Source organism: Rhodococcus sp. UNC363MFTsu5.1 (genome assembly GCF_000686785.1).
In the GTDB taxonomy this organism is placed as follows: domain Bacteria; phylum Actinomycetota; class Actinomycetes; order Mycobacteriales; family Mycobacteriaceae; genus Rhodococcus_G; species Rhodococcus_G maanshanensis.
In genome coordinates, this window is record NZ_JMLO01000003.1 from 113,975 (window position 1) to 288,029 (window position 174,055).

Annotated in this window: 141 protein-coding genes; 50 read left to right on the top strand and 91 right to left on the bottom strand. The window is 69.5% G+C overall.

The window, feature by feature from the left end; translation table 11 throughout:
• Positions 1 to 203: 203 nt before the first annotated feature.
• From BR31_RS0105990 to BR31_RS0106015, 6 genes are all read right to left on the bottom strand, one after another.
• On the bottom strand, positions 204 to 1,445 hold the full coding sequence (locus BR31_RS0105990; RefSeq protein ID WP_027500174.1) for a fatty acid desaturase family protein: 1,242 nt from the start codon (positions 1,443 to 1,445) through the stop codon (positions 204 to 206).
• A 122-nt stretch (positions 1,446 to 1,567) separates the two neighbouring features.
• Entirely contained in the window at positions 1,568 to 2,794 is a 1,227-nt protein-coding gene (locus BR31_RS0105995) for a fatty acid desaturase family protein (protein WP_027500175.1), read from the bottom strand.
• Positions 2,795 to 2,899: 105 nt separating this feature from the next.
• Positions 2,900 to 4,015 carry a ferredoxin reductase gene (locus BR31_RS0106000; protein ID WP_027500176.1) on the bottom strand — a complete coding sequence of 372 codons (1,116 nt, stop codon included), beginning with the start codon at positions 4,013 to 4,015 and terminating at the stop codon, positions 2,900 to 2,902.
• 74 nt (positions 4,016 to 4,089) lie between these two features.
• The gene (locus tag BR31_RS0106005; protein ID WP_027500177.1) at positions 4,090 to 4,596 is read right to left on the bottom strand and encodes a DUF6912 family protein; all 507 of its coding nucleotides are present in this window, start codon (positions 4,594 to 4,596) and stop codon (positions 4,090 to 4,092) included.
• Positions 4,597 to 4,605: 9 nt separating this feature from the next.
• Entirely contained in the window at positions 4,606 to 5,973 is a 1,368-nt protein-coding gene (locus BR31_RS0106010; protein WP_027500178.1) for a WS/DGAT/MGAT family O-acyltransferase, read from the bottom strand.
• The gene (locus BR31_RS0106015) at positions 5,973 to 6,389 is read right to left on the bottom strand and encodes an HAD-IA family hydrolase (RefSeq protein ID WP_027500179.1); all 417 of its coding nucleotides are present in this window, start codon (positions 6,387 to 6,389) and stop codon (positions 5,973 to 5,975) included. Before BR31_RS0106015 ends, BR31_RS0106010 begins: the two co-directional genes overlap by 1 nt.
• Positions 6,390 to 6,560: 171 nt before the next feature.
• Between BR31_RS0106015 and BR31_RS0106020 the strand changes: the two genes are divergently transcribed.
• Positions 6,561 to 7,073: an Rv3235 family protein gene (locus BR31_RS0106020; protein WP_027500180.1), complete on the top strand. Its 513-nt coding sequence runs from the start codon at positions 6,561 to 6,563 to the stop codon at positions 7,071 to 7,073.
• A gap of 6 nt (positions 7,074 to 7,079) precedes the next feature.
• On the opposite strand, the gene secA is transcribed toward BR31_RS0106020, so the two are convergent.
• From secA to BR31_RS0106080, 13 genes are all read right to left on the bottom strand, one after another.
• Positions 7,080 to 9,872, bottom strand: a complete 2,793-nt coding sequence (gene secA, locus BR31_RS0106025) for a preprotein translocase subunit SecA (RefSeq protein WP_027500181.1) — start codon at positions 9,870 to 9,872, stop codon at positions 7,080 to 7,082.
• A gap of 112 nt (positions 9,873 to 9,984) precedes the next feature.
• Positions 9,985 to 10,659 (bottom strand): ribosome hibernation-promoting factor, HPF/YfiA family, encoded by a 675-nt coding sequence (gene hpf, locus BR31_RS0106030; RefSeq protein ID WP_027500182.1) that lies wholly within the window; start codon positions 10,657 to 10,659, stop codon positions 9,985 to 9,987.
• 171 nt (positions 10,660 to 10,830) lie between these two features.
• Positions 10,831 to 11,490, bottom strand: a complete 660-nt coding sequence (locus tag BR31_RS0106035; protein WP_027500183.1) for a ComF family protein — start codon at positions 11,488 to 11,490, stop codon at positions 10,831 to 10,833.
• 30 nt (positions 11,491 to 11,520) lie between these two features.
• The gene (lpqB, locus tag BR31_RS0106040) at positions 11,521 to 13,272 is read right to left on the bottom strand and encodes an MtrAB system accessory lipoprotein LpqB (protein WP_027500184.1); all 1,752 of its coding nucleotides are present in this window, start codon (positions 13,270 to 13,272) and stop codon (positions 11,521 to 11,523) included.
• Positions 13,269 to 15,002, bottom strand: a complete 1,734-nt coding sequence (gene mtrB / locus BR31_RS0106045; RefSeq protein WP_027500185.1) for an MtrAB system histidine kinase MtrB — start codon at positions 15,000 to 15,002, stop codon at positions 13,269 to 13,271. Before mtrB ends, lpqB begins: the two co-directional genes overlap by 4 nt.
• Positions 14,999 to 15,679, bottom strand: a complete 681-nt coding sequence (mtrA, locus tag BR31_RS0106050) for an MtrAB system response regulator MtrA (RefSeq protein ID WP_027500186.1) — start codon at positions 15,677 to 15,679, stop codon at positions 14,999 to 15,001. The genes mtrB and mtrA overlap by 4 nt, the downstream gene beginning before the upstream one ends.
• Before the next feature lie 65 nt (positions 15,680 to 15,744).
• Positions 15,745 to 16,386, bottom strand: coding sequence for a dTMP kinase (locus BR31_RS0106055; RefSeq protein WP_027500187.1), 642 nt, complete (start codon positions 16,384 to 16,386; stop codon positions 15,745 to 15,747).
• Between the two features lie 11 nt (positions 16,387 to 16,397).
• Positions 16,398 to 17,879, bottom strand: a complete 1,482-nt coding sequence (gene ahcY / locus BR31_RS0106060; protein ID WP_027500188.1) for an adenosylhomocysteinase — start codon at positions 17,877 to 17,879, stop codon at positions 16,398 to 16,400.
• Positions 17,880 to 17,946: 67 nt separating this feature from the next.
• Positions 17,947 to 18,585 carry a TetR/AcrR family transcriptional regulator gene (locus BR31_RS0106065; protein WP_081830341.1) on the bottom strand — a complete coding sequence of 213 codons (639 nt, stop codon included), beginning with the start codon at positions 18,583 to 18,585 and terminating at the stop codon, positions 17,947 to 17,949.
• A gap of 8 nt (positions 18,586 to 18,593) precedes the next feature.
• Entirely contained in the window at positions 18,594 to 19,832 is a 1,239-nt protein-coding gene (locus BR31_RS0106070) for an NAD(P)/FAD-dependent oxidoreductase (RefSeq protein ID WP_027500190.1), read from the bottom strand.
• Complete coding sequence (locus BR31_RS0106075) at positions 19,829 to 20,002, bottom strand: rubredoxin (RefSeq protein WP_027500191.1); 174 nt, start codon at positions 20,000 to 20,002, stop codon at positions 19,829 to 19,831. Before BR31_RS0106075 ends, BR31_RS0106070 begins: the two co-directional genes overlap by 4 nt.
• Complete coding sequence (locus BR31_RS30950; RefSeq protein ID WP_072752452.1) at positions 20,002 to 20,166, bottom strand: rubredoxin; 165 nt, start codon at positions 20,164 to 20,166, stop codon at positions 20,002 to 20,004. The genes BR31_RS0106075 and BR31_RS30950 overlap by 1 nt, the downstream gene beginning before the upstream one ends.
• Positions 20,167 to 20,168: 2 nt before the next feature.
• Positions 20,169 to 21,383, bottom strand: coding sequence for an alkane 1-monooxygenase (locus tag BR31_RS0106080; RefSeq protein ID WP_037175721.1), 1,215 nt, complete (start codon positions 21,381 to 21,383; stop codon positions 20,169 to 20,171).
• 172 nt (positions 21,384 to 21,555) lie between these two features.
• On the opposite strand from BR31_RS0106080, the gene BR31_RS0106085 reads away from it, so the two are divergent.
• Positions 21,556 to 22,560, top strand: a complete 1,005-nt coding sequence (locus BR31_RS0106085; protein WP_037175723.1) for an iron-siderophore ABC transporter substrate-binding protein — start codon at positions 21,556 to 21,558, stop codon at positions 22,558 to 22,560.
• On the opposite strand, the gene BR31_RS27560 is transcribed toward BR31_RS0106085, so the two are convergent.
• The 6 genes from BR31_RS27560 to BR31_RS0106115 form a co-directional block, all read right to left on the bottom strand.
• Complete coding sequence (locus BR31_RS27560) at positions 22,538 to 23,803, bottom strand: MFS transporter (protein WP_231496393.1); 1,266 nt, start codon at positions 23,801 to 23,803, stop codon at positions 22,538 to 22,540. The two genes, BR31_RS0106085 and BR31_RS27560, sit on opposite strands and share 23 nt — an antisense overlap.
• Positions 23,804 to 23,828: 25 nt before the next feature.
• Positions 23,829 to 25,358, bottom strand: coding sequence for an amino acid permease (locus BR31_RS27565; RefSeq protein ID WP_051637002.1), 1,530 nt, complete (start codon positions 25,356 to 25,358; stop codon positions 23,829 to 23,831).
• Between the two features lie 103 nt (positions 25,359 to 25,461).
• Positions 25,462 to 26,694 (bottom strand): mannose-6-phosphate isomerase, class I, encoded by a 1,233-nt coding sequence (gene manA, locus BR31_RS0106100; protein WP_027500194.1) that lies wholly within the window; start codon positions 26,692 to 26,694, stop codon positions 25,462 to 25,464.
• Positions 26,694 to 27,806 carry a hypothetical protein gene (locus tag BR31_RS0106105; protein WP_027500195.1) on the bottom strand — a complete coding sequence of 371 codons (1,113 nt, stop codon included), beginning with the start codon at positions 27,804 to 27,806 and terminating at the stop codon, positions 26,694 to 26,696. The genes manA and BR31_RS0106105 overlap by 1 nt, the downstream gene beginning before the upstream one ends.
• 59 nt (positions 27,807 to 27,865) lie before the next feature.
• Positions 27,866 to 29,230 carry a phosphomannomutase/phosphoglucomutase gene (locus tag BR31_RS0106110; protein ID WP_027500196.1) on the bottom strand — a complete coding sequence of 455 codons (1,365 nt, stop codon included), beginning with the start codon at positions 29,228 to 29,230 and terminating at the stop codon, positions 27,866 to 27,868.
• 71 nt (positions 29,231 to 29,301) lie between these two features.
• Positions 29,302 to 29,694 carry a DUF3499 domain-containing protein gene (locus BR31_RS0106115; RefSeq protein ID WP_027500197.1) on the bottom strand — a complete coding sequence of 131 codons (393 nt, stop codon included), beginning with the start codon at positions 29,692 to 29,694 and terminating at the stop codon, positions 29,302 to 29,304.
• Positions 29,695 to 29,775: 81 nt separating this feature from the next.
• Between BR31_RS0106115 and BR31_RS0106120 the strand changes: the two genes are divergently transcribed.
• On the top strand, positions 29,776 to 30,270 hold the full coding sequence (locus BR31_RS0106120) for a metallopeptidase family protein (protein WP_072752316.1): 495 nt from the start codon (positions 29,776 to 29,778) through the stop codon (positions 30,268 to 30,270).
• A gap of 28 nt (positions 30,271 to 30,298) precedes the next feature.
• Here the strand turns inward: BR31_RS0106120 and BR31_RS27570 are convergent, their stop codons facing one another.
• Positions 30,299 to 30,532, bottom strand: a complete 234-nt coding sequence (locus BR31_RS27570) for a WhiB family transcriptional regulator (RefSeq protein ID WP_027500199.1) — start codon at positions 30,530 to 30,532, stop codon at positions 30,299 to 30,301.
• A gap of 475 nt (positions 30,533 to 31,007) precedes the next feature.
• Here BR31_RS27570 and cofD point away from each other — a divergent pair, with 475 nt between their 5' ends.
• The 3 genes from cofD to BR31_RS0106140 are packed head-to-tail and all read left to right on the top strand — an operon-like array spanning position 31,008 to position 33,867.
• Positions 31,008 to 31,982, top strand: a complete 975-nt coding sequence (gene cofD, locus BR31_RS32100; protein ID WP_027500200.1) for a 2-phospho-L-lactate transferase — start codon at positions 31,008 to 31,010, stop codon at positions 31,980 to 31,982.
• Positions 31,979 to 33,322: a coenzyme F420-0:L-glutamate ligase gene (locus BR31_RS0106135; RefSeq protein ID WP_027500201.1), complete on the top strand. Its 1,344-nt coding sequence runs from the start codon at positions 31,979 to 31,981 to the stop codon at positions 33,320 to 33,322. The genes cofD and BR31_RS0106135 overlap by 4 nt, the downstream gene beginning before the upstream one ends.
• Entirely contained in the window at positions 33,319 to 33,867 is a 549-nt protein-coding gene (locus tag BR31_RS0106140; protein WP_027500202.1) for an NUDIX hydrolase, read from the top strand. Before BR31_RS0106135 ends, BR31_RS0106140 begins: the two co-directional genes overlap by 4 nt.
• A 37-nt stretch (positions 33,868 to 33,904) precedes the next feature.
• On the opposite strand, the gene BR31_RS0106145 is transcribed toward BR31_RS0106140, so the two are convergent.
• Genes BR31_RS0106145 through rfbD form a run of 4 tightly spaced genes read right to left on the bottom strand, consistent with a single transcriptional unit; the run spans position 33,905 to position 37,583 of the window.
• Positions 33,905 to 34,690, bottom strand: a complete 786-nt coding sequence (locus tag BR31_RS0106145) for an SGNH/GDSL hydrolase family protein (protein ID WP_027500203.1) — start codon at positions 34,688 to 34,690, stop codon at positions 33,905 to 33,907.
• Positions 34,691 to 34,734: 44 nt separating this feature from the next.
• On the bottom strand, positions 34,735 to 35,829 hold the full coding sequence (locus BR31_RS0106150; RefSeq protein ID WP_051637005.1) for a mannose-1-phosphate guanylyltransferase: 1,095 nt from the start codon (positions 35,827 to 35,829) through the stop codon (positions 34,735 to 34,737).
• The gene (locus BR31_RS0106155; protein ID WP_027500205.1) at positions 35,819 to 36,712 is read right to left on the bottom strand and encodes a glycosyltransferase family 2 protein; all 894 of its coding nucleotides are present in this window, start codon (positions 36,710 to 36,712) and stop codon (positions 35,819 to 35,821) included. The genes BR31_RS0106150 and BR31_RS0106155 overlap by 11 nt, the downstream gene beginning before the upstream one ends.
• A gap of 10 nt (positions 36,713 to 36,722) precedes the next feature.
• On the bottom strand, positions 36,723 to 37,583 hold the full coding sequence (gene rfbD, locus BR31_RS0106160) for a dTDP-4-dehydrorhamnose reductase (protein ID WP_027500206.1): 861 nt from the start codon (positions 37,581 to 37,583) through the stop codon (positions 36,723 to 36,725).
• A 106-nt stretch (positions 37,584 to 37,689) separates the two neighbouring features.
• On the opposite strand from rfbD, the gene BR31_RS0106165 reads away from it, so the two are divergent.
• Positions 37,690 to 39,186: an LCP family protein gene (locus BR31_RS0106165; protein ID WP_081830342.1), complete on the top strand. Its 1,497-nt coding sequence runs from the start codon at positions 37,690 to 37,692 to the stop codon at positions 39,184 to 39,186.
• 38 nt (positions 39,187 to 39,224) lie between these two features.
• A complete protein-coding gene (locus BR31_RS0106170; protein WP_027500208.1) occupies positions 39,225 to 39,929 on the top strand; it encodes a TIGR03089 family protein in 705 nt (234 codons plus the stop codon).
• Here BR31_RS0106170 and BR31_RS27575 read toward each other — a convergent pair.
• The 10 genes from BR31_RS27575 to BR31_RS0106220 all read right to left on the bottom strand — a co-directional run bounded on the left by BR31_RS27575 (position 39,913) and on the right by BR31_RS0106220 (position 50,803).
• A complete protein-coding gene (locus BR31_RS27575; protein ID WP_197023562.1) occupies positions 39,913 to 40,275 on the bottom strand; it encodes a pyridoxamine 5'-phosphate oxidase family protein in 363 nt (120 codons plus the stop codon). The two genes, BR31_RS0106170 and BR31_RS27575, sit on opposite strands and share 17 nt — an antisense overlap.
• 234 nt (positions 40,276 to 40,509) lie before the next feature.
• Positions 40,510 to 42,960: an ABC transporter permease gene (locus BR31_RS0106180; RefSeq protein WP_027500209.1), complete on the bottom strand. Its 2,451-nt coding sequence runs from the start codon at positions 42,958 to 42,960 to the stop codon at positions 40,510 to 40,512.
• Positions 42,954 to 43,709: an ABC transporter ATP-binding protein gene (locus BR31_RS0106185; RefSeq protein WP_027500210.1), complete on the bottom strand. Its 756-nt coding sequence runs from the start codon at positions 43,707 to 43,709 to the stop codon at positions 42,954 to 42,956. Before BR31_RS0106185 ends, BR31_RS0106180 begins: the two co-directional genes overlap by 7 nt.
• 104 nt (positions 43,710 to 43,813) lie before the next feature.
• Positions 43,814 to 44,509 carry a response regulator gene (locus BR31_RS0106190; RefSeq protein WP_027500211.1) on the bottom strand — a complete coding sequence of 232 codons (696 nt, stop codon included), beginning with the start codon at positions 44,507 to 44,509 and terminating at the stop codon, positions 43,814 to 43,816.
• Between the two features lies 1 nt (position 44,510).
• Positions 44,511 to 45,701 carry a sensor histidine kinase gene (locus BR31_RS0106195; protein WP_027500212.1) on the bottom strand — a complete coding sequence of 397 codons (1,191 nt, stop codon included), beginning with the start codon at positions 45,699 to 45,701 and terminating at the stop codon, positions 44,511 to 44,513.
• Between the two features lie 68 nt (positions 45,702 to 45,769).
• A complete protein-coding gene (locus BR31_RS0106200; protein ID WP_027500213.1) occupies positions 45,770 to 46,930 on the bottom strand; it encodes an acyl-CoA dehydrogenase in 1,161 nt (386 codons plus the stop codon).
• 121 nt (positions 46,931 to 47,051) lie between these two features.
• On the bottom strand, positions 47,052 to 47,726 hold the full coding sequence (locus BR31_RS0106205) for a TetR family transcriptional regulator (RefSeq protein ID WP_037175779.1): 675 nt from the start codon (positions 47,724 to 47,726) through the stop codon (positions 47,052 to 47,054).
• 83 nt (positions 47,727 to 47,809) lie between these two features.
• Positions 47,810 to 48,916: an Rv3169 family protein gene (locus BR31_RS0106210; RefSeq protein ID WP_027500215.1), complete on the bottom strand. Its 1,107-nt coding sequence runs from the start codon at positions 48,914 to 48,916 to the stop codon at positions 47,810 to 47,812.
• Between the two features lie 104 nt (positions 48,917 to 49,020).
• Positions 49,021 to 49,539 (bottom strand): 5-(carboxyamino)imidazole ribonucleotide mutase, encoded by a 519-nt coding sequence (purE, locus tag BR31_RS0106215; RefSeq protein ID WP_072753073.1) that lies wholly within the window; start codon positions 49,537 to 49,539, stop codon positions 49,021 to 49,023.
• Positions 49,523 to 50,803, bottom strand: coding sequence for a 5-(carboxyamino)imidazole ribonucleotide synthase (locus BR31_RS0106220; protein ID WP_051637006.1), 1,281 nt, complete (start codon positions 50,801 to 50,803; stop codon positions 49,523 to 49,525). Before BR31_RS0106220 ends, purE begins: the two co-directional genes overlap by 17 nt.
• A gap of 71 nt (positions 50,804 to 50,874) precedes the next feature.
• Between BR31_RS0106220 and BR31_RS0106225 the strand changes: the two genes are divergently transcribed.
• A complete protein-coding gene (locus BR31_RS0106225; protein WP_027500218.1) occupies positions 50,875 to 51,435 on the top strand; it encodes a GtrA family protein in 561 nt (186 codons plus the stop codon).
• Here BR31_RS0106225 and BR31_RS0106230 read toward each other — a convergent pair whose 3' ends face one another.
• From BR31_RS0106230 to BR31_RS27590, 5 genes are read right to left on the bottom strand one after another with little or no spacing between them, the layout of a single operon-like run.
• Positions 51,436 to 52,719 carry a sensor histidine kinase gene (locus BR31_RS0106230; protein ID WP_027500219.1) on the bottom strand — a complete coding sequence of 428 codons (1,284 nt, stop codon included), beginning with the start codon at positions 52,717 to 52,719 and terminating at the stop codon, positions 51,436 to 51,438. It lies immediately after the preceding gene.
• Positions 52,720 to 52,731: 12 nt separating this feature from the next.
• Positions 52,732 to 53,409: a response regulator transcription factor gene (locus BR31_RS0106235; protein WP_027500220.1), complete on the bottom strand. Its 678-nt coding sequence runs from the start codon at positions 53,407 to 53,409 to the stop codon at positions 52,732 to 52,734.
• Between the two features lie 9 nt (positions 53,410 to 53,418).
• The gene (locus tag BR31_RS27580; RefSeq protein WP_051637008.1) at positions 53,419 to 53,958 is read right to left on the bottom strand and encodes a PH domain-containing protein; all 540 of its coding nucleotides are present in this window, start codon (positions 53,956 to 53,958) and stop codon (positions 53,419 to 53,421) included.
• Positions 53,959 to 53,974: 16 nt separating this feature from the next.
• Positions 53,975 to 55,186 (bottom strand): AI-2E family transporter, encoded by a 1,212-nt coding sequence (locus tag BR31_RS27585; RefSeq protein WP_051637009.1) that lies wholly within the window; start codon positions 55,184 to 55,186, stop codon positions 53,975 to 53,977.
• A complete protein-coding gene (locus BR31_RS27590) occupies positions 55,183 to 55,644 on the bottom strand; it encodes a DUF6069 family protein (RefSeq protein ID WP_051637010.1) in 462 nt (153 codons plus the stop codon). The genes BR31_RS27585 and BR31_RS27590 overlap by 4 nt, the downstream gene beginning before the upstream one ends.
• Before the next feature lie 152 nt (positions 55,645 to 55,796).
• Here BR31_RS27590 and BR31_RS0106255 point away from each other — a divergent pair, with 152 nt between their 5' ends.
• Entirely contained in the window at positions 55,797 to 56,198 is a 402-nt protein-coding gene (locus BR31_RS0106255; protein ID WP_027500221.1) for a DUF7144 family membrane protein, read from the top strand.
• 52 nt (positions 56,199 to 56,250) lie between these two features.
• On the opposite strand, the gene BR31_RS0106260 is transcribed toward BR31_RS0106255, so the two are convergent.
• Positions 56,251 to 57,093, bottom strand: coding sequence for a biotin--[acetyl-CoA-carboxylase] ligase (locus tag BR31_RS0106260; RefSeq protein WP_027500222.1), 843 nt, complete (start codon positions 57,091 to 57,093; stop codon positions 56,251 to 56,253).
• 136 nt (positions 57,094 to 57,229) lie between these two features.
• On the opposite strand from BR31_RS0106260, the gene BR31_RS0106265 reads away from it, so the two are divergent.
• The 3 genes from BR31_RS0106265 to BR31_RS0106275 are packed head-to-tail and all read left to right on the top strand — an operon-like array spanning position 57,230 to position 59,813.
• Positions 57,230 to 58,870 carry an acyl-CoA carboxylase subunit beta gene (locus BR31_RS0106265; protein WP_027500223.1) on the top strand — a complete coding sequence of 547 codons (1,641 nt, stop codon included), beginning with the start codon at positions 57,230 to 57,232 and terminating at the stop codon, positions 58,868 to 58,870.
• Positions 58,867 to 59,175 carry an acyl-CoA carboxylase subunit epsilon gene (locus BR31_RS0106270; RefSeq protein WP_027500224.1) on the top strand — a complete coding sequence of 103 codons (309 nt, stop codon included), beginning with the start codon at positions 58,867 to 58,869 and terminating at the stop codon, positions 59,173 to 59,175. The genes BR31_RS0106265 and BR31_RS0106270 overlap by 4 nt, the downstream gene beginning before the upstream one ends.
• Positions 59,172 to 59,813 (top strand): Maf family protein, encoded by a 642-nt coding sequence (locus BR31_RS0106275; RefSeq protein WP_027500225.1) that lies wholly within the window; start codon positions 59,172 to 59,174, stop codon positions 59,811 to 59,813. The genes BR31_RS0106270 and BR31_RS0106275 overlap by 4 nt, the downstream gene beginning before the upstream one ends.
• An 88-nt stretch (positions 59,814 to 59,901) precedes the next feature.
• On the opposite strand, the gene BR31_RS27595 is transcribed toward BR31_RS0106275, so the two are convergent.
• Positions 59,902 to 87,360 (bottom strand): non-ribosomal peptide synthase/polyketide synthase, encoded by a 27,459-nt coding sequence (locus tag BR31_RS27595; protein ID WP_269321308.1) that lies wholly within the window; start codon positions 87,358 to 87,360, stop codon positions 59,902 to 59,904.
• Between the two features lie 467 nt (positions 87,361 to 87,827).
• Between BR31_RS27595 and BR31_RS0106285 the strand changes: the two genes are divergently transcribed.
• The 5 genes from BR31_RS0106285 to BR31_RS0106310 all read left to right on the top strand — a co-directional run bounded on the left by BR31_RS0106285 (position 87,828) and on the right by BR31_RS0106310 (position 93,103).
• Positions 87,828 to 88,724 carry a sulfurtransferase gene (locus BR31_RS0106285; RefSeq protein ID WP_027500226.1) on the top strand — a complete coding sequence of 299 codons (897 nt, stop codon included), beginning with the start codon at positions 87,828 to 87,830 and terminating at the stop codon, positions 88,722 to 88,724.
• The gene (locus tag BR31_RS0106290) at positions 88,721 to 89,134 is read left to right on the top strand and encodes a SufE family protein (RefSeq protein WP_027500227.1); all 414 of its coding nucleotides are present in this window, start codon (positions 88,721 to 88,723) and stop codon (positions 89,132 to 89,134) included. The genes BR31_RS0106285 and BR31_RS0106290 overlap by 4 nt, the downstream gene beginning before the upstream one ends.
• A 106-nt stretch (positions 89,135 to 89,240) precedes the next feature.
• Positions 89,241 to 90,653, top strand: a complete 1,413-nt coding sequence (locus BR31_RS0106295) for a condensation domain-containing protein (RefSeq protein WP_027500228.1) — start codon at positions 89,241 to 89,243, stop codon at positions 90,651 to 90,653.
• Between the two features lie 188 nt (positions 90,654 to 90,841).
• Positions 90,842 to 92,629, top strand: coding sequence for an acetyl/propionyl/methylcrotonyl-CoA carboxylase subunit alpha (locus BR31_RS0106300; RefSeq protein ID WP_027500229.1), 1,788 nt, complete (start codon positions 90,842 to 90,844; stop codon positions 92,627 to 92,629).
• Between the two features lie 138 nt (positions 92,630 to 92,767).
• Positions 92,768 to 93,103: a hypothetical protein gene (locus BR31_RS0106310; RefSeq protein WP_027500230.1), complete on the top strand. Its 336-nt coding sequence runs from the start codon at positions 92,768 to 92,770 to the stop codon at positions 93,101 to 93,103.
• On the opposite strand, the gene BR31_RS0106315 is transcribed toward BR31_RS0106310, so the two are convergent.
• Together BR31_RS0106315 and BR31_RS30470 are read right to left on the bottom strand one after the other, a co-directional pair.
• Complete coding sequence (locus BR31_RS0106315) at positions 93,096 to 93,902, bottom strand: tyrosine-protein phosphatase (protein ID WP_027500231.1); 807 nt, start codon at positions 93,900 to 93,902, stop codon at positions 93,096 to 93,098. The two genes, BR31_RS0106310 and BR31_RS0106315, sit on opposite strands and share 8 nt — an antisense overlap.
• 33 nt (positions 93,903 to 93,935) lie before the next feature.
• Entirely contained in the window at positions 93,936 to 94,307 is a 372-nt protein-coding gene (locus tag BR31_RS30470) for a MerR family transcriptional regulator (protein ID WP_051637012.1), read from the bottom strand.
• Between the two features lie 50 nt (positions 94,308 to 94,357).
• On the opposite strand from BR31_RS30470, the gene BR31_RS0106325 reads away from it, so the two are divergent.
• Together BR31_RS0106325 and BR31_RS0106330 are read left to right on the top strand one after the other, a co-directional pair.
• Positions 94,358 to 94,999 (top strand): NAD(P)H-dependent oxidoreductase, encoded by a 642-nt coding sequence (locus tag BR31_RS0106325; protein WP_027500232.1) that lies wholly within the window; start codon positions 94,358 to 94,360, stop codon positions 94,997 to 94,999.
• Positions 95,000 to 95,103: 104 nt separating this feature from the next.
• Positions 95,104 to 95,982, top strand: coding sequence for a sigma-70 family RNA polymerase sigma factor (locus BR31_RS0106330; RefSeq protein WP_027500233.1), 879 nt, complete (start codon positions 95,104 to 95,106; stop codon positions 95,980 to 95,982).
• 4 nt (positions 95,983 to 95,986) lie between these two features.
• Here BR31_RS0106330 and lat read toward each other — a convergent pair whose 3' ends face one another.
• The gene (gene lat / locus BR31_RS0106335; protein WP_027500234.1) at positions 95,987 to 97,318 is read right to left on the bottom strand and encodes an L-lysine 6-transaminase; all 1,332 of its coding nucleotides are present in this window, start codon (positions 97,316 to 97,318) and stop codon (positions 95,987 to 95,989) included.
• Positions 97,319 to 97,383: 65 nt separating this feature from the next.
• Entirely contained in the window at positions 97,384 to 97,824 is a 441-nt protein-coding gene (locus BR31_RS0106340; RefSeq protein ID WP_027500235.1) for an Lrp/AsnC family transcriptional regulator, read from the bottom strand.
• Positions 97,825 to 97,874: 50 nt separating this feature from the next.
• On the opposite strand from BR31_RS0106340, the gene amaB reads away from it, so the two are divergent.
• Positions 97,875 to 99,395: an L-piperidine-6-carboxylate dehydrogenase gene (gene amaB / locus BR31_RS0106345; protein ID WP_027500236.1), complete on the top strand. Its 1,521-nt coding sequence runs from the start codon at positions 97,875 to 97,877 to the stop codon at positions 99,393 to 99,395.
• On the opposite strand, the gene BR31_RS0106350 is transcribed toward amaB, so the two are convergent.
• Genes BR31_RS0106350 through BR31_RS0106360 form a run of 3 tightly spaced genes read right to left on the bottom strand, consistent with a single transcriptional unit; the run spans position 99,382 to position 102,688 of the window.
• The gene (locus tag BR31_RS0106350; RefSeq protein WP_027500237.1) at positions 99,382 to 100,245 is read right to left on the bottom strand and encodes an SDR family oxidoreductase; all 864 of its coding nucleotides are present in this window, start codon (positions 100,243 to 100,245) and stop codon (positions 99,382 to 99,384) included. The two genes, amaB and BR31_RS0106350, sit on opposite strands and share 14 nt — an antisense overlap.
• Positions 100,242 to 101,729, bottom strand: coding sequence for a flavin-containing monooxygenase (locus BR31_RS0106355; RefSeq protein WP_027500238.1), 1,488 nt, complete (start codon positions 101,727 to 101,729; stop codon positions 100,242 to 100,244). The genes BR31_RS0106350 and BR31_RS0106355 overlap by 4 nt, the downstream gene beginning before the upstream one ends.
• Positions 101,726 to 102,688, bottom strand: coding sequence for a patatin-like phospholipase family protein (locus BR31_RS0106360; protein ID WP_027500239.1), 963 nt, complete (start codon positions 102,686 to 102,688; stop codon positions 101,726 to 101,728). The genes BR31_RS0106355 and BR31_RS0106360 overlap by 4 nt, the downstream gene beginning before the upstream one ends.
• A 70-nt stretch (positions 102,689 to 102,758) precedes the next feature.
• On the opposite strand from BR31_RS0106360, the gene BR31_RS0106365 reads away from it, so the two are divergent.
• Together BR31_RS0106365 and BR31_RS0106370 are read left to right on the top strand one after the other, a co-directional pair.
• Positions 102,759 to 103,376, top strand: a complete 618-nt coding sequence (locus BR31_RS0106365; protein WP_027500240.1) for a TetR/AcrR family transcriptional regulator — start codon at positions 102,759 to 102,761, stop codon at positions 103,374 to 103,376.
• Positions 103,373 to 104,395: an acyl-CoA dehydrogenase family protein gene (locus tag BR31_RS0106370; RefSeq protein ID WP_027500241.1), complete on the top strand. Its 1,023-nt coding sequence runs from the start codon at positions 103,373 to 103,375 to the stop codon at positions 104,393 to 104,395. The genes BR31_RS0106365 and BR31_RS0106370 overlap by 4 nt, the downstream gene beginning before the upstream one ends.
• Before the next feature lie 6 nt (positions 104,396 to 104,401).
• On the opposite strand, the gene BR31_RS0106375 is transcribed toward BR31_RS0106370, so the two are convergent.
• A complete protein-coding gene (locus tag BR31_RS0106375; RefSeq protein WP_081830344.1) occupies positions 104,402 to 106,111 on the bottom strand; it encodes an alpha/beta hydrolase in 1,710 nt (569 codons plus the stop codon).
• A gap of 24 nt (positions 106,112 to 106,135) precedes the next feature.
• Positions 106,136 to 106,540 carry a DUF7144 family membrane protein gene (locus BR31_RS0106380; protein ID WP_027500243.1) on the bottom strand — a complete coding sequence of 135 codons (405 nt, stop codon included), beginning with the start codon at positions 106,538 to 106,540 and terminating at the stop codon, positions 106,136 to 106,138.
• 127 nt (positions 106,541 to 106,667) lie between these two features.
• On the opposite strand from BR31_RS0106380, the gene BR31_RS0106385 reads away from it, so the two are divergent.
• The 3 genes from BR31_RS0106385 to BR31_RS0106395 are packed head-to-tail and all read left to right on the top strand — an operon-like array spanning position 106,668 to position 112,641.
• On the top strand, positions 106,668 to 111,197 hold the full coding sequence (locus BR31_RS0106385) for an ATP-dependent helicase (RefSeq protein WP_197023564.1): 4,530 nt from the start codon (positions 106,668 to 106,670) through the stop codon (positions 111,195 to 111,197).
• Positions 111,184 to 112,008: a DNA-formamidopyrimidine glycosylase family protein gene (locus BR31_RS0106390; protein WP_027500245.1), complete on the top strand. Its 825-nt coding sequence runs from the start codon at positions 111,184 to 111,186 to the stop codon at positions 112,006 to 112,008. Before BR31_RS0106385 ends, BR31_RS0106390 begins: the two co-directional genes overlap by 14 nt.
• 33 nt (positions 112,009 to 112,041) lie before the next feature.
• On the top strand, positions 112,042 to 112,641 hold the full coding sequence (locus BR31_RS0106395) for a transglutaminase-like domain-containing protein (protein ID WP_051637013.1): 600 nt from the start codon (positions 112,042 to 112,044) through the stop codon (positions 112,639 to 112,641).
• 61 nt (positions 112,642 to 112,702) lie between these two features.
• Here BR31_RS0106395 and BR31_RS0106400 read toward each other — a convergent pair whose 3' ends face one another.
• Together BR31_RS0106400 and BR31_RS0106405 are read right to left on the bottom strand one after the other, a co-directional pair.
• Entirely contained in the window at positions 112,703 to 113,290 is a 588-nt protein-coding gene (locus tag BR31_RS0106400; protein WP_027500247.1) for a TetR/AcrR family transcriptional regulator, read from the bottom strand.
• Positions 113,291 to 113,318: 28 nt separating this feature from the next.
• Positions 113,319 to 114,086, bottom strand: a complete 768-nt coding sequence (locus tag BR31_RS0106405) for an SDR family NAD(P)-dependent oxidoreductase (protein WP_027500248.1) — start codon at positions 114,084 to 114,086, stop codon at positions 113,319 to 113,321.
• Between the two features lie 87 nt (positions 114,087 to 114,173).
• On the opposite strand from BR31_RS0106405, the gene BR31_RS0106410 reads away from it, so the two are divergent.
• Positions 114,174 to 114,812, top strand: coding sequence for a TetR family transcriptional regulator (locus BR31_RS0106410; protein ID WP_197023565.1), 639 nt, complete (start codon positions 114,174 to 114,176; stop codon positions 114,810 to 114,812).
• A gap of 195 nt (positions 114,813 to 115,007) precedes the next feature.
• Entirely contained in the window at positions 115,008 to 115,502 is a 495-nt protein-coding gene (locus BR31_RS0106420) for a hypothetical protein (RefSeq protein WP_051637014.1), read from the top strand.
• A 32-nt stretch (positions 115,503 to 115,534) separates the two neighbouring features.
• On the opposite strand, the gene glpD is transcribed toward BR31_RS0106420, so the two are convergent.
• Positions 115,535 to 117,268 (bottom strand): glycerol-3-phosphate dehydrogenase, encoded by a 1,734-nt coding sequence (glpD, locus tag BR31_RS0106425; RefSeq protein ID WP_027500251.1) that lies wholly within the window; start codon positions 117,266 to 117,268, stop codon positions 115,535 to 115,537.
• A gap of 205 nt (positions 117,269 to 117,473) precedes the next feature.
• Between glpD and glpK the strand changes: the two genes are divergently transcribed.
• Positions 117,474 to 118,925 (top strand): glycerol kinase GlpK, encoded by a 1,452-nt coding sequence (glpK, locus tag BR31_RS0106430; protein ID WP_051637029.1) that lies wholly within the window; start codon positions 117,474 to 117,476, stop codon positions 118,923 to 118,925.
• A gap of 13 nt (positions 118,926 to 118,938) precedes the next feature.
• Here the strand turns inward: glpK and BR31_RS0106435 are convergent, their stop codons facing one another.
• Both BR31_RS0106435 and BR31_RS0106440 read right to left on the bottom strand, forming a co-directional pair.
• On the bottom strand, positions 118,939 to 120,087 hold the full coding sequence (locus tag BR31_RS0106435) for an aminotransferase-like domain-containing protein (RefSeq protein ID WP_027500253.1): 1,149 nt from the start codon (positions 120,085 to 120,087) through the stop codon (positions 118,939 to 118,941).
• Between the two features lie 210 nt (positions 120,088 to 120,297).
• Positions 120,298 to 121,701 (bottom strand): NAD(P)H-quinone dehydrogenase, encoded by a 1,404-nt coding sequence (locus BR31_RS0106440; protein WP_027500254.1) that lies wholly within the window; start codon positions 121,699 to 121,701, stop codon positions 120,298 to 120,300.
• A 163-nt stretch (positions 121,702 to 121,864) separates the two neighbouring features.
• Between BR31_RS0106440 and BR31_RS0106445 the strand changes: the two genes are divergently transcribed.
• Positions 121,865 to 122,338 carry a gamma-glutamylcyclotransferase family protein gene (locus BR31_RS0106445; protein ID WP_027500255.1) on the top strand — a complete coding sequence of 158 codons (474 nt, stop codon included), beginning with the start codon at positions 121,865 to 121,867 and terminating at the stop codon, positions 122,336 to 122,338.
• Here the strand turns inward: BR31_RS0106445 and BR31_RS0106450 are convergent.
• The 3 genes from BR31_RS0106450 to BR31_RS0106460 are packed head-to-tail and all read right to left on the bottom strand — an operon-like array spanning position 122,335 to position 125,421.
• Complete coding sequence (locus tag BR31_RS0106450; protein ID WP_027500256.1) at positions 122,335 to 123,498, bottom strand: M20 family metallopeptidase; 1,164 nt, start codon at positions 123,496 to 123,498, stop codon at positions 122,335 to 122,337. The two genes, BR31_RS0106445 and BR31_RS0106450, sit on opposite strands and share 4 nt — an antisense overlap.
• Positions 123,495 to 124,670 carry a M20 family metallopeptidase gene (locus BR31_RS0106455; RefSeq protein WP_027500257.1) on the bottom strand — a complete coding sequence of 392 codons (1,176 nt, stop codon included), beginning with the start codon at positions 124,668 to 124,670 and terminating at the stop codon, positions 123,495 to 123,497. Before BR31_RS0106455 ends, BR31_RS0106450 begins: the two co-directional genes overlap by 4 nt.
• 52 nt (positions 124,671 to 124,722) lie before the next feature.
• Complete coding sequence (locus BR31_RS0106460) at positions 124,723 to 125,421, bottom strand: enoyl-CoA hydratase/isomerase family protein (RefSeq protein WP_027500258.1); 699 nt, start codon at positions 125,419 to 125,421, stop codon at positions 124,723 to 124,725.
• A gap of 18 nt (positions 125,422 to 125,439) precedes the next feature.
• On the opposite strand from BR31_RS0106460, the gene BR31_RS0106465 reads away from it, so the two are divergent.
• Both BR31_RS0106465 and BR31_RS27605 read left to right on the top strand, forming a co-directional pair.
• A complete protein-coding gene (locus tag BR31_RS0106465; protein WP_027500259.1) occupies positions 125,440 to 126,252 on the top strand; it encodes a purine-nucleoside phosphorylase in 813 nt (270 codons plus the stop codon).
• Positions 126,249 to 127,787, top strand: a complete 1,539-nt coding sequence (locus BR31_RS27605) for a phospho-sugar mutase (protein ID WP_051637015.1) — start codon at positions 126,249 to 126,251, stop codon at positions 127,785 to 127,787. Before BR31_RS0106465 ends, BR31_RS27605 begins: the two co-directional genes overlap by 4 nt.
• Positions 127,788 to 127,790: 3 nt before the next feature.
• Here BR31_RS27605 and upp read toward each other — a convergent pair whose 3' ends face one another.
• Positions 127,791 to 128,420, bottom strand: coding sequence for a uracil phosphoribosyltransferase (upp, locus tag BR31_RS0106475; protein ID WP_027500260.1), 630 nt, complete (start codon positions 128,418 to 128,420; stop codon positions 127,791 to 127,793).
• A gap of 98 nt (positions 128,421 to 128,518) precedes the next feature.
• Here upp and BR31_RS27610 point away from each other — a divergent pair, with 98 nt between their 5' ends.
• From BR31_RS27610 to BR31_RS0106500, 5 genes are read left to right on the top strand one after another with little or no spacing between them, the layout of a single operon-like run.
• Positions 128,519 to 128,842 (top strand): type VII secretion target, encoded by a 324-nt coding sequence (locus BR31_RS27610; RefSeq protein ID WP_037175731.1) that lies wholly within the window; start codon positions 128,519 to 128,521, stop codon positions 128,840 to 128,842.
• A gap of 2 nt (positions 128,843 to 128,844) precedes the next feature.
• Entirely contained in the window at positions 128,845 to 130,062 is a 1,218-nt protein-coding gene (locus tag BR31_RS0106485) for a C40 family peptidase (RefSeq protein ID WP_027500261.1), read from the top strand.
• Positions 130,059 to 130,391 carry a hypothetical protein gene (locus BR31_RS0106490; RefSeq protein WP_027500262.1) on the top strand — a complete coding sequence of 111 codons (333 nt, stop codon included), beginning with the start codon at positions 130,059 to 130,061 and terminating at the stop codon, positions 130,389 to 130,391. Before BR31_RS0106485 ends, BR31_RS0106490 begins: the two co-directional genes overlap by 4 nt.
• On the top strand, positions 130,388 to 130,699 hold the full coding sequence (locus BR31_RS0106495; RefSeq protein ID WP_156042374.1) for a YbaB/EbfC family nucleoid-associated protein: 312 nt from the start codon (positions 130,388 to 130,390) through the stop codon (positions 130,697 to 130,699). The genes BR31_RS0106490 and BR31_RS0106495 overlap by 4 nt, the downstream gene beginning before the upstream one ends.
• Before the next feature lie 10 nt (positions 130,700 to 130,709).
• Positions 130,710 to 131,978, top strand: a complete 1,269-nt coding sequence (locus tag BR31_RS0106500) for a hypothetical protein (protein WP_027500264.1) — start codon at positions 130,710 to 130,712, stop codon at positions 131,976 to 131,978.
• Between the two features lie 6 nt (positions 131,979 to 131,984).
• Here BR31_RS0106500 and BR31_RS0106505 read toward each other — a convergent pair whose 3' ends face one another.
• The 3 genes from BR31_RS0106505 to BR31_RS0106515 are packed head-to-tail and all read right to left on the bottom strand — an operon-like array spanning position 131,985 to position 134,790.
• On the bottom strand, positions 131,985 to 133,076 hold the full coding sequence (locus tag BR31_RS0106505; protein WP_027500265.1) for an adenosine deaminase: 1,092 nt from the start codon (positions 133,074 to 133,076) through the stop codon (positions 131,985 to 131,987).
• Positions 133,073 to 134,374 carry a thymidine phosphorylase gene (locus BR31_RS0106510; protein WP_027500266.1) on the bottom strand — a complete coding sequence of 434 codons (1,302 nt, stop codon included), beginning with the start codon at positions 134,372 to 134,374 and terminating at the stop codon, positions 133,073 to 133,075. The genes BR31_RS0106505 and BR31_RS0106510 overlap by 4 nt, the downstream gene beginning before the upstream one ends.
• The gene (locus BR31_RS0106515; protein ID WP_027500267.1) at positions 134,371 to 134,790 is read right to left on the bottom strand and encodes a cytidine deaminase; all 420 of its coding nucleotides are present in this window, start codon (positions 134,788 to 134,790) and stop codon (positions 134,371 to 134,373) included. The genes BR31_RS0106510 and BR31_RS0106515 overlap by 4 nt, the downstream gene beginning before the upstream one ends.
• 268 nt (positions 134,791 to 135,058) lie before the next feature.
• Between BR31_RS0106515 and sdhC the strand changes: the two genes are divergently transcribed.
• From sdhC to BR31_RS0106535, 4 genes are read left to right on the top strand one after another with little or no spacing between them, the layout of a single operon-like run.
• Entirely contained in the window at positions 135,059 to 135,463 is a 405-nt protein-coding gene (gene sdhC, locus BR31_RS0106520; protein WP_072753666.1) for a succinate dehydrogenase, cytochrome b556 subunit, read from the top strand.
• A gap of 1 nt (position 135,464) precedes the next feature.
• Positions 135,465 to 135,905 carry a succinate dehydrogenase hydrophobic membrane anchor subunit gene (locus tag BR31_RS0106525; protein WP_027500269.1) on the top strand — a complete coding sequence of 147 codons (441 nt, stop codon included), beginning with the start codon at positions 135,465 to 135,467 and terminating at the stop codon, positions 135,903 to 135,905.
• Positions 135,906 to 135,920: 15 nt separating this feature from the next.
• Entirely contained in the window at positions 135,921 to 137,672 is a 1,752-nt protein-coding gene (sdhA, locus tag BR31_RS0106530; RefSeq protein ID WP_027500270.1) for a succinate dehydrogenase flavoprotein subunit, read from the top strand.
• Positions 137,672 to 138,448, top strand: coding sequence for a succinate dehydrogenase iron-sulfur subunit (locus BR31_RS0106535; RefSeq protein WP_027500271.1), 777 nt, complete (start codon positions 137,672 to 137,674; stop codon positions 138,446 to 138,448). The genes sdhA and BR31_RS0106535 overlap by 1 nt, the downstream gene beginning before the upstream one ends.
• A 91-nt stretch (positions 138,449 to 138,539) precedes the next feature.
• On the opposite strand, the gene BR31_RS0106540 is transcribed toward BR31_RS0106535, so the two are convergent.
• Entirely contained in the window at positions 138,540 to 139,652 is a 1,113-nt protein-coding gene (locus tag BR31_RS0106540; protein WP_027500272.1) for a CapA family protein, read from the bottom strand.
• Positions 139,653 to 139,703: 51 nt separating this feature from the next.
• A complete protein-coding gene (locus BR31_RS0106545; RefSeq protein WP_027500273.1) occupies positions 139,704 to 140,441 on the bottom strand; it encodes a GntR family transcriptional regulator in 738 nt (245 codons plus the stop codon).
• Positions 140,442 to 140,621: 180 nt separating this feature from the next.
• Between BR31_RS0106545 and iolC the strand changes: the two genes are divergently transcribed.
• Genes iolC through BR31_RS27620 form a run of 5 tightly spaced genes read left to right on the top strand, consistent with a single transcriptional unit; the run spans position 140,622 to position 146,438 of the window.
• Positions 140,622 to 141,599 carry a 5-dehydro-2-deoxygluconokinase gene (gene iolC, locus BR31_RS0106550; RefSeq protein WP_027500274.1) on the top strand — a complete coding sequence of 326 codons (978 nt, stop codon included), beginning with the start codon at positions 140,622 to 140,624 and terminating at the stop codon, positions 141,597 to 141,599.
• Positions 141,592 to 142,485, top strand: a complete 894-nt coding sequence (gene iolB / locus BR31_RS0106555; protein ID WP_027500275.1) for a 5-deoxy-glucuronate isomerase — start codon at positions 141,592 to 141,594, stop codon at positions 142,483 to 142,485. Before iolC ends, iolB begins: the two co-directional genes overlap by 8 nt.
• A gap of 2 nt (positions 142,486 to 142,487) precedes the next feature.
• Positions 142,488 to 144,440: a 3D-(3,5/4)-trihydroxycyclohexane-1,2-dione acylhydrolase (decyclizing) gene (gene iolD / locus BR31_RS27615; protein ID WP_037175800.1), complete on the top strand. Its 1,953-nt coding sequence runs from the start codon at positions 142,488 to 142,490 to the stop codon at positions 144,438 to 144,440.
• A complete protein-coding gene (locus BR31_RS0106565; protein WP_027500276.1) occupies positions 144,437 to 145,342 on the top strand; it encodes a sugar phosphate isomerase/epimerase family protein in 906 nt (301 codons plus the stop codon). The genes iolD and BR31_RS0106565 overlap by 4 nt, the downstream gene beginning before the upstream one ends.
• Before the next feature lie 16 nt (positions 145,343 to 145,358).
• On the top strand, positions 145,359 to 146,438 hold the full coding sequence (locus tag BR31_RS27620) for a Gfo/Idh/MocA family protein (protein ID WP_051637030.1): 1,080 nt from the start codon (positions 145,359 to 145,361) through the stop codon (positions 146,436 to 146,438).
• A 2-nt stretch (positions 146,439 to 146,440) separates the two neighbouring features.
• Here the strand turns inward: BR31_RS27620 and BR31_RS0106575 are convergent, their stop codons facing one another.
• From BR31_RS0106575 to BR31_RS0106590, 4 genes are all read right to left on the bottom strand, one after another.
• Positions 146,441 to 146,683 carry a helix-turn-helix transcriptional regulator gene (locus BR31_RS0106575; protein WP_027500277.1) on the bottom strand — a complete coding sequence of 81 codons (243 nt, stop codon included), beginning with the start codon at positions 146,681 to 146,683 and terminating at the stop codon, positions 146,441 to 146,443.
• Complete coding sequence (locus tag BR31_RS0106580) at positions 146,673 to 147,515, bottom strand: ABC transporter permease (RefSeq protein ID WP_027500278.1); 843 nt, start codon at positions 147,513 to 147,515, stop codon at positions 146,673 to 146,675. The genes BR31_RS0106575 and BR31_RS0106580 overlap by 11 nt, the downstream gene beginning before the upstream one ends.
• Entirely contained in the window at positions 147,512 to 148,441 is a 930-nt protein-coding gene (locus tag BR31_RS0106585) for an ABC transporter ATP-binding protein (protein WP_027500279.1), read from the bottom strand. Before BR31_RS0106585 ends, BR31_RS0106580 begins: the two co-directional genes overlap by 4 nt.
• Before the next feature lie 92 nt (positions 148,442 to 148,533).
• On the bottom strand, positions 148,534 to 148,839 hold the full coding sequence (locus tag BR31_RS0106590; protein WP_156042375.1) for a hypothetical protein: 306 nt from the start codon (positions 148,837 to 148,839) through the stop codon (positions 148,534 to 148,536).
• A 113-nt stretch (positions 148,840 to 148,952) separates the two neighbouring features.
• Between BR31_RS0106590 and BR31_RS0106595 the strand changes: the two genes are divergently transcribed.
• Positions 148,953 to 150,245, top strand: a complete 1,293-nt coding sequence (locus BR31_RS0106595; RefSeq protein ID WP_037175734.1) for a D-alanyl-D-alanine carboxypeptidase family protein — start codon at positions 148,953 to 148,955, stop codon at positions 150,243 to 150,245.
• A 17-nt stretch (positions 150,246 to 150,262) separates the two neighbouring features.
• On the opposite strand, the gene yhjD is transcribed toward BR31_RS0106595, so the two are convergent.
• From yhjD to BR31_RS0106665, 14 genes are all read right to left on the bottom strand, one after another.
• Positions 150,263 to 151,291, bottom strand: a complete 1,029-nt coding sequence (gene yhjD / locus BR31_RS0106600) for an inner membrane protein YhjD (RefSeq protein WP_027500282.1) — start codon at positions 151,289 to 151,291, stop codon at positions 150,263 to 150,265.
• Positions 151,292 to 151,297: 6 nt separating this feature from the next.
• Entirely contained in the window at positions 151,298 to 152,386 is a 1,089-nt protein-coding gene (gene trpS / locus BR31_RS0106605; protein ID WP_051637018.1) for a tryptophan--tRNA ligase, read from the bottom strand.
• A 42-nt stretch (positions 152,387 to 152,428) separates the two neighbouring features.
• Entirely contained in the window at positions 152,429 to 152,908 is a 480-nt protein-coding gene (locus BR31_RS27625; RefSeq protein ID WP_051637019.1) for a barstar family protein, read from the bottom strand.
• Entirely contained in the window at positions 152,908 to 153,315 is a 408-nt protein-coding gene (locus BR31_RS0106615) for a guanyl-specific ribonuclease (protein WP_027500284.1), read from the bottom strand. The genes BR31_RS27625 and BR31_RS0106615 overlap by 1 nt, the downstream gene beginning before the upstream one ends.
• Positions 153,305 to 155,422, bottom strand: coding sequence for an MMPL family transporter (locus BR31_RS0106620; protein WP_027500285.1), 2,118 nt, complete (start codon positions 155,420 to 155,422; stop codon positions 153,305 to 153,307). The genes BR31_RS0106615 and BR31_RS0106620 overlap by 11 nt, the downstream gene beginning before the upstream one ends.
• A gap of 23 nt (positions 155,423 to 155,445) precedes the next feature.
• A complete protein-coding gene (locus BR31_RS0106625) occupies positions 155,446 to 156,249 on the bottom strand; it encodes an exodeoxyribonuclease III (RefSeq protein WP_027500286.1) in 804 nt (267 codons plus the stop codon).
• A gap of 36 nt (positions 156,250 to 156,285) precedes the next feature.
• The gene (locus BR31_RS0106630; RefSeq protein ID WP_027500287.1) at positions 156,286 to 157,326 is read right to left on the bottom strand and encodes an NAD-dependent epimerase/dehydratase family protein; all 1,041 of its coding nucleotides are present in this window, start codon (positions 157,324 to 157,326) and stop codon (positions 156,286 to 156,288) included.
• Complete coding sequence (locus BR31_RS31825; RefSeq protein ID WP_027500288.1) at positions 157,323 to 157,574, bottom strand: hypothetical protein; 252 nt, start codon at positions 157,572 to 157,574, stop codon at positions 157,323 to 157,325. The genes BR31_RS0106630 and BR31_RS31825 overlap by 4 nt, the downstream gene beginning before the upstream one ends.
• Positions 157,571 to 159,265, bottom strand: a complete 1,695-nt coding sequence (locus BR31_RS0106640; protein ID WP_231496394.1) for a fatty acid CoA ligase family protein — start codon at positions 159,263 to 159,265, stop codon at positions 157,571 to 157,573. The genes BR31_RS31825 and BR31_RS0106640 overlap by 4 nt, the downstream gene beginning before the upstream one ends.
• A complete protein-coding gene (locus BR31_RS0106645; RefSeq protein WP_027500290.1) occupies positions 159,262 to 160,164 on the bottom strand; it encodes a beta-ketoacyl-[acyl-carrier-protein] synthase family protein in 903 nt (300 codons plus the stop codon). Before BR31_RS0106645 ends, BR31_RS0106640 begins: the two co-directional genes overlap by 4 nt.
• Positions 160,165 to 160,169: 5 nt before the next feature.
• A complete protein-coding gene (locus BR31_RS0106650) occupies positions 160,170 to 161,219 on the bottom strand; it encodes a 3-oxoacyl-ACP synthase III family protein (protein ID WP_027500291.1) in 1,050 nt (349 codons plus the stop codon).
• Positions 161,220 to 161,280: 61 nt separating this feature from the next.
• Positions 161,281 to 161,997 (bottom strand): formyltransferase family protein, encoded by a 717-nt coding sequence (locus tag BR31_RS27630; RefSeq protein ID WP_051637020.1) that lies wholly within the window; start codon positions 161,995 to 161,997, stop codon positions 161,281 to 161,283.
• The gene (locus tag BR31_RS30955; protein WP_156042376.1) at positions 161,994 to 165,047 is read right to left on the bottom strand and encodes a non-ribosomal peptide synthetase; all 3,054 of its coding nucleotides are present in this window, start codon (positions 165,045 to 165,047) and stop codon (positions 161,994 to 161,996) included. The genes BR31_RS27630 and BR31_RS30955 overlap by 4 nt, the downstream gene beginning before the upstream one ends.
• Positions 165,048 to 165,192: 145 nt before the next feature.
• Complete coding sequence (locus tag BR31_RS0106665) at positions 165,193 to 166,410, bottom strand: NADP-dependent isocitrate dehydrogenase (protein ID WP_027500292.1); 1,218 nt, start codon at positions 166,408 to 166,410, stop codon at positions 165,193 to 165,195.
• Positions 166,411 to 166,730: 320 nt separating this feature from the next.
• Here BR31_RS0106665 and hutU point away from each other — a divergent pair, with 320 nt between their 5' ends.
• From hutU to hutG, 3 genes are read left to right on the top strand one after another with little or no spacing between them, the layout of a single operon-like run.
• Entirely contained in the window at positions 166,731 to 168,401 is a 1,671-nt protein-coding gene (hutU, locus tag BR31_RS0106670; protein ID WP_027500293.1) for a urocanate hydratase, read from the top strand.
• A gap of 4 nt (positions 168,402 to 168,405) precedes the next feature.
• Positions 168,406 to 169,587 carry an imidazolonepropionase gene (hutI, locus tag BR31_RS0106675; RefSeq protein ID WP_442970203.1) on the top strand — a complete coding sequence of 394 codons (1,182 nt, stop codon included), beginning with the start codon at positions 168,406 to 168,408 and terminating at the stop codon, positions 169,585 to 169,587.
• Positions 169,584 to 170,540: a formimidoylglutamase gene (gene hutG / locus BR31_RS0106680; protein WP_027500295.1), complete on the top strand. Its 957-nt coding sequence runs from the start codon at positions 169,584 to 169,586 to the stop codon at positions 170,538 to 170,540. The genes hutI and hutG overlap by 4 nt, the downstream gene beginning before the upstream one ends.
• A gap of 3 nt (positions 170,541 to 170,543) precedes the next feature.
• Here hutG and BR31_RS0106685 read toward each other — a convergent pair whose 3' ends face one another.
• The 3 genes from BR31_RS0106685 to BR31_RS27645 form a co-directional block, all read right to left on the bottom strand.
• Positions 170,544 to 171,533: a DUF4231 domain-containing protein gene (locus tag BR31_RS0106685; RefSeq protein WP_197023566.1), complete on the bottom strand. Its 990-nt coding sequence runs from the start codon at positions 171,531 to 171,533 to the stop codon at positions 170,544 to 170,546.
• Between the two features lie 104 nt (positions 171,534 to 171,637).
• On the bottom strand, positions 171,638 to 173,185 hold the full coding sequence (gene hutH, locus BR31_RS0106690; protein ID WP_027500297.1) for a histidine ammonia-lyase: 1,548 nt from the start codon (positions 173,183 to 173,185) through the stop codon (positions 171,638 to 171,640).
• Positions 173,186 to 173,262: 77 nt separating this feature from the next.
• A partial coding sequence (locus BR31_RS27645; RefSeq protein ID WP_037175739.1) for an amino acid permease occupies positions 173,263 to 174,055 on the bottom strand: 793 nt, incomplete at its 5' end.

Consider the following 174,055-nt stretch of genomic DNA (forward strand, 5'->3'; position numbering starts at 1 on the left):
CCGATCTCACCGTCACGACACAAGGAGTTTCAAATGGGTAGTGCACAATTGATCATCGACGCCGGATCGGCCATCTTCGGCGACATCCAGAGCATCTTCGGAACGTTGCTCGACACCGGCTCGGCATTGGTCGGGTCCTAGCAATGACAGTGACGTGAGTGCCCCGTCACGGCGGGGCACTCACGTCACCTTCCAGACTCGCTTCAGCGGGAGAACAGCCCCCGCACGCTCCGGCGCTTCTTTGCCTCGCGAATCGCCGTCCGCAACCCGCGATTGCGACCGGTGACCGGATCCACGGTCAGGACCGCCGCGGTCCCCTCCCACCTGCGCTCCGAGGCGGTCTCCGGCGCGTCGTCGGTGGTGTCGCGCAGGTACTTGTTCGGCAGCGACAGCTTGGCGATCGTGCGCCAGGCCTTCGCATACTGCACCAACAGCGGGCCGGTGGTGTACGGCAGGTCGTACTTGTCGCAGAGCGCCCGCACCCGCACCGAGATCTCGGCGTACCGGTTCGACGGTAGGTCCGGGAAGATGTGGTGCTCGATCTGGTAGCTGAGGTTGCCGGTCATGAAGTCCATCACCGGACCGCCGCTGATGTTGGCGCTGCCGAGCATCTGCCGCAGGTACCACTGGGCCTGGGTCTCGTTGTCGACGTCGTCCTTGGTGAACTTCTCGGCGCCGTCCGGGAAGTGCCCGCAGAAGATCACCGCGTTGGTCCACACGTTGCGGATCATGTTCGCGGTCAGGTTCGCGGTCATCGTCGACTTCCACGCCTTGCCGGTCATGGCCGGGAACAGGACGTAGTCCTTGACGAGCTGCTTGCCGACCTTCTCGCCGACCTCGCGCAGCTTGCGCCTGGTCTCCTCGCGGTCGTCGCGCCCCTTGGCGACCTTGCCGAGCTCGACGTGTTGCGCGGCGATGCCGAACTCGAAGAAAAGGGCGAGCAGGCTGTTGTACACGACGTTGCCTGCGTTGAACGGCTTCCAACGCTGGTCACGCGTGACTCGGAGCAGGCCGTATCCCACGTCGTCGTCCATGCCGAGGATGTTGGTGTACTTGTGATGCAGGTAGTTGTGCGTCTGCTTCCAGTGCGCGGAGGGCCCGACGACGTCCCACTCCCAGGTGCTCGAGTGCACCTCGGGATCGTTCATCCAGTCCCACTGGCCGTGCATGACGTTGTGGCCGAGCTCCATGTTCTCGATGATCTTCGCCGTGCCCAGCAGTCCGGCGCCCAGCAGCCACAACGGGCGCTTGCGGCTGCCGAAGAGGACGGCCCGACCCGCGACCTCGAGGCCACGCTGCAGGCGGATGGTGTTGCGCAGGTAGCGCGCGTCGCGCTCGCCGCGCGACGCCTCGATGTCACGACGGATGGCGTCCAGCTCGAAACCGAGCGCTTCCACATCCGCCTCGGTAAGGTGCGCGTATTCCTTGACGTCCGCAATCGCCATTCCGGCTCTCCCCGCAGTCGATCAGTTGCCTTGGTTCCGACCTACCGTACCGTAAGTTACGGCTCCGTAGGTTGCCAGAATCGAGGTGTGATCCAACTCACTGCGGGGGGCCGGAGCTGCCGCTAGCGACGACGCTCGCGGAGCTCACGCAGCGCCGACCGAAGGCCGCTGCGCCTGCCGCTGACCGGGTCGACCCGAAGCGGATTCAGCGAACCCACCGCGCGGAACTTGCGCTCCGAACTGGTCTCCGGCGCGTCGTCCGAGGTGGCGGTCAGGAACCGGTCAGGCAGGGCCAGCTTGTGAATCGTCCTGAGCGCCAACAGGTACTGGCGGGCCAGCGAGCCCGTCGTGTACGGCAGGTCGTACTTGTCGCACAGCGCCTGCACCCGGACCGACACCTCCCGGAGTCGGTTGCTCGGCAGATCCGGGAACAGGTGGTGCTCGATCTGGAAGCTGAGGTTGCCGCTCATGAACGCCATCACCCGGCCGGCCTTGAAGTTGGCGCTGCCGAGCATCTGCCGCAGGTACCACTCCGCCTTCGTCTCGTGGCGGTACTGCTCGACGGTGAACTTCTCTGCCCCGTCCGGGAAATGGCCACAGAAGATCACCGCGTACGCCCACAGATTCCTGGCGAGGTTGGCGGTCGCGTTCGCTGCCAGGGTGTGCTTCCACGCCGGACCGGTCAGCGCCGGAAACAACACGAAGTCCTTCGCGACCTGCTTGGCCGCCTTCGCGTAGAACTCACGATTCAACTGAGCGATGTTGGCGCCGCCGCGCTTCTCGTCCTCAGCCTTGGCATTGCCCAGGTCGTGCATCGCGATGCCCCACTCGAACGTGGTCGCGAGGAGTACGTTCGCCGCGGGCTGCAGCAGATTGATCGGTCGCCACTGCTCATCGCGGGTCATCCGGAGGATCCCGAATCCCACGTCGTCGTCCATCCCGACGATGTTGGTGTACGTGTGGTGCGAGTAGTTGTGCGCGCGCTTCCACTGCGAGGTCGGTCCGGTCATGTCCCACTCCCACGTGGTGGAGTGGATCTCCGGATCGTTCATCCAGTCCCACTGTCCGTGCACCACGTTGTGGCCGAGCTCCATGTTCTCGATGCACTTGGCGAGGGCGAGCATGGTGGTGCCCGCGAGCCAGGCCGGCCGGTACTTGCTGCCGAACAGGGTCAGCCGGCCACCGACCTCGAGGACCCGCTGGAGCCGGATGACGTTGCGGATGTACCGCGCATCGCGCTCACCGCGCGAATCCTCTATGTCGCGGCGGATCTCGTCGAGTTCGCGCCCGAGCGCCTCGATGTCGGCTTCGGTGAGGTGTGAGAATTCTTTGATGTCCGTGATGGCCATCAGGGCCCTCCGATGGGGATAGATAGATTGCCTGCGGAGGCCCCCGCGGCGTATCCGATACCGACAACGATAGCCGACATCCGTGAACTCGAGATGACGAAAGATCTAGAGGTCAAAGGTGCAGTCGCCTGCAGCCGAAGCGATACAGGTCTGCACCCGCTCCCCCTCGCCGTGCTCCCGTCCGGACCGCAGATCCCGGGTGTGGCCAGCGACGAGCGGGACCACACAGGTCTGGCAGATGCCCATCCGGCACCCGAACGGCATCTGGACCCCGACCTTCTCTCCGGCCTCGAGCAGCGTGGTCGCGCCGTCGATCTCGATGCTGCGGCCCGTCTTGGTGAAGGTCACCGTGCCGCCCTGCCCGGCGTCGTCCGCGCGCGAGATCGCGAACCGCTCTGTGTGCAGTCGGTCGGCGAGGCCCTCCTCCTGCCAGACGCGCTCGATCTCGTCGAGCATCGGCGTCGGCCCACACGCCCAGGTCTGCCGCTCACGCCAATCCGGGTACAGCGCGTCGAGATCCGCCAGCCGGAACCGGCCGCCGGTCCTGGTGTGCTGGACCTGGGAGACGAAATTGGGATGCGACTCGTGCAGCGCCGACAACTCCTCGCCGAACATCACGTCCTCGGCGGTCGGCGCGGAATGCACGTGCACCACGTCCGGCAGCTCGTCGCGGCGCACCATCGCGCGCAGCATCGCCATCACGGGGGTGATGCCGCTGCCCGCGGTGAGGAAGAGGATCTTCTCCGGCGGCGGCTCCGGCAGCGCGAAGTTGCCCTGCGGCGCGGCCAGCCGGATCACGGTCCCCGAGGGGACGCCGTTGATCAGGTGGCTGGACAGCTTGCCCTCCGGCATCGCCTTGACCGCGATCGAGATCCGCTTCTTCTCCCAGTTCGGCGGGGAGGTCAGCGAGTACGACCGCCAGTGGAATCGACCGTCCACGAGCAGCCCGATGCCGATGTACTGGCCCGGCTGGTAGTCGAAGTCGAAACCCCACCCGGGCTTGATCACGAGGGTTGCCGAGTCCGCGGTCTCCTTGCGGACCTCGATGACCCTGCCGCGCAGCTCGCGCGCCGACCACAGCGGGTTCGCCAGGTGCAGGAAGTCGTCCGGCAGCAGGGGTGTGGTCACCCGCGTCACCGCTCCGCGCAGCATGTTCAGCTTCGGCCGGCGGGGCGCCGAGATTTCGGCAGCAGGCGCCTCGAGCCAGTTCCTCAAACCCATCAACAATCCATCCACTCGCGTAGGTTACGGAACCGTAGGTTACCTACCCGTGTGCCCTGCTGTCACGCGGACCGTCACAACAGATCGAGTAAGAATGCGAGCTCCTGGGTGGCATACCAGGCCAACTCGTGATCCTCGGCGTCACCGAGCACGAACTCGGCGTCCGCATCACCGAGATCGGCCGCGTCGATCGCCAGGGCGGCCTTGGCGATCGCCGACTCCGCCTCCGCCAGATCGACGTGGACGGAGGCGACCTCGGCCAGGCTCACCGGCGCCGCCAACCGCACGACGGCGTCGTCGAGATCGGGCCGCAGCTTCGCCTCGTCCACGTCAGCGGCGATCACCGCACGGCGCTGGACGCTCGCCGTGCCCTCGTCATCCGCCTCGGCCGCCAGCAGTCGCAGCGAGGCACGTGCCGCCTCCGTCATCGCGACCTCGGCCAACTCCTCGTCGTCACCGGAGGCGTAGGCCTCGCGCAGCGCCGGGGTGACCGCGAACGCGGTGCGGCTCACCGGATCGAACTCCTGATCCGCGACCAACCTCTGCAACATCGCGATGGTCGCCGGGATGTAGACCCTCATGCGCAATCCTTATGTAGTGGCATCCAACAGCTCCTCGAGCGACTCGTACAGAAGCGCCGTCACCACATCCACATCGGACATCGCATCGCGGTCGGCATTCAAACCGTAGTAGACGTGGCCGTTGTATGACGTCAGGCCCACACTGAGCGTCTGATTCTTCAGCAACGGCGACACCGGGTACATCTCGAGGACCTTGGCCCCACCCAGATACAGCGGAGACTGCGGGCCGGGCGCATTGGTGATCATCAGGTTGAACACGCGTTGGGAGAGCCCGCTGGCCACCCGAAGGCCCATCGCGTGCAGGGTCGCCGGCGCGAGCCCCGACATCCGGGCCAGCGGCAGCGCGGCAGGCCGGTTCTGCTTCGCGTGCGCCTCGGTGGCGTGCGCGATGTGCGAGAGCCGCACCACCGGGTTCAACTCCCCCACCGGCAGGTCGACCAGGAACGAGGACACCCCGCGCTCGGCGACCCCGGAATCGACCGCCATCGGTACCAGCGCACGCACCGTGGTGAACGCGGTGACCGGCTCGCCGCGGGAGAGCAACCAGTTCCGCAGCGCCCCGGTCAGCACCGCCAGGATCGCGTCGTTGACCGTGCACGAGTACTTGTCACGGACGGCCCGGTAGTCCGCGAGGGGCGTCTTCGCGACCGCGAATCGCCGGTTCCTGGAGATCGGCGCGTTCAACGGGCTGGTCGGCGCCGTGTGCGCGGCCGTCCGGACCACCGCGGCGATGTTGCCGACCACCTCGGCCGCCGTCCCGATCAGGTCGCCGACCGCCATCCGGAGGGTAGCCGCGCCCTCGCTCGGGCGCGCGACCATCTCCGCGACGGCATCGAGCACCAGTTCCGCCTCGCGCGGTTCGCGGCGCGGCATCCACAGTTCCTCGGTCGGCGGCGGGGGTGTCTTCGTCGGGTCGAGCAGCACCTGACCGATCTCGAGCGCATGCTCGCCGTCCACCAGGGAGGAGTGCGACTTGGTGAAGATCGCCACCCGGTTCTTCGACAGCCCCTCCACGAGGTACATCTCCCACAGCGGCCGCGACCGGTCCAAGGGCCGCGAGGTCAGCCGCGCCACCAGGTCGTGCAGCTGCTCGTCGGACCCCGGCTTCGGCAGCGCCGAACGACGGACGTGATAGGTGATGTCGAAGTCCCGGTCGTCCACCCACACCGGCCGGGCGATGCCGAACGCCACCTCCCGCACCCGCTGCCGATAACGCGGCACCAGCGCGAGCCGGTTCTCGACGCGGGTCAGCAGATCCTCGTAGTCGAGACCCGAGCGCGGCGGCTGCAGGATCGACAGCGAGCCGAGATGCATCGGGGTGTTGCTCGCCTCGAGGAAATAGAACGACGCGTCGACGGTGGTCAACCTGTTCACCATTACGCCTGCACCCCCTGCCCGAGATCGAAGAGTATCCGCAGTTCCGTTGCTGTGGTCTCCGGATCCACATGATGTACCCCGACCATCCCGGACGCGGCGGCGCCGCGGACGTTGACAGCGAGATCGTCGACGAACACACAGTCCGCGGAGGCCAGTCCGAGACGATCCGCGGTCAGCCGATAGATCCGGGGGTCGGGCTTGGCCATCCCGACGTCACCGGAGAGCACCACCTCGTCGACCAGGACCCCGTCGCCGAGCGCGCGCAGGTCCGCGCCAGCCGGACCGCCGGGATCGTTGCTGAGAATGGCCGAGCGGACGCCGACCTCACGCAGTGCCCCGATGATCGCTGTCAGTCCCGCACGGTCCGAGCCCGGCCCGGCCAGCACGCCGCCGAAGTCCACCACCAACCCTCGCATCCGCCCACCCTATGGCTCCGGGGACATCCGCGCGCGATGAGGTTCGCGAGAACCCGCGCGCCGCTTCCTGATCCGTGCAATCCTTCAGACCGTCCGGCCTCTCCTCGGACTCGGCACCGCCGCGCGGCGACTCCTCACGAGCCGCCCCCGTCGAGACAGGAGACGTCCCTCATGCGTGACACCCACAGGTTCTTGACCCAGGCCCCGCGATGCGAACCACCCATCGCGGGCCGGACGGAGTCGCGCGCCACCGCGCACCGCGCTCCGGCCCGCTCGCCGCACAGCGGTCGATCACCCGTCAGCGGCCGCGGTCAGGCGGCGCGGCCACCGGCCGAGACCGTCGCGATCGACCCCGAGGCGCAACGGTTCGCCGAGCACGCGCTCCGGCTGACACTGGAGGTCGTTGACCGTCGGCGCCCGCCCGCACAGCTGCGGCCGTTGCTGGCGCCTGCGCTCGTCGGCCTCGTCGGGGCGTTGGCCCAGCGAGCCGTGCCCGCCCGAGGGCTGGGCGTCGCCTGCCTCGGCCGCGTGCACCTGCGACCGAGCGGCGCCGACTCCGTCGAGGTGTTCGGCAGCTACTCGCGCGGGCCGCGGATGTTCGCCGTCGCGGCCCGCCTCGAACGCACGCCAGCCGCCGGGAAAGCTCTCGGCGGCTGGCGTGTCACATCACTACAGGTCGGCTGAGGCCGGTCACTTCTTGCGCTTGGACCGTCCAGCCTGACGGCGCTCGCGCCGGGATCCCTCACCGGCACCGGCGGCGGTCCGGCGGACCTGAGCGTTGCCGTCCTCGGCGGGACCCGAGTAGGTCAGCCTGGTCTCCTCCGACGCGTCGAGTCCCTTGGCGCGCAGCGCGGCCGGGGCCGCGGGCGCCGCGGGGGCGGGCTCCTCGGTGGGCAGCACGGCGGGCGCCTGACGCGCCGCGGTTGCGGCGGCCGTCCAACCCGAATGCTCCGGTTCCGCCGCGGGCGCGGCCTCGACCTGCAGGTTGAACAGGAATCCGACCGACTCCTCCTTCAGCCCCTCGAGCATCGCGGTGAACATGTCGAAGCCCTCACGCTGGTACTCGACCAGCGGGTCACGCTGGGCCATCGCGCGCAGGCCGATGCCCTCCTTGAGGTAGTCCATCTCGTAGAGGTGCTCGCGCCACTTGCGGTCGAGCACCGACAGCAGCACGCGGCGCTCGAGTTCACGCATCCCGTTCTCGCCTGCGATCTCGTCGATCTGCTGCTCGCGCGCGTCGTAGGCCGCCCGGACGTCCGCCAGCAGCGCCTCGCGCAGTTCCTCACGGGTGAGATCGCCGCGCTCACCGATCTCGGTCTCGCCGGTCAGGTCCTTGTGGTCGATGCCGACCGGGTACAGCGTCTTGAGTGCGGTCCAGAGCTGCTCTAGGTCCCAGTCCTCCACGTAGCCCTCGGCCGTGGCGCCGTCGACGTAGGCGGTCACCACGTCGGTGATCATGCCCTCGACCTGGCCCTCCATGTCCTCGCCCTCGAGGATCTGGCGACGCTCGGCGTAGATGACCGTGCGCTGCTGGTTCATCACCTCGTCGTACTTGAGGACGTTCTTGCGGATCTCGAAGTTCTGCTGCTCGACCTGCGTCTGTGCGCTCTTGATGGCCTTGGAGACCATCTTCGCCTCGATCGGCACGTCGTCGGGCAGGTTGAGGCGCGTCATGATCGACTCCAGCGCCGCACCGTTGAACCGCCGCATCAACTCGTCGCCGAGCGAGAGGTAGAAGCGGGACTCGCCCGGGTCGCCCTGACGACCGGAACGGCCTCGGAGCTGGTTGTCGATACGGCGGGACTCGTGCCGCTCGGTGCCGAGCACGTACAGTCCGCCGGCCTCCCGCACGTCCTCAGCGTCAGCCTTGACCTGGGCCTTGACCTCCTCGAGCGCGGGCTCCCACGCGGCCTCGTACTCGTCGGGGGTCTCGACCGGGTCCAGCCCCTGCTTGCGCAGGTGCAGGTCGGCGAGGATGTCGGGGTTTCCGCCCAGCACGACGTCGGTGCCACGGCCTGCCATGTTGGTGGCCACGGTGACCGCACCGGTGCGGCCTGCCTCGGCGACGATGGTCGCCTCCTGCTCGTGGAACTTCGCGTTGAGGACGTTGTGCGCGACGCCCCGCTTGGTGAACTGCTTCGACAGGTACTCGGAGCGCTCGACGCTGGTGGTGCCGATGAGGACCGGCTGGCCCTTCTGGTGACGTTCGACGACGTCGTCGACGACGGCGGCGAACTTCGCCTCCTCGGTCTTGTAGATCAGGTCGCCCTGGTCGACGCGGACCATCGGACGGTTCGTCGGGATCGGGATCACGCCGAGTCCGTAGGTCTGGTGCAGCTCGGCGGCCTCCGTCTCGGCCGTACCGGTCATGCCCGAGAGCTTGTCGTACAGACGGAAGTAGTTCTGCAGGGTGATCGTGGCGAGGGTCTGGTTCTCGGCCTTGATCTCGACCTTTTCCTTGGCCTCGATGGCCTGGTGCATGCCCTCGTTGTAGCGGCGGCCGACCAGGATGCGTCCGGTGAACTCGTCGACGATGATGACCTCGCCGTCACGGACGATGTAGTCCTTGTCCTTCTGGTAGAGCTCCTTGGCCTTGACCGCGTTGTTCAGGTAGCTGACCAGCGGCGAGTTCGCGGCCTCGTAGAGGTTGTCGATGCCGAGCTGATCCTCGACGAGTTCGACGCCCGCCTCGTGCACGCCGACGGTGCGCTTCTTGATGTCGACCTCGTAGTGCACATCGCGCTTGAGCAGCGGTGCGATCCGCGCGAACTCGCCGTACCACTTCGAGGACGCGTCCGCGGGTCCCGAGATGATCAGCGGGGTACGCGCCTCGTCGATGAGGATCGAGTCGACCTCGTCGACGATGGCGAAGTTGTGCCCACGCTGCACGAGATCGTCGAGTGAGTGCGTCATGTTGTCGCGCAGGTAGTCGAAGCCGAACTCGTTGTTGGTGCCGTAGGTGATGTCGGCCGCATAGGCCGAGCGCCGCTCGGCCGGGGTCATCCCGGACAGGATCACGCTGGTGTCCAGGCCGAGGAAGCGGTGCACGCGGCCCATCCACTCGGAGTCACGCTTGGCCAGGTAGTCGTTGACCGTGACCACGTGCACGCCGTCGCCGGCGATCGCGTTGAGGTAGGCCGGGAGCACACAGGTCAGGGTCTTGCCCTCACCGGTCTTCATCTCGGCCACGTTCCCGAAGTGCAGCGCAGCGCCGCCCATGACCTGGACGGTGTAGTGCTTCTGGCCGAGCACCCGCCAGGAAGCCTCCCTTGCCACCGCGAACGCCTCTGGCAGCAGCTCGTCGAGGGACTCCCCTCGGGCGTACCGCTCCTTGAACTCCGCCGTCTTCGCGTGGAGTTCGGCGTCGGACAGGGCTTCCACGTCGGGCGAGAGGGTGGATACGTGCTCCGCGATGTGCTTGAGCCGCTTGACCATGCGACCTTCACCAACACGGAGCAGCTTCGTAAGCGACAACGACGGCACGGGCTTAAACGTCCTCAATCCTCGGCGGGCAGGTGGGTGTACACGGTGGAGCCGGTCGGGAGAGTTCTCCCCCGACCGGCTCCATGGTAGGCGTTAACTCAATTGACCGGGCTCAGGCCAGTCGGATCAGGCCATAGTCGAACGCATGCCGTCGGTAGACGACAGAGGGCCGATCCGATTCCTTGTCATGGAACAGGAAGAAGTCGTGGCCGACCAGTTCCATCTCGTACAGAGCGTCGTCGACGCTCATCGGCGCTGCGGTGTGCACCTTGGTTCGCACGACCTGACCTGGGCCGTCGGGCGGCTCGGTCTCGGATTCGAGCGACAGGTCGGGCGAGATCGCCAGGGAATCGTCCTCGGCGAGGACCGCGGTGGCCTCTGCTACCGAGACCGGTGTCTTGTCGCCGTAGTGGACGCGGCGCCGATCCTTGGTACGGCGCAGTCTGCTCTCCAGCTTGGCGGTGACGCCCTCGAATGCCGCGTAGAAACTGTCGGCGGTGGCCTCAGCCCTGGCGACGGGGCCCTTGCCCCTTGCGGTGATCTCGACGCGCTGGCAGCTCTTGGCCTGGCGTCGATTGCGCTCGTGATAAAGCTCCACGTCGAAGAGGTAGATCGTGGGATCGAAGCGCTCGAGCCGAGCCAGCTTCTCTGAGACATACACACGGAAGTGGTCGGGGACCTCGACATTGCGGCCCTTCACCACAATGTCGGCGCGCGGGCCGTCAGGCTGCCCGGCCGAGTCCGTCTCTTCTTCGAAAAAAACCGAGGCTTTTGAAGGGTTCGTCACGGTACCTCCAGGTTACGGCCGAGTCACCGCGGTGACGGTCGGCGGGTGATCTGCGCCGGGAGGGGACCGCCCGGCGCCAGGTTTGGGGTATCACCTCCCACCCGTGTCGTCGGTTGTGTTGGCGACGCTAGTCCGAGTTGGACGCGAGTGCCAGCGTTCTCCCCGATTGATTCATGCGGCGCCGATCACAAGCACGGCATCGACGCTGACGCCGCTCCCGGCGAGGGCCCGGACGGACTCCGAGACCGTCGCCCCTGTCGTCAGAACGTCGTCGACGAGAACCACGCAAGAAGACCGGGCGGTTCGCGAACCCGGTGTCGCGATGATCCGGCCCGACAGGTTCTCGATGCGCGACCGCGCCGAAAGACCGACCGAATCCTGAACTCCCCGAGCAAATTTCAGCATGGGCGCCACCGTGACCGATTCGGGCGACAGCGCCGCCGCCGCCGCGAGCGCCGCCCGGGTCACCGGATCTCCCCCACGTGCCCGCGCGGACCTCGCCCGGGTCGGCGCCGGCACCAAGGCCAATGCGGCGAGTTCCGACGGGTCGATCTCGCCGAGTTCCCGGAGCCTCCGCAGGGCGCCGGCCAATGCGTGCCCGAGCGGCCTCGCCAGGTCCCTGCGTCCGCGCTCCTTTGCGGCGATCACCGCTCCGCGGCGCGGACCCGTGTACCGCCCCAGCGCCCAGGCGGGAACCCCCGGATCGAACCGGGGCGCGAGCCGGACCGGGTCGGCCGACAGCTCCGCCCGGCACCGGTCACACCAGTCGGTACCCGCCACCCCACAGCCGCCGCACTCACGGGGCAGGATCAGGTCGACGAGCGCGCGCATGCACCGCAGTGTGCACCCGCGCTACGACAGTCAGCCCGGCAGCACGGGCGTGGCCTTGACCCCGGTCAGTCCCGGCACCTCACGCCAGTACCTGTCGCCTGCCGGGTCGTTGTTGTTCAGCTGGAACACCCCGCGCGCGTCGCCGACGTACACCGTCGTCGGGGAGGCGTCGACGGAGTCGACCGGCGAGGTCAGGTTCCGGCTCGGCAGCGCGTCCATCCGGGAGCCGTCCTGCGACACCATGACCACCGGGATCTCGGACGCCGCCCGCACCACCACCACGGAGTCGCCGCCGCTCCAGTCCAGCGCCACCGCCGGGCTGCCGAGACCGACCGCGGCGGGCCGCGGGTTCACCAGCTGGTAGTGACCGTCCGGATTCCGCTCGACGGTGGTCACGTACACCTTGCCGTCGACGATGATCGCCGCCCGCACCCCGTCCCTCGACAGCCGCAGTTCGGTGATCGACGCGCCCAGCCCCCCGATCGCGCTCGAATCGACGGGCTGAACGGACAGCTGGCCTGCCGGGTCCCGCTCCGCGCGGATCACCCTGGAACCGTCCACCACCGCCCAGACGGATCCGCTGTCGGGCGACCAGGTCGGCCTGGTGATCGAACCGCCCTGGAGGAGCGGCACCGCGTCACCTTCGATCGGGCCCGCCATCAGCGTCCGAACCGTCCCGGAGGCCTGTCCGGAGGCCGACACGCCCGCGGCCCACTTACCGTCGCGGGACAGCGCGATCGACCGGAGGCTCGTCGCCGAGCCGAAATAGCCGGGCCTGGGCAACACGCCGGTATCGGTGACACTGACCAACGCCCCGTCGCGCAACGCGTTCAGGCCCACGGCCGCGCTCACCGAGGCGGTCGGGTTGGTCGAGGCGACATCGGTGGTGCTCCACCCCTGCGGGAACCGCTCATCGAGCGGCTTGCCGTCCGCGAGCAGCACGTACGGCCCCGAGATCTCGGCGTTGGCGAGGGTCCACACGACCTGCGCCGCGAGCAGCTCGCGCTGACGCTGGTCGAGTCCCTGCGCGCCCTGGAAGTCGATGCGGACGCCGCCGAACCCGATGCCGACGCCCTCGGTCCTGCCATCGGCCTTGGTGACCGGTGCGCGCAGCGACAGGTTGGCGAGCTCGTTCCCGACCGCGTTCGCCAGCACCGACTTGGGACCGGCGATCAGCAGGTCCACGAGCCGCTCCGGGAGGTTCTCCTGGCGGGCCGGAATCCAGCGCAGGTCGGGCACGACCATGTTCCCGCCGGGAGCCGGGAAGTACAGGGCGTTGCGCTGATAGGTCTTGAGGAACTGCGGCCGGTCCATGATGACGCCGGGCGGGAGTTCGTCGATCCGCCACTGGCCGTCGGTCCTACGCAGGTGGATCTTGGCCTCGAAGTTCCCCTCGGTCGCCTGAAAGGACCCGCCGGGCTCGAGCTGACCGACCTTGTTCGCACGAATGGTGAAGGTGGCCGTGTCGCCGGTGCGTTGTTCCGGGAGCACGTCCACCTTGTCGACGATGGTCGCGCTCGCGGCATCGTCCCATCGCTCCGCCGCGGCCGGGGTCAGGAACTGGCGCGCCGCAGCATGCCGGTTCACGGGGTCCGTGCTGGCCGCGAAGAAGTCCCGCAGCAGCAGGTCCGGCTCGCGGCCCGGCGTCGGCACCGGCACCTCCCCTGTGACCGGGCTGGGCGCGATGGTGCCGATCGCCTGTGGGGTGGACGAGTCGGGGAGGCTGGCACAGCCGGCCAGCACGAAAACCGACGCCAGCGCCGCGGCAATCCGGACCTTCATGGCCGCTCCCTGAGCATCGGCACGCTGCTCGCCTCATCGGGGTCGAGCGACTCGCTGCGTACCTCGAGTCCGTCGTCGGATCGGGCGGTCCCCGGAATCGGCTGTCCCTGAGCGTGTTTGCGGGTCGAGGGCTTGAGCGGAAGCGGGCTGCTGGTGATCTTGTGGCCGCGCACCAGGGGCAGCGTCAACCGGAAACACGCCCCCTGTCCCGGCTCGCCCCACGCCTCGAGCCTGCCGTCGTGCAGCCGCGCGTCCTCGAGGCTGATCGCCAGGCCCAGCCCGGTACCACCGGAGCGGCGCACCCGGGACGGATCCGACCGCCAGAACCTGTTGAACACCAGCTTCTCCTCGCCCGGGCGAAGTCCGATCCCGTGATCCCGCACGATGAACGCCGCGGCGTCGGCGTCCGCGCGCAGCCGGAGCAACACCGGCTGTCCTTCGCTGTGGTCGATCGCGTTGGCGAGCAGGTTCCGCAGGATGCGCTCGACCCGTCGGGGATCGACGGACGCGATCACCGGCTCGTCCGGAAGATCGAGGATCAGCTCGGTCGAGGATTCGCGGGCGAGGTGACGGATCGTCGACACCGCGGCCCGCGCGCTCATCCGCAGATCCAGTTGCTCGTTGGACAATTCGGCGACGCCCGCGTCGTGGCGGCTGATCTCCAGCAGGTCGTTCAGCAGCGACTCGAACCGGTCCAGCTCGGCGACGAGCAGCTGGGAGGAACGGCGCATCGCCGGATCCAGGTCCGCGCTGCCGTCGTGGATCAACTCCGCGGCCATCCGCACGGTGGTCAGCGGGGTCCGCAGCTCGTGGCTGACGTCCGAGGTGAACCGCTTCTGGAGGTTGCCGAACTCCTCGAGCTGGGTGATCTGTTTGGACAGGCTCTCCGCCATGTCGTTGAACGAGACGGCCAGCCTGGCCATGTCGTCCTCGCCACGGACCGGCATCCGCTCCTTGAGCCTGCCGTCCGCGAAACGCTCCGCGATCCGCGATGCCGACCGGATCGGGAGCACCACCTGCCGGGCGACGAGCATCGAGATCGCGGCCAGTAACACCAACAGCACCGCGCCGCCGATGAGCATGGTCCCGCGCATGAGCGACAGGCTCTTCTCCTCGGCCGCCAGCGGGAACACCAGGTACAGCTGCAGGCCGGCGACGTCGGTCGACGCCGGGCTGCCGACGATCAGCGCCGGACCGGAATACCCGTCCGGATCCGCAACCGTCGCGAACTGGTAGCTGACCTGATCCTTCCTGACGAACTCCCTGAGGTTGCCGGGGATCTGCTCGATCGGACCGCTGGACTCGGTTTGACGCGGCGGTTCCGCCGGTGCCACCAGCACGGAGTCGAAGGTGCCCGCCGCGCCCGACGCCGTGCCCGCATCGCTTTCCCGGTTCGTCAGCGCCGCACGGGCCTGATCGAGCTGGGTCTCGAGCGAGGTGCTGTCGTCGGCTCCCGCCAGCTCGCCCTGCACCGTGGCCCTGGCCCGGTCCATCTCCTCGGTGGCGGCGGTGATCTTCGCCTCGAGCAACCGATCGGTGATCTGGCTGGTCAGCACCACGCCGAGAATGGTGATGACCACCAGTGACAGCGTCAGGGTCGAGACCACGACCCTGAGCTGCAGTGAGCGCCGCCACAGGTGCCCGAGCGAATGACTCAGTTCCCTACAGCGGCGCAGCAGCGGCGTGAACGTTCCGTTGATACGCCGCCGCGTACGAGAGAAACGGATCACGGCGGTCCGGCCTTGTAGCCGACCCCCCTGACCGTGAGCACCACTTCGGGATTCTCAGGATCGGTTTCTACCTTCGCGCGCAGGCGCTGGACGTGCACGTTGACAAGGCGGGTGTCGGCGGCGTGGCGATATCCCCACACCTGCTCGAGCAGGACCTCGCGGGTGAAGACCTGGCGGGGCTTGCGGGCCAGGGCGACGAGGAGGTCGAACTCCAGCGGGGTGAGGGCGATGAGCTGGCCCTCACGGGTGACCTTGTGCGCGGGCACGTCGATGACGATGTCGGCGATGCTGAGCAGCTCGGCCGGCTCGTCCTCGGTACGCCGCAGCCGGGCCCGTACCCGGGCCACGAGCTCCTTCGGCTTGAAGGGCTTCATGATGTAGTCGTCGGCACCCGACTCGAGTCCGAGCACCACGTCGACGGTGTCCGTCTTCGCGGTCAGCATCACGATCGGGACCCCGGAATCGGCACGCAGCACCCGGCACACGTCGATGCCGTTCATCCCCGGCAGCATCAGATCCAGGAGCACCACCAGGTCGGGCCGGATCTCTCGGACCGCGGTCAGCGCCTGCGTGCCGTCCCCGACGACGAAGGGCTCGAAGCCCTCCCCACGGAGCACGATGGTGAGCATCTCGGCCAGAGCCGTGTCGTCATCGACAACCAGAATGCGTGGCTTCATATCCCTATCGTGTCATCTCAGGACGCCGGAACCCGTCGTTGCGTGAGGTCCGGCGCAGTGTGTCGTCATATCCACTGTGCCAGATCCGCGGCGAGTGCCGCCGGATCGACGTCCGGGTCGAGCCGCTTCCAGCTCGAGACCCACTCCTGTTGAGCCAGTCCCCGGTACACCGCACCGGTCCTGGTCTGCAGGTCCGAGTCCCGCTCGTAGGCGTCGAGTTCGCGGGTCGAGTCGGACGCCTCCCTGGCCAGCGCCCGCGCACGCGCCAGCTCGACGGGCACGTCGAGCAGCATCTGCAGCGCCGGTCGCGGCAGTCCGAGACGCTCGAACTCCAGCTCGCGCACCCACTCGACGAACTCGCCGTCCGGCCCCTGCCGCAGCCGCGCCGCCCCATAGGCCGCGTTGGAGGCCACGTACCGGTCGAGCAACACGATGTCGTGGCGCTCGAGCAGTTCCGTCAGTTCCGCCACCGCGCCGCCGCGGTCGAGCGCGAAGAGCACGGCCATCGCGTTGACCGACCCGGCCATGTCGCCGTGCGCCCCCTTGAGCGCCTCGGCCGCGAGATCCGCATGGATCGAGGCGCCGTAGCGGGGGAAGGTACGCACCGCGACGCGGACGCCGGCCGACGTGAGCTCGGAGACGAGCTTGTCGACCAGCGTCCGCTTGCCCGCGCCGTCGAGACCCTCCAGCGCGATCAGTGTTCCCACTGCGGTGTTGCTCAGTACCGGTAGTGCTCGGGCTTGTACGGGCCCTCGACGTCCACGCCGATGTACTCGGCCTGGTCCTTGGTGAGCTTGGTCAGGGAGCCACCGAGTGCCTCGACGTGGATCTTCGCGACCTTCTCGTCCAGGTGCTTGGGCAGCCGGTAGACCTCGTTGTCGTACTCGTCCGGCTTCGTCCACAGCTCGATCTGCGCGATGACCTGGTTGGAGAAGCTGTTGCTCATCACGAACGAGGGGTGGCCGGTGGCGTTGCCCAGGTTCAGCAGGCGTCCCTCGGACAGCACGATGATCGAGTGGCCGTCGGCGAACGTGAACTCGTCGACCTGCGGCTTGATGTTGACGCGGGTGACGTCGGCGGCCCGCTCCAGGCCCGCCATGTCGATCTCGTTGTCGAAGTGACCGATGTTGCCCAGGATCGCCTGGTGCTTCATCTGCTTCATGTGCTCGAAGGTGATGATGTCCTTGTTACCCGTCGAGGTGATGACGATGTCGGCCCAGCCGATCGCCTCCTCCACGGTCTTGACCTCGAAGCCGTCCATGAGCGCCTGCAGGGCGTTGATGGGGTCGATCTCCGTGACCGCGACCCGGGCACCCTGGCCGCGCAGGGCCTCGGCGCAGCCCTTGCCGACGTCGCCGTATCCGCAGACCAGCGCCGCCTTGCCGCCGATCAGCACGTCGGTGCCGCGGTTGATGCCGTCGAGCAGCGAGTGCCGGGTGCCGTACTTGTTGTCGAACTTGCTCTTGGTGACCGAGTCGTTGACGTTGATGGCCGGGAACGTCAGCTCACCGGCGGCCGCCACCTGGTACAGGCGGAGCACGCCGGTGGTGGTCTCCTCGGTGACGCCCTTGACGGACTCCGCGATCGTGGTCCACTTGGACTTGTCGGCCTCGAGCGACTTGCGCAGCAGCGCGAGGAACACCTTGTACTCGTCGGAGTCGTGCTCGTCGTCGGTGGGCGGCACGACGCCCGCCTTCTCGAACTGCGCACCCTTGAGCACCAGCATGGTGGCGTCGCCACCGTCGTCGAGGATCATGTTCGCGGGCTCGCCCGGCCAGGTGAGCATCTGCTCGGCCGCCCACCAGTACTCCTCGAGCGTCTCGCCCTTCCAGGCGAACACGGGGATGCCCTTGGGCTCCTCGGGGGTGCCGTGCGGGCCGACGACGATCGCGGCCGCGGCGTGGTCCTGGGTGGAGAAGATGTTGCACGACGCCCAGCGGACCTCGGCACCGAGCGCGGCCAGCGTCTCGATCAGCACGGCGGTCTGGATCGTCATGTGCAGCGACCCGGAGATGCGGGCACCCTTGAGCGGCAGGACCTCGGCGTACTCACGACGAAGGGCCATCAGGCCCGGCATCTCGTGCTCGGCGAGACGGATCTCCTTGCGGCCGAACTCGGCGAGCGAAAGGTCCGCCACCTTGTAGTCGATTCCGTTGCGGGTATCCGCCTCGAGCTTGTTCTCAGACACTGAGGTCGTCATCTGCCTCTCCTGGTTGCCGATATCTCGGGTAAGGCTATCGGGTTTCCTTCCGGGGCGGGCGCGCGAGTTATGCCTCGGTCGCGCCGACGATCGCCTCGATGAAGGGCACGAAGATCCGGGCCAGGTCCTCGGCCACGTTGCGATCGGAATCCGGTGGCATCGAGATGTAGCTGATCGCCAACCTGACGATTCCCCGGCTGAGGATCCCGGCCTCGTCAGGCGAGGCCTGAATCCAGCTGCGCTCCAATGTTTCCGCGAGCCTGGCCGAGGCGTGGTCGAGCAGCGGGGCACTGTCGGTGGTGATCAGGCGCAGCAGATCCGGCTTGGCCTCACCGGTGAGCAGCGACTGGACCAGCGGATCGGAGGCACTCTGCTGGAAGAACGTGGTGAACGCCTCGACCAGGGCCACGTGCGGCCGGCCCGCGTTGCCGTAGATGGAGTCCTCGATGGCTCCGACGAAGCGGTCCGCCAGCTGCAACGCGTACGCCTGCGCGAGGCCCTGCCTGGACTTGAACTCGTTGTAGACGGTCTGCCTGCTGACCCCGGCTCCGGCCGCGACGTCGGTCATGGTCACCTCGGACCAGTCCTTGACCGACAGCAGGTCCCGCATCGCGCCGAGAACCGAATCCCGCAGCAGCGTACGGGTCGCCTGTTGGAACGGGATTCGGTTCGTCGGTGCCATGGTGGCGAGAGTGGCAGCAAGCATCCTGGCCGTCAAACAGGGACCCGCTGACTCAACGCCGTCAGGTCCTGGCTCTCGTCCGCCAGGAGCGCCGGGTCGATCGTCGGGTGCCCGCCGATCAGGACCCGCGCCGCGCGGAGGTCCTTGGGCCGACCGAGGGTCACCGCGCCGACCAGGCGGCCTGCCCGCCGCGCGAGCAGAGTGAAGTCACGCCCGGCGATGCTGCCCCGAACGACGGTGTCGTCGTCCGCCTGTGGCCACCCCGCGATCTGGAGATTGAGCCCGTACTGCGAGGACCAGCACCAGGGCACCTCAGGTGCCGGTGCCGGCGATGCGCCCTCCATACCCGCGAGCATCGCGCGCGCGGCGGCGGCGCCCTGCGTCTGCGCGGAGTTCCAGTGCTCGGTTCGATGCCGACCGCCCAGCACGAGGTTCGGACAGTTGGCCACGTCCCCGGCCGCGTACACACCCGGCTCGGAGGTGGCGTAGCCCTCGTCCACCACGATCCCGTCCGCGGTGGCGAGCCCGGCCCGCTCCGCGAGGAGCGTGTTCGGCACCATTCCGACGGCGAGCAGCGCCGCGCCCGCGGACCACACTCTCCCGTCGGCGGCGGTGGCGCGGACCCCTCCGGCGCCGTCCGAGGCGAGCCCGGTGAGCCGCACCGAGGTGTGCAGTGCCACGCCCTGTTCGCGGTGGATCTGCTCGTACAGCTCGCCGACCTGCGGCGGGAGTACCCGATGCAGCGGCGCGGGTGCCGCTTCGAGCATCGTCACCTCGGCGCCGAGACCGCGGGCGGTGGCGGCGACCTCGGAACCGATCAGGCCCGCCCCGATCACCAGGATCGAGTTCGTCCGTTCGATGGCGGCGCGCAGCGGTGCCACGTCGTGCATCGACCGCAGCGCCATCACGGCGTCACCGGCCGAGTGCTCGAGGCCGCGGGCCCGGCCGCCGGTCGCGAGGAGCAGCGCGTCGTACGGCAGCTCCTCGCCCGTGTCGAGCCGGACCGTGCGTGCGGCCACGTCGATCGAGATGACGGCGACCGACACGCGGAACTCGATCCCGCGCTCGTTCCAGTAGTCGGCGCCGCGGAGCCGGGCCTTCTCCGCGGGCATCGTCCCCAGCAACAGGTCCTTCGACAGGGCGGGCCGACGGTACGGATGCGCGGGCTCGTCGCCGATCACGGTCACCGCGCCCGAGAAGCCCTCGGACCGTAGCGTTTCGGCAGCGGTGATCCCGGCGATCCCGGTGCCCACGATCACGATCGAGCTCACGAGCGGGCAACCTCGACCATCTCGAAATCGGCCTTGGCGGCGCCGCAGTCGGGGCAGCTCCAGTCATCGGGGATGTCGTCCCAGCGGGTGCCGGGCGCGATACCGTCCTCGGGCCACCCCAGCTCCTCGTCGTACTCGAACCCACACTGGACACAGCGGTAGAGCTTCATCACGCAGTCCTCTCGAAGTCGATCTTCTCCCGCACTCCACAGTCCGGGCAGCACCAGTCGTCGGGAACCGAGTCCCATGCGGTGCCGGCCGGGAATCCTTCTCTCGGAGCACCTTTCAATTCGTCGTAGACGTAGTCACACACCGGGCACTGGTAGGCAGCCATGATCACGCCGCCCCGTAGCGGGCGAGGATCCGCTCACGCTTGGCGGGCTGGACGTTCACCCGGGTGATGTCGCCGTCGTAGTGGTCGAGGACGCGCTTGTCCATCACCTTGCGCCAGACCGGCGGGAAGTACGCGAGGGAGATCATGCTGGCGTATCCGCTCGGCAGGTTCGGCGCGCCGTCCATGCTGCGCAGCGTCTGGTAGCGCCGCGTCGGGTTCGCGTGATGGTCGCTGTGCCGCTGCAGGTGGTACAGGAAAATGTTGGTGCAGATGTGATCCGAGTTCCAGCTGTGCACAGGGGCGCAGCGCTCGTAGCGGCCGCTCGCGGTCTTCTGACGAAGCAGTCCATAGTGCTCGAGGTAGTTCACGGTCTCCAGCAGCGAGAAGCCATAGACAGCCTGCAGCAGCAGGAAGGGCAGCACCTCCCAGCCGAACCCGGCGACGAGCGCGACGTACAGGACGACCGACATCAGCCAGGCGTTGAGCACATCGTTCTGGATGCTCCACGTGCTCTTGCCGAGGCGCTCCATGCGGGTCTTCTCGAGCTCCCACGATGACTTCAGGCTGCCCCACACGCTGCGCGGCAGGAAGGACCAGAAGGTCTCGCCGAATCGGGCACTGGCCGGATCCTCCGGGGTGGACACGCGGACGTGGTGGCCGCGGTTGTGCTCGATGTAGAAGTGCCCGTAAAAGGTCTGGGCCAGGGTGATCTTGGACAGCCACCGCTCGAGTTCGTCCTTCTTGTGGCCGAGCTCGTGGGCGGTGTTGATACCGATTCCGCCCATCACGCCGATGCTGAGTGCGAGTCCGATCTTGGAGGCGAGCCCCAGCCCGCCCTCGATGCCGAGCCAGGCGAGGTTGTCCGCGGTCCAGAGGTAGCAGGCGAACACCAGGCTCGCGAGCTGGAACGGGATGTAGACGTACGTGCAGTACCGATAGTACTTGTCGTTCTCGAGCTGCTCCATCACCTCCTCGGGCGGGTTCTGCCCGTCCGGCCCGAAGAAGATATCGAGCACCGGCAGCAGCCCGTACACGAGGATCGGCCCGATCCACCACCACACCGGCGAGACCGCGGACCAGCCCAGGTTGTTGAACCCCCAGACCAGTGCGGCCGCGAGGAAGACGGCGGTCGGCGGGATCAGCCCCAGCAGCCACAGATGCCGCTTCTTGTCTCGCCACTGCTCGGCGGGTGCCTGCGCCCCCGGATCGACCTGCATTGCCACGACTGCCTCCTCTGCGGCGGGGCCCACGACTGTGAGGTGAACCACGTAGATATGGACGATATGCCACATTGCGTCTCGTGTCTATACAAATCGTCTGATTTGTACACGAACTAAGGTGAGGTTTACCAACATTCTTGAGAGAAAGAGGTGCGGCGTGGCGTCAGCCATGAACCGTCGAGCCATCCTGTCCATCGGCCTCGTGGCCGTCGCCGGAATCGCAATCGGTTGCAGCGGGCAGTCCGATGAACCGTCCGGCGCCGGGGGCGCAGCGAGCGCCGAACCCGGCGAACTGCCGGTCACCCTCGAGCACGCATACGGGTCGACCACGATCAGCGAGACCCCCCAGCGGATCGCCGCAGTCGGCATCGGCGACACCGATGTCCTGCTCTCCCTCGGCATCACCCCGGTCCTCGTCCCAGCATGGAAGGGGTCGGTCGACACCGGCATCGGGGCATGGGCCCAGCCGAGTCTCGACGGGGCCGCCGGGCCCCCGGTCCTGGCCAACGCCGTCGCCGACTTCGACGTCGAGGCGGTCGCCGCGGCGGCACCCGACCTGATCCTCGCGGTGAACAACGCCATCGACGAGGACGAGTACCGCAAGCTCGGCGCCATCGCGCCGACCGTGCTGCACGCCCCCGACCAGACCGACTGGATGCTGCCCTGGCAGGACGTGACCACCCGGATCGGCGCGGCCGTCGGACGCCCGCAGGCCGCAGCCGAACGGATCGCGTCCGTCGAGAACGCCTTCGCCGCCGCCCGCGCCGACAACCCGCAGTTCGCAGGCAGGTCCGCGATCCTCGTGCGTGCCATGCCCAACGACACGTTCCGGGTCTACAGCCCGACCTCCGCGCGCGGCCAGATGCTCACCGAGCTCGGCTTCACGATGCCCGCGCAGTTGCGCGACCGATTCGGTGACGCGCTCTACACCGACGTGTCGGCGGAGAACCTCGCCCTTCTCGAGGCGGACCTGCTGGTGATCGACAACTACGACGCCTCGAGTGAGCGGCTGAACGCGCTGCCGACCTTCACCGCACTGGACGTGGTGCGGAGCGGACGCATGGTCGGGCTCGATGCTGTGACCAGCGATGCCGTGTCCATGCCGAACCCGCTGACGATTCCGTTCGTGGTCGACGACCTGCTCGAACGGATCAGCCGGACATCGATCGGCTGACCCGCGCCCGGGACATCCACCACCAGATCCCGACCGCCGCGGCGGCGACCACCGCGGCCAGCGTCCACCAGGGCGCGGCCGCGGACAGGTTGCCATCGTCGACCCCGTCGTAGAGCACGCCGACCCCGAGTGAACCGAGAAGGGTCAGCATTCCACCGACGGTGTTGAGCATCCCGAAATGCGAGCCCAGGTTGCGCTCGCCCGCGAGGACGCCGATGGTGTCGCGCATCGGGGGCACCATCAGCATCTGCCCCAGGTGCAGCGCCACCACCCACGACGCCAGCCCGGCCGGCCCCGGCGCGACCACAGGGAAGACGAACGACGCGGCGATGGTGGCCATGCCGAGCGTGATCGCGGCCCGGTGACCGAGCCGGTTCGCAAGGGCCACCATCGGCGCCTGCCCGACGATCACCAGCACCGCGGAACCCGTGAAGAACCACCCGAGCGCGGCCTGCGATCCGGTCGCCCGCTCCAGCTGTTCGGGCAGCATCAGGTAGAGCTGGTTGTAGGCGAGCAGTTGCACACCGCACAGCGCCACGAAGACGAGAAACCCGCGGTTCGCGAGGACCGATCGCCAGACCTCATGCAGACTCGAGGACCCCGCCCGGTCGTGGGAGGTCGACGCGTCCGCGGGCAGCCAGCGCGCGAACATCACGCCCAGACCCGCGAACAGGACCGCGGCGGACACCGCGGTCCACTCGAAGGGCACCCCGAGCAGCAGCGCCCCGAGGGCAGGCCCGACCACCGTGCCCAGTCGGCTGCACATCTGCTCGATACCGAACAGTTCGGTACGCCGGATCACCCCGGCCTCCTCCAGCCCCCTCCCGTAGGCGGCGTTCGCGGCCTCGACCGCAGGGGCGAACAGCGCCGCGGCCAACCCCACCAGGACCACGCCGACGATCATCGCGGCCAGCGTCGACGCGACGCCGAGCACCACGAACCCGACCACGCGGATCGCGATGCCCAGCAACACCATCGGCCGCACGCCGAACCTGTCGGCCAGGCTGCCACCGACGAAGAACATGCCCTGCTGACTGAACGTCCGCAGCCCGAGGACGAGGCCGATCGCCCAGCCCGCCAGGTGCAGGTCCTGGGCCAGGTGCACCGCGAGGAAGGGGACGACCAGGTAGAAGCCGATGTTGAACAGGATCATCGAGACGAGGATCAGGCGCACCGGCGCGGGCAAGGTGCGTGCCGTCCGGAACGCCCGGCCAACGGGGTCGAGCGGTCGGGCGCGCAGCACGAGAGGTCAGCCTAGTCGGCCAGGGTCAGAGCCCGACCCCGCCAGGCCCCTCGGGGCCGCCGAGGTGACCGAGCGCCTCGGCCTCCACTCCCGGCTTCGGGGTGGCCCGTAGGCCCACCATCGAATGCCGGTATCCGTACAGGAAGTAGACGACGATGCCGATGGCCATCCAGACGACGAAGCGGATCCAGGTCTCCACCGACAGGTTGAGCATCAGCCACAGGCAGGCGAGCACCGCGAGGATCGGGACCACCGGCACCAGCGGCACCTTGAAGCCGCGAGGCAGGTCGGGCCGCGTGCGACGCAGGATGATCACCCCGACACACACGAGCACGAACGCGAAGAGGGTGCCGATGTTGACCATCTCCTCGAGCGTGCCCATCGGGAAGAAACCGGCCAGCACGGCCGAGACCACGCCGACGATGACGGTGATCCGCACCGGGGTCCCGTGCGGGCCGGTGTGCGCCAGCTTCCTCGGCATCAGTCCGTCCCGGGACATCGCGAACAGCACCCGGGTCTGACCGAGCAACATCACCAGGACGACCGTGGTGAGACCGGCGAGGGCGCCCAGGTTGATCACCCACTGAGCCCAGGTGATTCCGTGGATCTCGAATGCCGTTGCCAGGGTCGAGTTCTCCCCCGCGAGATCGGTGTACTTGACCATTCCGGTGAGCACCAGGGTCACCGCGACGTACAGGACGGTGACGATGGCCAGCGATCCGAGGATGCCCCTCGGCAACGACTTCTGCGGATTCTTCGTCTCCTCTGCCGTGGTGGCCACGACGTCGAATCCGATGAACGCAAAGAAGACCAGGCTGGAGGCGGCGAGCAGGCCGTACCAGCCATAGGTGCTGCCGCCCGCGCCCGTGAGGTAGGAGAAGAGCGACTGGTGGATGCCCTCGCCGGTGTCACCGGGCTCCGACGGCGGGATGTACGGCGAGTAGTTGTCCTTGCTGATGTAGAACGCACCGACCACGATCACCAGCAGGACGACACCCACCTTGATCCCGGTGATGACGGCGGAGACCCGGGACGACAGCTTCGTCCCGGTCGCCAGGATCACCGTCAGCGCCGCGATCAGCAGCACCGAGCCCCAGTCGAAGTCGACCGGCCCCAATTCGACGACGGTCGATCCCTCGGCGCCGATCACGTTGCCGAGGTACAGCGACCACCCCTTGGCCACCACCGAGGCGGCCAGGGCGAATTCCAGGATCAGATCCCAGCCGATGATCCACGCGATGAACTCGCCGAAGGTGGCGTAGGAGAAGGTGTACGCGCTGCCCGCGACCGGGACTGTCGAGGCGAATTCCGCGTAACACAGCGCGGCCAGGCCGCACGCGATGGCGGCGAGCACGAACGCGAGTGAGACCGAGGGCCCTGCGACGTTGCCCGCGGTGCGCGCGGTCAGCGTGAAGATGCCCGCACCGACCACCACCGCGACGCCGAAGACCGTCAGGTCCCAGGCCGTCAGATCCTTCCGGAGCTTGCTGTCCGGCTCGTCGGTGTCCGCGATCGACTGCTCGACCGACTTCGTTCTGAAAATCCCGGATCCCATCGCTGCCTCCTCGTGAGGGAATGCGGCAAGCCTATTGCGCCGGGCACGCCTCACACGAGTTTCGCCGCCCTGGCGCGCCGGTCGCGAGGCCGGCGCCGGGTGTTCACCCGACTGCGGCGCTGAACACCTGCGCGGTCGCGGTCCTGGCGACGGCCACGAGCTCCGGATCCGAGGCCGCGACCCACGCCGCGCTGCCCTGCTCGAGCTCAAGGGTCGTTCCGCCGCTCCGAAGGGTGACCGATCCGGAGGTGCACAACAGTATCCGCGGACCGGCGAGTGCGAACTCCACCGAGGCGGGGTGCCGATCGCCGGACCGGTCCAGGTCCACCCGGGTCAGCGCGAACTCGGGGGCGGGCGTCTCGTAGACGACAGTAGCGGTACCGGGGAGCGCGGACGGCGTCAGCACCGGACCGGTGAGCGGCTCGAAGTCGAGCACCCGCAACAGCTCCGGCACGTCGACGTGTTTGGGGGTGAGCCCGCCACGCAACACGTTGTCCGAGTTCGCCATCACCTCGACGGCGAGCCCGTGCAGGTACGCATGCAGGTTTCCGGCCGCGACGTAGAGACCCTCACCCGGCTGCAGGGTGATCCGGTTCAACAACAGCGAGGCCAGCACGCCCGCGTCGCCCGGGTAGGACTCACCGAGGCCGAGCACGGTCCGCAGTTCCGCGGTGTACGGCCGCGTGCCGGGCCCACCCGACAGGTAACGCACACAACCCTCGAGAATCTGCGGGAGCAGCGCTTCGAGCGCGGGCGGCGGCAGCGTGATCCAGGTGGTGAACAGCGCCCGCAGTCCCGACGAATCGGGCTGTCCCGCAAGGAGAGCGATGTAGTGGTCGAGCGCAGGCACCTCGAGGGCCCTGAGCAACTCGACGGTCCGATGCGGATCCCGGAACCCGGCGAGCACCTCGAACCGGGTCAGGGCCACCACCAGTTCCGGCTTGTGACTGTCGTCGCGATAGTTGCGCACCGGCGAGTCGAGCGGGATCCCCGCGGACTCCTCGCGCTGGAAGCCCTCCTTGGCCTGAACGGCACTCGGGTGGGCCTGCAGCGACAGCGGTTCCTCGGCCGCGAGCAGCTTGAGCAGGAACGGCAACCGGTCGCCGAACTCGGCCCGCGCCCGGTCACCGAGCTGGCCGGCCGGGTCGGCGTCGACCGCCTCGAGCAGCGAGACCGGGTCCGCACCGCCGAGCAGACGTGCCGGGTCGGCCGGATGGGCGCCCAGCCAGACCTCGGCCTCCGGATGGTTCGACGGCACGGGCCTGCCGCACAGTTCGGCGATCGCGGTGCGCGAGCCCCAGGCGTAGGTGCGCAGCGCGCCTTCAAGCAACTGCACTAGCTACCGCCGATCAACTGCAGATAGGCCGCGGCCATCTCGAGGCGTACGGCCACCACCGCCAGCTGCTCGATCTCGGTGCGCTCCCCAGCCATCTCCCGGCCCCCCTTGTCGATGTCTTCGTCGTCCTCCACGGCGAGTACCAGCTCGGCATCCGGCAGGACCGCGATCCGGCGTGATGCCGTGACCTTGGCGGCCGCGCTCGACAGCACGAAGACCCGCACCGGATTGCTCGGTGGCGGACCGTCGAGTTCCTCGTCATGGAAGATCGGATCGTATCCAGCGGCCTGCGCGGCGGATCCGCCGGACGCGAATCGTGTGGCCGAGGCCACCACATCACCGAGGTCGGCCGCCGCGACCACCGCGCCCGCGGTACGCATGAGCACCTCGGCTCCGTGCCGCGCGAGCGCACTGGTGGACGGGCCGTCGCCCGCGAGCACCACCCGGCGTCCACGCATGCGCACCGCCAGCGACTTCGCGGGATTGTGGAACACCTCGTTGGCCGGGTGACCGCGCAGCGCCTCCGCGTCCACCGCGTCGGCGAGCTCGTGCAGGTCGGGAAGCAGGTTGTCGGTGCGCGACGGTCCGAGAACGGTCAGCACCGCGAGACCGGCGGACAGGTATCGCAGGAACCCGTGCTGGTCGGCGACGCGAAGGCGCGGCGGCAGCTGCATCGCCCGACCGGCCCCCGCGGCTCGGAGCGGCCCCTCGTCCGGCGCGGCGATCACCACCTCGGCGCCACGGCGCAGCGCCGAGTCGACCGCGGCCAGCAACCGTGGATCCCCCGCGTCCTCGCCCGCCACGACGACGACATCGAGCGAGCCGACCCACGGCGGGACCGCGGGCAGATGCAGGATCGGCACGCCGATCCGCGCGCCGAGCGCACTGGTGAGCACCGACGCGGCCCGGCCTGCGCGGCCACCGCCGGTCACCAGGACGATGCTGCGCGGGCGAAGGTCCCTGATCCGATCGAGGGCACCCTCGCCGACCGTCTCCGCGGTGGCCCGCACCTGCGCCCCACCGAGCGCGGCGGACCGCAGCGATCCCTCGGAATCGGCTGCGGTGATGCTTGCGGAATCATCGAGGTCGAGAAGGTGTGACGGAGCCGTCATGGCGTCCTTCCTCTCTCGCTCTGCCCGGGGCAAGAATTCTACGGCTGTTCCCGTGTCCGCTAGGCGCGCACGACACCAAGTATCTCAGCCACCAGCGCATCGACCTCTTCCACCGTCCGCGCCTCCACGTTCAGCCGCAACAGGGGCTCGGTGTTCGAGGCGCGCAGGTTGAACCACGCGCCATGACCGAGGTTGACCGTGACGCCGTCGAGACGGTCGACGGACTTCGTGCGGCCCGAGAAGGCGGCGAGGACGGCGGCGGTCCGTTCGGCGGCGTCCGCGACCGTCGAGTTGATCTCGCCGGAGGCCTCGTAGCGCTCGTAGCTCTTCATCAGGTCGGACAGCGGGCGATCCTGCTCACCCAGCGCCGCGAGCACGTGCAGCGCGGCGAGCATGCCGGAGTCGGCGCCCCAGAAGTCGCGGAAGTAGTAGTGCGCCGAGTGCTCGCCGCCGAAGATCGCCCCGGTCTCCGCCATCTGCTGCTTGATGAACGAGTGCCCGACCCTGGTTCGGACGGGGGTGCCGCCGAGCTCGGTCACCAGCTCGGGCACCGCCCTGGAGGTGATCAGGTTGTGGATGATCGTGGCGCCGGGCTCCTTGGTGAGTTCCCGCTCCGCGACCAGCGCGGTCACGGCGGACGGCGACACCGGGTTGCCGAGCTCGTCGACGACGAAGCAGCGGTCCGCGTCACCGTCGAACGCGAGGCCGATGTCCGCGCCGGTCTGCCGGACCCGATCCTGCAGGTCCACCAGGTTCTTCGGGTCGAGCGGGTTGGCCTCGTGGTTCGGGAAGTTCCCGTCGAGCTCGAAGTACATCGGATCCACCGACAGCGGCAGCGGTTCGAACACCGCGGGGACGGTGTGCCCGCCCATGCCGTTGCCCGCGTCCACCGCGACCGACATCGGCTTCATGGACGACAGGTCAACGAGTCCGCGGACGAAGTCGGCGTACTCCGTCAGCACGTCCTGCTCGCTGACCGACCCGGCCTCGCCGTCGAAGCCGGGCACGCCCGCGATGACCTCTGCCGAGATCGTCGCCAGCCCGGTGTCCTGACCGACCGGCTTGGCACCGGCGCGGCACAGCTTGATCCCGTTGTACTTCGCCGGGTTGTGGCTCGCCGTGAACATGGCACCCGGGCAATCGAGCAGTCCGGACGCGAAATACAGCTGATCGGTGGAGGCGAGGCCGATCAGGACGACGTCGAGCCCCTGGGCCGTCACACCTTCCGCGAAGGCGTTCGCGAGCTCCGGCGACGACTCCCGCATGTCGTAACCGATGACCACGCGGCCGGCGTCATCGCGGACCAGGCGCGCAAACGCCCCGCCGACATCACGCACGAAGTCGACATCGATCTGTTCGCCCACCACCCCGCGGACGTCGTATGCCTTGATGACGGCATGGACGGATTCGGCGGGACGTGACACTGCGATAACTCCTGCGTTCGGGGACGGTCTTGATCGGTGCACCGCCAGCCTAGTGCCGGGTGCCGCGCGGGTCAGTTCGTGGGATCTGGCAGAACCCGCAGATGCCCGCGACGACCGGTGCGCGGGGCCTGGACGGGCGCGTGCACCGTGTCCACCGAACCCGACGACGCGGAATCGACGGATCCGCGCTCGGGCATGCCGGCCTCGCGGACGGCCTCGGCGAGTGCCGTGAGGTCGTCCTCGTCCGGGGTGCTGGTGGAGAAACCGCCCTCGTAGCGGACCAGCTCCCAGCCCTTCGGCGCGGTGATCCGGGAGGCGTGCGTCTCGCACAGGTCCCAGGAATGCGGTTCGTCGACGGTGGCGAGCGGACCGACCACTGCCGTCGAGTCCGAATAGACATACGTCAGCGTCGCAACGGCGGGGTTCTTACACCCAGGCCGGCAGCATCGACGCAGTGCTCTCACGCAGATGAGGGTAGCTGGCGGACCCGCAGGCTCCTACTCGGACACACCGGAAGCCGATGGGTGTCGGTAGGATTGACCTTCATGCGCAGAGCCCGACACGGACGACCGTTGACCTCCCGATCGGCCGCTCGACGGGGACGCGGGATCCGCGGACCAGTGCTCCCGGTGAGCGTGCCCGCATGGCGCAGCAGGGCGGAGAAGTTCGACATGCTGGTCCTGGAGGCGTTCGCCCCGATCGACGCCCGCTGGCACGAGCGGATCACCAAGCTCGACATCGCCGTCGACGAGGTGCCGAAGATCCGCGCGCTCGACCCCGATTCGGTCACCTGGCCGCCGGAGGTGGTGGCGGAGGGACCGGTGCCGCTCTCGCGACTGGTACCGGCCGGCGTGGACCGGCACGGCGCCGCGACAAGAGCGCGACTGGTCCTGTTCCGCCGACCCCTCGAATTGCGCGCCAAGCGTCAGGAAGACCTCGTCGATCTGCTGAACGAGGTGTTGGTCCGGCAGGTCGCCACCTACCTCGGGGTCGACCCCGAAGTCATCGACCCGGAGCTAGGTGGCGAGCCGGAGGACTGAAAGTACTTGAGCCCTAAACGATTCGGCTCTAGATGATTCCCCGCTTGAGCCGACGACGCTCGCGCTCCGAGAGCCCGCCCCAGATGCCGAATCGCTCGTCATTGGAGAGCGCGTACTCGAGGCACTCGTCGCGAACCTCGCAACCGAGGCAGATTCGCTTGGCCTCGCGGGTCGAGCCGCCCTTCTCGGGGAAGAACGCCTCGGGATCGGTCTGCGCACACAGGGCGCGCTCCTGCCACTGATCTTCGATGTTCTCGAACATCTCATCAAATCCGGTGACCAGGCTCAGCTGAGGCCGTACCGGCTCCCTCTCCCCCAAAAGTTCGCCAACACCCTCCACTGCGTTCGCTGTGAAATCGGTCTGCGGTTCGTAATCAAGCGCGCTCAGAAGTCGTGATCCCTCGTACTGGTTGGGCATCGTTCCGCCTCCTCACCTTGGATTGCGCAGAAAATTCCGGTCACTTTCGTTCCCCGACAATGTCATCCACTCCGAACGAACGTTCGAATCAAGGTTCGCCACAACTGATCTCGGGTGGCGAAGGTGGAATGACATACCTGTGATTAGACACGGCACCGAGCGCTGGGGTCAAGCTGTTGGGCAATTCCCCTTACCACCACACGCGGCGGAATCGCCTCGACGGCGCATTCGTGCGCGTCACGAGCGTGTCGCACCGGCTGTCCCCGATCTGCCGGTGCAAGTCCGCCGCACCGGCGCGAGGCGCCTAGGCTCTTGAGCTGTGAGAGTCACAGTATTGGTCGGCGGCGTCGGTGGAGCCCGTTTCCTGCAAGGTGTGCGGAGCCTGCTCGAGAAATCGGATGCCGCGGGCGCACACGAGATCACCGCGGTCGTGAATGTCGGCGACGACGTCTGGATGCACGGTCTGCGCATCTGTCCCGACCTGGACACCTGCATGTACACGCTGGGCGGCGGCATCGACCCCGAGCGGGGTTGGGGTCATGTCGGCGAAACCTGGAACGCGAAAGAGGAACTCGCGGCCTACGGCGCGAAGCCGGACTGGTTCGGCCTCGGCGACCGCGACATCGCCACGCACCTCATCCGGACCCAGATGCTGCGTACCGGGTACCCGCTGTCGGCGGTCACCGAGGCACTGTGCAATCGCTGGCAACCAGGGGTGCGACTGCTCCCGGTGACCGATGACCGCAGCGAAACACATGTGGTCATCACCGATCCGGCCGACGGCGAACAGCGGGCGATCCACTTCCAGGAATGGTGGGTCCGCCACCGCGCCCAGGTCCCGACGCACAGCTTCGTGCACGTCGGCGCCGACAAGGCCACCCCGGCTCCAGGGGTCATCGACGCGATCGAGAATGCGGACGCGGTGCTCCTGGCACCGTCCAACCCGGTGGTGAGCGTCGGCGCCGTCCTCGCGGTGCCCGGGATCAGGGGCGCGCTGCGAACCGGCAAGGCGAAGGTCGTCGGCTTGTCCCCCGTCATCGACGGAAAGCCGTTGCGCGGCATGGCCGACGAATGCCTGGAGGTGATCGGGGTGGAGACCACCGCCGAGGCGATCGGCCGCTACTACGGCGCCCGCTCGGACACCGGGATCCTCGACGGCTGGCTGGTCCACGAGACCGACACCGCGCAGGTCCCCGGGGTGCAGGTCGAGGCGGTCCCGCTGCTGATGACCGATCCGGAGACGACAGCCGAGATGGCGCGCGCCGCGCTGCGCCTGGCCGGGGTCACGGTGTGATCGGCGATCACGGAGCCGGCGGTTCCATCGAGATCCTTCCCGTGCCAGGACTTCCCGAGTTCCGACCGGGCGATGACCTGGCCGCCGCGATCGCGGCGCAGGCGCCGTGGCTGGTCGACGGCGACGTACTGGTCGTGACGAGCAAGGTCGTATCCAAGGTCGAGGGCCGGATCGTGGCCTCTCCAACCGATCCCGACGAACGCGATGCCGTTCGCCGGCGCCTGGTGGACCAGGAAGCGGTCCGGGTCGTCGCCCGCAAGGGCCGCACCCTGATCACCGAGAACAGACTGGGCATCATCCAGGCGGCGTCGGGCATCGACGGTTCGAACGTGGACCCGGCCGAACTGGCTCTGCTGCCGGAGGATCCAGACGCGAGCGCCCGGCAATTGCGTGAACGGTTGGCCGAACTGCTCGGCGTCAGTGTCGCAGTGGTCATCACCGACACCATGGGACGAGCGTGGCGGGTCGGGCAGACGGACGCCGCGATCGGCGCGTCCGGTCTGCCCGTGCTGCACGGCTACGCCGGATCCGTCGACGCCCAGGGCAACGAGCTCTACGTGACGGAGGTCGCGGTCGCGGACGAGCTCGCCGCGGCAGGCGATCTGGTGAAGGGCAAGGTCGGGAGCGTGCCGATCGCCGTGGTCCGCGGGTTCGAGTTCGAGGACGACGGTTCGGTGGCACGGAATCTGGTGCGGCCGGGCGAGGAAGACCTGTTCTGGCTCGGCTCCGGCGAGGCACTGGAGCGGGGCCGGAACGAGGCCCTGCTGCTGCGTCGCTCGGTGCGCGAGTTCTCCTCCGAATCGATTGATCCGCAGGCCCTTCGGGAGGCGATCGCGGAGGCCCTGACGGCGCCGGCGCCGCACCACACCCGACCCGTGCGTTTCGTGTGGATCCGCACGGCCGCGACCCGCAGGCGACTGCTGAACGCGATGCGGGAGCAGTGGCGCTCGGATCTCACCGCGGACGGGCTGAGCCTGGAGAAGATCAATGCACGGCTCGACCGGGGCAACATCCTGTTCGATGCGCCGGAGCTGGTGATCCCGTTCTGCGTGCCCGAGGGCGCGCACAGCTATCCCGACGAGGCCAGGACGGGGGCCGAACAGACAATGTTCACCGTCGCCGCAGGCGCGGCCGTGCAGGGGCTGCTGGTGTCGTTGGCCACCAAGGGAATCGGCAGCTGCTGGATCGGGTCGACCATCTTCGCGGCGGACCTCGTGCGTGCCGAACTCGGCCTGCGGGCGGACTGGCAGGCCCTCGGCGCCATCGCCGTCGGTCATCCGCTCGAGCCCCTCGTGCCGCGCGTGCCGAACGATCCCGGCGACCTGCTGGTGGAAATGTGAGCGCACAGTCCCTGCATCGTTCGGCGCGCGAGGCGTTGCTGGGCTGGCGGACCCCGAACGCGGCCGACGAGTCGCTGCGGCACACCATGCTGGCGTTCCTCGACTCAGCGCCGCTCGGCTGCCTGCGCGAGCACGCCCCCGGCCATATCACCGCGTCGTCCCTGGTCCTGAGCGAGGACGGACGGCAGGTGCTGCTGACCCTGCATCCAAGGGTCGGGCGCTGGATCCAGCTCGGCGGCCACTGCGAGGCGGCCGACGAGACGGTCGTCGACGCGGCGCTGCGCGAGGCAACAGAGGAGTCCGGCATCGAGGGCCTGCGGATCGACCCGGTCCTGCTGTCCGCGCACACGCACCCCATCACGTGCTCGCTGGGCGTGCCGACACGGCATCTCGATCTGCGGTTCCTCGTCTGGGCGGAGAACGATGCACCGATCGTCGTCAGCGACGAGTCGACCGATCTGCGCTGGTGGCCAGTTGACGCGCTGCCGGAGTCGGCGGAGCGCGACACGATCGATCATCTGGTGGAGCTGGCCGCGCTGCGCTGAGCGGGCCCCCGACCGCAGCCACATCGCCGAAGGTGGGCTAGGCCTCCGCGGATATCGGCTCCAGCACAGGCCTTCTCGCCGGCACGGTGTCGCCGGACGACTTTCCGGTCAGCCGCCGCCCGATCCACGGACCGACGAAATCCTTGGTCCAGATGTAGTTCACCCGACGCCGCTCGGCCTTGCTCAGTTCCGGCGCCGGACCCAGGTCGGGGGCCTCAAGCGCATGACCGACACCCAGCGCGTCGAGGGTCTCGACCGCCATCCGCTGGTGCCCGGCAGTCGACATGTGCAGGCGGTCCCAGTCCCACATCCGTTCGTCGTCGTAGCCGTCGAACCGCCAGAAGTCGACCACCACCGCGCCGTGCCGGTCCGCGACCTCGCGCACCAGTTCGTTGTAGATCGCGGTGCGGCCGCGGACCTTGCCGAACACCGCCGACCACCCGGCGTCGTATGCGGTCCACATCGCGACCGTGGCCCCGCTCGCGGTGAGCTTGCCGATCGCCTCGTCGTAGCGGTCCACCATCGCGTCGATGTCCACCGACGGGCGCAACAGGTCGTTCCCGCCGCCATAGATCGTGACCAGATCCGGGCCGAGAGCCAGCGCCTGATCGACCTGTTCGTCGATGATCTGCCCGAGCAGCTTGCCGCGGACCGCGAGGTTGGCGTAGCGGAAATCCTTGCTCTTCGCCGCTAGCTGCTCGGCGACACGATCCGCCCAGCCGCGCAGGCCGTTCGGCCGATCCGGGTCGTGATCGCCGAGTCCCTCCGTGAACGAATCCCCGAGGGCGACGTAGCGATTGAAGACAGGTTCCGGCGAATTCATCGCATAGATTTTGCCACCATGGGCCAGCTCACACCGGGCTGGGGTCACACGTCGGTGGAGAACCGCACCCCGCCGTCGGGCAGGGCCACACCCGGCCACACCCGTGCGCCACGCAACAGTTCGCAGCGGGCACCGACGTCCGCGCCGTCCCCGATCACCGCATCGCGCACCAGCGCACGCGGACCGATCCGGGCGCCGAATCCGACGATCGAACGCTCCACCGTCGCGCCCGCCTCGATGACCGCGCCGTCGAAGACGACCGCACCGTCGAGCCGCGCACCCGCGCCGATCTCCGCGCCGCGTCCGACGACCGTGCCGCCGATCAGCAGCGCTCCGGGCGCGATGCCCGCGCCCGGGTGCACCAGCGACTCTCCCCGCGGGCCGTCCAGCGCGGGCGAGGGCGCGATGCCGCGCACCAGATCCGCGGACCCACGGACGAAGTCCTCCGGCGTGCCCATGTCGCGCCAGTACGCCGCATCGACATGCCCGAAGACGCGTCGACCCTCGGCCAACAGCCCGGGGAACACCTCGCGCTCCACCGAGACCGGACGCCCGGCGGGGATCTTCTCGATGATCTCGCGTTTGAAGACGTAGCAACCGGCGTTGATCTGGTCGGTCGGCGGATCCTGGGTCTTCTCGAGGAAGTCCGTGACGCGGCCGTCCTCGTCGGTCGGCACGCAACCGAAGGCGCGCGGATCCCCCACCCGGACCAGGTGCATGGTCACGTCCGCCTCGGTGGTGCGGTGCGTGTCCAGCACGGCCCGCAGGTCGGTGCCGCCGAGCACGTCGCCGTTGAAGACGATCACGTTGTCCGCGCGAAGCTTGGGCAGCACGTTCCTGATACCGCCGCCGGTGCCGAGCGGCTCGGTCTCGGTGACGTACTCGATCTCAAGACCCATCGACGACCCGTCGCCGAAGTACTCCTCGAAGACCTCGGCCTTGAACGAGGTACCGAGCACGACGTGCTTGATCCCGGCCGCGCCGATGCGCGCCAGCAGGTGCTGCAGGAAGGGCAGACCCGCCGTCGGCAGCATGGGCTTCGGCGCCGAGAGCGTCAGCGGCCGCAGCCTGGTGCCCTTGCCTCCGACGAGAACCACCGCGTCCACGTTCGGTTCGCTCGCCACTTGGTCATTCACCATCGTCTGCAGTCCCCTCGTTCTTCGCCCTGTTCCGTACCGCCGCCGCGACGGCCACCTTCGACCGCACCGCGAGACCGCCGCGCAGCGCCCACCGGAGCGGCGCCTGCCACCAATGCGGATGCCGATCGGCCTGGAAGCGGTAGGCGCTCTGGTGATGTGCAGGCAGCATCAGCTCGGGATGCCGCCCTGCCGCATGTCCCTTGGCGTGGGTCACCTCCGCCGAGGGCACGAACACGTTGTGCCAGCCCGCGCGGCCGAGCCGATCGCCGAAGTCGACGTCCTCCATGTACATGAAGTACCGGGAGTCGAACCCGTTGATCGAGTCGAATGCGGCGCGACGCACCAGCAGGCAGGACCCCGAGAGCCACCCAACGGGGCGCTCGGACACCTGCTCGTTCTCCTGGCGGTACCGCTGGGTCCACGGATTGGACGGCCAGACGCTGCCGAGGAGAGCGTGGCCTGCGCCCGAGACGAGCCCGGGGACCTGACGCGCCGACGGGTACACGCTGCCGTCCGGTTCCAGCACCATCGGACCGAGGGCGCCCGCGCGCGGCCAACGCTGTGCCGCTTCGAGCAGCAGGTCGAGGGATCCGGCGTCCCAGCGGAGATCGGGATTGGCGATCACCACGAACTCGGCATCGGGGTCCAGCTCGGCGACCGCGCGGTTGATGGCGCCGCCGTAGCCGATGTTCCCACCCGTGCGCAGCAGGCGCACATTCGAATTCTGTTCCAGGGCGGCCTCGGGAGCACCGTCCGTCGACCCGTTGTCGGCCATGATGACCTGGGTCTGCAAGGTCGTGGCGCCCTCGAGGGTGTCCAGGAAACTCTGAAGGTGCTTGCCCGGCGAATAGGTCACCGTCACCACGGCCAGCTGCGAACTCACGCCGGCAACCCTAGTCGTTGGCCGGCGGCAACTGCGCCAGGGCCGCCGTCAGCGCCTCCTGCCACGGCCGCAGCGGGGTCAGGCCTGCGCCGACCCATGACGCCCCCGACAGCACCGAGTACGCAGGCCGCGGCGCGGGCCGCACGAACTGGGCGCTGGTGCACGGGTGCACCCGCTCCCGGTCGGCCCCGACCCCGGCGAACACCGCCCTTGCGAGATCGAACCAGCTCGCCTGGCCGGAGTTCGTCGCGTGCAGCACCCCTCCCGGCACCGCGGGCGAACCGGCCAGCTGCAACAAACCGTCGGCGAGGTCACCCGCATAGGTCGGCGACCCGATCTGGTCGTCGACCACGTCGACCGTGTCGCGTTCGCGCTCCAGGCGCCGCATCGTGGCCACGAAATCCGCGCCGATGCCGGTGTAGACCCACGCGGTCCGTACCACCAGGGCCGTCGGGTCCGCGGCGAGCACCGCACGCTCACCGTCGAGCTTGGTCCGACCGTATGCGGTCCTCGGACCGGTGGCCGCGTCGGTCTCGTACGGTCGGTCCGCGTCGCCAGCGAACACGTAATCCGTCGACACGTGGATCAGGCGGGCGCCGACACGCGCGGTCGCCGACGCCAGATTCCGCGGCCCGAGCACGTTCACCCGCTCGGCAGCCTGCTCGTCGGATTCGGCCGCATCGACCGCGGTGTATGCGGCGCAGTTGATGACGACGGTGCCGGGCTCGACGACCCTGTCGACCGCCTCACCATCGGTGATGTCGAGGTCTCTCGACCCGAATCCGACAACGTCCAGACCTGCCGCGGTACCGCGACGCAGCAACTGCGTGCCGAGCTGGCCACCGGCCCCGGTCACAAAGATCTTTCTCACAGAGGAAAGTCTGGCACGCCGGTCCGCGGACACAGGAACCACGCGTCCCCACCAGTAGCCTGGACCACGGTCGGGGTGAACCACATGCAGAGTTAGGGGGCATCAGGTGCCGGACAACGAGGAAGCTCCGACGACGGGGCGTACCGCCTTCGGTCGGGGCCAGATCGCCGTCGCCGCCGCTTCGGTCCTCGTCCTCCTCATCACCGGATTCGCGTGGCGCAGCGTCGATGCGCTCGCGTCGAACCTCGCAACCGCGCGACTGGAGCTGGGCGACGGCGGCAAGGACGGCGCGGTGGACATCCTCATGGTCGGCACCGACAGTCGCACCGACGCGCACGGCAATCCGCTTTCCGCCGACGAACTGGCCTCGCTCAGAGCGGGCGAGGCGGAGGCCGACAACACCGACACCATCGTGCTCATCCGGGTGCCGACCGACGGCAGCTCGGCGACGGCCGTCTCGATCCCACGTGACTCGTATGTCGAGGTCCCCGGCATCGGCCGTTCGAAGATCAACGCAGCCTTCGGGGCCACCCGGGCCACCGAGCGGCAACGGTTGCTCGACGAGGGCGAGTCCGAGGACGCGGCCGACAAGGCGGCAACCCAGGCGGGCCGCGAGGCCCTGATCAAGTCGGTCGCCAACCTCACCGGCATCACGGTCGACCACTACGGCGAGGTGGGATTGCTGGGATTCGTTTTGCTCACCGATGCCGTCGGCGGCGTCGACGTGTGCCTGAACAACCCGGTCGACGAGTGGATGTCCGGTGCGAAGTTCCCGGCGGGCGAACAGACCCTCAGCGGGTCGAACGCGTTGTCCTTCGTCCGGCAGCGGCACGACCTCCCGCGCGGCGACCTCGACCGCATCGTCCGCCAGCAGGTGTTCATGGCGTCGCTGGTGCACGAGGTCCTCAATGCCAAGACGCTGAGCAATCCCGGCAAGCTCGCGCAGCTCACCTCCGCCGTGCAGCGTTCGGTGGTCCTCGACGACAACTGGGACATCATCGATTTCGCTCGGCAACTGCAGGGCCTCGCGGGCGGGGAGGTCAAGTTCCAGACCATCCCGGTCGTCGACCTCAACGCGATGACCGACTACGGCGAGTCGATCGTGCAGGTGGACCCGAAGGCCGTCCGCACCTTCGTCGCCGGACTGGTGGGCGACAGTGACAGCGACAGCGACGCCACCACCGCCAGCGCGCCGCCGTCGATCGACACCTCGAAGGTCACGGTCGACGTGTCCAATGACAGCGGGATCGGAGGTCTCGCCTCCCGGGTGTCGGAGGCACTGACCGAGCGGGGCTACGTGCAGGGCGAGGTCGGGAACAACACCGGCACCACGGTGAGCACGAGCCGCGTCCTCGCGGCCGACCCCGAGTCCGACGCGGCGAAAGCGGTTGCGGCGGATCTCGGAGGCCTGACGATCGTCGGCGACAGCTCGCTGCCCACGGGCGCCGTGAAGGTCCTGATCGCCGCCGACTACACCGGTCCCGGCTCGGACTCCGCCGCGGGACCCACCTCGGATATCGTCGACATGGGCACCAGCCCCACCCCCGCGCCCCCCGGACCGGCGATCGACGCCGGGAGCAAGGGCCCGCGGTGCGTCAACTAGCGAGAACGGCGGTGGAAGTGCCCGATCCGAACACATCCGTGACCAACCTGACTGCGGCCCTGCTCGATCCGATCCTGCAGCAGGATCCGGCAGGCCCCCGCATCACCTACTACGACGACGTCAGCGGTGAGCGGATCGAACTGTCCGCCCTCACCCTCGCCAACTGGGCCGCCAAGACCGCCAACCTCATTCGTGACGAGTTCGGCCTGCTGCCGGGCGCCAGGATCTGTGTGCTGCTCCCCGCACACTGGCAGAGCGCCGCCGTGCTGCTCGGCTGCTGGTGGGCCGGCGCCGAGGTGCTGCTGGCACCCGCGGACGACGCGGAGCTCGCCCTGGTCTCGGCGGACCGGCTCGCCGAGGTCGAGGACGCGTCCGAGGTGGCGGTGCTCTCGCTCGACGCGTTCGGTCGCCCCGCCGAGGGGCTCCCGGTCGGCGTCACCGACTACGCCACCTCGGTGCGCGTGCACGGTGACCAGTTCCGTCCGGACTCCGGCGCATCGTCGGCGCTCGACGGCTTGTCGATCGCCGAGGTGCTCACCGCCGCAACGGACTCCGCCTCGGCCCAGTCCATCGGCCGCGCCGATCGCGTGCTCTCGAGCTCCGAGTGGGGCACCGCGACCGAACTGATCGAGGGTCTGCTCGCCGTGCTGTCCGTCGGCGCGTCGCTGGTTCAGGTCGCGCGCCCCTCCGACGACGCGATGACCAGGCGGATGACCTCCGAGAAGATCACGATCCGACGCTGAGCCGCTCCCCGGCGTGCTCCGCCGTCCAGATCCGGCTGCGCAGATCCCGCCCCCGGATCACCTGGATTCGCCAGGGATCCAGGCGCAGCACGTGCAGTTCCGGATCATCGGGCGACCGCCAGAAGTTGCCCAGGTCGTATCCCGCCCCGCGCGGGCTGGTCCGGCGATAGAGGTCCCACACCTTGCGTGTGGTGTCGCCGTCGTCGACCCAGTCCGCGACCGTGTCGATCGCCACGGAATTGTTGCCTGGCGCCCAGTAGGAGAAGTTGGTGTGCGGGTTCTCGCGCAGGTGCGCGGCTTTGACAGGGGTCCGGTAGGGCGTCGAGTTCTTTCTCGATCGCCGCAAACGACGTCACCTTCATGACCATCTCCCGTCTCGGTACCGTTTCGTCACCGCAATCAGCATGCGCTGGTGGAAAGCGAAGGGGAAGAAGGCACTTCGGCGACACCCGGTTACCGCGCGAGAACCGGTCGGGGACTATCGAACCTACACTGCCGCGCGAGGCCCGGACCGGTCGAAGTCGACCGGTCCGGGCCTTGCGTCGCAGCGAAATCGGGTCCCGCCTGGTACTCGTCCGGGTCAGGCTGCCATCGCCTCGACGGGCGTCACCCTGGCGGCGCTCCTCGCAGGCAGCAGCGCCGCGATCACCCCGGCGATCCCGCCGACCAACACCGTCGCAGCCAGCTCCGGCCACGGCAGCGAGGGCAGCACCAGGTCGTCGACACCGAACACCGAGGCCGTACCCGCCAGCCCGAAGGCCAGTCCGAGCACCACTCCGAGCACCGACGCGACCACCGACACCAGGACCGCCTCGTAGATCAGCATCGTTCGCAGTCCCGCGCGGGTGACACCGATCGACCGCAACAGACCGCTCTCGCGCCTGCGTTCGATCACCGACAGCGCCATCGTGTTGCCCACCCCGATGACCGCGATCAGGATCGCCACCGACAGCAGCCCCACCACGATCATCAGCATGGTGTCCAGGACCGAGTTCAGTGCCGCCCGCATGGCGACCGCCCCGCCGATCTCCGCGGTCGGCACGCTGTCGGTGGCCAGCGCGGTGACCTCCCGCTGCACGGTCGCGATCTCGTCGTCGGTGAGGTCATCCGCGAATCGGACCCACAGCGCATCCGATGCCGCGTTCGCCGTCACCGCCGCCAGGTCCGCACGGACCATCAGGGGCGGCTGCCCGTCCACTCCGGCCACCGCCGTCAGGCTCCGGGCCGTGCCGTCACCGCGGACGTCGACCGACTCCCCCGCGCGCGCCCCCAGCTCCTCGAGCTGGTCGGGCGACACCGCGATCTGGCCGGGCCGCGGCAGCGTGATCGACACACGGAGCGCCGCGGCCGCATCCGCCGGATCCACCCCGATCACGGTCAGCTCCTGCCCGGAACCGGTGGTCACGTCGCCGCTCGAGAGGGCCGCCACCGCAGTCACCCGATCCACCTCGCCGATCCGCTCGCCCAGCGTCGCAGGCAGCGCGGAGCCCGCCTCGCCCGACACCGAGATGTCGATGGGGAACTGCTCGTCGAGCGCGCTGGGGGCGCTGGCCTTGACGGTCGCGATCCCGACGATCATGGTCGCGGTCACGCAGACGCCGATCAGCAGCGCCGTCGCCGTGGCCGTGGTCCGTCGGGGGTTGCGGCCCGCGTTTCCCGCCGCCAGCTCCCCCAACGGACCCGACACCCGTCCCAGCACCTTTCCGAACGCCGCCACCGCCGGTGGCACGATGTACCGGCACAGCAGGACCACCGCGACGAAGAAGACCAGCGCACCCCCGGCCGCCGCCAGCACCTGCTTTCCCATCACACCCGCTGTCAGAATCGCGCCACCACCGACCAGGCCCGCGACACCGACGAACCGCCGCAACCGCGACGCCCCCATCGGTTCGGACTTGGCCTCGGCGGGGGTGAGGGCGGCGAGCGGCGACACGGCGGTTGCCGACCGCGCCGGAGCGACCGCCGCCAGGTAGGTGACCACCACCCCGACCAGCAGGCCGACCGCGAGCGCGCCCGGCGAGACGGCGAGGTCGTCCAGCGGGATGGGAACGTCGAGCGCACCGGCGACCTGGGTCACGGCAGCGGCCAGGGCCACGCCCGTCGCGAGACCGGCCAGCGAGGCGACCAGCCCCACCACCAGCGACTCGATTCGGACGCTGCGGCGAATCTGATCGCTCGTCGCGCCGACGCAGCGGAGCAACGCCAGCTCCTGGGTGCGCGCCGCCAGCAGCACCGCGAACGTGTTGGCGATCACCAGCCCGGACACCACCACCGCGAGCGCACCGAACGCGAGCAGCACGTTGCGCAGCATGTCGCTGCTGCCGAGGAACCTCGCCGAGACCTCGTCGGCCTTCTCGGCACCCGTGATCACCGTGGCTCCGGGCTGGACCGCAGCGGCGACGGCGTCACGGTCGCCGCCTGCGACACGCAGCTCCCTGGCGGCCTGGCCGTCGGTCCATGCCTCGATGTCGGCCGCGGTGGCATAGACCGAGACCCCGTCCATACGCTGCGCGGTGCCGTCGAGGTCCACCGTGCCGACGACGGTTGCCTCGCCGGCATCCGGGCCCGTGCTCTCGCCCATGGCCGTCACCGCGACGCGGGTTCCGATGGGCAGGTCCGAGTTCGAGCCGACCACGATCTCACCCGGCGCACTCGGGAAGCGGCCGTCCGCCAGCTTCTGCCAGCGCAGGTCCGCATCCGCGGCCAACGAGGTGGCCGCGCCGAACGACTTGTCCGAACCCGGGGCCGTCACCTTCACCGGGGTTGACACGTCGGTGGTCACCGCCCGCACCCCTGGCACCGAGCGGACCGCGTCCGCCGCCCGCTGGGCCTGCAGACCGTCCCCGAGATCGGAGACCACGAAGTCGGTGCTCCGATACTGTCCGGCAAGGGAATTGGTGACGCCTGCGGTGGCCGTCGAACTGAGCACCAGGGTCGCGACGACAAAGGCCACCGCGATCAGCACCGCGAGCATGGCGGCCAGGTACCGCCCGAAGTGCGCGCGCGCCTGCGCGAGGGTGAGCCTCAGCATGTCCTTGCCCCGAGTTCGCGCATGGTCTCGATCACCGAATCGGTGGTGGGGCGGTCGATCTCACCGGCGATCCGCCCGTCGGCGATCAGCACCACCCGGTCCGAATAGGATGCCGCCACCGGGTCGTGGGTGACCATCACGACCGTCTGCCCGAACTCTCGGACGCTGGAGCGGAGCAACTCGAGAACCTCCGTGCCCGAGCGTGAATCGAGATTTCCCGTCGGCTCGTCCGCGAAGATGACGTCGGGCCGGGGCAGCAGGGCCCTGGCGACCGCGACGCGCTGCTGCTGGCCGCCGGACAGCTCGTGCGGCAGGTGTCCGAGTCGTTCGGTGAGCCCCAGTCGTCCGACGATCTCCGCCATCCACTCCGGATCCGGGTCCACCCCGCCCAGACGCATGGGCAGCAGCATGTTCTCCTCCGCGGTGAGCACCGGCAGGAGGTTGAAGGCCTGGAACACGAATCCGATTCGGTGACGGCGTAATTCGGTCAGCTCGCGGTCACTCAGTCCGGTCAGCTCGGTGTCCCCGAGGTACACCAGACCGGACGTCGCCGTGTCGAGGCCTGCCAGGCAGTGCATCAGCGTGGACTTGCCCGACCCCGAGGGTCCCATGATCGCGGTGAAGGCGGCGCCCATGAACTCGGTGTGCACGCCGTCGAGGGCGCGCACGGCCGCCTCGCCCTCGCCGTAGCTCTTGCTCAGGCCGACGGCGCGGACCGCGGCGGTTCGTGTGATGGTGGGTGCATTCATGTCCTCGACGCTACGAACGACCACCGCCCCGGCGCGTCGGCGTGCGGACGGATCCTCGAGGCGAGGGCGTCATACCTGGGTAGGACGAGCGCCCATCCCCTGTCCTACCCGCCGAGCAGATCCTCCGGCTGCACCAGTCCGGTCTGGTACGCGAACACCACCGCCTGTACCCGGTCCCGCGAGCCCGTCTTCGCCAGCACGCGTCCCACGTGCGTCTTCACGGTCGCCTCTGAGACGAAGAACTTCGCCGCGATCTCGGTGTTCGACAATCCGTGCGCCATCGCCTCGAGCACCTCCACCTCCCTTGGTGTCAGGTCCTCGGGCAGCTGGGGGCGCTCGACCGTCGACGTGCCTGCCAGCATCGGGCCCACGTGCTGGAGCAGCCGACGGGTCGACCGCGCGGCGATCACCGCGTCGCCTCGGTACACGGTTCGCAGCGCGGCGAGCAGGTCCTCCGGTTGCGCATCCTTGAGCAGGAAGCCGCTGGCACCCGCGGAGATCGCGGCCACCACGTACTCGTCGTTGTCGAAGGTGGTGAGCACCACCACCTTCGGCGAGTGCTCGAGCGCGGTCAGGCGACGGGTGGCCTCGATGCCGTCCAGATTCGGCATCTGCACGTCCATCAGGACCACGTCGACCGGAACCCGCGCCAGCTCGCGCAGCGCCTGCTCGCCGTCCGAGGCCTCGACCTCGACGCTCATGTCGGGCTGGGAATCGATCACCATCCGGAACCCGGCGCGGACCAGCTGCTGGTCGTCGACGATCGCGATCCGGATCGGACCCGTTGCGGCATCGGCCATGTCATTCACCTCTCGAATAGGGCAGCACGGTGTGCACCCGGTACCCGCCCCCAGGGGCGGGTCCGGCCTCGAAGCTGCCGCCGTACAACTCTGCCCGTTCGCGCATCCCGAGCACACCCTGACCGCCCGCGGACGGTGCGACAAGGGCGCCGGACGCTCCCCTGCCGTCGTCGACGACAGTCAGTTCCAGCGCCTCGTCGGTCCACCGCTCGGTGACCTCGACGCTGGCCGCGGGTCCCGCGTGCTTGAGCACGTTGGTCAGCGATTCCTGCACGATCCGGTACGCCGTCAGCTCGGCGCCAGTGGACAGCACGCGCCGCTCGCCGTCCGTGGTGCGCTGCACGCCGAGGCCACCCTTGCGGACCTCCTCGATCAGCGTGTCGATATCGGAAACCCCTGGGGTCGAGGAGTACTCACGCGGCCGGTCCTCCCGCAGCACGGACAGCAGCGCGCGCATGTCCGTCAGCGCCTGCCGCCCGGTCTGGGAGATGGTCTCCAGCGCCGTGACCGCAGCGGCGGGATCGGCGGCCGCGCCGTACCGACCGCCGTCGGCCTGCGCGATCACGACGGTCAGCGAGTGCGCGACGATGTCGTGCATCTCCCGTGCAATCCGGGTGCGCTCGTTGATGGCGGCGATCTCCGCCTCCTGCGCCCGCTCCAGTTCGAGTAGCCGGGCCCGCTCGGTGAGTCCCTCGAGCTCCTGGTTGCGCACCCGGCGCAGATCGCCGAACGCCCACACCGCGACGACGTACACGATCAGGAACGCGATCAGGAACGCGTGGGCCTGCCAGGTGGACTGCTCGCCGCCGAAATACCGGAAGCCCGCCACGGTCACACCGACGATGGCCGCGGCCAGGCCCCATCCGCTCGCCCACCTCGGTCCGTATGCCGCGAGCGCGTACAGCGCGATCGGCACGCAGATGCCGGGCATGACGAGATTGGTCTGATCACCCGAGACGATCAGATACACCACCGAGAAGAACGCCACCGCCGCGGCGGCCGCGACCGGCCGGATGCGGCGCCAGGCCAGCGGCACCGTGAGCCCCAACGCGATCACCACGTCGACGGGCCCGAGGCCGACCGACGCCGCCACCCCGATGAGCGCGAAGAACGCCGCGACGGTGCGGTCGATCCCGACGGCGTGATCGGCGCTCCAGCGGTACCAGCGCTCGCTCAGCGGGAATCGGGGCATGGACCCCAGCGTAAACACCTGTGGCCGGTGAGCTCGCTCACCGGCCACAGGAGGACTCACACGTCAGCTCACTTGAGCAGCGCGCGCGACATCACGACACGCTGAATCTGGTTGGTGCCCTCGTAGATCTGGGTGATCTTCGCGTCGCGCATCATCCGCTCGACCGGGAAGTCGGTGGTGTAACCGGCGCCACCGAACAGCTGCACGGCGTCGGTGGTCACCTCCATCGCGACGTCCGAGGCGAAGCACTTGGCCGCCGCGGAGATGAAGCCGAGGTTCTTCTCGCCGCGCTCGGCGCGGGCTGCGGAGGTGTAGACCATGAGGCGAGCTGCCTCGACCTTCATCGCCATGTCGGCGAGCATGAACTGCACGGCCTGGAAGTCGGAGATCGACTTGCCGAACTGCTTGCGGTCCTTGGTGTAGGCCAGGGCCGCGTCGAGCGCGCCCTGCGCCAGGCCGACGGCCTGGGCGCCGATGGTCGGCCGCGTGTGGTCGAGGGTCTGCAGCGCGGTCTTGAAGCCGGTGCCGGGCTCGCCGATGATGCGGTCGCCGGGGATGCGGCAGTTCTCGAAGTACAGCTCGGCAGTGGGCGAACCCTTGATACCGAGCTTCTTCTCCTTCGGACCGACGACGAAGCCCTCGTCGTCCTTGTGGACCATGAAGGAGGAGATGCCGTTGGCGCCCTTGTCGGGGTCGGTCACGGCCATGACGGTGTACCAGGTCGACTTGCCACCGTTGGTGATCCAGCACTTGGAGCCGTTGAGGATCCAGTCGTCACCGTCGGCCTTGGCGCGGGTGCGCATGCTGGCGGCGTCGGAGCCCGCCTCGCGCTCGGAGAGCGCGTAGGAGGCCATCGCCTCGCCGGAGGCGAGCGACGGGAGCACCTGCTGCTTGAGCTCCTCCGAGCCGTTGAGGATCAGGCCCATGGTGCCGAGCTTGTTCACGGCGGGGATCAGCGAGGACGAACCGCAGACGCGGGCCACCTCCTCGATCACGATGCAGGTGGCCACGGAATCGGCGCCCTGGCCGTCGTAGGCCTCGGGGACGTGGATCGCGTTGAAGCCCGAGTTGACGAGCGCCTTGAGCGCCTCCTCGGGGAACCGGGAGTTCTCGTCGACATCCTTTGCGTAGGGCGCGATCTCCTTCTCCGACAGCGCGCGGATCGCTGCCCGCAGCTCATCGTGCTCGTCGGCGAGCTTGAACAGGTCGAAGTCGGGGTTGCCAGCCATCTGGTTGCTCCTCGTGGACGTCTCGGGGCGCGGCACTCAGTGCCATTCACGGGCCATCATACCGCACACTCTCGACGAGTCGCCGGTAAGACGCGCCACACTGCGGCACCGAGTGCCACTCCTACTCGTCCGCCTCGAGCCTGCGACGCAGCAGCTCCGCCACCCGGCGAGGCGCGGTGCCGCGCGGGAACACCGCCACCACCATCTCGCCGTCCCCGTCTGCGGCCGGGACGTCGCGCCGGCCGACACCCCGCCGGATGTCGGCCAACGCCGCGCGCAGGTCCTCGGAGGTGGCCTCGACTCCGTCGCGGACCATCCGGCGCAGCAGGTAGTTGTGGGTGGCGGTCACCGACGCGGAGAACTGCACCATCGACAGATCCGGCTCGCCGGGCAACGCGCGACGCAGGTAGTCGACGAACAGTCGCTCGTACCGGAATCCGGTCACGATCTCCCGGTCCCGCAGCGCGGGCACCTCGTGCACCACCGCGTAGCGCCGGGTGGCCATGTCGTTCCACTGCGAGAACCGCTCGAAGACGATCATCGCGGCGTCGCAGACCGCGTCCCACGGGTCGTCATGGTCGGCGGCGAGGTACTCCTGCGCCTGGGCCAGCAGGATCTCGTGGTCGGCGAACACCACGTCTTCCTTGGAGCGGAACTGACGGAAGAAGGTGCGACGCGAGATGCCTGCCGCCTCGGCTATCTCGTCCACGCTGGTCGCCTCGTAGCCCTTCTCGGAGAAGAGCCGCAACGCCTCCGACACCACGTGGAGACGGAACCGGTCTGTGTCGTCGGGCATGAGCACAGCGTAGGCGGCTGCGCCGCCCGTGCGCGGTTGACGAGTGCATGCACCCGTCAACCGCGCACGGGCCGCGGAGCGGCCTAGGGTGCCACCGAACCCCAGTCCGCGAAGCCCGTCGGATCGTGCCTGCCCATGCTCGCGTGCTCGAACATGCCTGCACCCGGGAGACCGTTGCAGGTGACGCTGGCCGGATACTCGTTGACGCCGTACGGAATTCGCGCCGCGATCGCGGGATCGGTCAAGTCGTACACCGATCGCGAGCTCCAGTTGCGGCCGCGCCACTGCCCGTGCGTCCACTCCGGGTCACCGCCGTATCCCGCGCCGACATGCAGCGCAAGACCGTCGCGCGGGGTCACCTCAACGGTCAGCGGGCTGCCGTCGGAGGCAATCAGGTGCAGCGTCGCCGCGAACGGCCGACGGGTGCCGGACTGGTACTTGATGTCGTAGCGCGGCCAGCCGAGCTGCTCGATCCTGCCGTCGTTCCACACCCGGGTCGCATCGTTCAGCGTCCGGTAGCCATCGGGATTCTCCTGCAGGATCACGATGATCGAGAACTCGTCGAAGCGCAGCGGCACGTACATCCACCAGAAGCCCTCGGACGGCTCGTCGGCGAGCCGGCCTGCCGGGTCACCGTCGCCGACCGGGCGGATGCCCCAGGACCGATCCCGGGTACCCATCCACCGATCCGGGTTCACCACGACATCGTCGCCGTCGACCGAGAGCACGCCGGTCCACGTGCCGGTCTGCGCGAAACGACTCGCATCGAGGGTCGGCCGGAACTTGCTCATCAGCAGGTGCGGCTGCTCCGCGACCGCGGGGCCGGAACCCTCCCAGGTGAGGTCGAACCCGAGTCCGCCCTCGCCGTCGCCCTCGCAGACCATCCGCAGCCTGCGCAGCGGCTCGAGCACCTCGATCCGATAGCCACCGACGGCGAGATCCATCGACCGCTCCTCGAGCGCGTCGGAGAACTTGACCGCCCACTGCCGCTCGCCCTTGCGGACGGTGGCGAACGCGTCGGTGACCCCGAGGTTCGGGTACACGCCGAAGCCGCTCACCAGGAACAGCTCACCCTCGGTGTCGATCGCGTTGAAATACGACCGGTCGTAGAAGTTCTTGTCACTGGAGGCGACCCGCGCCATCGAGAGCGGCGTCTGGTGGATCGGGTATTCGTCAAGCGGCGCAGGCATGAGGACACTCCCTGGGGGATTCGTTACAGCATCAAACGTAATCCGGACGACGCCATTTAACCCCGGGAGATCCGCTCAGGTCAGCCGATTGGCAGAACCGACCCTCAATCCAGCAGCTTCGAGCGCAGCGCCGCGTCCTTCTCCAGCACCATCGCCTCGAGTCCGGCCTGGAACGTCGCCATCGCGGCACGCAACGCGGGATCCGAGGCACCGAGGATCCGCGCCGCCAGCAACCCGGCGTTGCGCGCGCCACCGATCGACACCGTCGCGACCGGCACGCCCGCGGGCATCTGCACGATCGACAGCAGCGAGTCCATGCCGTCGAGGTACTTGAGCGGAACGGGCACGCCGATCACGGGGAGCGGCGTCGCCGAGGCGACCATGCCCGGCAGGTGCGCCGCGCCGCCTGCTCCCGCGATGATCACCTTGATGCCACGATCGGCGGCGTCGCGGGCGTAGTCGAGCATCCGCTGCGGGGTCCGGTGCGCCGAGACGACGCCGACCTCGAACCGGATCCCGAACTCGGCGAGGGCCTCGGCGGCCGCCTCCATCGTCGGCCAGTCCGAGTCGCTGCCCATGATCAGGCCGACAACGGGCCCATTCGAATCACTCACCGTGCACATCCCATCCGTCGGTCCATTCCCCGTGCGAGAGCCAGTACGCAGCCCGCTCGGCGCGCTCGCGCACCGCCGCGACATACGCCTCGTCGTCGATCGAGCCCTGCGCGCCGCCGACCACGTTGACGTGCCCGATCTTGCGGGCCGGTCGCTCGCCCTTGTCGTAGAGGTGCACCTTCGCGTCCGGCATCCGGGCGAACAGGTGGTGCAGGCGCTCGTCCATGCTCATCTCAGGAGCCGACTCCGCGCCGAGCACGTTCGCCATCACGGTGACCGGCGCGGTCGGCGAGGGGTCGCCGAGCGGGTAGTCGAGCACCGCCCGCAGGTGCTGCTCGAACTGGGACGTCCGCGCCCCGTCCTGGGTCCAGTGCCCGGAGTTGTGCGGCCGCATCGCCAGCTCGTTCACCACCAGCCGGCCGTCGGTCGTCTCGAACAGCTCCACGGCCATCGACCCGACGACGCCGAGCTCGGCGGAGATGCGCAGCGCCATCTGCTCGGCCTCCATGGCGAGCGAGTCGGACAGCTCGGGGGCGGGCGCGATCACCACCGCGCACTGCCCGTCACGCTGCACCGTCTCCACGACCGGCCAGGTCGCGCCCTGTCCGAACGGCGAGCGCGCGACCATCGCGGACAGCTCACGCCGCATCGACACCTTCTGCTCGACCATGAGGGCGACGCCCTTGTCGAGCTGCTCGGTGACGATGGCCTCGGCCTCGTCGGCATCCGCAGGCATCCACACACCGCGCCCGTCGTAGCCGCCCCTGACCGCCTTGATCACGATCTGCCAGTTGTGCTCGTCCCCGAAGCGCACCACGTCGCCGGCCCAGGTGATCTCCGCGAACGCGGGCACGGGCGCACCCAGCTCCGCCAGCTTCCGCCGCATGGCGAGCTTGTCCTGCGCGTAGATCAACGCCTGCGGCGGCGGCTGGACGTTCACGCCCTCCGCGACGAGGACCTCGAGGTGCTCGGTCGGAACGTGCTCGTGGTCGAAGGTCAGGGCGCTGGCCCCTGCGGCGGCGGCCCGCAGCGCGTCGAGGTCGGTGTGACTGCCGATCACGACGTCCGCGCAGACCTTGGCAGCCGGCTCGTCGGGGCCGCCGGAGAGCACCCGGAGGCACTGCCCTAGTTCGATGGCGGCCTGATGGGTCATCCGGGCCAACTGCCCGCCGCCGATCATCGCGACCACCGGCAATCCGGCCTTCGGGCCGCGGGGGGTGCTTGGGCGGTGCTGGGATCCGGAATCGACGCTCACGGCAGTCCATGGTGTCATGACGACCTCCGAACCTGCGATCGGAGTGTCAGTTCGCCGGTTCGGAGACCTCTTTCGTACACTCAGTCGTTGTGTCTTTAGTCGATCAGGCGGTCAGCCGCGTACCCCAGCCCATGCGGGACGTGGTCCTCCGCCATCACGAGCTGATCAAGTTCGCGATCGTCGGCGGCACGACCATGGTCTTCGACCTCGCGATCTTCTACTCGTTGAGCCTGACGATCCTCGAGCAGAAGCCCGTCGTCGCCAAGATCATCTCCGGCGTGATGGCCACGATCTTGAGCTACATCCTCAACCGCGAGTGGTCGTTCAAGAACCGCGGCGGCCGCGAGCGCCACCACGAGGCGTTGCTGTTCTTCACCATCAGCGGCATCGGCGTCGTCATCTCCGCGGCTCCGCTGTTCATCGCGAACAACATCTTCGACATCCGGGCGTCCGCGAGCCTGACCACGCTCGTGATCGTCGACTTCGTCCTCAACTACATCATCGGCAACGTGCTGCAGATGGTCTTCCGGTTCTGGGCGCTGCGCCGGTTCGCGTTCCCCGAGGAGAACGCCAGGGGCGCGGCGGCCGGATCAACCGACTTCGACCCGACGCCCGAGGAACTCGCCGAGGAAGAACTCGGGCACAGCTAGCTAACGCGGCTCCGCGTCGGGCGCCATCGGCAGGAACGCCGCGAACAGCGCGGGTCGCCTGCGCTGGAGGTCGAGCCTGCCGCCGTCCGCCTCGACCAGGGCCCGGGCCAACGCCAGCCCGACCCCCGTCGAGCCGCCGCCGGAGAACCCGCGGTCGAAGATGTGCGGGGCCAGTTCGTCGCTGACGCCCTCGCCCTCGTCGCCGACCTCCACACAGACCATCGCCTCGTGCTCCGCCGTCCCCGGCACCGACCGGACTGACACGGTGCAGGTACCACCGCCGTGCATGAGCGCGTTGTCGACCAGCACGGACACGGACTCGCGCAGTCGCGAGGACCTGGCCGTCGACATCACCGCGGCCTCGCCCCGCAGCACCAGGTCCCGGCCCGCGTCGCGATACGGCCGCTGCCAATCGGCGACGACCCCGGCGAGCTCGCGGACCACCGCGACGGGTTCCGGGCCGCCGCCCGCCATCCGGGACGACCGCACCAGTTCGTCGATCGCCACCGTCAACCGGTCCACCTGGGCCAGCGCCTCGGTCGCCTCGTCGACCACCGCGGGATCCGGGTGCACCGACAACTCGTCGAGCCGCAGTCGCACCGCGGTGAGTCGGCTGCGGAGCTGGTGAGAGACGTCGCCGACCAGTGCCCGCTCGCGCTGCAATCGCCCGGAGATCTCGACGGTGACCGCGTCGAGCACGTCGGACACCCGGTCCAGTTCGGCGATCCCGTGCCTGCGCGGTTCCTTGCGGAAGTCTCCCTCCGCCAGCCGGGCGGCCCGGTCCGCGACGTCCCGGAGTGGGTCCGCGAGCCGCCGGGCGGTCACCGTCGCCACCGCCGCACCCGCGCCGAGCGAGGCCAGCACCACCAACGCCACCGCCCCGACCGCCTGCTGCTGGAGCGACTTCATCGAATCCGACGGCGCCTCGAGGCGCAGCGAACCGGACCGGCCCATGGAGAGCGACTCGATCAGGGGCTGCTCGACCGCGGGCTCGCCGATGTCGACCTGCACCTCCAGGTCGCCGGGGGTCGGATAGATGACCGTGAGTTTGGCGCCGGCCGGGACCACCAGCCGCAGCGGCGCGGTGTCGAGGCCGTTCACGATCACGCCCTGCTCGCCCTCCTGCGAGACGATCTCCGCGGCCATCCGGTCCAGCCTCGCCTGCAGGTCGCTCCTGGTGAGGTCCTCGACCCACAGCCAGGCGGTGTACATCAGCGGCAGCCCGAGCAGGAGCGCAATGAGGATGACGACGGCCAGGATGGAGAGCAGGATTCGGCGGCGCACGTCTGCGTCCGGCTAGGTGTTCAGCCGGAAACCGACGCCCCGCACGGTCGCGATGCGCCGCTCGGCGACCGGACCCTCGTCGCCGATCTTCCTGCGCAGCCACGACATGTGCATGTCGAGGGTCTTGGATCCGCGCAGATCCGCATCCCCCCACACCTCCTGCAGGATGACGTCGCGCGAGACCACCTCGCCCGCCCGGTCGAGCAGAACCTTGAGCAGCTCGTACTCCTTGTTCGCGAGGATGACCTCGGAGCCGCCGACCAGCACGCGCCGTGCGGCCGGTTCGAGCCGGATGTCCCCCACCGCGATGGTGGTGTCCTCGGAGCCGCCGCGGCGGCGCATCAGCGCGCGGACCCGCGCCATCAGCTCTGCCAGCCGGAACGGCTTGCCCACGTAGTCGTCGGCCCCCGCGTCGAGGCCGACCACGAAGTCCACCTCGTCGGTGCGCGCCGTCAGCATCAGCACCGCGAGTTCGGAGCCGCCTGCGCGCAGTTGCCTGCACACCTCCAGCCCGTCCATGCCGGGCAGGCCGAGGTCGAGGACCAGCAGGTCGAAGGACCCGCTCAGCGCGAGTTCGAGGGTCCCGGGACCGGTCGGTTCGACGGTGACCGTGTAGCCCTCACGGCCAAGGGCACGCGAGAGCGGGGCGGCGATGGCCTCGTCGTCTTCGGCAAGCAGTACGGCTGTCACGACCCCAGCCTACGGAGCGGCCTCGCCGCGCTCCGTCGGCGGACCGGAATCGAGATTCATCGCGTCGAACACCTGGTGGTAGAGGAGCGAATGCACCCGCTGTACATCCGGGATGTCGTCGAACTCCAGCGGATCGTCGGCCGCCGACGCGATCACCAGGGTGCCGGTCCGCAGCATCCGGTCGATCAGTCCGTGCCGGAACTGCACGTTGCTGATCCGGCCCATCGGGATGTCGATCCCGGTGTGGGTGATCACGCCGTGCCGGATCAACACCCGCCGGTCCGTGACGATGAAATGGGTGAACTTCCACCTCAACAGCGGCCCGACGCAGCGCCACCCGACGATTCCGACCCAGGCCACCGCAACCACGAGCAGTGCGACGGAGCGGGCGGTCCCCTCGAGCCGGTCCTGGGCGAGCCCGAGCGCGTACCCGGCAAACGCCGTCGCCACGATGAACGTCAACGCGGGCAGCACCAGCATCTTCCAATGCGGGTGTCGGTGCAGCAGCAGCTCCTCGTCCGTGGCGAGGGCGTCCTCCGGGTATCCCATCAGGAGAGCGTATCGACTACTTCGCGTGCTCCACCGCGGGCTCGACCACGGGTTCGACCGCATCCTCGACTTCGGATTCGGCCTCCGCCTGCAGTTCCGCGGCCTTCTTCGCGGCCTCGACCTCGGCCGTCGCCAGCTCCTCCGCGGTCGGAGGGGAGCCCGCGATCAGGGCGTTGGCCCACCGGGTCGACGGATCGATGTCGAGCAGGAGCGCCTTGGCCAGCAGCGTCATCGGAATCGCGAGCAGCGCGCCGAGCGGCCCGATCACCCATCCCCAGAACACCAACGCCAGGAATGTCAGCGTCACCGACAACCCGACGGCCTCGCCGACGAACTTCGGCTGGATCACCGACTGGATGATGACGTTGATGACGCTGTAGACCACGATCACCCACAGCATCAGCGTCGGACCGCCCTCCAGCAGGGCGATCAGCGCAGGCGGGATCAGACCGATGACGAACCCGATGTTCGGGATGTAGTTGGTGATGAAGGAGAGCAGTCCCCACAGGATCGGCAGCGGAATGCCCATGGCCCAGAGCGCGCCGGCGTCGATCACCGCGACGATGAGGCCGAACACGGTCGAGACGATGAGGTAGCTGCGGGTACCGCTGGCGAAGGAGGAGAAGGCGTAGGCGATGTCCGCCCGGGAGTAGGCCACCGCGCGCATCCGCTCACCGAACGAACTCGCGTCCATCGCCATGAAGATCAGCAGGGCCAGGATGAAGAAGAGATTCGAGAACACACCGAGCAGCCCGACCAGCACGTCGTCGACCAGGCCGATGACCTTGCCGAGGTCGATGCTCGAGAGCGCCTTCTCCACCTGGTCGGAACCGATGTTCAGCTGGGCGAACTGATCCTGGATGTTGGCGATCAGCTCGTCGGCCTTGTCGGTGTACTCCGGCAGCAACGTGGCCAGCTGGGCGATCGAGACGACGAGTGCCGCGATCAGACCGAGCAGGATCAGGTAGACGGCCGTCAGCGTCGAGATCACCGCGACCCATTTGGGTGCGCCCTTGCGCTGCAGCCAGTCACCGAGCGGCTGCACACCCACCACCAGCATCAGCGCCAGGAACACCGGCCCGATGATCCCGGCGAAGGCCTTGGTGCCCGCGATCGCGACAACGGCGGCGGCCATGCCGAGCAGCACGATCAGCCCGCGCGGCAGCGTCGAGGGTGGCACAGGGGACGGCGGGGCGGACGCGGGCGCGGCGGCGACGGATCGGCTCACTTCCACACCGCGGCTCGATCGGCGACGCCGGGCAGCAGGCCGAGGATCGGCAGGCCGATGGCGAGATGGACCAGACTCGTGGCGATCCGGTCGCCCATCACGGCGTCGTAGGCGAAGGGCAGGACGGCCATGGCGAGAGTGATCAGGCCGATGATCCACCCGAAGAACGAGTCGCCGCCGGGGGTGGTCAGCAGCAACAGCTGGAGCAGCCCGGCGGCGACGAGGGCCCCGATGAACCCGAGGATGGCGAAGCGGACCGCGACGGTGGTCTCGGGCAACCAGTTCGGCGAGAGCGGCATCAGGTCGAAGACCCGGAGGATCACCGTGGCCACCAGCGCGCTCAATGCAGTGACCAGCGCGGACGCGGCGGCGCCCGCCCAGAACTTGCCCCCGGCGATGCCGCGCGTCGGCGCCCCTGGGGTGCCGGACACGCCCGGTCCTCCCGGATAGCTCGTCATTGCTGTCCTTCCTCGATCTCACAGTCGTTCGCAGTGAGGGTCGCACCGAGAGCGCCGTGCACGCTTCACCCACCACGGATGAGGCACAAGTATCGATCGGGACTCACACTGCTTGTCGAAGCACCACTCCCATATCTGAGAGAGGAACAGCTATGACGGCAAACCGCGCGGACAACAGCGTCAAGCAGGGATTCGCGGCTGGGGGCTCGATCGCGGCGGCGGTCCTGCTGCTGACCGTGGGCATCCTCCAGGTCTTCCAGGGAATCTCCGCGCTGGCCAAGGACAGCGTCCTGATCGTCGGGCCGGAGTACACCTACGCGCTCAACACCACGGGCTGGGGCTGGATCCACCTGATCGTGGGAATCCTCATCGCGCTGACCGGCTTCGGCCTGCTCACCGGTGCGACCTGGGCGCGGATCGCGGGTATCTTCCTGGCCGCCCTCTCGATCATCGCCAACTTCATGTGGCTGCCCTACTACCCGTGGTGGTCGATCCTGATCATCGCCCTCGACGTGGTCATCATCTGGGCCATCGCGACGTGGGACAACGACTAGCCACGGTGCGACCGGTGAAGAGGGTGCGGGCCATCGGCCCGCACCCTCTTCGTCATTCCTGGGGACGCAGGTGCGTGATGTCGCCCGCGGAGACCGCGACCGGTTCCCTGCCATCGTCCGGGCTGATCACGATCCGGCCCTGGGCATCGATCCCGCTCGCGGTGCCGAGCAGTTCGCCGCCGCCCGGCAGTTCCGCGCGGACGCGCTGCCCGATCGTGGCGCACCGTTCCCGGTACGACTCGGCGAGCGCCGTTGTGTCCCAACCGTTCCGGTTCCATTTCGACCACTCCGCCGCCAACGCGCGGAGCAGTGCACGCACCACGGTGTCCCGATCGGTGGTGGCCGCACCCGCGAGCGCGAGCGAGGTCGCGGTCGGCACCGGCAGCTCGGACTCGGTGAGGCTGACGTTCAACCCGATCCCGAGCACGACCGACGGGATCGGTGCGGTCGCGGCGACCTCGGCGAGGATGCCCGCCACCTTGTTGCCACCGATCAGCACGTCGTTCGGCCACTTGAGCACGGCGTCCACCTCGGCGACCGACCGCAGTGCATCGACCACCGCAACACCCGCGAGCAGCGGGAGCCACCCCAGATCGGCTGGATCGATCCCCGGCATCCGCAGCAACACCGAGACGGAGACCGCCGACCTCGGCGGGGCCACCCAGGAGCGGGCGTGCCTGCCACGGCCGTGGTCCTGGAACTCCGAGATCAGCACCGCGCGGTCGAGGGCGGAGTCCACCGCCCTCGCCAACATGTCTGCGTTCGTCGAACCGGTTTCGGCGACGACGTCGAGACTCGAGTAGAAGGCGTCGGGGTCGCCGCCGGCCGTTCCGCGCACCAGCGCCCTGCGCAGTGCGTCGACAACCAACGGGGGCCGATTCAGATCGGTGTACATGCCGATCAGCCTATGGGCTCCTGCCGCTGCGGCGGGGATCACAATTTCGTACTGGCCAGTAGCTTGGGTTCAATGATTGAACACAACCTGACCTCGGTCAACGGGCTTCTGGACGGGCTGGATAAGCTCTGTCCCCATGACCAGTGTCCAGGAGCCCACTGCGCCAGAGGCGACAAACACCCCTGATATCCACACGACGGCCGGAAAGCTCGCCGACCTGCGCAGACGTCAGGAAGAGGCGAAGTTCCCCAGCGGCGAAGCCGCCGTCGAGCGCGTGCACGCGAAGGGCAAGCTGACCGCCCGTGAGCGCATCACCGCGCTGCTCGACGAGGGCTCCTTCGTAGAGCTCGACGCTCTCGCCCGGCACCGGAGCGTGAACTTCGGTCTCGCCGACAACCGCCCGTTCGGCGACGGCGTGGTGACCGGCTACGGCACCATCGACGGCCGCGACGTGTGCGTCTTCTCCCAGGACGCCACCGTGTTCGGCGGCAGCCTCGGCGAGATCTACGGCGAGAAGATCGTCAAGGTCATGGACCTGGCACTCAAGACCGGCCGCCCGCTCGTCGGCATCAACGAGGGCGCGGGCGCCCGCATCCAGGAGGGCGTGGTCTCGCTCGGCCTCTACGGCGAGATCTTCCACCGCAACGTGCAGGCCTCCGGCGTCATCCCCCAGATCTCGCTGATCATGGGCCCGGCCGCGGGTGGCCACGTCTACTCCCCCGCGCTGACCGACTTCGTCGTGATGGTCGACCAGACCAGCCAGATGTTCGTCACCGGCCCCGACGTGATCAAGACCGTCACCGGCGAGGACGTCACCATGGAGGACCTGGGCGGCGCCCACACCCACATGGTCAAGTCCGGTGTGGCCCACTACGTCGCCTCCGGCGAGCAGGACGCCCTCGACTACGTCAAGGACCTGCTCAGCTACCTGCCGAGCAACAACCAGGCCGCCGCGCCGCGACTGGCCCCGTCCGACCCGATCGTCGGCTCCATCGAGGACTCGCTGACCGCCGAGGACATCGAGCTCGACACCCTGATCCCGGACTCGCCGAACCAGCCGTACGACATGCACGAGGTCATCCGGCGCATCCTCGACGACGACGAGTTCCTCGAGGTGCAGGCCGAGCGCGCCGCGAACATCATCTGTGGTTTCGGTCGCGTCGACGGCCGCAGCGTCGGCATCGTCGCGAACCAGCCCACCCAGTTCGCCGGCTGCCTCGACATCAACGCCTCCGAGAAGGCCGCCCGCTTCGTGCGCACCTGCGACGCCTTCAACGTCCCGATCATCACCCTGGTCGACGTGCCCGGCTTCCTGCCCGGCACCGAGCAGGAGTACAACGGCATCATCCGCCGCGGCGCCAAGCTGCTCTACGCGTACGGCGAGGCCACGGTCGGAAAGATCACCGTCATCACCCGCAAGGCGTACGGCGGCGCGTACGACGTCATGGGCTCCAAGCACATGGGCGCCGACCTGAACCTGGCGTGGCCGAGCGCGCAGATCGCGGTCATGGGCGCCTCCGGCGCCGTCGGCTTCGTCTACCGCAAGCAGCTCAAGGAGGCCGAGGCGTCCGGCGCCGACGTCGACGCGCTGCGCCTCAAGCTGCAGAACGAGTACGAGGACACCCTGGTGAACCCGTACGTCGCGGCCGAGCGCGGTTACATCGACGCGGTCATCCCGCCGTCGCACACCCGCGGCCAGATCGTGGCGGCCCTTCGCCTGCTCGAGCGCAAACAGGTTTCCCTTCCGCCCAAGAAGCATGGGAACATCCCGCTATGACAGCGACGAGGGAAACGACACTCGAAGACGTCGAGGTGCTCTCCGCAGCCGCGGAGGCCATCGACTCCGCTACGGTCGACATCGTGGCTGCCGACAGCAAGGGCTCTCAATTGCCGGTCATCAAGGTGGTCAAGGGCGCACCGACCGACATCGAGGTGGCGGCACTCGTGACCGTCTTCGCCGCAGCTGCAGGCGCCGAGGAGGCACCGGCCGACACCCGTCCGGCCGAGCGGTGGGGCGACCCCGCAGGCATGCACCGGGGCGCCGCCCCCCTGTCCCCGTACGCGTACTCGAACCGTCGGTGACCACGCTCGTCCTGGCCTCGGCCTCGCCGGCACGGTTGACCGTGCTGCGCAAGGCCGGGGTCGAGCCATTTGTCCTGGTCTCCGGAGTCGACGAGGACGCGGTGCAGGAGGCCCTCGGCCCGTCGGCCGCGCCGTCGCGGGTGGTCACCGAGCTCGCGCGGGCGAAGGCCACCGCCGTGCTCACCGAGCTGCCGGCCGACATCGCCGCCGACGCGGTGGTGATCGGCTGCGATTCGATGCTGCTGATCGACGGCACCCTGCAGGGCAAGCCGCACACAGCCGACGTGGCCAGGTCCCGCTGGCGTTCGATGATGGGTCGCAGCGGCACCCTGCTCACCGGGCACTGCGTGCTGCGGGTGCGCGACGGGGCGACCGTCGGCGAGGCCAGTGCGGACAGCGCGACGATCGTGCACTTCGGGACGCCGTCCGGAGACGATCTCGAGGCCTACCTCGAGTCGGGCGAGCCCATGCAGGTCGCGGGCGCCTTCACCCTCGACGGGCTCGGCGGCTGGTTCATCGATCGCATCGAGGGCGACCCGTCCAGCGTGATCGGCATCGGCCTGCCGTTGGTCCGCCGACTGCTCGGCGAGGTCGGCGTCGGCATCTCCGAGCTCTGGGCCGCGACCCCAGCCAACTGAACCCGAACCCCGCCCACTGAAGTCACCGCCCACCGACACCGCGATCGCGGTGTCGGTGGGCGGCTTCATGTCCCGACCGGGGCCCGTCTCACCGGCCCCGGTTCCCGCCGGTGTGCTCCCTCAGGACGGGTCCGACGACGCCCAGTGCGGCAGGCGACGTCATGCCCCAGTGCGTGCTGGCGACGCCGTGGTTGTGAACCGTGCCGCTGACATACCGCTGCCAACCCGTCGCCGCGCGCTCGCCGCTCGGGTCGTCCCCCGCCGCGGTGAAGAACAGCACGTCGCCGTCGAACACCTCGGGCCGATACGCCGCGGTCAGCTCGGAGTTGTGCACGGCCGCCGCGAGCAGACGACCGACGACTTCTGCAGCCTGCTCCGCACTCTGCCCGGTGAGCTGGCTGAACACGGCGACCGCTTGGGCCTCGGTGACGTCCGAGACCAGCTGATCGCCCAGTCCGTCCATGCCCGTGCCGCTGAGAACCTCAGCCAAGGTCACCTCGCCGTCGGTCGCGGTCGGCAGGGTCTCCGCGGTGAAGCTGTCGAGCATGGCCAGCAGTTCCACCACCTCGCCCTGCTCCTGCAGCAACACCGCGATCGCGTGGCTGATCGTGCCGCCGAGCGACCACCCGAGGAGGTGGTACGGGCCGGACGGCTGCACACGACGGATCTCGCGGAGGTAGAGCTCCGCGACAGCCTCGATCGAACCGGGCAGCTCGCCGTCGCCCTGCGCCGCGGGCGTCTGCAGTCCGTAGATCGGCCGTGCCGGGTCGACATAGGGAGTCAATCCGGTGTAGCACCACGCCAACCCGATGATCGGGTGCACGCAGAACACCGGCGGCAGCGTCCCCCGCTCGCGGATCGGCAGCAGCATGTCGAAGGCGTGCTCGGTGACGTCGTCGGCGCCGTGTTCGACCTGCCGGGCCAGGGCCTCCGGGGTGGGGTCGGAGAACAGCCACGGCAGCTGCACGACCGCGTCGAGTTCGACCCGCAGTCGCCCGACCACCCGCATCCCGATCAGCGAGTTGCCGCCGAGCTCGAAGAAGTTGTCGTCCAAGCCCACTCGCTCCACGCCGAGCAGGTCCGCGAACACCGCCGCGATCGTGCGTTCGACGTCCGTGACCGGTGCCCGGTACTCGCGCACCGCCACCTCCGGCACCGGGAGCGCCCGACGCTCGAGCTTGCCGTTGGCGCTGAGCGGGAACTCGTCGAGCACCATGACCGTCTCTGGAACCATGTACGACGGCAGGGTCGTCGACATCCCGCGGCGGAGCTCCGCGGTGTCGATCTCGACATCGCCCTCGGGTACGACGTAGCCGATCAGCTGCTGCCCCGCAGATCCCGCATGCACGAGCACCACTGCCGCCCGCACCGACGGGTCCGCCGCCAACGCGGTCTCGATCTCGCCGAGCTCGATGCGCAGGCCGCGAAGCTTCACCTGGAAGTCGGTGCGGCCCAAGAACTCCAGTTCGCCGTTCGGGTTCCAGCGGACCAGGTCGCCGGTGCGGTACAACCGTTCGCCCGGCCCGCCGAACGGGTCGGCGACGAACCGCTCCGCGGTCAGGTCCGCCCGGTCGTGGTACCCGCGGGCCAGCTGCAGGCCTGCCAGGTAGAGCTCGCCCGGCACACCCACCGACACCTCGTTCAGACGCGCGTCGAGAACGTGAGCACGGGTGTTCCAGACCCCGCGGCCGATGGGCACCACCGCACCGACATCGGCCCCGATCCGGTGAGCCGTCGAGGTCACCGTGACCTCGGTGGGTCCATAGGTGTTGTCGAGCACCGCGATGGAGCGGGCCGCGAAACGCCGGGCCAGGTCGGCGGGGAGTTCCTCGCCACCGGCGAGGACGTACCGCAGCGACGACGGCAGCTGCAGCTGCGGATCGGCCAGGAAGACGTCCAGCATCGACGGCACGAACTCCATGATCGTCACCGACAATTCCTCGGCGACGGCCACCAGGTACTCGGGATCGCGATGCCCACCCGGCTTCGCGATCACGGTGCGGGCACCCACCTGCAGGGGCATGAACAGCTCCCACACCGACACGTCGAAGGTGACGGGCGCCTTCTGCAGCACGGTGTCGGACGGGCCAAGCGGGTACTGACCCTGCATCCACGCAATCTGGTTCACCACCGAGTGGTGCGTCACGGCCACGCCCTTCGGTCGGCCGGTGGACCCCGAGGTGAACATCGTGTACGCGACGTTCGCGGGTCGCAACGGCCGCAGGCGATCCGCATCGGTCACCGCGGTGTCCGAGAAGCCGGACAGGTCGAGCGCGTCGATCTCCACCACGTCGACGGAGTCCGGTAGGTCGCCGGCATCCGTCGATCGCGACAGCACCACGACGGGCTTCGCAGCCGCCACGACGTACTCGGTGCGCTCGTCCGGATGCTCCGGGTCGAGGGGCAGGTAGCCGCCACCCGCCGCGAGGACGGCGTACACGGCGACCAGCAGTTCAACCGAGCGGTACATCCCGATTCCGACCAGTGTCTCCGGTCCGACCCCGACCGAGACCAGGTAGCGCGCCAGCCGGTTCACCCGGAGGTCGAACTCCCTGTAGGTCAGCACCTCGTCGCCGAAGATCAGCGCGGTGGCCTCGGGGGTGCGCTCGACCTGCGCAGCGTAGGCGTCGACGAGCGTGATCTCCGGCACCGCGACGTCGGTCGCGTTCCAGCTTGCCAACGCGGCGCGTTCGGCGTTGCTGCGCAGTTCGATCGCACCGACGGCCAGCCCGGCCTCGCTCGTGACGGCCTCGAGGATCGCCGTGAACTTGTCCACGAAGCCGACCACCGTCGACTCGTCGAACAGGTCGCGCGCGTAGTTGAACGTGCCCGCAATCCCGGTGCGTTGCATCTGTTCGTCGAACTCGGTCGACAGCGTCACCTGGAGGTCCAGCTTCGCCGCGTCGGCCACCGCGTCGAACGGCGCGACGGTCAGCCCCGGCATCTCGAACTCTGTGCGAGCGAAGTTCTGCACCACCAGCAGGACCTGGAACAACGCGGAATACGCGGTCGACCGGGTCGGGTTGAGCACGTCAATCAACTGCTCGACCTGGATGTCGGCATGCGCGAAACCGTCGAGGTCGTTCGTGCGGACCTGCCCCAGGAAGTCGGTGAACGTGGTGGCCGGCTCGACCTGGTTCCGCATCACCAGGGTGTTGCCGAACATACCGATCAGGTCGTCGAGAGCCTCCTCGCCGCGGCCGGCGACCTGCACGCCGATCACGATGTCGTCGGAGCCGGAGAGCCTCGACAGCAGCACAGCGAGCGCCGCATGGGCCACCATGAAGAAGGTGGAGTTGTGTTCGCGCGCCAGCTGATCGATCCGATCCGCAAGATCCGCCGACAGCGTGAAGTTCACGTTGCCGCCGCGATTCGACGCGACCGCGGGCCGCGGTCGGTCGGTGGGCAGTTCCAACAACTCCGGGGCCCCGGCCAGGGACCGCGTCCAGTAGCCGATCTGCCGGGCGGCCAGGCTTGCTTCGTCGTGTTCGTCGCCGAGCATCTGCCGCTGCCACAGCGCGTAGTCCGCGTACTGCACCGTCAGCGGTGCCCAAGCCGGCTCGAGGCCCATCCGTCGGGCCTCGTAGGCGACCAGGATGTCCCTCGACATCGGAGCCAACGACCCACCGTCCGCAGAGATGTGGTGCATGCCGACGGCGAGGACGAACTCGCGCTCGTCCAGCTGGAACAGGGCCGCGCGCAACGGGACCGCTCTGGTCACGTCGAACCCGCCGCCGACCACTTCGAGCACCCGCGCCTCCAGCCGGGCCGGGTCGACCCGCTCCGGCAGCAGCTCCGGCACCACGTCCGCGGCAGGCAGGATCACCTGGTACGGACCGTCTTCCGAGTCCGGGAAGACCGTGCGCAGCGACTCGTGCCGCTCGACCATGTCGGCCATCGCAGCCCGCAGTGCCGCGACGTCGAGGTCGCCGGTCAGCCGCAGCACGAACGGAATATTGAATGCCGGTGAGCTGGTGTCGAACTGGTTGAAGAACCACATCCGTTGCTGCGCATGCGAGAGCGGGATCCGCTCCGGCCGCGGACCGGCCACCAGCGGTGGGCGTCCGCCGGCACCGGCGTGCCGCTCCACGGCGACGGCGAGCGCGCTCACCGTCGACGCCTCGAACAGCACCCGGACCGGCACCTGCGCATCCAACGCCGCACCGAGACGCGAGACCACCTGCGTGGCGATCAGCGAGTTGCCGCCGAGCGCGAAGAAGTCGTCGTCGGCGCCGACCCGCGGGGTCCCGAGCACGTCGGCGAACACCCCCGCGACGATCTCCTCGATCGGTGTCGACGGCGCGCGGAACTCTCGCGCCTGCAACTGCGGCACCGGGAGCGCGCGCTTGTCGAGCTTCCCGTTCACCATCACGGGCAGCGCGTCGAGCACGACTATCTGCGCAGGCAGCATGTAAGAGGGCAACGAGCCGCTCAGCTCCTCGCGCAACGCCTGCGGGTCGAGCGCACAGCCCACGTCGCCCACCACGTAGCCGAGCAACCGCTGCCCGGTGTGCGGATCGTCGTGCACCGTCACCACGGCCTGTGCGACGCCCGCGCAGCCCACCAGGGCCGCCTCGATCTCGCCGAGTTCGATCCGCAGGCCGCGAACCTTCACCTGCGAATCGGCGCGGCCGACGAAGTCCAGTTGACCGTCGGACGTCCAGCGCACGACGTCGCCGGTGGCGTACATCCGGCTACCGGGGCCACCGAACGGATTCGCCACGAACCGGGCAGCCGTCAATCCGGTGCGATCGTGATAGCCGCGCGCCAGGCCGGCACCCGACAGGTAGAGCTCACCCGCCACACCGATCGGAACCGGACGCAACCGTGCGTCGAGCACCACCGCACCCACTCCCTGGATGGGCGCACCGATGGTGATGCGGTCGCCGACGTCCAGCGACTCGGTCAAGGTAACGACGATGGTGGTCTCCGTCGGGCCGTAACCGTTGTAGAACAACCGGCCAGGAGCGAGTCGGGCCACCAGTTCCGGCGGGCACACGTCGCCCCCGACCGCGGCCATCTCCAGTGCGGGCAGGTCCTCCGAGCGCATCGTCGCCAATGCGGCGGGCGCACTCATCACATGGCTCACCCGCGCATCACGCAACAGCCCGGCGAGTTCGTCGCCACCGACGATCTCCGGCGGCGCGACGACCATCGTCGCGCCCGCGCTGAAGGACACGATCATCTCGAACACCGACGCGTCGAAGCTGGCAGAGGACATCCGCAGCACCCGTGACGTGTCGGTGATCGCGAACTCCGGACGCGAGTCCGCACAGAACGGGGTCAACCCCGTGTGGGTGACCACCACGCCCTTCGGCGTACCGGTCGATCCCGACGTGTAGATCATGTACGCGACGTTCGACGCGGACAGCGGTACCGTCCGGTCCCCGTTCGTGACCGGGATGTCCGACGCCGAGTCCAGCTCACCGAGCAGGCCCTCGTCGTCGAGCACCAACCACTCGACCCCGCCCGGCAGCGCCGCATGCGACCGCGCCACCGTCAGGCCGAGCACCGCGCCGGAGTCGGCGAGGATGTGCTCGATCCGAGCGGTCGGCAACGCCGGATCCACCGGCACGAACGCCGCACCCGTCTTGGCGACCGCCCACATCGCGAGCACCGACTCGACCGACCGCGGGAACGTCAGTGCCACGAAGGTCTCCGGTCCGGCACCCCGCGAGATGAGCAGCCGCGCCAGACGGTTCGACGACGCGTCGAGTTCCGCGTAGGACATCTGCTCGTCGCCCGCGACCAGAGCCGACGCGTCCGGGTTCGAGGCCGCGCCGGCGGTGAGGATCTCCGGGAGCAACCGCACAGGCAGGTCTGCTGCGACCGCGCGGGCGGCGACCGTCGTCCGCTCCGCCTCGTCCAGCAGGTCGAGCTCGCCGACCACCGCGTCCGGATCGGCCGCGACCGCGACGAGCAGTCGCACCAGGCGCTCGGTGAACCCACGCGCCGTCGACTCGTCGAACAGGTCCGCCGCATACATCAGCGCACCCACCAGGCCGTGGTCGCCCTCGCGGAAGGTCAGCTCCAGGTCCCCCTTCGCGACGGTGAGTTCGGTGTCGAGGGCCGAGACCTCGATCCCCGGCAGCTCGAACGACGTCGCCCCCAGGTTCTGCAGCGACAACGCCACCTGGAACAGCGGCGAATGTGCCTGCGAACGAGGCGGATTCACCACCTCGACGACCCGCTCGAACGGCACGTCGGCGTGACCGAACGCGGCCAGGTCGGTGGCGCGGGTCTGCGCCAGCAACTCCGCAAAAGTCGACGCGGGGTCGACCTCGGTGCGCAGCACCAGCGTGTTGACGAACATGCCGACCAGGTCGTCCAGCTCGGCCTCGCCGCGACCGGCGATCGGGGTTCCGACGGTGATGTCCGTCGTCCCGCTCAGCCGCGACAGCGTCGCGGCCAGCGCCGCGTGCAACACCATGAACAGGGTGGACTGCTTCGCCAGCGCGAGCTCCCGTAGGCGGCCGACCAATTCGGCGTCGACGCTGAATTCGGTCCTGGCACCGCGCATCGACGCCACGGGCGGACGCGGACGGTCCGTCGGCAACTCCAGCACCGCGGGCGCCCCGGCCAACTGCTCGGCCCAGTAGCCGAGCTGGACCGACGCCAGCGACTCCGGATCATCCTCCGACCCGAGCACACCACGCTGCCACAGCGCGAAGTCCGCGTACTGCACCGCCAACGGCGCCCACGTCGGCGCCTGCCCCCCGACGCGGGCGCCGTACGCCACCATCACGTCGCGCGCCAACGGTCCGACGGAGAAGCCGTCTGCCGAGATGTGGTGCACCACGACCGCGAGGACATGCTCGGCCTCGCCGGTCTGGAACAACCTGGCGCGCAGCGGGATCTCGGTCGAGACGTCGAATCCGCGGGAGACGAAGCCGACAAGCGAGGCGGCGAGTTCGTCCGCGGACACTCCGACCTCGTCGAGATCCGAATCGATCTCGCCGACACCGACGACGACCTGGTACGGGCCATCAGCCGAGCTGGGGAACACGGTGCGCAGAGACTCGTGCCGTTCCAGCACGTCACCGATCGCCGCCCGCAACGCCGCGACGTCGAGCTCTCCCGTCAGCCGGATCGCCAGCGGAATGTTGTATGCCGGTGACGCGGTGTCGAACTGGTTGATGAACCACATCCGGGACTGCGCCAGCGAGAGCGGGATCCGATCGGGTCGCGGACCGGCGACCAGCGCCACCCGCCCGCCGGAACCCACGTGCCGCTCGGCCGCGACGGCGAGCGCACTGACCGTCGACGCCTCGAACAGCACCCGCACCGGCACCTGTGCGTCCAGCGCGGCACCGACGCGCGAGACCACCTGGGTAGCGATCAGCGAGTTGCCACCGAGGGCGAAGAAGTCGTCGTCGGCACCGACCCGTTCGACCCCGAGCACCTCGGCGAACACGTCGGCCACGATCTCCTCGATCGGCGTCGACGGCGCCCGGAACGCGACGGCCTCGAAGTCCGGCACCGGCAGTGCCTTGCGATCGAGCTTCCCGTTGACCATCACCGGCAGCTCGTCGAGCACGACCACCTGCGCAGGCACCATGTACGCAGGCAACGACACCGACAGTTCGCTGCGCAGTTCCTGCGGGTCGACCGCGATCCCCTGCTCCCCGACGACGTACCCGAGCAGACGCTGCCCGGTGTGCGGGCTTTCGTGCACCGTCACCACCGCCTGCGCCACCCCGGCGCAGCCGAGGAGGGCGGACTCGATCTCGCCGAGTTCGATCCGCAGCCCGCGCAGCTTGACCTGCGAGTCGGCGCGACCGACGAAGTCGAGCTCGCCTCCTGGCATCCAGCGCACGAGGTCGCCGGTGGCGTACATCCGGGTGCCTGCCTCGCCGAACGGATTCGCGACGAACTTGCTCGCTGTCAGCTCGGCGCGGTCGTGGTAGCCGCGTGCCAGCCCGGCACCAGACAGGTAGAGCTCGCCGACCACGCCGAGCGCGACGGGCTGCAGGCGCGTGTCGAGCACCACCGCGCTCACACCCGCGATCGGTGCACCGATGGTGATGCGGTCGCCTGCGGCCAGGGAGCCGGTCCTGGTGACGACGATGGTGGTCTCGGTCGGGCCGTAACCGTTGAAGAACAGCCGGCCCGGCGCCAACCGCGTGACCAGCTCCGGCGGGCAGACGTCGCCGCCGACGCCCACCATCTCCAGGTCGGGCAGGTCCTCGGCGCGCATGGTCCCCATCGCCGCCGGCGCGCTGATCAGGTGAGTCACCCGCTCCTCGCGCACCAGCCCCGCCAGCTCGTCTCCGCCGACGACCTCCGGCGGCGCGACCACCATGGTGGCACCCGCGCTGAACGAGGTCAGCATCTCGAACAGAGACGCGTCGAAGCTCGCCGACGCCAGCCGCAGCACCCGTGATCGCGCGGTGACAGCAAGCTCCTGATGTGAGTCCACGGTGAACGCGGCCAGCCCGGTGTGCGTGACCACCACGCCCTTCGGCATGCCTGTGGAGCCGGAGGTGTAGATCATGTACGCGACGTTGTCCGCGGACAGCGGCATCGTCCGGTCCCGGTCGGTGATCGCGGCGTCCGGCAGACCCTCGGCCACGTCGCCGTCGAGCTCGAGCCACTCGGTCGTGGCGGGCAGCTGTTCTCGTACCCTGGCCATCGTCAGCCCCAGCGCCGCACCGGAATCGGTGAGGATGTGTTCGATCCGAGCCGTCGGCAATGCCGGGTCCACAGGGACGAACGCCGCGCCGGTCTTGGCGACCGCCCACATCGCGACCACCGACTCGACCGACCGCGGGAACGCCAGCGCCACGAAGGTCTCCGGCCCGATGCCCCGCGAGATCAGCATCCGCGCCAGGCGATTCGAGCGTCCGTCGAGCTCCGCATAGGACAGCTCTGTGCCGGACCCGGTCAGTGCGACCGTCGCCGGATTCAACGCCGCCCCTGCGGTGAGGATCTCCGGCAGCAGCTGCGTCGGCAGCGGCTCCACGCGCGCGCGGGCGGCGATCGCGGCCCGCTCGGCCTCGTCGAGCAGGTCCACCTCGCCGACGACCACGGTCGGATCGGCCACGAGGGCACCCAGCAGTCGGACGAACCGCTCGGTGAACCCACGCGCGGTCGACTCGTCGAACAGGTCCGCCGCGTACGTCAGCGACCCCAGCAGCCCGTCCGCGGAATCCCGGAACGTGAGCTCCAGGTCCAACTTCGCGATCGACACGTCGGCGTCGAGCGCGGACACTTCGACGTCCGGCAGCTCGAACGACGCCAACCCCTGGTTCTGCAGCGACAACGCCACCTGGAACAACGGCGCATGTGCCTGCGAACGAGGCGGGTTGACCACCTCGACGACCCGCTCGAACGGCACGTCGGCATGGCTGAACGCGGCCAGGTCCACCGCCCGGACCCGGGCCAGCAGATCCGCGAACGTCAGTGCCGGATCGACATCGACCCGCAGCGCCAACGTGTTGACGAACATGCCGACGACGTCGTCGAGAGCGGCCTCACCGCGACCGGCGATCGGGCTACCAACGGCGATGTCGCTCGACCCGCTCAGCGCAGCCAACTGCACCGACAACGCCGCGTGCAACACCATGAACAACGTCGACTGACGCTCCCGCGCCAGATCCGTCAACCGGTCCACCAACGACCCGTCCAGCGTGAAGTCGGTGCGCGCGCCCCGTGCCGACGCCACCACCGGGCGCGGACGGTCGGTCGGCAACTCCAGCAGCGCCGGAGCCCCGCCCAACTGCTCCGACCAGTACCCGAGCTGCAGGGCCGCCAGCGACCCCGGATCGCGCTCGTCACCGAGCACCTCTCGCTGCCACAGCGCGTAGTCCGCGTACTGCACCGCCAAGGGTTCCCAGGCAGGCGCGTCGCCGAGACTGCGGGCGGCGTACGCCACCATGAGGTCCCGCGCCAACGGGCCTGCCGAGAACCCGTCCGACGAAATGTGATGCACCACGAAGGCGAAGACGTGTTCGGAGTCCGAAATCCGGAACAGCTTCGCCCGCAGCGGAATCTGCGACGAGACATCGAAGCCCGTCGTGGCGAAGCCGACCAGCGCCGCCGTCAACTCGTCCGACGACACCTCCATCCGCTCGAGGTCGAGGCGAATATCGTCGAGGCCGAGGATCAACTGGTAGGGACCCTCGTCCGAGTTGGGGAACATCGTCCGCAACGACTCGTGCCTACCGAGCACGTCGCCCACTGCAGCCCGCAGCGCGTCGACATCCAACCGCCCGGACAGCCGCACCGCAACGGGAATGTTGTACGCAGGCGAGGCCAGGTCGAACTGGTTGAGGAACCACATCCGAGCCTGCGCGAACGACAGCGGGAGCCGCTCCGGACGCGAACGCGCCACCAGCGGCGGGCGCCCACCCGAACCCGCATGCTGTTCGAGGGCGACCGCCAACGCGGCAACCGACGACGTTTCGAACAGCACCCGCACCGGAACCTTCGCGTCCAGCGCCGCGCCCAATCGCGAGACCACCTGCGTCGCGAGCAGCGAGTTCCCGCCCAGCTCGAAGAAGTCGTCGTCCGCACCGACCCTCGCGACGCCGAGGACGTCACCGAACACACCGGCGACGATCTCCTCTATCGGCGTCGACGGCGCCCGGTACACCGCGACCTCGAACTCCGGCGCAGGCAAGGCCTTCCGAGCCACCTTGCCGTTGGCGCTGAGCGGCAACGCACCGAGCACCATCACCGCCGACGGCACCATGTAGGCGGGCAGTCGCTGCGCCAGTGCCGACCGCAGATCCGCGACCGACACAGCCGCACCCGGCGCCGCCACCACGTAGCCGACCAGCCGGTCGCCCAGATGCGCGTCGTGGTGGAGCGTGACAACGGCCTGCCCGACCGAATCGTGTTCGAGCAGTGCGGCTTCGATCTCACCGAGCTCGATCCGCTGGCCACGCAGCTTGACCTGGAAGTCGGATCGCCCGATGTACTCGAGCTCCCCGCGGCCCGTCCACCGCACCAGGTCCCCGGTGCGGTACATCCGCTCACCGGAATCACCGAACGGGTTGGCCACGAACCGGTCCGCGGTCAGGTCGAACCGGCCACCGTAGCCGCGGCCGACGCCGACGCCGCCGACGTAGAGTTCGCCCTCCACCCCCGCCGGGACCGGCCGCAGCCGGCGGTCGAGAACGAACAGGTCGAGGTTCGCGATCGGATGCCCGATCGGCACCCCCGCCACGTCCGAGACCGACGCGTCGAAGAACGAGACCACGTCCGACGCCTCCGTCGGACCGTAGCTGTTGACCACCCGCAGACCGGAACTCATCAGGCCGGCGAGCTTGCCCACCCGGATCGGCTCGCCCCCGAGGAAGACCACCTCGAGCGCGGTCAGGGCGCCGTCGATGTCGCTGTCCACGACCGCCTCGAAGGCGCTCGGCGACATGTTCGCCAGCGCCACACCACCGTTGCCGACGATCCGCAAGATGTCCCGCGGGTCGAAGCCGTCCGCCGCGAGATGGATCGTGCGCCCGTCGGTCAGCGCCGCCCAGACGTTCTTCTGGGTCAGGTCGAAGCTCGGCGACGACGCGATCAGCAGTCCGCCCTCGGCCGGCAGCTCCCGCCGGTACCACGCGAGGGTGTTCTCGATGCCCGCCATCGGCACCAGTGTCGGCTTCGGCTTGCCCGTCGACCCCGAAGTGGAGATGACGTAGCCCAACCGCTGCCCGGCCCCCGGCTCACGCCACCGGTCGGCCGGACGCGGCGCCGCCGATTCGGCTCCGTCGAACCCGTCCATCGCGACAACCGTCGCGGCCAGTTCGCGTGCCGTCTCGCTCATCACAATCCGGGCGCCCGTGTCCGCGAGGATCGACTCGATCCGGTCGGCGGGGTACGTCGGGTCGATCGGCGCGTACGCAGCCCCGGCCTTCCAGACCGCCAGCATCGCCACAACCCACTCCACCGACCGCGGCAGCAGCAACGCCACCACGTCGTCGGCACCGACACCCAGCCGGGTCAGCTCGACGGACAACGCCCTCGAACGGGCGTCGAGCTCCGCATAGGTCACCGACTCATCACCGGCGGTGACGGCCGTCGCGTCGGGCTGCCGCTCCGCCCAGTCGCCGAACAGCGAGACCGGCGAGAGATCCGCAGCCTCGGTCCGGTGGCCCCGCGACCACCCGAGCACCTTGGCGTTCTCCGCCCGGTCGACGATCGCGACGTCGCCCAGCGCGACGGACAGGTCCCCGCCGAGCGCGGCCAGCATCCGCCGGAACCGCTCGGCGAACGACACGATCGTCGCCTCGTCGAAAAGGTCTCTCGCGTACTCGAACTCGGCGAACAGTCCGCCGTCGTCCGACTCGCCCTCCGATATCGTCAGCTGCAGGTCGACCTTCGCCGCCGCCGCGTCGTGGTCGACGGCCGAAACCGTCAGACCCGGCAGCTCGAAGGTGGTCCGCGCGAAGTTCTGGAACACCAGCATCACCTGGAACAGCGGGTGCCGGGACTGCGAGCGGGCCGGGTTCAGCACCTCGACCAGGCGCTCGAAGGGGACGTCGGCGTGCCCGAAGGCCTGTAGGTCGGTCTCCCTGGCCCGCGCCAGCAGGTCCGCGAGGGACTCCGCCTGATCCAGTTCGGTCCGCAGCACCAGGGTGTTGACGAACATGCCCACCAGATCGTCGAGCAACGCGTCGCCACGACCGGCCACCGGGGTGCCGATAGCGATGTCGTCGCTGCCCGACAGTCGCGAGAGCACGGCCGCCAGGGCCGCGTGCACGACCATGAACAGCGTGACGTTGTTTTCCCGTGCCACGCGGTTCAGCGCATGCTGCAGGTCGGCGTCGACGGTGAAACGGTGGCGCGCACCGCGGTACGACGCGACGGCGGGCCGGGGTCGGTCCGTCGGCAGGTTCAGCTGATCCGGCACCCCGTCCAGTGCAGCCCGCCAGTGGGCGAGCTGACCGGCGATCAATGAGGTCGCATCGTCCTCGGACCCGAGCACCTCACGCTGCCAGAGCGCGAAGTCCGCGTACTGCACCGACAAGGGCGCCCAGGTCGGTGCCGCACCGAGACTGCGGGCCGAGTAGGCGACCATCACGTCCCGTGCGAGCGGACCCGCCGAGAAACCGTCCGCGGCGATGTGGTGCACGACGACCACGAGGACGTGGTCGGTCTCGGAGAGCTCGAACAGTCTCGCCCGCACCGGAACACCGGTCGTGACGTCGAATCCGGCCGAGGCGATCTCGGCCAGCGCCGGGATCAGCGCATCCGGGGTGAGCGGGCGACCGTCGAGATCGAGTCCGGCCTCGGCCGCACTGAGGATCCGCTGCTGCGGGCCGTCGTCCGATCCGGGGAAGACGGTGCGCAGCGACTCGTGCCGGTCGAACACGTCGCCGAGCGCGGCCCGCAGGGCCGCGGTGTCCAACGTGCCGGTCAGGCGCAGCGCGATCGGGACGTTGTACGCCGCCGACTCCGGATCGAACTGGTTGAGGAACCACATCCGCTGCTGCGCCAGCGACAACGGGATCCGCTCGGGACGAGGACCGGCCACCAGCGCGCGACGGCCACCGGAACCCGCGTGCTGTTCGAGGGCAACCGCCAGCGCCGCCACCGACGACGCCTCGAACAGCGCCCGCACCGGAACCTGCGCATCCAGCGCCGCACCGAGCCGCGAGACCACCTGTGTCGCGACGAGCGAGTTGCCACCAAGGGCGAAGAAGTCGTCGTCCACGCCCATCCGGTCCACACCGAGCACCTCGGCGAACACCCCGGCCACGATCTCCTCGATCGGGGTCGACGGCGCGCGGAACTCGCGTGCCTGAAACTCCGGCACCGGCAGGGCCTTCCGGTCCAGCTTGCCGTTGACGGTGACCGGCAGCGCGTCGAGGACGAGCACCTGCGCCGGCACCATGTACGAGGGCAACGAGCCGGCCAGCTCGTCGCGCAGCGACTGCGGATCGAGCGCGGAAACGCCCTCGCCGACGGCGTAGCCGAGCAGCCGGTCCCCCGTGTGCGGGTCGTGGTGCAGCACCACGACGGCCTGGGACACGCCCTCGCAGCCCGCCAGGGCCGCCTCGATCTCACCGAGCTCGATCCGCAGACCGCGCAGCTTGACCTGGGAGTCCGCGCGACCGACGAAGTCGAGCTGGCCGTCGGATGTCCAGCGCACCAGGTCACCGGTGGCGTACATCCGACTTCCGGCCGCCCCGTGCGGGTTTGCCACGAAGCGACCCGCGGTCAGTCCGGCGCGGTCGTGGTAGCCGCGGGCCAGACCGGCGCCCGACAGATAGAGCTCACCCACCACGCCAACCGGCACCGGACGCAACCGGGCGTCGAGCACCGCCGCACCCGCGCCCCCGATCGGGGCTCCGATGGTGATCCGGTCACCGATCGCCAGGGACTCGGTGACGGTGATGACGATCGTGGTCTCGGTCGGGCCGTAGCTGTTGAAGAAGCGACGCCCCGGCGCGAGCCGGGCCACCAGCTCGGGTGGGCACACGTCGCCGCCGACCATCACGGCGCGGAGGGCGGACAGGTCCCGCGTGTCCAGCGTTCCCAGCACCGCGGGCGCGGTGAGGACATGGCTGACCCGCGTATCGCGCAGCAGGGCCGCCAGTTCGTCGCCGCCGACGACCGCGGGCGGGGTGATCACCATCGCCGCGCCTGCGCTGAACGCGGCAAGCATCTCGAACACCGACGCGTCGAAGCTGGCGGACGAGAGTCGCAGCACCCTGGACTCGCGAGTGAGCCCGAGTTCGGTGCGGGTGTCCGCGCAGAACGCGGTGAGCCCGGTGTGGGTCACCTCGACGCCCTTCGGCATACCCGTCGAACCGGAGGTGTAGATCATGTACGCCACGTTGGACGCGGAGACCGGCGCCATCCGGTCCCGATCGGTGACCGCGGCGTCCGGCAGCCCCGCGGCCGCCCCACCGTCGAGCTCGATCCACGCGGTCGTGCCGGGCAGCCCCTCCCGAACCACACCCACCGTCAATCCCAGCGCCGCACCGGAATCGGTGAGAATGTGCTCGATTCGAGCCGTCGGCAGCGCCGGGTCCACCGGCACGAACGCCGCACCGGTCTTGGCGACCGCCCACATCGCGACGACCGATTCGGCAGACCGAGGGAACGCCAGCGCAACGAAGGTCTCCGGTCCGACGCCCCGCGAGATGAGCAGCCGCGCCAGCCGGTTCGACGTCGCATCGAGTTCGGCATAGGACATCTCGGTGCCGGACGCGGACAGCGCGGTCGCCGCCGGATCCAGGGCAGCTCCCGCGGTGAGGATCTCGGGCAGCAGCCGGGTCGGCAGCGGCGCCGCGACGGCGCGCTCGGCGAGCAGCGCCCGCTCGGTTCCGTCGAACAGGTCGACCTCGCCGACCACTGTCGACGGGTCGGCGACGACCGCGCCCAGTACTCGCACCAGCCGGTCGACGAACCCACGCGCGGTGCCTGCACCGAACAGATCCGCCGCGTAGGTCAGCGAGCCCGACATGCCCTCGTCGCTCTCGCGGAAGGTCAGTTCCAGATCGACCTTCGCGACGTCGATCCCCGGGTCGAGCATCGCGACCCGCACGCCCGGCAGTTCGAGCGAGCCGACGCCCTGACTCTGCAGCGACAGCGCGACCTGGAACAGCGGCGAGTAGGCCTGCGACCGAGGCGGGTTCGCGACCTCCACGACACGCTCGAACGGCACGTCGGCGTGCGAGTACGCGGCGAGATCGATGGCGCGGGTACGGGCCAGCAGATCCGCGAAGGTGAGCGCCGGATCCACCTCGGTCCGCAGCACCAGCGTGTTGACGAACATGCCGACCACGTCGTCGAGCGCGGCCTCGCCGCGGCCGGCGATCGGGCTGCCAACGGTGATGTCGGTTGACCCGCTCAGCCGAGCCAACTGCACCGACAACGCCGTGTGCAAGACCATGAACAGCGTGGCGCCCTGCTCGAGGGCGAGCTCGCGCAGGCCCACGGTCAGGTCCGGGTCGAGCTCGAAGTCCACCCGAGCGCCCCGGTACGAGGCCACCGCCGGACGGGGGCGGTCGGCGGGCAACTCGAGCACGGCAGGCACGCCGGCCAGCCGGTCCGCCCAGTACCCGAGCTGCACCGACGCCAGCGAACCCGGATCGTCCTCCGAGCCGAGCACCTCCCGCTGCCACAGCGCATAATCCGCGTACTGGACCGGCAGCGGCGCCCAGTCCGGGCCCTCGGCGCGGGTACGGGCCGTGTAGGCGGTGAGCAGGTCCCTGGCCAGCGGCAGCGTCGAGAACCCGTCGGCGCTGATGTGATGGACCACCAGCACCAGGACGTGGTCCTCGGGATCGATCCGGAAGATGCCGCCGCGCAACGGAACCGCGGCGGTCACGTCGAATCCGACGGACACCAGCTCGGCGATCGCGGCCCGCAGCGCGTCCTCTCCGTCGACCTCGACCGGGGTGAGCGGGATCGTCACCTCGGCCGTCGACAGGATCGACTGCCGCGGACCGTCCTCGGAGTCCGGGAACATCGTGCGCAGGGACTCGTGCCGGGCGATGACGTCGTGCACCGCGGCCGCGAGGGCCACCGTGTCGAGCGCACCGGTCAGTCGCACGGCAAGCGGAATGTTGTAGACCGCGGCGGCGGGGTCGTAGCGGTTGAGGAACCACATCCGCTGCTGCGCCAGCGACAGCGGGATCGTCTCCGGCCGCTCCCACGCCGACAACGCGATCCGGTCCGATGCCTCGTGGGCATCGACCAGGACCGCGAGGTCGGCCACGGTCGAGCTGCCGAAGATCTCGCGGACGCGGAGACCGGTGCCCGCGGTCGCGTTGAGCCGGGCGACCACCTGAGTGGCGCTGAGCGAGTTGCCGCCCAATGCGAAGAAGTCGTCGTCGGCACCGACCCGCTCGAGACCGAGCACGTCGGCGAAGACATCGGCCACGAGTTGTTCGCTCGCCGTGCGCGGTGGCTGGTACTCGCGGACGGCGAAAACGGGCTGCGGAAGCGCCTTCCGGTCCACCTTTCCGCCCGGCGTCAGCGGCACCTTGCTCAGCACGGTCACCGATGCGGGCACCATGTACTCCGGCAGCCGCTCCCTGGTGTGCGCCACCATCCCGGCGACGTCGGCCGGGGCGCCCGCCCGCGGCAACACATATGCCACCAACGACCGCACGCCACCCGGACCGTCGAACCCGACAGTCACAGCGAAATCGACGTCCGGGTGGGCGGACAGCACGGCGTCGATCTCACCCAGCTCGATCCGGTGGCCACGGATCTTCACCTGGGCATCGGTGCGGCCCAGGTACTCGAGGGTCCCCTGCCGCGTCCATCGCACCAGGTCACCGGTCCGGTACAGGCGCGATCCCGCGCCGCCGAACGGGTCGGCGACGAACCGCTCCGCGGTCAGCGGCAGCCGTGCGTGGTAGCCGCGCGCCAGCCCGGCGCCCGACAGATAGAGCTCTCCCGCGACGCCGACCGGCACCGGGTGGAGGCGAGCGTCCAGCACCACCGCGTCGGTGCCCACAACGGGACGACCGAGCGCCACCGGTTCACCCGGCGTCATCGGATCCGAGTGCACAGCCACCACGGTCGATTCGGTCGGCCCGTACGCATTGAACATCCGCCGGCCCGGTGCCCAGCGCTCGACCAGCGAGGCCTCGCAGGCGTCGCCGCCGACGACGACGACCTCGAGGTGCTCGAGCCCGGTCGGGTCAACGGTGGCCAGGGCCGCGGGGGTCACGAACGCATGCGTCACCCGCTCGTCACGCAGCAGCTCAGCGAACGCGTTGCCGCCGTAGATATGAGTCGGCGCCACCACCATCGTCGCCGCGCCGCCCACCGCGAGCATCAGCTCCAGGATTGACGCGTCGAAACTCGGCGAGGCGAAATGCAGTGTCCGGGAATCGGTCCGCACTCCGTACCGGCCGCGCTGATCGTCGGCGAAGGCGCGCAGGCCTGCGTGGCTGACCACGACGCCCTTCGGGACACCCGTGGACCCGGAGGTGTAGATGACGTACGCCGGGTTCTCCGGCCGCAGCACGCCCAGCCGGTCACCGGCGGCGATCGAGTCCGACGCCCTGGCCTCGATGCGGTCGATCGCTGCCGTGTCGTCGAGCGCCAACCAGTCCACCGAATCGCTCAGCGCGGGACGGTTCCGCCCGACGGTCACGCCGACCAGTGCACCCGAATCGGAGAGCATGTGCTCGATCCGCTCGGTCGGATACGTCGGATCCACCGGGAGGAACGCGGCGCCCGTCTTCGCCACCGCCCACACCGCCGTGACGGACTCCGTGGACCGTTCCAGGGCCACGGCGACGCAGGACTCGGGTCCGACCCCCATGCCGATCAGTTCGCGCGCAACGCGATTCGAGCGCGCGTCCAGCTCGGCGTAGGACAGAGCTGTCCCCTCGAACACCAGCGCGGGCCCGTCGGGATTGGCCGTCACGGCTTCGGCCAGCAGCGACGCCAGGGTCGACGCGGGGAGCTCGGGGCGCGACGGCGCGCCGCCCAGCGCCAGCAACGACACCCGCTCGGCCGCGTCGAGGATCTCGATGTCCCCGACCGGCGCCGCGGGAGTGCGCACCGCGGCGGTGAGGATCCGCAGGAAGCGGTTGGCGAACCCGACCACCGTCTGCTCGTCGAACAGGTCAGTGGCATAGACGAATTCGGCGGCCGCTCCCTCGGCGTCCACCAGCTCGCTCACCGTCAGCTGCAGGTCGAACTTGGCCACACCGAAGTCGAGGGGTTCGCGGCCGATCTGCAGTCCGGGCAGGGCGAACCCGTCGACCGGCAGGTCCTCGAACGCAAACACCACCTGGAACAGCGGATGGTGCGCGGTGGACCGAGCCGGTGCTGCGACCTCCACGAGCCGCTCGAACGCCACGTCCGCATGCCCGAACGCGGCGAGGTCGACCGCGCGGACCTCACCGACCAGCTGGTCGAACGAGCGCGCCCCGCTCACTTCGGTTCGCAGCACCAGGGTGTTGACGAACATGCCGACCACGTCGTCGAGTGCGGACTCGCCGCGGCCTGCGACCGGGGTGCCGATGGCGATGTCGGTGGACTCGCTCAACCTGGCGAGCAACACCGCCAGCGCCGCGTGCAGCACCATGAACGGTGTGGCGTTGGCGTGCCGCGCGATCTCCCTGACCCCGTGGTAGACGTCGGCGTCGATGGTGAAGGGCACCGCGGCGCCCCGGTAGCTCGGAGTCGGGGGACGGCGGTGGTCGTGTGGCAGCGCCAGCAGGTCCGGCATGCCCGCCAGTCGCTGCGACCAGTACCCGAGCTGGCGCGCGACCAGCGACTGCGGGTCCGATTCCGATCCGAGGATCTCCTGCTTCCACAGCGAGTAGTCCGCGTACTGGACCTCCAGCTGCTCCCACCCCGGCTCGATGCCGTGCGCGCGGGCACCGAAGGCGACCATCACGTCACGTGCAAGGGCCTGCATCGACCAGGCGTCGATGCTGATGTGGTGCACCACCATCGAGAGCACGTGTTCGTCGGCCGCAACCCGGAACAGGCGCAGCCGCACCGGCGGCGCGGTGGTGACGTCGAACCCGACCGCCATCTCCGCGAGGAGTCGATCCGCGAGTTCGGCCGACGCCACCGCAGCGACCGGCAGCTCGACGTCGGTGTCGCCGGCGGCCAGGATCACCTGGCTGGGGCCGTCGACCGAATCCGGGTAGCGGGTGCGCAGCGACTCGTGCCTGCCCATCACGTCCGCGACCGCCGCCCGCAGCGCCTCGATGTCGAGGGTGCCGCTCAACCGCAGCGCGACCGCGACGTTGTACGCGCCGGAGGCGGTGTCGAACTGGTTGAGGAACCACATCCGAGACTGAGCCGGTGACAACGGGATCCGTCCGGGACGCTCGACCCGGACCAGCGGTCGCCTTGTCCCCGTTCCCACGGCGCCGTCGAGCGTCGCGGCGAGCCCCGCCACCGTCGGCGACTCGAACAACTCGCGCACACCGACCCGCACGCCGAGTTCCGCGTCGAGGCGGGCGAGCAGTCGGGTCGCGAGCAACGAGTTGCCGCCGAGGTCGAAGAAGTTGTCGGACGCGCCGACCCGAGGCTTCCCGAGCAGCTCAGCACAGATCCGCGCGACCACGATTTCGGTGGCCGTCGCGGGGGCGACGAACTCCGCGCCCGCGAACTCGGGTTCCGGCAGCGCCTTCCGGTCCAACTTGCCGTTGGCGTTCAGCGGGAGTTCGTCGAGTACGACCAGCACCGACGGCACCATGTAGCCCGGCAGGTCACGCCCGACGGCCTCGAGGACTGCCGTCCGGTCGATCTCGGCGCCCGGTGCGGGCACCACGTAACCGGCGAGGAACTCGCCGCCCTCACCCCCACGCAGGGTGACCACTGCCTGACCGACCTCGTTGGCCGCGGTGAGCGCGGACTCGATCTCGCCGAGCTCGATGCGCTGACCCCGAAGCTTCACCTGGAAGTCCGAGCGGCCGATGTATTCCAGGTTGCCGTCGCCGTTCCAGCGCACCAGGTCCCCGGTGCGGTACATCCGAGCGCCCGCATCCCCGAACGGGTTCGCGACGAATCGGTCCGCCGTCAGGCCGAATCGCCCGCCGTAGCCACGGCCGACACCGACACCGCCGACGTAGAGCTCACCCACGACGCCCGCAGGGACGAGCCGCATCCGGCTGTCGAGCACGAACAGGTCCAGGTTCGCGATCGGCGAGCCGATCGGCACGCCGGCGAGGTCCGAGGCGGACGCCGCGTGGCTCGAGACCACGTCCGAGGCTTCCGTCGGACCGTAGCTGTTGACCACGTGCAGCCCGGAACTCATCAGCGCCGCAATCTTGCCGACCCGGATCGACTCGCCACCGAGAACGACCATGTCGAGCCCGGACAGGACGCCGTCGACGTCGCTGTCCACGACCGCCTCGAACGCGCTCGGCGACATGTTCGCCAGCGCCACACCACCGTTGCCGACGATCCGCAAGATGTCCCACGGGTCGAAGCCGTCCGCCGCCAGGTGGATCGTGCGCCCGTCGGTCAGGGCCGCCCACACGTTCTTCTGCGTCTGGTCGAACACCGGCGAATTCGCCACCAGCGCACCGTCACCCGGCTCCAACCGGATCTCACCGCGGTACCACTCGGCGGTGTTGAGGACGCCCGCCATCGGCACCAGCGTCGGCTTCGGCTTGCCCGTCGACCCCGAGGTGGAGATGACGTAGCCCAACCGCTGCCCGGCCCCCGGCTCACGCCACCGGTCGGCCGGACGGTCTGCAACCGGCTCGGTCTCCGCGAAGGAGTCCATCGCCACGACCGAGACCGGCAGTTCCCTGGCCGACTCGGTCAGCGCGCACCGCGCGCCGGTGTCGGTGAGGATCGACTCGATCCGCTCCGCCGGGTAGGTCGGATCGATCGGCGCGTACGCCGCGCCGGCCTTCCAGACCGCCAGCATCGCCACGACCCACTCCACCGACCGCGGCAGCAGCAGCGCCACCACGTCGTCAGCACCGATGCCGAGCCCCGTCAGTTCGAGAGACACCGCCGTCGAACGGTCGTCGAGTTCTGCGTAGGTCACCGACCGGTCGCCTGCGACCACCGCGGCGTGGTCGGGGCGATGGTGCGCCTGCGCCGCGAACAAGGCCACCGGAGAAGACTGTTCGGCGGCCACCCGGTCGCCGCGCGACCACCCGAGCATCCGCTCCCGCTCACCCTCGGCGAACAGGTCGATCTCCCCGACCGCGAGGCCGGGCCGGGTCGTCATGGTCTCGAGGATCCGAACCAACCGGTCGACGAGCACCGTCGCCTCGGCCCGGTCGAAGGACTGCGGTGCGAACCGCAGGCTCAGGCGCAGCTGCGGGTCGAGGATCGAGGTCAACGTGAGTGCGAAGTGGGTCGCGTCCTGCGCATCGAGATCGAGCACCCGCATTCCGCCGATGTCGGTGTTCTCGTCGAACCCGGACTTGTCCATCGGGTACGACTCGAAAACCGTCAGGGTGTCGAACAGCTCGCCCACTCCGACTGCCGCCTGGATGTCACCGAGCCCGATGTGGTGGTGATCGAGCAGGTCCGCCTGATCGCCCTGCAGGCGCGACAGGAGGTCCGCCACCGCCTCGTCGGGGTCGATCTGCACCCGCACGGGCACGGTGTTGATGAACAGGCCCAGCATCGACTCGACGCCGGTCAGCTGCGGCGGGCGCCCGGACACGGTGGCACCGAAGGTGACGTCACCGCGCGAGAGCAACCGGGCCAGCAGCAGACCCCACGCCGCCTGGACCACGGTGTTCACCGTCACCCCGCGCTCACGGGCCATGCGTCCCATACCGTCGACCAGCTCGTCGGGTAGCTCGACGAGCAGTTCCTCGGGCAGCGGTCCCTGCTCCCCCGGCAACCGTGCGGGTGCGATCAGGGTCGGTTCGGTCACCCCGTCGAGCGCACGCGCCCAGGCGGCGCGCGCGGCGTCGTCGTCGGACTCGGCCAGCCAGGCGAGGTAGTCCCGGTACGAACGCGGCCGGGCGAGGTCGGCGACGTCCGCTCCTGCGGCGTAGGAAACGAGCAGTTCACGCACCAGCAGCGGCATCGACCAGCCGTCGAGGACGATGTGGTGGTTGGTGATGGCCAGGACGTACCGATCGGCTGCCATGCGGATCAGCAGGATTCGCAGGAGCGGCGGGTGGTCCATCTGGAACCGGGCGGTCCGCTCGTCGTCGAGCAGCTTCTGCAGGCGGACCTCCTGCTCGTGCTCGGACAGTGCCCGCACGTCCACCTCGCGCCACGGCACATCGACGTTCTCGTGGACGATCTGCACCGGGGTGCCGTCCTCGGCGTACCCGAACGCGGTGCGGAGATTCTCGTGGCGGCGAACCAGATCCGATGCGGCCGAACGCAGCCGGCTCGAATCAACGATGCCAGCCAGGCTCAGTCGCAGCTGCGCGGTGTACACGTCCACCGTCTGCTCGGCGAGTTCGGCGTGGAAGAGCAGGCCACGCTGCAGCGGCGAGAGCGGCCACACGTCGGTCAGCAGCGGGTACCGACTCTCCCACCGCTCGATCTCGGACTGGCCGACCCGGACCAGCGGGAAATCGGACGGGGTGAACCCGCCTGCGGCGGGCTGTTCGGCATGCGACGCGAGCCCCTCGAGGGCACGCCGCCACAGGCCGGCGAGGTCGGCGACCTCGTCGGCGGTCAGCAGCCCGGTGGGGAAGGCGAACGTGGCCGACAGCCGCGGCCCGTCTACTCCGTCGTCGACGACAGCGTTCACATCCACCACCGCCGCGACGGTCAGCTCGGGACCGCTGGCGGCATTCAGATCCGGTGCGTCCGGGTCCGGGATCCAGCCGAGGCCACGCATCGACTCGGGTACCTGGGCCGCGCCGGTGCGGCCCAGGTAGTTGAAGCTGATCTGTGGCACCGGCAGTGCCGCGAGAACCGGGGCGGTGTCGCCGTCGAGGTACCGCAGTACACCGAACCCGACGCCGCGGTTCGGGACCGCGTGCAGTTGCTCCTTGACCGCCTTCATCACGGCGCCCGCCGCGTCTCCGCCGACGACGGCACTGCCGAGATCCACACCGGCGAGGTCCAGTCGCACCGGGAACAGGCTGGTGAACCAGCCCACCGTTCGGGACAGGTCCGCGCCCGCGACGGCGTCGTCCTCGCGACCGTGCCCCTCGAGGTTGAGCAGGACCGACGGCGTCTCGAGTCCACGGCCGCTGCGCCACAAGGACACCGCCACCGCGAGTGCCGAGATCAGTCCCTCGCTGACACCACACCGGAATGCTCCGGGCAGGGTGGTCAACAGGGACTCGGTCGTGTCGGCGGTCAGCTCCACCCGCACCCGGTCGGCAGTCTTCACCGTGTCGAGGTCGGGGTCGAGGTCCCTGGCGCCGAGCGCCGGATCCGGGCCCGACAGAACCCCGGTCCAGTGGTCCATCTCGCCGACGAACGTCTTCGCGGCCGCCGAGTCGGCGACGCCGTGGGCCCATCGGCGCAGCGAGGTCCCGACCGGGGCCAGGTCCGGCACTGCTCCCGCGGCCGCCTGCATCCACGCCTGCGCGAGATCCGGGACGATGGTGCGCCACGACACCCCGTCGACGACCAGGTGGTGGGCGACGATCAGCAGCCGGTCCGCCGCAGCCGATTCCGTTGCCAGCCAGACGAACTGGACCATGATCCCGTCGGCCGGGTCGAGCAGGCCGACGGCAGCCGCGCACTCGTCGAGCAGCGCTGCTGCGATATCGGCCGAGTCGACAGCGACCCGGCGCAGCAGTCGGGCAGGGTCGAGCGAGCCGGCCCGGGTCTCGAACACCCAGCCGTCACCGTCGGGCACGAACCGGGCACGCAGCGCGTCGTGACGCTCGGTCAGCGCGGCCACGGCCGCGGTCAGCGAGTCGTGAGCGACACCGTCGGGGAGGGTGAGTGCGATCGCCTGGTAGAACGCGTCGGGGCCTCCGCGATCGAGCATCGAGTGCACGATCGGTGTCAGTGCCACCGTCCCGATGCCTGCGCCGTCGAGTTCCGCCAGCGCCACGGCATCCGAACCCTCTACCAGGACAGCGATTTTCGCGATCTCCGCGATGGTCTTGCGTTCGAAGACATCACGGGCCGAGAAGCGCAGTCCGCGCTCCTTGGCCCGTGCTACGAGCTGGATGGCGATGATGCTGTCACCACCGACCGCGAAGAAGGACTCGTCGACACCGATGCGAGGGATGCCGAGCAGCTCCGACACCACCTCCGCGATCAGCTTCTCGGCCTCGGTGGCCGGTTCGCGGTACTCGGCGGTGGCGGCCCCGAACACGGGGATCGGCAGCGCGCGCCGGTCCAGCTTGCCCGCGGTGGTCAGCGGGACCGTGTCGATCACCATCACCACCGACGGCAGCATGTGGCCGGGCAGGAACTCCCCTGCCCGGGCGATCACCTCCGTCGGATCGACGGCGTGTCCGGTCCGGGGCCGGACGTAGGACACCAGCGCGATCGCACCGTTGCTGCGCTCGTGCGCGATGGTGACGGCGAAGTCGACCCCGTCCTGCGACGTCAATGCCGCATCGATCTCGCCGAGCTCGATCCGGAATCCGCGGATCTTGACCTGATGGTCGGCGCGCCCGACGAACATCAGCTCGTGGTCGGGTGTCCACCTGACCTCGTCGCCGGTCCGGTACATCCGAGAGCCCGACTCCGCGAAGGGATTCGCGACGAATCGGCCGGAGGTCAGCCCCCGGCGGTCGTGGTAGCCGCGAGCGAGCGCGGGACCGGCCAGGTACAGCTCACCGATCGCGCCCACCGGCACCGGGCGGAGACGTCGATCGAGCACGAGGGCACTCGCACCCTGGATCGGCGCACCGATGGTGATCCGATCGTCCACCGAGAGCGGGCGTCCGGTCGTGATGACGATGGTCGTCTCGGTCGGCCCGTAGCTGTTGGTGAATCGGCACGCGTCGGCGAACTTCCCGACCAGGTCCGGGGTGCAGACGTCACCGCCGACCACAACCGCGCTCAGGTCGGCGAGTCCGCTCGGGTCGACCGACCCGAGCACCGTCGGCGCCGAGATGATGTGCGTGACCTGTTGCGACCGAAGCAGATCCACGAGCTCGTCGCCACCGAACACCTCGGGCGGGGCGACCACCATGGTGGCCCCGGCGCTGAAGGCCTGGATCATCTCGAAGACCGAGGCATCGAAGCTGGCCGAGGAGAAGCGCAGCACCCGGGACGAGGAGGTGATGCCCAGCTCGGGGCGCGCCGCGGCGGCGAAGTTGGCGAGTCCGGCGTGCGTGACCACCACGCCCTTCGGCATACCGGTGGACCCCGAGGTGTAGATGACGTACGCCGGGTTTCCGGTGCGCAGCGGACGACGCCGGTCCACATCGGCGACCGCATCCCCCGGCAGCACCGCGATCCGGGCGACCGTCTCCTCGTCGTCCGTCACCAGCCAGTCGACCGAGGGCGGCAACACACCGCGCAGCGCCGCCGTGGTGAGCCCGACCAGCACGCCCGAGTCGGTGACCATGTGCACCTTGCGGTCGACGGGGAGCTCCGGGTCGATGGGTAGGAAGGCCGCACCGGACTTCGCCACCGCCCACACGGCCACCAGCGCCTCGACCGACCGTGCGAAGGCGAGGGCCACGAACGACTCCGGGCCGACGCCGCGGTCGATCAGCAGCCGAGCGAGCTGATTGGACCTGGCATCGAGTTCGCGGTAGCTGACCCGCTCCCCACCCGCGAGGATCGCGATGCCGTCCGGGTTCGCCGTCGCACCGTCCGCCAACAGGTCCGGCAGCAGGCGCGCGGCGGGGGCGGCGGGCCCGCGCAGAGGCACCAACTCCGCGCGTTCGTCGTCGTGCAGCACGTCGAGACCGGATACCGGCGCGGCGCCATCGGCCGCGGCGAACTGCGTGAGGTACTCCAGGAACCGCGCGTGGTGCCCCTGCAGGTCCTCGGCGGTGTACAGGTTCGGGTTCGCCTCGAAGTCGATGCGGGGCCTGCTCCCGGCGACGCTCGGATAGATGTTGACGGACAGGTCCTCGACCGGGCCGGTGGTGAGCACCCGCATCCGCCCGGTCAGTGCGCCGAGCCGGATCTCGCTGTGGAACATCATGATGTTGATCGCGGGCCCGAAGAAGCCGCGCTGCCCGGCACCGGAGCCGAGTCCGCGCCGCATGTCCTCGTGGCGGAAGCGCTGGTGGCGCAGCGCCCCGGTCAGCTCCAGCTGCACCTGGGACACGAGATCCGAGATCGTCGTCTCGTTGCCGACCTCGACCCGCAGCGGGATCACGTTGGAGACCATGCCGCCGGATCGCCGCATCCGTGCGGTCGTCCTTGCCGACACCGGCAGGCTCAGCGCGACGTCACTCTCGCCGGTCAGCCGGGAGAGGAAGGCCGCAACCGAGGCGATGGCGACCGGCGTGAACTGAGAGTCCTGCCCCTCCATGGCGGCCTCGGTCGCCGCGGCCATCGGTCCGCCCGCCACCAGCGAGAAGGCGCCGACCGCCGCGGTGCTCGCGGCGAGGCTGATCGGCTCGGGCAGGTCCCGGGTCCGCTCCATCCAGTACTCGCGGTCCTTGGCGAACCGGGTGGACTCCCGGTAGCGCGTCTCGTCCTCGCAGATCTCACGGACGGGACTGGCCAGGTGCTCGGCCGCGGGCCTGCCCTCGGCCGCAGCCGTGTACAGCTCCGCCACCCGGTTCATGTACGTCATCGCGCCGAACCCGTCGAGCGCGATGTGGTGGATGCGGGCGTACCAGTAGTAGCGATCCTCCCCGATCCGCAGGACCGCGGACTCGATCAACCGGTCCGTCAACAGGTCGATCGGAGCGCTGTACTCGGCGCGCATCCAGTCCTCGGCCGCAAGGGCCGGGTCGGCCGCGGACCGCAGGTCGACGACCTTCATCTGGTCATTGAGCGTCCCGTCGATGACCTGGGCCGGCTCGCCGTCGCGTTCGACGATCCGCAGCATCCCCGTGCCCATCTCCCGCGAGCCGAGGGCCCCGGCGGCCTGCAGGGCCTCGACGTCGAGGTCGCCGACCACCTCGACGCACTGGGCGATCGTGATCGGCACGTCCGGCAGGAGGTGCTGCGCGAACCAGATCCCACGCTGTGCCGCCGACAACGGAAACGCCTCGCTGCCGCTGTCCGCATCCGCCTGCGGACGTGAAGGGAGGAGATCGGACTCACGGACAGAGTCGCGTGCAGGCACCACGGGTAGAACCTCTCGAGATGATTGCTAAGCCCCCAAGAGACTCGGCGATTGGGCAAGTGTCCAGTTGACGGGGCATGTGTGTGGTTACGGCGGGGGTATTTGAGTGCCACCTGCGAGTTCTGGGCACGCGGATTTTTGCACGCGGATCGGCGCGTGTCTTTGCGGGAGACTACGAGACACCGAGGGCATCGCGCATGCGAATCGTGCAATTGTCCGATAAATTCCCCGGACGCTCCGAGCATCATTTCGGTGGCGGATAGACGCAGGTCAACGTGCTGCAAGGCGGTCGGCGACAATTCCTCGCGGCCGCCGGTCCGGCGTTCTGCCCGTAGTCCGAAACCGCGAACTATACACTCCATCAACTGCGAGGGCCCCGCCGCTCGGCATCGGCGCGGAGGGCGCACCCGGCGCCGTCAGCATAGAATCGACGGCGACCCGTTCGCCGCCTCGTCAGGAGATCCCCAGTGCCCGTAGCGCCCGACCCGAACCCCTCCTTCGCGGCGTACGCCCATCCCGAACGACTGGTCACATCCGAGTGGTTGGGCGCTCACATCGGCGCACCGGGCGTCAAGATCGTGGAGTCCGACGAGGACGTGCTGCTCTACGACGTCGGCCACATCCCGGGCGCGGTGAAGATCGACTGGCACCTCGACCTCAACGATCCGGTGACCCGCGACTACATCGACGGCGAGGCCTTCGCGGACCTGATGAGCCGCAAGGGCATCAACCGCGACGACACCGTCGTGATCTACGGCGACAAGAGCAACTGGTGGGCCGCCTACGCCCTGTGGGTGTTCACCCTGTTCGGCCACGAGGACGTGCGACTGCTCGACGGCGGTCGGGACGCGTGGATCGCGGAGGACCGGGGCACCACGCTGGACGTGCCGGAGAACCCGCGCACCGACTACCCGGTGGTCGAGCGGGACGACGCCGCGATCCGCGCCTTCAAGGACGATGTCCTCGGGCACCTGGGCACCGGACCGCTGATCGACGTCCGCTCGCCCCAGGAGTACACCGGCGAGCGCACCCACATGCCCGATTACCCGGAGGAGGGCGCCCTCCGCGGCGGCCACATCCCCACCGCGGCGTCGATCCCGTGGGCGAAGGCCGCCGCGCCGGACAGCCGGTTCCGCTCCCGCGCGGAGCTGGAGGAGATCTACGGCGCCTACGCACCGACCGACGACGTTGTCGCCTACTGCCGGATCGGCGAGCGGTCGAGCCACACCTGGTTCGTGCTCACCCACCTGCTCGGCTTCGAGAAGGTGCGCAACTACGACGGCTCCTGGACCGAGTGGGGCAACGCCGTGCGGGTCCCGATCACCAAGGGTGAGGAGCCCGGAGAGGTCCCGGCGCCCGTATGAGCCTGCCCGAACCGCTCGCCGAGATCGTCGACGACTTCGCCGCCGTCGACGGTCAGCAGAAGCTGCAGCTGCTGCTCGAGTTCAGCCGCGAACTCCCCGATCTGCCCGCCGAGCTCGAGCAAGCGGCGATGGAGCCGGTGCCCGAGTGCCAGTCGCCGCTGTTCCTCTCGGTCGACGCCACCGATCGGGAGCGGGTGCGGTTGCACTTCAGCGCCCCGCCCGAGGCGCCGACCACGAGGGGTTTCGCGTCGATCCTGCACCAGGGCCTCGACGGCCAGAGTGCCAAGGCGATTCTCGATGTCCCCGCCGATTTCTACTCGGCACTCGGCCTGGCGGAGGCGGTGAGCCCGCTCCGGCTCCGCGGGATGTCCGCGATGCTGACGCGCATCAAACGGCACCTCACGGACTGATCGAGACCTGCACACCGACCCGCCCGCCGGTAGACTCCCGGACGGGCGGGTCAGTGTGGTCCTACCCATCCATCAGCACACCACTCGTAAGAATTGGATGCTGCCAATGGAATTCACCGAGCTCTCCGATTACCCCATCTCCGCGGGCACACTCACCGAGTGGCTCCCGTCCGCGCCGTTCGACGGTGGGTCGTCGCCCTGGTTCGACGATCCAAGGCCCGCCTCCTACGTCCACGAGGCCCGCCTCCGTCAGGCCGCCCGCACCACCGGGCCAGAACACGGCTCGTGGCTCGGGACCGCATTCGAGATAGCAGGACAGCTCGACAGCGCGGCGCTCGCGCGTGCGCTGAACGAGTGGATCGACCGGCACGAGGCGCTGCGAAGTCACGCGAGCATCAGCCCGACCACGGGCGAGGTCAGCCGTCACACGATCGAGACCGGGCGCGTTCGGGTGGCCGCCCGGAGCCACGGCTACCGGTCAAGCGGCGCGCAGAACCACGCCGACCTCGCCCAGCTTTTCGACGGCTGCACGTCCCCGCTTTCCTGGCCCTCCTACGCCTTCGCCACCCTGGTGCCGCCCGGCCCCGACGATCGTTTCACCGTGTTCCTCGCGGCCGACCACGCGATCATCGACGGCTTGTCGGTCGTGATCGTCGCCCAGGAGATCGAGGCGCTGTATCGGCAGGCCCGCGACGGCGTCGACGCCGACCTGTTCCCGGTCGGCAGCTACGTGGATTTCGGGGCGCGCGAACGGGACGGCGCCGCCGAACTGGACCCAGGACACCCGGTGGTCGAGCTGTGGCGGTCGACCCTCGATCAGGGCGGCGGCGCGCTGCCCGAGTTCCCGCTCGACCTCGGCGACGCCGACCCCGGCCCTGTGCCGCAGAGCGGCGTGTCCGCCTGGGCGCTCGACGCGGACGGCGCGGACGCGTTCACCCTGGCCTGCCGCAAGCTCGGGCACAGCTTCTTCGCGGGCACCCTCGCGTGCCTCGGCATCGTCGGCGCCGAGCTCGCGGGCGAGCCGCGCTTCGAGGCCGTCACCCCGATGCACACCAGGAACGACCCGCAGCTGGCCGCATCCGTCGGGTGGTACGTGGGACTCGGCCCGATCTGCTTCGACGTGCGCGGCGCCCGGTCGTTCGGCGAACTGGCCGCGCGCGCCCAGGAACAGATCGCCGCGGCCAAGCCCGCGGCACAGTATCCCTACGAACGGGTCAGCGAGGTCCTCACCACGGCGGCCCGGCCGCGATTCGTCGTCTCCTACATGGACCTGCGCTTCGTTCCCGCGGCGACGCAGTGGCAGGAGTGGAACGCGCGGGCGTTGCGGAGCAAGCAGTACGAGCACGACGTGCACATCTGGGTGAACCGCACACCGCGGGGGGTGAACATCGCCGCCAGGTATCCCGACACCCGCGAGGCGGCGACCAACGTGCGCCGCTATCTCGGCCGGCTCAGGAACCTGATGGAGGAGGTCGTCGGCACCGGTACCTGCGTGCTCCCGGACCGCATCACCCGGTGACCGGAAGAATTACTGGTCAGTAGTGTTTGTCCCGCCCGCGGGGCCATCCGGACGAATTCGCTATCCGATTACATCGGGCCGGGGGGCGGTGCCTACACTCCGATGTGATGCCCGTAACCACCCCGCCGGGTACGACCCCCGGAAGGGGATCGAACAGCGGGTACCCCTTGCGACAAACAGGAGGCTCAGTGCCCAGTCATGCCAGCGCGCACATCACCAAGGTGCTCGTCGCCAACCGCGGCGAAATCGCCGTGCGTGTGATCAGGGCGGCAGCGGACGCAGGCCTGGCCAGCGTCGCCGTGTACGCCGAGCCGGACGCCGACGCGCCGTTCGTGCGCCTTGCCGACGAGGCCTTCGCCCTCGGCGGCCAGACGTCCGCCGAGTCGTACCTCGTGTTCGACAAGATCCTCGATGCAGCGAAGCGGTCCGGCGCCGACGCGATCCACCCCGGCTACGGCTTCCTGTCCGAGAACGCCGACTTCGCCCAGGCCGTCATCGACGCCGGGCTGATCTGGATCGGTCCCTCGCCGCAGTCCATCCGCGACCTCGGCGACAAGGTCACCGCCCGGCACATCGCCGAGCGCGCCAACGCCCCGATGGCCGCGGGCACCAAGGACCCGGTCAAGAACGCCGACGAGGTCGTCGAGTTCGCCAAGCAGTACGGCGTCCCGGTCGCGATCAAGGCCGCCTTCGGTGGCGGTGGCCGCGGCATGAAGGTCGCCCACACCATCGAGGAGATCCCCGAGCTCTTCGACTCCGCCACCCGCGAGGCGATCGCCGCCTTCGGCCGCGGCGAGTGCTTCGTCGAGCAGTACCTCGACAAGGCCCGCCACGTCGAGGCCCAGGTCATCGCCGACCAGCACGGCAACGTCATCGTCGCGGGCACCCGCGACTGCTCGCTGCAGCGCCGCTTCCAGAAGCTGGTCGAGGAGGCGCCCGCGCCGTTCCTCACCGACGACCAGCGCGCCCGCATCCACAGCTCCTCGAAGGCCATCTGCAAGGAGGCCGGCTACTACGGCGCGGGCACGGTCGAGTTCCTCGTGCAGGGCGACACCGTCTCCTTCCTCGAGGTCAACACCCGCCTGCAGGTCGAGCACCCGGTCACCGAGGAGACCGCGGGCATCGACCTCGTGCTCCAGCAGTTCAAGATCGCCAACGGCGAGGAGCTGGAGTTCACCGAGGATCCGACACCGCGCGGCCACTCCTTCGAGTTCCGCATCAACGGCGAGGACGCGGGCCGCGGCTTCCTGCCCGCCCCCGGACCGGTCACGAAGTTCGTCGCCCCGACCGGCCCCGGCGTCCGCATGGACTCCGGTGTCGAGTCCGGCTCCGTCATCGGCGGCCAGTTCGACTCGATGCTGGCCAAGCTGATCGTCACCGGCGCCACCCGTGACCAGGCCCTCGCCCGCGCCCGCCGCGCGCTGGCCGAGTTCCAGGTCGAGGGCCTCGCGACGGTCATCCCGTTCCACCGCGCCATCGTCGAGGACCCCGCGTTCATCGGCAACGGCGAGAGCTTCGAGGTCTACACCAAGTGGATCGAGACGGAGTGGAAGAACACCATCGAGCCGTTCACCGCCGGTGAGGCGCTCGACGAGGACGAGGCGCTGCCGCGTCAGTCCGTCGTGGTCGAGGTCGGCGGACGCCGCGTCGAGGTGTCGCTGCCCGGGCAGTTCTCGCTCGGCGGTGGCGGGTCCACCAACGGCGCCACCCGCAAGAAGCCCAAGCCGCGTAAGCGTGGCGGCGGCGCGGGCGGAGCGGCGTCCGGTGACGCCGTGACGGCCCCCATGCAGGGCACCGTCGTCAAGGTCGCCGTCGAGGAGGGCCAGGAGGTCGCCGAGGGCGATCTGATCGCCGTGCTCGAGGCCATGAAGATGGAGAACCCCGTCAACGCGCACAAGGCCGGCATCGTGACCGGACTTGCCGTCGAGCCGGGCGCCGCCATCACCCAGGGCACCGTCCTCGCTGAGCTCAAGTAGCACAAGCACTCTCGCTGCGCCCCCGGTTGCCAAGGCAACCGGGGGCGCAGTGCTGTGCGGCCACTATCCTGTTGCCATGGCAGAGCTTCCCGAGATCCGCATCGACACCGCCGGCCGCGAGCAGGGCGGTGACGAGTAGTGGAACCCATCGAGGTCAACGCGGGCGCCTGGTACCTGCGTGCGCTGCGCGCCGACGAGCGGGTCGACGACCGTCCTGCGCTCGCCGACGGCGGGATCGACGACCCGGACTATGTCGCCACCCGCACCGCGCAGTGGGCGGCCGACGAGCACTACTCGTGGGCCGTGTGCCAGCCGAACACCGGCGAACTGCTCGCCGAGGTGGGCCTGACCCTGGACGGGCCAAGGGCCGCGCTGGTCGGCTGGGCCCGCGCCGGGCACGAGGACGCGCTGAGCACCGCCACGACCGTCGTCCGGCGGTTCGCCGAGGGGGCGCTGGAGCTGACGGTTACGTGAGCAGGTTCGCGCGCAGCGCGTCCCGGTCCGCCGCCGAGATGCCGAGACCGTTCGCGAAGTAGCCCTCGACATCTCCGAATCCGGAGCGGACCTGCTCGATCGCCGCCTCGAGATAGGCCCTGCGCACACCGAGGATGGGCAGCAGGATGTCGGGGTTGCCACCCGCGGCACGGAACTTGTCGAAGACCGGCTCGAAAGCGGGCAACAGCTGCTCGTTGGTCAGCAGGTAGTCGGCGAAGGCGTCCTCCTCGCTGACCCCGAGGAACATCAGCAGCGACGCGCTCGCCCAGCCCGTCCGGTCCTTGCCGGTGGTGCAGTGGATCAGCGCGGGAGTGCTCTGCGCCCGCGCCAGGTCCGTGAACAGGCCGCGGTAGGACTCGACCGCGCTGGGCAGGGTGACGAAGTCCCCGTAGCTCTTGAGCAGGTAGTCGTTGGTGTCGCCGGTGCCGAGCAGCCGCTCCGCCAGTTCCGGGTCCGTGAGGATCTGCTGCATCATCGCGGGGGCCGCGCTGGGATCGGTGTCCGCGAGCACGTCCAGCACCACCTCCTGCGCGCCTGCCGGGATCCGGTCGGGCAGCAGGGCCCGCTCGGCCTCGGTCCGCAGGTCGAACACGGTGGTGATCGCCAGCGCCTCCAACGCGGCCACGTCACCGTCGGCGACGCGCCCGAGGTCGGTCGAGCGGTAGACGACGCCCGTCCTGACGGTGGCCCCGTCTGCCGTCGGATAACCACCGATGTCGCGCAGGTTGGGCACCGAGGCGATGGGGATGCTGGCGCCGACCTTGGAAGGAGTGCTCATACCAGCACGGTAGACCACGATCCCGCGCAACTCTCAGGCACGCCCGTAATTTCGTTCAACGTTTGAACGGATTTCTTGGATGCCTGCCTTCTCGGCAATCAGACGCGCGATCGCCTCGTCCAACTGACGACTCCGTTCGTCGAGCTTGACCAGTGCGGCCTCGCGTTCGCCCGCCGATGCGTTCTGCTCGTCGCCGCACACGATGTGCAGCATCGAGGCCGCCTCGGTCAGCGACAGGCCCGATGCCAGCAGGCAGCGGACATCGTGAACCGTCTTCGCGTCCTCGGGCGCGTAGTGGCGATAGCCGTTGGGATCGCGGCCGGGCGAGAGCAGGCCCGCGCTCTCGTAGTGACGAAGCATCCGTGCACTCGCGCCCGTGATCGCGCTCAACTCGCTGATCCGCATTGGGCCTCCACCTTGACATTGACGTTAAAGTCATACTTTACGTTGGCCGCATGACGAACGAAACGACTCGACCGAACGTGCTTCTCGTGGTGGCGCATCCGGACCGCGACTCGGCAACCTGGGCCATCGGCCGCGCCATCGAGCAGGGCATCGAGACCGACGGGAACGCCACCGTCACGACGCATGACCTGTCGCGAACGGGATTCGATCCCGTCTTCGGCGAGCAGGATCTCGCGCACTACCGGCAGACCGGCGCCGTGCCTGCCGACGTCCAACGGGAGCAGCGACTGGTGGATTCCGCCGACGTGGTCGCCGTCCTCTTCCCCGTGTACTGGTGGGCCATGCCCGCCCTCGCCAAGGGCTGGATCGACCGCGTGTTCACCCGAGGCTGGGCCTACGACGACGGGCCGGACGGCGGTCCGAGCGCCATCGACCAGCTGCACTTCGTCGGGGTCGCCGCCGTCGACGAGGGCACCTACGATCGGCGCGGCTACCGCAAGGCGATGACCACCCAGCTGCAGCACGGCATCGCCGGATACTCCCGAATCGACGAGTCGTCCGTTCGGCTGCTCTTCGGAGCGGAGACCGCGGACCCGCACGTACACGAGCACCTCGCCGCCGAGGGCCACAAGATCGGCGCCGACCTGGCGCAGCGCGCGCAACTCGTCTTCGACCGGGACAACGAGGCCTGAGCAGTGGTGGCCGGCTCATTCGTGCCTGCATAATGACTTCTCCAGTGTTGTCCGGGTTTTCGTCCGTCACGGTGATGGCGGAGTGTGACGGGAGAATGTGACAGGTGGACGAAAACGACTGGCTGGCGCTGCGTTTCGAGGAGCACCGCACCCACCTGCGGGCGGTCGGCTACCGGATGCTCGGCTCGCTGAGCGATGCCGACGACGCGATCCAGGAGACCTGGCTGCGGCTGAGCCGGTCCGAGGCCGACAGCCTCACGAATCTCGGTGGGTGGCTGACGACCGTCATGGGACGGGTGTGCCTGGACATGCTGCGTTCGCGCAAGGTGCGCCGCGAGGATTCGATCGACGACCAGCAGTTGCCCGATCCGATCGTCGGCGTGGTGGAGGGCACCAACCCCGAACACGAGGCGCTGCTGGGCGATTCGGTCGGCCTCGCGCTCCTCGTTGTCCTGGACACCCTTACGCCCGCCGAGCGCCTGGCCTTCGTCCTGCACGACATGTTCGCCGTGCCCTTCGATGAGGTGGCGGCCGTCGTCGGGAAGTCCACCGCCACCACCCGGCAGCTCGCCAGCCGCGCGCGCCGCCGCGTCCAGGACTCGACCCCGGTTCCCGATCCCGACCTCGTCCGACAGCGGGAGGTCGTGGACGCGTTCCTCGCCGCGTCCAGGGGCGGCGACTTCGATGCCCTCGTCGCAGTCCTCGACCCCGACGTGGTGCTCAGGGCCGACACCGGCGCCGGATTCCTGAAGGTGGTTCGCGGGGCGGAGGCGGTGTCCGCGCAGGCGCTCAGCTTCGCCAGGTTCGCGCACTCGTCCATGCCTGCGCTCGTCAACGGTGCGGTCGGGATGGTCAACGCGCCGGATGGCCGGCTGCAGTCGGTCATGGCCGTGACCATCACGAACGGCCTAATCGTCGAGATCCACATCCTCGCCGATCGCCCGCGCCTGGAGCGCCTCGACCGGGAGGCGGCCAGGGGCTGACGCGCTACCGGCCCAGCACCCGATCGAGCGCGTCGACCGCGGCGTCGAGTTCGGCCACCGTCACCGTGAGCGGTGGCCGGAACCGGATGCCGCGCTCCCCCGTCCCCAGGATGAGCACGCGCTCGCGCTCACGCATCTGGGCGACGACGGCGTCGCGCCTTGCGGCCGAGTCGAGCGTGCACGCGCACATCAGCCCCCGCCCGCGGGGGTCGGTCACGATCGGGTGCCGCTCGGCCAGTTCGACGAGCCGCGAGAGCAGGTGCGCGCCGAGCAGCCGGGCCCGGTCGATCAGCCGGTCCCGTTCGATCACCTCGAGGGTGCGCCGGGCCCGGACCATGTCGGCGAGGTTGCCGCCCCAGGTGGAGTTGATCCGCGAGGCCACCCGGAACACGTTGTCGGGCACCTCGTCCACGCGCCTGCCTGCCATGATCCCGCACACCTGCGTCTTCTTCCCGAACGCGACCACGTCGGGTTCGATCCCGAGCTGCTGGTATGCCCACGCGGTCCCGGTGAGGCCGACACCGGTCTGCACCTCGTCGAGCACGAACAGGGCGTCGCGCTCGCGGCACAGCGCCGCCATCTGCTGGAGGAACTCGGGCCGGAAGTGGTGGTCGCCGCCCTCGCCCTGGATCGGCTCGGCGACGAAACACGCGATGTCGTCGGGATGTTCGTCGAAGGCCCGCCGCGCCTGCGCCAGCGCCAGCGCCTCCGCCGCAGCCACGTCACGACCGGGCTCGAGATAGGGGGCGTCGATGCGGGGCCAGTCGAACTTCGGGAACCGCGCGACCTTGTTCGGGTCGGTGTTGGTCAGCGACATCGTGTACCCGCTCCTGCCGTGGAAGGCGTGGGTCAGGTGCAGCACCCTGGTGCCGAGCGCCGGATCGAGCCCGCGGGCCTCGTTCGTCCGGCTCTTCCAGTCGAACGCCACCTTGAGGGCGTTCTCGACGGCGAGCGCGCCGCCGTCGACGAAGAACAGGTGCGGTAGCGCCGGATCACCGAGGACCCGGACGAAGGTGCGCACGAACTCCGCCATCGGCACCGTGTAGATGTCGGAGTTGCTCGGCTTGTTCACCGCCGCGGCGGTCAGCTCGGCCAGGAAGGTCTCGTCCGCCGCCAGGTCGGGGTGGTTCATCCCGAGCGCCGAGGACGCGAAGAAGCCGAACATGTCCAGGTAGGTGGTGCCGTCGCGGTGATCGACGAGCCGCCGCCCGTGTGAGCGTTCCAGATCGAGGACGAGGTCGAAGCCGTCGACCAGCAGGCTCGCCCGCAGCACCTCGTGAACCTCGCCAGGAGCGAGGCCGGGGACGGGCCGAGAACGCCGGATCGCGGTGCTCATACCTCAAGATTATGTTGATAATCCGGCCAAAGTCACTAGAAACTGGAAAATTGGTTGACTGTTGGCTAGTCGCCGTAAAATGTTTGCAGAATGATGGTGCTGCGGGTCCGCACATTGGCGGTCGACCGGATCTCCTGCAGCAGCGCCTCGAGCGCCCGGGGCGACGCCACGCGCACCAGCAGGACGTAGCTCTCCTCCCCCGCGACCGAGTGACAGGCCTCGACACCGGGGATGTGCTCGAGACGGGCGGGCGCGTCGTCAGGACTGGACGGGTCGAGAGGGGTGATCGCGACGAACGCCGAGAGCTGGTTGCCCAGCGCTTCCGGATCGACCTTGGCGGCGTAACCCCGGATCACCCGACGGGCCTCCAGTCTGCGCACCCGGGTCTGGACGGCCGACACCGACAACCCGGCCTTCTCGGCCAGTGTCGCCAGGGTGGCCCTGCCGTCGGCGATCAGTTCACGCACCAACAGGGTGTCGATCTCGTCCAGTGTGTCCGGCACCAAGGCAGGCTAACTCAGCGGACACTGGAGCAGGCACCGACAGGAGGAACACCATGAACCTTCCCGACACCGAGACCCTGCGGTCGATGGCCGAGGCGGCGCTGCGCGCGTGTGGTGCCCGCGACGAGCACCCGTCCTCCGACGGCACGCTGCTCGCCCGCACGCCGATCACCGGCGGAGTCCTCTGCGCCCTGACGCCGAGCAGCCCGGATCAGGTCGCGGACGCGACGGCCGCGGCACACGATGCGTTCACGGTGTGGCGCACCGTGCCCGCGCCTGGGCGCGGCGCACTGGTCCGGCGGCTCGGCGAGCTGCTGACCGAGCACAAGTCGGACCTCGCGACCCTCGTCACGCTCGAGGCGGGAAAGATCACCTCCGAGGCGCTCGGCGAGGTCCAGGAGATGATCGACATCTGCGAGTTCGCGGTCGGGCTGTCCCGCCAGCTGTACGGCAGGACGATGGCATCCGAGCGCCCCGGGCACCGACTGATGGAGACCTGGCACCCGCTCGGTGTGGTCGCGGTGATCTCCGCGTTCAACTTCCCGGTTGCCGTGTGGTCGTGGAACACCGCTGTCGCCCTTGTGTGCGGGGACACCGTGGTGTGGAAGCCGTCCGAGCTGACGCCGCTGACCGCGATCGCCTGTGATGCGTTGCTGCGCAGGGCCGCCGAGGACGTCGGCGCGCCGACCGACGTCCATCGTCTGGTCCTCGGCGCGGGACCGGTCGGCGAGCAGCTCGTCGACGACCCGCGGGTAGCGCTGGTCAGCGCGACCGGGTCGGTGCGGATGGGCCGGGCGGTCGGGCCGCGGGTGGCGCAGCGCTTCGGCCGGTGCCTGCTCGAGCTGGGCGGCAACAACGCGGCCGTGGTCGCGCCGTCGGCGGACCTCGATCTGGCCGTGCGTGGGATCGTGTTCTCCGCTGCGGGCACGGCGGGCCAGCGGTGCACCAGCCTGCGCCGGCTGATCGTGCACTCCTCGATCGCCGACGAGACCGTCGAGCTGGTCGCCTCCGCCTACCAGCAACTCCTGGTCGGCAACCCGCTCGAGGAGGGCACCCTCGTCGGTCCGCTGATCGGCGAACGGTCCTGGGACGCCATGACGGCCGCGCTGGACAAGGCCCGAGCGGACGGCGGCACCCTGGTGTGCGGCGGCGAGCGGGTGGAGTCGAATGGCGGCCACTACGTCACCCCCGCGCTGGTCCGGATGCCCGCGCAGACCTCGGTGGTGCGCGAGGAGACCTTCGCCCCCGTCCTCTACGTGCTCACCTACGAGACCCTCGACGAGGCGATCGCACTGCACAACGATGTGCCGCAGGGCCTTTCGTCGTCGATCTTCACCATGGACCAGCGCGAGGCCGAGCGATTCCTCGCCGCCGACGGCTCCGATTGCGGGATCGCCAACGTGAACATCGGCACCTCCGGCGCGGAGATCGGCGGCGCGTTCGGCGGCGAGAAGGAGACCGGCGGTGGCCGCGAGTCGGGCTCCGACGCATGGAAGGCGTACATGCGCCGGGCCACCAACACCGTCAACTACTCCGACCAACTGCCGCTCGCGCAGGGCGTCAGGTTCGGGTGATCGACCGCACCCGGTCCTCGTAGTCCGCCCGACCGGCGCCGTCCACCGACGTCAGCGCCCGGTTCCCGCCGACCACCCGGCGCACCAGCGCGATGAGCGGTTCGGGGGCCAGCGCCAGGCCGAGGTCGAGCGCGGCCAGGTAGCCGGGCACCGGCGTCTGCGCCCGCCGGGTGCGGCAGGTCCGCACCACCGCGGCGGCGATGTCCTCGGGATCCACCGTCGGCAGCCCCTTGCCCAGCGGCAGCCCCGAGGTCAGGGTGGTGCGCACCGCGCTCGGCAGCACCGTCGAGACGCTCACCCCGCCGTCGGCGAACTCCAGCCGCGCCGCCGAGGACAGGCCGACCGCGGCGAACTTGCTGGCGTTGTACACGGCCAGCCCGGGGATCGCGATCTTCCCCGCGAGCGAGGCGACGTTGACGATGTGGCCGCGACCGCGCTCGATCATCGCGGGCGCCACCGCGCGCATGCCGTGGATCAGCCCCCACACGTTCACGTCGATCGTCGTCTCGCCGACCTCGTCCGGCTCCTCGAGGAACGGGGCCACCGGCATCACCCCGGCGTTGCCGACCAGCACGTCGATGGGACCCAGATCGGCGGTCACCGCGGCGACGCACGCGTCCCACGACGGCCGCGTCCGCACGTCCAACGTGTAGGCCCGTGCCGCCGAACCGATCTCGGCCGCGACGCCATCGGCCGCGGCGCGATCGAGGTCGGCGACCGCGATCCTGGCGCCGCGCGCGGCCATGGCCAGTGCGGTGGCCCGGCCGATCCCACGCCCGGCCCCGGTGATGAGGACGACGGCCCCGGCGAGGTCGATCGCGGGGTAGCGCTGCTGTGCTGTGAGGTTCATCGGGTCACCATTTCTGTCGGGAGATCGGTGGAGGTCTCGTACGCGCGCTCGTCGAACTCGCCGAGCCGGGTGCGCATCCGGTCCGTTGACCACGGCCAGTTGAAGCTGTTGCGCCCGTTCACGTCCAGGAAGTAGCTCTGGCATCCGCCCGCGTTGTAGACGGTGGTGGCCAGCGCCTGCTGCACCTCGGCGTTGAACGCCGCCTGCACCTCGGGCCGGGTCTCCATCCGGGTCCAGCCGCCCGCGCGGGTCGCCGCGATCGCCTTCGCCATGTACTCGAGCTGCGCCTCGAGGATCATGAACGCGGAGGTGTGCCCGGTGCCGAGGGCGGGACCGAGCAGCACGTACGCGTTGGGGAACCCGGCGACGGTGGTGCCGAGGTACGCCTGGGGGCTGCCCTTCCAGTGGTCGTCGAGGCTGCGGCCGGCGCCGTCGAAGACCTTGCTGCCGATCGGCATGTCGAGGATGTGGAAGCCGGTGCCGAAGATGATGGCGTCGACCTCCCGCTCGGAGCCGTCGGCGCCGATGACGATGTTCCCGCGCACGGCCGAGACCGCGTTCGCGTGCACCTCGACGTTCGGCTTGGTCAGCGCCGGGTAGTAGGTGTTCGACAGCAGCAGCCGCTTGCAGCCGAGCGTGTAATCGGGGGTCAGCGCCTTGCGCAGTTCGGGATCACGGACCTGGGTTCGCAGCTGGGCCCGGCCGATCTGCTGCACGATCCGCAGGATCCACGGGTTCCGGAAGCCGACGCCCAGAGCCTCCATGATCGTGTACTCGACCGAGCGCAGTGCCCGATGCGCGCCGGGGATGCGCCCCATCGCCCATCGCTCGATCCTCGGCACGTAGTGGTCGGGCTTCGGCAGCACCCACTGCGCGGTGCGCTGGTACAGGTGCAGCCGCTCCACCTCGGGCTGGATCGCGGGCACGAATTGCACTGCGGAGGCGCCGGTCCCGACCACGGCGACCCGCTTGCCGGCCAGGTCGTATGCGTGGTTCCACCGGGACGAGTGGAAGACCTCCCCGGTGAACGTGTCCAGGCCGGGGATGTCGGGCGTCAGCGGCTCGTTCCACGGACCCGCGGCGGCGACGACGGAGTTCGCGGTGAACGTGCCAGCCGAGGTCTCCACGATCCACCGCCTGCTCGGCTCGTCCCACTGCGCGCGGGTCATCTCGGTGCCGAGGCGCACGTGCGCGTCGACCCCGTGTTCGGCGGCGGTCCTGTCGATGTACCGGCGGATCTCCTCCTGCCCGGCGAAGAGCCGGGTCCACTCGGGATTCGGGGCGAACGAGTAGGAGTAGAGGCCGGACGGGACATCGCACGCGCACCCGGGATAACTGTTGTCGCGCCAGGTCCCGCCGAGCGAGTCGCTCTTCTCGAGGATCGCGAAATCGGTGATCCCCATCCTGCGCAGGGTGATGGCCGCGCCGATGCCGGAGATCCCGCCACCGACGATGAGGAACTCGAAATGCTGTGCCTGTGTCATCGCACGTCTCCCGTTGCGAGTCGGTGGGCCAGGGCGGCCCTTGTGGTCCGCAGCGAGGACTCGAGGGTGGCCAGTCGTCTGCGGTCGTCCATGAAGTTCGGGCCCATCACGGCCAGGTCCTCGGCGGTGGCGTCGAGCCGGATGACCCGGGTGCCCGCGGCCTCGACGGCGGCGACCTCCGCGTCCAGGCCTGCACTCATCCAGCCGCGCAGGACCAGGCGCTCGGCACGCGCTGCGCCGCGACCGGGGACCCGCCCGGTGGAGGCCATCGGCGCCAGCACCACCAGTTCGTCGAGATGGAGGGATGCCACCAGGTCCGCCGATGCGGTCGAGGCCGCGCCGCCGTCCACGAACCGGCGGTCGCCGACCCGCACCGGCGGGAACCAGCCCGGGATCGCCCAGGATGCCCGAAGAGCCTGCGAGAGTGTCGCTTCCGGGGCACCAGGCGAACCGAACGCGACGCGCTCTCCGCTGTCGTAGTCCATCGCGACGAGCCAGGTCGCGGGGTGCGACACCCACATGCGCCCCGGGGCCATGCCGAGCGCGAGCTGGTGCAGCCAACCCGCATCCCCGCCGCCGGGGGGCAGTAGACCGCTCAGCGCCGTGACCGGCGCGACCTCGCGCCGCAGGCCGGCACGCGCGAGCCGTGGCGATCCGAGCCCGAACCGCGGCAACGGCGGGAACCGGCCAGGTGCGTCGGCGAGGTGTGTGCGAAGCGCCGGGTCGGTGACCTGCTCCCCCAGCTGCATCGCGAGCAGTTCGTCCACCCCGACCCCGCCGCCGAGCATGGTGACCAGTTCCGCGCCCGCCGAGGTGCCGACCAGGACCTCGGCCTCGCGCGGATCCCAGTCCAGCGCGTCGCGGACCGAGGCCAGCGCCGCGACGGTCCACGCCGCGCCGAGCGTGCCGCCGCAGCCGATCACCAGGCCCCGACGAAGTTGTCTGTCACTCGAAGTCATATTCAGAAACTAGCAGTATTCGAATACGATGGGTATACCAAACCTAGAGTTTTCTCGGAACGGAGTTGTGATGGCGCGAATGACCAGGTCGGAGAGTCAGGCCAAGACCAGGGCCGACCTGATTGCGACCGCGCGTGACCTGTTCCTCGCGGACGGGTACGCCGTGACCTCGCTGGAGAAGGTCGCCGAGGAGGCGGGTTACTCGAAGGGCGCGGTGTACTCCAACTTCCGCAACAAGAACGAGCTGTGCCTGGAGGTGCTGCAGCTCATCCACGTCACCAAGGGCGCCGAGGTGGCCGAGGTCATGTCCCGGCAGGCACCGCTGGAGGAACGACTGACGGCGTTCGAGAACTGGGCCGAGCGCACGCTCGGCGACGTCGGCTGGACCACGCTCGAGTTCGAGTTCATCGTCCTGGCCCGCCACGATCCGGAGCTGCGGGCCGCGCTCGTGTCCAGCCTCGGCATGGCGCGCGGCATCGTGGCCGCCATGCTCAGTGCGCTCGTGGCCTCCGGTGAGGTCACCCTGCCGATGTCGGTGGACGACGCCGCGACCAGCGTGCTGAGCATGGGCGTCGGCCTCGGCATCCAGCGCGCCATCGACCCGTCCATCTCGACCGGCATCGTCACCCGGAACCTCCGCGCGCTTCTCACCGCAGCAGGCCCAGCGGATCTACCCTCACAGGCGTGACGAACTGGCCCGAGCTCGCGCGCGAGATCGCCGACGACGTGCTGTACCCCGCCGCCGACAGCGTCGATGCCGACGGGGAGATCCCGCTCAGCCACTTCGAGGCGCTGGCCGCGGAGGGCTTCTACGGCCTCGCCGCGCCGCCCGACTTCGGCGGACCCGGCCTCGGGATCGATGACCTGGTGGCGGTGGTGGAGACGCTGTGCGGCGGTTGCCTCGCCACGAGCTTCACGTGGATGCAGCACCACGGGGTGGTCGCGGGACTGGCGTCGAGCCCGAATCACGATCTGCGCGACGAGTATTGGGACGGGTTGATGGACGGATCGGTCCGGGCAGGGGTCGCCTTTGCCGGCGCCATCCCGCGACCACCCTTGCTGTATGCGCGCCGCGTCGACAACGGGTACGTGCTCGACGGTGTCGCACCCTTCGTCACCGGCTGGGGCATCGTCGACATCCTGCAGCTGAGCGCCCGCGACGAGTTCGACGATTCGATCGTGCACGCCGTCGTCGACGCGGTCCCCGGCCAGGGCGTGTCGGTCGAGGAGCTACCCCTGATCGCCGCGCGCGGGAGCAACACCGTCCGGATGCGATTCGACGGATTCGAGGTGCCGGACGAGCGGGTGAGCAAGGTGGTCACCCAGGAGGAGTTCACCGCCGGTCAGGGATTCGGGTCCTGGCTCAACGCCTGCATGGCGATGGGCGTCGCCCGGCGCTGCCTCACCGAGCTCGGCGAGCGGGGTGCGGACACCACCGGGTTCACCGCGGAGGCATCGACGGTGCGGGCGGACCTCGATGCCGCGCTCGGCGGCCGGTCCGACCTCTTCGCGGCGCGGGCCAGCGCATCCGAGCTCGCGATCCGGGCCGCCGCAGCGCTGGTGACCGCGACCGGCAGCTCCGCTGCCGTGGCCGGGGCCACCGCGGAACGGCTGATGCGAGAGGCGACGCTGACCCTCGTCGCGGCGACGCGGCCGCAGATCCGCACGTCGCTGCTGGACCGGCTCGGCGGCGGGGCCGGTAGCTGAGCCGGACTACTCACCGGCGTCGATGACGGTCCTGAGGGTGGCGAGCTTGTCTGCGGTGAGATCCGCTGGTCGCAGGACCGCATTCCATCCGTCGACGTACTCGCCCGTGTACTTGTGGCCGTGGCCGGCCGGAACACCGGTGGAGAACGGCAGGTCGGCGGTGATCTGCCAGAACGTCACGAACGGTATCCAGACCATCTCCTCGAGCACGTCCCGCCCCGGCGGCTGACCGATCCAGTCCGGCTCGCTCAGGATCAGGTTCGGACTCCACCAGACGATCGGGTCGGAGGGATGCATCAGGTACAGGACACGGCTGCCGTCCCACGGCTGCCCCGCGGGAGGAATTCCGCCCTCGGGATCGTTGCTGAAGCGCACGGTCCGCCCGTCCTTGTAGACCGGCTCGACTTCCGGGCTCCCCGCATCACGCTGATCGCTGAACTCACGGAACAGGGTGTTGAAGTTGGGAGGGCCTGCGAACAGCGTTCCCGCGGTGCGGTTGCGCAGGTCGTACTCACCGCTGAATGCGGTCTCACCGCCGAACGAGCCCAGGCTCTCCCCCGCGACGAACAGCCGGGGACGGTCGTCCTGCGGCAGTTTGGACCACACGTCGTAGACCGCGTCGAACAGGTCGCGCCCGGCTTCCCGTGCCTTCGACTGGTCGACCAGGTACGAGATCCACGACGGCAGGTACGAGTACTGGATCGCCACGGTCGCCGCGTCGCCACCGGTGAGGTACTCGAAGGTGTCCACCAGGGCCGGGTCAACCCAGCCGCTCCCCGTCGTCGTCACCACGAGCAGGTTGGCGCGCTGGAATCCGCCCGCACGGGTGAGGTCCTCGACCGCCAACGCCGCCCTGGACTCGGAGTCCTCCGACGACGCCAGACCGGCATAGGTGCGAATCGGCTCCAGCGCCTGATGGTCGACGAACTGGCTGATCTGATCGGTGGACGGGCCCTCGCCGATGAAGCTGCGCCCCTGCCACCCGAGCGAATCCCACGGCACGACCGATCCGGGCCCACCCGACCGCAGTCCGGTCACAGGCTGCTGCACACCTTCCGGTGTCTTCGTGTCGCGCAACGAGAAGGCCCCGTTGGCGACACTGACCAGGCCGCCGAGCAGTACTCCCGAGACCACCGCGTAGACGAGTCCGGCGATCAGAAACCACCCGACGACGCTCGCCGCCCGCCGCCCTATCCACCGGTCGAGCAGCCTCGCGCTCCAGCGGTACAGCCAACGGATTCCGCGCCCGATCGCCAGGATGAGGCAGAACACCACCGCCGCGATGACGGGTGCGAGAACCACGAGCGGGATGCTGTACTCGGTCACACCCATCAGCGCGCGGATCTGGTGCTGCCAGTACTGCCCGAGGCCGAACGCGGCGGCGAACAGCACCACCGCAGCAACGAGGAAGACGCGCCAGGAGCCGCGGCGCGGGGGCCGAGGAGCTCGGTCGGCGAACGCGCGCCACACGAAGGCCGCGAACACTCCCAGTCCGTACCCGATCGCGGCAGTGATCCCACAGACGACTCCCTGCAGGAACCCTCCGCGCGGGAGCAGCGACGGAGTGAACGACAGACAAGCGAAAACGAGTGCACCCCAACACCCGGGAAGGGTGACGGACAGCAGTTTCCGGTGCCCGCCGGACTCGGGCGGCCCGGCGTCGTCGACTCCGGCGGCGGGCGGACCGCCGGACGAATCCAGGACCTTCGACGCCATGGCCACCTCCGCATGCCGCTACGACTACTCCCAGCCGGAGCTCGGAATCCAGTTCCACACCGCCCAGATGACGACCACGTCGAGCGCGATGACCATGCCTGCCCACCCCGGGGCATACGGCAGCCACAGGAAGTTGGCGATGATCGACAGTCCGGCGATGACGATCGCCAACGTCCGCGCCCATATCCCGGCGCTGAACAGCGCGACGCCCACCAGCGCGATCGCCACACCGAGCACGATGTGTATCCAGCCCCACGCGGTCAGATCCAGTTCGTATGTGTAGTCGACACCGACGGTGTAGACCTCGTCGTTGCCGACCGCGGCGATCCCCTGGAGGACCTGGAGCACGCCGGCGGTGACCAGAAGCACGGCGGCGGCGACCGATGCGCCTGCCGCGACCTCCTGCTTGACGCTCGACTTCTCGGACACGACGGTTCACCTCTCCGGACCAAGCGACGCGGAGCGTAGCGGAGCCGGCGTTTACCGACTCCTCGGATGCGCTACGCCACTCATCAGTGTGCGCCCGGTGTCGGGGTCCCGGGGCACTATGGACACCATGGATTCGGTGCTCGGCAGGTTCTCCGCCCCCACACGGGAGTGGTTCGCCGGTGCCTTTCCCGCGGCCACGGCCGCCCAGCTGGGGGCATGGGACGCGATCGCGGACGGCTCGCATGCGCTGGTCGTGGCCCCGACCGGCTCGGGAAAGACCCTCTCCGCCTTTCTGTGGGCACTCGACCAGCTGGCCGCCCGGCCGCACGACGAGGAGCGTCCGCCTGGCACGACGGTGCTGTACATCTCGCCACTCAAGGCCCTCGCGGTCGACGTCGAGCGCAACCTGCGTGCGCCCCTTGTCGGGATCACCCAGACCGCCAAACGGCTCGGCGTGACGCCGCCGGAGATCACCGTCGGCGTCCGTTCCGGCGACACCAGCCCCGCTGACCGCCGTGCCCTGGTGCGCACGCCCCCCGACATCCTCATCACCACGCCCGAGTCGCTGTTCCTCATGCTCACCTCGGCGGCCCGCGAATCGCTCGCCACCGTGCAGACCGTGATCGTCGACGAGGTGCATGCCGTCGCGGCCACCAAACGCGGTGCGCATCTGGCACTCTCGCTCGAGCGCCTCGACATGCTGCTCCCCCGGCCTGCGCAACGGATCGGGCTCTCCGCGACCGTGCGACCGCACGAGGAGGTTGGCCGCTTCCTCACGGGGTCCGCGCCCATCCACATCGTCTCCCCGCCCTCCCCGAAGACCTTCGACCTGACGGTGCGGGTACCGGTCGAGGACATGACCGAGCTGGGGGTCACGACACCGGACGAGGATTCCTCTTCCCCCGCCCCGCAACAGGGTTCGATCTGGCCGCATGTGGAGGAGCAGATCGTCGACCTGGTCCTCGAGCACCGGTCCTCGATCGTGTTCGCCAACTCGAGGCGCCTCGCGGAGCGGCTCACCGCCCGGCTCAACGAGGTCTACGCCGATCGCCTCGGTGCCCCGGTCGCGACCGTGCACGAGCCGGCCTCGCTGATCGGCTCCACCAGCGAGGTCGGGCACGGCGCCGAGCCGCTGCTCGCCCGCGCCCACCACGGTTCGGTGAGCAAGGACCAGCGCGCGCTCATCGAGGACGACCTCAAGTCCGGGCGGCTGCGCTGTGTGGTGGCCACCAGCAGCCTCGAACTCGGAATCGACATGGGTGCGGTCGATCTCGTGGTGCAGGTGGAGGCGCCGCCCTCGGTGGCGAGCGGGCTGCAGCGGGTGGGCCGCGCGGGTCACCAGGTCGGGGAGATCTCCCGCGGCGTGCTCTTCCCCAAGCACCGCACCGATCTCATCCACTGCGCGGTCACCGTGGAACGGATGACCGCGGGCCGGATCGAGGCGCTCGCCGTCCCGGCGAACCCGCTCGACATCCTGGCCCAGCACACGGTGGCCGCCTGCGCCCTCGACCAGCTCGACGTCCAGTCCTGGTTCGACGCGGTCCGCCGCACCGGCAACTTCGCGACATTGCCCCGGTCGGCGTTCGACGCCACCCTCGACCTGCTGGCGGGCCGCTACCCGTCCGATGAGTTCGCCGAGCTGCGCCCGAGACTGGTCTGGGATCGCGACGCCGACGTCCTCACCGGTCGGCCCGGCTCGCAACGGCTGGCCGTCACCTCCGGTGGCGCGATCCCGGATCGCGGGCTCTTCGCCGTGTACATGGTGGGCGAGAAGGCGTCCCGGGTCGGCGAGCTCGACGAGGAGATGGTCTACGAGTCGCGGGTCGGCGACGTCTTCGCGCTCGGCGCCACCAGCTGGCGGATCGAGGAGATCACCCACGACCGGGTCCTCGTCAGCCCCGCCTACGGCCTGCCCGGCCGGCTCCCGTTCTGGCACGGCGACGGACTGGGTCGGCCCGCCGAGCTCGGCGCGGCGCTCGGCGAGTTCCTGCGCGAGATGGCCCTCGGCGCGGACACGGATCTGCGGGCGCGCCTGGCCGACCAGGGCCTCGACGCCAACGCCACCCAGAACCTGCTCGCCCTGGTCGAGGAACAGCGCACCGCAACCGGGCAGGTTCCCACCGACCGCACCCTGGTGGTCGAGCGGTTCCGGGACGAGCTCGGCGACTGGCGCCTCGTGCTGCACTCGCCCTACGGCCTGCCGGTGCACGCGCCGTGGGCCCTCGCGGTGGGCGCCCGGCTGCAGGAGCGGTACGGGATCGACTCCGCGCCGACCGCATCCGACGACGGCATCATCGTCCGGCTGCCGGACACCGAGGACGCCCCGCCCGGCTCGGAGCTGTTCGTCTTCGACCGGGACGAGATCGCGGACATCGTGACCGAGCAGGTCAGCAACTCCGCGCTGTTCGCGTCCCGGTTCCGCGAGTGCGCCGCCCGCGCCCTGCTGCTGCCGCGGCGCAATCCGGGCAAGCGCGCTCCGCTCTGGCAGCAGCGGCAACGCTCCGCTCAACTGCTCGACGTGGCGCGCAAGTTCCCGACCTTCCCGATCCTGCTCGAGACCGTCCGCGAATGCCTGCAGGACGTCTACGACCTGCCCTCGCTCACCGGCCTGTTCGACGGCATCGGACGCAAGCAGATCAGACTCGTCGAGGTCGAGACGCCGTCGCCGTCGCCCTTCGCGGGGGCACTGCTCTTCGACTACGTCGGCGCCTTCATGTACGAGGGCGACAGCCCGCTGGCCGAGCGGCGGGCCGCCGCCCTTTCCCTGGATTCCACGCTGCTCGCCGAGCTGCTCGGCAGGGTGGAACTGCGCGAACTACTCGACGCCGATGTCATCGAGCTGACCGAACGGGAACTCCAACGCCTGGTCCCGGACCGCAGGGCGAAGGATGCCGAGGGGGTCGCGGACCTGCTGCGCCTGCTCGGGCCCTTGACCGACGCGGAGATCGCGAGCCGAACGCACGGCGACGCCGCGCCCTTGGTCCTCGAACTCGAAGCGCAGCGGCGGGCCATGCGCGTCGGCTTCGCGGGCGAGCAGTGGTGGGTGGCGATCGAGGACGCGAGCCGGATGCGCGACGCGCTCGGTGTACCCCTGCCGATCGGCACCCCCGCCGCCTTCATCGAGCCGGTCGAGGACCCGCTTGGCGACCTCGTCGCCCGCTACGCGCGCACCCACGGGCCGTTCGCGCTGGCGGACGCCGCGGCCAGGTTCGGACTCGGGACCTCCGTTGTCCGCGACGTGCTGCGCCGCCTCGCCGCCGACAAGCGAGTGCTGGAGGGCGAGTTCCGGCCCGCCGCCACCGGCAGCGAGTGGTGCGACGCCGAGGTCCTGCGGCGGCTGCGCCGACGTTCCCTCGCCGCCGCCCGTAAGGAGGTGGAGCCCGTCGAACCGGCCGCGCTCGGTCGCTTCCTGCCGGATTGGCAGCACGTCGGCGGCGGGCTGCGCGGCATCGACGGGGTGGCCGCGGTGATCGAACAGCTTGCGGGCGTGCCGATTCCCGCCTCCGCCTGGGAACCGATGATCCTGCGCGCGCGGGTGCGCGACTATCAGCCTGCGATGCTCGACGAGTTGACCGCCACGGGCGAGGTGCTGTGGTCAGGGGCCGGTTCGATCTCCGGCAGCGACGGCTGGGTGTGCCTGCACCCGGCCGATGCCGCGCCGCTGACGCTCGCCCCGCCCGTCGACACCGAACTGTCCGAGCAGCAGCGCCAGATCCTCGACGCGCTGGCGCCCGGCGGCGCCTACTTCTTCCGGAACCTCTCCGACCTGATCGGATCGACCGACGACGCCACCCTCGCCGCGTCGCTGTGGGACCTGGTGTGGGCGGGCCACCTGAGCAACGACACCTTCGCGCCCCTGCGCGCCCTGCTGTCGGGACCCGCGCGCTCCGCGCCGAGCCACCGGACCCCGCGACGGGCACCGCGGGCCAGGCCCTACCGGGCGCTCGCGCGTCCCGCGATGCCGAGCCGGACCGGACCGCCGACCGTCGGCGGACGGTGGTCGCTCCTACCCGAACTCGAACCCGACCCGACCATCCGGGCCCACGCGCGGGCGGACGTGCTGCTGGAGCGGTACGGGGTGCTCACACGGGGCTCGGTGGTCAGCGAATCGGTTCCCGGCGGCTTCGCCGTGATGTACAAGGTGCTGCGCGGCTTCGAGGAGAGCGGGCGGTGCAGGCGCGGGTATTTCGTCAACACCCTTGGCGCCGCACAATTCTCGACCTCCGAGGTGGTCGACCGGCTACGGGCGTACGGCGACCGACTCGGCCCGGCCAACGCACCAGCCGCGTTGACGCTCGCCGCGACGGACCCGGCCAACCCGTTCGGTGCCGCACTGACCTGGCCCGCAACCGCGGGCGGGCACCGCCCCGGCCGCAAGGCGGGCGCGCTGGTGGTGCTCGTCGACGGCGAGCTCGCCCTGTATGTCGAGCGCGGCGGCAAGACCATGCTCACCTTCACCGACGACCCGGGCGCGCTGCACGGTGCGGCCGGGTCGCTGGCCGCCGTGGTGGACCGCGGCGGCGCCGACAAGATCGTCATCGAGAAGGTCGACGGGGAATCCGTGCACACCAGCCCCCTCTCGCAGGTCCTGGTCGAGGCCGGCTTCTCCGCGACTCCGCGCGGCCTCCGCAAGCGGGCCCTCCATGCCCGAGGGTGACACCGTCTGGCGGGTCGCGGGGCAGCTCCGCACGGCACTGGTCGGTCCGCCGCTCACCGTCTGCGACATCCGGGTACCGCGCTTCGCGACCGTCGACCTCACCCCAGGACCGGTCGAGGAGGTCGCCAGCCGGGGCAAGCACCTGCTGATCCGGGTGGGCGACAAGACCGTGCACACCCACCTGAAGATGGAGGGCGACTGGCACGTCTACCCCGCGGGCGGGCGCTGGCGGCGGCCCGCGTGGCAGGCGAGGATCCTGTTGGGCACCGACGACTTCCTCGCGGTCGGGTTCCAGCTCGGCATCGTCGAGGTCCTCGCCAGGGACGAGGAGGAGCGCGCGGTCGGCCATCTCGGGCCGGACCTGCTCGGCCCCGACTGGGACCCCGACCGCGCCGCGACGAACCTCGCCGCCGAGGCCGATCGCCCGATCGGCCTGGCCCTGCTGGACCAGCGCGTGCTGGCCGGCATCGGCAACGTCTACCGCAACGAGCTGTGTTTCCTGCGCGGAGTGCACCCGGCGACCCTGGTGGCCGCCGCGGGCGAGCCGCACGCGTGGGCCGACCTCGCGCACCGACTACTGGTGGCGAACCGGGACCGCCCCGTTCGCATCACCACTGGAGACCGCCGCCGCGGCCGCAGCACGTGGGTGTACGGCCGATCCGGCCGCCCCTGCCTGCGCTGCGGCACCCTCGTCGAGGCTGGCACCCTCGCCGACGGAACCCCGGAGAGCGAGCGGCAGATCTTCTGGTGTCCTCGCTGCCAAGTGGGTCCGCCGGGTGCAGCACCACGTCACCGTCTGGGTGGGCCTTGACTGCTCCACTCGGGCTCACCGATCATCCTTCGAATGGCAACCACCGATTCGGTGCTCGACATCGCACCTCCGGAAAACTATCTGGCCGGCGACGAGTTCATCGATGTCGACGACCGATCCGTCCGCGCACTCGCTAGGGCGCTGCGGCAGCAGGCCGACGGCGACGTGCCCTTCGCCAAGGCTGCCTTCGAGTGGGTGCGGGACGAAGTAGGGCACTCCTACGACGTCCGGGATCCACGAGTCACCTTGACCGCGAGCGAGGTTCTCGCGCAGCGCGTCGGGCTCTGCTATGCCAAGTCGCACCTGCTGGCTGCGCTGTTGCGATCCGAGGGCGTTCCGACCGGCTTGTGCTACCAGCGTCTCGCGCACGGAGATGGGCATGTCCTGCACGGGTTGGTCGCGATCTACCTCAATGGCGCCTGGCGCAGGCAGGATCCGCGCGGAAACAAGGAGGGTGTCGACGCACAGTTCTCACTCGATTCGGAGCAACTTGCCTGGCACGTCGTCCCCGCTCTCGGGGAGGTCGACTATCCGCAGATCTTCGCCACGCCTGCACCGTGTGTCGTCGACACTCTCCGCGGTGCGACAGACGTGCTGTCGCTCTATGACGCAGGCTTGCCGACGGGTCTCTGACGCACCGCGGTCGGTGGCCGGCATTGCCCCGGATCAGAATCCACCGTGTCGGGTCGAGGCGCTACGGCCTGCTCGCCCGGTCCAGCAGGCCGAGGCAGTGCCGGATCAGCGTCTCGCGGGGCACGGTGACGGTGCCGTCGAGGTAGCCGATGAACAGGCTCGTCAGCGCGCCGACGAGACCGAGCGCTCGCAGGACACGTTCGTCGGGATCGGCGACGTCGTTCAATTGATCCTGTACCAGCACAACGAAACTCGGGGCGAGTTCCAGGCCGCGTCCGCCAAGCGCGGGTTCTCGCAGCGGCGCCAGCAGCAGGACCCGGCCTGCTTCGGGGTGGTCGAGGACGAGGGCCACGAACGCGCGGACCGCCAGTTCCGCGATCTCCGTCGGTGCCTCGGCGCCCGCGACCGCGGAGACGAGCGCGGCGCGGGCCCGCTCGCCGACCTCCGCGTAGACCGCGCGAATGTAGGCGTCGCGGTCATCGAAGCTCTCGTAGAAATACCGCTCGGTGACCCCGGCGGCGCGGCAGGCCGCGCGCACGCTCACCGCGGGCCCGCCCGCCGCACCGAGCAGATCCACCCCGACCTCGAGCAGGCGCGTCCGTCGCTGCAGACGGCGCTGATCGAGGCCGGGGCGGTCGGTTGTACTCATCGGCCCCAGTGTATTCGGGCCGGTTCGGTCACATGTGGGTGCCGCCGTCGATGCGAATCTCGGTGCCGGTGACGAACTTTCCGTCGTCGGAGGCGAGCATCGCGATCACGCCCGCGACGTCCTCCGGCGGGGCGAAGCCCTCGCCGATCCACGGGTAGAGCTTGCCGATCAGGGTCGGGTCCAGGTCGTGCTCCGGGAAGCCCGGGTTACTGGTCATGCCGGAGGCGATGCTGCCGGGCTCGACCGCGACCGCGCGCAGGCCCTTCTTGGCGTACTCGAGGGCGATGGCGTGGGTGAAGGACCGGATGCCGCCCTTGGTGGCCGCGTACGCCGCCATGTACGGGTGCGCGAACGACGCCGAGGTGGAGCTGAAGTTCACCACGACACCCTGACCGTTCTCGACCAGCGCGGGCAGGGCCTCGCGGGTGACCAGGAAGGTGCCGGTGAGGTTGATGCCGACCACCGTGTTCCAGAAGTCGAGGGTCGTCTCGTGCGTGTGCGAGGCGCGCAGGATGCCCGCGGCGTTGACCAGCACCTGCAGCCCGCCGAGGTCCTTGATCGCGCCACCGATGGCCTCGTGCACCGACGCCTCGTTCGAGATGTCGACGACGACGGTCGTGAGACGATCCGCGACTCCGGCCTCCTCGGCGCGGGCGCGCGTGACCGCGAGGCCCTCCTCGGACACGTCGGCGGCGGCGACAACGCCACCTTCCGCAAGGATCCGGGCGACCGTCGCCTGACCGATGCCGGATCCGGCCCCGGTGATGAGCGTCTTGCGGCCCTCGAAGCGGTTCATGAACTGATCTCCTTCTACTGGGTGGTTGTGTTCCCGGTCTCAGTTGCACGTTACGCCGAGTTGGCACAACGTGCCATGATGGTGACCATGGCGGACCCTGGCGCACAAGCCCCCCTCCCTCTCACCGAGCGACGGCGACTGCAGACCCAGCTCGAGATCGCGCACTGCGCCGCCGAGCTGTTCGCCGAACGGGGCGCATCGGCGGTCACGGCAGAGGACATCGCGAACGCCGCCGGGATCAGCCTGCGAACCTTCTACCGGTACTTCCGGACCAAGGAGGAGGCGGTCGCCCCGATGCTCGCGGGCGGAGTCCGGGACTGGATCCACGACCTGGCCCGCGGCCCAAGGGACCTCCCGGCAGCCGAGGCACTCGAGCGGTCCGCGCGCCGCGCCCTCTCCCGCACCGACCGGGCTGGCGTCGATTCGCTGCGACTGACGCACCAGCTCTTCCGGGCGATTCCGGGTGACCCCGGACTCGAATCCGTCTGGTTCCGGATCGTGAACGACACGGAAGAGTCCCTCGTCGAGGTGCTGCGCGACCTGATGGGCCCCGAGGCCGACCCGCTGAACGTGCGGCTGATGGCCGTGGCAGGCAACACCGCCATGCGCATCGCCATCCAGACCTGGGCGGATTCGGATGCCGCGACCGGGAACGACGGTCCCGCCGAGATCGTCGTGCGGTGCATCCGGACGCTCACCGCCGGTCTGCGTCCACCTCAGGGATGACCTGACTCTCAGCGAGTTCACACCTGGCGCTGATGTGCGTCAAGGATTCGCCCGCGATCCTTGAGGCATGATCACATTCCCGCTCGTCTTCATCGTCCTGGCCGCCATGGCCATGTCCGGCTTCGCCGCTCGTTCTGTTCCCTCGACCGTGGTCCGCACACGTTGACCCGCCCGGACGTGGAAAGCTCTACGTCCATGGAGCGAACCCCCCTGGATGTCGAGGACTCCGCGAGCCGAATCAGCGCGTACGTCTACGGGAACATCCTGGTGCTCACCGCACTCATCCCGCTGAACAACGCGAGCACCACCCACGCCGCACTTGTCGTCGTCGGCACCTCGCTGTCGACCTTCGTCGCGCACGCATTCGCCGAATCGGTCGGGAGAAGCGCCCGAATCGGGCGCCCGCTGACCACTGCCGAACACCTCGAGGAGCTCCGCGACTCAGTGCCCATCCTGACGTCAGGACTCGTCCCGGCCGCGGTCGTCGGGCTCAGCGCACTCGGCGCGTTCGAACAGCAGACCGCGCTGCTGCTCGCCGAACTCTGGGTGGTCAGCCGCATCGCCGGCCTCGGCATCGTCATCACGCGGCTTCGCGGCGAAAAGCTCAGCAGGCGCAGCCTGAGGGCCTGCTTCGTGCTGGCCTTCGTCGCGATCGCGGTGGTCGCGGTGAAGCTCTTTCTCACGCACTGACGCCGCCGAGCCCTCGCCGCCCAGCCCGCCGATCAGCGCGAGATCGGGACCGGCTCCAGGATCTCCGCCCGCGCCTCGGGCGCGGCGGCCCGCAAGGCGTCGGCAGAGGAGTCGTCGGGCTCCGCCTGGGAATGGACCTCCGCCTCGACGCGCGCACGGTAGGTCTCCACCTCACGGTCGACGGTGGCCGCATCCCAGCCGAGCACCGGCGCCACCAGCTGCGCGACCTGCTCCGCGCAGTTCACCCCGCGGTGCGCGTACTCGATCGAGATCCGGGTGCGACGCGCGAGGATGTCCTCGAGATGCAGCGCACCCTCGGCCGCAGCCGCGTACACCGCCTCGACCTGGAGGTAGTCGGGCGCATCGGTGATCGGCTGCAGCAGTTCCGGGGTCTCCGCCGCGAGGTCGAGCACCTCGTGGATCAGCGAGCCGTAGCGGTCGAGCAGGTGCTTGACCCGGTACGGATGCAGCCCGTACTGCTGACCGACCGCGGTCGTCTGGTTGACCAACGCGAAGTAGCCGTCCGCACCGACCAGCGGCACCTTCTCGGTGATGGAGGGCGCGACGCGAGCCGGAATGTCCTCGGAGGCCATGTCGACGGCGTCCTCCGCCATCACCCGGTACGTCGTGTACTTGCCACCGGCGATCGCCACCAGTCCCGGCGCGACCCGCGCGACGGCGTGCTCGCGCGAGAGCTTGGACGTCTCGTCGCTCTCCCCGGCGAGCAACGGGCGCAGCCCGGCGTACACGCCGTCGATGTCGTCGTGGGTCAGCGGGGTGACCAGCACCTTGTTCACGTGGCCGAGGATGTAGTCGATGTCCGCCTTGGTGGCGGCCGGATGGGCAAGGTCGAGATTCCAGTCGGTGTCGGTGGTTCCGATGATCCAGTGGTTCCCCCACGGGATCACGAACAGCACCGACTTCTCCGTGCGCAGGATGATCGCCGCCTCGCTGACGATCCGGTCGCGGGGCACCACGATGTGCACGCCCTTGCTCGCCCGCACGCGGAACCGGCCACGCTGGTTGGACAGCGCCTGAATCTCGTCGGTCCACACCCCGGTGGCGTTGATGACGACATGACCGCGGACCTCCGTGGTGCTGCCGTCCTCCGAATCCCGTACCCGCACACCGGAAACCCGGTCGGCCTCTCGCAGGAACCCGACCACCTGCGTCGAGGTGCGGACCACAGCGCCGTAGTGCGCGGCGGTGCGGGCCACCGTCATGGTGTGGCGGGCGTCGTCGACGACCGTGTCGTAGTAGCGGATTCCGCCGACCATCGAGCTCCGCTTGAGCCCCGGGGACAGGCGGAGCGCGCCGGACCGGGTGAGGTGCTTCTGCGCGGGCACCGACTTGGCGCCGCCCATCGTGTCGTAGAGGAAGATCCCGGCCGCCATGTACGGGCGCTCCCACACCCGGTGGGTGATCGGGAACAGGAACTGCAACGGCTTGACGAGGTGGGGGGCGAGCGTCGACAGCGAGAGCTCGCGCTCGCGCAAAGCCTCACGCACCAGTCCGAATTCGAGCTGCTCCAGGTAGCGCAGGCCGCCGTGGAACATCTTCGACGACCGCGACGAGGTGCCGGAGGCGTAGTCGCGAGCCTCGACCAGGGCGACCCGCAGCCCGCGAGTGGCGGCGTCGAGCGCGATGCCGGAGCCCACGACTCCGCCGCCGACGACAACGATGTCGAATTGCTCGGAACCCAGCTGGTCCCAGGCATCCTTACGCTGTTGCGGGCCCAGAAACTGTGCTCCCGATTGCTTGCTCAACGCCTGCTCCTGTGGATTGTCGACGAATCAGCACCAAGGCTAGGCCATGTCGACCGATCTTCGCTGCTTCGAACGGTGGTATCCAGGACCGTGACGCCCGAGATGGGCGGCGTCTCACGATCGACGTGAATTGTGAGGCGCGCTTTAGTAGCTTTTAGCCGTGTATGTCGCCGCGATCGACCAGGGCACCACCTCGAGCCGATGCATGATCTTCGATCATGACGGGCTGGTGGTCGCCTCCGCTCAGAAGGAACACGAGCAGATCTTCCCGCGTGCGGGGTGGGTCGAGCACGATCCGGAGGAGATCTGGCGGGCCACCCGCGAGGTGGTCGCGGCCGCGCTGGCCAAGAAGGACCTGACCCGACACGACATCGCCGCGGTCGGCATCACGAACCAGCGCGAGACCACCGTCGTCTGGGACCGCCGCACCGGCAAGCCCGTGTACAACGCGATCGTCTGGCAGGACACCCGCACCGACGAACTCTGCACCGAACTCGCGGGCGACGAGGGTCCCGGACGCTACCGCGAGCGCACCGGACTGCCCCTGTCCACCTACTTCTCCGGACCCAAGATCCGCTGGATCCTCGACAACGTCGAGGGGGCCCGGGACCGGGCCGAGGCGGGCGACCTCTGCTTCGGCACGATGGACACCTGGATCCTGTGGCACCTCACCGGCGGCGCGGACGGTGGACTGCACGTCACGGATCCGACCAACGCGTCCAGGACCATGCTGATGGACCTGCGGACGCTCGAGTGGGACGAGCAGATCTGCGCCGAGTTCCGGATCCCTACCTCGATGCTGCCGCAGATCCGTAGCTCCTCCGAGGTGTACGGGCAGGTCCGCGAGCGCGGCACCCTGGCAGGGGTGCCGATCGCGGGCATCCTCGGCGACCAGCAGGCCGCCACCTTCGGGCAGGCCTGCCTGAGCGTCGGCGAGGCCAAGAACACCTACGGCACCGGCAACTTCCTCCTGCTCAACACCGGCACCACCCCGATGCCGAGCAACAACGGGCTCCTCACCACCGTCTGCTACCGGATCGGCGACGCGCCCGCCGTGTACGCGCTCGAGGGCTCGGTGGCCGTCACCGGATCGCTCATTCAGTGGCTGCGGGACAACCTCGGGATCATCAACTCCGCCAAGGAGATCGAGGGACTCGCCGCGAGCGTGGAGGACAACGGCGGGGCGTACTTCGTGCCCGCGTTCTCCGGTTTGTTCGCGCCGCGGTGGCGCCCCGACGCGCGCGGGGCGATCGTCGGCCTGACCCGGTTCGTCAACAAGGGGCACCTCGCGCGGGCAGCGCTGGAGGCCACCGCGTTCCAGACCCGCGAGGTCCTCGAGGCCTGCCTCGCCGACTCCGGGGTCGAGCTCACCGCGCTGAAGGTGGACGGCGGCATGGTGCTCAACGAGATCCTGATGCAGTTCCAGTCCGACATCCTCGACGTCCCGGTGATCCGGCCGGTGGTGAACGAGACCACCGCGCTCGGCGCCGCCTACGCCGCAGGCCTCGCGGTCGGGTTCTGGGCGGGCGAGGACGACATCCGCAACAACTGGGCCGTCGGGCGGACCTGGAAGCCGACCATGGCCGCGGCCGAGCGCGATCGGCTGTACCGGGAGTGGAACAAGGCCGTCGAGCGGACCTACGACTGGGTCGACTAGGCGGGCAGGGCGGTCAGCGGCCTCGGTGCGCGGCCGCCAGCCTGCCGACCGCCTCGCCGAGGGTGGCCTCGTCGTTGGTGGTGAAGCACAACCGCGCGGTTCCCCGATGGTCACCGCCGACGGCGAAGGCCGATCCGGGCACGAACGCGACGCCGTGGTCGAGTGCGGCCGCCAGGAGCAGCCCGGTGTCGGTGCCGTCGCGGAACTCGAGCCAGCAGAACATGCCGCCGCCGATCTCGGTCGCGGACACGGCGTCACCGAACGCGCCGTCGACCGCCGCGGCGAGGGCCCCGGCACGGGCGCCGTAGACGCCGCGGATCCGCTCCAGATGCCCGGCCAGCCACGGCCCGTCCGCCAGCATGGTCGCCGCGATCTGCTGGGTCAGCGTTGATCCGCACAGGTCCGCGCCCTGCTTGACCAACTCGACGGCCTCGCAGACGGCGCGGGGGCCTCGCAGCCACCCGACCCGCAGCGCGGGCGCCAGGATCTTCGACGCGCTCGAGAGCCGGATGACCAGGTCCGAGTGGTCCGCGACCGGGGCGGGCGGCGCGGCATCGAACCAGATCTCGCCGTACGGGTCGTCCTCGATCACCCAGAATCCGTACGCCTCGGCGAGCGCCGCGAGATGGCGCCTGCGGGCGACGGACATCGTCGCACTGCCGGGGTTGTGGAAGTTGCTCACCGTGTGCACCAGCGTGGGCCGTTCGCCCGCGGTGAGGAGCTCCTCCAGGTGGTCGGTGCGCATCCCGTCCGCGTCGAGCGGCACCGTCAGGATCCTCGCCTCGGCCAGGCGGAACACCTGGAGGGCACCGGTGTAGGCGGGTTCCTCGACGACGACCGTGGCGCCGGGGTCGAGCAGCACCTGGGCGAGCAGGCTCAGTGCCTGCTGGGACCCGTGGGTCACCACCACCTCACGCGGGTCCACCGCGCGCGATCCGGCCGCGGATTCCCGCGCGGCGATCACCTCGCGCAGGCCGAACCAGCCAGCGGTCTCGGTGTACTGGACCGCGTCCGGACGCGCGAGCACCGCCTCGCTTGCCTCCCGGATCCGCGTCCGCGGGATGAGTTCGGGGTCGGGCAACCCACCGGCGAGGCTGACGATCTCGGGGCGGGCGGTGATGGTGAGCAGGTCGCGGATCGCGGAGCTGCGCAGGCCGCCCATGCGGCGCGCGAATGACGGGTGTGGGGACGGGGACACGAGACCTCCCGGGGCAGACGGGGAACGGACGAGGCAAAAACACCTGGTCGTCCCGGGTCTGCGGGGCGGGAGGCGCCGAAGCGGGGGGCCGCTGGTCGCGGCCGGCACCATCGACTATCACACAGGCGGGCCCACGATATGAACCCTGCGTTTCATATCGTGGGACCGAAAGTGTCAGTCGAGGTCGTCGTGGCGCATCAGCTGGCGGGCGGCCTCGGTGATGGACCCGGTCAGCGACGGGTACACCGAGAAGGTCTGTGCCAGATCGTTCACCGACAGGTTGTTCTGCACCGCGATGGCGATCGGCAGGATCAGCTCCGACGCGGTCGGGGCGACCACCACACCGCCGATCACCACGCCGGTGGCCGGGCGGCAGAAGATCTTCACGAAGCCGCGGCGCAGGCCAGACATCTTGGCCCGCGGGTTGGTGTTCAGCGGCAGCATCACGGTGCGCGCGGGCACCTCGCCGTCGTCGATCGCGGCCTGGCTGACGCCGACGGTGGCGATCTCGGGGCGGGTGAACACCGCGGAGGCGACGGTCTTGAGCTTGATGGGGCTCACGCCCTCGCCGAGGGCGTGGTACATCGCGATCCGGCCCTGCATCGCCGCGACGGAGGCCAGCGGCAGCAGGCCGGTGCAGTCGCCCGCCGCGTAGATCCCCGACACCGACGTCCGCGAGACCCGGTCCACCCGCAGGTAGCCGCCCTGGTCGAGCTCGATGCCCACCCGCTCGAGACCGAGACCGTTGGTGTTGGGGATCGAACCGACCGTCATCAGGGCGTGGCTGCCGGTCACCACCCGGCCGTCGGCCAGCGTCACCGCGATGCCGTCCTCGGTGCGCTCGACGGAGTCGGCGCGGGCGTGCTTGACCAGGGTCACACCGCGTTCGGACAGCGCTTCCTCGAGGACGAGGGCCGCGTCCGCGTCCTCGTGCGGCAGCACCCGGTCGCGACTGGAGACCATCGTCACCTTGACGCCCATCTCGGTGTAGGCGGAGACGAACTCGGCGCCGGTGACGCCCGAACCGACCACAACCAGGTGCTCGGGCAGCGAATCGAGATCGTAGAGCTGACGCCAGTTCAGGATGCGCTCGCCGTCCGGCTTGGCGGTCGGCAGGATGCGGGGGCTCGCGCCGGTGGCGATCAGCACCACGTCGGCATCGAGCACCCGCTCGCCTCCGCCGTGCAGGGTGGCCTTGACCTGGTGCGCCGCCATCCCCAGCTCCTGGTCGATCAGCTCCCCGTGACCGACGAGCAGCTCGACGCCGACGGTCTGGAGCCGGTCCCTGATGTCCGAGGACTGGGCCTGCGCGAGGCTCTTGACCCGGGAGTGGATCTGCGGCAGCGAGATGGTGGCCTGGGACGGCTCGAGGCTGATGCCCAGGTCGGAGGCCCTGCGCATGTCCGTGCGCACACCGGTCGAGGCGATGAAGGTCTTCGACGGCACACAGTCCCACAGCACGCACGCACCGCCGACCCCGTCGCAATCGATCAGCGAAACCGTCGCACCGTGCTGGGCGGCGACGAGTGCCGCCTCATACCCGGCCGGTCCGCCGCCGATGATCACGATCCGGGTCATTCATCCTCCAGTTGTTCGGGAGCTGTTACGCAGTTGTCGGTGCATTCCACGCTATTGCACCGGCCCACTCCGACGCACGTCGACACCGGTTCCCTGCGGCGAACGGGTTCCGTTTTGCTGTGTGCGGTTCTGCAGTCGCCCCGCCACGGTTTAGGCTTTCGCCGTGCCGATCTACGCCGCTTACGGGTCCAACATGCATCCGGAGCAGATGCTCAAGCGCTGCCCGCACTCGCCGATGGCGGGAACGGGCTGGCTGCACGGTTGGCGATTGACCTTCAGCGGCGGCGACATCGGCTGGGAAGGCGCGCTGGCCACCGTCGTCGAGGACCCCGACTCCAGCGTCTTCGTGGTGCTCTACGACGTCCCCGACGAGGACGAGGTCAGCCTCGACCGGTGGGAGGGCTCCGAGCTCGGCATCCACCGCAAGATCCGGCTCCGCGTCGACACCGACGGCGAACCGGTGCTGGCGTGGCTCTATGTCCTCGACGCCTACGAGGGCGGGCTGCCCTCCGCGCGCTACCTCGGCGTGATGGCCGAGGCCGCCGAGATCGCGGGAGCGCCCGCCGAGTACGTCCGCGACCTGCGGACCCGCAACAGCCGCAACGTTGGCCCTGGGACCCCCGGCTACCCCAGCTAGAGGACGCCCGCCGCGGCCAGCGGCAGGTTGGCCAGCACCCGGACCCCGACCCCGAGCGCCCGCTCGTCCAGGTCGAAGGTCGGCTGATGGATGTCGAGCTGCGGCCCGACTCCCGACCACACCCCGAGGCGGGCCATGGCGCCGGGAACCTCCTCGAGGTACCACGAGAAGTCCTCGCCGCCGCCCGACTGCGGGGTGTCCGATTTCGCGTCCGGTCCGATCATGGCGATCGCGCTCTCGAACATCCGGGTGGAGTCCTCGTCGTTCACCACCGGCGGCACGCCGCGCCGGTAGTTGAGCTGGTAGCGCACGCCCGTCGGCGCGAGCAGACCGTCCACGATCTCGTGGACCATCGGTTCGAGCAGCGCCCAGGTGTCGTGGTCGCCGGTCCGGACGGTCCCGACCAGCCTGCCGGACTGAGGGATCGCGTTCGGCGCCTGACCCGCGGTGACCGCGCCCCACACCATCACGGTGCTGGTGCGTGGATCGATCCGCCTGCTCAGCATGCCCGGCAGTCCGGTGATGACCGTGCCGAGCGCGTACACCAGGTCGGTGGTCAGGTGCGGCCGGGACGTGTGCCCACCGGGGGAATCGAGGATCAGTTCGACGGTGTCCGCCGCGGAGGTGATCGCACCGAGCCGGACGCCGACGCGGCCCGCCTCCAGCCGTGGGTCACAGTGCAGCGCAAAGATTCTCGACACATCCTTGAGCGCCCCGGCGGCCACCGCATCCAGCGCACCGCCTGGCATCACCTCCTCGGCGGGCTGGAAGATGAGCCGCACGCCGACCGGCAGGTCCGGCGCCTGGGCGAGCGCCAGGCCCGCGCCGAGCAGGATGGTGGTGTGTGCGTCGTGGCCGCACGCGTGGGAGACGCCGGTGACCGTGGACGCGTATGGCGCTCCTGTTGCCTCCTGGAGCGGTAGCGCGTCCATGTCGGCCCGAAGCGCGACCCGCGGGCCGTCCGGGCCGATGTCACAGGTCAAACCGGTTCCGCCGGGCAGGATCTCGGGTGCCAGCCCGGCCGCGATCAGGCGGGTCGCGACGAACTCGGTTGTGGCGTACTCGTGCCGGGCCAGCTCCGGGTGCGCGTGTATGTGCCGCCGCCACGACGAGAGGTCCGCGGCGTGGTCGGCGACCCAGCGGTCGATCCACTCGGTCATCGACTGCCCGCCCCTCGTCGGTGGGCGCCCTCGAGCAGACGCGCGCGCTGTTCGGGGTCGGTCGCCGCACGGATCGCGGTGCCCGCCAGCGCCACCGCGCCGTCGGTGACCGCACGGTCCGCGGACTCGGTCACGCACGCTGCGGCGAACGCCGGTTGATGGGTGGCCGCACCGCCCGACTCGATCCCGATCACGGGGTGGATCCCCGGCAACACGTGCGTGACGTTGCCCATATCTGTGCTGCCCAAGGGACGCGATCCTTCCAATGCCGGGGCCAATGGACTGCGCCCCATCTCCACGATCAGTTCACGATAGGACCGGACCAGCCACGGATCGGGCCGCAACTCTGTGTAGTTCGGTGAGACGGTACGAATCTCGTGCGTGCACCCGGCCGCCAGCGCACCGGCCTCGAAGCAGGCGAGCGCCCGGTCCGTCAGGTCGGTGAGCGATTCCGAGGTCTGCGCCCTGAGGTAGTAGTGCATCTCGGTCCTGGCAGGCACGATGTTCGGCGCGATCCCGCCTTCGCTGACGATCCCGTGCATCTGCTGACCGGCGGACAGGTGCTGACGGAGCAGTCCGAGGCTCACCTGCGCGATGGTGGCCGCGTCGGCCGCATTGCGCCCGAGCTGCGGCGCGGCCGAGGCGTGCGCCTCGCGGCCGCTGAAGACGACGGCCAGATCGGCCATCGCGAGCGAGGCGGCGCCCGCGATGTCCTCCGGGCCGGGGTGCACCATCATCGCTGCGCCGAGGCCGTCGAAGACACCGCGCTCGAGCATCAGCACCTTGCCGCCGCCGCTCTCCTCGGCAGGGGTACCGAGCACCCGGACGGTGATACCGAGGCGGTCCGCGAGCGGCGCGAGCGCGAGGCCCGCGCCGACCGCGGATGCCGCGATGATGTTGTGCCCGCAGGCATGTCCGATCTCCGGCAGCGCGTCGTACTCCGCGAGGATCCCGATGACCAGGTCGCCGCTGCCGTAGCTCGCGGTGAACGCCGTCGGCAGCTCGGCCACCGGCGACTCGACGTCAAAACCGCTCTGTGCGAGCAGTTCCGCGACCTTCGCGGCGCTGCGATGCTCCTCGAAAGCGAGCTCCGGCTCCGCGTGGATCGAATGCGACAGCGCGACGAGGTCGGACGCCGCTGCCGCGACCGTACCGACCACTTCCGAGTTCACGGGTCCAGTATCTCATCCGTGTCGGGCGTCACCCGCCGCTCCGGCCCGACGGCTACCCGAAGCTGAGGTTCGACGGATCCGTCGGCACGGCGAACGCCTCGAGGACCGGCCGGTGGATACCGGACTTGATACCGGCGAGGTTCGGCCCGTGCAGCGCCGTCGCCGCCGCCGCCCGCGCCACCGCGGCAGCCAGCACGCCGTCGCCATCCGCCGTCTGGTTCACGATCCCGGCCGCGAGCGCGTCCGGTCCGCCGTACCGACGGCTGGTCGTCATCGCCTCGACCGCGGTCTGGCGCGGCAGGGCGGTCGTCATCAGCGCGTTCATGCCGATGGTGAACGGCATGTTCAGTGCCGCCTCCGGCAGGCTGTAGAAGCCCCGGTCCGCGCGCATCACCCGCAGGTCCTGCGAGGTGGCGAGCATGGCGCCCGCCCCGAACGCGTGGCCCTGCACGGCGGCGACCGTGACCATCGGGAAGGTCAGCAGCCGGGTGAAGACGGTGTGCACCTGATCCAGGTACCAGTGCGACTTGTCGAGGTTGCCGAACAGCCAATCGGTGTCGAGACCGTTGCTGTAGAACTTGCCGGTGGCGTAGGTGACCAGGGCAGCGGGGCCCTCGTGGGCCTCGACCTCGTCCAGCTTCGCGTGGATCGCGGTGATCCAGTCCGGATGGAAGCGGTTCTCGCTGTCCGTCTGACCCTCGTCACCGAGGTACAGGATGAATACGTCGCCGTCGCGCTCAAGAAATGGCATATGGGCACAATAGCGGCCATGGACGATTCCGATCTGGCCGCAGACCCGTTCGGCACCGCGGCGCGGGCCGCGAGTGAGCTCGCCGAACGCACCGGTGTGCCCGCCCACGACGTGGCGGTGGTGCTCGGCTCCGGGTGGCAGGCCGCTGCGGACGCGTTCGGCGCCCCCTCCGCCACGGTGCCGATGGCGGACCTGCCCGGCTTCGCCGCACCGTCCGCCTCCGGGCACGCCGGGCAGGTGCGCTCGGTACGCGTCGGCGACACCCGGGTGCTGCTACTGCTCGGTCGCACCCACGCCTACGAGGGCCACGACCTGAGCCGGGTGGTGCACCCGGTCCGGACCGCCTGCGCCGCGGGCGCGGGAACCGTGATCCTGACCAACGCGGCGGGCGGGATCCGGGAGGGCATGAGCGTCGGAACCCCGGTCCTGATCTCCGACCATCTGAACCTGACGGCCAGGTCCCCGCTGGTGGGCGCCGAGTTCGTGAACATGGTGGACGCGTACTCCCCCGACCTGCGCGCGCTCGCCAGGCGGATCGACCCGACCCTGACCGAGGGCGTGTACGCGGGCCTGCCGGGACCGCACTACGAGACGCCTGCCGAGATCCGGATGCTGCGGGTGCTCGGCGCCGACCTGGTCGGGATGTCGACCGTGCACGAGGCGATCGCGGTCAGGGCGATCGGCGCGCGGGTGCTCGGACTGTCGCTGGTGACCAACCTGGCCGCAGGCATCACCGGCGAACCGCTCGACCACTCCGAGGTCCTCGCGGCCGGCACCGCGTCGGCCGCCCGGATCGGCGAACTGCTCCGCGACCTGGTCGCCCGGCTGTGACGGACGAGAACGTGACGCCGCTGACCTTCGGCACAGCCGGGCTGCGCGGGCCGCTCGGGCCGGGGCCGGGCGGGATGAACGTCGACACCGTCGTCCGGACCACCGCCGGGCTGGCGTCGTGGTTGCAGGCCCGCTGCCTCGGCGGGTCGACAGTGGTGGTCGGCCGGGACGCGCGACACGGTTCGCGGGAGTTCGCCGACGCGACCGCGGAGGTGCTCGCTGCCGCCGGGTTCGATGTGGTGGTGCTGCCCCGGCCGTTGCCGACGCCGGTGCTGGCGTTCGCCGTCCGCAGGCTCCGTGCCGCCGCGGGAGTCCAGATCACCGCCTCGCACAATCCCGCAACCGACAACGGCTACAAGGTGTACACGGAGGGCGGGGCACAGCTCATCGCGCCTGCCGACCGGGAGATCGAGCAGGCCATCGCAGCGGTCGGTCCCGCCGACGCGGTCCCCAGGGCCCCGGCCACGCCGACCGACGAGGCGCTGCTCACCGAGTACCTGGCGCGGGTGGCCGCGCTCCCACGCGGGAGCAACCGGGACCTGCGCATCGCGCTGACGCCGCTGCACGGCGTCGGCGGGGACACCGCGATCGCGGCGCTGACCGCGGCGGGCTTCACCGATCTGCACACCGTGACGAGCCAATTCGATCCGGACCCCGACTTTCCCACCGTCCGGTTCCCCAATCCCGAGGAGGACGGCGCCACCGACGCCCTGCTCGAGCTCGCCGAGAGCGTCGTCGCCGACCTCGCGATCGCGCTCGACCCGGACGCGGACCGGTGTGCGGTCGGCGTCCCTGGACCCGACGGGTGGCGGATGCTGCGCGGCGACGAGACCGGCGTCCTGCTCGGCGACCACGTGCTGGCCACCGCCTGGCCCGATTCGCAGGAGCGGAGCCTCCGGAGCGACCAGACACCACTCGTGGCGACCACGATCGTGTCCTCGCAACTGCTCGCGAAGGTCGCGGCGGCCAGGGGCGCTCGGTTCGCCGAGACCCTCACCGGCTTCAAGTGGCTGGTCCGGGCGGGCGCGGGCCTGGTCTATGCCTACGAGGAGGCGCTCGGGCACTGCGTCGACCCGGAGGCGGTCCGCGACAAGGACGGCATCTCCGCAGCGGTGCTGATGGCCGACCTGGCGGCCGGGCTCAAGGCGCGGGGCCGGTCCCTACTGGACGTCCTCGACGACTACGCGGTCGAGTTCGGGGTGCACGCGGGCGACCAGGTGTCGCGGCGGGTCGGACACCAGGGTGAGCTCGCGGACCTGATGGCCCGACTGCGTGCCGCGCTGCCGCGGTCCCTGGCCGGCGACGATGTCACCGCCGAGGACCTGCTGGCCCGGCGGGGCGCGCTGCGCACCGACGCGGTCGTGCTGCGCGGCGAACGCACCCGAATGGTGGTGCGGCCCTCCGGAACCGAGCCCAAGCTCAAGTGCTACCTCGAGGTCGTGGTGGACGTCGAGGACCGATCCGACCTGGACCGGGCGCGGGCGGAGGCGGCGACCCGACTGCGGGACCTACGCGACTACGCGCGCGAACTGTGATGCTCAGATCCAGCGCGGGCCGAACTGCCGATCCCCCGCGTCGCCGAGGCCGGGGACGATGTACGCGTCGTCGTTGAGTCCCTCGTCGATGCTCGCGGTGACCAACCGGACCGGGAATCCCGAGTCCTTCAGGGCGGCGACGCCCTCCGGGGCCGCGACCACGCACACCGCGGTGATGTCGACAGCTCCCCTGGCGACGAGGAGTTCGATGGTGCGCACCATCGAACCGCCGGTGGCGAGCATCGGGTCGAGCACGTACACCGGGATCCCGGACAGGTCGTCGGGCAACGATTCGAGGTACGGGACCGGCTGATGGGTCTGCTCGTCGCGGGCCATGCCCACGAAGCCGACCTGCGACTGCGGGATCAGCGAACTCGCCTGCTCGACCATGCCGAGCCCGGCGCGCAGCACCGGCACCAGCAACGGCGGCGTTGCCAGCCGGACCCCACGGGCGCGCGCGACAGGGGTCTGCACCTCGAACACCTCGATCTGGGCGTCCCGGATGGCCTCGTAGATGAGCATCTGGGTCAGCTCGCGCAGCGCGGACCGGAAGCTCGGGTTGTCGGTCGCCGCGTCGCGCATCGTGGTCAACAGCGAGGCGGCGAGCGGGTGATCGACCACATGGGTGTCCATGACGAAGAGAATATGCGGGCAATTCGTGTCGATGGAACCGAAGCGGCGTCGGCGGCGTCCAACCTTGTGACGCACAGTTCTGACCCCGGGGGAACGACATGACTGAATTTTCGGCCGTGACCGAGGGCATCCGCGCCTACGGCGCGACGGCCTCGTCGATGGCGGCGCAGGTCGAGACCGCCGCGCTCGGAACGGCGGCGGCCGGCCCCGTCCTGCTCGGCCCCGCCTTCGGGCTGATCGGCGGCGATTTCGTCGCCGCCTTCGCGGCGGCGCACGGCGGCCACGCGGCCGCGCTGACAGACCTCGCGCGGACGCTCGGCAGCATGAGCGAGGCCGCACACGCCTCGGCGGCGGCGTACGACGCCGCGGACCTCGGCGCGGCCACCGGACTCAGCGCCACCGGCAACGGACTGGGGGCCTGACCATGATCGGGATCGATCTCCTCGCCCGCCCCATCATCGAACTCGTGGACACCTTCGGCACCGGCGTGATGCCGTCGGGCGGCCCGGCCGATGCCATGGAGATCGCCTCGATCGCGCTGGACTCCGCGTACGCCATCGGCAAACTCGGCATCGCCGAACTGGGCGGTGTGTGGACCGGCGTCGCGTCCGACGCCGCCGTGGCCAAGGCGGACCAGGCCCAGGCCCAGCAGGTTCAGCTCTCCGAGAGGGGAACCGAGATCGCCGGTGTCCTCACGGCCGCCTCCCGCGACGTGAACACCGGGATGGTCGAGCTCGAGGGCATCCTGCAGTCGTTCATCTCGGTCGCCGTCGCCGCGGGCCCAACGCTCACCACCCCGCCCGGCCAGATCATGATCATCGCCGCCGCGATCGATCACCTCTCCCGGGGTCTGACGGTGGTCGCCCGGGTCCGCGCCGAACTGACCGCGCACACCGCGAAGATGACGGCGCTGACCGTGCCCGAGCAGTCGACGGACCCCGCCGATCCCGGTGCCGCGCAGGCATCGATCCGCCCCACCGCATCCGCGGGCGCGGGCACCGCGCCCGCATCCTCGCTGCAGCAACGTGGCGACGCCTTCAGCGGCTTCGGCAACAGCTTCGGCAACGCCGCCTCGTCCGCGCCCGGCAACGGCTACTCCGGCTTCAGCGGCGCGATGGGCCAGACCGGACGCGGACTCGGCGGCGGCAACCCGCTCGGCCGGGGCTCGGGCACCGCTCCCCCCGAGATCGGCAAGTCCCCCACCCGCCAACGAACCGGCAGCAGCTCGGACCCGCTGGGCAGCAGCGAGGGCGTCGAGATCTTCCTGCCCGACGGCAGCACCGCGATGGCGCCGAACCGCGAGGCCGCGGACGCGGTCCGCAACGCGCTCAGCCAGCAGGGCGTGCCCTACGAGTGGGGTGGCACCACACCAGGACAGGGCCTGGACTGCTCCGGGCTCACCCAGTGGGCGTACGGCGAGGCAGGCGTGGAGATCCCCCGGCTCGCCCAGGAACAGAGCGTTGGCATCCCGGTGAGCCAGTCCGACCTGCAGCCCGGTGACCTCGCCGTCTGGGACGGCCACGTCGCGATGGTGATCGGCAATGGTCAGATGGTCGAAGCAGGTGACCCGGTACAGGTGAGCTCGGTCCGCACCGAGAACATCGGCATGGGCTTCCACGGCTTCTACAGGCCGACCGAATGAGCGCCGACGAGGTCGCGGTGGCGACGGTGGGAAACCGCCCGGGAACGATCACCGTGCGTGCAACCGATCAGGGCCTGCCCCTGGCGATCCACATCGACCGGCGTGAACTCCGTTACGGCGGAACGCAACTGGCCGCCTCGATCCTCGAGGTCTGCACGCGCGCCGCGGCGGAGGCGAAGGTCCGCAGGCGCGCCGACCTGACCGAGCAGGGCGTGCCTGCCGAGGTGCTCGACGCGCTCGGCCTGCCGACCAGGAACGAGTTGGCCGCCGTCGCGGACGTGGAGGACGAGGAAGAAGCCGCCCCCACCAGCTGGATGCGGCAGCTGTGAGCGTGAACAGTGGGCACGAGATGGACCTCGTGGTCGAACGTGCCACCCGCCGGGCCAATCACCTCGAGGACGCGCTGCACGACCTCACCCGGGCCAGGGCCCGGGTGACCCACGACTCGGGTCTGGTCAGCGTCCAGGTCGACGAGAACGGCGGGATGAGCGGCCTGTGGATCTCCGAGTTGATCGCCCATGTCGACTCCCGTGAGCTGGCGGCGATGATCACCGCAACCGCGGCAAGGGCCGCCCAGATGGTGGCCGACCGCCGGGAACGGATACTGGCGTCGCTCCAGGCCTCGTTCACCGACTAGGCTGCCAGCCATGGCAGGAGACATCGTCCCGATCCAGCTCGGTCTCACCGATGGTGACCTCGTCACGCTGTGGGCTCCCCGGTGGCGCGAGGGGGACGACGAGTGGGAGGCCTTCCTCGGCCACGACGAGGACCTGTACGCCTTCGAGTCGGTAGCCGAACTTGCCGCGTTCACCCGCACCAACTCGGACAACGACCTGGTCGAGCACCCGTCCTGGTCGACATTGTCGGCCTTGGGGGCCTCGGAGCTGGAACCCGACGAGACGAACGTCTACGACCTGGTGGGCGTGCCCGAGCTCGCCGCGGGAGACCCGGACGCCCTCACCATCGCCGAACTCGAGGAGACCCTCGAGATGGTGCGCACGATCGGCGAGGTGTGCGAGCTCGAGACCGTCACCAAGTTCTTCGGCGGCCACCCCATCCTCGGGGCACTGTCCGGCGGGGTGAACGCCTTCGCCGGTCGCGAGGGCGAGGAGCTGTGGATCCAGATCGGCACCGCGGTCGCCGGTGGTTGGGACGACGTGCTCGACGCGGTCGACGCGATCGTCGCGACCCCCGAGGTCGACCAGGCAGCCGTCGCCGTCGCCGAGGCCGAAATCCTTGCCGCCGAAGAGAACATCGTCGACGCGGAGGACGCCGCGGAGGAGTCCGACGAGGACGACGAACTCGAGTTCATGACGGTCGACCTCGACGACGACACCGTCGACCCGATCGCCCTTGCCGCGGAGGACGAGTCGTTCTGGGCGTCCGTCGGCATCGACCCGATCAAGATCATCACCTCGGGCGCCGTGTACTACACGCTGCGGTGCTACCTCGACGACGAGCCGATCTTCCTCGGCAGGTCGGGCCGGATCCTGGTCTTCACCTCCGAGCGCGCGCTCGGCCGCTACCTGGCCGACAACCACGACCACGACCTCGCACAGGTGAGCACCTACACGGACGTGCAGACCGCCGCGGTCGACGGCGCGCTCGAGATCGAGGTCACCGACGAGAACGTCTACGTGCTGCCCGGCCTCGCGGACGATCTCGCGCAGGGACCCAAGTCGGTCGACGCTGAACAGCTCGACCTTGCGGTCGAACTGTTCACCGACGCAGCCGATTACGCAGACGACGACTCCACCGAGCAGGCGCTCGCCGCCTCCACCCCGCTCGGCTGGTACGTCTCGTACACGCTCAACCCCGACCCGAGCCGACTGGCACCGAACCCGCCGTTCGACGCCGAGTCGGAGGCCTGGCGGGCGCTCGAGCGCGAGTTCGAAGCGCGCCTGCGCGTCGAGTGATCGGCGCTAGCCGATCAGCACCGCATAGCCGGGCTTGACCACCTCGTCGATCAGGCGCAGCCGATCGGGGAACGGGATGAAGGCGGACTTCATCGCGTTGATCGTGAACCGCTCCAGGTCGCTCCAGCCGTAGCCGAACGTCGTGACCAGCTTCAGCATCTCCTCGCTCATACTGGTCGCGCTCATCAGCCGGTTGTCGGTGTTCACGGTGACGCGGAAGCGCTCCCTCGCCAGCAGGTCGAAGGGGTGCTTCTCCAGGCTCTCCACCGCACCGGTCTGCACGTTCGAACTCGGGCACAGCTCCAACGGGATGCGCTTGTCCCGCACGTAGTTCGCGAGCCGGCCCAGGCTCGCGGTGCCGTCCGAGGCCACGGTGATGTCGTCGGTGATCCGCACCCCGTGGCCGAGCCGATCCGCGCCACAGAATGCGATGGCCTCGTGGATGGACGGCAGCCCGAACGCCTCGCCGGCGTGGATGGTGAAGTGCGCGTTGCTCGTCCGCATGTACTCGAATGCGTCGAGATGCCTGCTCGGCGGGTGCCCGGCCTCGGCGCCCGCGATGTCGAACCCGACCACCCCGAGGTCCCGGAACCGCACGGCCAGTTCCGCGATCTCCCGCGACCTGGCGGCGTGCCGCATGGCGGTGAGCAGGCAGCCGATCCGGAGCTCGCGTCCGAGTTCGCGTGCCGCGGCCACGCCCTCCTCGAACCCGAGCAGCGTGTGGTGCACCACCTCGTCGAGGCTCAGCCCCGCCTCCAGGTGCTGCTCCGGGGCGAACCTCACCTCGGCGTAGACCACCGAGTCCGCGGCCAGGTCCTCGGCGCACTCCCTGGCCACCCGGGCTAGTCCCTCCTGGGTCTGCATCACCGCGACCGTGTGCTCGAAGGTCTCCAGATAGCGCACCAAGGAACCACTGCCCGCGGCCTCGGCGAACCACTCGGCCAGCGAGTCGGCGTCGTCGGCGGGCAGGGCGTCGTAGCCGACCTGCTGGGCCAGCTCGAGCACGGTGGCCGGCCGCAGTCCCCCGTCCAGGTGATCGTGCAGCAGTGCCTTGGGCGCGGTCCTGATGTGTGGGAGATCGAGCGGTGTCGGGCTCATGCTCCGACGCTAGACCCGCTCAGGCCGATCCGCTCGAAGACCAGCGGCGTCGACGGCGGCGTGTCGCCGACGTCCCATGCGCCCGCCAAAGCGGCCAGTGCCGGTTCGAACAGGCGCGGCGTGTCGCTGTACAGCGTGAACAGCGGCTGGCCCGCGACGATCGTCTCGCCCGGTTTGGCGTGCCAGCGCACTCCGGCCCCGGCCTGCACGGTCTGACCCTGACGCTCGCGGCCCGCGCCGAGCCGCCAGGCCGCGACACCGACGGCCATGGCGTCGAGCCGGGTCAGCACGCCGGACTCGGTCGCCCGCACGACCTCGTGATGACGGGCGGTCGGCAGGGCGGCGCGTGGGTCCCCGCCCTGCGCGCGGACCATCGAGCGCCAGCGATCCATCGCCCGCCCGTCGCGCAGCGCCTGCTCCGGGTCGATCCCGTCGATGCCCGCCGCCGCGAGCATCTCCCGCGCGAGCGTCAGCGTCAGTTCCACGACGTCGGCTGGTCCGCCGCCCGCGAGCACCTCCAGCGACTCCGCCACCTCGAGGGCGTTGCCCGCGGTGTTGCCGAGCGGGCTGTCCATCGCGGTGAGCAGGGCAACCGTGCGAACCCCGGCGTCCGCTCCGAGATCGACCATCGTGGAGGCCAATTCGCGCGCGTCGTCGAGGTTCTTCATGAAGGCGCCGGAGCCGACCTTGACATCGAGCACCAGCGCACCGGTCCCCTCCGCGATCTTCTTGCTCATGATCGAGCTGGCGATCAGCGGGATGGACTCGACGGTGCCGGTCACATCGCGGAGCGCGTAGAGCTTCCGGTCCGCGGGTGCCAGCCCGGAGCCTGCGGCGCACACCACCGCGCCGACCCCGGGGTCGGCCAGGATCGAGTGGATTTCCTCGGCCCCGAGGTCCGCTCGCCAGCCAGGAATCGACTCGAGCTTGTCGAGGGTGCCACCCGTGTGGCCGAGGCCGCGTCCGGACAGTTGCGGGACCGCAGCGCCGCAGGCCGCGACCAACGGGGCCAGCGGCAGGGTGATCTTGTCGCCGACACCGCCGGTCGAGTGCTTGTCCACCGTCGGCCTGCGCAGGCGCGAGAAGTCCATCCGTCCGCCCGAGGCGACCATCGCGTCCGTCCATGCGGCGGTTTCCGCCCTGGTGAGTCCGCGGAAGACGATCGCCATGGCCAACGCCGACATCTGCTCGTCCGCGACCTCGCCACTGGTGTACGCGTCGATGACCCAGTGGATCTGCGCCGCGCTGAGCTCACCGCCGTCCCGCTTGGCTGTGATGATGGAGACGGGGTCGGTCATGACGTCGCCCCCCGCTCCTGCCGCACCCGGTCCAGGTCCTGCGGACCGAAAGCCGCAGGCAGGAGCTCCGCGAGCGGTACGGGCCCGCCGGGAGCGTCGACCAGGAGGTCGCCCCCGCCGTGCTCGAGCAGGAGCTGTCGGCAGCGCCCGCACGGCATCAGCGCCTGCCCGCTGCCGTCCCGGCAGCTGAAGGCGACAAGGACGCCGCCGCCCGAGGAGTGCAAGTTACTGACCAGTCCACATTCGGCGCACAGGCCCAGTCCGTATGAGACATTTTCCACATTGCATCCGACGACAATTCGTCCATCGTCGACCAGCGCCGCCGCACCGACCGGGAACCCGGAGTAGGGCGCGTAGGCGGATCTCATAGCGCGATCAGCATTGTCGCGCAACGTTTTCCAATCAATTTCGGCCACGGTGTGCCATCCTGGCACGCCCACTGAATGGATGCAGAAGATCCCCGAAACGGCCCCATTGGCCATTGGACAGGCAAACCTAAGAAGCCCGCCACCCCTTCGTACGAACCGCATCTCGAATTAGTTCCCCGATTGGACGGGGATTACAGTTCAGGAAGTCGGTTCAGGTACACGTCGCGCCAAGGCTGAAAACTCCAGGGTCGTCCCAGATGAAACAGCCAAACGGGGTGCGACACGTCCACCAAAGACGTTGGAGGCACAGCACTCGATGAGTAGCACGACTGAAGCCGCTCCGGCGAAGGAGCGCACACGGTCGCTATACCGGGGCGACCCCGGCATGTGGTCCTGGGTTCTACACCGGATCACCGGAGTCGCGACATTCTTCTTTCTCTTCGTCCACGTTCTCGACACCGCACTGGTGCGAGTCAACCCGGACACCTACGACCGGGTCATCGAGACCTACAAGAACCCGCTCGTCGGGCTCATGGAGCTCGCCCTGGTCGCGATGGTTCTCTACCACGCACTCAACGGCGTCCGCGTGATGCTCGTGGACTTCTGGTCGAAGGGTCCGCAGTACCAGCGCCCGATGCTCTGGATCATCATCGCCATCTGGTTCGTCGTGATGATTCCCGGCGCCGGTCGCATCTTCTACAACATGTTTGCGGGGCACTGACATGACTGAAGCCAAGACTCTCGGCACGTCCTACGACCGTCCCGCCAGCCTGGAGAACCCGCGCTCGCCGCGTCGCGCCGCGAAGAACAACTTCGAGCTCTACGCGTGGCTGTTCATGCGCCTGTCCGGACTCGCGCTGATCGTGCTGGTCCTGGGCCACCTGTTCATCATGCTGATGGTGGACAGCGGCGTGCACCGCATCAACTTCGCGTTCGTCGCGGGTCGCTGGTCCAGCCCGTTCTGGCAGTTCTGGGACCTCACCATGCTCTGGCTCGCCCAGCTGCACGGCGGCAACGGCCTGCGCACCGTGATCGCGGACTACTCGCGCAAGGACTCGACGCGCTTCTGGCTCAACACGCTTCTCGTGGTGTCGATGATCCTGATCATGGGCCTGGGCACCTACGTCATCTTCACCTTCGACCCCAATATCGTCGCGAGCTAGGGGAGCAGAAACTTCATGCAGGAACATCGTTATGACGTGGTCATCGTCGGTGCCGGCGGCGCCGGCATGCGCGCCGCCATCGAGGCAGGCCCTCGGGTGCGCACCGCGGTCCTGACCAAGCTCTACCCCACCCGCAGCCACACCGGTGCGGCCCAGGGCGGCATGTGCGCCGCGCTGGCGAACGTGGAGGAAGACAACTGGGAGTGGCACACCTTCGACACCGTCAAGGGCGGCGACTACCTCGCCGACCAGGACGCGGTCGAGATCATGGCCAAGGAAGCCATCGACGCGGTCCTCGACCTCGAGAAGATGGGTCTGCCGTTCAACCGGACCCCCGAGGGCAAGATCGACCAGCGCCGCTTCGGTGGACACACCCGTGACCACGGCAAGGCGCCCGTGCGCCGTGCGTGTTACGCCGCGGACCGCACCGGCCACATGATCCTGCAGACGCTCTACCAGAACTGCGTCAAGCACGACGTCGAGTTCTTCAACGAGTTCTACGCGCTCGACATCGCGCTCACCGAGACCGAGGAGGGCCCCGTCGCGACGGGTGTCGTCGCCTACGAGCTCTCCACCGGCGAGATCCACCTCTTCCACGCCAAGTCCATCGTGTTCGCCACCGGCGGCTCGGGACGCATGTACAAGACCACCTCCAACGCCCACACCCTCACCGGTGACGGCATGGGCATCATCTTCCGCAAGGGCCTGCCCCTGGAGGACATGGAGTTCCACCAGTTCCATCCGACAGGCCTCGCCGGCCTCGGCATCCTCATCTCGGAGGCCGTCCGTGGTGAGGGCGGCATCCTGCGCAACGCGGACGGCGAGCGCTTCATGGAGCGCTACGCCCCCACCATCAAGGACCTCGCGCCCCGCGACATCGTGGCGCGTTCGATGGTGCTCGAGGTGCTCGAGGGCCGCGGCGCGGGCCCGAACAAGGACTACGTCTACATCGACGTGACCCACCTCGGCGAGGAGGTGCTCGAGGAGAAGCTCCCCGACATCACCGAGTTCGCCCGCACCTACCTGGGCGTCGACCCGGTCACCGAACTGGTGCCCGTGTACCCGACCTGCCACTACGTGATGGGCGGCATCCCCACCAAGATCCGCGGTGAGGTGCTCCGCAACAACGAGGACATCGTTCCCGGCCTGTACGCCGCGGGCGAGTGCGCCTGCGTCTCCGTGCACGGCGCGAACCGTCTCGGCACCAACTCGCTGCTCGACATCAACGTGTTCGGCCGTCGCGCCGGCATCGCGGCCGCCGAGCACGCCGAGAACACCGACTTCGTTGAGCTGCCGGAGAACCCGACCAAGATGGTCGAGGAGTGGCTCGCGGTCATCCTGTCCGACCACGGCAACGAGCGCGTCGCGGACATCCGTACCGAGCTGCAGCAGACCATGGACAACAACGCGTCCGTGTTCCGCACCGACGCCACCCTGACCCAGGCACTCAAGGATGTGCGCGCCCTCAAGGAGCGCTACAACCACATCACCGTGCAGGACAAGGGCAAGCGCTACAACAGCGACCTGCTCGAGGCCGTCGAGCTCGGCTTCCTGCTGGAGATGGCGGAGGTGACCGTCGTCGGCGCGCTCAACCGCAAGGAGTCCCGCGGCGGCCACGCGCGCGAGGACTACCCGGACCGCAACGACGCCGAGTACATGCAGCACACCATGGCCTACAAGGAAGGCGACGGTCTGCTCTCCGACATCCGTCTCGACTACAAGCCGGTAGTCATGACCCGCTACGAGCCGATGGAGCGTAAGTACTGATGTCCGCACCCGTTGTAGACAAGGACGCCCCCGCGCTGCCGCCCGTTCCCGAGGGCGCCGTGATGGTGACCCTCAAGATCGCCCGCTTCAACCCCGAGGACGGCGAGGGCCAGCACTGGGACAGCTTCCAGGTCCCGACCCTGCCCACCGACCGCCTGCTGAACCTGCTGCTCTACGTGAAGGGCTACCTGGACGGCACGCTGACGTTCCGTCGCTCCTGCGCGCACGGCGTCTGCGGTTCCGATGCCATGCGCATCAACGGCGTGAACCGGCTCGCCTGCAAGGTCCTGATGCGCGACATGCTGCCGAAGGACCCCAGCAAGACCCTCACCATCACGGTCGAGCCCATCAAGGGCCTGCCGGTGGAGAAGGACCTGCTCGTGGACATGGAGCCCTTCTTCGACGCGTTCCGCGCCGTGAAGCCGTTCCTCATGACCTCCGGCAACGAGCCGACCCGCGAGCGCATCCAGTCGCAGGCCGACCGCGCGCGCTTCGATGACACCACCAAGTGCATCCTCTGCGCGTGCTGCACCACCTCGTGCCCGGTCTACTGGAGCGACGGCAGCTACTTCGGCCCCGCCGCGATCGTCAACGCGCACCGGTTCATCTTCGACAGCCGCGACGAGGGTGCCTCGGAGCGTCTGGACATCCTGAACGACAAGGATGGCGTGTGGCGCTGCCGCACCACCTTCAACTGCACCGACGCGTGCCCCCGCGGCATCCAGGTGACGAAGGCGATCCAGGAAGTCAAGCGCGCACTGCTGTTCGCGCGGTAGCGAAGCGGCTAGCGCGACCTACCGATACAGCGCGCGGTAAGCGATTCAGACCAAAAGGCGCGGTTCCCGGCAACGGGAACCGCGCCTTTTGTCATTCCCGGCCCCGGTCCGGTCGGGCGACGAGGGCGCCGCCGCCCGGGTCCACCCTGGTCCCGAAATCGCGACCGAGCCCGTCGAGGACCCCGCGTAGCCATCGGGTGTCGGCGGCCGAGGCACGGCGCAGCCGCATCCGCCGGGATTGCATCGGCACGATCCGGAGCTCGCGCAGCTCGTGCGAGCGCGCATCGAGGGTGACCAGGTACAGCGGCCTGAGGTCGTCGCGGAACCGCTCGTAGCCGCCGATGCCCTCGTAATCGTTGATCAGGTCGCCGCAGCCGTACAGGATCGGCCTGCCTCGGTAGATCTCGACGGGGCGCGGATGGTGCGACGAATGACCGTGGACGATGTCGACGCCGCCGTCCACGAGCCGGTGCGCGAACCGGACCTGCGCCCCTGGCACGCCGAATCCCCAGTTCGACCCCCAGTGGACGGACGCCACCAGGAGGTCACCTTCGCGGCGTGCCCGCAGCATCCGGTTGAGCACGGCGTCGGCGCCGCTGTTCGAGATGTCCGCGAGCAGCGCCAGACCCGGGCGGCCGCCCCTTGCCGCGTCCCTGGATGAGACACCTGAGGACTCCGCGCCCATCGACCAGATCAGAGCGCGGCCCGCGGTGGTGTGCACCGCCACCGGAGCCCACGCCTGCCGGGCGGTGCGGCCCGCACCCGCGTGCCGGACACCCGCGCGGCGGAGTGTGCGCAGGGTTTCCTCGAGACCGCGGATGCCGAAGTCCAGGATGTGGTTGTTCGCCAGGACGCAGACATCGATGTCGGCGGCGGTGAGCACGCCTACATTCGACGGGTGCATCCGATAGTTGATCCCCTTGGGCGCGTAGTCGTCTGATGTGGTGACGGCGGTCTCCAGGTTGATCACCCGAAGGTCCGGGTCGGCTTCGTCGAGCACCGTCAGCGCCTCGCCCCATGGCCAGTCCCAGTCGACGGGCGCGGCGATCCTGCCGTTCACGCGCTCGGCCAGAGTGACGTACTCGCGCGCGTCGCTCGCGCAGCGCTCCCGCAGCGCAGGCGAGCCGGGACACGGCAGGATCTGGTCCACTCCCCTGCCGGTCATCACGTCCCCGGAGAGGAACAGCGTGATCGTCTCGGCCATTCGTCCATCACCCAGATCCACGGTAGTCACCCCTGCCACCGCGCGTGGCTCCTACCGGTCGACCACGGTCATGTCGAAGTGGTACATGGTCGCGCGGTAGACGTGGCTGCCGAACTCGACCACCCGGCCCTCGTCGTCGAAGGCGGTCCGGTTCATCGTCAGCAATGGCGCCCTGACCTTCTCGCCGAGCAGCGCGGCCTCGGCCCGGTCGGCGGCCTTGGCCCCGATTCGTTGCCGCGCGAGGCGGATGTGCACCCCGCGGGTGCGCAGCGACTGGTACAGCCCGTGCGTCTCCAGTTCCTCGGGGCCGGGCGCAAGCACTGCAGGCAGATGGTTGGTCATCAGCGCGAGCGGCTCGCCGTTGCTCAGCCGCAGCCGGCGGATGGTCGCGACCTCTTCCTCGCCGAGCAGGTTCAGCTCCCGCGCGACGTCGCCGGTCGGCGCGCCGACCCGGTACTCGAGCAGCGTGGTGGTCGGGTTCTGACCGGCCTTGGCGAGGTCGTCGAAGAGGCTGGTCAGCTCGATCGGCCGGTGTACCGGCCCCTGCACCACCTGGGTCCCGACGCCGCGCTTGCGCACCAGCAGACCCTTGTCGACCAGTTCCGCGATGGCGCGCCTGGCGGTGGGCCTGGACAGGTTCAGCCGCTTGGCCAGGTCGAGCTCGTTCTCGAAGCGGTCCCCGGGCCCCAGGTCGCCGCCGAGAATGGCGCCCTCGATCGCCTGTGCCAACTGGAAGTACAGCGGCACCGGACTCGACCGGTCGAGTTCAACGGCAAGCGGTGCAGCCACTCTCGGCTCCGATCATCGACGGCGACCGCGCCCGTGCGGCCACCGAAAAGGCAGGCTGAGGCGAAGATTAACACCAGTTGACCGAAAGTTAGAATGTTAGGACAAACGGTTGACATTCCCCCGCGAGGTGGCGCAGAGTTTGCATCAGAGATCAGTCTCCATCAACGTCGGGAGTCCCTCTTGGCAAACACGGGAAATCGACTGTTCGACGTGCTCGCCATCGGGCGATGCGGCATCGACCTCTACCCGATGCAGACCGGTGTCGGCCTCGAGGACGCCCAACTCTTCGGCAAGTTCCTCGGCGGCAGCGCGGCAAACGTGGCCGTCGCTGCCGCCCGCCTGGGCCTGCGCAGCGCCTTGATCTCCGGCGTCGGCAATGACCCGTTCGGCACGTTCGTGCGCGCCGAACTCGCCCGCCTCGGCGTCGACAACCGGTATGTCCGCACGGATCAGCAGTACCCGACGCCGATCACGTTCTGCGAGATCTTCCCGCCCGACCGGTTCCCGCTGTACTTCTACCGCCGCCCCGCCGCACCGGATCTGCAGCTGCGCGCGGACGAGATCGACACCGCGACCGTCCGGTCCGCGGCGCTGTACTGGTCCACGCTGACCGGGCTGTCCGAACAGCCAAGCCGCGATGCTCATTTCGCCGCGTGGCGGGCGCGCGGCCGCACGCGGCACACCGTGCTCGACCTCGACTACCGGCCGATGTTCTGGGAATCCCCCGCTGCGGCCACAGCCGTGGCCCAGCGCGCGCTGCACCAGGTCAGCGTGGCCGTGGGCAATCTGGAGGAGTGCGAGATCGCGGTCGGCGAGAGCGATCCACGCAGGGCCGCCGACGCGCTGCTCGACATGGGCGTCGAGCTCGCCGTCGTCAAGCGTGGACCGGCGGGCGTGCTCGCCAGGACCAGGGACGAGACGGTGACCGTGCCGCCCGTCACCGTCGAGGTGGTCAACGGGCTCGGCGCCGGCGACGGCTTCGGCGGCAGCCTCTGTCATGGCCTGCTCGCGGGCTGGCCACTGGAGAAGACGCTCCGCCACGCCAACGCGGCAGGCGCCATCGTCGCCTCGCGCCTGGAGTGCTCCACCGCGATGCCGACGGCGGACGAGGTCGCGGCGCTCGCCGAGCGGTCCGCCGTGGGGGCCGTCGATGCCTGACGCGAACCACCTCCCCGCGGGCACCGCCGCCGACGGCCCGTTCGCACTGGCCATCACCCCGCAGTCGGCGGGCTGGAGCGCGTCGAGCCTGTGGGTCCTCGAGCTGCCGCGGGGCGGTCGGGTCGATCTCGAGTCCGGCGACGACGAGATCATCGTGCTGCCGCTGTCCGGGTCCGCAACGGTGGGGTGCGAGGGACGCGAGATCACCCTGGCCGGTCGACGATCGGTGTTCGACGGGCCGAGCGATTTCGGCTACGTCGGGCGGGGACGCGCCTTCGCCGTTGGCAGCGTGGACGGCGGCCGCTTCGCCCTGTGCGGCGCGCGGGCGGCAACCGAACTCCCGTTCCGCCACGTCCCGGCCGCAGCGGTCCCGATCGAGCTGCGCGGGGCGGGGCACTGCAGTCGCCAGGTGCACAACTTCGCGATGGCCGACACCTTCGACGCCGATTCGATCCTGGCCTGCGAGGTGATCACCCCGGCGGGCAACTGGTCCTCGTACCCCAGCCACAAGCACGACGAGGAGACCGCGCACGAGTCCGCGCTCGAGGAGATCTACTACTTCGAGTTCGATGAGACCGGCGCGCAGTCGGTGGATCGGGGCCGTCGCGGGTTCGGGTTCCACCGGGTGTACGGCACCAAGGAGCGTCCGATCGACGTGCTGGCCGAGGTGCGCACCGGGGACGCCGTGCTGGTTCCGCACGGGTACCACGGACCGTCCGTGGCCGCACCCGGCTACGACATGTACTACCTCAACGTGATGTCCGGGACCGGCGACCAACGGTCATGGCGGATCGTCGACGATCCAGCCCACGCCTGGATCAGGCAGACCTGGCGAACCCAGGACATCGACCCCCGACTGCCCCTCCCCAGGACCACAGGAGTGTGAGCGTGGCGCAGCGACAGGAAGTACCGAACACCGAAGCGACGGTGCGGCTCTCCGTCGCGCAGGCCGCCGTGCGGTTCCTGGCGAACCAGTTCACCGAGCGCGACGGCGACCGCACCCGGCTGTTCGCGGGCTGTCTCGGGATCTTCGGCCACGGCAACGTCGCAGGCCTCGGACAGGCACTGCTGGAGGCCGAGCTCGAGGACCCGCGTCTGATGCCGTACGTGCTCGGGCGCAACGAACAGGCGATGGTGCACACCGCAGCCGCGTATGCCAGGGCCCGCGGCCGGCTGCAGACCTGGGCGGTGACGACGAGCGTCGGACCGGGCGCGACGAACATGATCACCGGCGCCGCGCTCGCCACCATCAATCACCTGCCGGTACTGCTGTTGCCCGCCGACACCTTCGCCACCCGAGTCGGCGCCCCCGTCCTGCAGGAGCTGGAGTTGCCCTCCAGCGGCGACGTCACGGTGAACGACGCCTTCCGGCCGGTGTCGCGGTACTTCGACCGGGTGTGGCGGCCCGAGCAGCTGCCCGCGGCCCTGCTCGGCGCGATGCGGGTGCTCACCGATCCGGTCGAGACCGGCGCGGTGACGGTGGCGATTCCGCAGGACGTGCAGACCCAGGCGCACGACTGGCCGGAATCGCTCTTCGCGGAGCGGGTCTGGCATGTGGGACGCCCGCTGCCGCAGCGCGCCGCCCTCGAGCGCGCGATCGAGGTGATCCGTGCGGGGCGCCGACCCCTCGTCGTCGCGGGTGGCGGCGTCCTCTACTCGGGCGCGTCCGAGTCGCTGGCCCGGTTCGCCGAGCTCACCGGGATCCCGGTGGCGGTGACCCAGTCCGGCAAGGGCTCGCTGGCGTCGGACCACCCGCAGTCCGTCGGCGCGGTCGGCGTCACCGGGACCACCGCCGCGAACGAGCTCGCCGCCGCGGCCGACGTGGTGATCGGGATCGGCACCCGGTACACCGATTTCACCACCGCGTCCCGGTCCGCGTTCGCCGATCCGGGCGTGCGGTTCGTCAACATCAACGTCGCACCCTCGGACGCCGCCAAGCAGTCGGGGGTGAGCGTGATCGCGGATGCCAGGGAGGCGCTCGACGCCCTCACGGCCGAACTGCACGATCACCGGGTGTCCTCGGAATACCGGATGCGGGCAACCGAACTGGTGCGGATCTGGGACGCCGCCGTGGATTCCGCATACCGGTCGGCGGGCGCGGGACTCACCCAGACGGAGGTGATCGGACTGGTGAACACGCTCTCGGACCCGACGGACGTGGTCGTGTGCGCGGCGGGCTCGCTCCCCGGCGACCTGCACAAGCTGTGGCGGGTCCGCGACCGCGCGGGCTATCACGTCGAGTACGGCTACTCCTGCATGGGATACGAGGTGGCGGGCGGTCTCGGCGTCGCGATGGCCTGCCCCGGACGCGATGTGTTCGTGATGGTCGGCGACGGTTCGTATCTGATGATGGCCACCGAGCTGGTCACGGCGGTCCAGGAAGGGATCAAGGTGATCGTCGTGTTGGTCGACAACCACGGATTCGCCTCGATCGGTTCGCTCTCGGAATCGGTTGGCTCGCAGCGCTTCGGCACCCGATATCGGTACCGGTCGCCGGACGGCCGACTCGGCGGCGGCCCGCTGCCGGTCGACCTCGCCGCGAACGCCGCCAGTCTCGGCGTCGACGTCATCTCGGCCCGCACCGCGAGCGAGTTCACCGACGCCGTCAAGGCCGCCAAGGCGAGCGCGCGCAGCACGGTGCTGTACGTCGAGACGGACCAGCTCGCCTCGGCGCCGGACAGCGGGTCCTGGTGGGATGTACCGGTTTCCGAGGCCTCGGCCCTGCCGTCCACCCGACGGGCCCGCGAGGGGTACGAAACCCGCAAGCGGGCCCAACGGCACCACCTGCGCCCGTCCGAGAGCGCAGAGCCGCACCGCGCGGTCGGAGAGGAGCCACGATGAGCGTGATCCGCGTCGGATCGGCGCCCGTCTCCTGGGGGGTGTGGTTCGGCACGGACCCGCGACAGGTGCCGTACGGCCGGTTCCTGGACGAGGTGTCCGCGGCCGGCTACCGATGGATCGAGCTGGGCCCCTTCGGGTACCTGCCCACCGACCCGCAGCGCCTCCGCGACGAGCTGGGCGCCCGCGATCTCCGGCTATCCGCCGGCACCGTCTTCGAGCGCCTGCACCAACCCGGCTCATGGGATGCGGTGTGGGACGACGTCAGCCGGGTGGCCGCGCTGACGGCAGGGGCGGGCGGCCGCCAGGTGGTGGTGATACCCGAGATGTGGCGCGATCCCGCAACCGGGACCATCCGGGACGACAGCCGTCTCAGCCAGGAGCAGTGGCGCGCCAAGACGTCCGGGATCGACCGGCTCGGCCGGGCGATGTTCGAGGAGTTCGGGGTGGCGCTGCGCTATCACCCGCATGCCGATAGTCACGTCGGCAGACAGGACGAGGTGGTCCGGCTGCTCGAGGACACCGATCCGAGTTACGTGAACCTGTGCCTGGACACCGGCCACATCAGTTATTGCGGCGGCGACAACCTCGCGATCATCGGCAACTATCCGGACCGCATCGGCTACCTGCATCTCAAGCAGGTCGATCCGGCCATCGTCGCCAAGGCAGAGGAGCAGGACCTGACGTTCGGTGAGGCCGTCATGCTCGGGGTGATGGTCGAACCGCCACGCGGTGTCCCCGAACTGCCCCCGCTGCTCGCCGCGGTGGACGAGCTCGACGTCGACCTGTTCGCGATCGTCGAGCAGGACCTGTATCCGTGTTCGGGCGACGTGCCACTACCCATCGCCGCCCGCACCCAGAAATACCTGTCGGGATGCGGTGTCCCGGCTCTCCGGTTCGACTGATCACGAGGAGCACACCATGTCTGATACTCGGGACCTGCGCGTGGCCGTGCTGGGCGTGGGCGCCATGGGGGCCGATCACGTCGACCGGATCAACAGGCGGACCAGCGGCGCGCGGGTCACGGTGATCAGCGACGCCTCCGCGGAACGGGCCGCGGAGGTCGGGGCGAGCGCACCGGATGCGCAACTGGTGACCGATCCGTTCGAGGCGATCGCCGTCGAGGACGTGGACGCGGTCGTGCTCGCCACGCCGAGCGCGGCGCACGCCGAGCAGGCACTCGCCTGCGTGAACGCGGGCAAGCCGGTGCTCTGTGAGAAGCCGTTGGCCACCGATGCCGAGGGTGCACTCGAGATCGCCAGGCGGGAAGCGGAACTCGGTCGGCGGCTCGTGCAGGTCGGGTTCATGCGCCGCTTCGACCACGAGCACGAGCGGCTCAAGTCACTGATCGATACCGGCGAGCTCGGCCAGCCCCTCGTGATGCATTGCGTGCACCGGAACCCGGCGGTGCCGGCGCGGTGCGACAGCGCGACGGTGATCTGGAACTCGGTGGTGCACGAGATCGACGCGACGCGGTACCTGCTCGGCGAGGAGATCATGGCGATCACCGTGCTCCGGCCGACGCCGAGCTCCCATGCGGCGGAAGGACTTCAGGATCCGCAGCTGGTGATCCTCGAAACCGAGACCGGCCGGATGGTGGACATCGAGGTCTTCGTCACGAGCGGCGTCGGCTACGAGGTACGGACCGAGGTCGTCGGCGAGCGGGGCAGCGCGATGATCGGCCTCGACGTCGGGCTGGTGCGGCGCACCGACCCCGGCAGGTGGGGCGGTCAGGTCACTCCCGGCTTCCTGGAGCGGTTCGGTCAGGCCTACGACAGCGAGGTCCAGCGCTGGGTGGACGCCGTCCGGGCGGGCGGCGGATCCGGCGACTGCGTCGACGGCCCCGGCGCCTGGGACGGGTATGCCGCCGCCGCGGTGTGTGCGGCCGGGATCCGGTCCCTGGAGACCTGGGACCGGATCGAGGTGGACATGGTGCCCCGCTCGACCGTGGGCGGGTCCGGGCAGCCGAGGGTCGCACCCGGGCGGGATCGCGCCCGGTGACCTCACGCGGTCTCGGTGCCCGACCCCAGCCGGGGAAAGGGTTCGGTGGAGAACACGACCTCCACCGCCACCTCGAAGTACGCCGCGATCCGCAGCGCCAGGTGCAGGCTGGGACTGTATTCGCCGCGTTCGAGGTAGCCAACGGTCTGATAGTGAACCCCGAGCGCCTCGGCCAACTCCCGCCGCGAGATGCCCCGCTCGGCGCGGAGCATCGCGATGCGGTTGTAGATGACCTCAGAAGGCACGCTGCATCGCCTTTTCCCGCCGCGCGGCCATGCTCGATCCCGATTCGTGACGTGCCATGCGTCGCAACACTACCGGCGCGATCAGCAGGCCCGCGACCGCCCAAACGCCCAGCACCGCCGCGGTCTCGAGGTGCCGCCAGGACTGGTCGATCTCGATCGCGACCGCTTCGTCGGGCAGCAACGCCGAACGCATGCCGAGGCCGAGCCAGTACATCGGGAACGCCTGGCCGACCGCTTGCAGCCAGCCCGGCAGCGCGGTGATCGGGTAGAAGATGCCCGAGATGGCGATCAACCCCATCAGCGGCATCGTCAGCAGGAAGGCCGACCGCGTGTCCAGCACACTGCCCAGGATCGCGCCGAACGGCAGCACCGCCAGCAGACCAAGCGCCACCACCCACACGAAGGTCGCCACCGCGCCCGAACCGGACAGCGACGAGCCGCCGATGATCACCACGCCGACTCCGAGCACGACGAGCACCTGCACGATCACCGATCCGGCGGTGGCCACGATCTTGCCGACGAAGTAACCGACCATGCCCTTCGGCACCGCCTTGGCGCGCAACAGGGTGCCGTCTTCTCGGTCCAGCACCAGCACGTTGAGCAGCGCGTACATGCCGTTGAACGCGATGATGCTGCCGAGCAGCCCCGGCACGGCCAGCTCGGCGACGGACAGCCCGCTGTCCCCGTACATCCGGTTGCGCAGCAGGAACAGCACGCCGAGCGCGATGGCAGGAGTGAGGAACTGACCGATCAGGTCGGGGCCGTTGGTGTACAGCTGCCGCAGTTCGATTCCGCCGCGGGCGAGACCGGCTCGGGTGGCAATGGCGCTCATCGGGTGACCTCCGCAAGGGTGTGGACGGGCTCGGTCGCTTCGCCGGACTCGGCGCGCCGGACCAGGGTCATGTAGGTGTCTTCCAGCGAGGCGCGGCGCACCTCGAGGTCGCCGATGCTCTCGCCGTGCTGCTTGAACAGCTCGTGCACGAACTTGGTCGACTCGGTGGTGGTGTGGACGAAACGCTGACCGTCCACGGTCCAGCTCACCTGGGCCTCGCCTGCGATCGACCGGGCCAACTCGTCGGGCGAACCGTCGGCGATGATCCGGCCGCCCGCCAGGATCAGGATCCGGTCGGCCAGGATCTCGGCCTCGTCGAGGTCGTGCGTGGTCAGCAGCACGGTGGTGTCCTCGAGGTCGGCGAGCCGGTGCACCAGATCGTGGAAGTCGCGGCGCGCGGCCGGGTCGAAGCCCGCGGTCGGCTCGTCCATGAACAGCACCTCGGGCCTGCCGACGACACCGATCGCCACATCCAGCCTGCGCCGTTGACCACCTGACAGCGTGGAGATCTTGGCCCCGGCCTGCTCGGTGAGGCCGACAAGCGCGATGAGTTCGTCGGTGTCCCATGGCCGTTGGACCCGATCGGTGGAATAGGGGCGGTAGTACGCGCCGAGATGGGCGAGCAGCTCGCGCACCCGCCACTTCGCGTGGTCGCGCCACGATTGCAGGACGACGCCGATCCGGGCGCGCCAGTGTTCGTCGCCGTGTTCCGGGTCGACACCGAGGACGGCGACGCGCCCCGCCGAGCGTCCGCGGAAGCCCTCCAGGATCTCGATGGTGGTGGTCTTGCCCGCCCCGTTGGGGCCGAGCATGACCAGTACCTCACCGCGCCGCGCCTGGAATGTCACGTCACGCAGAACCTCAGTGGTGTCGTACTGCATGCGCAGCGTGTCGACATCGAGAACAACCCCATTGTCCGAAGCCATGAAACCCTCCCAATCATCAGCCTTCGATGATTTGTAGCATACCTACTACATATTGAGGCAGCAATACTTCTCCGACGCTTCTTCGTGTACGGCTAGGAGATCTCGTCGCGGAGCGAGCGCTCCCTCGCCTCCTTCGCACGCTCGACGAAGGCGGTGAAGACCGGGATCTGCGCGGCAGGCACCGTGAACGGCAACACCTGGAACGGCCCGCTCACGCCCGTGGTCTTGAGCTTCACCTTCCAGTCGGCCCCCGAGGGGACGACGTGCACCTCCAGGAGCTCCGCGTGCACGAAGAAGATCCCCGGCGCGAATCGGGGTGTCGCGATGGTGACGATGTCGCCGTCGAGCGTCAGCAGAATGTCCCCGTCGATGCGCACCCGGTGCCGGTTCGTGGTCATGGCGCTCATTCGAGCACGACCTCGACCGGAACGGCCGGTCTCGACCCGATTCGGTCACGGGCCGGTGCGGAGACTTGGACCCCGGGCACCGGGTCGAATACCCTGCCTCCTCGATGAACGCGCCCGCACGAGCCCTGACCGCACTGGTCGCCGTCGCCTCGATCGCCCTGGTCGGCGCGCCGGCGGTTGCGCAGCCCGCCCCCGCTCCTCCGGACTCGAGCACGACCACCACCACGCCGTTCACCACCCCGAACACCGACAACTGCCCGCAGCGCAATTCCCCGCCGCAGGCCATCGACCTCTCCGAGGTGCCCGCGCCGGGGCAGACCGCGCCCGCCGCGCTGCCCGTCCCCGCCCGGCCGATCGGCGGCGCCCGCCTCGGCGAGTGCGGCGCCGTCGCCCCCGACGGCGCACCCGGCCTGCCTGCCGAGATCTCCGCGACCGGGTGGGTCCTCGCCGACCTCGACTCCGGCGCCGTGATCGCGGCCAAGGATCCGCACGGCCGCTACCGCCCCGCGAGCACCATCAAGGTGCTCCTCGCGATCCTCGCCCTGCGTGAACTCGACCTCGACACCACGATCACCGCCACCGCCGACGACGCGAACGCCGAGGGCAGCGCGGTCGGCCTCGGCAAGGATGGCAAATACACCAACCGTCAGCTCATGCAGGGACTGGTGATGGCGTCGGGCAACGATGCCGCGCACGCGCTCGCCGCGCAGCTCGGCGGTGACGAGCGCACCGTGGAGAAGATGAACGAGCTGGCCCGCTCACTCGGCGCCCTCGACACCCGCACCGCCACCCCGTCCGGCCTGGACGGGCCCGGAATGTCCACCTCCGCATACGATCTCGCGGTCATCTTCCGTGAGGCCATGCGGGACAAGACCTTCGCCGACTTCATCCACACCGAGTCGGTACCGTTCCCGGGATTCCCGAAGGACCCCACCGACCCGGAGGACAAGGACCACCCCGGATTCACCCTCGCCAACGACAACAAGCTGCTCTACAACTACGACGGCGCGCTCGGGGGCAAGACCGGGTACACCGACGACGCCAGGCAGACCTTCGTCGGTGCCGCCGAGCGCAACGGCCGAACGCTCGTGGTGACCCTGATGGCGGCCGACGTCAAGCCGATCCGCCCGTGGGAGCAGGCCGCCCGGCTCCTCGACTACGGTTTCGCGCTCCCGGCATCGGAATCTGTCGGCACCCTGGCCGACTCGGCCGAGGCGCAGACGGCGGCGCCGGTGACACTGGCCGCACCACCCACGGGGCCGGTCGGCGGTCCGACCGCCGCGGCGTCGCCTGCCGACTCCACTTCCGGGGTGTCGAGAACCGCTGTCGCGGTGGTCGGTTCGGCGATCGTCGGCATGTTGCTCGTGGCGGCCGCGCGGCTCCGACGCCGCCGCTGACCGGCCGGCACCGAACGTCAGTCGCGGTGCCTGCGCCGGCGCATCAATCCGCCGAGTCCGACCGCTGCGGCCGCGCCCACCCCGACCAGGGCGAGGGCCTCGGAGATCGTCGGCCCCCTCGCCGGTGCCTGCTTCACCTCGATGATCGCCGGATCCGGCGGCGGCACAAACGCCTTCACCTCGTTCTCGTGTGCCGTCGCCGCCCATGCCGTGGAGAAGAGCACCAACCGTGCCGTGAAGTAGATGAACACCAGGAGGCCGATGATCGGGCCGAAGGTGGAGCCTGCCGGCCCGTTGGTGACCGCCCTCAGGTAGATCACGCCCAACCGCTTGAAGACCTCGAACCCGACCGCCGCGAACAGCGCCGCCTTCGCCGCGCTGCGGAGGGTGATCGGCTCGCGGGGCAACCGGGCGATGACCCAGACGAACAGTGCCCACGTCGCCACCACGGCGAGCACGCTCGACAGGAGTCGCACCAGGGTCCCCACCCAGCCGATGTCGTCGATGCCGAGCCATTCCAGGACCCGCCCTGTGGTGCTGCCCTCCCCGATCATGGACAGACCCACCGAAATGATCAGGGCGAGTACCAGACCCACCAGCTTCGCGAGATCCTTCAGCTTGGTGCGCAGGAACCCCGAACTCGGATGGCGCTGGTCCCACATCGCGCTGAGCGCCTCGCGCAGGTTCGCCATCCAACCGAGGCCCGAGTATGCGGCGACGATCAGACCGATGACACCCACCGTGGTTCGCGCGGCGATCGCGGCATCGATCAGCTGGTTGATCTGGTCACCCAGGTTGCCCGGCATCGCCTTGCTGACCGCATCGTGAATCGAGGTGAGCAGCTCGGGATGCCCGACCAGGATGAAACCGGTGGCCGCGAAGGCGACCATCAGCAGGGGGAACAGCGCGAACACGCTGAAATAGGTGATCCCGGCCGCGAAGTAGTCGCCCTTCTGCGCCTGGTACCGCCCGCCGGCCCGGATCAGGTGATCAAGCCACGGCCGCGCCGCACGTAGACGCTCGAGAAGCGATTTGACGTCCGGCACCGCGGATCACCCCTTGTATGGCAGGAACCCCACCTTGTCATACACCGTCGCCAGAGTCCGCTCGGACACCTCGCGAGCCCGCTGCGCGCCCGCCTCCAGGATGCGGTCCAGCTCGGCCGGGTCGGCCATGTAGGCGTCGACCTTGGCGCGCAGCGGGGTCACGAACTCCACCAGCACCTCGGCCGTGTCGGACTTCAGGTCGCCGTAGCCCTTGCCCTCGTAACCCTTCACCAGGTCCTCGACGCTCGTGCCGGACAGCGCGGACTGAATGGTCAGCAGATTGCTCACGCCCGGCTTGTTCTCCCGGTCGAAGCGGATCTCGCGCTCGTTGTCGGTGACAGCGGACTTGATCTTCTTCGCCGACACCTTCGGGTCGTCGAGCAGGTTGATCAGCCCGGCGGCCGACGCTGCCGACTTGCTCATCTTCGACGTGGGGTCCTGCAGGTCGTAGATCTTCGAGGTGCCCTTGATCATCTGCGCCTCGGGGACCACGAACGCCTTGCCGAACCGGGTGTTGAACCGCTGCGCCAAGTCGCGCGCCATCTCCAGGTGCTGGCGCTGGTCCTCGCCGACCGGGACCCGATGCGGGCGGTACAGCAGGATGTCGGCGGCCATCAGCACCGGATACGTGAACAGACCCACGGTCGCGGACTCGGTGCCCTGCTTGGCGGACTTGTCCTTGAACTGCGTCATCCGGCTGGCCTCACCGAAGCCGGTGATGCAGTTCAACACCCACGCGAGCTGGGCGTGCTCGGGCACCTGGCTCTGCACGAACAGCGTCGACCGATCCGGGTCGATGCCGAGCGCCAGCAGCTGGGCGGCGGCGATCTTCGTGCGGCGCCGCAGCTCCTTTGGCTCCTGCGGGACCGTGATCGCGTGCAGGTCGGGGATGAAGTAGAAGGCGTCGAAATCGTCCTGCAGGGGCACCCACTGCTGCAGTGCCCCGAGAAAATTGCCGAGGTGGAACGAGTCGGCGGTGGGCTGGATGCCCGAGAGCACCCGCTGCCGGGCGGCGGTGCCTTGCGCGGCGGGGGCGGTGTTCACCGGGGCGGTGTCCGATGACGGTGCGGACGGCGACGATGCGGAACTCGACATGGCCCCGATCCTTTCATGCCCGGTCACCCGCCTCGAATTCGATCAGGGCTCCACCCATGCGAGCTCCCCGCCCGCCGACGTCCAGCGGCGGGCCAACGCGCTCGCCGACGGCCGATCCGCCTGCAGGATGACCCGCAGCAGGCCGTCGGTCCTGTCCCTCGCGCCGTCCTCGACGGCGTCGACGAACCAGCCCAGCTCCCCCGGCTCGTCGACCAGCAGGTCCCCCGCGTCACGGACCATCAGCACCAGTCCGGGCGACTCGCCCAACCAGTCGTCGGCGTCGCGCAGGCACTCGTCGAAGGCGTCCTTGTTGGCACCGAAGTAGTACGGGAACTGCAGGGCCGCTGCGAACTCGTCGAACAGGGCGTCGGTCGTCCGCATCTTCGCGGCGCGCACCACCCGCACCGTGTAGCCACGCTCGGACAGCGCGTAGGCGAGGGTGTCGCCGACCGGCGCGGAACCGGTCAGTATGCCCGCCACCGGACCGGTTCGTTCGGTGATGAATCCGTCCACCGTTGTCATCAGCGCATCCTCACAAATGTCGTGTAGTGATCACCGGTGTACCAGGCCGAACCGTCACTTCCGGTGACGATGCGCTGCGCGTCCCTCGGTTTTCCGCGCTGCTTCGGGTTCACGTCCCACTCGCGATAGTTGACGGGGCGACCCGAGGCGTCCGCGGTCGGTAGCTGCCGCTCCCTGTTGCCGAAGCGTTCGCCGCCCTTGGTGCCCGGCGCCCCTGCCGAGTCCGGCCAGGTGCCGTCGTCGATCGCCCGCAGGGTCGCCACTGCCGCCGCGGGGACACCGGGTGGCGCGTCCGGGCCTGGCGCGTCGCCGCCTCGCGTCAGCAGCAACGCCGCCACGGCGACGAGCACCAGGACGGCCGCCGCGATGACACCGCGGGACCGTGCGGACAGCGATCTAGTGGACATTGACCCGCTCCCTCAGCCGGACCATCGACGCGGGCGCCCACCAGTTGGCCTCGCCCATCAGCTTCACCAGCGCGGGCACCAGCAACATCCGGACCACGGTGGCATCGATGATCAGCGCGACGATCATCCCGACCCCGATGAATCGCATCACGGACAGGTCGGAGAGGGTGAACGCGCCGGTAACCAGGATCAACAGGGTCGCGGCCGCGGTGACAACCCGCCCGGTCTTGGCCACGCCGATGCGCACGGCCTCCTCGGTGCCTGCGCCGTCCCGCCTGGCCTCGACCATCCGCGAGATCAGGAACACCTCATAGTCGGTGGAGAGGCCGAACACCATCGCGATGATCAGCACGACCATCCCCGAGATCAGCGGCCCGGGGGTGACGTTCAGCAGCCCCGTCAGGTGCCCGTCGTAGAAGATCCAGGTGAGGATGCCGAAAGTCGCGCCAAGGCTCAGCGCGGCCATCAGCACCGCCTTGATCGGCAGCACGATCGACCCGAACGCGAAGAACATCAGCACCAGCGTCGCGATCACCATCACCGCGATCATCACCGGCAGATAGTGCAGGACCGAGTTCACGCTGTCGACGGACAACGCGGTGATCCCGCCCAGTAGCAATTCGGTGCCTGCGGGCGCCTCGATCCCGTCGAGCCTGCGGACGGTGTCGACCGCGGCGACCGACCGGTCCGGGTCCTCGAGCACCGCGCGGATCGCGACCATGCCGTCGGCCGTGCCGAGGGTGATCGCCTGCTGGACGCCGTCGGTCGCGCCGACCGCCCTGCTCACCTCGGCGACCGCGGCGTCGCCGGGCGGTGCGCCGTCCTCGCCGCGTACCACGACGGTGGCGCCGCTGCTCGCGATCGGAAACTGCGCGGTGAGCTGTTCCACCGTCGTGCGCGTCTCGTTGCCCGGCGGCAGCGCGGTGTGGTCCACATCGCCGAAACGAGTCCCCAAGAGCGGCAACGTCAACAACAACAGCACGGCCACGATGGTGACGGCGATGACGACCGGCCTGCGCATCACCGTGGTCGCGAGTGCGCCCCAGAAGCGTTGCGCGCGAGCCTCACCCCGCTCGAATGCCCCGCGGCGCCAGGTCAGCGCGTCGATCCGCGGGCCGAGGATGGCGAGCAGAGCGGGCAGCGCCGTCAACGACAGCGCCGCGGCAAGCGCGACCGCGGCCATCGCGCCGAACCCGAGCGACTTGAGCATCTGCTGCGGGAACACCAGGGTGCCCGCGAACGCGCACAGCAGCAGCACCGCGGAGAACGCGACAGTGCGGCCCGCGGAGGCCATCGTCCGGGTGACCGCCTCGTCGGTGCCCACCCCTGCGGCCAGCTCCTCGCGGTAGCGGCTCACGATGAAGAGTCCGTAGTCGATCGCCATGCCGAGCCCGAGCAGCGAGGCGATGTTCACCGAGAACACGCTGACCTCGAGGAACATCGACAGCAGGCGCAGCGCGGCCAGCGCGCCGAGCATCGAGAGCGCGCCGATCGCGACCGGGATCGCCGCCCCGACCAGCCCGCCGAAGACCAGCACCAGCACCAGCAGGGTGACCGGCAGCGAGACCATCTCCGCGACCACAAGGTCGCGCTTGGATTCCTTGTTGACCTCGTCCGCGATCGCGCTGAACCCGGACAGCTCGGTGGACACCCCCGGCACGGTCAGCTGCGGTTCGAGTTCCGTGAACGACGCGATCCGCTCGCTCTCGCTCCCCTCCACGAAAACCACTGCCAGCGCCGTGGATCCGTCGCCGCTGCGCAACAACGACCGGATCGGGCCCGTCGCACCCCAGTAGTCCTCGATGGGCTCGGCGAGCAGGCCGCGATCGACATCCGCGAGGCGGGCCGAGACCGCGGGGCCGATGTCGTCGACGGTCTTGCCGTCGGGGGCACGGTAGATCGCGATGATGTCCGGGCTGCGGATCCCGAAATGCTCGGCCAGCAGCTCGTCGACCAGCGCGGCTTCGCTGGACGGATCGATGTCACCGCCCTGGCTGAGCCGGTCCAGCACACCGGACCCCCACAGCCCCCCGAGGAGCATGGCGCCGACCACGACCGTCAGCACGGCCCAACGGCGCCCCAGCACGAACGATGTCCACCGCGTCACGGTGGAAGACTAGCGGTATCTGACTAGCGATACTGGACGGTGACGGGTGCGTGGTCCGACCACCGCAGGTCGTAGGACGCGGCCCGCTCGACGACGGCCTGCTTCGCCCGCTCGGCGAGCACGGGCGTGGAGACCTGGTAGTCGATCCGCCAGCCCGAGTCGTTGTCGAATGCCTTGCCGCGGTAGGACCACCAGGTGTAGGGCCCCTCCAGGTCCGGGTGCAGCCGGCGCATCACGTCGACCCAGCCGAGCTCGCCGAACACCGAACCCATCCACTCACGCTCGTTCGGCAGGAAGCCGGAGTTCTTCTTGTTCCCCTTGTGGTTCTTCAGGTCCAGCTCGGTGTGCGCGATGTTCCAGTCGCCGCACACCACCACGTGCCGGTCCGCCCGCTCGGCCGCCGCTGCCGTCGCCGCCAGATAGGGCCCGAAGGATCCGAGGAATCGTTCCTTCTCCGCCTGCCGCTCGGTCTCCACCTCGCCGGACGGGAGGTACAGGCTGGCGACCGTGAGGTCGTCGAAGTCCGCCTCGATGTACCGCCCGGCCTCGGCGAACTCCTCGTCTCCGTGCCCGATGCGGACCGCGTCCGCAGGCCTGCGCGAGAGGATCGCCACCCCGTTGCGGCCCTTGGCCGACGGCTGCGCGGAGGCCAGGTGCCAGCCGGCCTCGAGCGCGGCGGCCAGGGTCGTGGTCAGCTGCTTGTCGTCGGCGCGGGTCTCCTGGAGGCAGATGACGTCCGCCTCGGTGGCCTCGATCCACTCCAGCATGCCCTTCTTGGCTGCGGCGCGGATCCCGTTGACGTTGACGGTGGTGATGATGTGCGGCACGGGTAGGAACCGTAGCCCAAGGCCCCGACAGCGCCGCTATCGCAGCGGGGCCGCCAGCTCCACGAGACCGCCCTGCTCGTCCACCCAGGTCTTGAAGGCGGCGAGCCCCTCGTCCCGGCCCACCAACGGCAGGTAGCCGAGATCGCGCCTGGCAGCGCCGGTGTCGAAGGTCGCGCTACGCGTCATCAGCGCGATCACGTACCGCGACAGCGGCGGCGACCAGCGCTTCGCGACGTAGGGCACCCGCCAGATCTGCTCCGCGACCGCCACCACCGCGGCCAGCACCCGGGGGTCGGGTCGGCGGCTCGGCGGGTCGAACCCGAACATCCGCGACACCACCCCGACGAACTCCCACACGTTCGTGGTCTCGGCGTCGGCGATGTAGTACGGCCTGCCCCCGACCTGGTCCGAGCTCGCCGCCCGCACGCACGCGTCGACGATGTTGTCGACATGGCAGAGCGAGGCGTACACGTCCTTGCCGCCGGAGATGTCCGGCAGGGAGCCCTCGGACGCCTTCGCGAGCAGCCGGACGATCGGACCGGACCGGTCGCCCGCACCCCAGATCGCCCGCGGCCGCAGCGCACAGGTGGTCAGGTCGGCGCCGTTCGCCTCCAGCACGAGCCGCTCGGCGGCGGCCTTGGTCTCGGAGTACAGGTTGAGGTACCTGCTCGGGTACGGGACCGACTCGTCGACGTCGATCTGGTCGCCGCCGTCGTACTCCATCAACGCGCTGGGGCTGGAGATGAACACGAAGCGCGACACCCCGTTCCGGCGGGACGCCTCCAGCAGGTCCGCGGTCGCCCGCACGTTCTCGTTCCAGAACTGTTCGCGGACACCGCGTTCGTCCACCCTTGCGGCGCTGTGGAACACCACGTCCACTCCCCGCGTCGCCTCGATGAGGGAGTCACGGTCGGTGAGGTCGCCGTAGACGAGCGTCAACCTCGAGGTGTCGCCGAGATCGGTGAGGTTGCTGCTGCGGCGCACCAGCACGGAGACGTCCAGCTCGCCGTCCCCGACCAGTCGACGGGCGAGCGCGCCACCGAGGAATCCGCTCGCACCGGTCACCAGTGCTCTCACTGGGTCCGCCACCAGGTCGCACCGAGCAGCATCGTCATCGCGGCGATCTTCACATCCGAATGCCCTCGAGCGCGGCCTTCCTTCAGCGCGACCGGGATCTGAGCGGCGTGCGCGCCGACACTGAGCACCACGTCGATCCACCACAGCGCCCGCGCGACACGGTTGCCGGAGGGCCGGATGAGCCCGGCCACCAGGTAGATCCATCCCAGTACCGGGATGGCACGCAGCAGCATGACCTTCGTACTCATCGTTCCGCCTTCGCCAGTTGCGATGCCGCCCACACCGTCAGTTTCTCGCGCCCGATCTTCGCGTTGTGCCGGATGTCGACCGGGAAGCCGGGATGGAAGAGGAAGTCGTGGATCCGCTCCGTGGTGTGGCCCTGCGCTCCGAGCTCGCGCAGTTCCTGCTCGATCCGGGCCCGTTCGCTCTTGCGGACCCCCGGCATCAGCTCGACGCAGAGCACCGGGCGGGTGTCGGACTCGCCGCGGACGCCGACCAGCGCGGTCCGGAACACCTCGGGAACGGTGTTGAAGATCTGCTCGCACTGGACGGTGAACAGTTCGCCATCCGCGGTGCGGATCCGCTGACTCTTGCGCCCGCAGAACCAGATCCGGCCGCCCTCGTCGATCCAGCCCAGGTCGCCGGTTCGGTGCCAGATCCGGTCGCCGTCCCTGATCTTGCCGAGCGCGTTCGCTTCCTCCGGCCAGGCGTAGCTGGTGCTCACGTTCGGCCCGGCCACCACGATCTCGCCGATCCCGCCCGCGGCCGCCTCGTCGGACCTGGTCGGGATCGGGTCGTCGGTGATGCCGACGACCCTCGCCTCGAGGCCGAGCGCCGGTCGTCCGATACACGTTCCCGCCCCGGCGTGGGCGCGGGCGACGAACTCACCGAGCAGCTCGCGCGATTCGATCGCGGACATCGGCAGCGCCTCGGTCGACCCGTATCCGGCGGTCACCTCGGCCTCGGGCGGCAGGATCGCGCGTAGCGCCGCGATGGCGTGGTCCGGTACCGGCGCACCGCCGGAGAAGATGGACCGCACGGACGGCAGCCGCACGTCGTGCGCCTGCGCGTGCCGCACCAGCGGAACCAGCACGGCGGGCGAGGCGAACATCGTCCGGATGTCGAACCGGTGGATCGCGTCGACCACGTGCGCGGGATCCGTCGAGCCCACCTCCCCCGGCACGATCGGCGGCAGCACGCAGCGGGAGCCGAGCATCAGGTCGAGCACCCCGAAGATCGGCAGCGTGATCAGGGACGTCTCGGGCGGCACCCGCTTGCGGGCGTCGTCGACCTGGTCCAGCATCGCGGCGAGATTGCCGTGGGTGAGATTGACGGCCTTGGCCGGGCCGGTGCTGCCCGTGGTGAAGGCGATCATCATCACCTCGTCGGCCGGCGCCTCCTGACTCTCGGCCACCGGCCGGTCCGGCGTCCGGCCCCAGGCCCGAAGGGAGTGGCCGCCCCACAGCTTGCGCCCGACGGTGACCTTGACCCCGACCGTCGCGAACGACGAACGGAACACCAGTCGCAGCAGGTGCGCCTTCGAGATTCCGATGAACGCCTGCGGGGAAACGGATTTCAGGCAGGTGAGCATCGGACGCAAACCCATGCCGGGATCGATCACGACGGGCACCGCCGCCACCTTCAGCAAACCGATCATGATGGCGTAGAACTCGGGCCCCGGGGTGACCAGCAGCAGGGTCCGCACCCCGCGCCGGATCCCGATCGCCTCGAACCGCTGGGCGAGCAGATCGGACCAGTCGTCGAGCTCCCGATAGGTCAGCCGCCCGTAGGTCGGGACTCCCGCCTCACCCTTGCCGTCCGGATAGATCACCGCCTCCAGATCCGGATGCGCCCGCGCCATCGCCCTGATCCGTTCGACCGATCCGCAGTGCGCCGAGGGACGGGCGGGCACCGCAGTCGTGATCGTCGCCCTGCTCACGCCGCCGGTGCCAGCCGGTACACGGTGGCGGCAGCGCTCGGTCCTGCGCCCGCGGCCACGAACAGCACCGTGTCGTAGCCGGCCAGGATCGCCTCGTCGACCTGGTGATACGCGGCCGTCAGCGCGGCGGTGTGCGCGTCGCCCTCGACCGCACCGCTACCGATCACCGCCTCCGGCGCGATGCCGAGCCGCGCGGCCAGCGCGGCCGGGAACCCCGCGGTCGGCCGCGAGCTGATCAGGGCGGTCCGAGACAGGTCCAACCCGCCCTCGTGCGCTCCGATCGCCTTGCCCGCCGCGACACCCGCAACCTCGAGCAGGCGCTCCTCGAATCCGTCCTCGCGCTCCACGGTCACGAGCGAGCGGCCGTGTACACCCATCTCCGCGGTGTTGGCGAACCCCCTCGTCGCCGGGGTCCCCTCCAGCTCAGCCACGTGGACGGGACCGAATCCCGATGGGGTGTCGGTCTTCTCGAGGAGCATCGCCGCCCCCGCCGTGACGAACGGGAAGTCCGCGGCGGGCCTGCGTCGCTGGAGCGAGGGGTGGGTGTCCCCGGAGACGACGAGAACGTACTGCGCACTGTCGGTTTCGAGCAGGGCGGTGGCCACCTGTACCGCGTTGAGCACGCCGCAGGCCCCGTTCATCAGGTCGAACGAGAACGACCTGTTCGAGCCCTCCGGATACTCGAGGCCGATTCCCGCCTCCCGCTGGATCAGCGCCGCGATGGCGGGCTCGAACAGGTTCGAGTCGCGGTAGACGCCGGTGTTGATGAGCACGTCCACCTGCTCGGGCTCGACGCCAGCACTGCGCATGGCGCCGCGCGCCGCGCGAGCCGAATGCTCGATCGCGCTCGTCGTCGCCGTGGCCACGCTCATCCCGGTTGACTTGATCGAGATACCCATGTTGCTCAGACCTCCAGGGACGTGATCGTGGCGGACACGTAGCCGGTGACGATGCCGGATGCCGCAGGAACCATCAGGATCTTCGACCCCTTCGGGACCGCCTTGTCCTTCAGGTGGTCGTGCAGCACGATGAAATGCGAAGTGCTGGAGGTGTTGCCGTACTTCTCCACCACGTTGAGGGCGGGCGGCATCGGAGTGCCGAACTCCTTCTCGCCGAGCGCGTTCATGTAGACCACGGCCGAGGCGCCGAACTGATGGTGGATGACGAAGTCGAACTCCTCGTCGGCGAAGGTCTGGCCGCGGGCCGCCAGGAACTCCCGCTGCGCGTTCGTCCACAGCAGGAACCGTGATTCGTTGTGCATCTTGCGGTTGTCGGTGTACAGCGCGATGCCCGGCGACTGGTCACTCGGCATGCCCATGCACAGGTCGGAGTACTCCGACGCCGTCATCAGCTCGATGTAGTCGATCTTGTCGGCGTCGTCGACGGATCGGTCCATGATCACGGCCGCACCCGAATCACCAACGGACAGCGAGGCGAACTGCAGGTCGTACTTCTCCGAGATCTCCCGCACCGCGGTCTCCGAGATCGGCGTGATGTGCTCGCCGCTCACGACCATCCCGTTGCGGACCGCACCGGAGCGGATCATCCGGTCGAGCACGTAGACACCACTGAGCATCCCCGCGCACGCGTTGGACAGATCGAAATGGATGGCGCCCTTGGCGCCGAGCTCCTTGCCGAGCATCGAGGCGAAGGACGGCTCCAGGTACATGAAGTCCCTGTCCTTGCTCCGCGAGATCGAGGTCGAGATGATCACATCGAGATCGCCCGCCTCGTAGCTCGAGCGGGACAGCGCGTCACGGGCGGCGTTGCACGCCAGCGTGAACGAATCCTCGTAGTTGTCCGCGCTCGAGTCGTACACCCGGCGGTCCACCACCCCGGTGATCGCCTCGAGATCGAAACTCGGCGGCACCGCGAGCTTGGCGAGCAGGTCCTTCGTGCTGAGCACCGCGGACGGGAGGTACGCGCCTATCGATTCGAACCTCGACTTGGTCATCTTGGATCCTCTTGGGAGTCGGTAGATCTGGCTGGTGGTTCGGCGTTGTCTGGTTGGAGCTTCACATCAGTCCGGCGGCCTCGAGATCCGGCACGGCGCCGCCTGCCGCCACGGCCGCGATCGCCGGGTAGCGAGGAGCGAAGACCCCGAGCGCGGTCGCCCGCTCGAAGTTCGCGTTCTCGCGATGTCCCCGCAGCTCCCGGATGCTCGCCGCACCGTAATAGCCGCCGGGCACAACAGCTGCGGGTGGTGCGGACGGTTCCGGCCCGGTCATCACCGCGTGCAGGCTCCGCTCGAACAGCTCGTGGCAGGCCCGCAATCCGTTCATCATGACATCCTGGAAGCGATCGTCGGGCGCGATCGCGAACCGCTCGACATCGACCACCGCTCCGGTGTCGATGCCCGAGTCGACCCGGTGCAGCGTCGCCGCGTACTCGTCGCGGCCCTGCAGGATCGCGTGCACGATCGCGGCGGCGGGCAGCCCACGGAACTCCGGCAGCGGGCCGTTGTGGATGTTGTAGATCCGCAGGTCCGAGTCCACGAACGCGGGCCCGAAGATCATCGGGTTGTTGATCGACCACACCACCGAGTCGGTGCAGGCATCGGCGACCGTTTCGACCTCGGCATCGAGGTCCGTGGTCTCCAGGTGCGCGAGTGCCTCGAGCCCCGCGGGCGCCGCGTCGCCGGGCCCGGTGCACACCAGGTCAACCGTGAAATCCGATGCGGATGCGAATCGCGCGGCGCGCCACAGCAATGCGCCGCTTCCCACCAGGATCACCCGAGCTCTCCCGCCCGCTTCGCATGGACGGCGGCGGCGCACACCCTGCCGAGGGTGAGCTGGTGCACCAACTCCTCGAGCTCGGCGACGAACGCCGCCTCGCCCGCGCGTCCGACCACCGTGCGCGAGACCTGCGAGAGCATCTCCACCGACGCCAGCGAGTCCCCACCGAGGGCGAAGAAATCCGAATCGGCGCGCAGGGTGCTCACCTCGACCACGAGGACCTTCGCCCAGATCGCGGCGATCTGGTCCTCGATCCGCCGGTCGGACTCCGCCGATCCTTGACCGTTCGCGGTGTCGATCCCCCGCTCCTGGACCTCCGCCTCGGCGGCGCTCAGTGCCGCACTGTCGAGCTTTCCGTTGGCGGTCAGGGGAATCTCGTCGACGATGTGGATCTCGGCTGGGATCATGTACGCGGGCACCTTCTGCGCCAGGAAGTCCCGGAGTTGCTGCGCCATCTGATCGCTCCGTTGGCTCCGCTCCTGTCCCTGCGGCGCACCGGTCTCGGCGGCGCGCACCACGTAGGCGGCCAGGACGTTGTCGCCGCGCTCCGCGCGCCGGACCGCCGCCACCGCGGCCCTGCCGACCAGGGGATGCTGTTCGATGGCGGCCTGCACCTCGCCGGGCTCCACGCGATTGCCCCTGATCTTCACCTGACTGTCGACGCGACCGGCGAACTCGAGCGCGCCGTCGGGACGTCGGCGGGCGAGATCACCTGTCCGGTAGCACCGTTCGCCCGTCGACAGGGTGACGAAGCGTTCGGCGGTGACGTCGGGGCGGTTCAGGTATCCGCGCGCCACCTGCGGGCCGCCGAAGTACAGCTCACCGATCTCGCCGTCGGGCACCGGCAGGCGATCCGGGTCGAGCAGATGGACCGTGGTGTCCGCGGCCGGGCCACCGATCGGTACCGGCTGGGGCGCGGCCGAGGGCTCGTCGTCGAGCACGAGAGCGGTACAGACGATCGACATCTCCGCGGGTCCGTAGCTGTTGAGCAGCCGGCAATCCGGGCCGAACAGCTCGCGGGCACGCGCGGCCAGCGGCCCGTGCAGCGCCTCACCACCGATGCTGACCGCTCGCATCCCAACCGGCCGCAGATCCAGCCGGACCATCACCTCGAGCAGGCTCGGCGTCACCATCATCGTGTTCACCGTGGAACCCTCGAGCATCTCGGACAAGACCAGGTGATTGATCTCCTCCGGAACCAGCACCACCGCACCGCCACTGAGCAGCGGAAGCAGCAGCGCCGCGCACGCCATGTCCGCCGCCTGCGTGTGATAGTGCGCGTAGCGGGTCTCGGGCCCGAGCCGGTACCAGTCGGTGGCCGAGCGCATCAGGTTCACGATGCCCCGATGTTCGACCTGGACGCCCTTGGGCCGTCCGGTCGAACCCGAGGTGTAGGTGACGTAGACCAGGTCGTCGGGAGTGGCGAGATCCGGCACCTTGTCGGCGCCGGAATGCGGCAGGTCGTCGACCACAAGGACATCGGTGTCGCCGAGGGCGGCTCGTCCCTTCGACGCCCGCTCCGTCACGCAGTGGCGCACACCGGAATCCGCGAGAATTCCCAGAATCCGCTCGTCCGGGTGCTTGGGGTCGAGCGCGAGAAATGCCGCGCCCGCCTTGAGGATTCCCAGATATCCCACCACGGCGTCGAGCGACCGCCGAGCCAGCACCGCGACGACGTCGCCGCGACGGACCCCACGGCCGCGCAGTTCCGCGGCCACCACGTCGGCACGAGCGTCGAGTTCCGCATAGCTGAGCTGGCCTTCCCGGCCGATCGCTGCCACCGCGTCCGGGGTGGCCTGGACCAGGTCGCCGAAGATGCTCGTCACCGTTCGCCCCTGCTCGGACCCCTGCGATGCGATCGGCCGCGGCTGCGCCTGCGCTCCGAGTGCCGCAGCGATATCGTCCAGCAGCCGCTCGAGCCGGGACGCGATCCCCGCACCGTTGCGGCAGGAGACCACGAGTTCGGTTCGTCCGCGGGCCTCCAGCACCACGATCGAGAGCGGCACCATGCCCGTGTGGACCGGCAGGCCCCACACCTCGGTGGCCGCGAATCCGGGGAAGCTCAACTCGTCGAGATCGACTGCACCCGTGTGGGACACGATCGCCGACACCAGATTTCCCCCGGTACGGGCGCCGATGGACATGCCGGCGCGCAGGATGGTCCGCGCCATCCACACCGGCATCTGCTGCAGCCCACCATTGTTCATCTCGCCGAGCTCTCGGGACTCCACCATCCCGCGCAGCAGTTGAGCATGGATGCGCGACCACCCGTCCCCCGGCGTCGCGTCGAGGAACAGCGGCAGCGCCAGGTTGGCCGTCGACCGCAGGTCCTTGTCGTGCCGTCGCAGGTCGACGGGAACCATGATCCGGGTCTTGCCCCCGACCGCCGCCGTGATCAGCTCGGCGATCCGGGCGACCACGGCGGGCGAGGTTCCCTCCACGGTGCGCCTGCGCCAGAGGAAGTCCGATTCGCCGGGGGCCGGACGGGCCCGCCCGAACGGCGAACGCGCGGTGGGGAGCAGCGTGGTCGGCTTGCCGTCGATCCCGAGCGACTCGACGAGGCTGTGGTCGGCAATCGCGTCCCGCGCTCCGACCGTCCGTTCGCCGCGCAGCAGGCGGAACACCTCGGCCGCCCAGAGAGCCAGGCCCTTCCCATCCATCACGCCATGAAAAGCCCTCAGCACCAGCGTGTTCCGCTCACTTCCCAGCAGCAGGACCTCACAGGTGGGTCCACGCTCCGGATCGAGCGGACGGCTCAGCATCGGATGGTCGTCGAACGGGGTATCCACCAACGAGTGCTCCGCGGCCACCACCACCGGGGGCGCGATGCCGCTGTCCACCCAACGCTCGCCACGCCGGACGAGCCGGGCGCCGGGGCAGGCTTCGGACGCGCCTGCCACCGCGACCGCGAGGTCCCGCTCGTCGATCGAGCCCGTCCCCTGGATCACCAACTGGATGGCGAACGGCGGGGCAAGCGTCTGCATCGCCAGATACAGACGTTCGGTTGGTGAGATCGGTCGTTCGAAAAGGGGCACAACGGAAGACAACGTCGCTCCTAGCCAGGGGGGTGCCGGAATAGTATCGGTTCGACGGAGACTCTGCATGAGGTTGCCCGAGTCGGCCCCCGACAAACGAAAAGTGGGACCCGCCCCGACCTGGGGCTGGTCCCACTTTCCGGCTGTGCGCCCTCCGTTACCGGGTGGCCTTCTGCATGTTCTCGTCGAGCGCACCGAGGAACTCCTCGGTGGTGAGGTAGCCCTGGTCGCCACCGACGAGCAACGCCAGGTCCTTGGTCATCTGACCACCCTCGACGGTCTTGATGACGACGTCCTCGAGCTGCTGCGCGAACGCGATCACCTCGGGGGTGTTGTCCAGCTTGCCGCGATGCTCGAGACCCCGGGTCCACGCGAAGATGGAGGCGATGGGGTTGGTCGAGGTGGGCTTGCCCTGCTGGTGCTGACGGAAGTGCCGGGTGACGGTGCCGTGCGCGGCCTCCGCCTCACAGGTCTTTCCGTCCGGCGTCAGCAGCACCGACGTCATGAGGCCCAGCGAGCCGAAGCCCTGGGCGACGGTGTCCGACTGGACGTCACCGTCGTAGTTCTTGCATGCCCAGACGTAGCCGCCCTCCCACTTGAGTGCGGAAGCGACCATGTCGTCGATGAGGCGGTGCTCGTAGGTCAGGCCCGCCGCGTCGAACTCGGACTTGAACTCGGTCTCGTAGACGCTCTGGAAGATGTCCTTGAACGCGCCGTCGTAGGCCTTGAGGATGGTGTTCTTCGTGGAGAGGTACACCGGGTAGTTCTGCTGCAGGCCGTAGTTGAGCGAGGCCCGCGCGAAGTCCTCGATGGACTTGGTGAAGTTGTACTGGCCCTGGACGACGCCGCCGCCCTCGGGGAAGTTCACCAGCTCGTGCTCGATCGGCTCGCTGCCGTCCTCGGGCGTGTAGGTGATCATCACCTTGCCGGGACCGGGCACCTTGAAGTCGGTGGCGCGGTACTGGTCGCCGAACGCGTGACGGCCGATGATGATCGGCTTGGTCCAGCCCGGAACCAGTCGCGGAACGTTCGAGATGATGATCGGCGCGCGGAAGATCGTGCCGCCGAGGATGTTGCGGATGGTCCCGTTGGGGGAACGCCACATCTTCTTGAGGCCGAACTCCTCGACGCGGGCCTCGTCCGGCGTGATGGTGGCGCACTTGACGCCGACGCCGTGCTTCTTGATCGCGTTCGCGGCATCGATCGTGACCTGGTCATCGGTCTTGTCGCGGTACTCGATACCGAGGTCGTAGTACTCGAGATTCACATCCAGGTACGGATGGATCAGTTTGTCCTTGATGAACTGCCAGATAATGCGGGTCATCTCATCGCCGTCGAGTTCGACGACGGTGCCTTCAACCTTGATCTTGGACATGTGGTATTCGCGTCCTCCTAGGAAGTTTCCCCTGGTCACACGGCTCGGGCCCCGCTTTGTGAGCGAGACCACGAACGACTCAATCAGTAATCTATACAACCCGTGCGAACCGGGTCGATCCGCACCAAACAAGACGAGCGTACTGCTAGCCGACTCGGACGCAACCGCTGGCCCGGCCTCGGCGAACCTACCGATCGGTAGCTTTGCGCAGCTCAGCGTGGATTCCGGCCGTGACCTCGGCGCCGATTCCGCCGAGCTCTGGCCAACCCGGTTCCGACGGAGTGTGATGAGTGGGCGGACGTCATCGAGGGGAGATCGAGATGACCGAACGTGCCGACTCCGGGCCGCGACCGGTCCGCGCCCCGCGCGGCAACACCCTGACGTGCCGGGGGTGGCAGCAGGAGGGTGCCCTCCGGATGCTGATGAACAATCTGGACCCGGAAGTCGCCGAGCGACCCGACGACCTCGTCGTCTACGGCGGCACCGGCCGCGCCGCTCGCAACTGGGCGGCGTACGACGCGATCGTGCGCACGCTGCGGACCCTGGCCGACGACGAGACGCTGCTGGTGCAGTCGGGCAAGCCGGTCGGGGTGCTGCGCACTCACGAATGGGCACCGAGGGTCCTGATCGCCAACTCCAATCTGGTCGGCGACTGGGCGAACTGGGAGGAGTTCCGCCGGCTCGAGGCGCTCGGGTTGATCATGTACGGCCAGATGACCGCGGGCTCCTGGATCTACATCGGCAGCCAGGGCATCCTGCAGGGGACCTACGAGACATTCGGCGCGGTCGCCCGCAAGAGGTTCGGGGGCTCGCTGGCGGGAACGATCACCCTGACCGCGGGGCTGGGCGGCATGGGCGGGGCCCAGCCGCTTGCGGTGACCATGAACGGCGGTGTCGCGATCTGTGTCGAGTGCGACCCGGACCGGATCAATCGCCGCATCGCGCATCACTACCTCGATGCGAAGACCGAGAGTGTCGAGTCGGCGCTGGAGATGGCCGTGCTCGCCCGTCACGAGGGCCGCCCGCTGTCGATCGGGCTGCTCGGCAACGCGGCCGAGGTGGTGCCGCAGCTACTCGCGATGAACGCGCCGATCAACGTCGTCACCGATCAGACCTCCGCGCACGACCCGCTGAGCTATCTGCCGATCGGCGTCGCGGTCGAGGACTGGCACCGGATGGCCGAGAAGGACCCCGACTGGTTCACGACCGAGGCCAGGGCATCGATGGCCACCCACGTCGAGGCGATGGTCGGGTTCAAGGACGCGGGCGCCGAGGTCTTCGACTACGGCAACTCGATCCGCGACGAGGCCAGGCGCGGCGGCTGTGACCGGGCGTTCGATTTCCCCGGCTTCGTGCCCGCGTTCATCCGCCCGCTGTTCGAGGAGGGCCGTGGCCCGTTCCGCTGGGCCGCGCTGTCCGGTGACCCCGCCGACATCGCGGCCACCGACCGGGCGGTCGTCGACCTGTTCCCTGACGACGAACACCTGTGTCGCTGGATCACGCTGGCGGGCGAGAAGGTCAGGTTCGAGGGACTGCCCGCGCGCATCTGCTGGCTCGGCTACGGCGAACGCCACCGGGCCGGGCTGAGGTTCAACGAGATGGTCGCGTCCGGCGAGGTGTCCGCGCCGCTGGCCATCGGCCGCGACCACCTCGACGCAGGCTCGGTCGCGTCCCCGTACCGGGAGACCGAGTCGATGGCCGACGGCTCGGACGCCATCGCCGACTGGCCGTTGCTCAACGCGCTGGTCAACACCGCATCCGGGGCGTCGTGGGTATCCATCCACCAGGGTGGGGGCGTCGGCATGGGCCGCTCCATCCACGCCGGCCAGGTGTGCATCGCCGACGGCACCGAACTGGCCGCACGCAAGCTCGAGCGGGTGCTCACCAACGACCCTGCCACCGGCGTCATCCGGCACGTCGACGCCGGCTACCACCGCGCGGCCGAGGTGGCGGCCGCCCGCGGCCTGCGCGTCCCGATGTGGGAGGGCTAGCACCGTGGGCATCAGCCCCTGGGTGGTCATCGACAACATCGGCACCCTGGTCACCAACGACCCGGAGGCCGGCGAGGGCAGGCTCGGGCTCATCCGCGATGGCGCCGTTGTGCTGGGTGACGGAATCATCCAGTGGGTCGGCGCGCGTGCCCGCATCCCCCAGGGCAGCGCGGACGCCACCGTCGACCTCGGCGGCCGGGCGGCGCTGCCCGGGTTCGTCGACAGCCACGCGCATCTCGTGTTCGGCGGCGAACGGGCCGAGGAGTTCGCGGCCAGGATGGCGGGCAACGCATACGCCGCGGGCGGCATCCGCACCACCGTCGAGGCGACCCGCCGCGCGACGGACGCCGAGCTGAGCGCGAACGCAGCGCGGCTGGTGGCCGAGTCCGTCCGCTCGGGCACCACGACGATCGAATGCAAGTCGGGATACGGGCAGTCGGTCGTCGACGAGCTACGGAGCCTCGAGGTGGCTGCGGAGGTCACGTCCGAGGCGACGCTGCTGGCCGCACACCTGACCCCGCCCGAATTCGCGGGCGACACCGATGCGTACGTGCGAATGGTGTGTGCGGAGATGGTCCCGGCGTGCGCGCCGAACGCCAGGTGGATCGACGTGTTCTGCGAGAGGGGGGCATTCGACGAACACCAGTCGCGAGCGGTCCTCGAGGCGGGCATCGCCGCAGGCCTCACGGCGCGGGTGCACGGCAACCAACTCGGCCCCGGGCCCGGGGTCCGGCTCGCCGCCGAACTGGGCGCAGCCTCAGTCGATCACGTCAATTTCGTGACCGGCGAGGACGTCGAGGCACTGGCGTCGGGCGAGACGGTCGCGACGCTGCTGCCCTGCGCCGACTTCTCCACCCGCAACCGCTATCCCGATGCCAGGACCCTGCTCGATGCCGGTGTCACCGTCGCACTGGCCGCGGACTGCAACCCGGGCACGAGCTACACGACGAGCATTCCGCTGTGCATCGCACTGGCGGTCCGCGAGATGCACATGAGCCCCGACGAGGCCGTGTGGGCAGCGACGGCCGGTGGCGCGGCGGCGCTGCGGCGCAACGACATCGGGCACATCCGGGTCGGGGCCCGGGCCGACCTGATCGCGCTGGACGCACCCTCGCACCTGCACCTGGCGTACCGGCCGGGTGTGCCGCTGGTTCACGAGGTGTGGAAGGACGGGTATCGACGATGACGAGGGTGGACCTCATTCCCGGCGCCTGGTCGGGGCGCGACGACGGCTCCGGGCCCGCGCACCTGCGCTGGCATTCGGCGATGTCCCCTTTCCACGCCGACATCGAGCCAGGGGCAACCGTTCTGGTCGGTTTCCGCAGCGACGAGGGCGTCCGCCGCAACAAGGGACGACCGGGGGCGGCGAGGGGTCCGACCGCCCTGCGTCACGCGCTCGCGTCGATGGCACTCGCCACGCCGATCCGGGTGTTCGACGCGGGCGATGTGGCGGTCGCAGTCGGTCATCTCGAGGACGGCCAACGGCGACTCGGTGAGGTGGTGGCCGGACTGCTCGACGCCGGCCATTTCGTCGCGGTGCTCGGCGGTGGGCACGAGGTGGCCTACGGGAGCTATCTCGGACTGTCGAACTCCGCGGCGGGCACGTCCGGCGCACGGCTCGGGGTGCTGAACCTGGACGCGCACTTCGATCTTCGCGACGATCCCGCGCCGAGTTCGGGGACACCCTTCCTGCAGATGGCCGACGCCGAGACGGAACGGGGGCGCCTGTTGAACTACGCGGTGCTCGGCATCGCGCAGCCGAGCAACACCGCGGCGCTGTTCGCGCGCGCCGTATCGCTCGGCGTGCGATACCTCCTCGACGACGACTGCGGCGCGGCGAACCTGCCCGCGGTCGAGTCGTTCGTCGACGAGTTCCTCAGGACGGCGGACCTGGTGCACCTAACCATCGACCTCGACGTCCTGCCCGCGTCCGTGGCACCCGGTGTCAGCGCCCCCGCGGCGTTCGGGGTGCCGCTCGAGGTGGTCCAACGGGTGTGCGACATCGTCGCGCGCAGCGGCAAGCTCGCGCTGCTCGACGTCGCGGAGCTCAATCCGAAACTCGACTTCGACAACCGGACCGCGCGGACCGCGGCCAGGCTGATCCACCGCGTCGTCACCTGGCGCGCACCGGCCGGGTGAGGCCTAGTCGACGTCGGATCGTCGCTCGGACCACTTGGCCATCCAGCTCGCGTTCTCCGCCGAGATCGCGCCCTCGCAGTCATCGACGAAGGCCTTCCACGCGGCCGGGTCGGTGGGTGATCCGCTTGTCCGCCAGTCGTTCACGCGCTTGCGCAGTCGACCCGCACAGGCGGAGTAACTCATGGCGAGGTAGTCGTATCTGGTGCCGGCTCGATGGGCCGCGACCGCTCCCCCGAGCGTGGTCAGGACGGCAACCCACGGTGCGACGCTGGACGACTGTTGGCCGCCCGCGGCTGCACCGACATCGCCCGCGAGAACCGTGACGACAGCGGCGACGCTCGCGGTGGCCACGCTCAACCCGAGCGCCAACCGCCGGAGGCGTCGGGCCCGGACCGCATACTCGCGAGCCCGGGGGCGGTAGTACTCGGTGATCTGGCCCTGCACCCGATCCCGGACATAGTCCTCCGGCGTCATGGGGCCGGGAACCGGCGAGTTGCGGGCGTCCACATCGTCGTCGTCGATCTCGTCGACGTAGGCCAGGAGGTCCTCGACGGCCTGCTCGATCTCGGCGACCTCCTCCCGCAGTCGCGCCGGTGCACCCGCGCCGTCGAAGGGGGCAGCCCCGGCCCGAAACCTCAGTACCAGTTGTTTGATGCCCTCCGAGGCGGCGCGGGCCCTGGTCCATCGACGGACCGCGTCGGGCGTGAGCAGGCCGCCCGCGACGACGGTCGCGACGGCCAGGCACACCGCGCCGAGGGCCGCCACCGAGACCCTGGCCGCGTCTGCCGTCCTGAGGAAGGTCGCGGTCAGCGTCGCCGCGATCGCGCCCGCGCCGCTGAGGTAGAACGCCGTCGCGCGGGCGATGTCGAGACGCTTCTTGTGGCGGTCGGCCACGAGGGACCAGCGAACGCGGGTCGCCCAGAGCGAGGCGATCAACTCTTCCACTTGGTCTGTGCGTTCACCCGCGGTCGGCCCCACCGGGGACCCAGCCATGACGACCACCTCGTTCACAACGACAGTCGGGTTCGCCCGCATACCAATCCTGGGCCCTGCGCGCCGCGCGGGTCACGAGTAGTCGACTACCCGATCCGGTCGGCTCAGGCCAGCTGCCCGACCACCGTCTCGGCGCTGCTGAGCAGTGCACCCGAGGCCGCCAACTCGACCGCGGTCCCGATCTCCGGCGCGAGGAACCGGTCGGTCCCGGGACCCTCGACGTACTGACGAAGGGTGTCGCGCACCGCCGCCGTCGCCGGTGACGGTGCGAGCGGGGCCCGCAGGTCCAGGCCGCGGGCGGCCGTGAGCGCCTCGATGGCGAGCACCCTGGTGAGCCCGTCGATCGACCGTCGGAGCTTGCGCGCGGCCGACCATCCCATCGAGACGTGGTCCTCCTGCATCGCCGAGGAGGGGATCGAGTCGACGCTCGCGGGCGCGGCGAGCCGCTTGAGCTCGGAGACGATCGCGGCCTGGGTGTACTGGGCGATCATGTGCCCGCTGTCCACGCCCGGGTCACCTGCCAGGAACGGGGGCAGGCCGTGGTTGCGAGCGGTGTCGAGGAACCTATCGGTTCGGCGCTCGCTCATGCTCGCCACGTCGGCGACGACTATCGCGAGGAAGTCGAGCACGTAGGCCACCGGTGCGCCGTGGAAGTTGCCGTTGGACTCGACCCGGCCGTCGAGGGTCACCACCGGGTTGTCGATGGCGCTCGCGAGCTCGCACGCCGCGACCCGCTCGGCGTGGGCGAGGGTGTCCCGGGCGGCACCTGCGACCTGTGGCGCGCAGCGCAGCGAGTAGGCGTCCTGGACCACGGTGCAGTCGGGGGTGGCGTGGCTGGCGACGATCTCCGAGCCGGCCAGCAGCCGGACCATGTTCGCCGCCGCGGTGGCCTGCCCGGGATGCGGGCGCAGCGCCTGCAGGTCGGCGGCGAACACCTTGTCCGTGCCGAGCAACCCCTCGACGCTCATCGCCGCGGTGATGTCGGCCAGCGGCAACAACCGGTGCAGGTCGTCGCAGGCGAGCAGCAGCATGCCGAGCATCCCGTCGGTGCCGTTGATGAGAGCGAGGCCCTCCTTCTCCTCGAGGACCAGCGGCCAGATCCCCGCCGCGGCCAGCGCATCGGCGGCAGGCAGCTGCTGGCCTGCGGCGTCTCGGACCAGGCCCTCCCCTGTCACCGCGAGCGCGATGTGCGCGAGCGGCGCGAGATCGCCCGAGCAGCCGAGGCTGCCGAATTCGGGAACCACGGGCGTGATCCCCGCCGACAGCAGCGCGGCATAGGCGTGCGCCACCTCGGGCCTGGCCCCGGTCCGGCCGGTCGCCAGCGTCGCCAGACGCAGCAGCATCATCGCGCGGACCACTTCGCGTTCGACCTCGGGACCGGTCCCCGCCGCATGCGAACGGATCAGGCTGCGCTGCAGCTGGGCGCGCAGCTCCGGCGGGATGTGCCGGGTGGCGAGCGCACCGAAACCCGTGGAAACGCCGTACACCGGACCGAAGTCCCGCGCGAGCGCCTCGATGTGCGCCCTGGTTGCCGCCATGGCCGACACCGCCTGATCCGACAGCAACACCGGGGCACCGAATCGGGCGACGTGCAGCACCTGGTCGGGCGTCAGGGGGCCGACGCCGACCACGACCGATCCTGGATTCTCCACTGCGGGCTCCTCCGTCGGGAAGCGAGCTGCTGCTCACATCCTCCCGCCGAATCGGGCGCGGCGCGAGGAAATCGCCGTCAGGACGGTTGATGCACGAGTTCCGGCTCCGATTCCGGCTGCGGACGGACGAAGCGGAAGTAGGCGAGGGTGAGCAGTGCCAGCCACACCGCGCCGACGATCAGCGCCACCCTGGTGTCGGCGTCGAAGGCGAGCACCGCAATCACGAACACCAGGAAGCCGATCGCGATCAGCTGCCCGTACGGCCAAAACGGCACCGGAAACTTCAACGCCGCGGCCTCGGCCGGATCCATCCGCTGCCGCGAGCGGTAATGCGAGAGCAGGATCATCAGCCAGACGAAGATCGTCGCGAAGGTCGCAATCGACGCGATGACCAGGAACACCTTGTCCGGGATCAAGTAGTTCAGGAGCGCACCGACCAGCAGCGTGACCGTCATGATGACCACCGTCATCCACGGCACCCCGTTGCGGGAGACCTGCCCCATCACCGCCGGGGCCTGACCGCGCTGGGCCATGCCGAACATCATCCGGCCCGCACCGAAGATGTCACTGTTGATCGCCGACAGCGCCGCGGTGATCACCACGATGTTCAGCACCGTCGCCGCCGGCCCGATACCAAGCCCCTGGAAGATCTGCACGAAGGGACTGCCCTCGGACCCGATCGACTGCCACGGGTTGATCGCCATGATCACCGCCAGGGTCAGCACATAGAACAAGATGATGCGCACCGGCACGGTGTTGATCGCCCGGGGAATGGTGCGCTCCGGGTCCTCCGCCTCACCCGCGGTGATACCGATGATCTCGGTGCCACCGAAGGCGAACATCACGATCGCGAAGCAGCTGATGAACCCG

Bases quoted from the DNA above. Each gene is read 5' to 3' on its own strand.
- BR31_RS0106080 (WP_037175721.1), bottom strand. From the start codon at position 21,383: ATGCAGGTCGATCCGGGGGCGCAGGCACCCGCCGAGCAGTGGCGAGAC.
- BR31_RS0106015 (WP_027500179.1), bottom strand. From the start codon at position 6,389: ATGCGAGGGTTGGTGGTGGACTTCGGCGGCGTGCTGGCCGGGCCGGGC.
- BR31_RS0106365 (WP_027500240.1), top strand. From the start codon at position 102,759: ATGGCGCGAATGACCAGGTCGGAGAGTCAGGCCAAGACCAGGGCCGAC.
- BR31_RS0106005 (WP_027500177.1), bottom strand. From the start codon at position 4,596: ATGAGGGTCTACATCCCGGCGACCATCGCGATGTTGCAGAGGTTGGTC.
- BR31_RS0106035 (WP_027500183.1), bottom strand. From the start codon at position 11,490: ATGCGCGCGCTCGTCGACCTGATCCTGCCCCGTGAGTGCGGCGGCTGT.
- BR31_RS0106350 (WP_027500237.1), bottom strand. From the start codon at position 100,245: ATGAACCTCACAGCACAGCAGCGCTACCCCGCGATCGACCTCGCCGGG.
- BR31_RS0106390 (WP_027500245.1), top strand. From the start codon at position 111,184: ATGCCCGAGGGTGACACCGTCTGGCGGGTCGCGGGGCAGCTCCGCACG.
- BR31_RS0106500 (WP_027500264.1), top strand. From the start codon at position 130,710: ATGGCAGGAGACATCGTCCCGATCCAGCTCGGTCTCACCGATGGTGAC.
- BR31_RS0106595 (WP_037175734.1), top strand. From the start codon at position 148,953: ATGAACGCGCCCGCACGAGCCCTGACCGCACTGGTCGCCGTCGCCTCG.
- BR31_RS0106315 (WP_027500231.1), bottom strand. From the start codon at position 93,902: ATGAGCACTCCTTCCAAGGTCGGCGCCAGCATCCCCATCGCCTCGGTG.
- BR31_RS0106420 (WP_051637014.1), top strand. From the start codon at position 115,008: ATGGAGCGAACCCCCCTGGATGTCGAGGACTCCGCGAGCCGAATCAGC.
- BR31_RS0106525 (WP_027500269.1), top strand. From the start codon at position 135,465: ATGACTGAAGCCAAGACTCTCGGCACGTCCTACGACCGTCCCGCCAGC.
- purE (WP_072753073.1), bottom strand. From the start codon at position 49,539: ATGTGCACGGTGAGTGATTCGAATGGGCCCGTTGTCGGCCTGATCATG.
- BR31_RS0106265 (WP_027500223.1), top strand. From the start codon at position 57,230: ATGACCAGTGTCCAGGAGCCCACTGCGCCAGAGGCGACAAACACCCCT.
- BR31_RS31825 (WP_027500288.1), bottom strand. From the start codon at position 157,574: ATGAGTACGAAGGTCATGCTGCTGCGTGCCATCCCGGTACTGGGATGG.
- hutU (WP_027500293.1), top strand. From the start codon at position 166,731: ATGACCGAACGTGCCGACTCCGGGCCGCGACCGGTCCGCGCCCCGCGC.
- upp (WP_027500260.1), bottom strand. From the start codon at position 128,420: ATGGACACCCATGTGGTCGATCACCCGCTCGCCGCCTCGCTGTTGACC.
- BR31_RS0105990 (WP_027500174.1), bottom strand. From the start codon at position 1,445: ATGGCGATTGCGGACGTCAAGGAATACGCGCACCTTACCGAGGCGGAT.
- BR31_RS27565 (WP_051637002.1), bottom strand. From the start codon at position 25,358: ATGGGATCCGGGATTTTCAGAACGAAGTCGGTCGAGCAGTCGATCGCG.
- BR31_RS0106270 (WP_027500224.1), top strand. From the start codon at position 58,867: ATGACAGCGACGAGGGAAACGACACTCGAAGACGTCGAGGTGCTCTCC.
- BR31_RS0106220 (WP_051637006.1), bottom strand. From the start codon at position 50,803: ATGACACCATGGACTGCCGTGAGCGTCGATTCCGGATCCCAGCACCGC.
- BR31_RS0106075 (WP_027500191.1), bottom strand. From the start codon at position 20,002: ATGAAGCTCTACCGCTGTGTCCAGTGTGGGTTCGAGTACGACGAGGAG.
- BR31_RS0106685 (WP_197023566.1), bottom strand. From the start codon at position 171,533: ATGGCTGGGTCCCCGGTGGGGCCGACCGCGGGTGAACGCACAGACCAA.
- BR31_RS0106565 (WP_027500276.1), top strand. From the start codon at position 144,437: ATGAGCGTGATCCGCGTCGGATCGGCGCCCGTCTCCTGGGGGGTGTGG.
- BR31_RS0106085 (WP_037175723.1), top strand. From the start codon at position 21,556: ATGAACCGTCGAGCCATCCTGTCCATCGGCCTCGTGGCCGTCGCCGGA.
- BR31_RS0106485 (WP_027500261.1), top strand. From the start codon at position 128,845: ATGATCGGGATCGATCTCCTCGCCCGCCCCATCATCGAACTCGTGGAC.
- BR31_RS0106435 (WP_027500253.1), bottom strand. From the start codon at position 120,087: ATGGGCGGCCTGCGCAGCTCCGCGATCCGCGACCTGCTCACCATCACC.
- BR31_RS0106065 (WP_081830341.1), bottom strand. From the start codon at position 18,585: ATGCTTGCTGCCACTCTCGCCACCATGGCACCGACGAACCGAATCCCG.
- BR31_RS0106440 (WP_027500254.1), bottom strand. From the start codon at position 121,701: ATGACCCGGATCGTGATCATCGGCGGCGGACCGGCCGGGTATGAGGCG.
- BR31_RS0106385 (WP_197023564.1), top strand. From the start codon at position 106,668: ATGGATTCGGTGCTCGGCAGGTTCTCCGCCCCCACACGGGAGTGGTTC.
- mtrA (WP_027500186.1), bottom strand. From the start codon at position 15,679: ATGAAGCCACGCATTCTGGTTGTCGATGACGACACGGCTCTGGCCGAG.
- BR31_RS30950 (WP_072752452.1), bottom strand. From the start codon at position 20,166: ATGGCTGCCTACCAGTGCCCGGTGTGTGACTACGTCTACGACGAATTG.
- BR31_RS0106145 (WP_027500203.1), bottom strand. From the start codon at position 34,690: ATGAATTCGCCGGAACCTGTCTTCAATCGCTACGTCGCCCTCGGGGAT.
- BR31_RS0106195 (WP_027500212.1), bottom strand. From the start codon at position 45,701: ATGCCCCGATTCCCGCTGAGCGAGCGCTGGTACCGCTGGAGCGCCGAT.
- BR31_RS0106615 (WP_027500284.1), bottom strand. From the start codon at position 153,315: ATGTCCACTAGATCGCTGTCCGCACGGTCCCGCGGTGTCATCGCGGCG.
- BR31_RS0106360 (WP_027500239.1), bottom strand. From the start codon at position 102,688: ATGACTTCGAGTGACAGACAACTTCGTCGGGGCCTGGTGATCGGCTGC.
- ahcY (WP_027500188.1), bottom strand. From the start codon at position 17,879: ATGACGACCTCAGTGTCTGAGAACAAGCTCGAGGCGGATACCCGCAAC.
- amaB (WP_027500236.1), top strand. From the start codon at position 97,875: ATGAACCTTCCCGACACCGAGACCCTGCGGTCGATGGCCGAGGCGGCG.
- BR31_RS0106645 (WP_027500290.1), bottom strand. From the start codon at position 160,164: ATGGGTATCTCGATCAAGTCAACCGGGATGAGCGTGGCCACGGCGACG.
- BR31_RS27620 (WP_051637030.1), top strand. From the start codon at position 145,359: ATGTCTGATACTCGGGACCTGCGCGTGGCCGTGCTGGGCGTGGGCGCC.
- BR31_RS0106505 (WP_027500265.1), bottom strand. From the start codon at position 133,076: ATGAGCCCGACACCGCTCGATCTCCCACACATCAGGACCGCGCCCAAG.
- BR31_RS0106200 (WP_027500213.1), bottom strand. From the start codon at position 46,930: ATGGCTGGCAACCCCGACTTCGACCTGTTCAAGCTCGCCGACGAGCAC.
- BR31_RS0106665 (WP_027500292.1), bottom strand. From the start codon at position 166,410: ATGTCCAAGATCAAGGTTGAAGGCACCGTCGTCGAACTCGACGGCGAT.
- lpqB (WP_027500184.1), bottom strand. From the start codon at position 13,272: ATGAAGGTCCGGATTGCCGCGGCGCTGGCGTCGGTTTTCGTGCTGGCC.
- BR31_RS0106540 (WP_027500272.1), bottom strand. From the start codon at position 139,652: ATGGCCGAGACGATCACGCTGTTCCTCTCCGGGGACGTGATGACCGGC.
- BR31_RS27610 (WP_037175731.1), top strand. From the start codon at position 128,519: ATGACTGAATTTTCGGCCGTGACCGAGGGCATCCGCGCCTACGGCGCG.
- BR31_RS0106410 (WP_197023565.1), top strand. From the start codon at position 114,174: ATGGCGGACCCTGGCGCACAAGCCCCCCTCCCTCTCACCGAGCGACGG.
- BR31_RS0106465 (WP_027500259.1), top strand. From the start codon at position 125,440: ATGGACGATTCCGATCTGGCCGCAGACCCGTTCGGCACCGCGGCGCGG.
- glpK (WP_051637029.1), top strand. From the start codon at position 117,474: ATGATCTTCGATCATGACGGGCTGGTGGTCGCCTCCGCTCAGAAGGAA.
- BR31_RS0106120 (WP_072752316.1), top strand. From the start codon at position 29,776: ATGCGCAGAGCCCGACACGGACGACCGTTGACCTCCCGATCGGCCGCT.
- BR31_RS0106585 (WP_027500279.1), bottom strand. From the start codon at position 148,441: ATGGCTTCGGACAATGGGGTTGTTCTCGATGTCGACACGCTGCGCATG.
- BR31_RS0106375 (WP_081830344.1), bottom strand. From the start codon at position 106,111: ATGGCGTCGAAGGTCCTGGATTCGTCCGGCGGTCCGCCCGCCGCCGGA.
- BR31_RS27580 (WP_051637008.1), bottom strand. From the start codon at position 53,958: ATGGGATACCCGGAGGACGCCCTCGCCACGGACGAGGAGCTGCTGCTG.
- BR31_RS0106450 (WP_027500256.1), bottom strand. From the start codon at position 123,498: ATGACCGAGTGGATCGACCGCTGGGTCGCCGACCACGCCGCGGACCTC.
- BR31_RS0106020 (WP_027500180.1), top strand. From the start codon at position 6,561: ATGCGTGACACCCACAGGTTCTTGACCCAGGCCCCGCGATGCGAACCA.
- BR31_RS0106325 (WP_027500232.1), top strand. From the start codon at position 94,358: ATGACGAACGAAACGACTCGACCGAACGTGCTTCTCGTGGTGGCGCAT.
- BR31_RS0105995 (WP_027500175.1), bottom strand. From the start codon at position 2,794: ATGGCCATCACGGACATCAAAGAATTCTCACACCTCACCGAAGCCGAC.
- BR31_RS0106405 (WP_027500248.1), bottom strand. From the start codon at position 114,086: ATGAACCGCTTCGAGGGCCGCAAGACGCTCATCACCGGGGCCGGATCC.
- BR31_RS27570 (WP_027500199.1), bottom strand. From the start codon at position 30,532: ATGTTCGAGAACATCGAAGATCAGTGGCAGGAGCGCGCCCTGTGTGCG.
- BR31_RS0106535 (WP_027500271.1), top strand. From the start codon at position 137,672: ATGTCCGCACCCGTTGTAGACAAGGACGCCCCCGCGCTGCCGCCCGTT.
- BR31_RS0106460 (WP_027500258.1), bottom strand. From the start codon at position 125,421: ATGCCATTTCTTGAGCGCGACGGCGACGTATTCATCCTGTACCTCGGT.
- iolB (WP_027500275.1), top strand. From the start codon at position 141,592: ATGCCTGACGCGAACCACCTCCCCGCGGGCACCGCCGCCGACGGCCCG.
- BR31_RS0106510 (WP_027500266.1), bottom strand. From the start codon at position 134,374: ATGACCGACCCCGTCTCCATCATCACAGCCAAGCGGGACGGCGGTGAG.
- BR31_RS0106295 (WP_027500228.1), top strand. From the start codon at position 89,241: ATGGAATTCACCGAGCTCTCCGATTACCCCATCTCCGCGGGCACACTC.
- BR31_RS0106490 (WP_027500262.1), top strand. From the start codon at position 130,059: ATGAGCGCCGACGAGGTCGCGGTGGCGACGGTGGGAAACCGCCCGGGA.
- BR31_RS0106590 (WP_156042375.1), bottom strand. From the start codon at position 148,839: ATGACCACGAACCGGCACCGGGTGCGCATCGACGGGGACATTCTGCTG.
- BR31_RS0106150 (WP_051637005.1), bottom strand. From the start codon at position 35,829: ATGGTGAATGACCAAGTGGCGAGCGAACCGAACGTGGACGCGGTGGTT.
- sdhA (WP_027500270.1), top strand. From the start codon at position 135,921: ATGCAGGAACATCGTTATGACGTGGTCATCGTCGGTGCCGGCGGCGCC.
- BR31_RS0106180 (WP_027500209.1), bottom strand. From the start codon at position 42,960: ATGCTGAGGCTCACCCTCGCGCAGGCGCGCGCGCACTTCGGGCGGTAC.
- BR31_RS0106010 (WP_027500178.1), bottom strand. From the start codon at position 5,973: ATGGTGAACAGGTTGACCACCGTCGACGCGTCGTTCTATTTCCTCGAG.
- hutG (WP_027500295.1), top strand. From the start codon at position 169,584: ATGACGAGGGTGGACCTCATTCCCGGCGCCTGGTCGGGGCGCGACGAC.
- BR31_RS0106400 (WP_027500247.1), bottom strand. From the start codon at position 113,290: ATGAGTACAACCGACCGCCCCGGCCTCGATCAGCGCCGTCTGCAGCGA.
- BR31_RS0106210 (WP_027500215.1), bottom strand. From the start codon at position 48,916: ATGCCTGCGCCGCTTGACGAATACCCGATCCACCAGACGCCGCTCTCG.
- BR31_RS0106190 (WP_027500211.1), bottom strand. From the start codon at position 44,509: ATGGCCGATGCCGCAACGGGTCCGATCCGGATCGCGATCGTCGACGAC.
- trpS (WP_051637018.1), bottom strand. From the start codon at position 152,386: ATGTCGAGTTCCGCATCGTCGCCGTCCGCACCGTCATCGGACACCGCC.
- BR31_RS0106395 (WP_051637013.1), top strand. From the start codon at position 112,042: ATGGCAACCACCGATTCGGTGCTCGACATCGCACCTCCGGAAAACTAT.
- BR31_RS27590 (WP_051637010.1), bottom strand. From the start codon at position 55,644: ATGACGAGCTATCCGGGAGGACCGGGCGTGTCCGGCACCCCAGGGGCG.
- BR31_RS0106650 (WP_027500291.1), bottom strand. From the start codon at position 161,219: ATGACCAAGTCGAGGTTCGAATCGATAGGCGCGTACCTCCCGTCCGCG.
- lat (WP_027500234.1), bottom strand. From the start codon at position 97,318: ATGAGCACCGCGATCCGGCGTTCTCGGCCCGTCCCCGGCCTCGCTCCT.
- sdhC (WP_072753666.1), top strand. From the start codon at position 135,059: ATGAGTAGCACGACTGAAGCCGCTCCGGCGAAGGAGCGCACACGGTCG.
- BR31_RS0106000 (WP_027500176.1), bottom strand. From the start codon at position 4,015: ATGGGTTTGAGGAACTGGCTCGAGGCGCCTGCTGCCGAAATCTCGGCG.
- BR31_RS0106185 (WP_027500210.1), bottom strand. From the start codon at position 43,709: ATGAATGCACCCACCATCACACGAACCGCCGCGGTCCGCGCCGTCGGC.
- BR31_RS0106260 (WP_027500222.1), bottom strand. From the start codon at position 57,093: ATGTACACCGATCTGAATCGGCCCCCGTTGGTTGTCGACGCACTGCGC.
- BR31_RS27625 (WP_051637019.1), bottom strand. From the start codon at position 152,908: ATGACAACGGTGGACGGATTCATCACCGAACGAACCGGTCCGGTGGCG.
- BR31_RS0106355 (WP_027500238.1), bottom strand. From the start codon at position 101,729: ATGACACAGGCACAGCATTTCGAGTTCCTCATCGTCGGTGGCGGGATC.
- BR31_RS0106105 (WP_027500195.1), bottom strand. From the start codon at position 27,806: ATGACGGCTCCGTCACACCTTCTCGACCTCGATGATTCCGCAAGCATC.
- BR31_RS0106290 (WP_027500227.1), top strand. From the start codon at position 88,721: ATGAGCCTGCCCGAACCGCTCGCCGAGATCGTCGACGACTTCGCCGCC.
- BR31_RS30470 (WP_051637012.1), bottom strand. From the start codon at position 94,307: ATGCGGATCAGCGAGTTGAGCGCGATCACGGGCGCGAGTGCACGGATG.
- BR31_RS0106205 (WP_037175779.1), bottom strand. From the start codon at position 47,726: ATGCCCGACGACACAGACCGGTTCCGTCTCCACGTGGTGTCGGAGGCG.
- BR31_RS0106580 (WP_027500278.1), bottom strand. From the start codon at position 147,515: ATGAGCGCCATTGCCACCCGAGCCGGTCTCGCCCGCGGCGGAATCGAA.
- BR31_RS0106255 (WP_027500221.1), top strand. From the start codon at position 55,797: ATGACGGCAAACCGCGCGGACAACAGCGTCAAGCAGGGATTCGCGGCT.